192 protein-coding genes and 3 pseudogenes (2 of these 195 cut by a window edge) are annotated in these 230,686 nt (G+C 59.4%); 109 read left to right on the top strand and 86 right to left on the bottom strand.

Going from position 1 to position 230,686, the window contains the following annotated elements:
* The 4 genes from NH234_RS15495 to NH234_RS15510 all read left to right on the top strand — a co-directional run.
* Positions 1–129: the 3' end of a MalY/PatB family protein gene (locus NH234_RS15495; protein WP_367253291.1), read on the top strand. It extends 1,026 nt beyond the left edge of the window; only the last 129 of its 1,155 coding nucleotides appear in the window; its start codon lies beyond the left edge, outside the window; its stop codon occupies positions 127–129.
* 90 nt (positions 130–219) lie between these two features.
* The gene (locus tag NH234_RS15500; RefSeq protein ID WP_085730996.1) at positions 220–1,077 is read left to right on the top strand and encodes an SDR family oxidoreductase; all 858 of its coding nucleotides are present in this window, start codon (positions 220–222) and stop codon (positions 1,075–1,077) included.
* Between the two features lie 22 nt (positions 1,078–1,099).
* Entirely contained in the window at positions 1,100–2,443 is a 1,344-nt protein-coding gene (locus NH234_RS15505) for a cation:proton antiporter (protein ID WP_085730997.1), read from the top strand.
* 53 nt (positions 2,444–2,496) lie between these two features.
* Positions 2,497–2,934, top strand: a complete 438-nt coding sequence (locus tag NH234_RS15510) for a hypothetical protein (RefSeq protein ID WP_256575982.1) — start codon at positions 2,497–2,499, stop codon at positions 2,932–2,934.
* A gap of 59 nt (positions 2,935–2,993) precedes the next feature.
* On the opposite strand, the gene NH234_RS15515 is transcribed toward NH234_RS15510, so the two are convergent.
* The 3 genes from NH234_RS15515 to NH234_RS15525 are packed head-to-tail and all read right to left on the bottom strand — an operon-like array spanning position 2,994 to position 8,891.
* Entirely contained in the window at positions 2,994–4,913 is a 1,920-nt protein-coding gene (locus NH234_RS15515) for a PAS domain S-box protein (RefSeq protein ID WP_367253292.1), read from the bottom strand.
* A 10-nt stretch (positions 4,914–4,923) separates the two neighbouring features.
* Positions 4,924–7,242, bottom strand: coding sequence for an ATP-dependent DNA helicase (locus tag NH234_RS15520; protein WP_367253293.1), 2,319 nt, complete (start codon positions 7,240–7,242; stop codon positions 4,924–4,926).
* A complete protein-coding gene (locus NH234_RS15525; RefSeq protein WP_367253294.1) occupies positions 7,239–8,891 on the bottom strand; it encodes a VRR-NUC domain-containing protein in 1,653 nt (550 codons plus the stop codon). The genes NH234_RS15520 and NH234_RS15525 overlap by 4 nt, the downstream gene beginning before the upstream one ends.
* Before the next feature lie 197 nt (positions 8,892–9,088).
* Here NH234_RS15525 and NH234_RS15530 point away from each other — a divergent pair, with 197 nt between their 5' ends.
* Positions 9,089–9,313: a YgdI/YgdR family lipoprotein gene (locus NH234_RS15530; protein WP_085731002.1), complete on the top strand. Its 225-nt coding sequence runs from the start codon at positions 9,089–9,091 to the stop codon at positions 9,311–9,313.
* A 46-nt stretch (positions 9,314–9,359) separates the two neighbouring features.
* On the opposite strand, the gene NH234_RS15535 is transcribed toward NH234_RS15530, so the two are convergent.
* The 14 genes from NH234_RS15535 to NH234_RS15600 form a co-directional block, all read right to left on the bottom strand.
* Complete coding sequence (locus tag NH234_RS15535; protein ID WP_085731003.1) at positions 9,360–9,734, bottom strand: hypothetical protein; 375 nt, start codon at positions 9,732–9,734, stop codon at positions 9,360–9,362.
* 163 nt (positions 9,735–9,897) lie between these two features.
* Positions 9,898–11,751: a polyurethanase gene (locus tag NH234_RS15540; RefSeq protein ID WP_085731004.1), complete on the bottom strand. Its 1,854-nt coding sequence runs from the start codon at positions 11,749–11,751 to the stop codon at positions 9,898–9,900.
* Positions 11,752–11,901: 150 nt separating this feature from the next.
* Positions 11,902–13,590: a polyurethanase gene (locus NH234_RS15545; RefSeq protein ID WP_367253295.1), complete on the bottom strand. Its 1,689-nt coding sequence runs from the start codon at positions 13,588–13,590 to the stop codon at positions 11,902–11,904.
* Between the two features lie 57 nt (positions 13,591–13,647).
* Entirely contained in the window at positions 13,648–16,734 is a 3,087-nt protein-coding gene (locus tag NH234_RS15550) for an autotransporter domain-containing protein (protein WP_367253296.1), read from the bottom strand.
* A 41-nt stretch (positions 16,735–16,775) separates the two neighbouring features.
* Complete coding sequence (locus NH234_RS15555; protein WP_367253297.1) at positions 16,776–19,727, bottom strand: autotransporter domain-containing protein; 2,952 nt, start codon at positions 19,725–19,727, stop codon at positions 16,776–16,778.
* A gap of 42 nt (positions 19,728–19,769) precedes the next feature.
* Positions 19,770–21,134: a TolC family outer membrane protein gene (locus NH234_RS15560; RefSeq protein ID WP_367253298.1), complete on the bottom strand. Its 1,365-nt coding sequence runs from the start codon at positions 21,132–21,134 to the stop codon at positions 19,770–19,772.
* Positions 21,135–21,136: 2 nt separating this feature from the next.
* Positions 21,137–22,486 carry an HlyD family type I secretion periplasmic adaptor subunit gene (locus tag NH234_RS15565; protein ID WP_367253299.1) on the bottom strand — a complete coding sequence of 450 codons (1,350 nt, stop codon included), beginning with the start codon at positions 22,484–22,486 and terminating at the stop codon, positions 21,137–21,139.
* A complete protein-coding gene (locus NH234_RS15570; RefSeq protein WP_085709814.1) occupies positions 22,483–24,270 on the bottom strand; it encodes a type I secretion system permease/ATPase in 1,788 nt (595 codons plus the stop codon). The genes NH234_RS15565 and NH234_RS15570 overlap by 4 nt, the downstream gene beginning before the upstream one ends.
* 204 nt (positions 24,271–24,474) lie before the next feature.
* Positions 24,475–24,903, bottom strand: coding sequence for an AprI/Inh family metalloprotease inhibitor (locus NH234_RS15575; RefSeq protein WP_367253300.1), 429 nt, complete (start codon positions 24,901–24,903; stop codon positions 24,475–24,477).
* A gap of 93 nt (positions 24,904–24,996) precedes the next feature.
* Positions 24,997–26,454 (bottom strand): serralysin family metalloprotease, encoded by a 1,458-nt coding sequence (locus NH234_RS15580; RefSeq protein ID WP_367253301.1) that lies wholly within the window; start codon positions 26,452–26,454, stop codon positions 24,997–24,999.
* Between the two features lie 403 nt (positions 26,455–26,857).
* Positions 26,858–27,943 (bottom strand): polyamine ABC transporter substrate-binding protein, encoded by a 1,086-nt coding sequence (locus NH234_RS15585; protein ID WP_367253302.1) that lies wholly within the window; start codon positions 27,941–27,943, stop codon positions 26,858–26,860.
* A gap of 56 nt (positions 27,944–27,999) precedes the next feature.
* Entirely contained in the window at positions 28,000–28,344 is a 345-nt protein-coding gene (locus NH234_RS15590; RefSeq protein WP_085731013.1) for a cupin domain-containing protein, read from the bottom strand.
* Positions 28,345–28,373: 29 nt separating this feature from the next.
* Complete coding sequence (locus tag NH234_RS15595; protein WP_367253303.1) at positions 28,374–29,780, bottom strand: NAD(P)/FAD-dependent oxidoreductase; 1,407 nt, start codon at positions 29,778–29,780, stop codon at positions 28,374–28,376.
* A 51-nt stretch (positions 29,781–29,831) separates the two neighbouring features.
* Entirely contained in the window at positions 29,832–30,647 is an 816-nt protein-coding gene (locus NH234_RS15600; RefSeq protein ID WP_085709809.1) for an AraC family transcriptional regulator, read from the bottom strand.
* Between the two features lie 263 nt (positions 30,648–30,910).
* On the opposite strand from NH234_RS15600, the gene NH234_RS15605 reads away from it, so the two are divergent.
* Positions 30,911–31,183, top strand: coding sequence for a DUF1652 domain-containing protein (locus tag NH234_RS15605; RefSeq protein ID WP_096820481.1), 273 nt, complete (start codon positions 30,911–30,913; stop codon positions 31,181–31,183).
* A gap of 57 nt (positions 31,184–31,240) precedes the next feature.
* Here the strand turns inward: NH234_RS15605 and NH234_RS15610 are convergent, their stop codons facing one another.
* On the bottom strand, positions 31,241–33,715 hold the full coding sequence (locus NH234_RS15610) for a UvrD-helicase domain-containing protein (RefSeq protein ID WP_367253304.1): 2,475 nt from the start codon (positions 33,713–33,715) through the stop codon (positions 31,241–31,243).
* 279 nt (positions 33,716–33,994) lie between these two features.
* Here NH234_RS15610 and NH234_RS15615 point away from each other — a divergent pair, with 279 nt between their 5' ends.
* Complete coding sequence (locus NH234_RS15615) at positions 33,995–34,690, top strand: pirin family protein (protein ID WP_367253305.1); 696 nt, start codon at positions 33,995–33,997, stop codon at positions 34,688–34,690.
* A 63-nt stretch (positions 34,691–34,753) separates the two neighbouring features.
* Here NH234_RS15615 and pgm read toward each other — a convergent pair whose 3' ends face one another.
* The 4 genes from pgm to NH234_RS15635 form a co-directional block, all read right to left on the bottom strand.
* The gene (gene pgm / locus NH234_RS15620; protein WP_367253306.1) at positions 34,754–36,400 is read right to left on the bottom strand and encodes a phosphoglucomutase (alpha-D-glucose-1,6-bisphosphate-dependent); all 1,647 of its coding nucleotides are present in this window, start codon (positions 36,398–36,400) and stop codon (positions 34,754–34,756) included.
* Between the two features lie 108 nt (positions 36,401–36,508).
* Entirely contained in the window at positions 36,509–37,909 is a 1,401-nt protein-coding gene (locus NH234_RS15625; protein ID WP_367253307.1) for a PLP-dependent aminotransferase family protein, read from the bottom strand.
* A 49-nt stretch (positions 37,910–37,958) separates the two neighbouring features.
* A complete protein-coding gene (locus tag NH234_RS15630; RefSeq protein WP_367253308.1) occupies positions 37,959–39,422 on the bottom strand; it encodes a hypothetical protein in 1,464 nt (487 codons plus the stop codon).
* A 546-nt stretch (positions 39,423–39,968) separates the two neighbouring features.
* Complete coding sequence (locus NH234_RS15635) at positions 39,969–40,991, bottom strand: zinc-dependent alcohol dehydrogenase family protein (RefSeq protein WP_085731020.1); 1,023 nt, start codon at positions 40,989–40,991, stop codon at positions 39,969–39,971.
* A 270-nt stretch (positions 40,992–41,261) separates the two neighbouring features.
* Here NH234_RS15635 and NH234_RS15640 point away from each other — a divergent pair, with 270 nt between their 5' ends.
* Positions 41,262–42,176 (top strand): LysR family transcriptional regulator, encoded by a 915-nt coding sequence (locus tag NH234_RS15640; RefSeq protein ID WP_085709803.1) that lies wholly within the window; start codon positions 41,262–41,264, stop codon positions 42,174–42,176.
* 50 nt (positions 42,177–42,226) lie between these two features.
* On the opposite strand, the gene NH234_RS15645 is transcribed toward NH234_RS15640, so the two are convergent.
* Entirely contained in the window at positions 42,227–43,411 is a 1,185-nt protein-coding gene (locus NH234_RS15645; protein ID WP_367257189.1) for a sugar transporter, read from the bottom strand.
* A gap of 145 nt (positions 43,412–43,556) precedes the next feature.
* Here NH234_RS15645 and NH234_RS15650 point away from each other — a divergent pair, with 145 nt between their 5' ends.
* The 6 genes from NH234_RS15650 (at position 43,557) to NH234_RS15675 (ending at position 51,154) form a co-directional block, all read left to right on the top strand.
* On the top strand, positions 43,557–44,087 hold the full coding sequence (locus NH234_RS15650) for a hypothetical protein (protein ID WP_085731022.1): 531 nt from the start codon (positions 43,557–43,559) through the stop codon (positions 44,085–44,087).
* A gap of 101 nt (positions 44,088–44,188) precedes the next feature.
* A complete protein-coding gene (locus NH234_RS15655) occupies positions 44,189–44,536 on the top strand; it encodes a DUF4190 domain-containing protein (protein WP_085731023.1) in 348 nt (115 codons plus the stop codon).
* Between the two features lie 15 nt (positions 44,537–44,551).
* A complete protein-coding gene (locus NH234_RS15660) occupies positions 44,552–45,004 on the top strand; it encodes a DUF805 domain-containing protein (RefSeq protein WP_085731024.1) in 453 nt (150 codons plus the stop codon).
* A 271-nt stretch (positions 45,005–45,275) separates the two neighbouring features.
* The gene (gene mexE / locus NH234_RS15665) at positions 45,276–46,529 is read left to right on the top strand and encodes a multidrug efflux RND transporter periplasmic adaptor subunit MexE (protein WP_085731025.1); all 1,254 of its coding nucleotides are present in this window, start codon (positions 45,276–45,278) and stop codon (positions 46,527–46,529) included.
* A gap of 15 nt (positions 46,530–46,544) precedes the next feature.
* Entirely contained in the window at positions 46,545–49,736 is a 3,192-nt protein-coding gene (locus tag NH234_RS15670) for an efflux RND transporter permease subunit (protein WP_085731026.1), read from the top strand.
* Positions 49,733–51,154, top strand: coding sequence for an efflux transporter outer membrane subunit (locus NH234_RS15675; RefSeq protein WP_085731027.1), 1,422 nt, complete (start codon positions 49,733–49,735; stop codon positions 51,152–51,154). Before NH234_RS15670 ends, NH234_RS15675 begins: the two co-directional genes overlap by 4 nt.
* 58 nt (positions 51,155–51,212) lie before the next feature.
* Here NH234_RS15675 and NH234_RS15680 read toward each other — a convergent pair whose 3' ends face one another.
* Genes NH234_RS15680 through NH234_RS15690 form a run of 3 tightly spaced genes read right to left on the bottom strand, consistent with a single transcriptional unit; the run spans position 51,213 to position 54,523 of the window.
* Positions 51,213–52,193 (bottom strand): biotin/lipoyl-binding protein, encoded by a 981-nt coding sequence (locus NH234_RS15680; protein WP_367253309.1) that lies wholly within the window; start codon positions 52,191–52,193, stop codon positions 51,213–51,215.
* A 4-nt stretch (positions 52,194–52,197) separates the two neighbouring features.
* Positions 52,198–52,398: a DUF1656 domain-containing protein gene (locus NH234_RS15685; protein WP_367253310.1), complete on the bottom strand. Its 201-nt coding sequence runs from the start codon at positions 52,396–52,398 to the stop codon at positions 52,198–52,200.
* Positions 52,388–54,523: an FUSC family protein gene (locus tag NH234_RS15690; RefSeq protein WP_367253311.1), complete on the bottom strand. Its 2,136-nt coding sequence runs from the start codon at positions 54,521–54,523 to the stop codon at positions 52,388–52,390. Before NH234_RS15690 ends, NH234_RS15685 begins: the two co-directional genes overlap by 11 nt.
* A gap of 192 nt (positions 54,524–54,715) precedes the next feature.
* Here NH234_RS15690 and NH234_RS15695 point away from each other — a divergent pair, with 192 nt between their 5' ends.
* The 3 genes from NH234_RS15695 (at position 54,716) to NH234_RS15705 (ending at position 59,067) form a co-directional block, all read left to right on the top strand.
* Positions 54,716–55,771 (top strand): tetratricopeptide repeat protein, encoded by a 1,056-nt coding sequence (locus NH234_RS15695; RefSeq protein WP_085731031.1) that lies wholly within the window; start codon positions 54,716–54,718, stop codon positions 55,769–55,771.
* Between the two features lie 126 nt (positions 55,772–55,897).
* Positions 55,898–57,400: an ATPase domain-containing protein gene (locus NH234_RS15700; protein ID WP_367253312.1), complete on the top strand. Its 1,503-nt coding sequence runs from the start codon at positions 55,898–55,900 to the stop codon at positions 57,398–57,400.
* Positions 57,397–59,067, top strand: coding sequence for an ATP-binding protein (locus tag NH234_RS15705; RefSeq protein ID WP_085731033.1), 1,671 nt, complete (start codon positions 57,397–57,399; stop codon positions 59,065–59,067). Before NH234_RS15700 ends, NH234_RS15705 begins: the two co-directional genes overlap by 4 nt.
* A gap of 12 nt (positions 59,068–59,079) precedes the next feature.
* Here the strand turns inward: NH234_RS15705 and NH234_RS15710 are convergent, their stop codons facing one another.
* From NH234_RS15710 to NH234_RS15730, 5 genes are read right to left on the bottom strand one after another with little or no spacing between them, the layout of a single operon-like run.
* On the bottom strand, positions 59,080–59,457 hold the full coding sequence (locus tag NH234_RS15710) for a response regulator (protein ID WP_085683718.1): 378 nt from the start codon (positions 59,455–59,457) through the stop codon (positions 59,080–59,082).
* Between the two features lie 44 nt (positions 59,458–59,501).
* Positions 59,502–60,716, bottom strand: a complete 1,215-nt coding sequence (locus NH234_RS15715) for a hybrid sensor histidine kinase/response regulator (protein ID WP_085731034.1) — start codon at positions 60,714–60,716, stop codon at positions 59,502–59,504.
* Positions 60,710–61,303 (bottom strand): chemotaxis protein CheB, encoded by a 594-nt coding sequence (locus NH234_RS15720; RefSeq protein WP_367253313.1) that lies wholly within the window; start codon positions 61,301–61,303, stop codon positions 60,710–60,712. Before NH234_RS15720 ends, NH234_RS15715 begins: the two co-directional genes overlap by 7 nt.
* Positions 61,300–62,133, bottom strand: a complete 834-nt coding sequence (locus tag NH234_RS15725; RefSeq protein ID WP_085731036.1) for a protein-glutamate O-methyltransferase CheR — start codon at positions 62,131–62,133, stop codon at positions 61,300–61,302. Before NH234_RS15725 ends, NH234_RS15720 begins: the two co-directional genes overlap by 4 nt.
* Complete coding sequence (locus NH234_RS15730) at positions 62,133–65,624, bottom strand: response regulator (RefSeq protein ID WP_367253314.1); 3,492 nt, start codon at positions 65,622–65,624, stop codon at positions 62,133–62,135. The genes NH234_RS15725 and NH234_RS15730 overlap by 1 nt, the downstream gene beginning before the upstream one ends.
* Before the next feature lie 263 nt (positions 65,625–65,887).
* On the opposite strand from NH234_RS15730, the gene NH234_RS15735 reads away from it, so the two are divergent.
* The 11 genes from NH234_RS15735 (at position 65,888) to NH234_RS15785 (ending at position 78,287) form a co-directional block, all read left to right on the top strand.
* Entirely contained in the window at positions 65,888–66,253 is a 366-nt protein-coding gene (locus tag NH234_RS15735) for a response regulator (RefSeq protein WP_085731038.1), read from the top strand.
* Between the two features lie 97 nt (positions 66,254–66,350).
* Positions 66,351–67,640 (top strand): glycosyltransferase, encoded by a 1,290-nt coding sequence (locus NH234_RS15740; protein ID WP_367253315.1) that lies wholly within the window; start codon positions 66,351–66,353, stop codon positions 67,638–67,640.
* A gap of 600 nt (positions 67,641–68,240) precedes the next feature.
* A complete protein-coding gene (locus tag NH234_RS15745; RefSeq protein ID WP_085731040.1) occupies positions 68,241–69,146 on the top strand; it encodes an AraC family transcriptional regulator in 906 nt (301 codons plus the stop codon).
* Between the two features lie 227 nt (positions 69,147–69,373).
* On the top strand, positions 69,374–70,684 hold the full coding sequence (locus tag NH234_RS15750) for a sugar ABC transporter substrate-binding protein (protein ID WP_085709775.1): 1,311 nt from the start codon (positions 69,374–69,376) through the stop codon (positions 70,682–70,684).
* Between the two features lie 93 nt (positions 70,685–70,777).
* The gene (locus NH234_RS15755; protein ID WP_367253316.1) at positions 70,778–71,704 is read left to right on the top strand and encodes a carbohydrate ABC transporter permease; all 927 of its coding nucleotides are present in this window, start codon (positions 70,778–70,780) and stop codon (positions 71,702–71,704) included.
* 8 nt (positions 71,705–71,712) lie between these two features.
* Positions 71,713–72,543: a carbohydrate ABC transporter permease gene (locus NH234_RS15760; RefSeq protein WP_085709773.1), complete on the top strand. Its 831-nt coding sequence runs from the start codon at positions 71,713–71,715 to the stop codon at positions 72,541–72,543.
* Between the two features lie 23 nt (positions 72,544–72,566).
* Positions 72,567–73,670, top strand: coding sequence for an ABC transporter ATP-binding protein (locus NH234_RS15765; protein ID WP_367253317.1), 1,104 nt, complete (start codon positions 72,567–72,569; stop codon positions 73,668–73,670).
* Between the two features lie 16 nt (positions 73,671–73,686).
* A complete protein-coding gene (locus NH234_RS15770) occupies positions 73,687–75,159 on the top strand; it encodes a mannitol dehydrogenase family protein (RefSeq protein WP_367253318.1) in 1,473 nt (490 codons plus the stop codon).
* Positions 75,160–75,173: 14 nt separating this feature from the next.
* The gene (gene xylB, locus NH234_RS15775) at positions 75,174–76,670 is read left to right on the top strand and encodes a xylulokinase (RefSeq protein WP_085731045.1); all 1,497 of its coding nucleotides are present in this window, start codon (positions 75,174–75,176) and stop codon (positions 76,668–76,670) included.
* A 13-nt stretch (positions 76,671–76,683) separates the two neighbouring features.
* Positions 76,684–77,622 carry a carbohydrate kinase gene (locus NH234_RS15780; RefSeq protein ID WP_367253319.1) on the top strand — a complete coding sequence of 313 codons (939 nt, stop codon included), beginning with the start codon at positions 76,684–76,686 and terminating at the stop codon, positions 77,620–77,622.
* Between the two features lie 44 nt (positions 77,623–77,666).
* The gene (locus tag NH234_RS15785; protein ID WP_367253320.1) at positions 77,667–78,287 is read left to right on the top strand and encodes a hypothetical protein; all 621 of its coding nucleotides are present in this window, start codon (positions 77,667–77,669) and stop codon (positions 78,285–78,287) included.
* A gap of 70 nt (positions 78,288–78,357) precedes the next feature.
* On the opposite strand, the gene NH234_RS15790 is transcribed toward NH234_RS15785, so the two are convergent.
* Positions 78,358–79,659, bottom strand: a complete 1,302-nt coding sequence (locus tag NH234_RS15790; RefSeq protein ID WP_367253321.1) for an OprD family porin — start codon at positions 79,657–79,659, stop codon at positions 78,358–78,360.
* A 269-nt stretch (positions 79,660–79,928) separates the two neighbouring features.
* Here NH234_RS15790 and tssI point away from each other — a divergent pair, with 269 nt between their 5' ends.
* From tssI to NH234_RS15825, 7 genes are all read left to right on the top strand, one after another.
* Positions 79,929–82,124 (top strand): type VI secretion system tip protein TssI/VgrG, encoded by a 2,196-nt coding sequence (gene tssI, locus NH234_RS15795; protein ID WP_367253322.1) that lies wholly within the window; start codon positions 79,929–79,931, stop codon positions 82,122–82,124.
* A gap of 1 nt (position 82,125) precedes the next feature.
* Positions 82,126–82,689: a transglycosylase SLT domain-containing protein gene (locus NH234_RS15800; protein WP_367253323.1), complete on the top strand. Its 564-nt coding sequence runs from the start codon at positions 82,126–82,128 to the stop codon at positions 82,687–82,689.
* Positions 82,686–83,219, top strand: a complete 534-nt coding sequence (locus NH234_RS15805) for a hypothetical protein (RefSeq protein WP_367253324.1) — start codon at positions 82,686–82,688, stop codon at positions 83,217–83,219. Before NH234_RS15800 ends, NH234_RS15805 begins: the two co-directional genes overlap by 4 nt.
* Positions 83,220–83,369: 150 nt before the next feature.
* A complete protein-coding gene (locus tag NH234_RS15810) occupies positions 83,370–85,418 on the top strand; it encodes a type VI secretion system tip protein VgrG (protein ID WP_367253325.1) in 2,049 nt (682 codons plus the stop codon).
* Positions 85,409–86,266, top strand: coding sequence for a DUF4123 domain-containing protein (locus tag NH234_RS15815; RefSeq protein ID WP_367253326.1), 858 nt, complete (start codon positions 85,409–85,411; stop codon positions 86,264–86,266). The genes NH234_RS15810 and NH234_RS15815 overlap by 10 nt, the downstream gene beginning before the upstream one ends.
* Before the next feature lie 29 nt (positions 86,267–86,295).
* Positions 86,296–89,847, top strand: coding sequence for a LysM domain-containing protein (locus NH234_RS15820; protein WP_367253327.1), 3,552 nt, complete (start codon positions 86,296–86,298; stop codon positions 89,845–89,847).
* A 3-nt stretch (positions 89,848–89,850) separates the two neighbouring features.
* Positions 89,851–90,855 (top strand): tetratricopeptide repeat protein, encoded by a 1,005-nt coding sequence (locus NH234_RS15825; protein ID WP_367253328.1) that lies wholly within the window; start codon positions 89,851–89,853, stop codon positions 90,853–90,855.
* Positions 90,856–90,955: 100 nt separating this feature from the next.
* Here NH234_RS15825 and NH234_RS15830 read toward each other — a convergent pair whose 3' ends face one another.
* Positions 90,956–91,252 (bottom strand): hypothetical protein, encoded by a 297-nt coding sequence (locus tag NH234_RS15830; RefSeq protein WP_367253329.1) that lies wholly within the window; start codon positions 91,250–91,252, stop codon positions 90,956–90,958.
* Between the two features lie 486 nt (positions 91,253–91,738).
* Between NH234_RS15830 and NH234_RS15835 the strand changes: the two genes are divergently transcribed.
* Positions 91,739–92,008, top strand: coding sequence for a DUF2790 domain-containing protein (locus NH234_RS15835; protein ID WP_114882836.1), 270 nt, complete (start codon positions 91,739–91,741; stop codon positions 92,006–92,008).
* Positions 92,009–92,099: 91 nt separating this feature from the next.
* Positions 92,100–92,498, top strand: coding sequence for a hypothetical protein (locus NH234_RS15840; protein ID WP_367253330.1), 399 nt, complete (start codon positions 92,100–92,102; stop codon positions 92,496–92,498).
* On the opposite strand, the gene NH234_RS15845 is transcribed toward NH234_RS15840, so the two are convergent.
* Positions 92,495–92,761, bottom strand: a complete 267-nt coding sequence (locus NH234_RS15845) for a DUF1652 domain-containing protein (RefSeq protein ID WP_007957441.1) — start codon at positions 92,759–92,761, stop codon at positions 92,495–92,497. The two genes, NH234_RS15840 and NH234_RS15845, sit on opposite strands and share 4 nt — an antisense overlap.
* A 371-nt stretch (positions 92,762–93,132) precedes the next feature.
* On the opposite strand from NH234_RS15845, the gene eco reads away from it, so the two are divergent.
* Together eco and NH234_RS15855 are read left to right on the top strand one after the other, a co-directional pair.
* The gene (gene eco, locus NH234_RS15850) at positions 93,133–93,618 is read left to right on the top strand and encodes a serine protease inhibitor ecotin (protein ID WP_367253331.1); all 486 of its coding nucleotides are present in this window, start codon (positions 93,133–93,135) and stop codon (positions 93,616–93,618) included.
* Between the two features lie 20 nt (positions 93,619–93,638).
* On the top strand, positions 93,639–93,944 hold the full coding sequence (locus NH234_RS15855; RefSeq protein ID WP_085709756.1) for an NIPSNAP family protein: 306 nt from the start codon (positions 93,639–93,641) through the stop codon (positions 93,942–93,944).
* A 15-nt stretch (positions 93,945–93,959) separates the two neighbouring features.
* On the opposite strand, the pseudogene ilvA reads toward NH234_RS15855, so the two are convergent.
* Positions 93,960–94,961: pseudogene (gene ilvA, locus NH234_RS15860) on the bottom strand (threonine ammonia-lyase, biosynthetic); the annotation flags it as partial.
* Between the two features lie 251 nt (positions 94,962–95,212).
* Between ilvA and NH234_RS15865 the strand changes: the two are divergent.
* A complete protein-coding gene (locus NH234_RS15865) occupies positions 95,213–95,551 on the top strand; it encodes a DUF2834 domain-containing protein (protein ID WP_367253332.1) in 339 nt (112 codons plus the stop codon).
* Here NH234_RS15865 and NH234_RS15870 read toward each other — a convergent pair.
* Positions 95,532–96,455: a magnesium transporter CorA family protein gene (locus tag NH234_RS15870; RefSeq protein WP_119426398.1), complete on the bottom strand. Its 924-nt coding sequence runs from the start codon at positions 96,453–96,455 to the stop codon at positions 95,532–95,534. The two genes, NH234_RS15865 and NH234_RS15870, sit on opposite strands and share 20 nt — an antisense overlap.
* Positions 96,456–96,462: 7 nt before the next feature.
* Complete coding sequence (locus tag NH234_RS15875; RefSeq protein ID WP_367253333.1) at positions 96,463–98,037, bottom strand: RimK family protein; 1,575 nt, start codon at positions 98,035–98,037, stop codon at positions 96,463–96,465.
* Between the two features lie 92 nt (positions 98,038–98,129).
* On the opposite strand from NH234_RS15875, the gene rimI reads away from it, so the two are divergent.
* Positions 98,130–99,233, top strand: coding sequence for a ribosomal protein S18-alanine N-acetyltransferase (gene rimI / locus NH234_RS15880; RefSeq protein WP_367253334.1), 1,104 nt, complete (start codon positions 98,130–98,132; stop codon positions 99,231–99,233).
* A gap of 5 nt (positions 99,234–99,238) precedes the next feature.
* Here the strand turns inward: rimI and NH234_RS15885 are convergent, their stop codons facing one another.
* Both NH234_RS15885 and NH234_RS15890 read right to left on the bottom strand, forming a co-directional pair.
* The gene (locus NH234_RS15885; protein WP_367253335.1) at positions 99,239–100,384 is read right to left on the bottom strand and encodes a PQQ-dependent sugar dehydrogenase; all 1,146 of its coding nucleotides are present in this window, start codon (positions 100,382–100,384) and stop codon (positions 99,239–99,241) included.
* Between the two features lie 50 nt (positions 100,385–100,434).
* Positions 100,435–100,758 carry a hypothetical protein gene (locus NH234_RS15890; protein ID WP_367253336.1) on the bottom strand — a complete coding sequence of 108 codons (324 nt, stop codon included), beginning with the start codon at positions 100,756–100,758 and terminating at the stop codon, positions 100,435–100,437.
* Between the two features lie 192 nt (positions 100,759–100,950).
* Between NH234_RS15890 and NH234_RS15895 the strand changes: the two genes are divergently transcribed.
* Positions 100,951–101,799 carry a Ku protein gene (locus NH234_RS15895; protein ID WP_085731068.1) on the top strand — a complete coding sequence of 283 codons (849 nt, stop codon included), beginning with the start codon at positions 100,951–100,953 and terminating at the stop codon, positions 101,797–101,799.
* 54 nt (positions 101,800–101,853) lie between these two features.
* Here the strand turns inward: NH234_RS15895 and lpxO are convergent, their stop codons facing one another.
* The 3 genes from lpxO to NH234_RS15910 all read right to left on the bottom strand — a co-directional run bounded on the left by lpxO (position 101,854) and on the right by NH234_RS15910 (position 104,452).
* On the bottom strand, positions 101,854–102,753 hold the full coding sequence (lpxO, locus tag NH234_RS15900) for a lipid A hydroxylase LpxO (RefSeq protein ID WP_085731269.1): 900 nt from the start codon (positions 102,751–102,753) through the stop codon (positions 101,854–101,856).
* Positions 102,754–103,325: 572 nt separating this feature from the next.
* The gene (locus NH234_RS15905; RefSeq protein WP_367257191.1) at positions 103,326–103,811 is read right to left on the bottom strand and encodes a hypothetical protein; all 486 of its coding nucleotides are present in this window, start codon (positions 103,809–103,811) and stop codon (positions 103,326–103,328) included.
* A 179-nt stretch (positions 103,812–103,990) separates the two neighbouring features.
* The gene (locus tag NH234_RS15910; RefSeq protein ID WP_367253337.1) at positions 103,991–104,452 is read right to left on the bottom strand and encodes an anti-virulence regulator CigR family protein; all 462 of its coding nucleotides are present in this window, start codon (positions 104,450–104,452) and stop codon (positions 103,991–103,993) included.
* A 103-nt stretch (positions 104,453–104,555) separates the two neighbouring features.
* Between NH234_RS15910 and NH234_RS15915 the strand changes: the two are divergent.
* Positions 104,556–104,790, top strand: a pseudogene (locus NH234_RS15915) (site-specific integrase); the annotation flags it as partial.
* Between the two features lie 801 nt (positions 104,791–105,591).
* On the top strand, positions 105,592–106,752 hold the full coding sequence (locus tag NH234_RS15920) for an IS30 family transposase (RefSeq protein ID WP_367253338.1): 1,161 nt from the start codon (positions 105,592–105,594) through the stop codon (positions 106,750–106,752).
* A 357-nt stretch (positions 106,753–107,109) separates the two neighbouring features.
* Here NH234_RS15920 and NH234_RS15925 read toward each other — a convergent pair whose 3' ends face one another.
* Positions 107,110–108,174, bottom strand: a complete 1,065-nt coding sequence (locus NH234_RS15925; protein ID WP_367253339.1) for a hypothetical protein — start codon at positions 108,172–108,174, stop codon at positions 107,110–107,112.
* Between the two features lie 831 nt (positions 108,175–109,005).
* Here NH234_RS15925 and NH234_RS15930 point away from each other — a divergent pair.
* From NH234_RS15930 to NH234_RS15940, 3 genes are all read left to right on the top strand, one after another.
* Complete coding sequence (locus NH234_RS15930) at positions 109,006–109,542, top strand: hypothetical protein (protein ID WP_367253340.1); 537 nt, start codon at positions 109,006–109,008, stop codon at positions 109,540–109,542.
* Between the two features lie 42 nt (positions 109,543–109,584).
* Positions 109,585–110,310 (top strand): hypothetical protein, encoded by a 726-nt coding sequence (locus NH234_RS15935; protein WP_367253341.1) that lies wholly within the window; start codon positions 109,585–109,587, stop codon positions 110,308–110,310.
* Between the two features lie 286 nt (positions 110,311–110,596).
* Entirely contained in the window at positions 110,597–111,514 is a 918-nt protein-coding gene (locus NH234_RS15940) for a hypothetical protein (RefSeq protein ID WP_367253342.1), read from the top strand.
* Positions 111,515–111,709: 195 nt separating this feature from the next.
* Here the strand turns inward: NH234_RS15940 and NH234_RS15945 are convergent, their stop codons facing one another.
* From NH234_RS15945 to NH234_RS16005, 13 genes are all read right to left on the bottom strand, one after another.
* Positions 111,710–112,936 carry an acyl-CoA dehydrogenase family protein gene (locus NH234_RS15945; protein WP_367253343.1) on the bottom strand — a complete coding sequence of 409 codons (1,227 nt, stop codon included), beginning with the start codon at positions 112,934–112,936 and terminating at the stop codon, positions 111,710–111,712.
* Positions 112,937–113,431 (bottom strand): hypothetical protein, encoded by a 495-nt coding sequence (locus NH234_RS15950; RefSeq protein WP_085695986.1) that lies wholly within the window; start codon positions 113,429–113,431, stop codon positions 112,937–112,939.
* 10 nt (positions 113,432–113,441) lie between these two features.
* The gene (locus NH234_RS15955; protein ID WP_367253344.1) at positions 113,442–114,146 is read right to left on the bottom strand and encodes an NAD(P)H-dependent oxidoreductase; all 705 of its coding nucleotides are present in this window, start codon (positions 114,144–114,146) and stop codon (positions 113,442–113,444) included.
* A gap of 27 nt (positions 114,147–114,173) precedes the next feature.
* Positions 114,174–114,794: a c-type cytochrome gene (locus NH234_RS15960; protein WP_085695984.1), complete on the bottom strand. Its 621-nt coding sequence runs from the start codon at positions 114,792–114,794 to the stop codon at positions 114,174–114,176.
* A 22-nt stretch (positions 114,795–114,816) separates the two neighbouring features.
* Complete coding sequence (locus NH234_RS15965; RefSeq protein WP_367253345.1) at positions 114,817–115,200, bottom strand: cytochrome c; 384 nt, start codon at positions 115,198–115,200, stop codon at positions 114,817–114,819.
* A gap of 44 nt (positions 115,201–115,244) precedes the next feature.
* On the bottom strand, positions 115,245–115,769 hold the full coding sequence (locus tag NH234_RS15970; RefSeq protein WP_085695982.1) for a methylamine dehydrogenase light chain: 525 nt from the start codon (positions 115,767–115,769) through the stop codon (positions 115,245–115,247).
* A 2-nt stretch (positions 115,770–115,771) separates the two neighbouring features.
* Positions 115,772–116,407: a methylamine dehydrogenase accessory protein MauD gene (mauD, locus tag NH234_RS15975; protein ID WP_367253346.1), complete on the bottom strand. Its 636-nt coding sequence runs from the start codon at positions 116,405–116,407 to the stop codon at positions 115,772–115,774.
* Positions 116,407–116,937, bottom strand: a complete 531-nt coding sequence (locus NH234_RS15980; protein WP_367253347.1) for a MauE/DoxX family redox-associated membrane protein — start codon at positions 116,935–116,937, stop codon at positions 116,407–116,409. Before NH234_RS15980 ends, mauD begins: the two co-directional genes overlap by 1 nt.
* Positions 116,931–118,151, bottom strand: a complete 1,221-nt coding sequence (locus NH234_RS15985) for an amine dehydrogenase large subunit (RefSeq protein ID WP_367253348.1) — start codon at positions 118,149–118,151, stop codon at positions 116,931–116,933. Before NH234_RS15985 ends, NH234_RS15980 begins: the two co-directional genes overlap by 7 nt.
* Positions 118,152–118,261: 110 nt before the next feature.
* A complete protein-coding gene (locus tag NH234_RS15990) occupies positions 118,262–119,227 on the bottom strand; it encodes a WD40/YVTN/BNR-like repeat-containing protein (protein ID WP_367253349.1) in 966 nt (321 codons plus the stop codon).
* 14 nt (positions 119,228–119,241) lie between these two features.
* Positions 119,242–121,602 carry an RND family transporter gene (locus NH234_RS15995; protein WP_367253350.1) on the bottom strand — a complete coding sequence of 787 codons (2,361 nt, stop codon included), beginning with the start codon at positions 121,600–121,602 and terminating at the stop codon, positions 119,242–119,244.
* Between the two features lie 62 nt (positions 121,603–121,664).
* Positions 121,665–123,518 (bottom strand): DUF1302 domain-containing protein, encoded by a 1,854-nt coding sequence (locus NH234_RS16000; protein WP_367253351.1) that lies wholly within the window; start codon positions 123,516–123,518, stop codon positions 121,665–121,667.
* Positions 123,519–123,539: 21 nt separating this feature from the next.
* On the bottom strand, positions 123,540–124,901 hold the full coding sequence (locus tag NH234_RS16005) for a DUF1329 domain-containing protein (protein WP_085695975.1): 1,362 nt from the start codon (positions 124,899–124,901) through the stop codon (positions 123,540–123,542).
* Positions 124,902–125,201: 300 nt separating this feature from the next.
* Between NH234_RS16005 and NH234_RS16010 the strand changes: the two genes are divergently transcribed.
* From NH234_RS16010 to NH234_RS16025, 4 genes are all read left to right on the top strand, one after another.
* Positions 125,202–126,197, top strand: a complete 996-nt coding sequence (locus NH234_RS16010) for an AraC family transcriptional regulator (protein WP_367253352.1) — start codon at positions 125,202–125,204, stop codon at positions 126,195–126,197.
* A gap of 191 nt (positions 126,198–126,388) precedes the next feature.
* Entirely contained in the window at positions 126,389–127,819 is a 1,431-nt protein-coding gene (locus NH234_RS16015) for a coniferyl aldehyde dehydrogenase (RefSeq protein WP_367253353.1), read from the top strand.
* 62 nt (positions 127,820–127,881) lie between these two features.
* On the top strand, positions 127,882–129,249 hold the full coding sequence (locus NH234_RS16020) for an NAD(P)/FAD-dependent oxidoreductase (RefSeq protein WP_367253354.1): 1,368 nt from the start codon (positions 127,882–127,884) through the stop codon (positions 129,247–129,249).
* A 111-nt stretch (positions 129,250–129,360) separates the two neighbouring features.
* Positions 129,361–129,921, top strand: coding sequence for a TetR/AcrR family transcriptional regulator (locus NH234_RS16025; RefSeq protein WP_367253355.1), 561 nt, complete (start codon positions 129,361–129,363; stop codon positions 129,919–129,921).
* An 83-nt stretch (positions 129,922–130,004) separates the two neighbouring features.
* On the opposite strand, the gene NH234_RS16030 is transcribed toward NH234_RS16025, so the two are convergent.
* The 3 genes from NH234_RS16030 to NH234_RS16040 are packed head-to-tail and all read right to left on the bottom strand — an operon-like array spanning position 130,005 to position 135,729.
* Complete coding sequence (locus NH234_RS16030) at positions 130,005–131,408, bottom strand: efflux transporter outer membrane subunit (RefSeq protein WP_367253356.1); 1,404 nt, start codon at positions 131,406–131,408, stop codon at positions 130,005–130,007.
* 4 nt (positions 131,409–131,412) lie between these two features.
* Positions 131,413–134,544 (bottom strand): multidrug efflux RND transporter permease subunit, encoded by a 3,132-nt coding sequence (locus tag NH234_RS16035; RefSeq protein WP_367253357.1) that lies wholly within the window; start codon positions 134,542–134,544, stop codon positions 131,413–131,415.
* Between the two features lie 27 nt (positions 134,545–134,571).
* Entirely contained in the window at positions 134,572–135,729 is a 1,158-nt protein-coding gene (locus NH234_RS16040; RefSeq protein ID WP_367253358.1) for a MexC family multidrug efflux RND transporter periplasmic adaptor subunit, read from the bottom strand.
* 118 nt (positions 135,730–135,847) lie between these two features.
* Between NH234_RS16040 and NH234_RS16045 the strand changes: the two genes are divergently transcribed.
* A complete protein-coding gene (locus NH234_RS16045) occupies positions 135,848–136,444 on the top strand; it encodes a TetR/AcrR family transcriptional regulator (RefSeq protein WP_367253359.1) in 597 nt (198 codons plus the stop codon).
* Positions 136,445–136,567: 123 nt separating this feature from the next.
* Here NH234_RS16045 and NH234_RS16050 read toward each other — a convergent pair whose 3' ends face one another.
* Positions 136,568–136,969, bottom strand: a complete 402-nt coding sequence (locus tag NH234_RS16050) for a hypothetical protein (protein WP_367257274.1) — start codon at positions 136,967–136,969, stop codon at positions 136,568–136,570.
* Here NH234_RS16050 and NH234_RS16055 point away from each other — a divergent pair.
* From NH234_RS16055 to NH234_RS16065, 3 genes and pseudogenes are all read left to right on the top strand, one after another.
* Positions 136,928–137,437 (top strand): annotated as a pseudogene (locus NH234_RS16055) (tyrosine-type recombinase/integrase); the annotation flags it as partial. The gene NH234_RS16050 and the pseudogene NH234_RS16055 overlap by 42 nt on opposite strands.
* 20 nt (positions 137,438–137,457) lie before the next feature.
* On the top strand, positions 137,458–139,044 hold the full coding sequence (locus NH234_RS16060) for an ABC-F family ATPase (RefSeq protein WP_085731070.1): 1,587 nt from the start codon (positions 137,458–137,460) through the stop codon (positions 139,042–139,044).
* A gap of 139 nt (positions 139,045–139,183) precedes the next feature.
* Positions 139,184–140,371 carry an MFS transporter gene (locus tag NH234_RS16065; RefSeq protein WP_367253360.1) on the top strand — a complete coding sequence of 396 codons (1,188 nt, stop codon included), beginning with the start codon at positions 139,184–139,186 and terminating at the stop codon, positions 140,369–140,371.
* A gap of 4 nt (positions 140,372–140,375) precedes the next feature.
* Here the strand turns inward: NH234_RS16065 and NH234_RS16070 are convergent, their stop codons facing one another.
* Together NH234_RS16070 and NH234_RS16075 are read right to left on the bottom strand one after the other, a co-directional pair.
* Positions 140,376–141,413 (bottom strand): dienelactone hydrolase, encoded by a 1,038-nt coding sequence (locus NH234_RS16070; RefSeq protein ID WP_085731072.1) that lies wholly within the window; start codon positions 141,411–141,413, stop codon positions 140,376–140,378.
* Positions 141,414–141,648: 235 nt separating this feature from the next.
* A complete protein-coding gene (locus NH234_RS16075; RefSeq protein WP_367253361.1) occupies positions 141,649–142,260 on the bottom strand; it encodes an FMN-dependent NADH-azoreductase in 612 nt (203 codons plus the stop codon).
* A 128-nt stretch (positions 142,261–142,388) separates the two neighbouring features.
* On the opposite strand from NH234_RS16075, the gene NH234_RS16080 reads away from it, so the two are divergent.
* Together NH234_RS16080 and NH234_RS16085 are read left to right on the top strand one after the other, a co-directional pair.
* Entirely contained in the window at positions 142,389–143,297 is a 909-nt protein-coding gene (locus NH234_RS16080; RefSeq protein WP_367253362.1) for a LysR substrate-binding domain-containing protein, read from the top strand.
* Positions 143,294–143,653: an MmcQ/YjbR family DNA-binding protein gene (locus NH234_RS16085; RefSeq protein WP_367253363.1), complete on the top strand. Its 360-nt coding sequence runs from the start codon at positions 143,294–143,296 to the stop codon at positions 143,651–143,653. Before NH234_RS16080 ends, NH234_RS16085 begins: the two co-directional genes overlap by 4 nt.
* 2 nt (positions 143,654–143,655) lie before the next feature.
* On the opposite strand, the gene NH234_RS16090 is transcribed toward NH234_RS16085, so the two are convergent.
* The gene (locus tag NH234_RS16090; RefSeq protein ID WP_367253364.1) at positions 143,656–144,084 is read right to left on the bottom strand and encodes a DUF1294 domain-containing protein; all 429 of its coding nucleotides are present in this window, start codon (positions 144,082–144,084) and stop codon (positions 143,656–143,658) included.
* Positions 144,081–144,911 carry an undecaprenyl-diphosphate phosphatase gene (locus NH234_RS16095; protein ID WP_085731077.1) on the bottom strand — a complete coding sequence of 277 codons (831 nt, stop codon included), beginning with the start codon at positions 144,909–144,911 and terminating at the stop codon, positions 144,081–144,083. Before NH234_RS16095 ends, NH234_RS16090 begins: the two co-directional genes overlap by 4 nt.
* Before the next feature lie 303 nt (positions 144,912–145,214).
* Between NH234_RS16095 and NH234_RS16100 the strand changes: the two genes are divergently transcribed.
* From NH234_RS16100 to NH234_RS16140, 9 genes are all read left to right on the top strand, one after another.
* Entirely contained in the window at positions 145,215–146,849 is a 1,635-nt protein-coding gene (locus NH234_RS16100) for a methyl-accepting chemotaxis protein (RefSeq protein ID WP_367253365.1), read from the top strand.
* Between the two features lie 82 nt (positions 146,850–146,931).
* The gene (pnuC, locus tag NH234_RS16105) at positions 146,932–147,495 is read left to right on the top strand and encodes a nicotinamide riboside transporter PnuC (protein WP_085731078.1); all 564 of its coding nucleotides are present in this window, start codon (positions 146,932–146,934) and stop codon (positions 147,493–147,495) included.
* Positions 147,492–148,016: an AAA family ATPase gene (locus tag NH234_RS16110; protein ID WP_367253366.1), complete on the top strand. Its 525-nt coding sequence runs from the start codon at positions 147,492–147,494 to the stop codon at positions 148,014–148,016. The genes pnuC and NH234_RS16110 overlap by 4 nt, the downstream gene beginning before the upstream one ends.
* 347 nt (positions 148,017–148,363) lie before the next feature.
* Positions 148,364–148,813: a hypothetical protein gene (locus NH234_RS16115; RefSeq protein ID WP_367253367.1), complete on the top strand. Its 450-nt coding sequence runs from the start codon at positions 148,364–148,366 to the stop codon at positions 148,811–148,813.
* Between the two features lies 1 nt (position 148,814).
* A complete protein-coding gene (locus tag NH234_RS16120) occupies positions 148,815–149,384 on the top strand; it encodes an adhesin (RefSeq protein ID WP_085731081.1) in 570 nt (189 codons plus the stop codon).
* Between the two features lie 69 nt (positions 149,385–149,453).
* The gene (locus NH234_RS16125; protein WP_085731082.1) at positions 149,454–150,434 is read left to right on the top strand and encodes a heme utilization protein; all 981 of its coding nucleotides are present in this window, start codon (positions 149,454–149,456) and stop codon (positions 150,432–150,434) included.
* A 63-nt stretch (positions 150,435–150,497) separates the two neighbouring features.
* Positions 150,498–151,178 carry a C39 family peptidase gene (locus tag NH234_RS16130; RefSeq protein ID WP_085731083.1) on the top strand — a complete coding sequence of 227 codons (681 nt, stop codon included), beginning with the start codon at positions 150,498–150,500 and terminating at the stop codon, positions 151,176–151,178.
* Positions 151,179–151,222: 44 nt separating this feature from the next.
* Positions 151,223–151,969, top strand: coding sequence for a hypothetical protein (locus tag NH234_RS16135; RefSeq protein ID WP_085731271.1), 747 nt, complete (start codon positions 151,223–151,225; stop codon positions 151,967–151,969).
* A gap of 47 nt (positions 151,970–152,016) precedes the next feature.
* Positions 152,017–153,324: a hypothetical protein gene (locus tag NH234_RS16140; protein WP_085731084.1), complete on the top strand. Its 1,308-nt coding sequence runs from the start codon at positions 152,017–152,019 to the stop codon at positions 153,322–153,324.
* Between the two features lie 81 nt (positions 153,325–153,405).
* Here the strand turns inward: NH234_RS16140 and NH234_RS16145 are convergent, their stop codons facing one another.
* Positions 153,406–154,731, bottom strand: coding sequence for a sigma-54 dependent transcriptional regulator (locus NH234_RS16145; protein WP_085731085.1), 1,326 nt, complete (start codon positions 154,729–154,731; stop codon positions 153,406–153,408).
* A 344-nt stretch (positions 154,732–155,075) separates the two neighbouring features.
* On the opposite strand from NH234_RS16145, the gene NH234_RS16150 reads away from it, so the two are divergent.
* The 3 genes from NH234_RS16150 to nhaB all read left to right on the top strand — a co-directional run bounded on the left by NH234_RS16150 (position 155,076) and on the right by nhaB (position 158,491).
* Positions 155,076–155,342 carry a hypothetical protein gene (locus NH234_RS16150; protein ID WP_085731086.1) on the top strand — a complete coding sequence of 89 codons (267 nt, stop codon included), beginning with the start codon at positions 155,076–155,078 and terminating at the stop codon, positions 155,340–155,342.
* A gap of 282 nt (positions 155,343–155,624) precedes the next feature.
* Positions 155,625–156,914: a hypothetical protein gene (locus NH234_RS16155; protein WP_085731087.1), complete on the top strand. Its 1,290-nt coding sequence runs from the start codon at positions 155,625–155,627 to the stop codon at positions 156,912–156,914.
* Positions 156,915–156,988: 74 nt separating this feature from the next.
* Positions 156,989–158,491: a sodium/proton antiporter NhaB gene (gene nhaB, locus NH234_RS16160; RefSeq protein WP_367253368.1), complete on the top strand. Its 1,503-nt coding sequence runs from the start codon at positions 156,989–156,991 to the stop codon at positions 158,489–158,491.
* A 45-nt stretch (positions 158,492–158,536) separates the two neighbouring features.
* Here the strand turns inward: nhaB and NH234_RS16165 are convergent, their stop codons facing one another.
* From NH234_RS16165 to gnd, 3 genes are read right to left on the bottom strand one after another with little or no spacing between them, the layout of a single operon-like run.
* Positions 158,537–159,346 carry an HAD family hydrolase gene (locus tag NH234_RS16165; protein WP_367253369.1) on the bottom strand — a complete coding sequence of 270 codons (810 nt, stop codon included), beginning with the start codon at positions 159,344–159,346 and terminating at the stop codon, positions 158,537–158,539.
* Positions 159,343–160,866 (bottom strand): glucose-6-phosphate dehydrogenase, encoded by a 1,524-nt coding sequence (zwf, locus tag NH234_RS16170; RefSeq protein WP_085731090.1) that lies wholly within the window; start codon positions 160,864–160,866, stop codon positions 159,343–159,345. The genes NH234_RS16165 and zwf overlap by 4 nt, the downstream gene beginning before the upstream one ends.
* Positions 160,863–161,843: a phosphogluconate dehydrogenase (NAD(+)-dependent, decarboxylating) gene (gene gnd, locus NH234_RS16175; RefSeq protein WP_085708172.1), complete on the bottom strand. Its 981-nt coding sequence runs from the start codon at positions 161,841–161,843 to the stop codon at positions 160,863–160,865. The genes zwf and gnd overlap by 4 nt, the downstream gene beginning before the upstream one ends.
* 273 nt (positions 161,844–162,116) lie before the next feature.
* Here gnd and NH234_RS16180 point away from each other — a divergent pair, with 273 nt between their 5' ends.
* The 4 genes from NH234_RS16180 to NH234_RS16195 all read left to right on the top strand — a co-directional run bounded on the left by NH234_RS16180 (position 162,117) and on the right by NH234_RS16195 (position 167,039).
* Positions 162,117–162,299, top strand: a complete 183-nt coding sequence (locus NH234_RS16180) for a DUF6026 family protein (RefSeq protein ID WP_367253370.1) — start codon at positions 162,117–162,119, stop codon at positions 162,297–162,299.
* 213 nt (positions 162,300–162,512) lie between these two features.
* Positions 162,513–164,261 (top strand): phosphoethanolamine transferase CptA, encoded by a 1,749-nt coding sequence (locus NH234_RS16185; RefSeq protein ID WP_085731091.1) that lies wholly within the window; start codon positions 162,513–162,515, stop codon positions 164,259–164,261.
* 145 nt (positions 164,262–164,406) lie between these two features.
* The gene (locus NH234_RS16190) at positions 164,407–166,653 is read left to right on the top strand and encodes a TonB-dependent siderophore receptor (protein WP_367253371.1); all 2,247 of its coding nucleotides are present in this window, start codon (positions 164,407–164,409) and stop codon (positions 166,651–166,653) included.
* 179 nt (positions 166,654–166,832) lie between these two features.
* Positions 166,833–167,039: a hypothetical protein gene (locus NH234_RS16195; RefSeq protein ID WP_085731093.1), complete on the top strand. Its 207-nt coding sequence runs from the start codon at positions 166,833–166,835 to the stop codon at positions 167,037–167,039.
* An 84-nt stretch (positions 167,040–167,123) separates the two neighbouring features.
* Here NH234_RS16195 and NH234_RS16200 read toward each other — a convergent pair whose 3' ends face one another.
* From NH234_RS16200 to NH234_RS16230, 7 genes are all read right to left on the bottom strand, one after another.
* Positions 167,124–167,621 carry a GNAT family N-acetyltransferase gene (locus NH234_RS16200; RefSeq protein WP_085731094.1) on the bottom strand — a complete coding sequence of 166 codons (498 nt, stop codon included), beginning with the start codon at positions 167,619–167,621 and terminating at the stop codon, positions 167,124–167,126.
* 98 nt (positions 167,622–167,719) lie between these two features.
* Positions 167,720–168,301, bottom strand: coding sequence for a DinB family protein (locus tag NH234_RS16205; protein ID WP_085731095.1), 582 nt, complete (start codon positions 168,299–168,301; stop codon positions 167,720–167,722).
* A gap of 16 nt (positions 168,302–168,317) precedes the next feature.
* The gene (zapE, locus tag NH234_RS16210; protein ID WP_367253372.1) at positions 168,318–169,436 is read right to left on the bottom strand and encodes a cell division protein ZapE; all 1,119 of its coding nucleotides are present in this window, start codon (positions 169,434–169,436) and stop codon (positions 168,318–168,320) included.
* A 22-nt stretch (positions 169,437–169,458) separates the two neighbouring features.
* Complete coding sequence (locus NH234_RS16215; protein ID WP_085731097.1) at positions 169,459–169,800, bottom strand: nuclear transport factor 2 family protein; 342 nt, start codon at positions 169,798–169,800, stop codon at positions 169,459–169,461.
* 52 nt (positions 169,801–169,852) lie between these two features.
* Positions 169,853–170,569, bottom strand: a complete 717-nt coding sequence (locus tag NH234_RS16220) for a helix-turn-helix transcriptional regulator (protein WP_367253373.1) — start codon at positions 170,567–170,569, stop codon at positions 169,853–169,855.
* A gap of 97 nt (positions 170,570–170,666) precedes the next feature.
* Positions 170,667–171,626 carry an agmatinase gene (gene speB / locus NH234_RS16225; RefSeq protein WP_367253374.1) on the bottom strand — a complete coding sequence of 320 codons (960 nt, stop codon included), beginning with the start codon at positions 171,624–171,626 and terminating at the stop codon, positions 170,667–170,669.
* A 29-nt stretch (positions 171,627–171,655) separates the two neighbouring features.
* The gene (locus NH234_RS16230; RefSeq protein ID WP_367253375.1) at positions 171,656–172,747 is read right to left on the bottom strand and encodes a polyamine ABC transporter substrate-binding protein; all 1,092 of its coding nucleotides are present in this window, start codon (positions 172,745–172,747) and stop codon (positions 171,656–171,658) included.
* A gap of 99 nt (positions 172,748–172,846) precedes the next feature.
* Here NH234_RS16230 and NH234_RS16235 point away from each other — a divergent pair, with 99 nt between their 5' ends.
* The 4 genes from NH234_RS16235 (at position 172,847) to NH234_RS16250 (ending at position 176,463) form a co-directional block, all read left to right on the top strand.
* Complete coding sequence (locus NH234_RS16235) at positions 172,847–173,746, top strand: LysR family transcriptional regulator (RefSeq protein WP_367253376.1); 900 nt, start codon at positions 172,847–172,849, stop codon at positions 173,744–173,746.
* Between the two features lie 99 nt (positions 173,747–173,845).
* Entirely contained in the window at positions 173,846–175,312 is a 1,467-nt protein-coding gene (locus tag NH234_RS16240) for a nucleobase:cation symporter-2 family protein (RefSeq protein ID WP_085731102.1), read from the top strand.
* A gap of 70 nt (positions 175,313–175,382) precedes the next feature.
* Positions 175,383–175,856 carry an LEA type 2 family protein gene (locus NH234_RS16245; protein ID WP_248741487.1) on the top strand — a complete coding sequence of 158 codons (474 nt, stop codon included), beginning with the start codon at positions 175,383–175,385 and terminating at the stop codon, positions 175,854–175,856.
* A 52-nt stretch (positions 175,857–175,908) separates the two neighbouring features.
* Entirely contained in the window at positions 175,909–176,463 is a 555-nt protein-coding gene (locus NH234_RS16250) for a GNAT family N-acetyltransferase (RefSeq protein ID WP_367253377.1), read from the top strand.
* Here the strand turns inward: NH234_RS16250 and NH234_RS16255 are convergent.
* Positions 176,453–177,376 (bottom strand): carbon-nitrogen hydrolase family protein, encoded by a 924-nt coding sequence (locus tag NH234_RS16255; protein ID WP_367253378.1) that lies wholly within the window; start codon positions 177,374–177,376, stop codon positions 176,453–176,455. The two genes, NH234_RS16250 and NH234_RS16255, sit on opposite strands and share 11 nt — an antisense overlap.
* 84 nt (positions 177,377–177,460) lie before the next feature.
* Between NH234_RS16255 and NH234_RS16260 the strand changes: the two genes are divergently transcribed.
* On the top strand, positions 177,461–178,375 hold the full coding sequence (locus tag NH234_RS16260; protein ID WP_085731106.1) for a LysR family transcriptional regulator: 915 nt from the start codon (positions 177,461–177,463) through the stop codon (positions 178,373–178,375).
* Here NH234_RS16260 and NH234_RS16265 read toward each other — a convergent pair whose 3' ends face one another.
* Positions 178,376–178,630 (bottom strand): hypothetical protein, encoded by a 255-nt coding sequence (locus NH234_RS16265; protein WP_007957535.1) that lies wholly within the window; start codon positions 178,628–178,630, stop codon positions 178,376–178,378.
* Positions 178,631–178,783: 153 nt separating this feature from the next.
* Between NH234_RS16265 and NH234_RS16270 the strand changes: the two genes are divergently transcribed.
* On the top strand, positions 178,784–179,101 hold the full coding sequence (locus NH234_RS16270; protein ID WP_085731107.1) for a YqjD family protein: 318 nt from the start codon (positions 178,784–178,786) through the stop codon (positions 179,099–179,101).
* Between the two features lie 52 nt (positions 179,102–179,153).
* Here NH234_RS16270 and NH234_RS16275 read toward each other — a convergent pair whose 3' ends face one another.
* Entirely contained in the window at positions 179,154–180,185 is a 1,032-nt protein-coding gene (locus NH234_RS16275; RefSeq protein ID WP_367253379.1) for an Ldh family oxidoreductase, read from the bottom strand.
* Between the two features lie 211 nt (positions 180,186–180,396).
* On the opposite strand from NH234_RS16275, the gene NH234_RS16280 reads away from it, so the two are divergent.
* A complete protein-coding gene (locus tag NH234_RS16280) occupies positions 180,397–185,178 on the top strand; it encodes a DUF6543 domain-containing protein (protein WP_367253380.1) in 4,782 nt (1,593 codons plus the stop codon).
* Positions 185,179–185,242: 64 nt separating this feature from the next.
* Here NH234_RS16280 and NH234_RS16285 read toward each other — a convergent pair whose 3' ends face one another.
* Positions 185,243–185,512, bottom strand: coding sequence for a PepSY domain-containing protein (locus NH234_RS16285; RefSeq protein WP_367253381.1), 270 nt, complete (start codon positions 185,510–185,512; stop codon positions 185,243–185,245).
* Between the two features lie 154 nt (positions 185,513–185,666).
* Between NH234_RS16285 and NH234_RS16290 the strand changes: the two genes are divergently transcribed.
* A complete protein-coding gene (locus NH234_RS16290; protein WP_085731111.1) occupies positions 185,667–186,671 on the top strand; it encodes a FecR family protein in 1,005 nt (334 codons plus the stop codon).
* 63 nt (positions 186,672–186,734) lie between these two features.
* On the opposite strand, the gene NH234_RS16295 is transcribed toward NH234_RS16290, so the two are convergent.
* Positions 186,735–189,077 carry an acylase gene (locus tag NH234_RS16295; protein WP_367253382.1) on the bottom strand — a complete coding sequence of 781 codons (2,343 nt, stop codon included), beginning with the start codon at positions 189,075–189,077 and terminating at the stop codon, positions 186,735–186,737.
* Between the two features lie 296 nt (positions 189,078–189,373).
* On the opposite strand from NH234_RS16295, the gene NH234_RS16300 reads away from it, so the two are divergent.
* Complete coding sequence (locus NH234_RS16300) at positions 189,374–189,751, top strand: fe2+ zn2+ uptake regulation protein (protein ID WP_085731113.1); 378 nt, start codon at positions 189,374–189,376, stop codon at positions 189,749–189,751.
* An 18-nt stretch (positions 189,752–189,769) separates the two neighbouring features.
* On the opposite strand, the gene NH234_RS16305 is transcribed toward NH234_RS16300, so the two are convergent.
* Positions 189,770–189,958 (bottom strand): hypothetical protein, encoded by a 189-nt coding sequence (locus tag NH234_RS16305; protein ID WP_085731114.1) that lies wholly within the window; start codon positions 189,956–189,958, stop codon positions 189,770–189,772.
* A gap of 157 nt (positions 189,959–190,115) precedes the next feature.
* Here NH234_RS16305 and NH234_RS16310 point away from each other — a divergent pair, with 157 nt between their 5' ends.
* The 6 genes from NH234_RS16310 (at position 190,116) to NH234_RS16335 (ending at position 197,558) form a co-directional block, all read left to right on the top strand.
* Complete coding sequence (locus NH234_RS16310) at positions 190,116–190,256, top strand: hypothetical protein (protein ID WP_170929569.1); 141 nt, start codon at positions 190,116–190,118, stop codon at positions 190,254–190,256.
* 263 nt (positions 190,257–190,519) lie between these two features.
* A complete protein-coding gene (locus tag NH234_RS16315; RefSeq protein WP_367253383.1) occupies positions 190,520–191,773 on the top strand; it encodes an MFS transporter in 1,254 nt (417 codons plus the stop codon).
* 9 nt (positions 191,774–191,782) lie between these two features.
* The gene (locus tag NH234_RS16320) at positions 191,783–192,913 is read left to right on the top strand and encodes an acyl-protein synthase (RefSeq protein WP_367253384.1); all 1,131 of its coding nucleotides are present in this window, start codon (positions 191,783–191,785) and stop codon (positions 192,911–192,913) included.
* A gap of 1 nt (position 192,914) precedes the next feature.
* A complete protein-coding gene (locus NH234_RS16325) occupies positions 192,915–195,365 on the top strand; it encodes an aldehyde dehydrogenase family protein (RefSeq protein ID WP_367253385.1) in 2,451 nt (816 codons plus the stop codon).
* Positions 195,349–196,638 carry a phenylacetate--CoA ligase family protein gene (locus NH234_RS16330; protein WP_367253386.1) on the top strand — a complete coding sequence of 430 codons (1,290 nt, stop codon included), beginning with the start codon at positions 195,349–195,351 and terminating at the stop codon, positions 196,636–196,638. Before NH234_RS16325 ends, NH234_RS16330 begins: the two co-directional genes overlap by 17 nt.
* On the top strand, positions 196,638–197,558 hold the full coding sequence (locus tag NH234_RS16335; protein ID WP_367253387.1) for a GNAT family N-acetyltransferase: 921 nt from the start codon (positions 196,638–196,640) through the stop codon (positions 197,556–197,558). The genes NH234_RS16330 and NH234_RS16335 overlap by 1 nt, the downstream gene beginning before the upstream one ends.
* 37 nt (positions 197,559–197,595) lie before the next feature.
* On the opposite strand, the gene NH234_RS16340 is transcribed toward NH234_RS16335, so the two are convergent.
* Complete coding sequence (locus NH234_RS16340) at positions 197,596–198,129, bottom strand: hypothetical protein (RefSeq protein WP_085731120.1); 534 nt, start codon at positions 198,127–198,129, stop codon at positions 197,596–197,598.
* A 381-nt stretch (positions 198,130–198,510) separates the two neighbouring features.
* Here NH234_RS16340 and NH234_RS16345 point away from each other — a divergent pair, with 381 nt between their 5' ends.
* The 18 genes from NH234_RS16345 (at position 198,511) to NH234_RS16430 (ending at position 221,343) form a co-directional block, all read left to right on the top strand.
* A complete protein-coding gene (locus NH234_RS16345; RefSeq protein WP_367253388.1) occupies positions 198,511–200,502 on the top strand; it encodes a methyl-accepting chemotaxis protein in 1,992 nt (663 codons plus the stop codon).
* 156 nt (positions 200,503–200,658) lie between these two features.
* Positions 200,659–201,105, top strand: coding sequence for a DUF411 domain-containing protein (locus NH234_RS16350; RefSeq protein WP_085731272.1), 447 nt, complete (start codon positions 200,659–200,661; stop codon positions 201,103–201,105).
* A complete protein-coding gene (locus tag NH234_RS16355) occupies positions 201,105–201,539 on the top strand; it encodes a YqaA family protein (RefSeq protein ID WP_367253389.1) in 435 nt (144 codons plus the stop codon). Before NH234_RS16350 ends, NH234_RS16355 begins: the two co-directional genes overlap by 1 nt.
* An 85-nt stretch (positions 201,540–201,624) precedes the next feature.
* Complete coding sequence (locus NH234_RS16360) at positions 201,625–202,650, top strand: alpha/beta fold hydrolase (RefSeq protein ID WP_367253390.1); 1,026 nt, start codon at positions 201,625–201,627, stop codon at positions 202,648–202,650.
* 13 nt (positions 202,651–202,663) lie between these two features.
* Complete coding sequence (locus NH234_RS16365) at positions 202,664–203,617, top strand: D-2-hydroxyacid dehydrogenase family protein (RefSeq protein ID WP_085731124.1); 954 nt, start codon at positions 202,664–202,666, stop codon at positions 203,615–203,617.
* Between the two features lie 528 nt (positions 203,618–204,145).
* A complete protein-coding gene (glgA, locus tag NH234_RS16370; RefSeq protein ID WP_085731125.1) occupies positions 204,146–205,732 on the top strand; it encodes a glycogen synthase GlgA in 1,587 nt (528 codons plus the stop codon).
* Between the two features lie 18 nt (positions 205,733–205,750).
* Positions 205,751–207,553 carry a malto-oligosyltrehalose trehalohydrolase gene (treZ, locus tag NH234_RS16375; RefSeq protein ID WP_367253391.1) on the top strand — a complete coding sequence of 601 codons (1,803 nt, stop codon included), beginning with the start codon at positions 205,751–205,753 and terminating at the stop codon, positions 207,551–207,553.
* Positions 207,550–209,628 (top strand): 4-alpha-glucanotransferase, encoded by a 2,079-nt coding sequence (gene malQ, locus NH234_RS16380; protein WP_367253392.1) that lies wholly within the window; start codon positions 207,550–207,552, stop codon positions 209,626–209,628. The genes treZ and malQ overlap by 4 nt, the downstream gene beginning before the upstream one ends.
* Positions 209,625–212,399, top strand: a complete 2,775-nt coding sequence (locus NH234_RS16385; protein WP_367253393.1) for a malto-oligosyltrehalose synthase — start codon at positions 209,625–209,627, stop codon at positions 212,397–212,399. Before malQ ends, NH234_RS16385 begins: the two co-directional genes overlap by 4 nt.
* Positions 212,400–212,428: 29 nt before the next feature.
* Entirely contained in the window at positions 212,429–212,749 is a 321-nt protein-coding gene (locus NH234_RS16390; RefSeq protein WP_085731129.1) for a DUF2934 domain-containing protein, read from the top strand.
* A gap of 103 nt (positions 212,750–212,852) precedes the next feature.
* On the top strand, positions 212,853–215,012 hold the full coding sequence (glgX, locus tag NH234_RS16395) for a glycogen debranching protein GlgX (RefSeq protein ID WP_367253394.1): 2,160 nt from the start codon (positions 212,853–212,855) through the stop codon (positions 215,010–215,012).
* Position 215,013: 1 nt separating this feature from the next.
* Positions 215,014–216,012: an acyl-CoA dehydrogenase gene (locus tag NH234_RS16400; RefSeq protein ID WP_367253395.1), complete on the top strand. Its 999-nt coding sequence runs from the start codon at positions 215,014–215,016 to the stop codon at positions 216,010–216,012.
* Positions 216,009–216,767, top strand: coding sequence for a PIG-L deacetylase family protein (locus tag NH234_RS16405; protein WP_085731132.1), 759 nt, complete (start codon positions 216,009–216,011; stop codon positions 216,765–216,767). Before NH234_RS16400 ends, NH234_RS16405 begins: the two co-directional genes overlap by 4 nt.
* Positions 216,764–217,363, top strand: a complete 600-nt coding sequence (locus NH234_RS16410) for a class I SAM-dependent methyltransferase (protein ID WP_367253396.1) — start codon at positions 216,764–216,766, stop codon at positions 217,361–217,363. Before NH234_RS16405 ends, NH234_RS16410 begins: the two co-directional genes overlap by 4 nt.
* Complete coding sequence (locus tag NH234_RS16415; RefSeq protein WP_085731134.1) at positions 217,360–218,019, top strand: glycosyltransferase; 660 nt, start codon at positions 217,360–217,362, stop codon at positions 218,017–218,019. The genes NH234_RS16410 and NH234_RS16415 overlap by 4 nt, the downstream gene beginning before the upstream one ends.
* A 174-nt stretch (positions 218,020–218,193) precedes the next feature.
* Positions 218,194–218,955 (top strand): PIG-L deacetylase family protein, encoded by a 762-nt coding sequence (locus tag NH234_RS16420; protein ID WP_085731135.1) that lies wholly within the window; start codon positions 218,194–218,196, stop codon positions 218,953–218,955.
* 88 nt (positions 218,956–219,043) lie between these two features.
* Complete coding sequence (locus tag NH234_RS16425) at positions 219,044–219,841, top strand: endonuclease/exonuclease/phosphatase family protein (RefSeq protein WP_367253397.1); 798 nt, start codon at positions 219,044–219,046, stop codon at positions 219,839–219,841.
* A gap of 431 nt (positions 219,842–220,272) precedes the next feature.
* Complete coding sequence (locus NH234_RS16430; protein WP_367253398.1) at positions 220,273–221,343, top strand: autotransporter outer membrane beta-barrel domain-containing protein; 1,071 nt, start codon at positions 220,273–220,275, stop codon at positions 221,341–221,343.
* A 52-nt stretch (positions 221,344–221,395) separates the two neighbouring features.
* On the opposite strand, the gene glgB is transcribed toward NH234_RS16430, so the two are convergent.
* From glgB to NH234_RS16445, 3 genes are read right to left on the bottom strand one after another with little or no spacing between them, the layout of a single operon-like run.
* Entirely contained in the window at positions 221,396–223,627 is a 2,232-nt protein-coding gene (glgB, locus tag NH234_RS16435; protein WP_367253399.1) for a 1,4-alpha-glucan branching protein GlgB, read from the bottom strand.
* A 2-nt stretch (positions 223,628–223,629) separates the two neighbouring features.
* The gene (treS, locus tag NH234_RS16440) at positions 223,630–226,971 is read right to left on the bottom strand and encodes a maltose alpha-D-glucosyltransferase (RefSeq protein ID WP_367253400.1); all 3,342 of its coding nucleotides are present in this window, start codon (positions 226,969–226,971) and stop codon (positions 223,630–223,632) included.
* A gap of 39 nt (positions 226,972–227,010) precedes the next feature.
* A complete protein-coding gene (locus NH234_RS16445; protein ID WP_367253401.1) occupies positions 227,011–229,008 on the bottom strand; it encodes an alpha-1,4-glucan--maltose-1-phosphate maltosyltransferase in 1,998 nt (665 codons plus the stop codon).
* A 218-nt stretch (positions 229,009–229,226) separates the two neighbouring features.
* On the opposite strand from NH234_RS16445, the gene NH234_RS16450 reads away from it, so the two are divergent.
* The gene (locus NH234_RS16450) at positions 229,227–229,385 is read left to right on the top strand and encodes a hypothetical protein (RefSeq protein WP_167443771.1); all 159 of its coding nucleotides are present in this window, start codon (positions 229,227–229,229) and stop codon (positions 229,383–229,385) included.
* Here the strand turns inward: NH234_RS16450 and NH234_RS16455 are convergent, their stop codons facing one another.
* A complete protein-coding gene (locus NH234_RS16455; protein ID WP_085731141.1) occupies positions 229,386–229,886 on the bottom strand; it encodes an MgtC/SapB family protein in 501 nt (166 codons plus the stop codon).
* Between the two features lie 122 nt (positions 229,887–230,008).
* On the opposite strand from NH234_RS16455, the gene NH234_RS16460 reads away from it, so the two are divergent.
* Both NH234_RS16460 and ccoG read left to right on the top strand, forming a co-directional pair.
* Complete coding sequence (locus NH234_RS16460) at positions 230,009–230,242, top strand: DUF3203 family protein (protein ID WP_085731142.1); 234 nt, start codon at positions 230,009–230,011, stop codon at positions 230,240–230,242.
* Positions 230,243–230,437: 195 nt separating this feature from the next.
* Positions 230,438–230,686: the start of a cytochrome c oxidase accessory protein CcoG gene (gene ccoG / locus NH234_RS16465; protein ID WP_085731143.1), read on the top strand. It continues 1,182 nt past the right edge of the window; the window shows 249 of its 1,431 coding nt (coding positions 1–249); its start codon is at positions 230,438–230,440; its stop codon lies off the right edge, out of view.

The raw sequence follows: 230,686 nt of genomic DNA on the forward strand, positions 1-230,686 counted from the left end.
CTCAGCCCGGGCATCGATTTCGGTGACCAGAGCCAGCAGTTCGTGCGCCTGAATTTCGGTTGTCCGCGTTCGTTGCTGGAAGAAGGCATTGCGCGGATGGAACGCAGTCTGGCCGCACGCCAGGCCTGAATCCCGTAGAGGTCATCGTCAATCCGATCGAACTCATGGCAAAGATGCCGAGTCAACCGGCCACACCTGCCATGAACCCGGAGATTGACGATGACCGACTATCCCACCCCACCGTTTCCGCAACAGGCGCAAGCCGTACCCGGTTCCCAACGCAAGATGGAGCCGTATCCCGATTGCGGCGAGCAAAGCTATACCGGCTCGGGTCGCCTCGCCGGCAAGATCGCCCTGATCACCGGAGCCGACAGTGGCATCGGTCGCGCCGTGGCCATCGCCTTCGCCCGTGAAGGCGCCGATGTAGCGGTCGCCTACCTCAACGAACACGAAGATGCCCGGGAAACGGCACGCTGGGTCGAGCAGGCCGGGCGTCAGTGTCTGTTGCTGCCGTGCGATATCGCACAGAAAGCCCACTGCCAGGCATTGGTGAACCAGACCGTTGAACGCTTCGGCCGCATCGATGTGCTGGTCAATAACGCCGCGTTCCAGATGACCCACGAAACATTCGAAGAAATTCCCGATGACGAATGGCTGATGACCTTCGACGTCAACATCACTGCGATTTTCCGTCTGTGCCAGGCGGCGCTCAAACACATGGGCCGTGGCGCCTCGATCATCAACACCAGTTCAGTCAATTCGGACATGCCCAAACCCACCCTGCTCGCCTATGCCACCACCAAAGGGGCGATTGCCAACTTCACCGGCGGTCTGGCACAAATGCTCGGCCCTCGTGGCATTCGCGTGAACTGCGTGGCACCGGGGCCGATCTGGACCCCACTGATTGTTTCGACCATGCCGGACGAAGAAGTCCAGCACTTTGGTGAGCAAACGCCGCTCGGCCGGCCGGGACAACCGGTTGAAGTCGCGCCGATCTACGTGCTGCTCGCTTCGGACGAGGCCAGCTATATCACCGGGCAGCGCTATGGGGTCACGGGCGGCAAACCGATGCTCTGACGGTCACGGCGGTCCATGAACCATGAGCTTCATTATCTGGGTCACAGTGCTTGGTGCGGTTCTGCTGATCCTTGCGCTGACATCGTCCTACCTGCGCTGGCTGCCGGTCACAACCTCGGCTGTGTGTCTGCTGCTCGGCATCGGTATCGGGCCGGGCGGTCTCGATCTGTTGAAGCTGCCGCTGGAGCAGGCATCCTCATGGATGGAACATCTGACCGAAGTCGCGGTGCTGTTTTCGCTGTTCGTCTGCGGCTTGAAGCTGCGTCTGCCGCTGCGCGACAAACGTTGGCGGATCGCCTTCGGCCTGGCCGGGCCGGTGATGGTGCTGACGATCATCGGCGTCAGCCTGCTGCTGCATTACGGTCTGGATCTGGGCTGGGGGCCGTCATTGTTGATCGGCGCGATTCTGGCGCCCACCGACCCGGTATTGGCTTCTCTGGTGCAAGTCAATGACGCGCGAGACATCGACAGTGTGCGCTTCGGACTGTCGGGTGAAGCCGGACTCAATGACGGGATTGCCTTTCCGTTCGTGATCCTTGGGTTGTTGTGGCTTAAGGGCGATGGCCTGGCTGCCGAGTGGAGCAACTGGATAACACATGACGTGCTGTGGGCGGTTCCTGCCGGATTGCTCACCGGCTACTGGCTGGGTCGCGGGATCGGACGGGTTACCCTCGCCTTGCAGCTGCGCAACGAAGACAGCACGGTAAGCCCCAACGATTATCTGACCCTGGCCCTGATTGCGCTGGCCTATGTGGTGGCTGACGCCATTGGCGGCTACGGCTTTTTGTCGGTGTTTGCCGCAGGGCTGGGCTTACGCCAGGAGGAAGTGAAATCCACCGGTGCCAGTGAGCCGCCGGCTGAACATCTGGTTCAACCGGTAGTCGGCCATCAGCACGTCGAACCGCAACACGCCGTGCATGGCGATACCGAACGGCTGGAGGACAGCCAAGTGGCCGCCGGGATCATGATGGGCGACATGCTCGCCTTCGGCAGTCTGGTCGAGCGGGCGATGGAAGTGTTTCTGGTCACCCTGCTCGGCGTGGTGCTCGCTACGCACTGGGACTGGCGGGCGCTGTGGGTGGGCGGCGTTCTGTTTCTCGTCATCCGTCCGCTCTGTGTAGCGCTGATGCCGTGGGGAACGCTGCTGAAGTGGCGTCAGCGGAGGCTGATCGGATGGTTCGGCATTCGTGGCATCGGCAGTCTTTTCTACCTGTTCTATGCCCTGAATCATGGGCTGAGCGACACTGTGGCGAGCCAGTGCACTGACCTGACGTTATCCGTCGTGTCGCTGAGTATTTTGCTGCACGGCATCAGCACGCAGCCAGTCCTCACCCGCTACGAGCAGCTGAAGGAACAGGAAACATGATGAGTGCGAGCTACTTGCCTGCACGGAAACATCAAGAATCCTTCTCAAAATAAATGGATCCCTCGCCGTTTGCCCGCAGTCACAACCTTAACGCCTCGTTGATTTCGATCGGCGAGGTTCGACAGGCTCGCTTCTCCTCTGCGGCAATGAATGCCCGGCACGTGGAATCTCGAAAAACAAGGCCAAAGGTCATGAAAGAAGGCTCATCAACATTCGCGAAAATCAAGGCTTGCAGAACCCTCGCGCTGGAACGCAACAGGGCTCTGTTCGAAGAGGCCCGGGCGCTCAATCGCAAGGCCAACGAATTACTGGAAGGTGAGAATCTGGATATCGAGCAATTCGAACGCTATCGGGCCGTGCGCCGCAAAGCCGACCGGCAATTCGAAGACGCGATAGATCATCTGAGCGTGCTGAACGAAGATTTCCCGCCTCTTCAAACATCGTCGCCCAATGCCGGTGGTCCGCGCCGCGAGCTTGAAACCCGGCTCTGAACCTCCCCCTAAAGCCTGGCCTCATGGCCGGGCTTTTCATTGGCAGACGCGATCTGCCTTCACTTCATCGCTGACGCAATGATTTCGACAAGACCTTGCTGATTGAACGGCTTCGACAATCTTGGCAATCCGGCTGCAAATCCCTCGATGCGTTCGGCATAGCCGGTGGCCAGGATGATGGGCAAGTCCGGTTTGAGCAGCCGTACGGCGTGCGCCAGTTGGGCACCGCTCATCTGTGGCATGGCCATGTCGGTGATCATCAGGTCGATGACTTCTCCTTGGTCGAACAACTCAAGTGCCTGGGCACCGGATGTCGCACTGATGACCCGGTGTCCCAGATCCTCGAGCAGGAGATTGGTGCTGGTCAGCACCAGGCTGTCATCGTCCACCACCAGTACGCTGAGTCTTGGCACTGACGCCATGGACGGCTTCGGGTCCAAGGGCTTGGTCGCCGTCCCGTCGGTGGCGACCGGCAGCCAGAGCTCGGCGCAAGTCCCCTGCCCCTTCACGCTTTTGAGTATGAAACGGCCACCCAACTGTTCGATGAAACCATGCACCATCGACAACCCCAGCCCGGTGCCCTTGCCCAGGCCTTTGGTGGTGAAGAACGGATCGGTCGCCGAGGCCAGCGTCGCATCATCCATGCCTTCACCGGTATCGGTCACGTTCAGGCAGACATAGCGTCCCGCCGTGAGGCTTGCATGACTTTCCTGCAGAACCACCCGCGGCTCGGCGCCGATGACCACGCTACCGCCCTCGGGCATTGCATCGCGGGCGTTGGTGGCCAGGTTGAGGACCGCCAGTTCGAGCTGGTTGGTGTCGGCGAGCACCGCTTCAAGATCGTCGGGAAACTGCGTTTCGATGCGAATCCCCGGCCCCAGTGAGCTGCGCAACAGACCGGTGATGCCTTGCACCAGTTTCGGGATGTCCACAGGTTCGGTCTTGAGCTCCTGGCGCCGGGCGAAGGCCAGCATGCGCTGGGTCAGTGACACGCCACGCAGCGCGCCCTGGGTGGCGTTTTCCAGCAGGCGGCTGACTTTCGGGTCGTCGCCGACACGTTTGCGCACGATCTCCAAGTTACCGAGGATCACTGTCAGCAGATTGTTGAAGTCATGGGCGATACCACCGCTGAGCTGACCGATGGCCTGCATCTTCTGCGCCTGGAACAGTGCCTCGCGGGTTTGCTCCAGTGCCAGCTGCGCCTGGTGGGCTTCGGTCACGTCACGGGTGATCTTGGCAAAGCCGAGCAACGCGCCGGTTTCGCCGCGAATCGCATCGACCACCACATGGGCCAGGAACCGCGTGCCGTCCTTGCGCAAACGCCAGCTCTTGTTCTCGAAGCGCCCTTCGCGCACCGCGGTTTCCAGCGCCCGCTGCGGCTCCCCGATCTCGCGGTCCTCCGGGGTGTAGAACATCGAAAAATGCTTGCCGATGACTTCGTTGGGCGCATAGCCCTTGATCCGTTGCGCACCGGGGTTCCAGTTGGTCACGCGGCCTTCCGGGCTGAGCATGTAGATCGCGTAGTCGGTGACGCCCTGCACCAGCAGGCGGAACTGCTGTTCGCTTTGCTTGAGGGTTTCCTCGGCCATCTTGCGGTCGGTGAGGTCACGGGTGATTTTCGCAAAACCGAGTAGTTGCCCGTCCGGACTGTAAATCGGGTCGATCACCACGTGGCACCAGAAGTGCGTACTGTCCTTGCGTACCCGCCAGCCTTCGCCTTCGAACCGTCCTTCGCGGATCGCCGTGTCCAGTGCCCGTTGCGGCATGCCGACAGCGCGGTCTTCATCGGTGTAGAAGCGCGAAAAATGCTCGCCGAGAATCTCGGCTTCTTCATAGCCCTTGAAACGTTTGGCCCCGGAGTTCCAGCTTGTGATGATGCCAGCCGGATCGATCATGTAGATCGCATAATCGACCACGGCATCGATCAGCAGGCGAAAGCGCATGTCTTCGATCGCAGCGGACTTCTTGTTCTCGCTCATCAGGCTTGGCTCAAAGCAGATTTTCAATAACAGGAGTATGCGTCAAACCGGAATATTGAAAAGCCGCATCTGCGTGATCGAGCTGCCACCAACGCGGCAACAACTGCTGGATGCGGCTCTCGGCGAAGCGATCGTCGATCAGCATGACCACACCACGATCCTGCTGGGTGCGGATCACCCGCCCTGCAGCCTGCACCACTTTCTGCATGCCGGGGAACAGGTAGGTGTAGTCATAACCCGCGCCGAAGATTGCTGCCATGCGCCGTTTCATCTGTTCGTTGACCGGGTTGAGCTGCGCCAGCCCCAGCGTGGCGACGAAGGCGCCGATCAACCGGGCACCGGGCAAATCGATGCCTTCGCCGAATGCACCGCCGAGTACGGCGAACCCGACGCCCCGGCTGTGCGCCGTGAACTGATCGAGAAACGCCTGCCGCTGCCCCTCAGCCATACCCCGTGATTGCTGCCAGACTGGAAGGTGCGGATGCCGTTCAGCGAGCAACTGCGCGACCTGTTGCGAATATTCGAAGCTGCTGAAGAACGCCAGATAGTTGCCCGGGCGCTCGCCGAACTGGCGAGCGATCAGTTCGACAATCGGCTCCAGTGACGCCTGGCGATGGGTGAATCGGGTGGAAATCTGGCTGACGATCCGCACCTGCAACTGTTCGGCGCTGAACGGCGATTCAACGTCGATCCACACCGTGTCGGCCGGAGTTCCGAGCAGATCGGCGTAATAGTGGCGCGGGCTCAGGGTCGCGGAAAACAGCACGCAGCTGCGGGCCGCTTTCAAGCGTGGGCCAAGCAGCGCGGCGGGCACCACGTTGCGCAGGCACAGTTGCGACAGCGGGCGTTTGCGGTCGAGGTCACGCTTGCTGATGTCGAACAGGTAATGCGCGTCGAACAACTCCGCTACGCGACCGAATTGCAGCATCTCGAAGTAGACATTCTGCAAGCCACTGTCGAGTCCTTGCGGGTGGTCGTTGAGGTAATCACCGATGCTCGCGCTGCATAAAGTGATCGCCTGAAGCAGTTTTTCCGGCGCCTTGTCGTAAGCCTGATACGGCGCCAGTTGCGCGTTGTGCAGGGCGTTCCATTCACGGTTGACCCGCTGCAAGGGCTTTTTCAAGGCCTCGGGTGCGGTTTTGCGTACGCCATTGAAGATCCCCTGATCGAGGGTGGCGCTGTACATCTGCCGCCCACGCTCGACCAGGTTGTGCGCCTCGTCCACCAGCACAGCGACTTTCCATTGATTGAGCTGGGCCAGGCCGAACAGCAGCGCGGTGAAGTCGAAGTAATAGTTGTAGTCCGCCACCACCACATCAGCCCAGCGAGCCATTTCCTGGCTCAGGTAATACGGGCACACCGAGTGTTGCGCGGCAACATCACGCAGCGCCGACTGATCCATCAATTGCAATCGGCTGGCCGCTTTACGTGCCGCCGGCAGCCGATCGTAAAAGCCCCGGGCCAACGGGCAGGACTCGCCATGACAAGCCTTGTCGGGATGCTCGCAAGCCTTGTCCCGGGCGACCATTTCCAGCACTCGCAATGGCAGGGTTTCGCTGCGATCGAACAGCACTTGCGCCGCGTCCAGTGCCAGTTTGCGTCCCGGAGTTTTCGCGGTAAGGAAATACACCTTGTCCAGTTGCTGCGGCGCCAACGCCTTGAGCATCGGGAACAGAGTGCCGAGAGTCTTGCCGATGCCGGTGGGCGCCTGAGCCATGAGGCAGCGGCCTGTGCTGACGGCTTTGAATACCGACTCTGCAAGATGACGCTGGCCGGGGCGAAAATCAGTGTGGGGAAAGCTCAGTTGCTGCGCGGCCTGGTTGCGGGCTTCACGGTGGGCCATTTCCTGTTCGGCCCACGCCAGGAACAAGCCGCACTGTTGTTCGAAGAACTCGCGCAAGGTTTCGGCGGAGAAGACTTCGCCCAGACAGGTTTCCTTTTCGCTGACGATGTCGAAGTACACCAGCGCCAGATTGATCTGTTCAAGCTGCAATCGGCAGCACATCAGCCAGCCGTAGATTTTCGCCTGCGCCCAGTGCAGCGCACGGTGATTGGCCGGTTGTTTGCTCAGGTCGCCACGGTAAGTTTTGACTTCCTCCAGGCGGTTCTGCGTCGGGTCGTAGCCATCCGCACGGCCCTTGACCTTCAAGGTGTGGAACTCGCCCTCCAGCGACACCTCGCTTTGATAGGCGTCATTGCGTCGCGAGGCGACGGTACGGTGACCGGCGATGCCCTCAAGCGCGGTGGGCGACGGGGTGAAGCGCAAGTCGAGGTCGCCGCTCTTGGCGGAGAACTCGCACAACGCTCGCACCGCGATGCTATAGCTCAAACGCCCTGCTCCGCCCATTGCACGTAACACACGGCTACCGGCATCTGGTGCGTGTGGCAGAACTCCAGCCAGCGCAACTGGTTATCCTGCAAGCGGTCGCCGGGGCCTTTGACTTCGATCATCCGATAGGTTTTATGTTGCGGCCAGAACTGGATCAGGTCCGGCATGCCGGCGCGGTTGGCCTTGATGTCCAGCAACAGGCGATTGAACCAGTGCTTGAGATGTTCGGGCGGCAGACAGATCAGCGCTTGCTCCAGCAGATCTTCATCAAGCGCGCCCCAGAACACGAAGGGCGACTGAATGCCCCACTTGGTGACAAATCGGCTGCGGATGGTGTCGGCATAGCGACCGTCGTCCAGTTCGGCCAGGCAAGCCTCGAACAGCTCGGCCCGCCGTCCCTGGAAATCCTCTTGGAGCAGGTCCGCCGGCCCGCGCTGGAACGGGTTGAAAAACGCCCCCGGCAGCGGCGCAAAAACCGCCGGCCAGCACAGCAAGCCAAACAGTGAGTTGATCAGGCTGTTCTCGACGTAATGCACCGGGCCTGCGTCTTCACGCAGATGCGCCTGCACGTGATACTCCACCGACAACGCCGGATCGAGCCGTGGCAGGTGCAAGTCCAGGCGTTCCATCGGTCTTGGCGCAACGCGCTTGAGCGGCGGCCCGCCAAGCTTGCGTCGCAGGCGTGGCAGCGCCCGCTGCAGGCCCTGCTGTTCGGCGGCGCTTTCCGGTGCCTGTTCGGCCAAAACCGCCAATTCCAGCGCCAGGGCATATTCGCCGCAGCGCTCCAGCACCCGGATCATCCGCAACCGCGCGCCGGGATAGGCGCAGCCGCGATAAAGGCTCAGGGCCAGGGCAAATTCCGCGATGCGTTCGCAGTGCTGGCCGATCTGGAACAACAGCTTGCCCAGCCGACGTTGCAACCAAGGGTTGTCGAAATGCAGTGCGCTCAACTGCTCGGCAATTGGCTCCAGTGCCTCACCGGCCTCAAAACGCTGCTGACAATCGTGCAGGAACAGGCAGGCATCGACGTCGGCACGGCTGCGCAGGCCCCGGGAATCGGCACTGAACTCGACTTTTTCATAGGTGAAGATCCCAAGGTCAGCGAGGACGAACTCCGACCAGTCCTGATAAAGGTTGCCGAAGAACATCAGGCGAAACCGGTCGCACAGGTCCATCAGCGTCAGGCTGAACAATCGGTCTGCAATCGCCGGGCACCAGTCGCTCCAGCGCCGAGATTCAGGAAACTGTTGATGCAGGACCGGCAGCCAATCGACTTTCCGACCCTTGGGTTCTTCGATGGCCGGGCCGAACGCCTGCAGGACTTCGGCCTTCAGCAACAGGTCGAACAGCTCCGGCATCGATAGCAGCGCCTGCTCATCCAGCCAGCCGTGATCGAGCAACGGCTGCGCGGCCAGAGCGATGTCACCAATTTCCGCATAACTGAGCTTGCCCTCACGAAAATGCACGCCCTTGCGCATCACCATCCGCACCAGCAACCCCTGGGACCCGCGAGGCAGTACCTTGAAGTCGCGAATGAAGGCGTGCTCCGTCTCGCTCATCACGTCGGCATAACGAAGCTCAAGCCAGTCAAGCACTTGCCGAAAGTTGTTGAGGTAATAGAACGGATCGTCGAGGGGGCTGGAAGTCACAGTGATAAGGGGCCATGGCGAACGAGTACTGGTTATGCGTACAGATACCAGCTCTGCCCTGCCCTGCGCAAACGGAAAAAGATCAGTGGCGTCCGCGATCGAGGTTTTTTCACCAGACCATCGAACTTTTGCGGGCTATTTGGCACCAACCGCGTTAGAAGACCGACATCAGTCGATTTGCATGAGGAATGCAGGATATGAGTTTCAAGACATTGTGTATGCCGTTGGCGGCCGTCGCGTTGTTGGCGCTGGCCGGCTGCTCCACTCCGACGGTGGTGACGTTGCAGAACGGTACGCAGTACTTGACCAAGGACATGCCAAAGACCAAGTCCGAAGATGGTTTTTATGAGTTCAGGGACATCTCCGGCGCGAAGATCAGAGTGAAGTCCGACGAAGTGGCCACGGTGCGCAAGGAAGATTGACCCCGATAGCGGAGCTGCCGATAAGGCAGCTCCATGAACACAGCGGTTATTGCGGCAGGGTCATACCCGGAATGCTGTTGTCGCAACTGAAGTAATGTTCGCCCCGACGAGCCAGTTCCGCTTGCAATCGCTGGCAGCGTTCCCGTTCTTGCTGGGCCATGCGGTCGATGCTGAGGTTGCCGGTGGTTTCCGGCTGTTTGCCGTCGCCCAGACGTATTGTCACGAACGGCTGTTCCGGCTGGATCTGAAAGCGGCTTTTCTCTTCGACCGGCTCGCTGTTCTCGCTGGGTGCCGGTTTCGGCAAATCATCGGAGCTGACACCGTAGCGGCTCAAAATCGAGCTGTGAGGCAAATCGGCCCAAGCGTTGGCCGAAAGCAGCGCCAACCCGACGATACCGATATACCCCTTGAAACCTTTCACGTTTGAATCTCCTGTACTCAATGGCGGCTTGCCCATACATGACGAGTGCGCATGCGATGGCTTTAGTCCGCGTTTCCTGTTGGTGCAGAGGTTTGAGTCAGGTAGTGGCCAATGAGTCACTTTTGATGTGGAGAGGGAAAGAATTCCCCCTCCACCGTCACCCTCAGGCGATCACGATCCCATCGGCGCTGAGACTGCTCAGCGAAACCCCGACCAGCGTCACCGAATCAGCGCCAAATTTGAGCACCGTATCCTGCCCCACCGATGTGGCATGGGCGCGGAAGTCATCGCCGGGCAACACGCCCTGCACGCCGAGGAACACCAGTTTGTCGTTGCCGTTGAAGCCCACCACCCGGTCCTGGCCGAACGCACCGCTGAACAGGAACGTATCCGCCCCGCCGCCCGACTCCATCAGGTCATTGCCGGTGCCGCCGACGAACACGTCGTTACCGGCACCGCCGATCAGGTGATCGTTGCCGTCCAGGCCAAACAACCAGTCGCCACCGACATGCGCCTTGAGGGTGTCAGCGCCGCTGGTGCCCTTCACGCTCGACTCGTACTGGGTGACGTTGTTGCCGACCTTCAGGCCATCGGCTGTGACGCTGTGGGTCACGTCGTCCTTGAACAGGCCCCAGAGGAAGCCCGGTTCCTTGGTAACGATGCTGCCGATGTCGCGGGTGATGCTGATCCCGCCGTTGGCATCGCGGATGTACAGGTTGCCGGCGCCGTCGTTGGCAAAGTCGAACTTGTTCACCGACTGCTGCAATTCGAGGGTGTTGTTGCCTGAGCCGCCGAGGATGATGTTGTAGCCGCCGCTGTCGCGGAAGGTGTCGTTGCCGGCACGGCCCTCCAGATAATCGTTGCCGCTGCCGCCCTGGATCAGGTCGTTGCCGTCGCTGCCGATAATGAAGGTGCTGCCCTTGTGGGGCTCGGCGTTGCGGTTGAGATCCTGCACCCAGGTGTTGGCCCGCGCCGGGTCCGACAGGTTGGCCACGATGATCGTCGAGTCACGGCTGGTGAGATCGTAGAACTTCGACTCGATGACCCGGTTCATGCCGTCGCCGTAAGCGGTCGGCAGGTGCGAGATCCAGGTCGGGATGTTGACGATCGAATACGGCAGCACGTTCCACGCGTTCGAGGCGTAGTGGTCGTTGAAGCTGACGATATTGTCGGTCGCCGACACTTTCGACGCGTCGTGCACGCCGAGTGAGGCACCGGTGAAGGTCGAGCCGTCGAGGGCGCGGAATACCGGGTCGTTCTCGTAGCCGACATTGAGCACTTTGTCGGTGCTGCTCTGGGTCGGCGAGGCGTAGGCGATGTAGTTCGAGTCCTGGAAGAACCCACCCCACTTGCTGCTGCTCAGGTCCGCCATGCTGTTGACCGCCAACCCGCCGAGGCTGTGACCGCTGACCAGCACGTCCTTGCCGGTGAGGCCGTTGGCCTTGGCGAACGCCACCACGTTGTTCATCAGGTTGCCGAAGGCTTCGCCGGCGTAGTTCTTGGCGTAATCCTTGGGCCCGAATGCGGCGAGCAGGTCATTGATGGCGTCGGCGATGGAGTCACCAATGAGGATTTCCCGTGGGCCGCTGGTGCCGCGAAAGGCGATGCCGATTTCCGTGAGATGCCCCTGGGCGTCGTACTTGCCGAGGATTTCCACTTGCGCGCTGGTGTAGCCGGGCTTTTCGCCGAAGAAGGTTCCGCGCACGTCGGTCTTGCCGTCATAACCCAGTTGCGAGGCGGTGATAGGCGTCCAGCCGGCCTTCTTCACAGCATCGAGGGCGAGTTTTTCCGAATCGGGGTTCCACGGGATTCCGGGAATAACTCCTTGAGAATCGGTGCCGCCGATCAGCGCACTGATCAGTGTGGCCGGCAGGCCGAGGCCGAAGCCGTTGTGCTGATAGCCGACCGCGAAACCGTTGTCGAGGTTGTGATAGGAGTACAGCGTGATGGCCATGGCATCAGTGAACAATGCCTTGGAATCCGCTGAGCTGAAGTTCTTGTAGTCATACACACCCATTGCTGTTGCCTCTCTCTTTGTTGGAATTATTCAGAGATAGCTCACAACCAGAATGCCCCTCCCGGGGCGCTCCGGAGCATTTCGATACAACACTTCTGTCTTGCAGCCCCGATGGACACCGCCGCAATGCGCAGCGGTGTCCGCAAGGGATCAAGCGAACACGAAACTCGAGTCCGACAGGTTAGCCACCCCCACGCCGATCAGGGTCACGGCATAGTCGCCAATCTTCAGCACGGTATCGGCGCCGGACTGCGAAGCATGTTGCTTGTAGTCGTAGCCCTGCCCTGCGCCCTGCACGCCCATGAACACCAGTTTGTCGCTGCCCTGGTAGCCATGGATCGAGTCGAAGCCGAACGCGCCGCTGAACAGGAAGGTGTTGTTGCCACCCACCGCACTCATCACGTCGTTGCCGGCGCCGCCGACGAAGGTCACATGGGCCTTGTCGCTGAACAGATGATCGTCGCCGCCCAGACCGAACAGCCAGTCGCCGTCAGCGGTGGCGTTCAGCGTGTCGCCGAGCGCGCCGCCGTTGAGCGAATGGTTGTACTGGGTCAGCTCCGCACCGTTGGCCAGGCCTTTGCCGGTGACGGTCCAGGTGATTTCCTTGCTGCTCCACATCGAACCGGACTCTTTGCTCACGATTGCGCCGATGTCGCGGGTCATGCTGATGCCGCCGTAGGCATCGCGCACGTACAGCGTGCCGTCGCCGTCGTTGGCGAAGCTGAAGTTCTGCAACGGTTTCTGCAGGTCGAAGGTGTTGTGGCCCTGGCCGCCGAACAGGATGTTGAAGCCCCCGTCATCGCGGAACAGGTCGTCGCCGGCACGACCTTCGAGGAAGTCGTTGCCTGCCCCGCCCTTGAGCCAGTCGTTGCTGTCGGTGCCGATGATGAAGGTGCTGCCGGTATGCGGCTCGCCGCTGCGGCCCAGATCTTCGACCCAGGTTTTGCCCCGGGACGAGGCTTCCAGATTGGACACGATGATGGTCGAGTCCTGGCTGGTGAGGTTGTAGAACTTCGAATCGATCACCCGGTTCAGGCCATCGGCATAGCCCAGCGAACTGTGAGCCGACCAGTTCAGCGGGTTGACGATGCTGAACGGTACCAGGTTCTGCGCGGTGGACGCGTAGTTGTCGTTGAAGTTGACGATGTTGTCGGTGGTCGAGTCGTGCGGCTTGTCGTGTTTGCCCATCGATGCCGTGCTGAACGTGGTGCCGTCGAGCACACGGAATACCGGGTCGTTCTCGAAGCCGATGTTCAACACGTTGGCGCCAGTGTTGCTCTGGGTCGGCGAGGCGAACGAAATGTAGTTGGCGTTCTTGAAAAAACCGCCCCAGTCGCTGGCACTCAGTTCCGCTACGCTGTTGACCCCGAGCCCGCCCAGGCTGTGGCCGCTGATCAGCACGTCCTTGGCAGCGATGCCATGGGCCGTGGCAAACGCGGCGACGGATTTGAGCAGGTTGTCGAAGGCGTTCTTCGCATAGTTCTTGGCGTAATCCACCGGCCCGATGGCGGCCAGCAAATTGTTTTTCATGTCGCCGAAGGTGTCGCTGTAACTCAGCCCGCCGGTGCCGCGAAAGGCCACGCCGATACTGATCAGCTTGCCCGCCGCGTCGTATTTGCCGAGCACTTCCGCCTCGGCGCTGGTGAAGCCGTCCTTCTCGCCGAAGAACGTGCCTTTCGCGTCGGTCTTTCCTTGATAACCCAGTGCCGTGGCGCCCAGTGGCGCCCAACCGGTGCCGGGCAAAGGCTGCCCGGTCGGTGTGTAGGAATACAGCGTCAGCGCGATGGCATCGCTGTACAACGCTTTACCGTCGGCTTTTTTGTAGTCAAACAATCCCATGTCGTGCTCTCTCTTCCTTTCAAAAACGGCAGTTCTCTGCAGAACTGCCGCTACACCTTAGAACTGCCAGTCCAGCGTCAGGCCCACACCGTGGTCCTTCTCGTTCGAACCGATCAGTCCGTTGTAGTCCAGGTTCACCCGGACATCGCGATTCAACGCCAGCCCGGCGCGTACGCCGACCACCGCTGCATCTCGATCCATCGACACACTTTGCACCGTAAACGCGCTGTTGCCATTGGCGAAGGCCAGATGATTTTCAGCATCCACGCTGCTCAGGTTGTGCTGCCAGCCCAGTGTCGCACCCAGTTCCAGCTGATGTTTCTCGGACAGGGCAAACGTGCGCTTGGCGCGAACGCCGAGGGTCGACAGTACGGCGTCGCGATTATCTTCACCGCCCTTCAGTGCCGCGGCATCACCCTTCTCGGTGAAGCTGTCGCTGTTCAGGTGCACGTAGGCCAGGTTGGCGAACGGCTCCAGGTTCATCGGTTTCAGCCCCAGATCGTATGCAGCTTCCGTGAACAGTTGTGCAGTGGTCGCATCGCGTTTGGTTTTCTGCTTGCCGCTGACACCGGCGAATTGCAGGTCACGTTTGACGTCGATGCGATGCCAGCTGTAAGCCGCGCCGGCGGTCAGGCGCAGAGCATCGATCTGATGCCCCAGGTACGCACCCAAGTGATAACTGTCGACCGAGGCCGACGAATGTGTACCTTTGCCCATGTTCAAAGAGCTGTCGCTATAACCGGTAACGAAACCCAGACGCGTATCTTCAGCAATCAAGCCGTCGACACCCGCCAGCAAGCCGCCAATGGAGCTGTTGGAGTCGGCATTTTTATAACCACCATCGCTCTTGCCCCAGGCGCCCAGCACTTTCAGCCAGGCATTGCTGCGGTCATCGGTCGGCGCCCCGGCATCGAACAGATCACGCTCGCGCAGGCGTTCGCCCACGGCATCGCGCAGGTAATGGCTGTCGTTGATCAGCATCGTGCCGATGGCCGGGTGAATCTCGCCGGACAGTTGCTGGAAGGCGTCTTGTGCAACCGCGGCGGTCGGCGACAGCAGCAGGGTTTCGAACAGCGCGTTGCCAGCCCCCAGACGTTCCACGGCTGCGCCGACCTCACGCTGGTTCGGGGTCAGGCCGACACTGGCGAACGAAGCGCCATTACGCCCGACCTCCAGTTGCACGCCATTGGCCGAGTAATCGAGTGTGCCACCAAGGAACGCATAACTTGGCAGAACCTGACCGAAACGGCCCTGAATGCCACCCGCCGCTTGCAGGATGTTGAACTGGCTGCCGAGCAGGGATTTCACCTCGCCGGTGGTCAGCAAGGTCGGGCTGTTTTCCAAGGACAGCGCAACGGTCGCGCCCTCGATGGTTGCAGTGCCACCGGCCACGACGCGGTCGCTGCTGGTAGGCGAGACTTCCACGGCGTAGGTCGAACCCGGCTCGAAGGTCACATCCCCCGCCACGTTCAAGGTGCCGATGGAGTTGCCCGGCGCAACGATACCGCCGCTTTTCGCGTTCAGCGCAGCGATGCTGCCGTTACCGCCGAGAATGCCATCGTTATTGACCGTGACCGCCGATTGCAGCGAGCCATTGATTGCCAGTCGGCCACCGTTCACCAGGGTCGGGCCGGTGTAGGTGTTGGCGCCGGTCAGCACCAGGGTGCCGATGCCTTGCTTGGTCAGACCGCCGTGACCGGAAATGTCGTTGCGCCAGGTGTCGAGCCCGCAGGTGATGTCGGTGCACACGCGCTCGGTGGGCTTGCCGGCATCAATGATCGCGCCGATGCCGGGCAGATCCGCCACGAACTGGCTGGAGCCGTAGGCACCTTCGATGCGGAATTCGGCCGGGATGTCCTGCTCGGTGACGAACATCGCCGGACCGTCGATGCCCTTGCGCAGGTTGATCATGCCCCAGCCGTACAGGGCGTCGATGCCCGGAGCGCCGAGGTCGGTGGCGGTGGTGCGCAACACGCTGGCGACCTGAGCGCCGGTCATGTACGGGAAACGCTCCATCAGCACCGCCACGGCGCCGGCCGCGTGCGGAGCGGCCATCGAGGTGCCGTTGTAGTTTGCGTAGCCGGTGGTCAGGTTGTCGGCGTTGGTGCCGCCGATGATCGAACTGTAGATCTGCGTACCCGGCGCCGAAACGCAGAAGCTCGCGGTATAACCGCAACGCGAGGAAAAGGTACTCATGATGTACGGATTGGCGCTGGCCTGATCCGGGTTTCTTTGCAGAGCCGAGACGGTCATCCAGTTCGGCGCGATTTCCGGCACGAAGTAGCCGAGGCCGGCGATGGCGTCCGGGTTGTTCAGGTTGTAGTCGTTACCGGCGGCAAAAATGGTCACGATCCCGCTGCGCGCGGCAGCGATTGCACCGTCATAGGCGCCGCCGGGTTTGGTGCCGAGCAGCGTGCGGATCTCGTTGAACTGCAATTGCGCGTCGTTGACGGTGAAGTGCGGGTACGCCGGGTCGCGGCCGCCGAGGTCGAAACGGTCAGTGATGCCTATGCCCCAGCTGTTATTGATGATCCGTGCGCCGCTGGCGATCAGGGCATCCCAACCGGCCTTGTACACCGCGCCGTCGTTGCCACGGACGATGCCGTCTTCCGGGCCCGGGTCGCCGTTGTCGGCACTGATGATCTGCGCGCCGAATGCCACGCCGTGCATAACGCCACCGTCACGGCTGCCGGCCGCGATGCCGCCGACGTGGGTGCCGTGGGCACCGAGTTTACCGTTGGAGCCTACCGAGGGCGAACCGTCATAGAGGAACGCGTCCCCGGCTTTGACCGGGATGTACGGGTCGGTGTATTCGCGGATACCACTGGTGACCAGGGTCACGACCTTGTTCGGCCCGGAAAACTCCGGGTGCGCCGCGTATACCGGCTGGTCGAAGATCCCCAGTTTCACGCCTTTACCGGTATAGCCGGCAGCGTAGGCGTAATCCGCGCCGATCGCGCCCAGGCCCCAGTCCGCCTTGAACTCGGCACTTCGCCAACTGGCCGGGTCCCCTGCCCGGCCATTTTCCACGTAGGGCGCAGCGTGTGCGCTGCCCCAGGTGGCCATGGCGCAGAGCAAGGCGCAGTTGAGGGTTTTCAGGCGAAAGCATCCACCCGATTGCGCGGGGGTGTTGTTGTTTTTCATCCAGCGACCTTCCTTAGTGATGTTGCACAAAATCCGTTTGTTCAGAACTGCCAGTTCAGGCTCAGGCCCACGCCGTGACTCTTCTCGCGGCTGGCCAGTTGTCCGTTGTAATCAAGGTTCACCCGCACGTCGCGGCTCAGGGCCAGGCTGGCCTGTACCCCCACCAGCGCGGCGTCGCGTACCAGCGGCGAACTTTCGACGCTGTACGGCGCGCTGCCGCTCGCGAAACGCAAATGCTGTTCGGATTCAATGTCGGTGAGGCTGTGCTGCCAGCCGAGACGACCGCTGACATCAAGCTTTTGCGAACCCGACAGGTTGATCGTCTTGATCGCCCGGACGCCGAGAGTACCGAGCACCGCGTCACGCTGATCGTCATTGCTTTTCAGCGCGGCAGCATCGCCCTTCTCGGTGAATCCGTCGCTGTCCAGATGCACGTAGGCCAGATTGGCGAACGGCTCCAGAGCCAACGGTTGCACGTTCAGTCGGTAGGCCGCCTCGCCGAATACCTGAGTGGTGGCGGCATCGACCTTGGCTTTCTGTTTGGCGCTGACGTCGCCGTATTGCAGGTCCCGCTTCACGTCGGCGCGATGCCAGCTGTAGGCCGCGCCGGTGCTCAAACGCCAGGCGCCGATGTCGTGCCCGGCATAGGCACCGAGGTGGTAGCTGTCGACCTTGGCCGAAGAATGCGTGCCGGAACCCATGCTCAATGAGCTGTCACTGTAACCGGTGACCAGACCGATGCGGGTCTGCTCGTCCAGCGCGCCGTCGACACCGGCAAGCAGACCGCCGATCGATGTGCTGTAACCGGCGGTGTGGTGTTGCGAATCGGTGGTGCCCCAGGCGCCGAGGGCCTTGATCCAGCCGTTGCTTTTCGCGGTGTTCGCGTCGTGCAGGCGTTCGCCGATGGCGTCGCGCAACTGACGGCTGTCGTTGATCAGCACCGAACCGAGGGCCGGGTAGACTTCCCCGCTCAACTGCTGGAAAGCTTGCTGTGCATCGCTGGCGGTCGACGACAGCAACAGGCTTTCGTACACCGAGTTACCAGCCCCCATGCCTTCGACGGCACTGGCCACGGCCCGCTGGTTCGGCGTCTGGCCGACGCTGGCAAAAGACCTCGCGTTGCGTTCGACATTCAGCGCGATGCCGTTGCCGCTGTACGCGAGGCTTCCGCCAATAAACAGGTAATCAGGCACCACGGCACCGAACTGGCCCTGAATGCCGCCCGCCGCTTGCAGAATGTCGTACTGATGACCGAGCAGGCTTTTCGCTTCGGCGGTGCTGAGCAAGGTCGGGCTGTTTTCCAGCGACAGACTGACGGTGGCGCCGCTGATGGAAGCCGTGCCGCCGGCGACGATGCGGTCGCTGGCGGTCGGTGACAGCTCCACCGCGTAGGTCGAGCCCGGAGCGAAGGTCACGTCACCGGCCACATTCAAAGTACCGATGGAGTTGCCCGGTGCCACACGACCGCCGCTGCTGGCAGTCAATGCACCGATCCGCCCGGAACCGCCGAGGGTGCCGCTGTCATTGACCGTGACCGCAGACGTCAGCGATCCGTTGACGCTCAGCAGGCCGCCGTTGACCGTGGTCGGGCCGCGATAGGTGCTGTCGCCGGTCAGGATCAAATGCCCGGCGCCGGACTTGATCAGGCTGCCCTGATACACCCGGCCCGCAGCCGCCGCATCACGGGCCGTGCCGACGGAGTAATCCGTCTGCTCCTGTTGGCTGGCGCCGACCGGAACGCCGTTCTGCCACCCTTTATCTTGCAGGGTTTGCTGCCAGGCGTTGTGCTCGGCGAGATCTTCGCTCTGGCGCTGAATCAGTGCCTTGTCGGAGATGTCGTTGCTCCACACATCGCGTTGCCCGGTGGAAAGATTCGCGTCAAACGCGCCGAGCAATTGACCCGGCCCGCGCATTGCCCGGTTCAGGTTTGCAACACCCCAGCCGACCCGCTCGTTAGGTGCATCGGTCACGGAACCGTCGAGCTGAGTAGCGGTAGTCAGCAGCACCTCCAGCGCCTGCTGGTTGTTCATGTACGGATAACGCTCCATCACCAGCGCCAGGGCGCCGGTAGCATGGGGCGCGGCCATCGAAGTACCGGACTTGATCGCGTAGCCGCCGTCGGGAATGGTGCTGTCGATCTTTGCCCCCGGCGTGGTGATGCACCAGTACTTGGCGATACCGCACTGGTTGTACTTCTGCTGATTGCTTTGATCCAGCCCCGACACGGCCAGCCAGTGACCTTCCAGGTCCGGCTGAAAATACGGTAGCGCCGAGCGTACGCTGGCGTTGGGGTAACCGCTGTTGCCGGCGCTGAACACGTTGATCACGCCGCGGCGCGAAACATCGGCGGCGGCATCGAGCCAGGTACCTTTGTTCCAGTGTTGGGCGTAAGCCGCGTGCAGGTCCGCCAGGGTTCGGTAACTGACATCCGGCGGCTGGCTGCCCCAGCTGTTGTTGATGGCCCGCACGCCGGCATCGGCCAGTGCGTCGTACGCCGCTTTGAAGTAGCGAGGGTCGGGATTGGGGCCGAACAGGAAGCTGTCGTTCTTGTTGGTGTTGCCGACGTAGATCTGCGCATTGAACGCCACGCCGTGCATGCCGGTGCCATCCCGGGAGGCGCCCATAGTGCCGACCACGTGCGTGCCGTGAGAATCGTTGTTCGGGTTAAGCGTGCCGCTGACTGTGAACAGCGAGCCATCGATATAGCTGCCGCTGGCCAATACCGGGTGATAACGGTCGCTGGCGAACTCGGGGTGGGCCGCGTCGAAACCGGAGTCCAGCGCGCCGATCTTCACGCCCTTGCCGGTGATACCAGCGGCGTAGGCCTGATCGGCCTGCATCCGGTCCAGTCCCCAGTCCCGCAGGAACTCGGCGGAGCGCCAACTGGCAGCGTCGCCGGGTTTGCCTGACTCCTGGTATTGCGCCTGGGCCGGGCTTAAAGAAATTACAAGCAACAGGGTGCCGACCGAAGCCGGCTTGAAGCGTACGTCCATGTTCACCACTCGTTTTTGTTGTTTTGTTTAGAAACTACGGTGCTATTGCGTCCGTGGGCCTTGCCCGAATGCTTCGTCCACCCGAGCCAGATCCTGCTCGCTCAAGGTGCCCGCGTAGTAATGCAACTTGGTCCAGGCCATGAGGTAGTCATAGCGTGCCTGGGCCAGATCGCGGCGGGTGGTAAACAGTTGTTGTTCGGCGTTCAGCGCGTCCAGGTTGGTCCGCTCGCCGCCGAGAATGCTTTGTTTGGTCGACACCACCAGCGCTTCGGCCGAGGTCAGGGCTTTCTGGTAGGCGCGCAGTTTGTTGACGCCGGACAGACAGGCACTGAACTGGCGACGCAGCTCGATCAGGGTTTCGCGGGTCTTGCCGTCCAGCTCGAACTCGGCCTGTTCCATGGTACGACTGGCCTGACGGGTCGATGCCGATACCCCGCCACCGGCGTACAACGGCACGTTGACTTCGATGCCGATGGTGTTGGTGTCGTAACGCTGGTTATAGGTGTTGCCGCTTTCCGATTCGTTCTGGCGCATCGAGGCATAGGCACTGACTTTCGGCAGGTGCCCGGCGCGGTTGCGCTCCACTTCATAACGGGCCACTTCCACGGCCTGACGCTGTGACGCCAGGTTCGGGTTGTTGCTGATCGCCAGTTCGTGCCAGGTGTCGTAGTTGGCCGGTATCAAGGCAAAGGTCTGGAAGTTCTGATCCAGGGGCGCCAGGTCATTGATGTCCACCGCCGGTACACCGACCAGCGCACCCAGTTCACGCAGCGCCGCATCCTGTTCATTGCGGGCCTCGATTTCCTCGGCAGTCGCCAGTTCATAGCGCGACTCGGCTTCCAGAATGTCGGTCCGTGTGCCTTCGCCCTGCTTGAACATGTGCTCGTTCTGCTGGAACTGCTGCTCGTACGCCTTCTTCTTGGCCTGGGCGATGTCGATCTGATCCTGGGCGAACAAGGCCTTGGTGTAGTTGTCCAGCACCCGCACCAACAGTTCCTGGCTCTTGCCCCGGAAGTTCTCGTCGGCAAACAGCGACTGCGCCACACCTTTGCGATACGCGGCGTAGGCCTCGTAGTCGAGCAACGGTTGCTGCAGGGTCAGGTTGGAGCCGTAACTGTTGTAGTTGCGGTTTTCAGTAAAATTGCCGCGATCGGTGAGCTGCGTAACCTTCGAGGTGTTGTGGCCCTTGTTGTAGTTGTAACCGACTTTCGGCAACAACCCGGCGCGGCCGATGGCCCGGTTTTCAAGGCCTGCATCGCGTTCCTTGATCGCGCCGAGGAACACCGGGTCGTTACGTAATGCCTGTTCGTAGATTTCGAACGGCCCCATGGCCGCCACCGCACTATTGCCCGCGAGCAGCGCGAACGCTGCCGCCAGCATGGAAAGCTTATTCATACAGCCGAACATCCTTATTCTTCGGTCAATGCGGAGCCGGCCCGGTCGAGCAGCGGTTTGAACAGGTAGTTGAGGAGTGAACGTTCGCCTGTGCGCACGAACATTTCCGCCGGCATGCCGGGCTTGATCACCAGCCCGTTGAGCTTCTCCATGGCCTGATCGCTGACGCTGCTGCGCAACACGTAATACGGCGCGCCGGTTTTCTCATCGACCATCTGGTCGGCGGAAATCAGACTGACTTCGCCGGGAACGCGCGGGGTCTTGCTCTGGTTGAACGCGGTGAAAAGGATGTCCACCGGCAGGTGCGTGCCGACCTTGTCGATCAGGTTGATCGGCAGGTGCCCTTCCACTTCCAGGCGCGTGCCTTGCGGGACGATCTCCAGCAGGGTTTCGCCCTGACGCACCACAGCGCCTTCGGTGTGCACGCCGAGATTGACGGCGATGCCGTCCGAGGTCGCAAGAATCTCGCTGTGTTGCAGGTCAAAACCGGCGGAGGTCAGTTGTTCGGACAGGGTGACGCTTTTCAGTTGCGCGTCGGCCAGCTGGCTGCGGACTTCTTTCTGGTATTCCTCGCCATGCTGTTGCAGTTTCAGGCGCGATTCGAGAATGCCCTGCTCCACCCGGCCGCTTTCGCCGGTGTTCTCGGCCAGTTGCTGCTGCACTTGCGAGAGCTGACGCTGGTATTCCATCAAGCGGTTGCGCGGAATGTAGCCGTTGTCCGCCAGCGGCTGCAGGTTGCTCAACTGCTGTTGTAGAGAGTCCGCCTGAGCATTGAGATCGGTACGGGCGCGACGCATGCCGGCCAGTTGTGAAGTGGCGCCTTCGATGCTGGCGCGCAGTGCAGCCTGCTCGCGGGAGAACGCTTCACGACGGCTGCTGAACAGTTGCCGCTGACCTTCCAGTACCAGCGCCAGACGCGGGTCCGCGTTGTCGCTCAGCTCTGGCGGAAAGGTCACCTGCTTGAGGTTGTCGCGCTCGGCCTGCCAGCGCGCCACGCTGGCCCACGCCATGCGGTACTGGGCCTGCAGCGATTGTACGTCGGCGGCGACCTGCGTCTGGTCGAGGCGGAACAAAGGCTGGCCCTGCTTCACGATCTCGCCTTCACGCACCAGGATCCGGCTGACCACACCGCTGCTCATCGACTGCACGGCCTTGCGTTTACCGGATACCACCACCGTGCCTTGCACCGGGATCCCCTGATCCAGCGGCGCCAGTGCCGCCCAGGCAAAGAAACTGCCGGCGCCGGCCAGTGCCAGAATCCAGCCCATGCGGGCGAAGAACTTCGCGTCGCGCTCCGGACGCTCGGTGATGTAGTCGTGTTCCATGCTGGCTTCGTTTTCTGTGTTCATGCTCGCGCTGCTCATACACCCGAATTCCTTGTCGTGGGCTGGTACTGCCGGCTCATGCTGAGCCCGCCCGGTGCCTGCGCGGTTTTTTCAGTTTGTTGTTGCGGCTGTTGCTGCGGGTTGCCGGACAGTGCCTTGAGCACGTCATGGCTCGGACCGAAGGCTTGCAGGCGGCCATCGTTGAGTACCAGCAGCTTGTCGGCCTGGGCCAGCACCGAAGAACGATGCGTCACCAGTACCACGGTGGTGCCTTGGGCCTTGAGTTGCACGATGGCGCTGGACAATGCCGCTTCGCCGACGGTGTCGAGGTTGGAGTTCGGCTCATCCAGCACCACCAGGCTTGGCGTGCCGTAAATCGCACGCGCCAGGGCCACACGCTGTTTCTGGCCGCCGGACAGACCGCTGCCGTCCTCGCCCAGTTGCGTGTCGTAGCCTTGCGGCATGCGCAGGATCATTTCGTGAACCCCGGCCTGTTGCGCGGCGGCCACGACTTTCTGCGGATCGGTCTCGCTGAAGCGCGCGATGTTCTCGGCGATAGTGCCGCTGAACAGTTCGATATCCTGCGGCAGGTAGCCGATGTAAGGACCCAACTGATCGCGATTCCAGCGATGGATGTCGGCGCCGTCCAGACGCACCGTGCCGCCGAGGGTCGGCCAAACGCCGACCAGCACCCGCGCCAGGGTCGACTTGCCGGAGCCGGAGGCACCCAGCACACCCAGCACTTCACCGGCCGCCAGATTGAAATTGACCATGTGCAAGGTCGCGGCACGTTGCCCGGGCGGGCCGGCGCTGACCTGTTCGAAAGTGATCTGACCTTTCGGCGCAGGCAGTGCCATGGCGTCGTCGCTCGGCGGGAACGACTGCAGCAGGGAGTCGAGACGGCGGTAAGCCAGCTTCGCCCCGCTCCACTGCTTCCATACGGCAATCAGCTGATCGATCGGACTGAGCACCCGGCCCATCAGGATCGAACCGGCGATCATCATCCCGGCGGTCATGTCACCCTTGATCACCAGCAAGGCACCCAGGCCCAGCACCAGCGATTGCAGGCACAGGCGTAAGGTCTTGCTCAGGGAGCTGATCACCGCGCCGGTGTCACTGGCCTGGTTCTGCAGGCCGAGAAAACGCGAATGCACCTGGAACCAGCGCTTGCGCAGCGAGCCAAGCATGCCCATCGCCTGAATGGTTTCGGCGTTGTGCAAGTGGCTGGTGGCCAACTGGCTGGACTTCTGCGAGAAACCGGCGGCTTCGCCCAGTGGTTTCTTGGTCATGTATTCGTTGAGGCACGCCAGGGCGATCAACAGCAGCGCGCCGGCCGTGGCAAGGACGCCGAGCCAGACGTTGAACAGGTAAATCACAAACAGATAGACCGGGAACCACGGCGCATCGAAGAACGCGAACAGCGCAGGTCCGGTGACGAACTGGCGAATGTGGGTCAGGTCGCCCAGAGACTGGCCGGCGTTGCCCTCGCCCTTGAACAGGTTGCGCTCGAAGGCGGCTTGATAGACCCGCAGGTTGAAACGGCGCTCCAGCTGGCTGCCGATACGGATCACGATGAAGCTGCGCACCACCTCCAGCAGACCAATGAACGCGAAGAACCCCACGACCATCAACGACAGCATCGCCAGCGTGGTTTCGTTTTGCGAAGACAGCACTCGGTCATAGACCTGGAGCATATAAATAGAGGGCACCAGCATCAGCACGTTAATCAGTGCGGTAAAGCATCCGACGCTGATCAGAATACTTTTATAGTCACCCAACGCCTTGAATAAGGGAGCGGTGGCCGGGGCCTTCGCCATCTTCATTGATTATTCCTGAAATAATATTCCCCGCCGTGCTTGGCGAGACTTCAATTAATTGCCCGCACTGAGGACGGGACATACACCGTCAGTATTGGCTTACACTTCAATAACAACTTACGCGATTTAAACCGGCGTCAGCGTTATTGCAGACTCGCTTATAACTGTAACGGGGCGCCTTATATTTAAACTGTGAGCCGGTTCCGGTGATCAGGGCTGTTTGCCAGCTCGTTCGAGTGTAATCACCAGGCCTGACTTCAAAGTGCTCAGATAAAGCCCATCACGTTGTCGGCTGAAAAACTGGATTCTTGAGCCCTCCTTGCCTGTGATGGACAGGCCATCCGGGTCGGGAAACCAGCCGATGGCGCTCTCTTGCAACCACGCGCTCAGGCAGTCGGCGCCCTTGCCCAGGGTCTGGTTGGCTTCGAGGTCGATCTGGCAAGTGTTCGAAGGTTTGTCTTGCAGCGCCTGCGCTTCGGGAGCGTCATTGCGAGCGTTCAGGGTTGCTTGCCACTGCCCGGCAAATACCGATGGATCTTCGAGTCTGAGGCTGCTTGCCATGGTTGTTTCTCCAGAAATCATCATCAGCATCGGCAACAGATACGCTGCCGCCTTACGGGTAAAAGCGAATTGGATCATAGGAAATTTCACCCCGGCGTGTAGCCTTGCTTACCGGCCAAAGCGATGCAAGTAAAGAAAGCGGCGCATCACGCGCCGCTTTCCTTCTTCACATCACGCTACGATGTCGCTGATCGCCGCCTGGCCAACGGTGCTGACCTGGAAGTCCGCCACGCCGTGCCCGGAGAAGTCAACCGACAGCAGGCTGTTGCCGCCCGAGGAGGTCAGGATGGCATCGCCCGCCGCACCGGTGAAAGCGCTGACGAAGTGCAGGCCTGCACCATTGGTGATCGCGCTCAGGTCGATTTTGTCCAGACCGCTGACAAAGTCGAGGATCTGATCGATCGCACCCGGCTTGGAATCGGAACTGGCTGCGAACACGAAAGTGTCCGAACCCGAACCGCCCCACAGCTTGTCGGCACCGCCGCCGCCCCAGATGATGTCGTTGCCGGCACCGCCCTTGAGCTCGTTGGCTGCGCTGTTGCCGATGATCAGGTCGTTGCCCGAACCGCCGATGGCGTTCTCGATGGTGACGCCCTTGGCGATGGACACGTTGCCCACCAGGCCGCCAACGTCGGAGAACGAGGCTTCATTGAGGTTGATCTTCTGGTTCTGGGTGAAACCCGAGAAGTCGAAGGTGTCCTTGCCGCCCGCATCCCAAACCGAGAACACCAGCTTGTCCGACGATGAAGTCGCGCTGAGGAAATCGCGACCGGCGTTGGAGTTGAAGCCGTAGGTGGTGTCACCGGTACGGGTGGACATGTTCGCGCCGTAGAGCTTCTGGATTGCTGCGATGTCATCCAGCAGCGGGCCCGAGGCATAGGCTTCGACACCGCCCTTGCTGAAGTTCTGGCTGGTATTGCTTTCACTCCAGTAACTCATGAGGCTGTAGCCGCGGGTGTCTTGCCCGTAGGAAGCATCCTTGTACGTCGGATTGCCTTCGCCGGCGTTGTAGTCGCCAGGGTGAGACAGGCCCAGGGTGTGGCCGATTTCGTGGGTCAGCGTCTGACGCCCGTAATTGTTCACGCCTGGGTTCTTGTTGACGTCGTATCCACTGCCGGTCAGGTACCAGGATTGACCGTCATAGCCTGGCTCGGTGCCTGGCAGGAAAGCGAATGCCGCCGCGCCTTCCTGACCGCCGCTGTAGTTACCGAAGGTCATGTGGCCGTCGCCACCCTTGGCTGCTTCGGTAAAAGTCACGTTGGCGACATCGGCCCAGGATTGCATGGCGAGCACCGCCTGGTTTTTTTGCAGGGCACTGAACTGACTGAAACCGGTGACGCCCAGGCCGCCGAAGTTGGCCGTCTTGGAGGTCAGAAAGGTGTAGGTCAGTTCGATCTTGCCGCTGCCGTCGAGGTCGTGCCAGGAGGCACCGTCACGCAGCAGTTGGGTTGCGGCTTGATCCACCGAGAAGGAGGGTTTGCCATTGACCGTGAGGTTGCCGCCACGATCGTACTGATGGCTGAAGCTATTGATCTGGTTGAACGCCGAGCTTGGCGCCGCCAAAGGTGCCGCGTTCAGCTGGAAAGCCTGTTCGGCGGTATCAATAGCATTAGCTTTTACTTTCGACATAAACACACTTCCTTGTTTAGCAATGGAACAGTTTTTGTCCGATAGCGACAACCTCTGGCGAGATTGTCCTATCACTCGCCCAATGAAGGCGTAAGAAACCTGACACAATTTGAAATCTGTCGTCTAGCGATTTTTCGAGATCAAATTGAACTGTTCCGAGAAAGTCCCGTAAACAAAGCGCGTGCCGCTAAAAGAATGTTGTAAGCGTGGTGAGTTTGCCTAATTGTCTGACGATTTCTTATTTAAATATTAAATATCGGTAAGTTACTTTTTGTTAGCCGCGTCTCACTTCTCTGCACTTTATTAGTGCGGTGCCAGCGAAGTGACATCAAACAAACAAACACAAGTTACAGGCGTCATATACCGCTGTCGGAGCGGGGAAAAAACCGCTCCGACAGATTTTTCAGCTGCCGGTGCGGATCTTGTTCCAGACGCGAGTGCGGATCCGGTCGATGTTCAGCGGCATGGCTTCCAGCGCAAACAATTTGCCCATCATTTCCGGGCTCGGATAAACCTTGGTGTCGTTCTTGATCGCCGGGTCGATCAGGCTGTCGGCCTGTTCGTTGCCGTTGGCGTAGTGCACGTAGTTGCTGATCCCGGCCATCACGTCGGGCTGCAGCAGGTAGTTCATGAAGGCGTACCCGGCCTTGGCGTCCGGCGCATCGGCGGGCATGGCAACCATGTCGAACCAGATCGCGGCGCCCTCCTTGGGAATCGCATAACCGATATCGACGCCGTTCTTGGCTTCTTTGGCGCGGCTTTCCGCTTGCAGGATGTCGCCGGAGAATCCGACCGCCACGCAGATATCGCCATTGGCCAGGTCGCTGGTGTACTTCGAGGAATGGAAGTAGCTGACGTACGGCCGCACTTTCATCAGCAGGGCTTCGGCCTTTTTATAGTCTTCGGGATTCTTGCTGTGATGCGGCAAACCCAGATAGTTGAGTGCCGCCGGCAGCAATTCCGGGCCGTTGTCGAGGATCGCCACGCCACACTTCTGCAGTTTTTCCATGTTTTCGGGCTTGAAGATCAGGTCCCAGGAATCCACCGGCGCGTTATCGCCCAGTACGGCCTTGACCTTGGCGATGTTGTAGCCGATGCCGGTGCTGCCCCACAGATACGGGAAGCCATGTTCGTTGCCCGGATCGTTGGTCTGCAAGGCCTTGAGCAATACCGGGTTGAGGTTCTTCCAGTTCGGCAACTGGCTCTTGTCCAGTTTCATCAGCGCCCCACCCTGAATCTGCCGCGCCATGAAATGGTTGGATGGAAAAACCACGTCGTAACCGGATTTGCCGGTCATCAACTTGCCGTCGAGGGTTTCGTTGCTGTCGTAGACGTCGTAGGTGATGCCGAGACCAGTGGCCTTTTCGAAGTTTTTCGCGGTATCCGGCGCGATGTAGTCGGACCAGTTGTAGACCTTGACCGTTTCCGCTGCCTGAGCAAGGGACGCGGCGAGCATCAAGGGGGCGAGAGCGAGGGTCTTTCGGATCATGGATCGATTCCTGTATTGGCTATTGTTGTTGGCAGGCAATCAAAAGGATCAAAGCGTCAGAAAATCAGGACGTAGGTCTTGCGCACGGTCTCCTGGATGTCCCAGATACCGAGTGTGTTGGCCGGCAACATCAGTGCGTCGCCACCTTGTATGTGCAGGATTTCGCCGCCACCGTCCGGAGTGAACGTGCAGCGCCCGGAAATGAAGTGGCAGAACTCCTGGGCGGTGATCTGCCGCCGCCAGCGACCCGGGGTGCACTCCCAGACGCCGGTTTCGACGCCGTCGTCGCGTTCCACGCTGGTGGTCGAGGCAATCGCCACCGGTGTGCCGAGCGGCACAGCCACCGGGTTGGACTCATCCAGTTGCAACGTGGCGGTGTTCTTGAATTGGGTGATGCTCATGGCGTTACCTGTCTCGTAGTAAACAACGTTTAGTGCATGAAACCTTCCATGAACCCGGCCACTCGACTGGCTAGCTTGCGCCGCCAGGGCGCGGTTGCCGGGTTGGCCAGGGTCTGGTCTTCGTGGACGAAGCTTTTGATGATCGCGTTGTAGCCGAGCCAGCGGCACGGTTCCGGCTCCCAGGCCCGCAGCGCATGGATTCCACCGTCCGGCAGCACCCAGGGCTGATGCACCAGTTCGGTATCGCGCTCGAGGATCAGATCGGCCAGGGTGCGGCCGCCCAGGTTGGAAGCACCGACGCCCTCCCCGCCATAACCGCCGGACAGCGCGATGCCGTTGGCCCGGTCGCAGAACATGTGCGGCTTGAAATGCCGGGACATGCCGAGATTGCCGCCCCAGGCGTGGGTGATCGTGGTGTTTTTCAGCTGCGGGAACAGCTCGCCGAACAGATAGCGCCGCAGTTCCACTTCATCCCGGGTCAGATCGAAGTTGTGGCGCAACTGGCCGGCGAACTGATAGCCGCCACGGGCGCCAAAAATCAGCCGGTTATCGGCGCTCCGCTGGCCGTAGGTGACTTGGCGGCTGAACTCACTGAAGGCCTGGCCACGGTTGAGGCCGATTTCGTCCCAGGTCGCCGCCGACAATGGTTCGGTGGCGACAATCAGACTCTGCACCGGCAATTGATAGCGACCCAGCGGCGGCAGCGTCACCGAATAACCTTCGATGGCCGGGACGATCCAGCGACTGCGAACGCTGGCCTTGTCGGTGCGCAAACTGCCCGACTGCCAATGGGTCACGGGACTGTTTTCGTAGATCTTCACGCCCATGCCCTGAACGGTCCGGGCCAGGCCGCGCACCAGTTTTGCCGGCTGAATGGTTGCCACATGGGGTGCGTAGATGCCGCCATAAGGCTTGGCGACGCGAATCTGCTGCGCCAGTTGCTCAGGATTGAGCCAGCGATAATCGTCGTCGGTCAGGCCTTGGGCGTGCAGTTTGTTCAGATACTCGCGCAGGCTGGCTTCCTGCTCGGGATAGCGCGCGGCGCAGTAAAGCACCCCGCCCTTGCGGTAATCGCAGTCGATGCCTTCGCGCTCGAGGACGACCTCCACCTCATCGGGAATGCTGTGCAGCAGATCGAATGAGGCGCGGCGTTGTGCTGGCGACAGGCCCGCCAGCAGGCGATCCTCGCCCAGCAGATTGCCCATCAACCAGCCACCGTTGCGGCCGGATGCGCCAAAACCGGCGGTTTGCGCCTCGACAATGGCAATGTCCAGGCCTGGCGCGTGTTTCTTCAGGTAGTACGCGGTCCATAACCCGGTGTAACCGGCGCCGATGATTGCCACGTCGACGTCAAGGTCTTGTTCCAGCGCCGGGCGCGCCGTGAGCGGCTCGTCAAGTTGGTCCATCCACAAACTGATAGTGCGCCACGCCGGCATGCAAGACTCCGCCAATCCAGATTTCGATGGCGTCGATCCTAGTGGCTGACCTCAAGGACTGTCTTGCGCGCGTGTCCGCAAAGAAATTTGTTTGGCATAAGCCTTGGGCGACTGGCCGGTGTGCTGGCGAAAACAGCTATAAAACGCCGAAATCGAGTTGAACCCGGCGGCGAACGCCAGTTCATCGATGCGCAGCGGCGGCGTGGCGTTGTCCAGCGATTGCAGCAAATGCTGGAGCCGCGCCTGATTCACGTAGCGGTAGAAGCTCTGCCCCAGCACCTGGTTCAGCAGATAGGAAATCTGGTTGCGGCTGTAACCGCACTCCTTCGCCACCCGCTGCAGGTCCAGTTCGGGATCGAGGTACGGCTGCTGACGCTGGAAATACTGCTGCAGGTCTTCGGCCATGAAACTCAGCTGGCGTGGCGACAGGCCCAGCCGGCTCGCCGCCGGACGCTGACTCGGCGTCGAGCTACTGGAGCCCTGCTCGCGCACCAGTGACGCGTATTCGTTGACCCGCCAGATTTTCGCGTCCTTGACGGTAATCGCTTCGCTGGAACGGAACGACACCAGGCCATTACCGCCACGCAGGGTCACTTCGTATTGAATGAACGCCGTGTTGCCGTCGATGCGGATCCGGTCGCAATGCTCCAGCGCTTCGTCGGATTCACGGGGCATGCTGACGCGAACGTACTCGCGCAGTTCGTCGAGGCCGAGCACGCGGTTCTGGAAAAAATCGTTGTACTGAATGTCCGGATGGTAAAGCGCCATGACGCCATCCAGATCCCGGTGTTTCCAGCACAGGTGATAGCGCATGACCGTTTCGGCCGTGGCCGGGGTCTGCTGCGGGCCGTCATCATCGGCGTGCATAAGGGACTCTTGGCAAAAGAACCGAGCTTGCCCAACTTCGGGCCCGGCATCAACAACCCGGACGTGATGGCACTTTGGCGACAATTTCATCAGCCGTGACTTACATCAAAAAAATCCCGGCAATCGCCAAACGGCCTGAAAATTCTCACGGGTTTTTCACATCCAGATGCTACTTTTAAGGACAGTCACCGGTTGAGCCAATGAAGGCTCTTCCCACCTACCATGAGCAAACGGAAGCGCTCGATGAAGAAGGCGGGCAACACATGAACAAAGGTTCAAGCAAGGTCACGTTCCCCAATGCCTGCCAGCTGATGCGCTGGCATTTTCATCCCATGGGTTTCGAAGCCACGATGGACGCACCGGGCAGCATGATCGCCCGCCTGTTCGATCGGGCCAGCGGCGAAACCCTGATCGCCATTGCCGGCATTCCCTGTGCCACGGTAATGAACGCAGCGGATGTCGAACGAATAATCGAAGCCGTGGAGGATGAGCTTGAAGCTTTTGTTCCTCCAGAGTCCCTCAGGAGTTATGCCTAACTTATTGATTAAAAATAAAAAGCCCGCTGCGTGCGGGCTTTTTTGTGGGCGATCGGTTCAGGCGGTTTTCTTTTCCGGCCGATGATCGATGAAGAACAGCTTCCCCTTGGCGACCCGATCGGACGCGCGCGGCATGTTCACTGCCTGGCCGTCCTGCGGCTCGACGTACCAGTAGCAATGACTCACCGCCCGGGTGATGCCGACATAGGCCAGGCGCAGGATTTCGTCCTTCTGCGCGGTGTCATAAGGCTCGTTGTCGCCGGCCTTGCCCAGCCCGGCCATGCGGTAGACCTGATTTTTATACGGCGAACTGGTCAGGTACTGACAGTCACCGAGCAGGAACACCGCATCGGCCTGCAAGCCTTTGGCGCTGTGATAGGTCAGCTGCTTCAAGCGCCGGGACTCGTATGGCAAGCTCGAATCAACATTAACTATCGACATAATATGCTGTTCTATCAATAACTTATCGCTACTTTTTCGATAAAGCATCAGGATGGAATCGCCCTTTCTGTAGTGCTCCGCCAAGCGCTGGCCGAGTGCCTGATCGTCGCGTTCCAGTACGTTGACCGGTTGTAGCAGCTTCTCCTCGCCGCTGGCCTTGGCTTTCTTGCCGGGAATCGCCGGCGCGGCACGGACGATGTGCTCTGCCGCATCAATGATGTGCTGATGGCTGCGATAGTTGTCGCTGAGCATCACCCGCGTGGTGCTCGGCGATGAGAACTCCTTGTTGAACTCCATGAAGTAGCTCGGCGAGCTGCCGCGCCAACCGTAAATCGACTGCCAGTCATCGCCCACGCACAGCAAGGATGAACGTTGTGCCCCGCGCCCGACATGCATGGCCGGGCCACGGCTGCGGATCTCCGCAAGGCTGGCGCGTATCCACGAGACAATCTGTGGCGATACATCCTGGAATTCATCGATCATCAGGTGCGACATGGGCCGCAGCAGTTCATCGCTGAGCAGTTTGAGGTTTTCCGGCGAGTGCTCGCTGAACAGCGCGAACATACGATTGTAGGTCATGACCGGTGGCTTCTGATCGAGCAAATGATCTTCCAGCGCGCGCCAGAACAGGCTCAGCGCTTCAAAGAAAAACCGGTCCGGATCATCCTTGGCGAAACTCATGCGGCCAACGGCGTCCGGTACATCCAGGCCCAGGTTTTCGATAAAGCCGGCGGCGGCGACAAAACAGTCCAGCAGCGGCGCGGATGCGAGCTCGCCCTTGACCTTGTAATCGAAGCCCGGCCCAGCACTGGCATCCCCTGCCAACGTGGCTAGCACACGTCTAGACGATTCGTAGGTATCTAGCCAAATCAATGGTTTACGGCAGAAAGCTTGAAACAGGGTGCGTTTTACAGCCCACTCTGCGCGGACCGTCAACTTGGCGTTGGGGCGGCAGACTTGCGGGTTTTCCTTCGGATCGAAGCCCAAAATGACCCAGGCATCGAGACTCGGGATGTAGCCATGACAGTGAAAGGTCGCGCCGTTGATCTCAAACGTCTGACGATTCGGCTCGACCCCTTTGATCGGCCAGGCACCGGCGCGAAACCACAGATCCTCGATCACATCGCATAGTTCTTCGTCACGCCTGGCCGCCAGTTCGGTCACTGCCACGCGCTTTTGCACGTCCGGGTGATCGCGCTCCAGTTCCTTGAGCTGCAGGGCATGTCGGGACAATGGCTGGATCAATTGCCGGAAACGCTCGTCTTCGGTGTAGAGCCGGAGATAGCAGGCGTTGAGCTGCTGGCGCTGGGCGTCATTGATCCGCAGATCGAACGGATTGCTGTCGACGTCATCGTCTCCGCCCTGCGGCCGGAGGCTGAGGTTTTCAAAAGCCTGCAAACGCTCGAACCCCGGCAGGCTGCGCACCATCGGCAGAATTCGCGAATGGAAGGTGCGCACCAGATCCCGGGCGGTTTTCTGGCTCAGCGTCTGACCCCACAGGGCAAACAGTTGGATCAGTTTATTGATGAAATCCTTGCGTGACTCCCGGGTGAAAGTCACCACGGTCATCGAATCCAGCTCAAAGCCCAGGTAATGCGTCAGCAGCAGAATGCGCAACACCAGCGTGGTCGATTTGCCAGCCCCCGCCCCGGCGACTACCGACGTTGACGGCGTATCGCTGAAGATCATCTTCCATTGCGCCACGCTCGGCTGAGCGTGGGCCGGCAGCAAGCGGGCAACGTCAGCCTTGATGCGCTTCTTCAGTTCGGCAGTCAGCGGCAGGCGCCAGTCATCGAACAGGTGATTGTCGATCCCCGGCGCACGATGTTCAGTGCTGCGGCTGTCGCGGATCAACAGGACCTGACGGCCTTCTTCCAGCCCCTCGGCCTTGCCTTCCTTGTAGCCGTAATCGAACCCGGCGGTGTGCCCGCTGCGAAAGCCATCGGCCTGACCGTGCAGCCAGGATGCCCGATGCTGAGCGCGCAATTGCGTCAGACCATGCCCGAGGAAACGCGCCGCCAAGCGTTTGAACCACGGCATCTCGGCCAGGGGACGAAGTTCGGGAGGAAGATCGGGGGTGTGTTGCGCCACGCTGACGGACTCCAGAGGCTGAGGCTGTTGAGGACTATGGTGTCTGCATTTGCCGTTGAGTTCTAGCGAAATGCTTACAGGTCATTGAGTTAGGCGATGAACTGAAGGCTGCATGAGAGCGTTTCGAGTTTTATAACATCAGTCAATTCGATGGGAATGCGGCACTTTTTACGCTTTTTCTCGATTATTGGTTGATAGATGATGCTCGCCATCAATCACCGGTCTCGCTTCGTGGCCACGGCCGAAACGCCCCATGACGAACCTTTTGAGGAGAAGATCATGCTTGAACTCAGACCCTTCAGCTCGCTGGGCGGCGCCCATCACGGCTGGTTGGATGCCCATCACCATTTTTCGTTCGCCGAGTACTACGATCCACAGCGCATGAACTGGGGCAATTTGCGGGTGTGGAACGACGACATCATCGCCCCGGGAACCGGTTTCCCTACTCACCCGCACCGGGACATGGAAATCATCACCTATGTGCGTGAAGGTGCGATTACCCACCAGGACAACCTGGGCAACAAGGGCCGCACTGAAGCCGGCGACGTTCAGGTGATGAGCGCCGGCACCGGGATCGCCCACAGCGAATACAACATGGAAGCGACCGCTACCAAGATCTTTCAGATCTGGATCATGCCGACCGAAACCGGTGCACCGCCTTCGTGGGGCGCCAAACCGTTCCCCAAAGGCGAGCGCGAAGGCTTCGTGACCCTCGCCAGTGGCAAAGTCGGTGACGATGAAAGCCTGCGCATTCGCGCCGATGCACGGTTGGTGGCAGCCACGATCAAAGCCGGGGAAACCGCCGAGTATCGGCTCGATGCCGGACGTCGAGCCTACCTCGTGCCTGCCACGGGTGTGATTGAAGTCAACGGCTTGCGTGCGCAAGCTCGAGACGGTGTCGCGGTGAGTCATGAGCCGGTGCTGACCGTCACGGCCATCGAAGACAGTGAAATCGTGCTGGTGGACCTGGCCTGATTGGCTGAATGACGGGCAAAAAAAGGGCGACCTCTGAGGTCGCCCTTTTTTATTCAGCGCGGATTACTTCGTGGATATTGCACCGTCCACGAGGGTTTGTGCTTCGGCCACCAGTTGCTTGAGGTGGACGTCGCCGATGAAGCTTTCAGCATAAATCTTGTAGATGTCTTCAGTACCCGAAGGACGCGCAGCGAACCAACCGTTTTCGGTCATGACTTTAAGGCCGCCAATGGCCTGATCGTTGCCCGGCGCCTTGCTCAGAATGCTCTGGATCTTCTCGCCCGCCAGTTCGGTCGAGGTGACTTGCTCCGGCGACAACTTGCTCAGCAGGGCTTTCTGCTCAGGGTTGGCCTTGGCGTCGACACGCACCGAGAACGGCTCGCCCAGCTCGTCGGTCAGTGCGCGGTAGGCCTGGCTTGGGTCGCGCCCCGTACGGGCAGTCATTTCAGCGGCCAACAGGGCCGGGATCAGACCATCCTTGTCGGTGCACCAGACGCCGCCGTTCTTGCGCAGGAACGATGCGCCGGCGCTTTCTTCACCACCGAAACCCAGCGAGCCATCGAACAGACCGTCGGCGAACCACTTGAAGCCGACCGGCACTTCGTACAGGCGACGGCCCAGACGCTTGGCCACGCGATCGATCAGGCCACTGCTGACCACGGTTTTACCCACGGCCGCGTCGGTGCGCCACTGCGGACGGTTCTGGAACAGGTAGTCGATCGACACTGCCAGATAGTTGTTCGGTGCCAACAGGCCGCCGGACGGGGTAACGATGCCGTGACGGTCGTGATCCGGATCGCAGGCGAACGCGACGTCGAAGCGTTCCTTGAGGCCGATCAGGCCTTGCATGGCGTGGCTGGACGATGGGTCCATGCGGATCTGGCCATCCCAGTCGACGGTCATGAAGCGGAACGTCGAATCGACTTCCTTGTTCACCACATCGAGGTCCAGACGATAGTGCTCGGCAATGGCCGACCAGTAGCGCACCCCCGCTCCACCCAGCGGATCGACACCCAGACGCAGTTTGGCACCACGGATGGCATCGAAATCGATGACGTTGATCAGGTCGGCAACGTAGGTGTTGACGTAATCGTGACGATGCGTGGTCGCGGCTTTCAACGCCTGCTCGTAACCGATGCGTTTCACACCAGCCAGTTTGTTTGCCAGCAATTCGTTGGCCTTGGCTTCGATCCACTTGGTGATGTGGGTGTCGGCCGGGCCACCGTTGGTTGGGTTGTATTTGTAGCCACCGCTTTGTGGCGGGTTGTGCGACGGCGTGATGACGATGCCGTCAGCGAGGCCGGTGGTGCGGCCGCGGTTGTAGCAAAGAATGGCGTGGGACACGGCTGGTGTCGGGGTGTACTCATCGCCTTCAGCGATCATCACAGTCACACCGTTGGCTGCCAGCACTTCCAGGGCGCTGGCCCCGGCCGGCGTCGACAGCGCATGAGTATCGATGCCGACAAACAGCGGGCCGGTAATGCCCTGGGCTTCACGATACAGGCAGATCGCCTGACTGATGGCCAGAACGTGCCACTCGTTGAAGCTCAAGTCGAAGGAGCTGCCACGATGCCCGGAAGTACCAAACGCCACACGCTGTGTGGAAATCGAGGCGTCGGGTTGGCCGGTGTAATACGCCGTTACCAGTCGCGGGATGTCGACCAACAACTCTGCTGGTGCCGCTTTGCCCGCAAAAGGACTGAGTGCCATGCAAAACCTCTGAATAGAGTGGTTCAAGAAATTACAGCGGAGTTTACTGGCAGTTTGACCGTAGTGCGATGGGATCTATCCAGTGCATCTCCGATGTTTTTTAACAAGTCAGTCGCATGGAGCCAAGCGCAATGCATCGCCGAGCAAGCCGACAACCCCTGCCAGTTCGGGCCCACTGTTCCCTATCGCGCTCAGGCGCATGTGTTGCCCATGCATGCCTTGGGTGCTGAACAGCTCTCCCGGCGCGATCAGCACGTGTTGCTTGAGCAGGCGTTGAAACACGGATCCCATCACCACTTTACGCGAAGAGCGTACCCAGACCGTCGCGCCGCCCTGCGGCTCGTCGATGTGCAGCGCATCGCCAAGCCCTTCGCGTAACAACTCGATCAACTGCCTACGGTGCTCCTTGAGCAAGCGCTTGAGCACCGGTAAATGCTGATCAACGCGGCCGCTGGCATACAGTCGGGCAATGGCTTTCTGGCGAATCGGCGACAGGCGAAACGAGCGCAGCAAAAAATGGCGTTGCAAGTCGGCACGCCACTGGCGAGCAAGCACAAAGCCGTAAGGCGCTTCAACACCGATAACCTTTTCAAACGTGGAGAACACCAACAAGCGATCCGGATCCAGCAGGTCACGCAGAGGTCGACGCTCAAGATCGTCGCCAAGCTCGCTGTAACTGTCGTTTTCCAGCACCCACGTGCCGTGGAGCCTGAGCAGGCGTGCTATGGCTTCCCGATTGTCCGCAGGCATCAGGCTGCCTTGGGGCATGTTCAGTTGTGACGACAGCAGGATCAGCCTCACCGGCTCGGTTTCCAGCAACAACTCCAATTGCTGTGGGTCGAGCTCCCCATTGGATTGCACAGGCAATTCGATCACCCTCACCTCGGCAGACTGGAGCAAGCGCAATATCAGCCAGTCGCAAGGTGATTCGACCACAATGGTTGCATTACGCAGTTCAAGGACGGCAATCAGGATCTCCAGCACCCCTCTCACATCCGCACCGATATAGACGTCTTCGGCATGCCAGCAATGGGTTGGCGAAGAGGTGTAACGAGCGGCGAGCAGCAGGCGCAACTCCAGCTCACCACAAGGTTGAGCCGGTGCCTGTGATGGACGGGGATACTGACGCATCAGCTCACGCTCGAGCATCAGCAAAGGACTGTCCAGCGGCTGAATCGAAGCCGGATCGTCGGCGCTTAACACCCGCATGCCAAAGCATCTGGCATTGACGTAGACCGTCTCCAACAGATCATTGCCTCGGCCGAGTACCATGACCGTGGATGCCGGCTGTGCGAAATACCCGGATTTGGCCACGGAGTAGACCCGTCCTTCTTTTTCAAGCAGCGCGTAGGCGTACTGGATGGTCGATATCGATACGTTCAGCCGTTCGGCCAGTTGCCTGAGGGAAGGCAGTCGAACTGCCCCTTCACCACCAGGCTCGTCAATCAACTGAACGAGATAACGATAGACCCCCTGATAGGCGAAATCGGTTTCACGCGACGCGTTCATGAACGGTCGTCCGCAAGCGTCCGTTTGTACCCGCGCGCGACGCCCATACTCAACCTTCCGCCGAACGGTCGCCCACGGCAACCTCACTGTTCGCCAGATCCGGAGCGGGTGTTGCCTGCTCGGCCATTTGAATGGAATCCATCGCATCCATCGCATACAGCCGGCTGATCAGGCGTACGGGCAAGCCACTGACATCGACCATCCATTGCAAGACCTGTTCCGGCGCGTGGAGACCCTGCATCGCGCGATGCAGTTCCGGCATGGCAACCAGCATGCCTGGGTGGCAGGTACGCAGGAAATGTTCAAGGCCGGCCGCGTGATCGATGAAAGGAGCAAACAAGAGACAAACCAATTGCGACTCATTGAGCCCGAAGTTTTTTTGCAATACGGCTGAGGCCTGTGCTCGATGCTCGCTCAGGTCCGACAGATTGCCGAACGCCGCCAGAAACCGTTCGCACGTTTGCTCGGGGACGCTCTTGCGGCGCATCGACACCAGGCAGCGCTGCAGGTACTCCGACACCCCGGCCTCATAGTTGCGTCCGCCAATGCAACTGGCCTGCAAGCCGCTGATATGGGCCGCGACCACAGAGTCCATTGACTCACCGGGCCCGGTCTCAAGCCACGGTTCGTCAGCCTGAAAACCGAGAAAATCGCTTAGCAAAGGCCACCGCTCTTCCATCCTGCCCACAACCATGTCATCGATACCGATGTAACTGGTGCGGCGACAGGCTTCGAACTGACCGAGCGGACGCCAGGGCAACAAATCGGCTTGCGCGTGGAGTTCCCGGTAGCAGTCACCTCCCATGCCGTCTAGTAGAGTGAACAATTCCTCGAACCCGGCCGCCCTTTTCGGCAGTGCGCCAAGACCGGCCTTCTGTGCGGCGCGATGCAGCCCGTGCAGAAAGTGCTCCTGTCTATGGACCGGGTCACTGCTGACCAGCGCATCGACACCGTTGTTCCAGCGAGCAACCTGTCCGTAGAACTCGGCCGTGGCCAGATACGTGTCGTCCCATAGCTCCAGGCTCTCGCGCCTGCTTCGGCGGTGACCAATCATCAGCAGATTAATGCGGTTTGCCTCGCGACCATCGTCGGTAAGGGGATCTTGATGATTGAACGGCAGAACCTCTCGATTATCGATCATCAACAGCTCGACCCGTGGATCGTCATACAGAAAGAGTGCGCTGAAGCTGCGATGCATGTTTTGCAATGCCGACACAGGGGTAGCGCAACCGCGCAGAGTCGCAACCCTTAGCTGAAAGGTGCCTGGAGCGCGTCCGGCGATACTCAGTTGTGCTGCGCGTAACAGGGCCAGGCTGTAACAGCAGTCACGAGTACCGGACTGAGTCACCAGCACCTTGAAGTCGCCGATACGATCCATACCGCCAGCGGCCACCGCCAATCGCTGAATCAACAACTGCAACGCCGTGCGTTCGGCACGGGAAAAAAAGCTCAGCAATCGTTGCAATACTTGCTGGTAGACATAATTCATTGCCTGGTCATGGATCGTGCTCATCAGTACTTCACCCAATATCAAAGGTTTTATATCGCGCAGCCACGAATGCCGAGCGCGCAATCATTCTTCATTAATTAATAGACGCTGAAATGCTAACACTTAAGGTTTTGTAGTTATTTGAAACAGTTGGACTTGCAACAATTAATGCTTATGACCAACACAGCGCAAAGCCCTGGTTTTACTGGCCTTTCTCGAAAGAGTAGTTTTCCTAGGAAAATTCTTACAATGGCCTGCGCATGATGAGCACAAGAAAAAAAGAAGGGATTACATGACCGACCTACAGCAATTAAACAAAAACTGAAATATCGACCATCCCCTATCGCTTGATATTGCGTTGAGTAAACAGAATGCACAGACATAGCTCATTCCCTGAGATGAAAGTAGTCATTCAATTATCAGGGTCTGAAGGGCGATTAGAAGATACAGATCAAGAGTAAAAACCAGTTCAGTTGCTGAACCTCCCCAGGCATCGGGCCCGGGGTTTCTCTTGGTCTGAAGGATGGAACGCACAAGAGTCCGTGGGGCCACGGACTCTGATTACAACGGTCAGGCAGGTTCGACTTGCAGGGCGACCCGCTCGCGGCAAGGGCATTCGTCCATGTAGCGGTGTGCTTCGACAAACTCGTTGAACGGGAAGACCCGGGTCTTGAGCGGAAGCAGCACGCGGTCGGCTGTCAACTGGTTGATGTCACGCAGGGCGCGTTGCAAGGCGACGTGATCCTGGACGATACCCAGCTCCGGCTTCCCGGTGAAGTTGCCGATGCAGTGCACGAAGAACTGGATGTTCTTCTGGAACGCTGCGCAGGCCGGGAATGGCGTCTGGTTGCCACCCTGCAGGCCATACAAAACCAGGCTACCGCGAGGTGCCAGCACATCACCCAGCAGCGACATCTGTGGCCCGCCGAGACCGTCGAACACGACATTGACGCCGCGGTTGTCGGTGATCTTGTTAATCCGCATCAACAAGTCTTCTTCTTCGGTGACGATGACTTTCTCGGCACCGAGGGACAGCAGGTATTCGCGCTCTTCCGCAGTTTTCGTGGCGGCAATCACTCGCACACCCAGCGCCTTGCCCAACTGGACAAAGGACGGACCGGCGCAATGACTGGCGTCGGTGACCAGAGCAAACTGCCCGGGTTTGACGCGTGCCAGATCGACGTAACCGAAATAGGCAATCAACAGCGGCGTGTAATGCACGCTGGCTTCGATCGGGTTCAGCACGTCCGGATAACGGGTCAGCGCGGTACGAGGCAGAACGATCAGTTCGCCATAGACCGGATAGTCATTGGGACTCTCGGCCGGGAAGCTGGCCACCTTGTCACCGACGATCAGGTCTTCGACACCGTCGCCAATGGCGGTGACCACACCAGCCATTTCATGGCCCAGGCCCGAAGGCAGGCGAGCCTGTGACGACGCCAGGTTCTGACGCCAGAGCGTGTCATACCAGCTGATGCCGATCGCCTCGACACGCACCTGCACTTCGCCAGGACCTGGCTGAGCGGCCGCATGCTCTTCGCATTTGAGCACCTCGGCCGGACCAAACTTGTGAAAACGGATCGTGCGGGACATCGCAAACCTCGTCAAAGTAACCTCTAATGCCCTGAACTCTATCTGGGCTTTCCAGCCAAGACTATCAGTGGCTATTAATAGTCGACATGCCTGTCATTGATTCCGCAGTATGGCCAGCATTGAGCAAATCCATGAAAAAACTGCTGCATCCATCTCAGTAAAGCTGAATTACCCGGTGCAGACTACCAGCCTTTCCCCGTAAGATTCATGCCGGCCATTGTTCTCATATGGTCGCTCTCGTCAAGCTTGATGACTCTGCCAGGACTCCAGATGAATCGTAATGACCTGCGTCGTGTCGACCTGAACCTGTTGATCGTATTCGAAACGCTGATGCACGAACGCAGCGTGACCCGTGCTGCGGAAAAGCTGTTTCTCGGCCAGCCAGCGATCAGCGCGGCGCTTTCACGCCTGCGCGGTCTGTTCGACGATCCGCTATTTGTACGTACCGGGCGCAGCATGGAACCGTCCGCCAGGGCAGTGGAAATATTCGCCCTGCTCTCGCCTGCCCTCGATTCGATTTCGACAGCCGTCAGCCGCGCGGCCGAATTCGACCCGGCCACCAGCACTTCGGTATTCCGGATCGGCTTGTCGGACGACGTCGAATTCGCATTGCTGCCGATGCTGCTCAAGCGCCTGCGCGCCGAGGCGCCCGGAATCGTGCTGGTGGTCCGTCGCGTCAACTACATTCTCATGCCCGGCCTGCTCGCTTCTGGTGAAATCTCGATTGGCGTCAGTTACACCACCGACCTGCCGGCCAACGCCAAACGCAAAGTGTTGCGCCGCAGCCAGCCAAAACTGCTGCGCGCCGATACCGTGCCGGGGCCGCTGAGCCTGGACGATTATTGCGCCCGCCCGCATGCGCTGGTGTCGTTCGCTGGCGACCTCAGTGGTTTTATCGATGAGGAACTGGAAAAACTCGGACGCAAACGCCACGTAGTGCTGGCCGTGCCGCAGTTCAATGGATTGAGTACATTGCTGGCCGGAACCGACATTGTCGCGACGGTGCCGGATTACACCGCTGATGCGCTGACGTCTGCGGGTGGTGTGCGCGCAGAAGATCCGCCGCTGCCGACCCGTACGTTTGAACTGCACATGGCCTGGCGTGGGTCGCAGGATAACGATCCGGGAGAGCGTTGGTTGCGGTCGCGTATTCAGATGTTTTTTGGGGATCCGGACAGCCTCTGACAAGCCTTTCCGAAACCGCTTTGCTATCGGTAGCAAAGCGGTTCAAGAACTCAAGCAGAAACCCCGGGCTGAGCAAGCCGATAGACCGACAGGCAATAAATCAACAACGCCAACCCCGCCAGAATCCCGCCTACAACCCCGACATAAGCAAAACCAAACTGGCTCCCCACCCAGCTCCCCATCAACGCCCCGCCACCAATGCCGATGTTGTAGATCCCCGAAAACAGCGCCATCGCCACATCGGTCGCGTCAGGCGCCAGCACCAGAACTTTGGACTGCAACGCCAGACCAAATCCCATGATCGCCATCCCCCAGAAGATACTCAGCGCGCACAGGTATGAGACCTTGCCGTTCAATGGCAGCAGCAACGCCAGACACAACGCGAGCAACGACACGGCGACGATCAGAAAGCGCTGCGGGCTGTATCGGTGCAGCCAGCTGAACAGCAGCGATCCGAAAATCCCCGCGCCGCCGAATAACAACAGAATGAGCGTGACCGTCTCGCCACTCATGCCCGCCACGACCTGAACGAACGGTTCAATGTAGCTGTAGGCAGTGAAGTGAGCCGTCACAACCATCGCGGTCAGGATGTAAATCGCTACGAGCGCCGGTCGCTTCAACAACAAGGGCAGACTTTTCAGTGATCCCGAGTTCTGGCTGGGCAACAACGGCAGAACCCTGGCCAGCCAAAACACCAATGTTGCCGCCAACACAGCGATCGCAATAAAGGTGGTTCGCCAGCCCATCGCCTCGCCCAATATCCGGCCGAGGGGAATGCCCAACACCATCGCCAGGGAGGTGCCGGTTGCCAGCAAACCCAATGCCTGGACCTGCTTGCCCGGTGGCGCCAGTCGCACAGCCAGAGAAGCGGTGATGGACCAGAACAATGCATGGGATAACGCCACGCCGATCCGGCTCAGCAACAGGACGGCGAAGCTGGTCGCCAGACTCGACAGGATATGACTGACGATGAACATCGCAAACAGCACGATCAACAGCTTGCGCCGCTCGACGTTGCGCGTCAGTAGCATGATCGGCAGCGACGTCAGAGACACCACCCACGCATAGATGGTCAACATCAAACCGACCTGAGCCGACGTCATGTCGAAGCTGCTGCCGATCGAACTCAACAAACCGACAGGGACAAACTCTGTAGTGTTGAAGACAAACGCAGCGAGTGCCAGCGCAATGACCGCATGCCAATTGCCGCTGGTTGTAGTCGTAGAGTTGCTCATTTGAATGTCGTGCCCATCTGTCGGTTTTGCGTACACCAATTGCCGGAAAGCCTCAGACGACAGGTGGTTCGATGGCGACTTTACTATAAAAGCAACGGCGACTTGTCCGTCGCGTGGGAAACCCTCATTCACGCTCAAGACTGAAATGCCTGAACAATTCAATGTCTACACCACCACGTATTACAGCGAGCTGTTCGGAGGGGTATGCATGTTGCCCGACGATTACGCGGGCGATCCGCAGCCTGATAGAAAAGAGTTCTATGCCGATGCCCACGCCACGCCTTTCACTTCCGAGTTCGAGATAGCGGTGAGTCGCAAGGTCGGAGATTGTTTCTTGGTGCTCAGTGGCATTGATTTCAATATCGGTGGTCACTCTGCGACAGACGAAAAAACGATCGGCACGTCCTCGGTCGGCCTCAAGGTTGAAACATTCCTTGGGGAGAATGAAAAACTGGCGACACGAATCGATGAGCAAATACTCGCCGTGCGTTGCCATTGGCAAGATCCATCGTCTGATCGTTCCCTCAAATCCAGTCTTCACTGCCGAGGGCTGGACGCCAATGGCAACGAACGCAAGGGGCCGGAACTGGGTATGTTGAAAAACAGACAGCTTCAAGGTCTGACGTTGCGCTTGAAGGTCAGTGTGGACGATGAACCCGGAAACTCTGGCTCATGAGTAATGGCAAAGTGCCTAATGACAAAACCGGTAATAAAGTTTAATTTAGCGCCGCCTCGACCGACGGAAGGTCGGGCATTCGCACTCAGTTAAGGAAAACGATGGCAATGGTCTATTGTCGTGCTTGCGCCAAGGAGCTACACGAAACGGCGCTCACCTGCCCCCAATGCGGGGCTCCTCAGCAGGCCTCAGTGCCGCAAACGCAAGCCGAAATGCCTTGGCTGGCCATCGTTTCGTTGATCCTCGGAATTATCAGCGCACTCACCCTGTTTGATGATTCCGAATGGGACAGAGACGCGATTGTCGGAGTGGGAATTCTCAGCCTCGCGGGCCTCATTTGCGGCATCGTCTGTATCAACCAAAAACACTCAGGAAGAAACCTCGCGATTGCCGGCATTGTTTTGTCAGGTATTGCCGCGTTTGTTTTGTCCTGTTTATCGATTGAATAATTTTAGGGAAAAAATATGAGCATGGTTTTCTGCCGCGGTTGCGCCAAGGAAATTAGCAGCCTGGCCGTGGCTTGCCCTCAGTGCGGGGCACCTCAGGCGACCCAACAGTCCTTTGCAAGTGGGCCTGCCATTGCAACGGGCAACCCCTACCTGGAAGCACTGAAGAACTACGCCGAATTCAAAGGCCGCGCCACTCGCCGCGAATACTGGATGTTCGTTCTGATCAACATGGGCATCTGCATTGTCATCGGTGTTCTCGATGCGATGCTCAATACCAAGGGTGTCCTTTACAACCTCTACAGCCTGGCGATGTTGTTGCCGAGCATCGCGGTAGGTGCACGCCGCATGCACGACACCGACCGTAGCGGCTGGTGGTTGCTGCTGCCGATCGTCAACCTGGTGTTTCTGGTGCAAGACAGCCAGCCAGGTCCGAACCGTTTCGGGCCGAACCGCAAAGGCATCAACTGAGTCACTGCGCTACACGTTGATCGAGACGGCCACCATGGCCGTCTCTTTGTATCTGCCGTACAGAATGCTGTTTGACCTCATCCTTGCAAGTCGCGCAATACAGATTTGTCATCATTTCATTTGATAGCCCCCTAACGAAAGGTGCATGCTAGAGGGCTTCGCTCGGTCTTATATCATTCCGAATGATAGTTACCTTCGTGTCATTCGATTCGTTTGCTATCTACCTGCCGAGCATCATCCGCCCATCTTCAATACATTGGCGGATGCATCCATGGAACAATCACTCAAACATTTGCGCTTCCCGTTGGCTCTGTTGGCCGTGATGGTGATGAGCGCCTGCGGCAAGACTCCAGAAACCGCAGCCGCCATGCCTGCTGCCAAGGTCAGTGTGGCCAAGGTGCTGGAACAACCGGTCAACGAGTGGGACGAATTCACCGGGCGCCTCGAGGCACCGGAAACCGTAGAAATTCGTCCACGGGTCTCCGGCCAGATCGACGAAGTCGCCTTCACCGAAGGTGCGCTGGTCAAGAAAGGCGACCTGTTGTTCCAGATCGACCCGCGTCCGTTCCAGGCTGAGGTTCGCCGCCTTGAAGCTCTCGTAGCCCAGGCTCGCGCCAACGCCACCCGCAGTGAAAACGAAGCCGGCCGTGGCGAACGCCTACGTGCCAGCAACGCCATTTCCGCCGAACTGGCTGACTCGCGTACCAGCGCTGCACAGGAAGCACGTGCCGCTGTCGGCGCCCTGCAAGCACAACTGGATCTGGCCAAACTGAACCTGAGTTTCACCCGTGTAACCGCACCGATCAGTGGCCGCGTCAGCCGCGCCGAGATCACCGCGGGCAACCTGGTGACCGCCGACACCACTCCGCTGACCAGCGTTGTGTCCACCGACAAGGTCTACGCCTACTTCGACGCCGACGAGCGTGTGTTCCTCAAATACACCCAACTCGCCCGTCAAGGTCAGCGCGGTGCAACCACTCCGGTGTACATGGGCCTGTCCAACGAAGACGGCAACCCGCACCTGGGCCAGATGAACTTCGTCGATAACCAGGTCAACCCGAAGACCGGCACCATCCGTGGTCGCGCCGTGTTCGACAACAGCGACGGCACCTACACCCCAGGCCTGTATGCACGCCTGAAACTGGTCGGCAGCGGCACCTACAACGCCATGTTGATCAACGATGAAGCGGTCGGTACCGATCTGGGCAAGAAGTTCGTGCTGGTGATGGATGGCGACAACAAGACCGCCTACCGCGCCGTAGAACTCGGTCCGAAGATCGAAGGCCTGCGCATCGTGCGTAGCGGCCTGAACAAGGACGACACGATCATCGTCAAGGGTCTGCAACGGGTTCGCCCTGGCTCCCCGGTCACGCCTGAAGTGATCCCGATGGCCAGCGAGCAAACCATTGCTGCACTGGCTCAACAACGACAAGCGCTGGAAGCCAGCAACCTGCCCAAAGTCGCACCAGCCAAAAGCGCGACTGGATCGGTTGTGAAACTGGCTGCTGCGACCCCACGCGGTTAAGGGACGACAACTCCGATGAATTTTTCCCAATTCTTCATTTCACGGCCGATCTTCGCAGCGGTACTTTCGCTGCTGATCCTGATCGCCGGTGCGATCTCGCTGTTCCAATTGCCGATCAGCGAATACCCGGAAGTCGTGCCGCCGACCGTGGTAGTACGTGCCAACTTCCCGGGTGCCAACCCAAAAGTCATCGGTGAAACCGTGGCGGCTCCACTGGAGCAGGCCATCACCGGCGTCGAGAACATGCTGTACATGTCCTCGCAGTCCACCGCTGACGGCAAGATCACCCTGACCATCACCTTCGCCCTGGGTACTGACCTGGACAACGCGCAGGTGCAGGTGCAGAACCGCGTGACCCGGACCGAGCCGAAACTTCCAGAAGAAGTGACGCGCATCGGTATCACCGTCGACAAGGCCTCGCCCGACCTGACAATGGTTGTGCACTTGACCTCGCCAGACAAACGCTACGACATGTTGTACCTGTCCAACTACGCAATCCTCAACATCAAGGATGAGCTCGCTCGTCTTGGTGGTGTCGGTGACGTGCAACTGTTCGGTATGGGCGACTACTCGCTGCGTGTATGGCTCGACCCGAACAAGACCGCTTCGCGCAATCTGACGGCCACTGACGTGGTCACTGCCATTCGCGAGCAGAACCGTCAGGTCGCCGCCGGCCAACTGGGTGCGCCCCCTGCCCCGAATGCCCAGAGCTTCCAGTTGTCGGTCAACACTCAGGGCCGTCTGGTCTCCGAGGAAGAGTTCGAGAACATCATCATTCGCGCCGGCGACAACGGTGAAATCACTCGCCTGAAGGATATTGCCCGCGTTGAGCTGGGCTCCAGCCAATACGCCCTGCGTTCATTGCTGAACAACCAGCCTGCCGTAGCGATCCCGATCTTCCAGCGCCCTGGCTCCAACGCCATCGAAATCTCGAACGAAGTTCGCGGCAAGATGGAAGAACTGAAGAAGAGCTTCCCGCAAGGCATGGACTACAGCATCGTCTATGACCCGACGATCTTCGTGCGCGGCTCCATCGAGGCGGTGGTCCACACCCTCTTCGAAGCGCTGATCCTCGTGGTTCTGGTGGTGATCCTGTTCCTGCAGACCTGGCGCGCCTCTATCATTCCGTTGGTGGCGGTTCCGGTATCGTTGATCGGTACGTTTGCGGTGATGCATTTATTCGGCTTCTCGCTCAACGCGCTGTCGCTGTTCGGCCTGGTACTGGCGATCGGTATCGTGGTGGACGACGCCATCGTGGTGGTGGAGAACGTCGAGCGGAACATTGAACTGGGGCTCAACCCCTTCGATGCGACCAAAAAGGCCATGGGTGAGGTGACCGGCCCGATCATTGCCACGGCGCTGGTGCTGTGTGCGGTGTTCGTACCAGCGGCATTCATCTCCGGCCTGACGGGTCAGTTCTACAAGCAGTTCGCACTGACCATCGCGATCTCGACCGTGATCTCGGCCTTCAACTCGCTGACCCTGTCGCCGGCGCTGGCCGCTGTGTTGCTTAAAGGTCACGACGCACCGAAAGACCGCTTCTCGCGGGTGCTGGACAAGATCTTCGGTGGCTGGCTGTTCCGTCCGTTCAACCGCTTCTTCGACCGTGCCAGTCATGGCTACGTCGGTACCGTGCGCCGGGTTATCCGTGGCAGCGGCATCGCCCTCTTCCTGTACGCAGGCCTGATGGTGCTGACCTTCTTCGGCTTCTCCAGCACGCCGACCGGTTTTGTACCGGGCCAGGACAAGCAATACCTGGTGGCCTTCGCGCAACTGCCGGACGCCGCGAGCCTGGACCGTACCGAAGACGTGATCAAGCGCATGTCCGACCTGGCACTGAAACAGCCGGGTGTGGAAAGCGCCGTAGCGTTCCCGGGCCTGTCGATCAACGGCTTCACCAACAGCCCGAATGCCGGCATCGTGTTCGTGACCCTGAAACCGTTCGAAGAGCGTAAAGACCCGAGCATGTCCGCCGGTGCGATTGCCGGTGCCTTGAACGGCCAGTACGCAGGGATTCAGGAAGCGTACATGGCGATCTTCCCACCGCCGCCGGTACAAGGTCTGGGCACCATTGGTGGTTTCCGCCTGCAAATCGAAGACCGGGGCAACCTGGGCTACGAAGAGCTGTACAAAGAGACCATGAACATTATTGCCAAGAGCCATAACGTTCCGGAACTGGCCAACCTGTTCACCAGCTACACCGTGAACGTGCCGCAAGTCGATGCCGCAATCGACCGGGAAAAAGCCAAGACCCACGGCGTGGCCGTCAGCGACATCTTCGACACCCTGCAGATCTACCTGGGTTCGCTGTATGCCAACGACTTCAACCGCTTCGGGCGCACCTATCAGGTCAACGTTCAGGCCGAGCAGCAGTTCCGCCTCGAATCCGACCAGATCGGCCAGCTGAAAGTACGCAACAACAAGGGCGAAATGATCCCGCTGGCGACCTTCATCAAGGTCAGCGACACCTCGGGGCCGGATCGCGTGATGCACTACAACGGCTTCATCACCGCTGAAATCAACGGTGCGGCAGCCCCCGGCTACAGCTCCGGCCAGGCCGAAAAAGCCATCGAGAAACTGCTCAAGGATGAACTTCCGAACGGCATGACCTACGAGTGGACCGACCTGACCTATCAGCAGATTCTGTCCGGCAACACCGCGCTGTTCGTGTTCCCGCTCTGCGTACTGCTGGCGTTCCTGGTGCTCGCCGCTCAATACGAAAGCTGGAGCCTGCCACTGGCAGTGATCCTGATCGTACCGATGACCCTGCTGTCGGCCATCACCGGTGTGATCATCTCTGGCGGTGACAACAACATCTTCACCCAGATCGGTTTGATCGTACTGGTGGGCCTGGCCTGTAAGAACGCGATTCTGATCGTCGAATTCGCCAAGGACAAACAGCAGGAAGGTCTCGATCCGCTGGCCGCTGTACTGGAAGCTTGCCGTCTGCGTCTGCGGCCGATCCTGATGACCTCGTTCGCGTTCATCATGGGTGTGGTGCCACTGGTGTTCTCCAGCGGTGCCGGTGCAGAGATGCGTCATGCCATGGGTGTGGCAGTGTTCTCCGGGATGCTCGGGGTGACCTTCTTCGGTCTGCTGCTGACGCCGGTGTTCTATGTACTGATCCGCAACTTCGTGGAACGCGGCGAAGCTCGCAAAGCGGCCAAAGCGCACAACCTTCCAAAGCCGCTGGAGGCGCACCAATGAGTCTGAAAGTCTTCCTGCCAAGCCTGCTGATACTGGCCCTGAGCGCCTGTGCAGTCGGTCCCGACTACAAGACCCCAGCCACGGAGGCGGCCAACATCACGGCCGCCACCGACGGCGCCGCCGGCCAAAAGAACTTTGACCGTTCGAAGTTTGAAGGCATCTGGTGGCAGCAGTTCGACGATCCGACCCTCAACCAGTTGGTGACTCAATCGCTGCAAGGTAACCGTCAACTGCGCGTGGCGTTCGCTCGCTGGAAAGCTGCACGGGCGATCCGCGACGACGTCAGCAATGACGCCATGCCAACCATCACCAGCCGCGCCAGCAGCGATCTGGCCAAGGGACAGATTCCCGGCCAGACCACCAAACGGGTCAACAGCGAACGCTATGACCTGGGTCTGGACATGGCCTGGGAAATCGATCTGTTTGGCCGCATCCAGCGCAATCTGGAAGCCAGCGACGCCGACCAGCAGGCTGCCGAAGCGGATCTGTACCAGCTGCAAGTCACCATGATTGCCGAACTGGTGGACGCTTACGGTCAACTGCGCGGTGCACAGCTGCGGGAAAAGATCGCCGTGGCCAACCTGGAGAATCAACAGGAGTCGCGCAAGATCACCATCAGCCTGCGTGACGCCGGAGTTGGCGACCAGCTCGATGTCGAACGTGCCGATGCGCGTCTGGCATCGGTCGAAGCCAGCGTGCCGCAATTGCAGGCCGAACAGGTTCGCCAGAAAAACCGCATCGCTACCCTGTTGGGCGAGCGTCCGGACAAGCTGACCGTCGACCTGAGCCCGAAAGACCTGCCAGCCATCGCCAAGGCATTGCCGATCGGCAATCCAGGCGAGCTGCTGCAACGTCGCCCGGACATTCTCAGCGCCGAACGCAAACTGGCTTCCGCCACGGCGCGTATTGGTGTGGCCAAGGCCGACCTGTTTCCTCGGGTCAGCCTCAGCGGTTTCCTCGGCTGGACGGCCGGGCGTGGCTCGCAGATCGGTTCCTCGGCGGCCAACGCCTGGGCGCTGGGCCCGAGCATCACCTGGGCAGCGTTCGACCTTGGCAGCGTGCGGGCCCGTTTACGCGGTGCCGACGCCGATGCTGAAGGCGCACTGGCGACCTACGAGCAACAAGTGCTACTGGCCCTTGAAGAGTCGGAAAACGCTTTCAGTGATTACGGCAAGCGTCAGCAACGGCTGATTTCGCTGATCCGCCAGAGCGAATCAAGCCGCAAGGCTGCCGATCTCGCTGAAATCCGCTATCGCGAAGGCACCACGGACTTCCTCGTGCTGCTCGACGCCCAGCGTGAACGTTTGAACGCCGAAGACAGTCAGGCGCAAGCCGAAGTCGATCTGTATCGCGGCATCGTCGCGATCTACAAGGCCCTCGGTGGCGGCTGGCAGCCAGAAACGGTCGCCAGCAAGTAACAGTTTTTTAAAGAGCTCCTTTGGTTGGCCGCAACCAACCAATTTTTTGCCCCGCGTATCATTCGGTCGCGGGGCTTTTTTGTGCCTGTCTTTCATGGTTTTCCAGCACCGTGACGGTCGCCGTGGTGCCTGCCCTCAAACGACCCTTGCCAGCGTAATCCGGGTCGATCCCGATTCGCACGGGCACTCGCTGTGCAAGTTTTACCCAGGTGTAGCTGGGGTTGATGTTGGCCAGCAGTCGGCTGCCCGGGGCGTTCTCCCGGTCAGCAATGGCAAAGGCGATGCTTTGCACAGTGCCGCCAAACTTTTCGCCGCTCATCAACTCGATCCGCACGCGGTCGCCCTCCTCGATCCTTGGCAGTTTGGTTTCCTCGAAATAGCCACTGACATAGAACGAATCGCTGTCCACCAGTGCCAGCAGCGCGCCGCCAGCCACCGCGTAATCCCCCTGACGGGTCAACAGGTTGGTGACATAACCGCTGACCGGCGATTCGACACGGGTACGTTGCAAGTCCAGCTCGGCCTGGGTCAGTGCTGCGATCGCCAATTGCACGTTGGCTTCCGCCAGGCCCAGATTGGCCTGGTTGCGCAGCAGATCGGCCTGAGCCACGGCCACTTCGGTGCTGGACTTTTCCCACTCTTCCCCCGAAATCGCAAAGCCCTGCTTGAGCGTACGCCTGCGCCGTTCTTCGCTCTCGCGTTGCTTGAGCAAGGCCTCGCTGGCGACGATGGCGGCACGGGATTGTCCGAGCGTGGCCCTGGCCACTTCCACAGAACGCTTCGCATGTTCAATCGCCAGGCTGTAGCGAGCCGGATCGATCTCCAGCAGCAATTGGCCCTTGTCGACATGCTGGTTGTCCTGCACCGCCAGACTGACGATACGCCCCGAGACATCCGCTGAAAGGGTCACGACATCCGCCCTCACCCGCGCATCTCGTGTCCATGGGGCTCGGGTGTAATGCTCCCAGGCGAACCAGCCGAGCACGATTGCCAGCAGCACCACTGCCAATGTCGTCAATCGAGTTAGCAACGTCTTCAAGGCATCAGGCTCCCATCAGCAAAATCAAAGTGGCGCAAACACAGGCGTACAGTACGCCTTCGAACAGCGCTTCATGCCAGACCAGACGCAGCACACCGAGGCGGCGCAATACCCAGTCCAGCAATAGAAAGATCGGTATGGCCAGAATCAGGGCCTGAGCAATGGGCGGCAGGTAGACGCCACCGACCTCGAAATCAATGGGCAAGGGCCGGTACTCCTTCAGGGGCGTTGTGTTGCAGATACTCACCATGACGCTCAAGGAACGAGACGACGATCAACAGCGCCACACGCATGCGAAACACTGACCACAGATGCTCGTGCGTGGCGGCATGCAGGTCATCCAGCTGGTCACCGAGAGCATGCAGCGTCGTCAGCAAGGCTGGAAGGTGCACATCCGGACGGCCAGCGACAAAGCGGCCGGCCTGGCGCAAGGCGGCCATCAATTGCTGGCCGAAAGTGTCCGTGAGCAAGGCGTTGCCCTGCACCTGTTGTCTGAGCTGGTGGATGGCCACGCCAAGTGCCACACAGGCGAGGCTGATTTCGTAGCGTCGTTGCATGTCCGGATCATTGGCTGCCGGCAATAGCCCCAACATGGTTGTCAGGCGATCGACCATGCGGCTTTCGAACGCGAACTGCTGTTCGTCGGTAGCGGGCACTTTCGTCAGTTGATACACCTGCTCCCGCGCTTCGTTGTAGAACCGACGGATTCGCAATACCGGGCGAAACGGAAAAATCCATGCATAGACGATCAGTGCCAGCATCGCCGCACTGACGTAGGCACCTGCAAACTCGAACCACTGAATAGCGGTGTTCTGCCCGGTGCCGACGTTCTGCGGACCGAGCATCAAAAAACTCGACAATCCCAGCCCCATGCCGATGCCCGCCGTGGCCGGGCTGGCCAGCCCAACCGCGATCACATAGAGCAGAGGCGCCAGTAACAGCGCCAGCCATTCGAAATCGTTGACCGCCGGCACCAGCATGAACTGATACAGCGCCGAAACCACCAGTGCCAGGCCCAATCCCTGGGCGTAACTCTGTGCGGCTATCAAGGGTCGCGGGAACGTTGCCATCAGTGAACACAGAATTCCCACCAGAATCATCCCGCCACGCGCACCGTCCCATGCCGTTTCGATCCAGATCAGCCCGGCCACCAGCAATGCACTGAAGGCCCGGATGGCATTCATCGTCGCCAGGGTGAAGTCCAGGTGCAGCGCACTGGACTGGCCGCGAAACATGCAACTGGCCTCCCGCCCTTCCTGTATCGCCTCGCTCAGTTCGAGTATCTGCTCCAGTTGTTGCAGCAGTCGGGCCTGCTCCCAACGCAGTGCCCATGCCAGCGAACGCAAGGTCGCGCTCATGTCTTCGGTCAACTGTTCAGCCCTGTAGGCCAGCGCTTCGAATTGTTGCTGCAGGACAACCAATTGGTGCCTCATGTCTTCCGGCAGTGAACGCCCGTACTGTGCCAGTTGATCGAGAAACGCCAGCTCATCGGCGCGCAAACGCTGGACCTCCAGCGGCAGGTCGCCGTCCCAGCGCTCGGTCAGCAATTGGCGTTGATGACGCAGGGCCGTCAGTCGCGAAGTCAACAGCATCAGTTGATTGCCCAGCATCAACACCAGATTGTTGGCACTGCGCAGACGCGGGGCATCGAAATACAGATGTCGGCGCAGGCCTTCCAGCGCACTGATTTCTCCGAGCAGCTGCATTTGCCGTCGCTGGAAATCGGCTTCGCTCTCTTCGGTGCGAATCACCGCAGCGGCATGGGTGGCAACCAGTTTGATTACCTGATCGACTTTGGCAAAGTAGTTGCGCGAAACCGCCTCGGGCCGCGCCGTCAGCAGGCTGACAACACAGACACAGGCCACCGCGAGCAATGTTTCTGTGACCCGGGTAACCGCCAGCAGGAAGGTCCCGTCCTGATCCGGGATCGCCAGCAGTGCCACCACCACGGCGGTGTAACCACTGAGTACGAACGCCTGGGAACTGGTGTAGCGCAGCAGTGTGCCACCGGCCGTGCACAGGGCCAGCCACAGCGCCAGGGTGGTGATGAACGGCAATGGCGCCTGAGGGAAAATCGCCATGATCAGCACCGCCACGGCAGCGCCGAGGGTGGTGCCGATGACCTGACCAAAACTGCGGGCCAACGCCATTCCGGCCAGAGGCTGACTGATGATGACCACCGCCATGATCGACCATTTGGGTTGATCCAGGTCGAACAGGAACGCCAGGTACAGCGTCAGCAGCCCCGCCGCGATGGTTCGCAGGGCAAACAACAACATCGCCTGACCAGGAAGGATCACTGTCTTGAAATAATTGAACAGGGCTTGCATGAACACGCTCGTCAAAGGAATTTCACAAAGCGTAGTCACTGCATCGCGAGCCCGACGGTTTCCAGAGCCGACAGATGTTGTAGGGATCTTCATCCTCAGTCGCAGGCCGTATCGGGCAGAGCGTTTGACTCAAGGCTTCAGCTGACCGAAGCTTGGCCCCTCTGCGTCAATAGAAAAGCTTCGGATACTTGCATGCCTCAGTCCCGCCGCTATTTGCTCATCAGTCTTGGCCTCGTGCTTGCCCTCCTGGTTGCGTGGCTGTCCCTGCGCAGCACCGCGCCCGTTGTGCCGGAATCAATCAAGCATGGTTTCAGTGAAGCGCTGGCCGCCGCCCGAGCCGGTCAACCGGGCGCGGCGCGGGTTTTGTACCAACAACTGGGGCGTCCGGACCTGTCGGTCAAGCGGCGTGTCTGGCTGCATGCCGAACTGCCGAACTACCCGAGCCCGCAAGCGCTGAAACTGGCCGATGCCGATCTGCAGAACGAATCCCCGGATGTACGAATGGCGGCGATCAGGAGCGTGACCGGCCTGGTGCCGGGCGGCCAGCGCAGTCTTTTGCTCGGCCCGTTGCTCGACGATGAGGATCAGGACGTTCGATTTACCGCGATCAACGCCCTGCTCGGTTTGTCCCCCGATCAGTTGGGCCTGTATTTCGCGCCGTTGCAGCAAGGCATCGACGTGTGGGAGCAGGCACTCAAGAGTCAGCCGGAAAGCGCCGCCAACTATGTCCAGCTGGCGCGCCTTTATCTGCACAATGCCGAGCTCAAGCAGGCGCAGGAAGCCCTTGAGCAAACCCTGCGCCTGGATCCCGCCAACCTGCCGGCGTTGGTGATGCAGATCGAAGTGCTCGACCGTCAGGGCCAGAGTGATGCCGCCCGACAATTGCTGGCCCGACAATTGAAGGCTCAGCCGGATTCGGCCTATCTGCAACATGCATTGGGTCTGTGGCTGCTGCATCACGATCAACGCGAATTCGCCCTGCTCGGCCTGTCCAAGGCCGTGGAACTGGAACCCGACAACAAGGAGTATCGCTACGACCTCGCCACCACGCTGCACAGCGCCGAGGAGCTCGAAGCGGCGCAGAAACAGTTACAGGAAATCGTCCAGCGCCACCCGGCCGACCGCAAGGCGCGGGTACTGCTGATCAATTACTGGAAGGAAAGTGGTCAATTGCAGAACGTGCAGGTTTTGCTGGCCCAACTCGAACAGATGAATCCGGACGATCCGTCGTTGCAGCAAGGTCTTTGAACGAGGTCTGACGCCTCCACAAGAAATTCGGAACCGCCGTCTCGGCAAAGGGTCAAGTAAAGAGGCAGCCCGCAAAGGCGTACACCGCCCGCTGCCTCGTTTCCCCTAGTCATGAGAGGGCATTTTTTGTCTACATCGAACGAGTTGATCAGCGCAAAAGCCGCCACGGGCATCGAAGGGCTGGACGACATTCTGGCCGGTGGCTTGTCTCGCAGTCATGTTTTCCTGCTGGAGGGCGAGCCCGGTACCGGTAAAACCACGGTCGCGTTGCATTTTCTTCTGGCCGGCGCCCGTACCGGCGAACGCTCGTTGTACATCACACTGTCCGAAACCGAGCGCGAACTGCGCCAGGGTGCGGCGTCCCACGGCTGGGAGCTGAACGAGAACATCGAGATTTTCGAGCTGACGCCACCGGAAAGTCTGCTCAACGCCGAGCATCAACAGAGCCTGCTGTACTCCTCGGATCTGGAGCTGGGCGAAGCCACCAAACAGATTTTCGAAGTGGTCGAGCGATTCAAACCGACCCGGGTGGTACTCGACAGCCTGTCGGAGATCCGCCTGCTGGCGCAAAGCTCCCTGCGTTATCGCCGCCAGATCCTGGCGATCAAGCACTACTTTGTGCGATATGACGCGACGGTACTGCTGCTGGATGACCTGACGACAGAGTCCCTCGACAAGACCGTGCACAGCGTGGCCCACGGTGTAATCCGCCTGGAAGAACTGACCCCCAACTACGGCGCCGAACGCCGACGCGTGCGGGTGATCAAGTACCGCGGCCAGAAATATCGTGGCGGTTTTCACGACTTCATCATCATGGGCGATGGCGTACACGTCTTTCCGCGCCTTGTGGCGGCCGAACACCGCGGCGATTACCCGCGCGTGCAATTGACCAGTGGCATCAACGAAATGGACGCGCTGCTCGGAGGCGGGATCGAAACCGGCTCCAGCACGTTGATACTCGGCCCGGCCGGTACCGGCAAATCGCTGATATCGATGATCTTTGCTGCCGCTGCGGTCACGCGTGGCGAGAAAGCGGCACTGTTCATTTTCGATGAAGAACTGGGGCTGCTGTTCGAGCGCATGAGAAACATCGGCATTGACCTAAAGGCTCTGCAAGCCACCGGTAATCTGCTGATCGAGCAGGTCGACGCTGCCGAACTTTCTCCCGGCGAGTTCTCCCACCGGGTACGCCGCTGCGTCGATGAAGCCGACATCAAGACCGTGGTGATCGACAGCATCAACGGTTATCAGGCCGCGATGCCGGAAGAGAAAGCACTGGTCCTGCACATGCACGAACTGCTGCTGTACCTGAACCGCAAAGGCGCCGCGACCTTCATGACCGTCGCCCAGCACGGTCTGGTCGGCGATATGCAGACGCCGGTCGACATCACGTACCTGGCCGACACGGTCATTTTGCTACGCTATTTTGAAGCTCTCGGTAAAGTGCGTCGGGCTATTTCGATCATCAAGAAACGCACCGGCAGCCATGAATCGACGATTCGTGAATACCGGATTTCCGCTCAGGGAATGACCATCGGCGAGCCGCTGGAAGCTTTCCAGGGTGTACTGCGCGGTGTTCCGACCTACCTCGGCGCGAGCAATCCGCTGCTCAAGGAAGACAACTTGTGACCGTCACCGTCCCGCTGTCCGAACGGGCGCTGATCCTCGCGCCCCTGGGTCGCGACAGCCAAATTGCGCTGATGATCCTAAAAGAGGCCGGTTACGGTGGCCTCATCACCTCCGGCCTGAGGCATCTGTGCGCTGAACTGGAACCCGGCGCCGGTTTGCTGCTGATCGCTGCTGAAGCCTTGAATGGCCCGGAGCTCGAAGGCCTGCTGCTGTATCTGGAGCAGCAACCGGCATGGTCGGACTTGCCGATTGTCCTGCTCACCCATCACGGAGGATCCGAACAAGGGCCTTCTTCGCGTCTCAGTGAATTACTGGGCAACGTGACATTCCTTGAGCGCCCTTTCCATCCGGCGACCCTGATAAGCCTGGTTTCCACTGCTCTGCGCGGGCGACGACGACAGTACGAAGCCCGCGATCGTCTGATCGATCTGAGCGAAAGCGAACGACGCCTGCAATCGACTCTCGAAACCCTTGAGCAACAAGTCGAGGAACGCACGGCGCAGTTACGGCACAACGAAGAGGCCCTGCGTCAGTCGCAGAAAATGGAAGCGGTCGGCCAACTCACCGGCGGTATCGCCCACGACTTCAACAACATGCTGACCGGGATCATTGGCAGCCTCGAATTGATGCGCCGGCGTCTTGCCCGTGGTCGGACAGATGATCTCGACAGCCTGATCGATCTGGGCGTGACCTCCGCCAACCGCGCCGCCGGCCTGACTCATCGTCTGTTGGCGTTTTCCCGCCGGCAGTCACTGGACTCCAAAGCGGTGCAGATGAATGACCTGGTGCGATCGATGGGCGAACTGCTGCAACGCAGCCTCAACGAGAGCATCCAGTTGGACATGCGCCTGCACGAACAACTGTGGGTGGCCGAGGCGGATCCCAATCAACTGGAAAGCGCCCTGCTCAATCTGGTGATCAACGCACGCGACGCGATGCCCGATGGCGGCAATCTTGTAGTCGAAACCGGTAATCAGGTGCTGGATCGCGACTTCACTGCGACTTACAGCAATCTGTCGCCGGGCGATTACGTAGTGCTAAGCGTGACCGACAATGGCTGCGGCATGCCGCAGAGCGTGATCAACCGCGCATTCGATCCCTTCTTCACCACCAAACCCATCGGCCAGGGCACAGGTCTGGGTCTGTCGATGATCTATGGTTTCAGCAAGCAATCCGGTGGACATGTTTCGATCGACAGCGAAATCGATCAAGGCACCACGGTGAAACTCTATCTGCCACGTTTCCAGGGCGAATCCCTGCCCCACACCGTGGTGGACATGGAGCAGGCGCCCGATGCCGTGGAAGGCGAAACCGTATTGATCGTGGAAGACGACCCAGCCGTGCGCGTGCTGATCAGCGCGGTATTGAGTGAGTTGGGCTATGGCTTTGTCGAAGCCAGTGACGCCGATGGCGCAGTGCCGATCCTGGATTCGGCGCAACGCATTGATCTGCTGATCAGTGATGTCGGCCTGCCGGGCATGAATGGCCGGCAACTGGCGGAAATCGGCCGACAATATCGGCCGGAACTGAAAGTCCTGTTCATCACCGGTTACGCCGAGCACGCGGCGGTGCGCGGCGGGTTTCTCGACCCGGGCATGCAGATGATCACCAAGCCGTTCACCTTCGATCTGCTGACGGCGAAGGTGCGGGAGATGATCAAGAGCTGAGACGGTTAACGCTCAAGCCAGCAGTTCCTGAATCTTCTCCTGCAACACATCCAGATCGAACGGTTTTTCCAGGATCGGCGCCCGGCGGGTGATGGGGCTGCCGGTCTCGCGGATTTCCTGCGGATAGCCGCTGATGAAGATCACCTTCAGATCCGGACGTAACTTGACGGCGGGTTCGGCGATCTGCACGCCGGAGATCCCGCCAGGCAGGCGGAAATCAGTAATCAACATGTCCAGATGCGGCTTGCTCGCCAGAATCTCGAACGCCTGCTCACCGTTTTCGGCCTGCAATACGCGATAGCCCTGGCTTGACAGATAGTCTGTCAGGACCATCAGGATCACCGGTTCGTCCTCGACGACGAGTACTACATCTTGTGCATCTACACTCATGGGAAGCCTTTGTTCGTTCAATAGCTGCTGATACGACCGTGTGGTCACTCAGAGGTTGCGTTTGTTTTGCCGTTTTCCTGGAGCGGCAGACAAACGCGAAACAGGGCGCCCTCGTTGATCTTGCTTTCGACGACGATGGAGCCGCCATGGGCGGCGACGATCTGTTCGGAAATGAACAGACCCAGCCCGAGGCCGGCCACCACCGTCTTGGCAGAGACCCGTTCGAACTGTTGAAAAATGCGCTTCTGGTTCTCCTCGCTGATGCCGATGCCCTGATCCTGAACTTCGACCCGGGCTTCATTGCCTTCGCGATAGACCCGTACCTGGATCGGACTTTTACCGCCATAACGCAACGCGTTGGTCAGCAGGTTCGACACCACCTGTTCGATACGGAATTCGTCCCACTCCCCTTCCACCGGCTCGGCAGCCGTGAAGCTGACTTCAGTCTCGGCGGCTTCGATCTGCTGGGCGAAATTCTCCAGCAGAGTGCCCACCAGTTGCACGAGATCGAAGCGACTCGGCCGGATCGACAGCTTGCCCGTGCGGATTCGCGACACGTCGAGCATGTCCTCGATCAGGCGGATCAGGCTTTTGATCTGGCGCTCGTCGCGGTCGACCATCGCGTGCATCTTGTCGAGGGTAAACGCGGCGGCGTTGTCCCGGGCCAGGTGCATCTTGCGCAACTGGGTTTCGAGGATAAGGCCGTTGAGCGGCGTGCGCACTTCGTGGGCGACGATGGACATGAAATCGTCACGCATGCGCACCGCTTGCTCCAGCTCGCCTTGCGTGCTCTGCAACTGTTGAAGCAGCGCTTCCTGCTCGCGGCGACTCTGCTCGAGCGCCTCGACCTGTTGCTTCATCGCCTTGCTCTGGCGGTACAGGTCGACGAAGACGTTGACCTTGCTCTTCACCGCGTGGATATCCAGCGGCTTGTGCAGGAAGTCCACCGCGCCGCTTTCGTAGCCCTTGAACGCGTAATTGAGTTCACGGCCGGCGGCGCTGACGAAGATGATCGGGATGTTCTTGGTCTTCTCGGTGCCACGCATCAATTCCGCCAGTTCGAAGCCATTCATGCCTGGCATCTGCACATCGAGAATGGCCATGGCGAATTCGTGTTGCAGCAGCAGAGACAGCGCTTCGTCCGCCGACAGCGCTTTGTAGACGGTGCGGTCTTCGCGTTTGATCAGCGCTTCGAGAGCCAGCAGGTTCTCGGGCAGATCGTCGACGATCAGCAGTTTTGCCTGGATATTACTCAGCATGCGATTCGTTCCAGCTCGACAAGCAGACGGCCGATGTCGTGGATGGGAAGTATGTAATCCGGTTGATGTGTCTTCAGCGCCGCGCGAGGCATGGTCGCGACCTGCGCTTCGTCCGGATCCTGCACGATAGTCAGCCCGCCCTGACGTTTGACCTGCGCCAGGCCCCGCGCACCATCATGGTTGGCACCGGTCAACAGTACCGCGGCCAGCGCCGGCCCGTAGGCATCGGCGGCGGACTCGAACAGAAAGTCGATCGAAGGTCGCGAATGATGCAAACGGTCTTCAAGGCTCAGCGACAGGCTGAGATCCTGCTCCACCGAAAGGTGATAACCCGGCGTCGCGAAGTACACGGTGCCGGGCGAGATGTCCTGTTTGTCGATGGCTTCTTTCACCGGCAGCGCCAATCGGCGGGCGAACACATCGGCGAGCTGGCTGCGACGCTCTTCCGGCAGATGCAGGACGATGATGATCGGCAGCCCGAACCCCGCCTGCAGCGAACCGAGTAGCGTCAGCAAGGCCTCGACGCCACCGGCGGAAGCTCCGACGACAATCGCCTCGACCCGAGGCAAATCCGCTGCACTTTTCATGATTTGCGGTAGATCCGTTCTTGTTTCACCAGCGGCTCGAACTGGTTGGAGTAGCCGGAAAAATCCAAAGTTTCCTTGCTGCCCAATACCAGGAAGCCTCGGTGGCACAACGATTCATGGAACAACCCGAATGCTCGATCCTGAAGTTTTTTGTTGAAGTAAATCAACACGTTACGACATGAAATTAATTGAGTTTCGGAGAATACACTATCGGTCGCCAGGCTGTGATCGGCGAAGGTCACGTTTTCGCACAGGCTCTTGTCGAAAATCGCGTAACCATACGCAGCAGTGTAGTAGTCGGCAAACGAGCGCTGGCCGCCGGCCTGCTGATAGTTGGCGGTGTAAGCGCGCACGTTTTCCATCGAAAAGATCCCCTGCTTGGCCTTTTCCAGCGAGTGCGGGTTGATGTCGGTGGCGTAGATGATCGTGCGGTCGAGCAGACCTTCTTCGCGCAGCAGGATCGCCATCGAATAGACCTCTTCGCCGGTGCTGCAACCGGCGATCCAGATCTTGATCGACGGATAGGTCTTGAGCAGCGGCACCACTTCCTGGCGGATCGCCAGGAAGTGCGACGGATCGCGAAACATCTCGCTGACCGGAATCGTCAGCAATTGCAGCAACTGCATGAACGCTGTCGGGTCGTGCAGGACCTTCTCCTGCAACGCCGAGATGGTTGCGCATTCGAACTGGCTCAACGCATGTTGCACCCGGCGCTTGATCGAAGCGCCGGAATAATCACGAAAGTCGTAGCTGTACTTGAGGTAGATCGCCTCGATCAGCAGCCGCAGTTCGATTTCACTGTTTCGTTCAACGGAATTACTACGTTCCACTAAATGCGTTCCATCTTCGGCAACCACACGCGAATCAGCGAGAACAGGCGATCCAGATCGATGGGCTTGGCCAGGTAATCATTGGCGCCCGCCTGCAGGCAGCGCTCCTGATCGTCCTTCATGGCCTTGGCCGTCACCGCGATGATCGGCAGCTTGCGCCAGCGCGGATCCTTGCGGATTTCCATGGTGGCTTCAAAACCGTCCATTTCCGGCATCATCACGTCCATCAGCACCAGGTCGATGTCCTCGACTTCATTCAGTTTTTCAATCGCTTCGCGACCGTTACGGCCGATCACCACGACTGCACCCTTGGTTTCCAGCGCACTGGTCAGGGCGAAGATGTTACGTACATCGTCGTCCACCAGCAGCACTTTACGACCTTCGAAGACCTTGTCGCGGCTGCGGGCGGTCTTGAGCATCTTCTGCCGTTCATGGGACAACTGCGATTCGACTTTGTGCAGAAAGAGTGTGACCTCGTCCAGCAGGCGTTCCGGCGAGCGCGCGCCCTTGATGATGATCGAGCGCGAATACTTGCGCAGATCAGCCTCTTCGTCGCGGGTCAGGTTGCGTCCGGTGTAGACGATGACCGGCGGGAACGAGCAGATGTCCTCGGTGGACATGCGTTTGAGCAGATCGTTGCCGAGCATGTCCGGCAGCTTCAGGTCGATGACCATGCAATCGAAGATCGTCGTGCGCAGCAGCTCCAGCGCGTCCTGCGCCAGGCCGACGGCGGTGATTTCAATGTCGTCGTCGCCGATCAGGCGGGCAATGCTTTCCCGTTGCAGATCATCATCCTCGACCAGCAGCACGCGTTTGACCTTCTGGGTCAGCTTGGCTTCAAGGCGCGCGAACACGTCCTTGAGTTCTTCGCGGGTGGTCGGTTTGACGGCGTAACCGATAGCGCCCATGTGCATCGCGGCTTCGACGCGGTCTTCCACGGAAATCACGTGTACCGGGATGTGCCGGGTTTCGGCGTGTTCTTTCAGACGCTGCAGAACGGTCAGGCCCGAATGATCCGGCAGGCGCATGTCCAGCAGGATCGCGTCCGGAACAAACTCTTTCGCCAAGTCATAGCCTTCATCGGCACCGTGGGCGACCAGGCACTGATAACCCAGTTCGTGGGCCAGGTCGTAGAGGATGTGGGCGAAATTCGGCTCGTCTTCCACCACCAGGATGCAGCGGGTGTCGAACGGAGCCTTGTTACGGTCGTCGTTGAAACGCGGGATATCGACGGTGGCCAGCGGCGAAACCGCGACGGTAGGTGTAATAACCGGTGCGGATGCTGGCGGACTGAAGGTCAGCGGTGCGACCGGCGCATCGCCCGGTTCGCGGTATTGCTGCGGTAACACCAGCGTAAAGGCACTGCCCTGCCCCGGCGCGCTGCTGACGCTGATCGAGCCGCCCAGCAAGGTCGCCAGGTCCCGGGAGATCGACAGGCCCAACCCGGTGCCGCCGTATTTACGGTTGGTAGTGCCGTCGGCCTGACGGAAGGCTTCGAAAATGCTTTCCTGCTGGTCCTGCGCAATCCCGATCCCGGAATCACGGACGATGAAGGCGATGCGTTCGTCCGGCTGGCCGGCGATGGTCAGGCTGACCGTACCGTGCTCGGTGAACTTCACAGCGTTGGACAGCAGATTTTTGATCACCTGCTCCAGGCGCTGGCGGTCGGTGAACAGCGTGCTCGGTGCGTCTGGTTGCAACTCGACGCTGAACGCCAGTTTCTTGTCCGCCGCCAGTGGTTCGAATACACCGCGCAGCCCCTCGGCCAGGCGCGAGACGCTGGTATTTTCCGGAACCACTTCGAGTTTGCCGGCCTCAACCTTGGAAATGTCGAGAATATCGTTGATCAGGTTGAGAAGATCGTTGCCGGCGGAGTAGATCGACTCGGCAAATTTCACCTGCTCGGCGCTGAGGTTATCCTGCGGGTTTTCCGCCAGCAGCTTGGCCAGGATCAGCGAACTGTTCAGCGGTGTGCGCAGTTCGTGGGACATGTTGGCGAGGAACTCGGATTTGTATTTGCTCGAACGCTGCAACTCTTCGGCGCGCTCTTCGAGTTGCACCTGGGCCTGATTGAGCTCGGTGTTCTTCTTATCCATGGCGTCGCGTTGTTCGGCCAGGGTCTGGGCCTGTTCGGCCAGTTGCTCGTTGGTCTGCTCCAGCTCCACTTGCTGGGTTTCCAGGTGCGCCTGGGACTCCTTGAGAATCCGCGACTGCTCTTCCAGTTCTTCGTTGGCGGTTTTCAGTTCTTCCTGTTGTACCTGCAACTCTTCGTTTAGCTGCTGGGTTTCGGCCAGGACTTCCTGCAGACGCTGGCGATAACGCGCCGCCTCGATGGACGTGCCGATGTTGCCGGCAATCAATTCGAGCAGCGCCACGTCGCGCTCGGTCAGCGGACGCAGGAAGCCCAGTTCGATCACACCATTGACCCGGTCGTCATCGCTGGTCGGCACTACCAGCACGCTGTGCGGCAGGCCTTCGCCCAACCCGGAGCTGACCTTGAAATAATCCGATGGCACCGGGTCCAGGCGAATCAGCCGCGCCTGCTGTGCGACCTGCCCGACAATGCCTTCACCGCTGTAGATCGATTGTCCCTGTTCTTCCTGCTCGCGGGAGAAGCCATAACTTGCCACGCGCTTCAGGCCGCCATGCTCTTCACGCACATAGAGCGCGGCCACGGCGGTGCCGAGGTATTGGGCACAGAATTGCAGAATGTTGCGACCCAGCAGGTTGAGCGTCAGTTGCCCCAGCACCTGCTCGGCCAGTTCGGACTGGCCATTGCGCAACCAGGCTTGTTCCTCCAGACGATCGGCACTGGCCTGTTGTGCAGCGAGGTTGGCGCTGTAACTGTCCGAAAGACTGACCAGATCGCGACGGCCGACGTAGGCCAGTAAACCGCTGATCCCGGCGATGAACAGTAAATACAGGCTGATGCTCCAGATCGTGGTGCGGCGCACGTCTTCATTGCGGGCGGTGCGCAGCGTCTGCTCGGTATCGATCACGTCTTCGAACTGCTTGCGAATCTCGTCGGTCAGGCGCTTGCCGCGCCCGGCCTTGACCGCAGCCTTATAGTCGCCACTGGCGCGCTGCAGGTCGATCATCGATTGAGCGTAGGTCGTCCACTCGGTTTGCAAGGCTTGCAAGCGACGCAGGCGGTCGGTCTGCACCGGGTTGTCGGCGGTCAGTTCAAGCAAGGTGTCGAGCGCCACGTTGATACGCGGCTTCGCCGTTTCATACGGATCAAGGAAGTGCTCGTCGCCACTGAGCAGGAAACCGCGCATGCCGGTTTCCAGGTCGACGGTGAGTTTCACCGCCTCGTTGGCGTTATTGATCACCCGGTCGGTGTGTTCCACCCACTGGATCACTGACAACAGATAGGTGATCAGGGAAATGAAGAACACCGCGCTGATCGCACCCACACCCAAAGGCAGGCTGACGTTACGACTCAGTAGTTTGCGAAACCGTTGTTCATCAACCGAAGACGGAGAGGACATGTGGCAGCCTTGTCGAACTGTTGAAAACCAGGGAGTTTGCCCCAAAACGGCGGCATGGATCCATTTTTCTCACAGTGTTAGCACTGTTTTCCCACATTTGCCTACGCCGAATCGCAGGCCTACGGTTATCCTTGCGCGCCCGTTTGCGCCTATTCTTTTTTGTATCCATTCGGGAACTTGTGGCTATGCGCCACTTACTCATGCAAGAGCCCGGCATTTTTGATCGACCGGCGCCCCATCCCCCATTCTTGAGAGCCGCCACTATGTCCACCACCGCGTCCACCATCCTTGTAGTAGAAGACGACACCATCGTGCGCATGCTGATCGTCGACGTACTGGAGGAACTGGACTTCAAGGTGCTGGAAGCGGACGGCAGCGAACAGGCCCTGGCAATCATCAAGGACGCGAATCAGCACATCGATCTGATGATGACCGATGTCGGGCTGCCGATCATGGATGGCCGTCAATTGGCCACCGAGGCCCGCAATATCCGCCCTTCACTGCCGATTCTGTTTGCCAGCGGTTATGCCGAGACCATTGAAGTGCCGGCGGATATGCATGTGATCGGCAAACCTTTCTCGATCGATCAACTGCGCGACAAGGTGAAAAGCGTTCTAGGTCAAAACTGACACAAACGGCCTTTCCAACGCGGATTCAACCTCAGGATATGTTCTAATCCGCGCGCTTTTTTCTTCTTCCCTCTCGTTCTTCAGGAAACACTTTTTCATGAGTCAGCCCGCGACCAAAGTCCTCGTCATTGGTTACGTCTGGCCGGAACCCCGTTCCTCCGCCGCGAGCGGGCATGTAATGCAGATTCTCGAGACGTTTCTTCAACAGGGCTGGGACATTACTTTTGCCAGCCCGGCGGGCGTTGGCGAACATCCGGCCGATCTTGCCGAACTGGGCATCCGTACTGTTCCGATCGAATTGAACAACAGCAGCTTCGATGTATTCGTCAGTGAACTGGCACCGGATATCGTGCTGTTTGACCAGTTCATGATCGAAGAACAATTCGGCTGGCGCGTGGAAAAGAACTGCCCCGATGCATTGCGCGTTTTGGAAACTTCGGATTTGCAAAGCCTGCGGCATGCCCGGCACCAACGGTTGAAGGATCGACTCAAGCTCAGCGATGACGCTAACGACTTCGATCAGTTGTTTGCCCCGGCGCTGGCCGAAGAGTTCGAGCTGATGGCTGACACCGACTTGGCCAAACGCGAGATTGCAGCGCTGTTTCGCTGCGATCTGAACCTGATGATCTCGCCGGTGGAAATCGAATTGCTGGTGCAGCAGTTCAAGTTGCCGCCCGAGTTGTTGCACTGGTGCCCGTTGATGGTCAAATCGCCCAGCGCACCGGCAAAACCTTTCGAAGAGCGCGCGCATTTCCTCAGTATCGGCAACTTCCGCCACGCGCCGAACTGGGACGCGGTTTTATGGATGAAAGCCACTGTCTGGCCGCTGATCCGCGAACAACTGCCAAAAGCACAATTGCACATTTACGGCGCATACACGCCGCCCAAGGCAGCAGCACTGCACAATGCCGCACAGGGTTTTCACATCATGAACTGGGCGGAAGATGCATTGCAGGTCATGTCCGATGCGCGCATCTGCCTGGCACCTCTGCGCTTCGGCGCCGGCATCAAAGGCAAACTGATCGATGCCATGCTCTGCGGCACGCCGAGTGTCACAACGCCGATTGGTGCAGAAGGCATGCACACCGACCAGCCTTGGCCGGGCGCTGTCTGCCGCACGGCGCAGGACCTGGCCAATGCCGCCGTTGAACTCTATCGCGACGAGGTCCGTTGGCAGGCAGCTCAGTCTCAGGGACAAGCACTGCTCAACGACGTTTACCCGCAAGCCATACATGGACCGGCGTTGATCAACAAGTTGCAGGAGTGTCGCAAAAACATTGCTCAACTAAGACGCCAAAATTTTATCGGCAGCATGCTGCGCCACCACTCGCACAAAAGTACCCAGTACATGGCGCAGTGGATTGAAGCGAAGAACCAGAACAAGTAATTCACTTGGACACTTTCAAAAACAACCCCCAACAACTTGAATTGATCCCTACATAGCCAACCAGAACATCAAACACTATAGGCATCCTGCAAGCACCGCCCTGAACACTTGACAGAGCGGCATCTTTTTAAACTTATGCAGGATGCACTCATGAGCACTAAAACGTAATTCCCGAACTCTGGAAAATCTGATCAACGACGTCAATAGGTTTCTGGACAGCAATCCGGATGAATTCATTATTCTGGACTTTCACAGTATTGACGGGAGCGACTTCGATTACGACTACTTCAATAAAATGATGATCCACTTTCTGGGCCATCGACTTGTTCCTCGCCAGAACTTGTCATCGAGCCTTCGTGAACTCAAGCGCGCCAGCACGCAACAACGTGTGGTCGCTGCAGCCAGGATAAAAGTGACTGGGCACTGAAGTGCAACATCATCAGTGTCGACTTCATGGAAGAGTCGGATCTGGTGGAGTTCTGCGGGATTGCCAGCTTGATAAAAGCCCGGCAACGCACGCTTTAAGCCGTAATGGAAACTGGCGCAATCCGCGCGCGAAGAGGCATGATCGCCGGGCGATAACAAAAAAAGTGCCCGACCATGACCCGAACCGCCCGCGTAACCGACCCCTCCTACGAGTTGATGGATGACCACAACGGGTTGTCCATCATCTATCGCCAGCACGGTTTCCCCTGCCCGCTGGTGCGCTGGCATTTCCACAAGGAATACGAACTGCACCTGATCGTCGCCAGTTCAGGCAAGGTGTTCATCGGCGATTACATCGGCAACTTCTACCCACAGACCCTGTTCCTGACCGGCCCCAATCTGCCGCACAACTGGATCAGCCAGGTGGCCGAAGACGAAGTGGTCGAGAAGCGCGACATGCTGGTCAACTTCACCGATGAGCTGTTCGAAAGCGGTCATCAGGTGTTCGCCGAACTCAAGACCCTGGCGCCGCTGCTGGAGCGTGCGCAATACGGCATCGAATTCCGCTGCCCGCGCACCATTCGCCAAGCGACGAACCTGATGCAAAAGATCGCCGATACCAGGGGCATCACCCGTCTCGGGCACTTTCTCATCCTGATGGAATTGCTGGCGGCCTGTGATGACTACCAACTGCTGTCCGGCGCAACCACACCGCAACTGGCCGACGAACACAACATCGACCGCACCAACCGCGCGGTGGATTACATCTTTGCCCACTACGCTCGCGAACTGCCGCTGGAGGAAGTCGCCGAGCACCTGGGCATGAAACCCACCTATTTCAGCCGGGTGTTCAAACAGGCCACCGGGCGCAATTTCATCGAGTTCGTCAATCGCCTGCGCATCAGCAAATCCTGCGAACTGCTGGCAGACGGTGACAAACCGGTGACCGAGGTGTGTTTCGAATCGGGCTTCAACAACATCTCCAATTTCAATCGACGCTTTCAACAGCTCAAAGGCATGACGCCGTCGCATTATCGGCGGCTGGTGGTGCAACGCCTGACCGAGCAGAACCACGGCTGACACCTGAAAACCTGTACGGTTTCATCAACGCTGCTCTGCTGAAAACCCCTTACCTGCGTTAATCACTCCAATCACGAGTGCAAAAAAGTATCGATTCAAGTGCTAGGGATGATTTGTCAGCCCTGCGATTGAAGGCTGTAATCAGTGCACATTCTTCCTGCAGCCGGAAGACACAAAAACAATAACTGTCCTTCTGTCCCCCGCCGGGTGCAGAAAAGGAGTGCACGATGCAACCCACTGCAAAAGCTCTGCTTGCCCTCACCTGCATGACCCTCAGCAGCGTCAGCCTTGGCGCCCAGACCCTGACCATCGCCACCGTCAACAACAGCGACATGATCCGCATGCAAAAACTCTCGAAAACCTTCGAGACCGAGCACCCGGACATCAAGTTGAATTGGGTCGTGCTGGAAGAAAACGTCCTGCGTCAGCGCCTGACCACCGACATCGCCACCCAGGGCGGTCAGTTCGACGTGCTGACTATCGGCATGTACGAAGCCGCACTCTGGGGTGCCAAGGGCTGGCTGGAGCCAATGAAGGATCTGCCGGCCAGCTACGCCCTCGACGATGTGTTCCCGTCGGTACGTGAAGGCCTGTCGGTCAAGGGTTCGCTGTACGCCTTGCCGTTCTACGCCGAAAGCTCGATCACCTATTACCGCACCGACCTGTTCAAGGACGCCGGCCTGACCATGCCGGAGCGCCCGACCTGGGAGCAGATCGCCGGCTTCGCCGAAAAGCTCACCAACAAGGACAAGGAACAGTACGGCATCTGCCTGCGCGGCAAGGCCGGCTGGGGCGAAAACATGGCGCTGATCACCACCGTGGCCAACGCCTACGGTGCGCGCTGGTTCGATGAGCAGTGGAAACCCGAATTCAGTGGCCCGGAATGGAAGAACGCGCTGAACTTCTACGTCGACACCATGAAGAAATCCGGCCCGCCCGGCGCATCGAGCAACGGTTTCAACGAAAATCTCGCGCTGTTCAACAGCGGTAAATGCGCGATCTGGGTCGATGCCAGCGTTGCGGGCTCGTTCGTCACCGACAAGACCCAGAGCAAGGTCGCCGATCACGTCGGCTTCACCTACGCGCCGCATCAAGTCACCGACAAGGGTTCAGCGTGGCTGTACTCGTGGGCGCTGGCGATTCCGACCAGCTCCAAGGCCAAGGACGCCGCCAAGGAATTCAGTGCCTGGGCCACCTCCAAGGAGTACGGCGAACTGGTCGCCAAGACTGACGGCATCGCCAACGTACCGCCAGGCACTCGCGCCTCGACCTACAGCGAGGCTTACATGAGCGCAGCGCCGTTTGCCAAGGTGACACTGGAATCTCTGAAAGCGGCCGACCCGAGCAAACCGACCCTCAAGCCCGTGCCTTACATCGGCATTCAACTGGTGACCATTCCCGAGTTCCAGGGCATCGGCACCCAGGTTGGCAAACTGTTCTCGGCGGCGCTGATCGGCCAGACCACGGTCGACCAGGCCCTGGCCGCCGCGCAGCAAACCACCGAACGCGAGATGAAGCGCGCGGGTTATCCGAAGTAACCCTGCGAAAGCCTCTCCTGCCTCCTGCCGGAGCGAGATTGCTCGCTCCAGCACGGTATCTCCTTAGGCCTGTATGACTCGGTTGTGATCCCCATGAATACTTCAACTGCCAAAGCCCACATCGACCTGTCGCAACCCCGGCGCAAAAACCGTGTGGCCAATCCCGGCTGGTTTCTGGTCAGCCCTTCGGTGGCCCTGTTGCTGCTGTGGATGATCGTGCCACTGGGCATGACCGTCTATTTCTCGACGATCCGCTACAACCTGCTCGACCCGGGCATAAACGAATTCGTCGGGCTGGATAACTTCACCTACTTTCTGACCGATTCGGGCTTCCTGCCCGGCACCACCAACACCTTGTTGCTGGTGGGCAGCGTGCTGCTGATCAGCGTGGTGTTCGGCGTGTTGATCAGTGCGTTGCTGGAGGCCAGCGAGTTCTTCGGTCGCGGCATCGTGCGGGTGATGCTGATTTCACCGTTCTTCATCATGCCCACGGTCGGTGCGCTGATCTGGAAGAACCTGATCTTCCACCCGGTCTCCGGCATCCTCGCCTACATCTGGAAGCTGTTCGGCGCGCAACCGGTGGACTGGCTGGCACACTACCCGCTGCTATCGATCATCATCATTGTGTCGTGGCAATGGCTGCCCTTCGCGATCCTGATCCTGATGACCGCCATGCAGTCTCTCGACCAGGAACAGAAAGAAGCTGCCCGCCTCGACGGCGCAGGCCCCGTCGCGATCTTCTGGCACCTGACCCTGCCGCATCTGGCGCGGCCGATTGCCGTGGTGGTGATGATTGAAACCATCTTCCTGCTGTCCGTGTTCGCCGAAATCTTCACCACCACCAACGGCGGCCCCGGCTACGCGTCGACCAACCTCGCCTACCTGATCTACAACCAGGCGCTGGTGCAGTTCGACGTCGGCATGGCCTCGGCCGGCGGCCTGATCGCCGTGGTCATCGCCAACATCGCCGCGATCATTCTGGTGCGGATGATCGGCAAAAACCTGACTGACAAAGCCTGAGGCCTGCCATGACTCTTCAACAATCCCGCCGGCTGCAAAGCCTGCTGCTCGGCACGCTGGCCTGGGCCATCGCGATCATCATTTTCTTCCCGATCTTCTGGATGGTACTGACCAGTTTCAAGACCGAAATCGACGCCTTCGCCACACCGCCGCAGTTGTTCTTCACGCCGACGCTGGAGAACTACCTGCACATCAACGAGCGCAGCGATTACTTCAGCTTCGCCTGGAACTCGGTAGTGATTTCCTTCAGCGCCACGGCCCTTTGCCTGCTGATCGCGGTGCCGGCAGCCTACTCGATGGCGTTCTACGAAACCCAGCGCACCAAAGGCACGCTGCTGTGGATGCTCTCCACCAAAATGCTGCCACCGGTGGGCGTGCTGATGCCGATCTACCTGCTGGCCAAGAGTTTTGGCCTGCTGGACACGCGCATCGCGCTGATCGTGATCTACACGCTGATCAACCTGCCGATCGTGGTCTGGATGGTTTACACCTACTTCAAGGACATTCCCAAAGACATCCTCGAAGCCGCCCGCCTCGACGGCGCCACCCTCGCCCAGGAAATGCTCCGCGTGCTGCTGCCGATCGCCAAGGGCGGCCTCGCGTCGACCGTGCTGCTGTCGCTGATCCTGTGCTGGAACGAGGCGTTCTGGTCGCTGAACCTGACCTCGTCCAAAGCCGCGCCGCTGACCGCGCTGATCGCTTCCTACTCAAGCCCCGAAGGATTGTTCTGGGCCAAGTTGTCGGCCGTCTCGACCCTGGCCTGCGCGCCGATCCTGATCTTCGGCTGGATCAGCCAGAAACAACTGGTGCGCGGCCTGTCGTTCGGCGCCGTCAAATAAGAATTCGCAAGAGGAGCGCCACCATGGCCAACCTGAAAATCAAGAATCTGCAAAAAGGCTTCGAAGGTTTTTCCATCATCAAGGGCATCGACCTTGAGGTGAACGACAAGGAATTCGTGGTATTTGTCGGCCCGTCGGGCTGCGGCAAATCCACCCTGCTGCGATTGATCGCCGGCCTCGAAGAAGTCAGTGGCGGCACGATCGAACTAGATGGGCGCGACATCACCGAAGTCAGCCCGGCCAAGCGAGATCTGGCGATGGTGTTCCAGACCTATGCGTTGTATCCGCACATGACCGTGAAAAAGAACATGTCATTCGCCCTCGATCTGGCCGGCGTACCGAAAGCCGAAGTCGAGAAGAAAGTCGGCGAAGCGGCGCGCATTCTCGAACTCGGGCCGATGCTGGAACGCAAGCCCAAACAACTGTCCGGCGGCCAGCGTCAGCGTGTGGCCATCGGTCGCGCGATCGTGCGCAACCCGAAAATCTTCCTGTTCGACGAACCGCTGTCCAACCTCGACGCCGCCCTGCGGGTGCAAATGCGCCTTGAGCTGCTGCGCCTGCACAAGGACCTCAAAGCGACCATGATCTACGTGACCCACGATCAGGTCGAAGCCATGACCATGGCCGACAAGGTGGTGGTACTCAATGGCGGCAAAATCGAGCAGGTCGGCTCGCCGCTGGAGCTGTATCACACCCCCGCCAACCTGTTCGTCGCCGGCTTCCTCGGCACGCCGAAAATGGGCTTCCTCAAAGGCCAGATCGCGCGGATCGATGGCGCGAGCTGCGAAGTTTCGCTGGACGCCGGCACTCGCATCACCCTGCCATTCAACGCATCGAACCTGAGCGTCGGCAGCGCCGTGACCCTGGGCATTCGTCCGGAACATCTGGAACTCGCGCAACCGGGCGACTGCACCTTGCAAGTCACTGCCGACGTCAGCGAACGGCTGGGCAGCGACACCTTCTGCCACGTCAAGACCAACGCCGGCGAAGCCCTGACCATGCGCGTGCGCGGTGATCTGGCGAGCCGTTACGGCGAACAACTGAACCTGCACCTGGACGCCGCCCACTGCCATTTGTTCGATGCCGACGGCGTGGCGCTGACCCGCCCGTTGCGCGCTGCCGCCTGATTTCGAGACTGATCCGATGAAACTGAACAAGCAAAACCTCAACCGCCTCGCCGCCGAAGTGAAACTGCCGGCCTACAGCTTGAGCGACACCCGCCAAGGCATCGCCCACATTGGTGTTGGCGGTTTCCACCGCGCGCATCAGGCGTATTATACCGATGCGCTGATGAACACCGGCGAAGCGCTGGACTGGGCCATTTGCGGTGTCGGCCTGCGTGCCGAAGACCGCCGCGCCCGTGACGACCTCAGAGAACAGGATTATCTGTTCACCCTGTTCGAATTGGGTGACAGCGACGACACCGAAGTCCGAGTCATCGGGGCGATCCGCGACATGCTGTTGGCCAGCGACAGCGCCCAGGTGCTGATCGACAAACTCGCCGATCCGCAGATCCGTATCGTCTCGCTGACCATCACCGAAGGCGGCTATTGCATCGATGACAGCAACGGCGAGTTCATGGCGCACCTGCCACAGATTCAGCACGACCTGACTTACCCGCAGCAGCCGCAAACCGTGTTCGGTTTTCTCTGCGCGGCGCTTGCCCGGCGGCGTGCGGCGGGCATTCCGGCGTTTACCGTGATGTCCTGCGATAACCTGCCACACAACGGCGCCGTCACCCGCAAGGCTCTTCTGGCCTTCACTGCGCTGCTGGATCCGGACTTGCGCGACTGGATCGACGCCAACGTCAGTTTCCCCAATGCCATGGTCGACCGCATCACGCCGATGACCAGCACCGCGCATCGCCTGCAACTGGCGGACAAACATGCCGTCGACGATGCCTGGCCGGTGGTCTGCGAACCCTTCGTGCAATGGGTGCTGGAAGACAAATTCGTCAACGGCCGCCCGGCCTGGGAAAAGGTCGGCGTGCAATTCACCGACGATGTTTCGCCCTACGAAGAGATGAAGATCAAACTGCTCAACGGCAGCCATCTCGCCCTGACTTATCTGGGTTTCTTGAAGGGTTACCGCTTCGTTCACGACACCATGAACGACCCGCTGTTCGTGCGCTACATGCGCGCCTACATGGACCTGGACGTGACCCCGCAACTGGCGCCGGTGCCGGGCATCGACCTGACCGAATACAAGAATACGCTGGTGGCGCGGTTCTCCAATCAGGCGATCGCCGATCAACTGGAGCGGGTATGTTCGGACGGTTCGTCGAAGTTTCCCAAGTTCACCGTTCCAACCATCAATCGCCTGATTGCCGATGGTCAGGAAACCAAACGCGCAGCGCTGGTCGTCGCTGCCTGGGCGCTGTACCTCAAAGGCGTGGACGAGAATGGCGACACTTACTCGATTCCGGATCCCCGGGCGGCGTTTTGTCAGGCGCTGGTGGCGGATGATGCACTGATCACTGAGCGGTTGTTGGGAGTTGAGGAGATTTTCGGGATGGCAATACCGCGTTCGACGGAGTTTGTGGCGGCGTTTGAGTGGTGCCTGAAAAGCTTGCGGGAAGAGGGAGTAACGCGGACGCTGGAACGAATTCTGTCCTGACGGCAGAGGTACTCATGACAACCCAACAACTCTTCCTCGGCATCGACTGCGGCACCCAAGGCACCAAAGCCATCATCCTCGACGCCACCAGCGGTCAGGTCCTAGGCCAGGGCGCCGCGGCCCACACGATGATCAGCGGCGCCAACGGCCGTCGCGAACAGGACACCGCACAATGGCTGGAGGCCTTCGCCCTTGCCACCCGGCGTGCATTGCTGGCGGCAAATGTCGACGGCCAGTCAATCCTCGGCATCGGTGTTTCCGGCCAGCAACACGGTCTGGTACTGCTCGATGACCAAGGCCAGGTCCTGCGCCCGGCCAAGCTCTGGTGCGACACCGAAACCACGGCAGAGAATGACCGTCTGCTGACTTACCTGGGTGGTGAAAAAGGCTCGCTGGAACGCCTCGGGGTGGTTATCGCGCCGGGCTACACCGTGTCCAAGCTGTTGTGGACCAAGGAACAGCATCCCGCCGTCTTCTCACGGATCGCGAAAATCCTGCTGCCCCACGACTACCTGAATTTCTGGCTCACCGGCCGTAGCTGCAGCGAATACGGCGACGCATCCGGCACAGGTTATTTCAACGTGCGCACCCGCCAATGGGACTTGCAGTTGCTGCGCGACATCGACGCCAGCGGCCGTCTGCAAGCGGCGCTGCCGGAGTTGATCGACGCCCATCAAGCGGTCGGCACGATACTGCCGGCGATTGCTGAACAGCTCGGCATCAACCCTAACGCGCAGGTATCCAGCGGCGGCGGCGACAACATGATGGGCGCCATCGGCACCGGCAATATTCAACCCGGCGCGATCACCATGAGCCTCGGTTCTTCAGGCACGGTGTACGCCTACGCTGAGGTGCCGAAGGTCAGCCCGGACGCTTCAGTGGCGACCTTCTGCTCGTCCAGCGGCGGCTGGCTGCCGTTGATCTGCACCATGAACCTGACCAACGCCACGGGCGCGATCCGCGAGTTGTTCGACCTCGATCTCGACGCTTTCAACGCCTTGGTAGCCCAGGCGCCGATCGGCGCCGAGGGTGTGAGCATGTTGCCCTTCCTCAACGGCGAGCGCGTGCCTCCCCTGCCCCACGCCACCGGCAGTCTGCATGGTCTGACGATCGATAACCTGACCCGGGCCAATCTGTGCCGCGCCGCCGTCGAGGGCACCACCTTCGGCTTGCGATTCGGACTGGATCTGTTGCGCCAGAATGGTTTACAAAGCCGCAGCATTTGCCTGATCGGCGGCGGCTCGAAAAGTGCGGTGTGGCGGCAGATCGTCGCCGACATCATGAACACCCCGGTGATCTGCACCGAGCAAAGCGAAGCCGCTGCGCTGGGCGCGGCGATTCAGGCGGCGTGGTGCAAGTCTTGGTCGAACGGCCACGAAGACACCCTGACCGACCTGTGCCAGCGCTGCGTGAAGCTCGACCTGAACAGTGAAACCCTGCCGATTGCCGCGAATGTCGCAGCCTTCCAGCAGGCCTATGAACGCTATCGACTGCATGTCGCAACCTTATAAAGAGCAAACAACTATGTACCTGGTGTGTGGCGAAGCGCTGTTCGATTTCTTCAGCGAAGACGATGCCGGCGGGCAGGCGTCGAAAGTCAATTTCAAGGCAATCGCCGGTGGCTCGCCGTTCAACGTGGCGGTGGGCTTGCGCCGACTGGGCGTGGACTCGGCGCTGTTTGCCGGGTTGTCCACCGACTACCTCGGCCGGCGCTTGCAACAAGTACTGCAGGACGAAGGTGTCCGCCCGGATTTTCTGGTGGATTTCGCCGCGCCGACCACGCTGGCCATGGTCGCAGTGGGCGCGAACGGCTCGCCGCATTACAGCTTCCGGGGCGAAGGCTGCGCTGACCGGCAGTTGAGTCCGGCGCATCTGCCGTCGCTGAATGATGAAGTACGCGGTTTGCACTTCGGTTCCTTCTCGCTGGTGGTGCAACCGGTTGCCGATACATTACTTGCGTTGATTCAGCGCGAAAGCGGCAAACGCCTGATCAGCCTCGACCCGAACGTGCGCCTCAATCCCGAGCCGAACATCGAGTTGTGGCGCGAGCGGATTGCCACGCTGGTGCAGTTGGCGGATCTGATCAAGGTCAGCGACGAGGATTTGAGCCTGTTGTATCCCGAGCAGGATCCGCAGCGAGTGATCGAAGGCTGGCTGCAGCATCGTTGCCAGGTGGTGTTCCTGACCCGAGGCGGCGAAGGCGCGACCGTGTTCAGCCGTGCTCACGGCTCATGGTCAGTGCCGGCCTCTGCAGTGAAGATCGCCGATACCGTCGGCGCCGGCGATACCCTCCAGGCCGCTTTGATCACATGGCTGACCGAACATGAACTGGATTCAGTGGAGGGTGTACAGCATCTGAATCGCGAGCAAATCGACGCCATGCTCAGGTTTGCCGTACAGGCGGCCGCCCTGACGTGCAGCAAGACAGGTCCGGATTTGCCTTATCGCCACCAGTTGACCTGACCGCGTAGACTGGCGCCCTTTTTTGCACGACGGGATGACGGCTTTTGAATTCGGGGCGCACGGTTGGACTTTTGGTATTGGCGGCATTGCTGACCGGTTGCGGAACATCGCCGCCGCGTTCGCCGGAAAACCTCTGCGAGATTTTCCGGGAAAAGAGTGATTGGTACGACGCGGCGCAAGTCACGCAAAAGCGCTGGGGCGTACCGATCCAGGTGCCGTTCGCGATCATGTATCAGGAGTCCGGTTACCGCTACGACGCCAAGACGCCGCGCAAATACCTGTTGTGGGTGATCCCGTGGGGACGCGTCACGACCGCAGCGGGTTATGCGCAGGCCAAGGATGAAGTCTGGGCCGACTACCAGAAAAGCACTGGCCGCCATGGCGCCGACCGTGAAGATTTCGATGACGCCATCGACTTTGTGGGCTGGTACATGGACAAGACCACGTCGATCAACGGCGTATACAAGTACGACGCCTACAACCAGTACCTCAACTACCACGAAGGCTGGGGCGGTTTCCGGCAGAAGACCTACGCCAGCAAGGCGTGGCTGCCGCCGGTGGCGCGCAAGGTGCAGAACCGCTCGGACATGTACGGCCAGCAATACGCAGCGTGCAAGGATGATTTGAATCGCGGGTTCTGGAGTCGGTTCTGGCATTGGCTCTGATCGCAGATCAAAAAAAACCATCACGAGTTAACTCGCGATGGTTTTTTTTCGACCGATGACCTGAACGGATTTACAACACCGAAAAGTTGTAACTCACAATCAACCGGGTCTCATCCACATCCCGGGCAAACTTCTCGTAGTTGGTGCGGTAGGTCGCATTACGCAAGCGCAGGCTGACATCCTTGAACGTGCCGCTCTGGACCACGTACTTCAGTTCGCTGTCGCGTTCCCACTCTTTGCCTTCCTGATCGCTGCCCGGCACCTTGATGTGATCGCCGTTCACGTAACGGGTCAGGAAGCTCAGGCCGTTGATGCCGATCGCCTTGAAGTCATAGTCGTAACGCAACTGCCAGGAACGTTCCTGCGCGGCGGCGAAGTCGTTGACCTGCACGTAATTCACCAGGTACGGGTTACTGCCATCGAGGTATGGCATCGAATTGTCGCCGTTCATGCGCTGCCAGCCGGCGCTGAAGGTGTGGCCGCTGATGCCATAGGACAGCATGCCGCTCAAGGCGCGGTTGTCGATGGAGCCGGCTTTTGCATCGCCACTGTCGGCGCTTTTCAGCAAACGCAGATCGGCTTTCAATACGCCGTCACCCAGTGGCTGGTTGGCCAACAGACCGACGAAGTGCTGGCGATAGATGTCTTCCAGCTCGGCGTAGTGATACTGCGCGGTCAGGCGATCATTGATCTTGTAGTCGAAGCCGTACATGTCGAAGTGATCGGCGGTGACGTTGCAGGCATAGCGCTTGTTCTTGCAGTGCACGCGAATGTCTTGCGAATCGGTCGAGTCCCGGGCGGTGTACTTGTCCAGGCGTGCAGCCATGAAAGTCAGGTCCTTCACTTCCTTTGAAGTCAGCATCGCGCCGTTGAACATGGTCGGCAGCAGACGGCCGTCGTTGTACTTGAGCAGTGGTAGATCCGGCAGCAGCGCGCCATATTTCAGCACCGTATCCGAGACTTTCACCTTGGCGGTCAGACCCATCTTCGCGTACTGGCCTTTCGAACCGCGCGGGTTGTCGCCACTGGACGGCAGCAGGCCGCTGTTGCTGCGGTCGGGGCTCGAATCGAGCTGGAAACCCGCCATGCCCAGCGCATCGATGCCGAAACCGACGGTGCCTTCGGTATAACCCGATTGCAGATTGAGAATGAAGCCCTGCGCCGACTCTTCGCGCTTGGACGCGCCCTGATCATTGGAGGTGTGCCCATCACGGAAATCACGGTTGAAGTACACCGTGCGCGATTCGATCTTCGCCGTGGTGTCTTCGAAAAAACCGCTGGCCTGAACCTGCGCGGTAAAACCGGCGCACAGCACCAAGGCTCCGAAGCCAAACGACTGGCGCGGGGTGATGAGGGGAAATGGGGGACGCATTGAAAACTCCAACAGAACAACGATTGCGCGGGGGCGCAAACAAACCAGAAATAGCTCCCGTCCCAGGTCGATAAAAGAACCAGGAGGCAGTGAACACGCGGGGGTGAGCGCCCATGATGGCAGATGGCTTTGACGTGCTACAGGCGACTTTAGTCTGAAGCTGACTGATTGTTCAGCCTCGCATGCGGTCTACAGGATTTTTCGATTGTGCGTTTTTGGCGAATCCCGCTACATTTGCATCTTGCTTATTCACGGATGGAATTCAAAGCATGCTGGACGCTAATGCCATTCACATCAGCTTCTCCATTGAAGGCGCCTCCGCCGATCTGCAAGTCCTCAGCTTCACCGGTCGCGAAGCCCTCAACGAACCGTTCCGTTTCGACCTCGAACTGGTCAGCGCCCGTCCCGACCTCAACCTCGAAGAACTCCTGCACAAGCCCGGCTGCCTGACCTTCGGCGCCACCGGCGAGGGCAAGATTCATGGCCTGGTGTATCGCATCGAGCAAGGCGATTCCGGCAAGACCCTGACCCGCTACAGCCTCAGCCTGGTGCCACAGCTGGCCTACCTGCGGCACAACCATGACCAGCAGATCTTCCAGCAACTGACGGTGCCGAAGATCATTGCCCAGGTCCTGGAAGAGCGCGGCATTCTGGCCGACGCCTACAGCTTCCAGCTCAGCGCCGAGTACCCGGAACGCGACTACTGCGTGCAGTACGACGAGTCGGACCTGCATTTCATCCAGCGCCTGTGCGAAGAGGAAGGCATTCACTTCCACTTCCAGCACAGCAGCAGCGGCCACAAACTGGTGTTCGGCGATGACCAGACCGTGTTCCGCAAACTGAAACCGGTCAACTACCAGCAAGACTCCGGCATGACCGCCGACAAACCGGTGATCAAGCGCTTCAACCTGCGCCTGGAAACCCGCACCAGCCGCGTCAGCCGCCGCGATTACGATTTCGAGAAACCGAAGATCCTGCCTGAAGGCGCGGCCAAATCCGCGTTCATGCCGGACCTGGAGGACTACGACTATCCCGGCCGTTTCACCACCCGCGAGCGCGGCAAGTTCCTTTCGACCCGGGCACTGGAGCGTCATCGCAGCGACTACAAACTCGCTGAAGGCAAAGGTGACGAACCGACCCTGACCAGCGGCCATTTCCTGACCCTGGCCGAACACCCGCGCGCCGAATGGAACGACCTGTGGCTGCTGCTGGAGATCTTCCACGAAGGCAAGCAACCACAAGTGCTGGGCGAAAACGTCACCAGCGACGTCACCGACAGCAAGAGCGATTTCCACCAGGGCTACCGTAACAGCTTCGTGGCCACCCCGTGGGACGCCCACTACCGCCCTGCCCTCGAACACCCGAAACCGAAAGTCCTCGGCAGCCAGACCGCCATCGTCACCGGCCCCGCCGGCGAAGAAATTCACTGCGATCAGTACGGCCGCGTGAAAGTGCAATTCCATTGGGACCGCGACGGCCAGGCCGACGACAAGACCACCTGCTGGCTGCGCGTCGCCAGCGGTTGGGCCGGCGCAGCCTACGGCGGCATCGCCATCCCGCGTATCGGCATGGAAGTGCTGGTGACCTTCCTTGAAGGCGACCCCGACCAGCCGCTGGTCACCGGCTGCCTGTACCACAAGGAAAACGTCGTCCCCTACGACCTGCCGGCGAACAAGACCCGCAGCACCTTCAAGACCCTGAGTTCCCCGGGCGGCAAGGGCTACAACGAGTTCCGCATCGAAGACAAAAAAGGCGTGGAGCAGATCTACATCCACGCCCAGCGCGACTGGGACGAAAACATCGAGCACGACCAGAAGATCCGCGTCGGCAACGAACGGCATGACACGGTCGAAGCCAATGTTTTAAGTGAGTTCAAGGTCGAGGAACACCGCATCACTCATCTGGATCGCAAGAGCGAAATGCGCGCCAACGATCACCTGACCGTGGGCGTGACGCAGCATGTGAAGGTCGGCACCGGGCAGTTTGTCGAGGCAGGCACGGAGATTCATTACCACGCTGGCGAAAAAGTCGTGATCGAAGGCGGAATGGAACTGACGGCCAAGGCCGGGGGGAGTTTCGTCAAGGTGGATGCAGGAGGTGTGACCATCAGTGGTGCGGAGGTGAAGGCCAATACCGGGGGTGCGCCGGGTGCCGGCACCGGGATCGCGATTCTGCCTCCCCTGATTCCAGCCGCAGCCGCCGTAGGGAGTGTCGGGCAATTGCTGGAGCGCAAGATTGTCCCCGAGAAATCCGAACATGACTTGGACTTTCTTGTCACCAGTCAGGACACCGGGCTACCGCTCAAGAACTTTCCCTACGTTATCAGGACCACCTCCGGCAAAAGCATCGTCGGTCGCACCAATGAAGAAGGCAAGACCGCAAAGATTTCGAGCACTGAAGCGGAAATGGCAGTAATTGAAGTCTTTGATGACATTCCACCGATCAACCCGGGATGGGACGATTGAAATGGCTGGAAAAAAACCACTGACCACCACTCAGAAACCACTCACGCCGAAAGCGGACACGGCCTCAGCAAAAGTTGCCGTGGATGACAGTAAACGCTTGAAAGAAATCCGCAAACTGGTTGAAGCCAATAACCAATCCACGATTGATACCAACACCGTAATTTGCCAGATCTACATGGAATCGCGTTTCGATCCTGAAGCCGGTCGAGGGAAGCACGCAGCCAGGGGACTCATGCAAATGCAGGAGCCTGCAGTCAAGCAAGTCTATAAATACCGTAAGAAAAAGGAACTGGGTCGTATGCCCAACCAGGCCCAGACGGACGAGGCATTCAGTGCCGGAGCGGCTTTTTACGCGTCTCCCCTTATCTGGGACGAAGCCCAGAACATCAGAATCGGTACCGAGTACATGCAATATTGGCTGGACATTTCGAGTTCCACCGAGGAGGCATACAAAAAGTACCGCGGTAAATCGAACGGGGTTTATTACCGCAAAATCAGTGAGTGCGCCAGAAAGCTGGACGCCAGCCCCAACTCTATGGAAGTGCTCAGGGATACATTGAAATGAAAAAACTGTGGTTCCCTTTCCTCCTCGCACTTGCCTGTGATCCCGCTTTTGCAGACGCTCCAAAAGCCCTTCTGGACTGCCCCCTTTCGGACGGCTCGGTGGCCTCTCTGCTGTCCACCTCCAGCGAGGACGGGCAAAGACTTTCCGTCAAAATCGATAACCACACCGAAACGGCTTTCACCGACATGCCCGATTCAGACTTTGTTGGTGAAGTCGCCATGGCCAAATGCACGGGTTCCGGGCTGATCTACGCCATGAACTATGGCTCTCCGTATTTGAAAGGTGCCTTTATTCGCAGGCATCCGGGCAGCAAAGTCCTGGAGCGAATCGACTTTGCCGAAAAAGCCCTCCCGGTTTTTCTGTACCTGAATGCGCAGCAGATGCGCCTGGTCATCCCCAACGATGGTTATGAGATCCCTGAAAAATTCATCGTCTACAACTACATCAGCCCAAAGGGCCAGCCGGAAGAACCCGAAGGGATGAACGCGACGCCCGACAAAAAGGGCTTTGAAGTCATCGAGCTGAAATGACCGGGCAGTCGCAAAAGCCTCGTATCCATTGGCGGAACCGCCCGTTCTAGGGGAAAACCCTACGCCCCTGACGGGCATTTGCGGGTTGTACGAGCCCGGCTAATCCTGCACCATCCGTCCCTTGCTTATTCAATGGACGGAAATCAAGGCATGCTGGACGCCAATGCTACCCACATTACCCTCACGCTCGAAGGCGCTTCCGCCGATCTGCAAGTCCTCAGCTTCACCGGTCGCGAAGCCCTCAACGAACCGTTCCGTTTCGACCTCGAACTGGTCAGCGCCCGTCCCGACCTCAACCTCGAAGAACTCCTGCACAAGCCCGGCTGCCTGACCTTCGGCGCCACTGGCGAGGGCAAGATTCATGGCCTGGTGTATCGCATCGAGCAAGGCGATTCCGGCAAGACCCTGACCCGCTACAGCCTCAGCCTGGTGCCACAGCTGGCCTACCTGCGGCACAACCATGACCAGCAGATCTTCCAGCAACTGACGGTGCCGAAGATCATTGCCCAGGTGCTGGAAGAGCGCGGCATCCTGGCCGATGCCTATAGCTTCCAGCTCGGCGCAGAGTACCCGCAGCGCGACTACTGCGTGCAGTACGACGAATCCGACCTGCATTTCATCCAGCGTCTGTGCGAAGAGGAAGGCATTCACTTCCACTTCCAGCACAGCAGCAGCGGCCACAAACTGGTGTTCGGCGATGACCAGACCGTGTTCCGCAAACTGCAACCGGTCAACTACCAGCAAGACTCCGGCATGACCGCTGACAAACCGGTGATCAAACGCTTCAACCTGCGCCTGGAAACCCGCACCAGCCGCGTCAGCCGCCGCGACTACGATTTCGAAAAACCGAAGATCCTGCCCGAAGGTGCCGTCAAGTCCGCGTTCGCCCCGGACCTGGAAGACTACGACTACCCCGGCCGCTTCACCACCCGCGAGCGCGGCAAGTTCCTCTCGACCCGCGCGCTGGAACGCCATCGCAGCGATTACAAACTCGCCGAAGGCAAAGGTGACGAACCGACCCTGACCAGCGGCCATTTCCTGACCCTGGCCGAACACCCGCGCGCCGAATGGAACGACCTGTGGCTGCTGCTGGAAATCTTCCACGAAGGCAAGCAACCACAAGTGCTCGGCGAAAACGTCACCAGCGACGTCACCGACAACAAGAGCGATTTCCACCAGGGCTACCGCAACTCGTTCGTGGCCACCCCGTGGGACGCCCACTACCGCCCTGCCCTCGAACACCCGAAACCGAAAGTCCTCGGCAGCCAGACCGCCATCGTCACCGGCCCCGCGGGCGAAGAAACCCACTGCGACCAGTACGGCCGCGTTAAGGTGCAATTCCACTGGGACCGCGAAGGCCAGGCCGACGACAAGACCACCTGCTGGCTGCGCGTCGCCAGCGGCTGGGCCGGCGCTGCCTACGGCGGCATCGCCATTCCACGAATCGGCATGGAAGTGCTGGTGACCTTCCTTGAAGGCGACCCCGACCAGCCATTGGTGACCGGCTGCCTGTACCACAAGGAAAACGTCGTCCCTTACGACCTGCCGGCGAACAAGACCCGCAGCACCTTCAAGACCCTGAGTTCACCGGGCGGCAAGGGCTACAACGAATTCCGCATCGAAGACAAGAAAGGCGCGGAACAGATCTACATCCACGCCCAGCGCGACTGGGACGAAAACATCGAGCACGACCAGAAAATTCGCGTTGGCAATGAGCGGCATGACACCGTTGAAGCCAACACCTACAGCGAGTTCAAGGTCGAAGAGCACCGCATCACTCACCTGAACCGCATCAGTGAAATGCGCGCCAACGATCACCTGACCGTCGCAGTGACCCAGCACCTCAAGGTCGGCACGGCGCAGCTGGTCGAGGCTGGAACCGAAATCCACTATTACGCCGGTCAGAAAGTCGTGATCGAAGGCGCAATGGAACTGACCGCCAAGGCCGGTGGCAGCTTCGTCAAAGCCGATGCCGGCGGCGTGACCATCAGCGGCGCCGAAGTGAAGATCAACACCGGCGGCGCACCGGGCGTGGGTACACCGGCAGCACCGTTGTTGCCGGGGCCGATGAAGGTGGTGGATGCGGATAAGGCTGGGAAAGCACCGCTGCCCGCCCGCCTGAACGAATCAGGCATCACGCCGCTGTGCGGAAAACAGAGTAACGGCGCTTGCAGCCGTAAGGATTGCACATGCATGTAAAAGCGCTGAGTGCTTTGTTGGAAGAGCCTCGCTATAACTTCTCGGACTTGCCGGCAGCGAACCCATCGCTGTGTTTCATCTTCGACCAGGGGCTTCAGCCGCAGGCCATGAGCCGGCTCTACCGAGTGGGTGAGCCCGTAGTTTGCGAAGGGCTGTTTTTCCGAACGGAATTTGCCGAGATACCCGATGGTCCCTTGTGGCTGGTCGCCCCTAGAGGCAGCAAGCTGGCCGCAGAAGCTGCAAAACTCTGTGAAGAACACTTTTCGGGCATTGCGATCTCGACACCTGACCCTGAAAAAGCTTTGGCTCATGCACGCTGGCTGATCAAAGCCAACGACGGTTCCGGGGGGCAAAGCTTGCTGAGTTACCACAAACCGAGCCTGTGGGCAGCGCTGGCCTACACCGCCGAAAAGACTTTCGATCAGTTGCTGGGTTGCTGGTCTGCCGTTTATGCCCCCGCGCCAGGAAACTTCGGCCAACAACGTGGTCCATGGTTAGCCTGGGTGGCCAACGCGGAATCGACATGGTTGGGTGACCAGGCGGCATTCAACCTTCCGATGGCGGCCGCTCAAGTTCAGGCGCGCCTTGGATGGGTGTATTGGGTGGATGAAGAGTACGAGGCGTTTGGCGAGCCCGGCGAGGATCGTTTGAACGATATCGCTGACAATCTCGACCTGCTGCTCAACAGCAACATTTATGACGGCGACCACCTGCTCAAGCTGGGTCATGTCGTAAACGGCCCCCTGTTTGAAGCGCAGCCTGAGATCATGGCGATCCTGCAATCAAAGGATGAGTCGTTTATCAAAGTAGATCGGCTCCTGGAATCAGCCGCCGTCGCCCAACGTTAACGGCGACGCGACAACAGAACGGAATCACCATGGAAATCACGAATCACGCCGTCATGCCCGGCGAAACCCTGGGCCAGATTGCCTCACGCTACAACAGCACCGTGGCCCAACTGCGCCAACTCAATCCCTTCATCACCAATCCGGACAACGTCAAGGTCGGATGGAATCTGAGCGTACCGAAAAGCGCGCAAGCCGCGTCAGCCAAACCGGCTGCTGAGGCACCCGCTACGTCTCAAGCGCCTGCCCAGGCATCCGCCAATGCGCCGGCTCAGTGTTCGGCCGAAGACCTGGTTGAACTGGACCCTGTCAAGGACGCTCCAGAGGGGTCCTCAAAAACCTACAAACCCTTTGCCCGTGCGTGCGATAAAACGTACGCCAGCGCCATTTATGCAACAGAGGAACAAGAGTTCTGGCTGCTCCCTGAGCGTGCAGTGTCTGCCATTAAAGAATCGATGTTCGCCCTGGAGAAAATGATTGCGCCGAACAAGGCCCGCGATGCGCGTCTCAACGGACTGCAAGAGTCAGGTCTGCTCGAGTATTTCCTCGAACCCAAGTTGAGCAACTTCCTCGAAGGCGAAAAACGTGCCCGCATGGAAGAGTTCGAAGCAATGGGCGATGAGATCGAAATCGATCCCGCCACCGCCAAAAAGAGACAGAACGAAGCCAATCGAAACAAACCCGCGGCCGCTCCTGCGCAACCTCCTCAGGAAGACACTGCGCAGTCTCGTATGGACCGTCTGAATGCGGACATAGCAGGTCAGGAAAGTATCCGCAAAGAATTTGTCGACTTTCACAAACGGCGGGCTGAATGGCTTACGCTGAAAAAAGAGGCTGTAGCGGCTGCAAAGCTTGAAGGCTACTCCTACGAAAGCGGTACGCTGTACTCCAAGGATGCAATTGAAGCCCGTGCCCGCGTGCAAGCGTATCTCGAGGCCCGGAAAAAGCTATTCGCCAATAAAGACTTCAAGCAGGTGTCACTCGAAGATGTCGCCAAGGCCCTCGCTGAGAAGAAAAAAAGTTACGAGAACATCTGCACCGGCATGACCGACTGCACCGCCGACCTCGTCGCTTACGCTTACACGTTGCACAAGAACGCCGACGCGCTGAATTACCACGATTACACCGAATCCATTATCAGAGTTTCAGAATACGGTATCGCGCTTCCAGAGTTCGCGCTGATCAGTGACGGCCTGCCATCGGGCATTGCGCAATTCAAGTTGTACATGGACACCGAGAAGAAACAGGCGGAAATAACCGCACAGCTCCAGGAAAAATACAAACGCTGGATCGAAGCCACCGGACAAAATGCCCAAGCACCGGCGGGCCTGGTTGACGTCGAACGAGCCGAGTGGGATCGCCTGCAGAAAATCAAGGACGACCTGCAGGCAACAGCCCAGCAAAATGTGATCGCGGCCAAACCGGGGCGCCATCTGATCTGGGAACCGGAAGAGTTCCAGCCCAAACCCGTCGACCGCATGGTTAAACCCGGGTTTCCTTTACGTGAAGTCAGTCTCTCGGATGCCAAGGGCACGCCCCTGGGCTGGTTCAGCATGACGAACCTGAAAGACTTCAAAAAAATCATGGCGGAGGATGCACAAAAAGCTGGCCGTTCCTACAAGAAGATGGGCGAAAGCGTGCCCACCGATGCCACAGAGGACTCGGATAAAAACAGCGAAACCAGTTCGTTCCGCCAATGGCTTGTTGCGCAGGGCGCGATGAAGTTCAGCGATCAGACAGGTGACTGTTTTGATGAAAAAGGCTGGTTCAAGGCCAATGACTTTTACGCTTATCTGAAAAAGGAGGGCTACAAGGTCACTGAACTGGAGAACAGCGCAACTTTGACCAGTTGGGGAAAGCACCTTCAGCAACTGGTCTTCAAGAAAAGCGTGCGTGGCAAAGTCCGACTGTTCGATAACAGCCCTCAGGCTCAATTTGTCCGCTGCCTGACCCCTCCCCAGCCAAGCATTCACGGTGAGGTGAAGCTGGAAGGTCCGAAAATGACTGCCGCCGAAGGTTTTCAGATGTCGGCCAACATGGGCTTGAGCCTCGACCTTGCCCGCGGCGAAGTGCAGTTGATGAAAGTCGACATGCCCGCCAAGGAAAGCGCCAAAGACATCACCTTGGATTACCTCCTGGACGGCAAAGCCCAGAAAATGAGTTTCGGCCGATTCTCCTTTCACTTTGGTGTAAAGGCCTGGGGCTACGCCGGCGCCTCGCTGTTGCTGGCCGGTAGCGTCGAGTTGAACCCTATCCTCGGCAACGTCAAATACGGAGCAACCCTCAGCCCCGTCAAACGCGCACAGCGCGAAGACGCCTCGGCCAAAGAAGAACGTGCAGATCACGATGCCGCCAAGAAGGCCAAGGCCGACAGCGGTGATAACAGCCCTACTCCCGACCTTGAACACAAATCAACGTCCGGTACCTATGTCGATACCAAAAGCACAGGCCAGGTGCTCACCGGCAAAAAAGCCAATGTGCAAATTGAAAACGGGGCAAAGGCCACCTTCAACGTTTTCGGAGGTCTGCAAGCGGCCATCGAGCTCACCGGCGCATTGAACTGGGCGCCACCCAAAGACCTCGTCGCACTGCGCACCGCACCCACCATGGGTATCGGCAGCGATAAAGACGCGAAGAAAACCAACCCATGGCTGACCCTCGCCAAGCTGAGTGGCTCTGTCGGGGTTGCGCTGGGTGCTGGGTTCCAGGGAACTGCGCAGATATCCCTCGATAACGGACGCTTTATTCTCAACCTGAAAGCAGCAGTGGTACTGGGGCCTGGTGCTAACGGCAGCTTTAAGTTCGAGATTGGGTATGAGGCGGTGGTTGACATCATCAACTTGTATCGAAAAGAACTGCATAAAACCAAAGGCCGTAAAGTCGAATGGATGGCCCCTGAAGCGAGCGAATATGCTTCAGCGCTTAACGCATTGGGCGCTGCTGGATTGAATGTGGCGATGGCGTACATGATGCGTTGGGATGTTGTGATGAGTCTGTATGAAGCGTTGACTCGGAGTGGCAAGGGGGGGCCGATTGCGGACACAATCATGTATTACAGTGACAAAAAAGCTCTTGAGGAATGGTGCATCAATGCCATTCCGGATGCTCTAGGGCCCTTGTTCAGAACCTTAATTAGCACTCCGGAAGCGTTCACTATCACTGCGGCATCAGGAACTAATGGAGTAGCTGATGAAAAGCGGGTGTACAACCAAGCTGAGGCTCACGTTCTGCAACAAAAAGCCATTGAACGAATTCTTGATTGGATCGTTACCAACGCAAAAAAAACGAACACTATCGACAAAGCACAAAGTCAGTTTGAGTTTGCGTGCATGTCTATGAACGAATTCGGCATAAAAGATAAAAACGCAAAAATGTCTTACTGCAAAAATCGGATGCTACTGGATAGCTTCATGTCCGAAAGCGTACGCGCACTCTTCGATGACACCAGCGTTGAAGCCCGAAAGCACTACAAGTCCCATGTAAAACTACTTGGCGCCAATTCTGCCGAATTCTGCGAACAAAACTATATTCCGCACCCCAACTACTCTCCTAGCGGCGCAACACCATTTTTAAAGGGTTACTAATAAATGGCACCTTTACAATTGAAAGCAAAAAAAAACACAACACTAGCAATCACATATTTGTTTCTAACAGTCTTGAGCAGTGCCGTATTTGCCAGCCCCCTCTCAAGCGCCGCACAAAAAGAACAGAAAGGCATAATTCTGTACAATCAATTAAAGTTGGACTCTGCAATTCAAGAACTAGAGCGCGAGGCCAGCAGCGGGAGTATTGACTCACAATATTACCTAGGAGAAGCGCTTCGCAAGAAAAGTCGTTACATGTCTCCAGAAGCGCAACACTGGTATGAGACTGCAGCAGAAAACAATAACGTATATGCAATGATACAACTGGGCCGAACAAAAAATGACCTTTGTGAAAAAATTGGAAATTGCCCTCCAACCAAAAAAACACAAGCCGAATGGTTTTCACTCGCTAAAGACTTAGTTCTTCCAAGAGCGGAGAAAGGTGATCCTGAATCGCTATACCTAATGTATGAAATCACACTGAATCGGGAATGGTTGGAAAAATCCGCTAACGCCGGATATTCGCTTGCACAATATTGGATGGCTGTTAGCGAACGACAAGGCGAAGGATTCTTTCTGATTCCCGGAAAACGTGATGCTTCTGTTAAAAAATGGTTATTACTTTCCTCTGAGGGCGGATATCCAAAAGCCATGATGGACTATCTTCAAATTCTATTCGAAGAAGGAGATATGGCAAATATTCGCCATTGGCTAGAGATTGCCGCAGCAACTGGTGATCAGGCTGCCATAAGCAATTACGGTGCCTACGTAGCGCATACGCCTGACAAAGTTGGTTACTCACTAGACTTGGTCAAAGGCTACGCACTGTTCACCTTGCTTGGAGAACTTGATGACAGCGGTGGAATTGGAAGGTATGTTGAGCGAAAAGGTGAAGAGATTCGTGAAAAAATGACTCCCGCACAAATCGAAGAATCAAAGATAGTGGCTAAAGAATGGAAAGCCACTCACCCGCCGCTCTCCTTTTTCCCTGACAAGCTTGGAAACTAGTTCGAGTTTCTCCTACGGAATTCAAAAGGTCGCGTATAGAAAAAGCGGAAGGAATGAAGTGCATTGATGCCTCACTCCTTCCGCTTTTTTAGTTACAGCATCAAACCAGCGCCTGCCAGTTCAACATCCGCTGCTGCGCAACCTGCAGCAAATCATTGCCGTCCTGTGCCAACAAATACAGCGCATGGGTGATGTGGGGAATGTCCTGGACATCGGCGTGTTTGAAGCACAGGCAATGCAGGGTTTCGAGCAGGTCGGCGGCGGCGCGTACGCGTTGGACGGCGGCTTCGAAGATGTCTTGGGGGTTGGCTTCGGTGTCGATCACCAGCGGTGCGCTGTCGGTGACGCCGCTGTTGAGCGGGAGATAGCGGGCGGAGCTAAGTTTCAGTATTGGCATTGGAATTACTCGATAGGCTTCAATGACCCGCCGACACCGTGACCAAACGATGGGAGGCGGACTGTATGCAAGGCTTGGTCAACTGAGAAACCCGATCAGCTCGCCCGAAGGCGCCCCTGCACACAGCCGCCACAGCAATGTACTCCGAAGACACGAATGTCCGCGGCGCGAATGATGGCACAAGATGTGTCGAGTTATCAGGCGACCAAACCTGAGCCGCTGATTTTGCAGCGACACCAAAACCATAACCGCCCCGCTCCAGCCTCCGGAAGCAGACAAGGCACCGGTTCCTGTAGGAAGGCGCCGAGAATCCCCAGAGAAACAATCCCCCGTCAGACAGCCGGCATTCAGCCGGGTTAACCCTCGCTTAACGCCGTGGTCAAAGACTCTAGTCATCCGCACGCTCTCAGCCGATGCTGACGCCCAGTGCGGCAGGTCTGGCGTGTTTCACGCCGGGCTTTCTTTCCGTCGCACGGGAGTCTCTCCATGAACATTCGTCCGTTCCTGCTCACCACCGCCCTCGCCTGCACTGCGTTTGCCGGGCTGGCCCAGGCCAATGACACCACAACCACTTCCAAAGCCGTGCCCTACCAGTACGGCATGCCGCTGCACGTGGCGAAGGTGGTTTCGATGACCGAGCAGCCAACAAGGGTCTGCAAAGTCATTGATGCCGACATGAAGTACATCGATACGTCAGGCAAACCCGAGGAAATCACTTACCGGAAAATGTCTGACGCCTGCGACTTCCAGAACTGACAGAAAGCTCTGATTTGCGGCTTTGCGGTAGGCGGGCAAGGGTCTCGAAGGTTATGCTCGAGGCCCCTCCTCACTGCCGCAAGGATTCGCCATGCAGTTGTCGTTTCGCACGTTGTCGACCATCACCTTTTCCCTGTGTTTCCTGTTGGCGCTGGCCTGGGGCCTCGTGCCGCAAATACTGCTTTCGATCTGGAGCATTGAATACTCCGAGGCAGCAGGATTTGTCGCACGACGCATGGCGGTGCTGTTCGCAGCGTTGGGGGTGATGTTTTATCTGGTGCGCAACGCGCCGGTGTCGATCGCGCGCAATGCGCTGAGCAACGGCTTTATCGTCGGCTGTTTTGGCCTGGCGGTGCTGGGGTTTGCTGAATGGCTCAACGGCCACGCCGGCCCCGGGATTCTGCTCGCGGTGCTGGTCGAGTTCGCGCTGGGCCTTGGCTTCTTGCAGGCCCGGCGCGTGACGGTCGAACTGGGTGAAACAGTCGGTTAGACGACTCGGGATCGCGGCACTGAATGAGTTGCCGAGTGTTGCGCAAGATCCGAGCGCAACCCGGCGATCAGGCCGTTGATTTCGCGACAGCTGTTCAAGTGACTGGCATCGATGCCACTCACCAGCAGCTCAACCTGATCGGTCTGGTGATCGCCATACACCTTGACGGTCATCGACAGATCCGGGGACAGCGTGCACTGGCAGCGTTTTGGTAGAAAGCTGCTTTCTATGATGTTGCGGAGTTCCAAGGCAGACAGAAACATGGCGAAACCTCTCCTTACTGTGAGACTGCCAATCAAGTATTCACGTCGACCGTTGCCACGGCTTCCCACGGGTGTATCCCCGCTGAATCCTTGGGTGTGACTAGCGGCTGTGATGCGAAATGCCCATTGGAGTGTAGGCGCCCGAACTCGGTGCACCGCACCAAATCGACGCATAAAACGTGCCTTTCATCGGGTCGCATTCACCTTCTTGCAAATCAATGGCTTGGCAAAAAGACAGGCAACTGGCCAGTTGCAAAATGCAAGATTCGATTGTGCAGGCACTGCAATTTGCAAGCGGCTGGCGGTTTGCATTCATCGCCCATGGCAGTGAGAATGCCCGTCAACCAACGTACACCCGCCAGGAGGCTTCAATGGGAAATTTCACTGTTTACGCGACGGCCGGCCTGATGCTCGCGAGCGTCTCCACCCTCACCCACGCCGCCAAACTTGAAGACACGGCGCCCTACCCTAAAGCCGAAGCGGGCTTCACCCGCCAGGTCATTCACCTGCCGCAACAGGCCCAGGAAGACAACTTCAAAGTCGAAATCCTCGCCGGCAAGACCCTCGAGGTGGACTGCAACCGCCAGCGCCTGGGCGGCACCCTCGAAGAGAAAAACCTCGAAGGCTGGGGCTATCCGTTCTACCGCCTCGAGAAAGTCAGCGGCCCGATGAGCACGCTGATGGCTTGTCCGCCCGGCACTCAGAAAAAACGCGCGTTCGTACCAGTGATCGGTGACGGCTTCACCGTGCGTTACAACAGCAAGCTGCCGATCGTGGTTTACGCACCGACGGATGTCGAAGTGCGCTATCGCATTTGGTCGGCTTCGGACAAGGTTGGCGTTGCCATTCCCGAGTAACTGGCCAAGGAGCATCGGCATTGATTACCTGCCACGTCAGATACGTGATTGACCCCTACCAGCTGGACGCATTCGAAGCCTACGCCAAGACGTGGCTAGGCATCGTCGAACGGCTGGGCGGAACGCATCACGGCTACTTCCTGCCCTCGGAAGGCGCGAGCAATATCGCGTATTGCCTGTTCAGTTTTCCGTCGCTGGCGGATTACGAAAGCTATCGCCACATTGCACTGACCGACCCGGAAAGCACCGCGTTGGTGGCGGACCTGATGGAGAAGAAGTTCATCATCAGCTACGAGCGCAGCTTCCTGCGCCCGCTGCTGCCCTGAACATCCTTAGGCCACGTCGCCGGCCGCAGCGCGCTCGGCGACGTGGCGCAAGCTGTCAAAGTTGATATTGGCGCCGGAATCGATGGCGATCAGCGTCTGATTCCGTGCGCCGGTCTGCGCCACGTACTTTTTGATACCCGCAACCGCCAACGCGCCGGAAGGCTCGGTGATCGAGCGGGTATCGTCGTAGATATTCTTGATCGCTGCGCAGAGTTCATCGTTGCTGACGGTGATCACTTCATCCACGCAGAAGCGACAGATCTCGAACCCATAGGCGCCGATCTGCGCCACTGCCACGCCGTCAGCGAAGGTGCCGACGCTGGGCAGCACCACTCGCGCATCCGCTTGCAACGCAGCTTTCAAGCAGGCCGAGTGCTCCGACTCCACGCCGATGATCCGCACCTCCGGCCGCAGATATTTCACATACGCAGCGATACCGGCGATCAAACCACCACCGCCCACCGGGATGAAGATCGCGTCCAGAGCGCCCTGATGTTCACGCAGGATTTCCATTGCAACCGTGCCCTGGCCGGCGATCACATCGGGATCGTCGAACGGCGAGACGAAGGTTCTTCCCGTCTGCTCGGCCAGTTGCAGCGCGTGGGCCAGGGCGAACGGAAAGCTTTCTCCATGCAACAACGCCTCGGCTCCGCGACTACTGACGCCCAGCACTTTCAACTCAGGCGTGGTCGCCGGCATGACAATGGTCGCGGTAATGCCCAGTTCCCGCGCCGCCAGCGCTACGCCTTGCGCATGATTGCCCGCCGACGCCGTGATCACTCCGCGCGCCTTCTGCTCGTCGCTCAACTGCACCAGTTTGTTGTAGGCACCACGGATCTTGAAAGAGAACGTCGGTTGCAGGTCTTCGCGCTTGAGCAGGATCCGATTACCCAGCGCCTCGGACAGCGCCGGCGCCGGTTGCAGCGGCGTGCGCACCGCCAGTTCATACACCGGCGCGGCGAGGATCTTTTTCACGTATTGCTCAAGCAAGGCTTGCTGGTCGGGGCTGTGGCGCATGGTCGTCTCCTGACTTTTTATTCAAAACCCCGGAGACAGAAAGTAAAAACCCGCCTCTAGGGCGGGTTGGGTGCTGCAGTCGTGAGCTAGCCCGCCAAATGAGGAATGGCGGTAATAATGCTTGGCTGGCAGCGCAATACGGTGGAAGTCATGGCCCCGAAATTAGCTCGGGCATTGCTGGCAAGTCAATGGCGATTTTTGCGTTGGGTCTGTAGGCTGGCCTTTCGCTCATCTGACCAAGGAAGGAATACATGATGTCCATCGCCCTGCCCCTCACTGCTTTGATCGCCTTCAGTGGCTACACCGTTAGCGTGATGCTGCAAGCCGAGCAATCGCTGATCGATTTCGGCATCAGTCTGATGTCGCGGCCAGACACCGCACAGGTGGTGATCGATCTTTATCTGCTGGCGACCCTGGCCGGCGTCTGGATGTACAAGGATGCGCGCAAGCGCGGGCAGTCGGGTTGGTCGGTGGTGCCGTATCTGTTGCTGACAGCAGTGTTTGTTTCGGTCGGGCCGCTGTTGTACCTCGTGGTCCGTGGCCTGCAGGATCGCAAACGCCCGGCCGCCGTCATTTCGCCAGACGCCTGAGCCCGAACAGCATCCCGCCCGCCCCCAGCAGCATCGCCGCCAGGAACAACGGGTACGACACCCACCACGGCGTGCCGGCGGTCATCATGCTGAATTCCGACATGCCACCGATGCTCGCAATCAGGTTGAGCGGCAGGAACACCACGTTGATAAGCGTCAGCTTGCGCAGCAGGTTGTTCATGCTGTTGTTCATCAGGTTGCCCCGGGCGTCGATCAGCCCGGAGAACACCGTGGAATAGATTTCCGCCTGCTTGTAGCACTGGTTGTTTTCGATGATCAGGTCGTCGATCAGGCCAATGGCTTCGCTTCCGAAATGTTGTTTTTCGGCGTGGTTGCGCAGCCGCGTCAGCACCGCGCCGTTGCTGTGCAGCGCGTTGATGTAATAGATCAGGCTTTCGCTGAGGTTGAACATCTGCACCAGATGCTGGTTCTGCATCGAGGCGTTGAATTTCTGCTGCAACTCCCGGGCGACCAGTTTGATCACCTTGAGGTGCCCGAGGTAGTGATGGATGTTGTTGAACAGCAGGTCCAGCAACACATCCAGTGGCGTATTGAGTGGCCGGCCCGTGCCGAGACCGTGCAGCGGCGTGTCGTCGGTGGCGATCACCAGCAACTGGCCCGGCGAAAACAGCAAACCGCAGGACGACACCTCGAACGCCAGACTGCCGCCCCCGGAGTAGTTCTCGGGGCGTTTCCAGATCAGAAACAAGTGATCCGGATGAAACTCGATCCGCGACACCTCGTCCGGGTCCAGCGCAGAGGCCAGAGCATGCTCATCCAGTTTGAAGTGACTGTGGAGCAGGTCGCGTTCAGCCGCGTCGGGGTCGCTGAATAACATCACCTCGGCGTCCAGCCGTTCAACCCGCTGCAACGCGCCGTGGCTCAGTGCAAAGCTGTTGATCATCGGCCGGTCACCAGGCCTGGCCGCGACGTTTGAGTTCCAGGCGCCTCACGAACTCGTCCAGCACCAGCGAATACAGATCGTCTTGCAGGTAAGCGTCTTCGATGCCGGCGTCGAGGTTCGGGTTGTCGTTAACCTCGATGACCACCACTTTGTCGCCGGCCTGTTTCAGGTCGACGCCGTATAAGCCGTCGCCGATCAGGTTGGCAGTCTTCACCGCCAGTTCCACCACCGCACGCGGCGCTTCGTGGATCGCCAGCGTGCGGCATTCGCCGTTGACGTCCTGGCCCTTGGCCTTGTGGTTGTAGATCTGCCAATGGCCCTTGGACATGAAGTACTGACAGGCGAAGATCGGTTTGCGGTTGAGCACGCCGATGCGCCAGTCGTACTCGGTGTAGAAGAATTCCTGGGCCAGCAACAGCACCGAATGTTCGAACAGTTCGGCGGTGGCCTCCAGCAAAGCTTGCTGGCTCTCGACCTTGATCACCCCCCGAGAGAAACAGCCATCGGGAATCTTCAGCACCAACGGGAAACCCAGGCGTTCGCCGACCCGTTCGAAGTCCTCCGGTCGTTCCTTGTAGAGAATTTCCGTGGCCGGCATACCCAGTTGGTGGCTGTTGAGCAAATCAGTGAGATAGACCTTGTTGGTGCAGCGCAGGATCGACGTCGGGTCGTCCATCACCACCAGCCCTTCGCTTTCTGCTTTCTTGGCGAAACGGTAGGTGTGGTTGTCGACGCTGGTGGTCTCTCGGATCAACAAGCCGTCGTACTCGGCGAGCCTTGCGTAGTCCTTGCGTTCGATCAGTTCGACATCGATGCCCATGCCTTTGCCGACCCTTACGAAGTTTTCCAGCGCCCGGGCGTTGGACGGCGGCAAGGCTTCCTGCGGATCGTGCAGGATCGCCAGGTCATAACGCGCCACTTGCGGTGAACGCGGAACACGCCAGACCTTGCGGCTGAAGCCGTCCAGCGCATTGGCGAACTGATCTTCCTGATCGTCGCGCAACTTGTGCAGCACACCGGACTTTATGCCTTCGATGTGCCAGCCGTTAGTTCTACGAAACTCAACTAAAAGAATCGGACACGGGAACACTTCAAACAATTGTCGGGCCAGATCCTGCAACGGCTCGATATGGGTTCTGCCGAAATAAAGTGTCAGCGTAAACCCTTCGGTATCGCTGTAGAGATGATGACTGAGGGCCTTTTCCAGGGTTTTATCCAGGTCATCCAGCGCCAGGCCGTAGAGGGATTTCCTGGTCAGTTCACTGATAGTCCGTACCGACGGAATCACCTTGTGACCCCGGGCTTCTGCCAGCAGCGAGCAGTAATAGCCGTGGCCCAGATACTTGTAGCTGCGGCACAAATTGATGACCTGCACCCGTTTTCCCGGCTCGCTGTCGGGCGGTTGTTCGAGGTATTCCTGAGCCGTGAGGATGTCTTCGCTGGGAAAGTACGAGGCCCAGTCTTCCTTGCGTTCGACGATGATCAACACTTGACTGGAAGTTCTGATTTGCGGTTTTAAATAAGTTGCCGGTGGCAAACTTTGACTGGATACTTCGCGCCAATGACCCTGTACCGCTGACATAGAAATTGATCCGTTGGAGAACAAGACCTTTTCTATTAAGCACGAACTTTTTCGAAAGTCCCGTTTCGTTACGCAACTTTTACGGCGGTCATATGAACACTGTTTTTCGCTTGGCGACAGTTGATGATTTAGCGGCGCTGCTGGCACTGGAAATGCACTGCTTCACCACGGACCGGCTCACCCGCCGCAGCTTTCAATGGATGATTACCCGGGCGAACGGCCAGTTGTTGGTGGCCGAACGCGAGAGGCAACTGCTGGGCTATGCGCTGGTACTGTTCCATCGCGGTACTTCGCTTGCGCGGCTGTATTCCATCGCTATTTCCCCCGAAGCCCGGGGCGGTGGCCTGGGCAAGCAATTGCTGCAGCGAATCGAGGCCTGCGCCCTAGAGCACGACTGCGCTTACCTGCGGCTAGAGGTGCGCACTGACAACCCCGCCGCCATCGCGTTGTATGAACGCAGTGGCTATCGGCGATTTGCGCTGATTCACGACTACTACGAAGACCATGCGGACGCTTTGCGCCTGGAAAAGCGAATCCTTCAACACCACGACTCACGCAGCATCAAGGTGCCCTATTACCGGCAAACCACCGATTTCACCTGTGGCCCGGCGTGCCTGCTGATGGCCATGGGCGCATTGCAAGCTGATCGCTTGCTGGAGCGCCGAGAGGAATTACAGCTCTGGCGCGAAGCGACCACCGTGTTCATGACCGCCGGTCACGGCGGTTGCAGCCCTCAGGGTCTGGCGTTGGCGGCATGGCGCCGAGGATTTCGCGTGCATTTGCAACTGAGCATGACCGGGCCGCTGTTTCTCGACGGCGTGCGCGACGCGCATAAAAAAGACGTCATGCGCCTTGTGCATGATGAGTTCATGGCACAACTGAACGACACCGACGTTGATCAAATCATCGGCACCGCACTGGACTTGCCCCGCCTGCTCAACGCTGGCGGACAGCCGCTGGTGTTGATCAGCAGCTATCGTCTGACCCGCTCCAAATCGCCACACTGGGTGATCGTCACCGATTGCGACGAAGATTTCGTCTACCTGCACGACCCGGATGTCGACCACAGCCAACATCGCCAGCCCATGGACTGCCAGCACGTGCCGGTCAGCCATGGGGAGTTCGAAAAAATGTGCCGGTTCGGGCGCGGCAAGCTGCGGGCGGCGGTGGTGCTCTACGCCCGCTCACCCGCATGATGCGTTCATTTGAGTCCGACCTTGTACAGAGCACCGTCGGACTCATCTGTCAGCAGATACAGATAGCCGTCCGGCCCTTGGCGCACATCCCGGATGCGTTGCTTCAAGTCGCCCAGCAAACGCTCTTCATGCACGACCTTGTCACCGTCGAATTGCAGCCGGATCAGTTCCTGGCTGGCAAGCGCCCCGATGAATACGTTGTGCTGCCAGGGTTTGAAACGATCGGCATCATAGAACGCCATGCCGGTGACGCCGGGTGATTTTTCCCAGACATGATGCGGTGCGACAGTGCCTTCGGCGGTTTTACCCTGGGCTTCCGGAATGGGCTGCATCGAGTAGTTGATGCCGTGAGTTGCCAGCGGCCAGCCGTAGTTCTTGCCGCGCTCGATGATGTTCACCTCGTCGCCACCGCGCGGGCCGTGTTCGTTCTCCCACAACGTGCCAGTCCATGGATTGAGCGCTGCACCCTGCGGGTTGCGATGGCCATAGGACCAGATCTCCGGACGCACACCGGACTGACCGACAAACGGGTTGTCATCCGGCACCTTGCCGTCCGGATAGATCCGCACGACTTTGCCCTGCAGCTTGTCCAGATCCTGCGCGGTAGGCCGGTCGTTGTTTTCACCGAGGGTGATGAACAGATACCCGTCCCGGTCGAACACCAGCCGCGCGCCGAAGTGATTGCCGACCGACAGCTTCGGTTCCTGACGGAAAATAACGTTGAAGTCCTTCAGGGTTTTCAGATCATCCGACAGGCGCCCGCGCCCGACCGCCGTCCCGGCCTTGTCACCGGCGCCGCCGCCCTCGGCGTAGGACAGGTACACCAGACGGTCCTGTTTGAAGTCTGGCGACAGCACCACATCGAGCAACCCGCCCTGCCCCTTGGCCCAGACCTTCGGAACGCCCTCGATGGGCGCCGATCGCTTGCCGTCCACACCCACTACCCGCAGATTGCCCGGACGCTCGGTCACCAGCATGCCCTGTCGATCCGGCAGGAACGCGAGCGCCCATGGATGCTCAAGCCCCTGAGTAATCGTCGTGACTTCAAGTGTGCCCTGCTCGCTTTGTAGTTCCTTGGGAGCGGCGGCGAATGCCGGGCCGCAGATAACTGCGCTGGCACACAGGCCGGCTAAAAGGGTTTTACGCAACATGCACGATTCCTTTTGTTCGATTGAAGGGCTGACAGAAACGGTTCTGCCATTCAACGGTTGCTGTCGCCGTCACGGGCGGGTGGATTGGGAATGAATTTCGGCGGTGTGCTCGGCACCGAACGCAGTGGCTGGCCATTGCCGATGCCGCCGTTTTCCACGGTGGGCGGTCGAGGGACGGGGACGGTATTCGGCCCGCGGATCACCGGGTTGGCTGGTTGCGTACCCTGCATGCTGTTGGGATTGGCCCGGTGAATCGGGCTGTTGTAGGGGTTGCTGCTGTTGCCGGTCGGGCTTTGCGCCAGCAACAGGGTATCGGCATGAACCGCCCCGCCACTGAGGGCCAGCAATGCGATGCCAAGCAGAATACGGTTCATGGACGGCCTCTCTCGATGCGCGTGGATTAGAGCCTTCGAGTCCACGCTACGCCGAGGGTTCGGATTTGTTAACCCGTGATCGATAAACAAGATGTAACACGGCTTGACCTGTCGTTTACCGGCGTCGCGCAAACAACGGAAACTTTTGCGCCGGGCCACAGGTCACCCGAACATCACTCGGAGAACGGCACCATGGCTCGGGCAATCTGGAAAGGCGCAATCAGTTTCGGTCTGGTGCACATCCCCGTGGCGCTGGTTTCGGCAACCTCGTCCCAGGGCGTGGACTTTGACTGGCTGGACAGCCGCAGCATGGACCCGGTTGGCTATAAACGGGTCAACAAGATCACTGGCAAGGAAGTCACCAAGGAGCACATCGTCAAAGGCGTGCAGTTCGAAAAGGGCCGGTATGTGGTGCTCAGCGAGGAGGAAATCCGTTCGGCGCACCCGGTGTCGACCCAGACCATCGACATCTTCGCCTTCATCGACAGCGAGCAGATCCCGCTGCAAAACATCGACACGCCCTACTACCTGGCACCGGACAAGCGCGGTGGCAAGGTTTACGCATTGCTGCGCGAAACCCTCAGCAAAACCAAAAAAGTCGCCCTCGCCCGTGTGGTGTTACACACACGTCAGTACCTGGCGGCGCTGATGCCGCTGGAGTCGGCACTGGTGCTGGTGAAACTGCGCTGGCCACAGGAAGTGAGAAGCCTTGATGAACTGGCGCTGGGCAGCGAAGTGACCAAACCGCAACTGGCGAAAGCCGAACTGGACATGGCCAAACGACTCGTTGAAGACATGAGCGCCGACTGGAATCCCGAGGATTACCGCGACGAGTTTGAAGACAAGATCATGGCCCTGGTGGACAAGAAGGCCCATGAAGGCAAGATCGAGGACGTTGAGACCCTTGAGGGCGAAGAAGAACGCAAGTCTGCGGATGTGATCGACTTGACCGAACTGCTCAAACGCAGTCTCGGCGGGAAATCACCGACCAAACCAGCGAAGAAGACAACCCCGGCGAAAAAGACCAAAAAAGCGTCGTGAAAATGAAATCGGGCGACTGTCTTTCAACAGTCGCCCGATTGATCAGATCAGTTATCAGATCAGAATGAAGATCGCCAGCAGGCCACCGAAGATCGCCCACTTTTCCAGGTAATAGCGCGCGCGATTGCGCTTTTTCAGCTCTTTGCCGCGCAGGCGGACCTTGTAGATTTTGGTAAACAAGCGGTTGATACCGCCGGTGCGGTCGCCCGCATCGTTCGGCGCACCGGCCGCCGACATCACAGTACGGCTGAACCAGCCGTTGAACGCGGCTGCCCAGCGATATTTCATCGGGCGCTCGACGTCGCAGAACAGGATGATGCGGTTCTTGTCAGTGGTGTTTTCGGCGTAGTGAATGTAGGTCTCGTCGAACATCACGGCTTCGCCGTCGCGCCAGTGATAGTTCTCGCCATCGACGTTGATGTAGCAACCGGCGTCGTTCGGCGTTTCCAGGCCCAAGTGATAACGGTAGGAACCGGCATACGGGTCACGGTGACGCACCAGTTTCGAGCCTGGCGGCAGTTCGGCGAACATCGCCGCCTTGATCGAGCCGATGCTCTGCACCAGTTCAGTGGTACGCGGGCACAGTTGCAGCGCCGACGGGTGACTGTCGCCGTACCATTTCAAATAGAAACGCTTCCAGCCAGTCTTGAAGAAAGAGTTGAAACCGACATCGTCGTACTGGTCCGAACGCTTGATCGCACCGGCACGCAGAAGATTCTGACCTTCCTCGCGGATTTCTTCCCAATGGGCCTGCAACGGGCTCAGATCGGGAAAGTCCTTCGGGTCGAGGTAGGGTTTGTTCGGTTTCTTCGAAAACAGATAAAGGAAGCAGTTGATCGGCGCGAGAAACGTCGAGTGATCGCTCAACTGACGGCCCAGTTTGTGACGCACACGACCACGCAGGTGAACGTATGCAATGGAAATGACATAAATAGCAGCAATGATGAGTTTCACGGAAATCGTCACACGTCAAAAGTGAACAAACTGCGCGCCTGCCAGCCGTTGGCCCAGGGTCTGATGCAGTGGCATGAATACAAATACTGTCCCGGTGGCACTTCCTTGAGCCCTTGCCGTTAGCGGCTATTGGGTGATCGGATGGCATTTTAGCCATACTTTGTAACCAATGGTGAACCTCATCTGTGAAAAACTGTCCGCTGAATCGGCCAAACGGCAGCCGTTGCGCTCGCGCGCGCGCCAGCCATGCCAGTGACATCAGCGTTACGGCAGATTGAGTTCGACGAAAAGAAGTGGCGGCAGTGCGCCAGACGTGGTGCTGACGGCAGCATGAGGCGTTGATTTCCTGGAGCCAGACCGAAGAATTCAGAAGAGCACTGCAGAGTTTGTCTCTGAATGTTCGTGTGCCTGGCAGGACTTTTCAGGATCGGAGCAGATAGGAACCCGGCCACAACAAATGACTGGCCCGGGGGACTGAAGCAGAGTGCCGCAAATGCTGAAGCGAGATACGGATGATCCGCCAGGCCAGAGGTTCAATGAAACCAATCGACCTGGCGGGCCGTGAGCCGCGCTTATTTGGAGGTTGAAAGGCTAGCCTTTCTCAATCCCTTGGTATTGTGATCGCCAGGCGTTGTAGCCGAGATCGCCGTCGCCTTCGACAAGCCCCGTGTCGCTTTAGAATGTGCAACACCTGAAGTCGCTGTGCCGTGTCCACGGTCAGCGTTGTGGTCACGTCCCGTGTGCTGACCACTCACACCGTGATCCCGAACGGCTCTGCCTTCATGATCCGCCTCCTGGCCTTCGGCACGACCATTATTGGAAGCGCTGGCCGAGTGCCCGGCGCTATCGCCGCTATGCCCGGCACCGCCGACACCGCCGACACCGCCACCGTGACTGCCGCCACCGCCACCCGCACCACCGTTACCACCACCATGACCACCGCCATCCTTGGCATAGGCGGAGGGCATGACGGACATTCCGGCAGGCAGCAACGGCGCCGCAGCAAACATCATTACGCACGACATGACGGCAACGAGGTTTTTACTTTTGAAACGCATGATGGCATCCACAAAGGTTGATTTTACTGCCATCTAGGACGCACTCAGGAACATCGAGTTCAACCACGAGCGATAAGACAAGGCAGCAATACCTCACATAAAAAGTGGGTGAGAACATGTCGCTATTGCTACCCGTGAAATGGTCAGGAAACATCCGAACCCGGCGCTACAAAACCGGGCTAGTCGAACGCTCCGTTCAAGACTTCGTAGATAATCCCACTGGCGATAGCCACCAGAATCAGGTCCGTTCCCGCCTGCTGCCACTCATATCCGTCGTAGTGAGGCAACCGGCCGGCCAGCCGACCATCCAGTTTGTTGGCAATACCCGGTGGCAAGGGTTTACCGCGCGCCAGTTTTTTCTGAATGCCCGGTGGTAGCGCAGGGCCCGGGCTCCAGTAATCTCTGTAACCGTTGAGCACGCCCAGGACACCGCCTCGATCGACAACCGGTGCATTGTCCCAGTGTCCTGAGCTCGCACCCTTGTATTTCCCGCCCTGGTTGCCGTGGCCCTGACTGTTCTGCTGTCCGCCCTTTCCATTCCCTTTGCCATGGTCATTTCCCGGATCAGCCAACGCCGTCACCGAACTTGCCGCCAAGGCCAGGCTGGTAAGAGTTGCGACAAGTAAGCGTGCTTTAAACATGGCTGTTCCTCAGTGAAAAAAAATCCCTTGTTGAAACCTAGACGATATTGCAGGTTTTAGCGTCTGTGCGGAGTGAACGAAGGACGCGACGCCGCCGACTGGGCTGGAGGTTCGTTATCGTCCGCCATACAACTGCCGCATTACTTATGCGACAATGCGCGCAATGTCTGGCATGAATCCCGCCTTTATTGCCCAACAGCTTGGACGCTGCGTCCAGAGGCTGCTCTCGCCCCACGCCCGCTGGCTCGACGCTGACGGTGTCCGTGCCCGAGAAGAAAAAGCTCCAAAATGCCCCAAAAGTGGCCCAAGCGCCAAATGTGCGGCTCGCAACCCATTGATAGGTAAAGCAATTGATCTCCACAGCTAACATCACGATGCGATCTTGAATGCATCCTGATGCGACTACAAGCGCAATAAAATCAGTCAGTTAGCACGCACGAGATCGCACGAGAATACGCCCTTTAGCAGCTTTTGGTATCAAAATTGGTATCAGCTTTAGGACTGACAGGCTTTCGATTTCTCCCCCTCTGCCAGGGAAATATTCTTTCCTTGGCACTTCCTCGCCTGCCTTTTGACCAAAGCTAGACAACCGGAAAGCAAATTGCGCTTGGCTTACAAAATACGGGATTTTAAGTCCATTATTTTCTTCTTTTAAATCATGTACTTAGAGATATTATTTTTCCGCATCACACACTTTTCTTATCCGCTCCAAGACAGCAAAATCAGCACCTCAAAATAAATTGCGGAAAAAATCGGGCTGTAAAGAGGCCTAGCCGTCACCGTGCGCCAGTCGACTGGATCTCCGATCAGTTAAGCCATACTCATGGAACGATGATCAGTTAGCAGTACGGAGCATGGATCAAGGATGACGGACCGGACGTGGTAGATAGATAGGCTACAGATTGACATGAATCTATCACTGGTTACTGTCGCCTCATCTAGCTAGGCAGAAAGGATCGGTGGATCCAGATCATGGGGGCCCTGGCTAGAAAGGGTGCCCACGCCTGGGCTAGGTATAGGGGCCAATTGAACATAGGCAGGAATTCCACCTATCAGTCTTCAGAGGCCGCTATCGGCTGTGGATTCAACCGGTCGATGCAACACAACTAAATTCTGTGTAAGCAGAAGGAGTGTTGCAGATGAAGCAGAGACCGCGGATCTATTACACCGAAAGCCAGAAAAAGCTGATGTGGGATCACTGGCAGAAAGGCGACTCTCTCCAGCACATCGCCCAACTATTTGATCGAAACCATTCATCGATACAGCGCATCTTGTCGGAAACAGGCGGTATCAGACCCGCTGTACGCCGCAGATCCAGATTGGCGCTGACGTTGGCTGAGCGTGAAGAGATTTCGCGTGCCGTGGTGGCAGGTAACTCGATCCGTTCCATGGCTGCGTTGCTAGGGCGAGCAGTCTCTACGATCAGCCGTGAGATCAGACGCAACGGTGGTCAAGGATGCTACCGGGCTAATCAAGCTGATCAGGCTGCCTGGGATCGTGCCCATCGACCTAAGGTGTGCAAACTTGTTGAGAACCGAACGGTGGCGCAAATTGTTGCAGACAAGCTTCAATTGCAGTGGTCACCGGAACAAATTGCCGGTTGGTTGAAGCGTACCTACCCGGATGATACGAGCTACCAGGTGTCACACGAGACGATCTATCGCACGCTCTTCATACAGGCTCGCGGGGCTCTGAAGAAGGAGTTGCTTGAGCATTTACGGCGCACGCGGGCCATGCGTCGCTCGCGCCATCACACGCAGAAGAAAGAAAATCACGGTCGAATCACTGACGCGGTATCGATCCGCGAACGCCCAGCCGCGGCTAAGGATCGGGCGGTTCCAGGTCATTGGGAGGGTGACCTGCTGTGCGGTAGCAGGAACAGCCAAATTGCCACTCTTGTTGAGCGTCATACCCGCTACGTAATGCTGGTGAAATTGGACGGTAAGGATAGCGAGACGGTCATCAGCGCCCTGATCGAAAACGCCCGCTACTTACCCCAAGAACTCTACAAATCGCTGACGTGGGATCGCGGCAAAGAGATGGCTGACCATAAGCGCTTTACGGTGGCTACCGACATCAAGGTCTACTTCTGCGATCCTCATCGTCCTTGGCAACGGGGATCGAATGAGAACACCAACGGGTTGTTAAGGCAGTACTTCCCGAAAGGAACCGACCTTGCGGATCACTCGCAAGCCACGCTCAATGAAGTCGCAAGGCAGCTAAATAGCCGCCCTCGGAAAACACTAGACTACGAAACACCGGCAGAACGATTTGGCCAATCTGTTGCATCGACCGGTTGAATCCACAGCCAAAAGCGGACGTTTGCCAATGGCGGCTACCGACCCATAGCTGCCGGTCAACAATGGCTGAAATTGGCCGACTCTGAGTCGGCCCAGGTTTCATAGGCATCTGGTTGGCGGCTCCTATCCGTTCTCTGCCAATTATAGACACAATGTGTGTCGGGCAATTCCGATGCAATCGTGGTCAGCGCTAATGCAAATGGCTGGTCAGGTCGAATGCAAACGGGTGGTCGATTGGAGCGCACTTTCGCAAGCATACCCTGCCAAGTATTCGCGATGTAATCGCGCAGGCTGAGGCTGATATCGTTGTAGCAGCAACCAGTACTAGTAAATGACTCTATGTAAGACACTAGACTATTATTTTACTCGTTCTAAGTCTTGATCCAATATCCCTCCCGGCCATTTGATCCCGTTTGCTGTTCCAGCGCCCAGTGCAATTAGTCCTCTGCGCTCGACAACCTGAGCCTTAAAAATACCGTGCTGTTCCGGCTGCCCTTTTTGAGTTGGTGGGCCGTTTGCAGTTAGGGCCCTGAGAAATCCAAAAGCGAATAGAAGGGCACGTTCATCCGAAAGTTTTGATCCTAAAGGAAAAGCTTTCGTCCAAGCCTCTGCATTATGCTGGGCATCCTCTCGACCCCACAAAAGATCAGGGCCTGTATAGGGACACGAAAGTAGCCATTGTGAAACGAAAGCAATCATTTTACCGTCGTTGTCAAAACTTACGCGAAACGCTTTTGCTTGTTCAATCCAGATTCCTCCTAAAGCGCCTCCACTGAATACTTGATTGTCCATAAATGTAGCGATTTCGCGTGGCGACGGATTTTTTGACCCTCTAGCAACAGCCCATTGGTAAGCACGACTATAGGCAGCTTGATACTCAACAGCGACTGCTTGATCTTGTGCTGAACGAACGTCAGGACTTCCAAGAAACTCTTCTAACTCTGATTTGGCATCTTTATTTACTCGCCACACACGGCCATTGCCAGTTTGCATTCCTGTGAGCAATTGGATCGATGAAGAGGTCGAGCTAGCATGTACTGCCTTGTAGAATGAGTCACCAAATTTTGGCATGGTTCTTGAGTATACTTCGTAGGGGATTTTCGAGAAGACTTTTTGAGCACTTCCTCCGAAATTGAATTGTATAAGTCCAAGTGAAAGGCCTTGGCCATCGAAATTTCCTGTCACCGCAAGATAGGGGTCAGGGAGGCCGTTTTCTATCGAATATACTAGGCGCAATGCGGCTTTTGCCACATTCGTAGATGCATCGGATTCAATATTTTTTTTTGCAGGAGGAGCATCAATCGGTAGATCTATAGGTGCGGATTGTCTAGAGCATGCGGGGGAAATAGCTGTATCTGCATATGAAATTTCGAAACTCCCGACTAATATCATTGCAGCGGCGATCCAGGTGTTAATTTTCATGCGGGTGTCTCCTGAATTAGGGTTATTAATGTCAGTAGGGATCAGGTTCAACACTCGTTTCAGTTCCTCGAGGTGAGATGGCCATCCTCTTTCCTCCAGTGTTCACAGCGCTTCACTTTCAGACCGTGCTCATATTGCGATGCATACCCGCGTTTAAGGCATACGGTACCGCTCCGAACTGACTCAGCTCAGACTGAAAGGGAAAGCTGCTCGCTGGAAAAAATACCCAAGGCTAAACAAGCCTCCAGTCTCGCCCGCGCTTGGAACGCTGTATCCGCGGTAGTCACGTTAATACCTAACGTAGCGAGGTATTGAGTGCCTGGGCGAGTTGCTGAAGGTCTCGCACCGACATTCCGTACGCAACATACTGCTTCGCCCCTAACGCCAACTAGTGTGGCCTCAGGAAGCTTGAGCAGTTGAAGGGTAGCGCAGGCAGCCGGCCTCCTCAGATTAAATCGAAAATGGTGCAATAGCCAAATACGATTAACTACCGACTCAAATCCTACTTGGTTGGATATGACTAATTAAAATTTGCTGGGCGGCTGCACCATAGTGTGTCGCAATTTTTGCCGCTAACCACAACTGTCCATCGACTCTCACATTAACCATTACCACTTGCGCTGTTGGAATCACCTAATCACTACCGGTTTTTCCACCACGTTCAACTTCATGAATGGCCGCTCACCGCATCGCAGATGGATGCGACGCCCGCGCGCCCTAGAGTACAACGGAGTAAAGGCGCTTAAAATAATTCGCTTGCACGTTGACGCATTCGGCTAGCCATCTACGCTAATAATGTCTATCTGACATTAGAAGATGGGAAGGGACTCTATGCACAAGATCGACCATCCGTGGACATCCTCACAACCACCCCATAAAGCCCCCGTCGTGGTACTCCTAGATAATGGCCACGTCCATGTCTTATCGGACGCCGCGGCAGATGCCGATGGGGCGCCTAATGCCGACGTCATCGACGAGCATGGGCAATTGGATACTTCACTGCGGCGGAGCCGCGGCTGGCGCGGTGATGGAGAATACGTAAATGCGCTAGAAATCCCCTACTTCGTTTTGCCGGGCAATTGGAAGGCCGTCACCGGTATCAAATGCAGCCTGGGTGACATTGCCAAGTTGTCGGTCGACGGGATGTCGGTCTATGCCATCTATGCCGACGTTGGTGGCGATGAAAGCATTGGTGAAGCGTCGGTCCGCGCGATTGTCGAGCTGGGAGGCGACCCTTGGCGAAATAACAAAATTAAGGTGGGCCTCGGTTACGGCGTCACCTTCGAGATAATTCCGGGCTCTGCAAAGCTGGACTCCACACGCTCCTTTGATGAAATTCAGCAGTATGGAAGCGAGTTGTTTTCTTGAGCGATCAATTCGCCGTAACAACCTGAACTGCAGGGAGGCCAAATGGCCAAGTTTTCAAGATCGAGTTTGATGCTGGCCGCGGGCCTAATTTCTGGCTGTGTAAATCCGTATCCTCTGCCGGTGGTGAATGTGTCCGAGCAGGAGGCCGTCAGGCGAGATGGCAGTAATGCTCGGATAATGAATCCAAGCTGGATGAAAGGTGAGTCCTCCATAGGATTGAATACCGCTAAAAATCTGTCCGACTTTCGACTCAACCTAGAGATATACCACAAGCTATATACCGTGCAATACGAGGGCCTGGTGAATACGATGAATGTAGGCGACGGAGCTACCGTCCTTGGAGGTTTATGGGGTGTTGCCGGCGCTTTAACCGGAACCAAGGCATGGATTTATCAAGGGGCAGGTGTAGCGGGTGTTTCTTCCATTTACACGGATCACTATCAGATCAAGGTTCAGTCGGAAAACTACTTTAAGGCATCAGAGGCCTTGAAATGCATGTATGGGGTTGTGGGCGAAGTACCTGATGGAATTGAGCTGACTCCTTCAGGCCTACGTAACGTAAACATCGCTCTTAATGACGTCACCTCAAAGCTCGTGCGCGTCCAACGCGACGTTGTCTTAGCTCAGCCGGATCTTCAGAAATTGAAAGAAGCATTAGCGAACACGCCTAAATCCGCTGCAGGCCCAAGCGCAATGCTGCTATTCACACCAGCCCAGCTAGATGCAGACGTAGTTCCCAGGGTTCAGACTTGTGCGAAGGAATTTTAGCAAAGTGATCATGAAGATTGGCGGTATCAGCTCTCTGCGTTGCTGCGACCTCTGACAGATTCAGGTATTGCGATTACAAAACTCCTTCCTTGGATGATTAGGCCCTAGGCGCCCGCCCAATCCACTCCCTTGACACTGTCAGCTTGCGAGGCATGTCCAAAAAGGTTGCCAAGTTGCCGCATGATTGAGTGCTCACGCGGCCCCTAAATTTTTTTCTGCTCCAGTCACATTGTGCCCTCCCAACTGACCTATCGTTAAAGATGGATTGCTGACCACGAGCCCAAATATGGAAATTAAAACCCTAGCCATTTTGATTGGCATGATGGCGAGCCCAGTGCTCGCAAGCCCTGAAACAACCAAAATACCCTGCCCTTATGATCCTGAGTTGTTGTCATTCAAAGGAAACGCGGTCAGCCAAGCTTCTTGCCTATTAAGGGAAGTCCTTTTCTGGGGTCATATTTCATCTGCACCGGTGGTTCTGCCAGATGTATTTGTGAATCGAGTCGGTCAGAAAGTTGGGTTAACAGTCCCACAGCTCAGGCGCTATCTGTCCGCCCAGCAGATCAAGGAGAATGACATCGGCGGAAGCCTCGATCTACCCGTGTCGCAGGCCGAAACTCACAAAACTGGCCAGTTTCCCGCTAAGTATTTTGTAGTGCACGACACCAGTACCCCCAACCTCCTCAAGGCCCCTTTCCCGAAGGACATCGATACAGAGACCTGGAAGCACAACGATGTAACGGTTTGGCAGAAAGGTGAAAAGTCGAAAGCGCATGTTTTTATCAGTCGTCACGGACAGTCGGTTACTGCGATGCCTTTTGAGCGAGGCTGGCGCTCGACGAAGTTCGAGTTAACATACAACAAGCGTTTCCCGCACGTACCAGATGAAGAGGTTCGTGGCCGCTTTCTGCACATTGAGTTAGTGCAACCGAGGAGATCCGCACCAGTGACAGATAGGAATGCATCAGAGAAAAAAATCAAAAACGGTGCAGTTGCTCCAGCTCCCGGATTTGCTGTTCCCCAGTATCGTCGTTTAGCACTCGTTTACATTGCTGCCAGTCTGAGGGCTGGGGAATGGCTCATCCCAGCATTCCACGCAGACTTGGATTTAGGGCTCGATGATGCCCATGATGACCCACAAAACTTCCAACTCAGTCTTTGGGCTGATGAATTACAACGCCTACTGAACGAGGTTGAGAATTAATCCGAGTTTTACCCTACCAGTCGCCTAAAGTATTGATCAGTGTATGACACGGTTCTCGAATTCTCGGCTACTGATGCGGTCATTCGAAGAGAGGGGCACAGTCCGCTCTTGGCCGGTAGCGGTCGCTTGTGAACGTCCGCTTCTGGCCGTTAACGGACGCTTATAAAACCTCCACTTACAGCTGAAAGCAATCAGTCAGCCTACTAAGCCCTTACCAAATATTTGCCGGGCAATGACCATTCGTTGGATTTCATTTGTCCCCTCATAAATTTCGCTGATCTTGTTGTCCCGGTAGATCTCTTCGACCTTGTAATGACTTCCGTCTTCGGAAAGTTCACGCAAGAAGCCGTATCCCCCAAAGATCTGCACGCCATCACGCGCCATGTCGCCGGCGGCCTCGGTGGCATAGAATTTCGCCATCGCGGCCTCTGGCTCGGGGAACTCGGTGCCCATATCCATGCGCAGTGCGGCCTTGATGTAGAGATTGCGTGCATTTTCAATCTGGGTGGCACGCTCGGCCATCCGGAACTGCCAGTGCTGGAAGGCACCGAGTTTCTTGCCGAAAGCTTCACGGTTGCGCAAATGCTCCGTGGAATGATCAAACGCGGCCTGAGCCATGCCGACACCGGTGGCCGCAATGCCGATCCTGCCGAACGTCAAAGTCGCCAGTGCTACACGCAGTCCCTGGTTGACCCCGCCGATGCGGCGCTCGATCGGAACCTCGACATGATCGAAATGCACATCAGCGGTGAGCTGACCGCGATTGCCCATTTTCAGATCCGGTTTGCCAATCCGCACACCAGGCTGATCGGTCTCGACCACCAGCTCGACCATGCCGTCCTCGTCGCTGCGGCAAAGCACAACGATAAAATCGGCCACGGGAGAGTTGGTGATAAAGCGTTTTTGCCCGTTTAGGATGTAAAGATCACCCTCTCGACGCGCAATCGTCGCAACAGCTCTAGGCGAAAGATCGGTGCTTGCCAGTGGTTCGGTCGTAGCAAATGCGCCGATTTTTTCTCCACGGATCACCGGCTTCAGGTAGCGCTCGCGAATGGCATCACTGCCCTTCTCCAGCGTCCGTCCAGCAAGAATGCAGTGTACATCGAACACAGCGGCAATCGAGTTGCTGTGGTAGGCCAATTCCTCGCAGACCGTCGCTGTGGCTAGCACTCGATGTTCAAGGCCACGACCACCATCCTGCTGCGCAAAGGGAATGGCAAAAATGCCGTGGCGCGCCATGGCATCGAATACGTCGCGTGGAAAGTTCTCGATGCTTTCGTCTCGGTGGGCGATTTCATAGGCTCTGGGCGCCACGAATTCATCGGCGAATGCACGAACCTCCCTGCGAACCCCCTTCACTGTTTCTGAGGACATCAAGTCATGATAAAGCTCATCGGCCATACGTTTGGGGAACATCGTCATTTACTCACCTCTGCTTAAAATGACACCGCTGTACTTGAGGAAGAACCGGTCCGCGCGCCGCACGATTTCCGTATAACGGTTCGCCAAGGCCAACTGCATCAACTCGATCTGCAGCTCTTCCTGTTCGATCATGTAATTGAGGAACACCCGTGATTCCGTCGGACCGATATCCCGCAGCGCCTTGAGCCACTGCAGGTATTTGACGGTTTCCCGATGGACGATTTTCAGCAACATACCCATCCATGGTCTTGGCACAGAAGAAATAAGCCAGGCCTTGGTTTTCGGAAAGATCCCCGGCTTGAATTCCAGTCCCCACTGTCGGGCCGCTGCCGAATAGCGCGGACTGTTAAACCGTTCCAGATCCCAATAGGTTTTCCAGAACACGCGGCGCTCATCGCCTTGTAGTCGTTCTGTCATGCGCCTTACCGCCATCAAGGCAAAGGCTCGGTTGGAGAGTTCGTGACGGAACCCGCTGATGAACTGTTTGGAAAGCATCGGTATTGGCTCACGTTCGCTTAGGTCGAAGAGTCTCGTCGTAGTCACTCATTGCAGGCATCGACAACGGTGTGTGCTGCTCCAGGTCGAGCAGGTGTTGACGGTATTGCGTGAGGTATTCGCGCCGGCCTTCATCGCTGATGTAGGGCACATGCCAGGCGATGAACGGCGGCAGGACCTCGAGTCCGACATATCCGAGCATGCCCTGGTGAATCGGGCGCAGCAGTGTCTCGATTTCGCCATGAATGGCCCCGGCGCCGAACATGTGCCGTTGCCCGCCCAGAGAGACTGCGAGCATCGCCGACTTGCCTCGCAATCCACCCAGGTCGTAGATGCGCCGCCCGCCGTAGCAATAGCCGGAGATAAACACCCGATCGACCCAGCCCTTGAGAATTGCCGGCATGCCGAACCAGTAGATCGGGAAGCTGAAAATGATCAGATCGGCCCACTGGACCTTGTCCAGCTCTGCCTGAATGTCCGCCATGAGGCTGCCTTGTTTGTTGTTGTGCCGCTGCTCCAGTGCATAGACGAGGTACTCGGGATTGGCCCGCTGGTTGAAGTCTTCTGCACTGGCAACGGGATTAAAGTTCTGGGCATACAGATCGGAAACGATGACCTCGTTGCCCTGCCCGGCAATTACCTGCACCGCGAGATCTTTCATTGCCGTGGTGAAGGAGCCCGGCTCCGGGTGCGCATGCACAATCAATACATTCATGAAAACCGTTCCAGCTTCAGATAATGATCAGGGGGCAGCACTTGTCTGGCTGCCGAGGTAAGCGGCAACCGACTTGCGATCACCTTCATTCGCAATTTGCAGGGCGATGCCGCGCATCCAGATGCCCAGCTCGTCGGCATGGTTTTCCCCGCCACGCAGGCCTTGAGCAAAATGCTCGAGCTGGCGATCGATGTAGGCGCTATCGAGGATGCCGAGATTCGGCGTTTTCAAGTGGGCGAAACCTTCGCCTTTCGGTCCGTGGCACGCGGAGCACGTCGCCTGGTAAAGCGCTTGCCCATTGGGTTCGTCGGATGGCGCAGCCTTGCGCTTGCCGGTCAATATCTGACTCGAGAAATACCCGGCCAGTGACTTCATATCGCTGTCGCTCAGAGGGGTGGCGATTGCACGCATCTGCGTGCCGTGTGTATCACGGGCGTCGTAGCCGCGCCGTCCGCTCTTGAAGTTCTGCAATTGCGTCTCGAGATATACAGCCTGTTGGCCGGCCAGACGGGGCGCGCCCAATGCCGGGTTGCCCTGCCCATCGGCGCCGTGGCACGCCACGCAGCTGCCAGCCTGTGCAGGCACTTCAGCGTGAGCATCAAGTATCAAGGCGAACAGCAGCACGCCGAACGTAATCCTGACTTTCATCGTTAGCCGTTCTCCATTGTTGTTATTGCCGGGCGATTTGCTGCAGCAAGTCTTCGCGAACATGCTGGATGTCGGTGGGTACGGAAGGTCGCAAGCGCTGCACTTCACGGGCCGTGTAGGGCTCGAAATCATCGGGCAACTCAGCCGGGCTGAACGTCGTCAGCATCCAGTTGAGGACACCAGCGAGCGCCTCATCCGACAGCCCGGACAGCGCCGAGCCCGGCACCTGCACCAGATACGCCCGGCCACCGGGCACACTCAGGAATTTGCCGAGCTGGCCGGGAAATGCCGGAACCTGACGTTGCGGATTACCGCTGCCGTCTGGCAGATGACAACCCTGGCAATTGACCATGTAATCGAACTGCCGGGGCTCGGTTGCCCAGCTCCCGGAAGCTGCAAACGACATCCCGCACACCAGTGTGAACGCGACAAGTACGCGACTGGCCATCCCTACTCTTTCACCCCGATGACCACCGACAGCGAGCAGTGATACGGCATGTCGGCAAGGCTGCCGGAACACCAGTTCAGATCGTTCGAGCTTTGCGGACGGTAAAGCGGCGTATCGCCCTGATCGCGCTGGCACACGCAGCGGCCACAGTTACTTTTGCCGCAGCAATCGTTGTAAGAGATGACGTAGTCCTTGCCGTCAGACGGGTTGCGGCAAGTGCCGATCCAGGTGATGTCCGAGCGCACGGTGCCCGGGGGACAACTGTTGACCGTGCCGCCACAGCAACCACAGAGAAAACCGTCGATAGCGCAATAACGCCAGTAGTCGCAGCTGTTCGGATCGCCGCTTTCCACCAGTCCCGGGCTGGTCTGAGCAAAGGCGCCGCTGCGAAAAACCGGCAGCAATGTCGTGGCGCCAACCCCGATCATCATCGTCCCCAGACCGCCCAGAAATCCTCGCCGCGACGTATTGCGGGCGATCCGACGGGAGAACATCTCCGCCGCTTCATCGAACCATTTGATCGCCATGCTCAGTGCACCTGTTTGTAAAGAGGCTCATCGGACACCTGCAACGTTGCCCGGTACGCCTGAATCGAGGCATATCCCGTGTCCTGGGCTTCCAGCAGGCTTTCCAGATGCTCACGGGAGTTGATCAGGCCATGAGTGACCACGGTGCCGTTGGCATCAATCAACACGCCGTACGGCAACTTGCTGATCTGATAGGCCAGACCGACTTCCTGCGACAGCAGGTAGGGAAACTCATGCAGGCGTTGCGCATCGATGAAGGCTTGATGGGCGGTCAGGTCGCCGTCGCTGGCGAGCACTACGCGCAAGCGCGCCCTTTCGTGCTGACGCAAGGACTTAAGCACCGGCAGCAGCGTCTTGCATACCGGGCAGGTTTCCGAGAGAAAGAACAGCAATGTCGATTGCCCATAGGCGCTGCCCCCACCGATGCTCACCGTGCCGCCGGTGAGGCTGGTTAGGGTGAACGGCGGAGCGACTTCGCCAGCCTTGATCGATTTACCCAGGGACAACGCCCCCACCGGTTTGATGCGTTCGTGCAGCACACCGATCTGCCGGGCCAGCGCCCAGACGGCCAGTAACAGCGCAAGTGTCATCAACCAGGACAGGACGTTGGAAATCATCAGCGCATGCATCGTGGTCATCACAGTTTCCTCAAGGCAGCGTGGTTGGCCATCAGCAAATGGGCCAACCCGTACAGGGCGGTCGCGCTGATGAGCAGAAAGAACAGGGTCAGTACGTCGAGCCACGCCAACGGGCGGCCAGTGGCGGGCAGTACAAGATTCAGCGCCAGCCCCGTAAGCAGCAGGTTGCGCCAGACCAAAGCAACACTAGGTGGCTGAGGTTTGCCCCCGAAGTGGCAACCGCAATCTTCGATCGCCACGCCGCGTCGAACGCTGACAGCCAGGACGCCGGCATAAAGTCCCAGCAACACCACGGCGGGTGAAGCCAGCCAAGGAATCTCCTGACTTAGAAGCAGTCCAGCTGCGCAGAGGATTTCCACGACAGGCAATAAAATAATTAGCACCCTGCGAGATCCTTGTCCGAGCCCGTAGCGCTGCACCACTTGATCGAAGGCCGAGCGATTGCGCAGCTTTTGCATGCCGCTCGAACCCAACAGAAGTGCGAGCAAACCAGCGCTGGCCAGATGCACGAGCGGATCACCGATCACCATGGCATCACCACATTCATGAAGCCCAGCGGAATATCGCCAACACTGCGCAGATGCTGGCCACTGTCGGCGTCGTAGAGGTTGATCCCCTGACGCAACAGAGGCATCAGTCCTGCATCGCCCTGGGTGAGGTAGATCCACATGGTGAAAAGTTTTGGCATCGGTACTACCCAGTCGAGGCTGTAGAGCCGAGGTTGCTGACCTTGGCTGACACCGATGGCGGTACTTTGCTCGTTCAGTTCAATGCGCTTCAAACGCTGTCGGGTCTTCAGGTCATAGACCCAGACTTCGGTGCCGGGCTTCTGGTAATTCTCCGGTTTGTCCTTGTGCATCAACACGAACAACCGGCCGCTGCGCTCGTGCAAGGCAGTGCCATGGTTGCCGGCGATGCTCCAGCCATCGGCACGCTCGGCATCGCTGACCAATGGCCAGTGATGCACCGGCACCACACCCTCGGCGGTCATTTTCAGCGCGTAGGCGTTGTTTTTCTGCGAGACGAAATACCAGGTGTCGCCAACACGCGAACCGGTGGTCAGCAGCAGATCCTGCAGTGGGTCGAACGCGGGGACGGTGCGTTCTTGCAGCACCACCTGCCCCTGATCATCTAGACGTAGATGGAAGAATCCGCCATTGCCGCAAATCGCGTAGAAATCCCGTGGTCCGGCCGGGTACACGGAAGCACATCCCGGTGTTGCCACTTCGCTGACAAACTGCCGGTTTTCCAGATCAACGATAGAGACCGATTGCGCAGGTGTGAAGTTGACCACCAGCAAAAAACGCTCATCGTCCGACAGTACGCTAAGGCCGCTGGAGATCAGCGCCGACATGCGCTTGGCGGGGATTTCGATCTCGTGCTTCGGGCTCAGAGTCCTGGCGTCGTAGACCGTGACCACGTCCGTGCGCTTGCCACGCACGCCACGGCTGAAATAGATCTCACTGGCGTAAATCTCGTCGCGTCGGTGCGACAACACCAGTCCGTTGGACCACATGCCGGTGCTCAACAAGCCGAGATTGCGACCGTTGTCATCGAACAGATACGCACGCCCGTCGACCATGTTCGGGGCATTGCTGCCCCAGATCCAAAACCAGTTCCGGTCGCGGTGATCTCCCAACACTTCGACTCCGGCCTGCTCGGGCACGAACCCGGCGAATACCGGCGATACGGCACAGAAAAAGGTCAAACCACACAGTAAAAGTTGCAGTGAACACTTGAGCATAAAAACACACTTCCGTGGCTTCGAACGACCCAGTCGGCCTGGATTCCAGTCTATGCGGGGGGTATCTGCGGCGACTTGACCCGGGGTGACAGTGCGGTTGGCATCCGGTGTCATTTTTCAGCTCCCGGGACGGCGTCGGGAACGATCACGCCTGTCGGACCGAACAGCAGCAGATCGCCGCTGGTGTTCGCCGCCAGAGCCGCGAGGTTCAAACGATCCTCGCGCTGCTCGACAGAGAAATGTTCGACAGCCGTGTCGGAACGCCCGACCAGTCCGCCGTTGCCGACCCAGGCAACGCGACCGTCATTGAGTTGGGTGACGGCGGTGATCGCCTCGTGGCTGCCGCTGTCCAGCCTTTGCCAGTATCTGCCGGAACTGTCCCCCATCAGCACCCGCCCGCTCATGCCGACCAGAAGGAGGCGCCCGTCGCGCAAGCCGGTTCCACCCCACAGCGAACCACTGACACCGGTATCCAGCGACTGCCAGGTCGCACCGTGATCGCTGGAGCGAAAGGCCTTGCCGGATTCCGCGGCAATGAACAACGTGCCATCACGCCCTGCAAACAAGGCGTTGAGATGATGATCCTCGCCCTCCTCACCCACCTGCATCGCTTGCCATGTCGCGCCACCGTCCAGGGTCTGCGCAGCGTAGCCATAAGCACCGACGACCATGCCGTGGCGGGCATTTTCAAACCACACCGAAAGCAGAGTCGGTTGGTCGTCCAGACGCTTTTGCAGGACCCAGGTCTGGCCGCCGTCATCGCTGTGCAACACCACACCATTGTGGCCGACCGCCCAGCCCTGCCGGTCATCGGCGAAGCTCAACGCAGTCAGCAAACCGTCGACCGGGACGCTTTTGGATTGGGTCCAGACCCGGCCATCATCGGAATGAACGATCACGCCGTGGTCGCCGACCGCCACCCAGTGCTGTCCGGTCCGGGCGACCGCCACCAACGGGGCCGATTGCGCGTTGTTCAGCAAAATAGCCGGTGAATCGATTTCAGTTGCCCAAAGCCTGCCGACGAAAACCAGAACCCAGGCCACGGCCAACCAACGAAACCATTGAAGTACAATCATCGAGGGGCTCCTCGTCAGTGCGCGATCAGAGGCGCACGAACCGGCCCCCGACGCGGAATCAGGATTTCCAGTACCACGGCCAATGCGGGCAGCAGGGTAATGGCCATCAACATGTTGGCCATGAACATGAAAGTCAGTAGCAGTCCCATGTCAGCCTGAAACTTCAGCGCCGAGAACGACCAGGTGGCGACACCGACTGACAGGGTCAATGCGGTGAACACCGTTGCCACGCCTACTTCTCGCAGGGCCAACTGGAAGGCATTGACGATGTCCTGACCACGGGCCAGATGCATCTGCAAGCGGTTGTAGATATAGAACGCGTAATCCACGCCGATGCCAACGGCGAGTACCATCACCGGCAAGGTGGCGACGGTCAGGCCGATGTCGAGCGCTTTCATGAACCCGTAGCCGAGAAAGGTCGCCAGCGTCAGCGGTGCACAGCAGGCGATCATTGCGCGCCAGTCGCGATAGACCAGCAGCACCAGCAGCGCGATGGTCAGGTACACATACAACATCATCGGTAGTTCGCAGGCTTCGACCACGTCGTTGGTCGCTGCCTGAACACCGGCATTGCCGCTGGCCAGGCGTAGGGTCACGCCGGGCATGCCGTGTTCGGCCCGATAGCGCTCGACGGCGTTGACCACCCGTTTGAGGGTGCTGGCCTTGTGATCGGCCAGATACAGATTGACCGGCAGCAGTGTGCAGTCGGCGTTGTAGAGATGCAGTGCTTCCGGAACCTGACGGACAGCCTCACCCAGCGACAACTCATCCCGAGGCAGAGCGGCCCATTTCGGGTTGCCCTCATTGACCCCGGAGGCCGCCAGCTTCGCCAGGGCCGGCAGCGATTGCGCCGAAAGCACGCCCGGTATGTTGCCCAGTGCCCAGGTCAGACGATCCACGTGGGCCATGACGTCTTGCCGATAGCAGCCGCCCGCAGGCGTTTCCACCACCACGGTGAACTGGTCGAGCCCCAAGGAAAAATGGCTGACCACACTTTCCACATCCCGGTTGTAGCGCGAATCCTCGCGCAACTCCGGTGCTCCAGGCAGTACATGACCAATGTGTCGACCCTGGCTTTGCCATACCGCCATGGCCATCAGCGACAGACACAACAAGGTCGTAATCACTGCATTGCGCGGTTCGGCAATGCGTCCGAGTCTGACCATCGCATTGTCGCGTCTGGCCCGCAGCCGTTCGACCCGTGCGACCCAGCCCTGATCGAAACGGAAATAGCTTGCCATCAACGGCAACATGATCAGGTTGGTGATGATCTTGTACGCCACACCGACCGACGCCGTGATCGCCAACTCGCGAATCATCGGGATCGGAACTAGTACCAGCGTGGCAAAACCGACGAATGCCGTGATCAGGGCCAACGTGCCGGGTATGAACAGCGCAACGAAGCTGCGCCGGGCGGCGGTCATCCCGTCGGCCCCGGCACAGACCTCCCTGGCGATGAAATTGACCTGTTGCACGCCGTGGGACACCCCTACCGCAAACACCAGGAACGGCACGAGTATCGCCAGTGGATCGAGCCCGAAGCCCAGCAGCGTGAGGGTGCCGAACTGCCAGACCACCGACACCAGAGAGCACAGCAACGGCAACAGTGTCAGCGCCCAAGAGCGGGTATATCCATAGACAGCCAGTGCCGTGAGCACGAAGGCCAGGGCGAAAAAGGCCACCACGCTCTTGGCACCGGCACCGATATCGCCCATTTGTCTGGCGAAGCCGATAATCTGCACGTCGAGATCGGCATCGGCGTATTTCGCACGGACTTCGTCTTCCAGACGCTGACTGAATTGCAGGTAATTAAGACGCTGGCCGGTCTGCGGATCCGGGTCGGCCAGTTCGGCCACCACCATAGCGCCGCTGTAGTCGTTGGCCACCAGACTGCCGACGAAACCGCCGACGATGGTGCGCTCGCGAATGCCGGCAATCGCCTGGTCGTCCAGCGTGCTCACGGTGACATCGCCACCGATCACGTCTTCGGCCTTCATGCCCTCTTCCGTGATCTGAACGGCACGGGTGTTGGGTGTCCACAGCGAGGTGACGCTGCGCCGGTCGATGCCGGGCATGAAAAACAGCGTCTGGGTCAGGTCGTACAGGCGAGTCATCGCCTGTCTGTTCCAGATATCACCGTGCCTGGCATGCAGCACCACGATCACCCGGTTGGCGCCGAACAGCACGTCGCGGTACTGGTTAAAGGTCTTGATGAATTCGTGTTGCTGCGGCAGTTGCTTGTCGAAACCGGCCGACATCTCCAGTCGCGAGGCGAAGTTGCCCATGATCATTGTGATGACCGCCAGCAGGCCAAGCGTTGCCAGGCGATGACGGAAGAAAAAGCGCTCGAGCGCCGACACCAGGAAAGCCACCATGGAATGCCTCGATACAGCCGCTATCGCGGACAACCTTTCGTCGCCCGGATCGCGCTGCGGGATCAGAAGGAGTAGGAAACGTTGCCGCTGAGGAAATCGCGGTCAGCCATCAGGTTGTTGTCGCCACCGCCCCAGAACTGCACCCATTGCAGTCCACCCTTCCAGCGGTCGCGGTAGTTGAACAGCAGCGCGGCGCTGAGCGATTTGCGCCCCTCCACGAACGGCATGGCGTTGGGCGACGTGCCCTTCACGTCATGGCTGAAATCTAGCTGCGGAGTGACTGTGATACCGGTGTCGAACAGGTTGGGATAGTTGATGCCGACCTCGGTGACGTAGCCCCAGGAGGTCTTGTCCGGGATCGAGTAGTCCGGCAGCAGATAAGGCACCTTGCCGGAGGTGTCCAGCCCCGGATAACGCGTGGCCACCGCTTCGGCGAGGATGAAACCATCCGAAGCGCCCAGCGCGCTCGGGATAAATCCGAGCGGATCATTGGCGGAGAAGGTGTAAACGGCATTCACGTCGACCTGCCATTTCTTTTCTTCGACAAAGCCTTTGTTCACGCCGGTATCGAACACGCTGTAGGGGTTGTAGCTCCCCGTGAGGCCGCGTCCGAACGGCACGGTCGGGTCAATCGCCACGCTGTCCTCTGGCCGGTAGGAAATCTCGCCGGCGACCGCGACCGGGCCGGCCATGGTGCTTGCCGACAATCCGAACAGGTTTTTATCTTCGCCGTAGTTGATGAAGTAATTGTCCACCACCAGATTGTCCGGGTTATTGACGGCGGAGTACCCGACAAAGGGCAGCTTGTCGTGATAACGCTGATAGAACACACCGAAGTCGGTCGCAATGATTTCCGCCGTCCAGCGCAGTGCAATACCGTACTGGCCGCCATTCCTTGCTTCGCGCTCTCCGCCGTAGGGAACGGCGAGTCCTGCAACGATCAGCTCGGCATCGCTCAGGCCGCTGATGTTCGGCGCACCACAATGACCTTTCGGCAGACCGGCACAGGCGCCGCTGCCCGTCAGTCCTTCCACGTAGTTTGTCGGGTAATAGATTGGACGACGGCCCTCACCCACGACATCCGCCGACGAGAAGTAAGTACCCACCGGATCGAGGGCATAGGCATTCCATTTGAACTGGTAGTAAGCCTCAACACTGACGGTGTCGGTCAGGCCAATATTGAATGAAGCCATCGGTGCCGGAACGAACACCTCTTTCAACTGGGTACCGGGGGTGTGGTACTTGGGCAGGCTCAGGGCGTTGATCTGGTTGATGCCACCGGGCACGAAGATTTCCGATCCCCAGCTGATCACTTGATTACCGACCTTGACCTTGGCCGGCATGTCGCCCAGATCGAAACGTTTAGCCACCCACAGATCAAGCAGGTCGAAACGCTCGGTAGCATCTCGCCTGGCCTGATCGTCCAGTCCGGTGGTGCGCACGTTGTCCATCTTGAAGTCCCTGGCCCAGGCGACCCGGCCCAGCGCACTCCAGCCATCGCCAAAGCGCAGGCTCAATTCATGATTGCCCTTGATGACTTCGGAATACACATCGTGCTTGTCGTAGTTGAGATTGCCGTCGTCGCCGTTGCTGTAGTTAATGTCGGCATTGGCGTAGCCGTTGCCCCGAACCGGGTTGTAGTAGCGCGCCAGTTCATTGCCGGTGCCGGTGTTGCAGCCGCCACTGTCGTTGCCGAGGATGTGGCAATCGGGTGACTGCAGGCGGCTGGCGAAGCCAACGGACAGCGTGGAGTCGAAGCTGCCGGAAATCCCCGCCTCGTTGCCGAACATCAGGGCATGACTCGATGGTATCCACGCCAGGTTGATCGCTAAGGCAACCGCCAGCACGCAGGCGTTTCGCAGGAACGGGGCTCCCTGCGGTGCGATTGCACCGCATGAATTATTGCTCTTGTTCATGGGACAGCTCTCTGGAAGGGATCAGCGTTCGCCGCGACGACGCAGCTCATTGGCGTTGAACATCTTGTCGCTCACGCGTCCTTGCAGACCTGCCGTCAGATCGATGGACTCCCCTTCCTGAGTGAATCCGTCAGCGATATAGCGCCGCGCGATCAGGTCGTAGCTGACGTATTCGAATCCTGTACACGTCTGAATCTCGGGATCTGCCCACAGACTGCCCTCCTGTATCCGCCAGAGATTGCCCTTGGCGTCATACATGTCGACATGCAACAGGCTCCAGCTGTCCTCGTCGAAATAGAACATCCGCTTGGCGAACGAATGGCGCTTGTCAGCCTTGACCGTGGCCTCGACTACCCATACCCGATGCTTCTCATAACGTTGCACGTCTCGATTCAGGTAGTCCTGGCCGATCAATTTTTCGTAGGTGTTGGACTTGTCGACAAGCTTGTAAGAGTTGTAAGGCACGACCATTTCTTGCTTGCCGATCAACTTGAAGTCGTAGCGATCCAGCGCGCCGGTGAACATGTTGATCTGATCGACAAAGTACAGATTGTCGGAACCGGCGATGGGATTGTCGTAGGCGAACGATGGCGCCAGACGTACCCGACGCTGACCGGGAAAATAGATCCACGAACTCTGGACCTTATCGAGAAACGAGTGCACCAGGTACATCTCGCCAGCACGGGAGGATGGCGACAACACGTCGTAAAGCAGCTTGGCTTCGATGCCATCGGTGTCAGCCGGCGCCTTTACCGCCGCGTCGTTATAGGGGTAGAACTCGCTCGCCCATTGTTTGACTTCGGTCAGGGACCCACCCTTTTCCCGCATCAGGAACGAAATCTGCGCACGACGCCCCTTGGCCATGTAGCGCAACTTGTAGTTCCACATCGCCTGAATGCCGTTTTCCGGAATCGGGAAAGGCACGGCGGCGCCGGCGGCCTGCTCCAGGCGCCAGCCATCGCTGCCGATCCGCGCCTGACCGGCCAGTGACTTCGTGCGCGCAGCCACTTCATCCGGGATCGCACAACTGCGATGACTCGGGTAAACGTTCAGGTGGTAGCCGGGATAGGCCTTGATCAGTGCGGCCTGACCTTCGGGAAGAAGTTTCAGGTATTGGGCCAGGTTGTTTGCATCGATAGAGTAAAGGGGCTTGTCGCCGGCGTAGGGATCACCATGGCCCGGTGTCCAGCCGGCTGGCGCCTTCGCAAGGCCGCCGTTCCACGCGGGAATGCTTCCATCGGCGTTGCCGGCCTTTTCTGCGCCGATGGGTGTCAGTTCCCCACCCGGTTTGCTGAAGTCAGCCGCCGCAACGGCGTGCACCTGACTGAAACCGCAGAGCGCCAACAGCGCGCCACCCAACAACGAACGCGGGAGGTTTCTCATGTACGTCTCCTGGAGGGATCTTGTTATGTGTTTTTGTTGAAGGGATGACCGGACCGGTTGAAAAAGGGGCTGACAAACATCCAGCCCAAACAAGGTTCTGGTACACCTCGATGCAAAAACTAACCAAGGCACCGGGAGACGGCTTGCCAGCAGATGACAGGGCTTTTGACATCTGACGCCAATCGAGTGAAACGCTCAGGCGGGTGCAGCTTGCCCTCGTGCCCGCGAAAGGCTGATGATGAAAAGGCCCGTCGGGCAACAAGAACAGGCTAGTCAAGCAATCAAAGGCCGTAGCGCACAATGAAATCCGTCCGTACCGTCATGTCTGAAAACTTCTTTCGTCGATTCCGCGATGTCTTTGCACCACACCTGAGTGCCGTAGGCATGGACACCCGGGTCCTTGAACGGGCCGACATCGAAATACCCGGCGAGCAGTACGTCGCACTCTGGGAGGCAGCCGGCACGGTGAACCCTGATATCGGCCTTGATCTGGGCATTCAGACCGAAGCCAATGATTTCGGTGCACTCGGCCATGCCCTGCACTGCGCGCCGAGCGTCGAAAAAGCGCTGCGCATGCTGGAACAGTTCATCATTGTTTTCGCTCAGGAGTCAGTCATTAACTTCGAGTGCGAATCCAGATCGGCCTATGTCGAATATAAGATCATCGCCCCGACCATCCTCTATCGACGTCAGGATTCGGAATTCACGATTGCGTCGATTTTCCACCAGATCAATCTGCTGACGGACTGCATGATCAAGCCGCTTCGTGTCGACTTCGAACACGCAAAACCAGCAGATATTTCTGCACACAAGCGAATCTTCCAGTGCCCGATCCATTTCAATCAGCCCAGCAACCGGCTTCACTTGTCGCTCAACACCCTGCGCCTGCCGGTTTCCCATGCCAACGAACGCTTGCATGAGGCCCTTGAGCCGTATCTTGAGCGGCAACGAAAGGAGCGGGTAATTTCCGACGACATCCTGCCGCAGATCACCCGCATGATTGCCTCGGGCATGAGCAGCGGCAACCTGTCGTTGGTGGAGATCAGCGAGCAAATGGGCCTTAGCCGGCGCACCTTACAGCGCCGACTCAAGGATCAAGGCATCGAATTTTCATCGCTGATCGAAGATGTACGACGGGAACTGGCCCTGGCCTACATGCAGGGCTCGGATTATTCGGTGACGGAGATTTCGTTGCTGGTCGGCTATTCCGAATCCAGCTCGTTCACTCGCGCCTTTCGCCGCTGGACCGGCCAATCCCCCCAACAATACCGTGCTGCCCACCTGCCTCTTCGTTGATCGACCGACACGGCACAGCCGCCCGAGCTGATGGTTGGCACGTTGTGCCGACAAGACTGGCACCCACGGACAATTCGTCGACCGACCCGCTCGCTAACCTGAAATCCTTCCTTTGGGCCTGACGATCGGGCCGCTGCGCACCCGGCGGCATCCGTCAGACGCCAATCCGACTGTCCACCGGAGATTTCAGCATGAACCTGGCAGCCCCGGCGCTCTCCATCGACCGCAGCGAAGCAGAGGCCACACGTATATTTACCCTACAAACGGCCGCGCACCGGACCAACCCTGTTCCGAGCCTGCAGACACGAAAAGCCAACCTTAAACGACTGGAACGACTGTTGCTGGATAACCAGCACGCCATTTGCGAAGCGATCAGCCAGGATTTCGGAAACCGGGCCCACCAGGAAACGAAACTCCTTGAGTTATTCCTATCGGTTGACGGCATTCGTGATTGCCGCAAACGCCTAGGGAGCTGGATGAAGCCCCAGTCCAGGCACGGTTCGATCTGGTTTCTGGGTGCACGCAACACCGTGGTTCCGCAGCCCAAAGGCGTCGTCGGTGTAGTCGCGCCGTGGAATTACCCTTTGTTTCTGGTGATGGGGCCGGTGACCAGTGCACTGGCAGCCGGCAACCGTTGCATGGTGAAAATGGCCGCGAACTCGCGGCATTTGTGCAAATTGCTGCATCGGTTGGTCGCGGAGAATTTTGTCGAAGAGACGCTGGCCATCGTGCCGAATGTCAGCGGGTCGGTTTTTTCGAGCCTTCCGTTTGACCACTTGATCTTCACCGGCTCGGCGGATACCGGGCGTCAGGTCATGAAAGCGGCCTCGGCCAACCTGACACCGGTCACGCTCGAATTGGGTGGCAAATCCCCCGTCATCGTGGCCGAAGACTTCGACCTGAAGACAGCGGCCACGCGCATCATGCAAATGAAGACGGTCAACGCGGGCCAGACCTGCGTGGCACCCGACTATGCCTTCGTTCACGAGTCGCAGCTCGAAGCCTTCGTCAGCCAATGTCGTGCAGTCGGGGCCAAGCGCTACAGCGCTATCGAAGCGAGCGACTACACATCGATCATTGACCGCCCCTCCTACGAACGATTGCAAAACTATCTGGAAGACGCGCGGAACAAAGGGGCAAGAATCATCCCGTTGCTTCCCGGGCGCACCCATGACGCGCAGACGCGAAAAATCTGCCCGGTGCTGGTGGTGAACACCCACGAGGACATGCATCTGATGCAAGAGGAGATCTTCGGACCGATCCTGCCGGTGAAAACCTATCGAACCCTCGATGAAGTGCTGAACTACATCCAGGATCGCGATCACCCGCTGGCACTTTATCTGTTCACTCATCAGCGAGCGGTTCAGGAAAAGGTCATCGCGCTGACACAGTCGGGAGGCGTGGCCATCAACGACTGCGGTCTGCATGTCGCCCAGCACGACCTGCCTTTCGGCGGCGTGGGCGCCAGCGGCATGGGGCACTACCACGGGTATGAAGGTTTCGTAGAATTCTCCAAGCTGCGCCCGATCTTCAAGCAATTCATCCGCCCGGCCTTCCCGTTGCTCTACCCACCCTATGGAAAACTTTTCGACCGGTTGATGCGCCTGATGCTGGGACGCTGACTCAAGCGGTCATCCGATAGCTGTAGGGCCTTCGCCCCCTTCCTGATGACGAGAACAAGAACATGACAGTCGATCCGCGTGCGCACCTGGAAAACAAATCGTTTTGGCAACGCAACTACGGCGCTTACTCACCCAACCCGCCGCTGGCTCAAAGTTTCAAGGCGGATGTGGTGATCATCGGCGCCGGGTTCACCGGCCTGAATACCGCTTGGCAGTTCAAGCAGGACAACCCCAACGCCCGGGTGGTGGTGCTGGAAGCAGCTATCGTCGGCTTTGGTGCCAGCGGTCGCAATGCCGGATTCAGTACGAAAATGTTTGGCCTGGAGCCGGAGATGGTGCTGTTGCGCTGGGGACGGCAGAAAATGCTCGAGGCCCATCAATACTTAAAAAAGGCCGTGGCCTACACCAGAAACCTCATCGAAGAGCACCAGTTCCAGTCCGACTACCAACACAACGGCCTGGTCCGCATAAGTTATTGTGACAAGCAACTGGATCGAATGAAGAAAACCTATCAGCTTTTCCAGGAGCTGGGCATTGATGACGACATGATCTGGAGAGACAGATCCCGGGTACAGCAGGACTTCCATTCGGATCAGTTCGCCGGTGGAGTATACGAATCCGATACCGGGCAACTCGACCCCTGCAAACAGGTGCGAGCGCTGAAGAGACTGGCGGAATCCGCCGGGGTGGAAATCTACGAGACCACGCCGGTGACCCATATCGAACGAACGGCTTCGGTCATTCTCATCGAAACGCCGAGCCACAAAATCGCGGCTGACAAAATCGTCGTGGCCACCAATGCCTATTCACGGCAAATACCCGACACCCGACGGCTGCAGACCCGTCAGTACCCGCTTTGGACCTATCAGATCGTCACCGAACCATTGACAGAGAAGCAATGGGACAGCATTGGCTGGAAGGACAGGCAGTCGTTTGGCGACAACCGCCAAATGCTCCATTACTTCAGACCGACCGCCGATGGCCGCATCATCATGGGCGGCGGTGATGCGATCGTTTATCGGACAGAAGCCATGCGTGAGGTGCCTGCACCGGCGAGCTGGGATCACTGTGAAGCGCATTTGAAGTGGATCTACCCGCAACTCAGGGATACTCGAATCGACTATCGATGGGGCGGGCCTGTTTCGGTAAATGTTGATATGGTTCCAGAGATTAGCTTCATCAATGACGAACGCGTTATCTATTCCGGCGGATGCTTTGGTCATGGAGTGGCCTTGACCCACCTCAATGGCCGAACCATTGCCGACCTGCTCAACGGCAATAAGACCGAACTGACAGACTTCTGGATCGTCAATCGTCGGTCGATTTCGTTGAGTAGCGACACACTGACCTTTCTTGGCGGCAGAATGGCCCGACGCGCACTTCGAGCCTGGGACTGGTGGGAAGAAAAAGCTTTGGAACCAAAAACCTGAGTAAAAGATGTCTCAGATGAATTAACTTCATTAGTCTTGAGGTTTTCGTTGCAGTAAAGAGCTTTTTCTGCACAATTCCCGACATTGAAATTAAATCAGAGACTGACGTCCATGGCTTCTCAAGATGAACGACTCATCAAGGCGCTGGCTTTGGCCATCGTTGATCGTCCACGCGCGACGCTCAAGGAACTGGCTGAAGCCGCCGGCGTGAGCAAGGCGACGCTGCACCGCTTCTGCGGCACCCGTGACAATCTGGTGCAGATCATGGAAAGCCACGGTGAAACCGTTCTAAACCAGATCACCACCACAACCGATCTGTTGAATGGCGATCCGGTGCAAGCCCTGCGCGGTTTGGTCAATGAGCATTTGGCGCATCGTGAAATGCTGGTTTTCCTGCTCTTTCAGTATCGCCCCGACACATTCACGGACACCGATGAAGGCAAGCGCTGGCAGTTCTACCTCGATGCCCTCGATGCCTTCTTTCTACGCGGCCAGCAGTTGGGCGTGTTCCGTATTGACATCACGGCAGCAGTCTTCACCGAGCTGTTCCTGACCATGATCTTCGCCATGGTCGATGCCGAACGCCGTGGGCGTGCCGCCAGTGCCAACTCGGCCAACGTCGTGGAACAGATGTTCCTGCATGGCGCTGCCAATCCCGTCCGTCCTCAATAACGTTCCGCAAGGCAAAAAAAGCCCCGCGACCTCTCGGTTCACGGGGCTGAATGGCTGGACGTGCCAACCCAAAGGAGCTGTTGTCAGGACTTTTCTGGCGACCAGCCTCCGCCCAGCGACCGGAACAGATCGACCAAGGCTATCTGCCGCTGAGTGCTGATCTCGATAACTGCCGTTTCGTTGACGAAGCTGGTGCGCTGGGCATCAAGGTAACGCAGGTGACTGTCGATGCCGCCTTCATAACGCGCCTTGGCCAGTTTCAGGGTTTCGCTGCTGGTGTTGGCCAACGCGCGTCGCGCCGCCTCCTCCCGGCGCAAGGTGTCGGTGGCGGCCAGTGCATCGGCGACCTCGCGAAACGCCGTCTGAATCGTGCCCTCATAAGCTGCCACCGCTGAGTCCTTGCGCACTTCCGCCAGGCTCAACCCCGCACTGTTGCGCCCGGCATCGAACAACGGCAGCGACAGGTTCGGCACAAAACTCCAGGACCGCGAGCCCCCGTCGAACAAACCGGACATCTGCGCGCTGGAGGTGCCGAAGCTGCCGGTCAGGCTGATGCGCGGAAAGAACGCCGCCCGAGCAGCGCCGATGTCGGCATTGCGCGCCTGCAATCGATGCTCGGCGGCGAGGATGTCCGGTCGGCGCTCGATCAAGGTGGAGGTGGTGTCAGGCGCAATGTCCTGAACCAGCATCGGCTCGGTCGACAGCCGTTCAGGAATCGACTTCGCTGCATCCTTGGTGCCGAGCAACAACACCAGCGCGTTGAAGGCCTGCTGTTTCTGCCGCAGATTGTTTTCCTGTTCGGCGCGGGATTGCTCGACCAGCCCCAATGCTTCCTGATAGTCCAGCGCTGTGGCCGTGCCGTTCGAGCGGCGCTGGCTGATCAGCGCGAACGAGTACTCGCGGCTGATCAGGGTTTGCTGAGTCAGCTCCAGACGACGCTGGGCGCCATCGTGAATCAGATAAGCCTGGCTGACTTCGGCAATCAGAGCGATTTGCGCGGCGCGGGCCGCTTCTTCAGTCGCCAGATACTCCTGCAGCGCAGAGTCAGTGAGGCTCTTCACCCGGCCGAACAGATCAAGCTCGTATTCCGGCAGCGACACGCCAACCTGATAACTGCTGGCAACGCCCGCCTGGCCATTGCTGGCCAGATCCGCCGGCAAGCGCTGACGGTTGCCGGAGGCATTGGCGTTCAACCCCGGAACCCGGTCGGCCCGCTGAATGCGGTACTGCGCCCGGGCCTGCTCGATGTCCAGAAGCGTCTGTCGCAACGAGCGGTTGTTGTCCAGGGCGATTACCACCAAACGGCGCAACTCGGGATCGACGATAAACGTCTGCCACGCCAGTTGATTGATCGGACTGCCCTGCTTCGTCGTCTCTTCCGCCCAGTGCTCCGCAACCGGCGCGACAGGACGCTCATAAGTCGGTGCCAGCGAACAACCGCCCAGGAGCATGGCGATCACCAGCGTAGAAAGTGCTGAAATACGCATGGAATCACTCCTGAACCAAAGCGGGTCGTTCGACAGACGCGGGTTTGCTGCGCAACCGCGAAAGCACCCAGACAAAACAGATCGGCACGAACAGCACACCCAGCAACGTCGCGCTGAGCATCCCGCCGATCACACCGGTACCGATTGCACGCTGACTCGCCGCCCCTGCCCCGGTGGCCAATGCCAGCGGCACCACACCGAGAATGAATGCCATGGAGGTCATGACGATCGGCCGGAAACGCAGGCGTGCGGCTTCAATGGCGGCGTCACGCAGGCTGTAGCCCTTCTCCCACAGTTCCTTGGCGAACTCGACTATAAGGATCGCGTTCTTCGCCGCCAGACCAATGATGGTGATCAGGCCCACCTTGAAGTACACGTCGTTGGGCATGCCGGCGACCATCACTGCCAGCACTGCACCGATGGCACCAATCGGCACGATCAGCATCACCGTCAACGGAATCGCCCAACTCTCGTAGAGCGCCACCAGCAACAGGAACACCACCAGAATCGCCAGCGCGAACAATTGCGTCGCCTGACCGCTGGAGACCTTTTCCTGATACGACAGCCCCGTCCACTCGTAGCTGAAACCTGCCGGCAATTGCGCGGCGATTCGTTCCATTTCCGCCATGGCTTCACCGGTGCTGTAGCCCGGCCCGGCGTCACCGACGATGCGGATCGACGGATATCCGTTGTAGCGCACCAGTTGCACCGGGCCTTCTTCCCAGTGGGTGGTGACGAAGGCGCTCAGCGGCACCAGATTGCCGGCGCTGTTGTGCACGTACAGTTTGAGCACGCTTTCCGGGGTCATCCGGTCGCCCTGCTCGGCCTGCACCACCACACGTTGCTGACGGCCAGAGTTGGTGAAGTCGTTGATCACTTCGGAACCGAACGCGGCGGACAACGCACTGCTGATCGACTCGAAACTCACGCCCAAGGTACGGGCCTTGTCACGGTCGATCACCACGCGCAATTGCGGCGATTCGGCCAAGCCTTCCATCATGGCGTAGAGGATTTTCGAGTTGCCGTTGGCCTGACCGAGCACCTGGTCACGGGCGGCGAGCAAGGCTTCGCGGCCCAGTCCGCCGCGATCCTGCAGACGCAGCGCGAAACCGCCGGAGTTGCCCAGACCGTCGATCGGTGGCGGCGGCACCGCCATCACGGCGCCGTCGTTGGTCACGGCAAATTGTTCGTTCAGCGCCATGACCTCGACCATCGCCGATTGATCTTCGCCACGCAGCGACCAGTCCTTGAACACCGGGAATGCCAGCGCCGCGTTATCGCCCATCCCGGAGAAGCTGAAACCCGAGACCAGGAACATCGACTGCACCGCATCACGGGAGGCGAGATAGCGCTCAAGCTGTTCGCCGGTCGCTTCGGTACGGGTACGGGTCGCGCCCGGTGGCAACTGGACATCGACGATCATGTAGCCCTGGTCTTCCACCGGCACAAACGACTCCGGCAAACGCAGGTAGAAGTAGCCGAGCATCGCGATAATGCCCACGTACACCAGCATCATTCGCCCCGCACGAGCGACCAGGCCGTTGTTGAGGATCGAGTAACGCTCGGTGAGCCGCGCGAAACCACGGTTGAAGGCGCCGAAGAAACCGCGTTTTTCATGGTGTCCTTGCGGAATCGGCTTGAGCAGCGTGGCACACAGAGCCGGCGTGAACGTCAGCGCGAGGAAGCCCGAGAACAGGATCGACACCGCCAGCGACACGGAGAACTGCTGGTAGATCACACCCACCGAACCGGACATGAACGCCAACGGCATGAACACTGCCGACAGCACCAGGGTGATACCGATGATCGCACCGGATACCTGCCCCATGGCCTTGATCGTGGCGTCAACTGGCGACAACCCTTCCTCCGCCATAATCCGCTCGACGTTCTCCACCACCACGATGGCGTCGTCCACCAGAATGCCGATGGCGAGCACCATGCCGAACATGGTCATCATGTTCACCGAGAAGCCCAGCAGGTACATCATCACCAACGTGCCGAGGAGACACACCGGCACCACAATCGACGGAATCAGCGTGTAGCGGATGTTCTGCAGGAACAGGAACATCACCAGGAATACCAGCACCATCGCCTCGATCAGGGTGTGGATCACCTTCTCGATGGCGACGTCGACGAAACGCGAAGTGTCGTAGGGAACGGAGTATTCAACGTCGTCCGGGAAGTACGCCGACAGTTCGGCCAGGCGTTCCTTGACGGCGGTCGCAGTCTGAATCGCGTTGGCGCCGGGGGACAACTGGATCGCGGCGGCCACGGCCGGTTTGCCGTTCAGGCGCGAGTTGAAGTTGTAGCTTTCCTGGCCGATTTCCACGCGGGCGACGTCGCCTAGTTTGACCGTCGAGCCGTCCTCGTTGGCACGCAGAACGATGCGGGCAAATTCTTGCGGATTATCCAGCGTGCCTTTCACCGCCAGGGTCGCGGTCAGTTCCTGCTGGCTGTTGCTCGGCGTGCTGCCGAAGCTGCCGGCCGGCACCTGTACGTTTTGCCCGCGAATCGCGGTGCTCACGTCGTCGATGGACAGCCCGTAACCCACCAGTTTCTGCGGGTCGAGCCAGATGCGCATCGCAGCTTCAGATGAGAAGAATTGCAGCTTGCCGACGCCCGGCACCCGGCGCAGTTCGTTGTTGATGTTGCGCGCGGCGTAGTCGCCCAGCGCGGTTGTGTCGGTGTGCTGGGAGCCTTCCTTATAGTTGAGCGCATAGATCAGCAGGAAACCGGCGCTGGCCTGCTCCACCTCCAGGCCTTGGGTCAGCACGGCTTGCGGCATGCGCGACTCAGCCTTTTTCAGGCGGTTTTGCACGTCGACCTGAGCGAGCTGCGGATCAGTGCCCGGCTGGAACGTCACCGCAATTTCGGCGATGCCGTTGGAGTTGTTGGTCGACTCGAAATACAGCAGGTTCTTGGCACCGTTGAGCGACTCTTCGATCACGCTGGTGACCGAGTCCACCAGCACTTTCGCCGAGGCCCCGGGATAAGTGGCCGTGACCTTGATTTGCGGCGGCGCAACATCGGGATACTGCGCCACCGGCAGCATCGGAATGACCAGCAGGCCGGCTAGTGAGATGAACAACGCCACCACCCAGGCGAAGTTCGGGCGTTTGATGAAAAACTTGGACATCGGGAAATCCTCGCGGCGACGGCGCCCTTATTGATTCGACTCGGACGACTGAGCCACGGTCTGAGACTGACCCGGCACGACCTTGACCCCCGGTTGCAGTCCGGCAAGACCACCGACGATCACTTGATCGCCCGCCTTCAGACCTTCACTGATCTGCCAGCGCGAACCCTGCATGGCGCCGGTGACCACACTGCGCACTTCGACCCGCTCGTCCGAGCCGACCACCATCACCTGAGCAGTGCCATCGCTGCCACGTTGCACCGAGCGTTGCGGCACGAGAATGGCCTGGCTGTCGGTGCCCTGTGGCGTACGCACGCGCACATACATGCCCGGCAACAGCACGCCGTCGCTATTGGCGAATTTGCCGCGCAACGACACCTGCCCGGTGCCACGATCCACCGCGACATCGGTAAACATCAGCGCACCCTGACGCTGGTAGTTAGTGCCATCGACGCGAATCGACAGGGCCTTGTTGTCGTCGGCGGAGAGTTTTCCGTCCTTGAGCGATTCGCGCAGACGCAGCGCGTCGGCAGCCGATTGGGTGAAGTCGACGTAGACCGGATCCAGTTGCTGAATCCGCGCCATCAGCGTCGCGTCACCCTGCCCAACCAGCGCCCCTTCAGTGACCAGCGCACGGCCGACGCGGCCGGAAATCGGTGCCGTCACCGAGGCATAACCGAGGTTCAGCCGGGCACTTTGCAGATCGGCCTGGGCCGAACGGGTGGCTGCCTGAGCGCTGCGCAGATCAGCCATGGCGCTGTCGAAATCCTGTTGGCTGACCGCTTCGATCTTCACCAAGGGTTCATAGCGTTTCACTCGGGCCTGAGCCTCAAGCGCAACGGACTGGGCGCGGGCCAGTTCACCTTCGGCCCGGGACAGCGCCGCTTTGAGCGGTGCCGGGTCGATCTGGAACAACAGATCCCCGGCTTTCACATCCGCGCCCTCTTCAAAACGCTTCTGCATCACGATGCCCGGCACACGAGCGCGCACTTCCGCAACGCGCATCGGTTCCACCCTGCCCGGCAGCTCCGACGTCAGCGCCAAAGGCTCGGTCTTCACCGCCACCACTTCTACCGGGCGTGCCACTTCCGGCACCGCCGCTTGTTCACTTGCCTGCCCACACCCGGCCAACGCAATGGCGACTGCCAGCGAACCCGCCATTCCTACCGCACGCAAATTGCCCATAACTCACCCAAGGCTTGATCGAATTGGGCGCGAATGCTACGTTTCAAATCATAATGAGTCAATAATGTCTCATATGAGTATTTTTTGATTTTTATATGAACACCGTTCTAGGCCTCTGATGAACTCGATTTCCCATGATGAACAGCTGCTCAAGTCGCTGACCCTGGCCGTGGCCAACCGGCCGCGGGCGACGATGAAGGAACTGGCGCAACTGGCAGGCGTGAGCAAGGCTACTCTGCACCGCTACTGTGGCACGCGAGAGAACTTGGTACTGCGCTTGGAGGATCACGCCGAAGGCACGCTCAATCTGATTATTCGCAGCGCCGGATTGCTGGAACGGGAGCCGCTGGACGCGCTGCGTCGATTGATCCGAGGCCATTTGGATCATCGGGAGCTATTAGCCTTCTTGATGGCGCAATATCGCCCTGACTTCCTCGATCTGGAACAGGGCGGCAAGCGCTGGCTGTTTTATTTGGAGGCTCTGGACAGCTTCTTTCTGAAAGGCCAGCACACCGGGTTGTTTCGTATCGATATCACAGCGGCGATCCTGACCGAGCTGTTCATTTCGCTGATCTACGGGCTGGTGGATGCCGAACACCGCAGGCGCGCCGCCAACACTGACTCGGCACGAATACTTGAGCAGATGTTCCTGAACGGAGCGTTATTGGGTGAGGAGTATCGCGGACGCGCCCCTATGCTGGAAGAAACACGCTAGTCCGTCAGAAACGCGTGAAGACACGGCTGAAGCGGGGAACCAGTGGACGAATGGAATGAATAATGCCTATCTCTATCCGACAGCACTAAACCCGTCAATCGATTAACTTCAATCAACGCTTCGTTAGCACTCGTCAAGTGCGAATCCAAAGTCATCACTGGAAAGTTGAGCTGCTTCGTTGAGCCGCTGACGTAATGCAGCGGTCAGCTGTCGTTCCACTTCCCATGGGTCAGACAGCGCGGCGAGTTGTGGTGCCAATTGTGGCGACAGGCTCATCAACGAATGGTTGAGCGATCGCGCCGTTTCAAAAGCGGCTTTCTGCACAAAGCTGACCTCGACCAGCTCTCCCTGCGCCTTACGAAACTCCATTTCAGCCATCCGCGCCAAGTAGTGCTCGCGATGTGCACGCGCTTTCTGAAAGTCCGGGGACTGCCCTTGCGCGGGATCAACCGGCGGCGGCGCAGCCATGTTGGTCGTTTCGGATTGCGCTGGGATGCTGTCGACCTGGTGAAACGCCAGGTACATGTCTGCCGCACCGTAGCTCTTGGCCTCGTCGAGGAGCGAACCAAGACCAACAAGGACCGCTTTGTTTTGCTGAATGAACGAGCGCTGCACGCGCTCGGGTTCGCCCGTCAATACGCAGAGCGTCGTGCAAACGGCATCGGCAAGATCAAAACAACGCCCTACGTGTTCCCGCCTTCGAAGAACAGCGAGTACATCAAACAGACGTCGGACCTGCACAAACAGTGGAGGCCAGCGCTGAAGGCTTTAGCGCTGCCTCATCGGCCGCCGTACAACTGCCGTCATACTTATGCGACAATATGTTTAATGTCCAACATGAACCCCGCATTTATCGCTCAGCAACTTGGCCACAGCGTCCAAATGTTGCTGACGACGTATGCGCGTTGGCTCAACTCAAGCTCAGACTGGGGGGAGCTGGAAAAGCTCCAGATTGGTATCAAATCGGTATCAGGCAAAAAAGACCAGCTCTAACCCATTGATAGGTAAGGTAATTGATCTCCACAGCTAACATCACGATGCAGTTCGGCGCAAAGCCGCTGTTCGAAAACGTTTCGGTGAAATTCAACAACGGCAACCGTTATGGCCTGATCGGCGCCAACGGTTGCGGCAAGTCGACTTTCATGAAAATCCTCGGTGGCGACCTGGAGCCGTCCGCCGGCCAGGTGATGCTCGAGCCTAACGTGCGCCTCGGTAAACTGCGTCAGGATCAGTTCGCCTACGAAGAATTCACCGTGATCGACACCGTGATCATGGGTCACGAAGAGCTGTGGAAGGTCAAGGCCGAGCGCGATCGCATCTACTCGCTGCCGGAAATGAGCGAAGAAGACGGCATGGCCGTGGCCGAGCTGGAAACCGAGTTCGCCGAGATGGACGGCTACACTGCCGAATCCCGCGCCGGTGAACTGCTGCTGGGCCTGGGCATTCCGCTGGAACAGCATTTCGGTCCGATGACCGAAGTTGCACCAGGCTGGAAACTCCGCGTTCTGTTGGCTCAGGCACTGTTCTCCGATCCTGAAGTGCTGCTGCTCGACGAACCGACCAACCACCTGGACATCAACACCATCCGCTGGCTGGAAACGATTCTGACGGCGCGTAACAGCACCATGATCATCATTTCCCACGACCGTCACTTCCTGAACAGCGTCTGCACGCACATGGCCGACCTGGACTACGGCGAGCTGCGCCTGTTCCCGGGCAACTACGACGAGTACATGACCGCGGCGACCCAGTCCCGCGAGCAACTGCTGTCGGACAACGCGAAGAAGAAAGCCCAGATTGCCGAACTGCAAACATTCGTCAGCCGCTTCTCGGCCAACGCCTCGAAAGCCAAGCAGGCCACTTCCCGTGCCAAGCAGATCGACAAGATCCAGCTGGCCGAGGTCAAGCCATCGAGCCGCGTGAGCCCGTTCATCCGTTTCGAACAGACCAAGAAGCTGCACCGCCAGGCCGTGACCATCGAGCAGATGTCCAAGGGCTTCGACGGCAAGACCCTGTTCAAGAACTTCAGCTTCACCGTTGAAGCCGGCGAACGCGTCGCGATCATCGGCCCGAACGGTATCGGCAAGACCACCCTGCTGCGCACCCTTATGGGTGAACTGACCCCGGACGCCGGCACCGTGAAGTGGACCGAAAGCGCGGAGCTGGGCTACTACGCTCAGGACCACGCCCACGACTTCGAAGACGACGTGAGCCTGTTCGACTGGATGGGTCAGTGGACTCAGGGCGAGCAAGTAATTCGTGGCACCCTGGGCCGCATGCTGTTCTCCAACGACGAGATCCTCAAGTCAGTGAAGGTCATCTCCGGTGGTGAGCAAGGTCGCATGCTGTTCGGCAAGTTGATCCTGCAAAAGCCGAACGTACTGGTGATGGACGAACCGACCAACCACCTGGACATGGAATCGATCGAAGCGCTGAACCTGGCGCTGGAAAACTACCCGGGCACGCTGATTTTCGTCAGCCATGACCGTGAGTTCGTATCGTCCCTGGCCACGCGCATCATCGAGCTGAGCCCGAACGGCGTGACCGACTTCAGCGGCACCTATGACGATTATCTGCGCAGCCAGGGCGTCGTGTTCTGATAGCAGCCTAGAGTCGAAAGCCCCGCCCCCATGGCGGGGCTTTTTATTGCGTCCGGGAAAGATAGTTAGCCTGCTTTCTTTTATTTCACACCCAAGCCATGATGCGGACTCTCCCATCGCCGCCCGCGAACGAGCCCTTATGTCTGCGCAGCAACAGCCACCGCAAAGCTCCATGGCGATCACCCTGCAGATCGTCTCCATCGTTTTCTACACCTTTATCGCCTTCCTCTGCATCGGACTGCCGATTGCGGTGCTGCCCGGTTACGTGCACGAACAACTGGGTTTCAGTGCTGTCGTTGCGGGTCTGGTGATCGGCTCACAATACCTGGCCACCCTGCTCAGCCGCCCCATGGCCGGGCGCATGTCGGATACCGTCGGGACAAAACGGGCGATCGTTTATGGCCTGTTGGGGATCGTCCTCAGCGGTGTACTGACATTCATATCGACCCTGCTTCAGGACTTTCCACTTCCGAGCCTGATCATTCTGATCGCAGGGCGTTTGCTGCTCGGTATTGCACAGGGCCTGATCGGCGTCGGCACCATCAGCTGGTGCATGGGCCAGGTGGGTGCGGAACATACCGCCCGGTCCATCGGCTGGAATGGCATCGCCTCTTATGGCGCCATTGCGATCGGCGCGCCGCTGGGTGTGCTGATGGTGGCCGATTATGGCTTTACCAGCCTCGGTATTGCGCTGTCGATACTGGCCACTGGCGCCCTGCTGCTGATCCGCAACAAACCTTCCGTGCCGGTGGTGCGCGGCGAGCGGTTGCCGTTCTGGGCGGTATTCGGGCGGATTGCGCCATTCGGCGCCAGTTTGAGCCTGGCCTCGATAGGTTACGGCACCCTGACCACGTTCATCACCCTTTATTACCTCAATCGCGGCTGGACCGGTGCGGCGTACTGCCTGACGGTGTTCGGCGTGTGCTTCATCCTGTCGCGGCTGTTGTTCATTTCTGCCATTGCTCGATTCGGCGGCTTTGCTTCGGCCATCGCCTGCATGAGTATCGAAACCGTCGGGTTGCTGTTGCTGTGGCTCGCACCGTCCACCGGCTACGCACTGATCGGCGCCGGGCTGGCAGGGTTCGGGTTGTCGCTGGTTTACCCCGCGTTGGGCGTTGAAGCCATCAAGCAGGTACCCAACTCCAGCCGTGGTGCCGGGTTGAGTGCTTACGCGGTGTTTTTCGATCTGGCATTGGCGGTCGCCGGGCCGCTGATGGGGGCGGTGGCGTTGAATCTGGGGTATTCGTGGATATTCCTGGGCGCAGCACTGCTGTCCGTGAGCGGACTGGCGCTGACCTTGTGGCTCAAGCGTCGGGCGATGGCCTGAGCCTTTACTGGTCCGCCGTCTGCATCCCCGCCCGGGAAGGCTTGCCCAGCGCATTGGAGAAAAACCGCCCGGCCTCTGAAATCAAATTGCGGTGAATGTCTTCGCGATCCACGCCATCGGCATCGGTGCACAGCGCAGGCATCGCACGAATCTGCTCTTCATTGCACGGCGCCATAAATACGAAGTGCCCTGCCCCGGCCAGCAACTTGAAGTCCGGCGCAGTCGGCAGTTTGCGCGCCAGGGCGGCAGCGTTCTTGTCGAAAGCCACCAGTTTGTCGCCGTCACCGCTATAGAGCAGCACCGGCACATGCACGTCAGCGAGGGTGTGACGACCGAATTTCAGGCTCAGCGGCGCCATCAACAGCAAAGCGTGAACCCGTGGGTCGGCCACTGGTTGCAAGTCATCGCGGTCGACAATCAGCTCGCCTTGGGTGTTACAGGCGTCGCGGTCGTCCGGACGCTCCTGGCAGTAACGGCGCAGGCGATCCAGGTCAGGCTGCGCGCCTGAAAGGATCAACGCGGTCTCGCCACCCGCCGAATAACCGATCACGCCGACCTGGTCGGCATTCACGAACGGTGCGAGCATGCGGTCGCCAAGGGTTGCGGTAATGGCTTCGGAAATCTGGATCGGGCGCCCATAGAGGTTGCTCAAAGTGCCAAGGCGGCTGTGATCCCTGGAATTGTCGCCGGGATGAATCACTGCCACCACCACAAAGCCTTTGCGAGCCAACGAAGTGGCGAGGTCGTGCAGCGCCAGCGGCGTGCCGGTGTTGCCGTGGGACAACATCAGCATCGGAAAGCGGCCGAGGGCGACCTTGGCGTCTTCGCCGGCTTCGACCGAATAGCCCTCGAGCAGGCTCATGTGCTCGCGGTCGCTGGAGGGATAGAACGCGATGGCACGCATCGGTTGCAGGTCGAGCGGATCGAGGAACGTCATCTCGTGATAACCGACGCTCCAGCGTGGGTGCTGGCCGGGGGCTGCGTGCACTGAATTCAGGCTGCCGAGCAGGCAAATCAGTAACGTTGCACAAAGACGCATCATGGGATGCCCCACCCTGTTGTTACTCAATCGAAAGATCCGTTGTGTTCGACGCCCGAAACTCCGTGGTTCGGTGATCCGGCGCGGCGTTGCACTCAGACGTTGATCATCAGACTGCATAACCCGGGCCAGATCATGTAACAGTCAGACACAAAAAACTCCGTATCTGGCCCTTGCAGAACCAGAATACAGAGTTTTTTGGGTGTTGCCTGAACGAGAGCTGTTCTTTACGAAAGCCTTACGCTGCAGCGAACAGTTGCTCGCTGATGCGGGTTTGGGCCGCGCTCATGGCGTTGTTGCGAACTTCTTCACCGTAGGCCAGACCTTCGGCGCGGACGATTTCGATGTCGGTGATGCCGAGGAAGCCGAAGACCAGCTTCAGGTAATCTTCGTGAGCCACGCCCGAAGCCTGACCGGCGTGGATGCCGCCCGAAGTCGATACGATGATCACCTTCTTGCCACCGCACAGGCCTTCAGGGCCGGCTTCGGTGTAGCGGAAAGTCTGGCCAGCGACGGCGATGCGGTCGATCCAGGCCTTGAGCTGGGTTGGCACGGTGAAGTTGTACATCGGCGCGGCAACCACGATGGCGTCGGCGGCGATGAACTCGGCCAGGGTGTTGGCGCTCAGCTCGGCTTCGTGCTGTTGTGCGGCGTTGCGCAGTTCAGCGGTGGTGCCGGCGGCCACCAGAGTGGTCGATGAAAAGTGGCTGATGGCGTCGGCGGCCAGGTCGCGGTAGGTCACGACAGCGCTTGGCTCGGCGGCTTGCCAGGCTTTGACGACTTCGGTGCTCAGCTGACGGGAAGCGGAGTTGTCGCCCAGAATGCTCGAATCGATGTGCAGCAGTTTCATAGTGGAATCTCCTGGAAAGAATCGCCGGTGGCGACGGAATGGAGACAATCCTACCTACGAAACCAATAGCTGATTAGACGGCAACAATGCGATAGTTTGTCCCACTGATAGAACAGTCGGATTCCCCTATGCAAGACCTCAACGATCTCTACTATTTCGCCAAAGTGGTCGAGGCCGGCGGATTCGCCGCGGCCGGCCGTTTACTGGGCATTCCCAAGTCGCGCCTGTCGCGGCGGATTGCCGAACTGGAAGAACGCTTGGGTGCACGCTTGCTGCAACGCACTACCCGTCAATTGAAGCTGACTGCGGTTGGCGAGCGCTATTTGCGCCACTGCCAGGCGATGCTGCTGGAAGCGGAAATGGCCGATGAAACGGTGGCCAGCATGTCCAGCGAACCCCGTGGCCGCCTGCGGGTGTCAAGCCCGACCGGGCTGGCCCATGAAATGCTGCCGGTGGTGATCAGCAATTTCCTCGGCAAATATCCCCAGGTGCAACTGGAAGTCACCTTGATCAATCGCCGGGTCGATCTGATCACCGAAGGTATCGACGTCGCTCTACGGGTGCGCGAACACGGCGACGAAGAACCGATGCTGGTGACCCGCCGTTTGCGTCAGGCGCAAATGGTGGTGGTCGCGAGCCCTACCTTTATACAGGGCGTGGAGATCAATCATCCGCAGGACTTGAAAACCCTGCCGGTGCTCGGCGCGCTGGAAGCCGATCGCATGGTGCACGTGCGCCTGCTCGATCAGCACGGCAAGAGTTGCGATCTGGCGCTGGAAGCACGGCTGGGTATCGACGACTTCATCGTGCGCAAGGCCTGCGTGCTGGCCGGCCAGGGTTTCACCCTGCTGCCGATGATGTATTGCGAAGCAGAGCTGAACAACGGCACGCTGGTGCAATTGCTGCCGGAATGGTCATTGCCTGGCGGCTGGCTGCAAGCGGTGTATCCGCACCGGCGCGGGGTGATGCCGGCGGTGCGCGCGTGGATCGATCATCTGGTCGAATCGTTCAATGCCTGTGGAGAACGGCTGTTATGAAACAAGGAAAGATGAGCGAAGCGGACGTCGCGGACTTCTGCCTGGCATTGCCCGGTGCCCGTGAAGATTACAAATGGGGCGGTGTGCGGGTGTTTTCGATTGCCGGTAACAAGATGTTCGCCTTGCAGGGGCTGCGTGGCGAGTCGCTGGCGTTCAAGGTCGACAAGGATCTGTTTCTCGGCCATTGCGACCGGCCGGGCATTCACCCGGCGCCATATCTGGCGCGGGCACAGTGGATCATCATGCACCCGCCCTACCCCTTGAGCGCCGAGGAACTGCGAGGGTTACTGCAACGTTCTCACCAGTTGGTGGTGAGCAAGCTGCCGAAGAAAACCCAGGTGGGTTTGCTGCTGTAGTTCTAACCCAGCGCCAACAGGTTCGAACCGAGGAACAACTGGTCGATCCAGAACACCTGGTGCAGCGCGACGATCACCCAGAACAGAATCTGAAACGACACCTTGCGCGTCTTGTGCCGGAAGACTTGCTGGGCGATCAACGCGCCCGGCCAGCCTCCCGCCAGTTCCACGGTGTGCAGGACGTTCTCCGGCGTGCGCCAGGCGTCGGCGCGAGCCTTGCGCTTGTCGGCCCAGTACAGGAAAAACGCCAGCACGCTGACCAGCCCATAAGCCGTCAGCGGCACCCGTGAGATTCCGCGCAGCCACATCGACAGCGAACCGAACAGCGGCAACGCACAGACGATCAGCAAGATCATCAGCTTCAACTTCAGATGCTGGATGCTGCCACCGGAAGGACCGCGATCCGGGCGGCGTGCGCGGGAGTCACTCATGCCTTGGCTGCCGCCCAGTCCACCCAACCGAACTGCCAGGTCGCCAGAATCAACAGACCGAACACGATCCGGTACCAGGCGAATGCCGCATAGCTGTGGCTGGCGATGAACTTCAGCAAACCGCGCACGGCGATCATGGCGAAAACGAATGCCGTGACAAAACCGATGGCAAACACCGGGAAGTCCGCCGGCACGAACAGCGCGCGGTACTTGTAGCCCGAATAGACCGCCGCACCGACCATGGTCGGCATCGCCAGGAAAAACGAGAACTCGGTGGCGGTCTTGCGCGACAGACCGAACAGCAGCCCGCCAATGATGGTCGAGCCGGAGCGCGAGGTGCCCGGGATCATCGCCAGACATTGGGCGAAACCGACCTTCAGCGCATCCTTCCAGGTGATTTCGTCCACGGTTTCGGCGTGCACTTCATGCTGCCGGCGCTCGGCCCACAACATGATGAAGCCGCCCACCACCAACGCCGTCGCTACGGTGATCGGGTTGAACAGGTACTTGTGAATCAGATTGGCAAAGATCACGCCGAGCACCACGGCGGGCAGGAAGGCGATCAGCAGGTTGGCGGTAAAGCGTCGCGCACTCGGCTGGGTCGGCAAGCCGATGACCACGTCGAGAATCTTGCGGCGAAACTCCCAGACCACCGCGAGAATCGCGCCGAGCTGAATGATGATGTTGAACGCCATGGCGCGTTCGCCGCCGAAATTCAGCAGGTCGGCGACAATGATCTGGTGTCCGGTACTGGAAATGGGCAAAAACTCCGTCAGCCCTTCTACAACTCCAAGAATCAGTGCCTGCAAGGCGGTCCAAAGGTCCATCAATCCCCCAAAGAGCGATGCGTTCAGGCATGCCCCGATAGTATTTTTTACGTTCACTGCGATCAGCGTAGCTGTTTGTTGCTGTACCGATTCCGCGCGCCAAGGATCCACACGAAACGGTCAAAATTCCGTGAAATGGCAACTTGGGTTCAGGTTTTCACGCACGGGGCCGAAATCCTAACAGACAAGCCGTAATAGCGCTGCCGCGCTCTACGACTTGGGTCGCGTATGCCCGACCAAGGAAACGTGGTTGGATGCTGGCGGTGATTTATTACAAGAAAAAGAAATCGGAGTGACAGCGTTATGAACAGCTTGCGCAGTGTGTCGATCAGCCGACGCTTGTGGCTCATCTTGATTGTGGCGGTGGTCATGCTGCTGACCCTGGGCCTGTTGATGCTCAAGCAGATCCACGATGACCTGTATCACGCCAAGGCCCAGAAAACCCAGCATGTGGTGCAGACCGCCAGCGGTTTGCTGACCTATTACCAGAGCCTGGAAGCGGCGGGAACCCTGACCCGCGACGCCGCGCAGAAGCAGGCGCTGACGGCGATTCGCGGCCTGCGTTATGACCAGAACGATTACTTCTGGATCAACGATCTCACGCCCGTGATGGTCATGCACCCAACCAATCCGAAGCTCGAAGGCCAGAACCTCTCGGCGATCCGCGACCCGGACGGTTTTGCAGTGTTCAACGAGATGGTTGCCATCGCCAAATCCAAGGGCGCCGGGATGGTCGACTACCGTTGGCCGAAACCCGGTGCCAGTGAACCGGTGGCCAAGACCTCCTACGTGAAACTGTTCGAGCCATGGGGTTGGGTGCTGGGTTCCGGCGTGTACGTCGACGATGTGCAGGCTGAGTTTCAGGGCCAGGTGATCAAGGCTTCCGTTGTCGGTCTGTTGATTGCACTGATCATGGGCGTGCTGGTGATCCTGATTGCCCGCAGCATCGTTCGCCCGTTGCAGGAAACCGTGAACGCCATGGCCAACATTGCCAGCGGCGAAAGCGACCTGACCCGCAGCCTCGATACCCATGGCCAGGACGAAGTCACGCAACTGGCCCATCACTTCAATGCCTTCACCGCCAAGCTGCGCCGGGTGATCGGCGATTTGCAGGTGTCGGCCAGCGCGCTGGGCCAGTCCTCCACTGAACTGGGCAACGACGCGAGTCAGGCCCAGCAACGCAGCCAGCAACAATCGCAGCAGATGGAGCTGGTGGCGACGGCCATCAACGAAGTCACCTACGGCGTGCAGGATGTGGCGAAGAACGCCGAGCATGCCGCCAACGAAATGCGCGATGCCGAAGCTCAGGCGCAGCAGGGCCAGATCAACATCGACGGCAGCCTGCAACAGATCGACAAATTGTCCGGCACCATCGATCAGGCGGTCGAAGTCATTCGTACTTTGGCGACCGAAAGCACGCAGATCGGCAGTGTCCTGGAGGTGATCCGCTCGATTGCCGAACAGACCAACCTGCTGGCACTCAACGCCGCCATCGAAGCCGCCCGCGCCGGCGAACAGGGCCGTGGTTTTGCCGTGGTGGCCGATGAGGTTCGCCTGCTGGCACAGCGCACACAGAAATCCACGGCGGAAATCCAGTCAATGATCGAGCGCCTGCAAAATCATTCTGAAGCCGCGGTGAAAGTGATCGGCGACAGCAGCAAGGCCTCGCAGCTGACCATCGAGCAGGCCGGACTGGCCGGTGCGAGCCTCAATGCGATCGGCCAGGCGCTGCGCAACCTCAACGGTCTGAATGCGTCGATCGCCAGTGCGACCCTGCAACAGGCGCACGTGGTCGAGGACATCAACCAGAACGTCACCCAGGCTGCCGGCCTGTCCCACAGCACCGCACTGGCTGCCGAGCAGTCGAGCGCCGCCAGCGTTCGGCTCGGCCAGTTGAGCGAGCAACTGAACGGTTTGCTGCGCCAGTTCCGCGTCTGACGCTCTCAGCCTGTGGGAGGCTCACTCCCACAGGTTTTTGGGTACAATCCGCCCCCTCTTCTACTCCCTCCAAGGATCTTGCATGTCCGGGCTCGAACTGTTTGCCGCCGCCCTCGGTGTGATCGCCGTCTGGCTGACGGTCAAACAGAACCCCTGGTGCTGGCCGATCGGGCTGGTAATGGTCTTGCTCTACAGCTGGGTCTTCTTCGAGGTGAAGCTGTATTCGGACATGTTGCTGCAGGTGGTTTACGCCGCGCTGCAAGTCTACGGCTGGTGGCAATGGACCCGGGCCGGGACGATGCATGACGGGCGTGAGGTCAGCCGGCTCGACTCCCGTTCGATTCTGCAAGGACTGGCCATCGGCGCCGCCGGCAGCCTTTTGCTGGGCGCCGCCATGGCGCACTGGACCGATGCCGCGCAGCCTTGGCTCGACGCGGCGTTGACCGCTTTCAGCCTGGTCGCGCAATTCTGGATGGCGCACAAGCGCCTGCAATGCTGGGCACTGTGGTTCGTGCTGGATGTGATCTTTGTCGGCCTGTTTCTTTACAAAGACCTTTACCTCACCGCTGCGCTGTACGCCCTGTTCACCCTGATCGCGGTGCAGGGCTGGCGGGAATGGCGCGCCGATCCGGCGTTGCGCACATGAAAGTCGTTGTTCTGACCGGGCCGGAATCCACCGGCAAGAGCTGGCTGGCGGCCGGGCTGCAGCAACAGTTCGGCGGTTTGCGGGTGGATGAGTACGTGCGCTGGTTCATCGAGCAGAATCCCCGGGATACCTGCCTCGCAGACATTCCTGAAATTGCTCGCGGCCAATTGCAGTGGGAAGACGAGGCGCGAGCGCAGCAGCCTTCGTTGCTGATTCTAGACACTCATCTGTTGAGCAACATTCTCTGGAGCCAGACGCTGTTCGGGGACTGTCCCGACTGGCTGGAACCGGAACTGCTGGCGCGTCATTACGACCTGCACCTGTTGCTGTCCCCGGAGCAGATCGACTGGACCAACGATGGCCAGCGCTGCCAGCCGCAGTTGAGTGAACGACTGGCGTTCTACGACGCCACAAAGGTCTGGCTGGAGCAGCATCGCCAACCGGTCCGGATCATTCAGGGCGACTGGGCGGCACGGCAGATTCAGGCCTTCGACGCCGTGCGAAACCTGCTGGAAGATTGAGCCCGTTTCCCGGGGGCGGGTTCCCCTGTTTTGGGGCCAAAGTGTCCGATCCTGAAACACTCCCTCGGGTGCAAAGTGCCCGTCTCAACGGCCTTCATCGCTTTGTCACCCGACTTGTTACACCTTTGAAACACCTGCTCGCAAACCCTTGTTCCAGAGCTTTGCAATGGGTATGGGCGCTTGTACCGATGGCGCGTTGTTTCAATGTTGAAACAGCATTTGTATCAGCGCTGCATACCTTCGAGCCAACCTGTTGAAATCCAAGAACATTTAAAAACCGGCACAGCTTTCGCTCTCTCCTTCACAACGCTGACTAGGGCCAGCCCACTGAAGAAGGAATTGCCGCCGTGGGAAACATCAACAAAGCCTTTACCTGCCTTCTGCTGATCGGATCTGCAGCCAGCACGTTCCTCAGTTTCAACGTTCAGGCCGAGGGCAATGGCGTGATCGTTCTCAATCGCGACGTACAGCCAATTCCGATCGGACGTAGCGCTCCGGGCAAGGACCCTTACCCGACCACCGTGAATGCCAACCCTTCCGGCCGCATCGACCAGGCAATGACCAGCACCGAACTCAATGACGGTGAATTTGCCAGTGTAGCCAGTGGCTCATCGATCCGCGGCAACATGGCAGTTGGCTCCAACCTGCCAGGCACCAACGTCCTGACCAACCCGAATGGCCTGCCCGGTATGAGCGCCGGCCATGGTGGCGGCGGTGGCGGCACGATCTCCAACACCATCAACCGCTCGCTCAGCAGTGGTCTGGCTCCGCTGACCCGCATGGCCGGAGGCCAATGAGATGAATCGTTCCCTGCTCCTTTTGGCACTGCTTGGCTGCACCAGTGTAATGGCCGACCCAAGCGCCGTGGACAGCGCCAACATTCAGAATTCCGGCGTGCAGTACAACGGTAACTTCAACGTCAACCAGGCCGCCGGCGACCAACAGCAACAAGCAAACGTCAAGTCGATCGCCATTGGCACGTCAGCCAGTGCTACCACCAGCATTCACCAAAAACTCGATACACCGGCCGACCGCTCGATCAATGCGAGCTCCACAATCGGCGGCACCTCATTCAGTAACGGCAACGGCGCACTGGGCGTGAACCAGGGTTCCGGGGCCAACAACCAGATGGCCAACGCCATGCGTATCAGCATCAGTGCTGCACCGCAGAGCGTTGACGATAGCGCCCTTTCCCAACAGAACGTGGCGCTGTTACCGAGCTCAGGAGCAACTGGCACCCCCGGCAGTCGCCAGGTCACGACAAGTGATCAGGCCTTCACCGGCAGTCGCGGGGTTATCCAGGTGAACCAGAGTGCCGGGGTGGGGAACCGAATGGCTAACACCCTGAGCATCCGGGTCGCTGACTGACCCACACAAAGCAGTGCAATTAGAAAGTACCAACACTTAACCAACTAATAAGCACGACGGAGAAACACCATGAAACCTACAATGGCTCTCAAACCACTGGTTTTCGCACTTGCAGCAGTGATGGCAATCGCAGCACAGGCAGGCGGTCGTGATGATCACGGTCATGGTCACGGTCACGGTCCAAAAGGCCCAACTCTGGAAGAACTGCTGCAAATCACCGCCGGTGCAGGCGCTGCGGTCATCGACCAGCAAACCAGTGAAGGCAACGGGGTGCTGAACCAAGGTACCAACAACAATGCCAACGCCACCAACGCTGTCAACGGTGCCAACGGCAACATTGGCATGAACAACGCCGCAGGCGATGGTAACCAGCAAGACAACGCCGCTGCTTTGGCAACTGCTGACGAAAGCTTCATCTTCGGCGCAGCGGTTTCCGCATCCAGCGCCACTCAAATCAACGCCAACAATGGTGTCGCCAACTACTCCAGCACTGCCAGCGCCAGCCTCAACAACGTCGGCAACGGTGGTTCGGGCAACATCGGCGTGAACAACGCTGCTGGCGACTTCAACCAACAGAAAAACAACCTGGCAATCGCTGTATCCGGTGGTCGTGTAGCTAATGCCGCCGCTGCTGCCAACCAAAGCTCCACTGGCCTGGGTGTCTCCAACTACGGCACACAAACCTACAAAAAAGATACCCTCACCGGTACTTTCAACGCAGCAGGTGTGTTCGTCGCCAAAGGCACCGCTACCATCGAAGACAACGATCATGGTCATGGTCACGGCTACGGCAACGACAATCGTGGCCATGGCGACGACAGAGATCAAAAAGCCAAGTTTGAAGCCGTGGGTGTCTTCGGTCTGGCTGGCGTGACCACTCAACAAGTGCTGACCCCAGACGGCTGGAAAAACCCTGTCACCAACACTGCCAGTATGAACAACGTAGGCAACAACTGGTCGGGTAACGGTGGCTTCAACAACGCCGCCGGTGTTGGCAACCAACAAAGCAACTCGCTGTCCATCGCTGCAGGTTGCAAAGCCTGCATGTAATCGCGATCGAAACGAAAGCCCCGGAAACGGGGCTTTTCCTCAGTCCGAAAAGGCGTATCGATCATGCGTAAGACTACCCTCCTCGCTCTGCTTTGCCTGTCTGGCCTGACCCAGGCCGCCCAGATGCCCGTGGCTGCCCTGCCCGGTGGCACCCTCATCTACAAGCACGTGCAAAGCATTCGAGAACGCAAGTTTTCCGACATCGTCGAACAAAAAACCGATTTCAGCTGCGGCGCCGCCGCTCTGGCAACGGTACTACGCCAGGCTTATTGGCTCGACGTCGATGAAGAGCACATCATCAAAGGCATGCTGGTCAATTCCGACCAGGAGCTGGTCCGTACACAGGGCTTCTCCATGCTGGACATGAAGCGCTACATAGAAAGCATCGGAATGCGCGCCAGGGGCTACAAGATCCCGCCGGAAAAACTCGACGCGGTCACTATCCCGGTGGTGGTACTGATGGAAATTCGCGGCTACAAGCATTTCGTGGTGTTGCAGCGGGCGGACAAGGATTGGGTCTACATCGCAGACCCGGTCTTAGGGCACAAACGCTACAACCATGATGACTTTGTCAAAGGTTGGAACGGCATCGTTTTTGCGATCGTCGGCCCCGGATACGACAAGACCAATGCACTACGCAGTCCTCCGGTACCGCTGACCGCCAAGAACAAGCTGGATACTTTCAATCCCGTCAAAGATGCTGAATTGATGGACTTCGGGTTCATACAGAGCGACTTCTTTTAATCGCCGATTATAAAGAGTGGGGCTGGATGTCCCGGGAGCAGCAGATGAAAACCTCATACTGGCTGGCCGCCGCCTGCCTGGCAGCGAGCGCATCAGGCTATGCCAATGCAGGATTCAAACCCATCGAAATCCAGGATCAGGAGCTGGCTCAGCTTCGCGGTCGTTACATCATGCCGGGCCGGATTATCAGCTTCGGTATTGTCATGAGCAGTACCTGGCGCAACGCCAGCGGAGATCTGATCGGGGCTACGTCCTCGATGCAATTGCAGGCGGCAACCGTAAAACCCGAATTCTATGTCTCAACCATCAAGGAAACCGGCAACGGCAGCACCCTGCAAACGGGTACCGGTACAGTCGTTGGTGGCGCGGGACTCAACAGTTCCCAAGGCGTGACCCAAAGCGTTCGCGCCGCCGGTGACGGCAACTCGGCCTATAACAACGTTGCGATCAACGTTTCCGAGGCCAACCAGGCACCGGCACTGGTACCGGCCCAGGGGCAAGCCTTGATGGCCGGACAAACAATCTCCGGCAGCAATGCGGCCGGTAGCGTCGCGGTTTCCGCCACCGGTGGTGGCGTGCAAATGGCCATCCAGGCCGCAGGCAACCAGGGCACCGCCCTGCAACAAGTGGCCCAAGGCGGGCTGCTGCAAAATACGCGTTTGCTGGGTAATTCGAACGTCGTCAACAACCTGACAACGCTTAACGTTGTCCTTAACAATAACGGCATGAGCGCCGGAGCGCTCGATTGCAATCTGAGTCAACTTAGAGCACTACGCAACATCGGATATTGAACTACGCTGAGTCTCGATCATTAGCCTTAAAAAGGGACGGCTTATTCATGTATCGATCAGTATCACTGCGTGCCGCTGTTTGTCTGAGTACTCTTCTCCCCGCGGCGATGCTGCAAGCAGCACCCGATGCGGATGTGGAAACCTTGAAACGGGAGCTTCTGGAGCTTAAGCAACGATACGAAGTGCAACAGAAAGCCCTGGCGGTACTCGAACAACGGGTCCGCCAGGTAGAAGATCAACCGGCTTCACCACCACCCAAGCGTCTGGCCAAGTCGCCAGCGGACATGAAAGGCAATCCCAAAGTGGCCACCGGCACCGGGGCCGCAGCAGCGTCGGGGGGTGCAGCCGGTGGCAGTGGGGCTTCTTACGGGCAGTCACTGGCCGATGACTCGCAACCGGCACAGAGTGTGTCCAACCTGTACGACGAGGCCAGCGGCTTCTTCGGCGGTGGCAAGTTCAGCTTTGAAACCGGTATTACCTATTCGCGTTATGACACGCGCCAGTTGATTCTCAACGGTTTCCTGGCACTGGATTCGATCTTCCTGGGCAATATCAACCTCGACCGGATCAAGGCCGACACCTGGACCCTCGACCTGACGGGCCGCTATAACTTCGACAACCGCTGGCAATTCGACCTGAACGTGCCGGTGGTGTACCGAGAGTCGACTTATCAGTCCGGTGGCGGCAACGGTGGTGCCTCCAACGTCACCACCGAACAGGACGTCAGTCGCGACCCAACCCTTGGCGACGTCAACTTCGGCATCGCCTACAAGTTCCTGGACGAATCGGTCAATTCGCCGGATGCAGTGGTGTCCTTGCGCATCAAAGCCCCTACGGGCAAGGACCCTTTCGGTATCAAACTGCGCAAGACAGACGCCAACAGCAACCTCTTCGTGCCTGACACCCTGCCCACCGGCAACGGCGTCTGGTCGATTACACCGGGCATCTCGCTGGTCAAGACATATGACCCTGCCGTGCTCTTCGGTAGCCTGTCCTACACCCATAACCTGGAGGAGTCATTTGACGACATCAGTTCCACGGTCAACCAGAAAACACCGGGCAAGGTCCGGATCGGCGACAGCTTCCAGATCGGTGCAGGCATAGCCTTCGCACTCAACGAAAAAATGAGTATGTCGTTCTCGGTTTCCGACCTTGTACAACGCCAGAGCAAGCTGAAACAGGACGGCGGGTCCTGGGAATCGGTGGTATCCAGCGATGCCAACGCCGGTTATTTCAACGTCGGCATGACCATCGCGGCCACCGACAACCTGACCATCGTACCCAACCTGTCCATCGGCATGACCGACGATGCCCCGGACTTTTCCTTCAGCCTGAAATTCCCGTACTACTTCTAACCCGCCACACAATGAAAAGGCCCGCTGCGACTTGCATCGCAGCGGGCCTTTTCAGCTTCTTGCCGGAAGAAGCACCGCGCCCTAGCGGATCTGGTGTTTGTGCAGCAAGCGATAGAACGTCGGCCGAGAGACGCCCAGCACTTTAGCGGCCACACTTAGATTGTCGCTGTGCCGGTTAAGCACATCGCATAACGCCTGGCGTTCAGCGCGGGTCTTGTAGTCTTCGAGGGTGCCCATCGGGGTGGCCAGCGACTGCTGACTGATCAGCCCCAGATCACGCGCCTCGATCTGCCGCCCCTCGGCCAGCACCAGTCCGCGACGCACGCGGTTGGCCAGCTCACGGACATTGCCCGGCCAGTCGTGCTTACCCATGGCGATCAGCGCGTCCTCACTGAAGCTGCGAGGGCGACGACCGGTTTCGTGACTGTAGAAATGGGAAAAATGGTTGGCCAGCATTGACAGATCGCCATGACGCTCTCGCAACGGTGCAGTAACGACCTGCAGCACATTCAGCCGGTAGTACAAATCCTCACGGAAGCGCTTTTTCTCGATCGCGGCTTCAAGGTCAACGTGGGTGGCCGCCAACACCCGGACATCCACCGGGATCGGCTGGCTGCCGCCGACGCGTTCGATGTGTTTTTCCTGGAGGAAGCGCAGCAGATTGGCCTGCAGTTCCAGCGGCAGATCACCGATTTCGTCCAGAAACAGGGTGCCGCCGTTGGCCGCCTCGATGCGTCCGACCTTGCGCTGATGGGCGCCGGTGAACGCACCTTTTTCATGGCCGAACAGCTCGGACTGGATCAAATGTTCGGGAATCGCCCCGCAGTTGATGGCCACGAACGGTTTGCTATGGCGCTGCGATTGTCGATGCAGGGTACGGGCGACCAGTTCCTTGCCGGTGCCGCTTTCGCCGCGAATCAATACTGGCGACTCGGTGGGCGCAAGTTTGCTCAACAGCTTGCGCAATTCGCGGATCGGTTTGCTGTCACCCAGCAACTCGTGTTCCGGCTGGTCCACATGGACATTGCCCTGGCCACGCAGGCGCGCCATGCCGAACGCCCGGCCGAGGGTGACCTGGACCCGCGACACGTCGAACGGCAAAGTATGAAAGTCGAAAAACCATTCACAAACGAAGTCGCCAACGTTCTGCAGGCGCAGCACTTCCTGATTAAGAACCGCGATCCATTCCGCGCCACTGCGACTGATCAGTTCTTTGACCGACTCGGGACGCTCCAGATGAAAAGGTTGCAAACGCAACAAGCCGACATCGCAACTTCGGTCGGCAGCATTTTCGAGGCTGCAACTGTCGACATCCCAGCCTGCCGCACGCAAACCGGGCAATAATCGGTGACAGTCGTCGCAGGGGTCGACTACCAACAAACGTCGTAACGCGGACGCTTCGATCATGACTGTTCCTTGGCGCCAAATTATAGGAAATGATTGTAAAAACAGTCATTTGGCAGACCTGGCTGTAACATTAGCAAGAATTTGACGGCGCCTTGTATCGATTGCTTATAGGCGCACAAGTGAAGTAGTTATAAGAACCTGTTTTATTAGTTAGCTATCGACTCGATTCTTTCATCCAGCTTTCAAAAAACGCCATAACAGAGATTGTATGAAAGAAAGTCGAAATTTCTTCAAATCCTGTGTGACCTGTCAGCGGGTTGCGTGCATCAGTACAAGTAACTCGCCGCACGGTAAGCCCAACCGACGGCACATCACTTGATTGGGCACTACAGAGAGAAGAACCCATGACCGCCCCGCTCCGTATCAACGAAGCTCTTTTGATTGCCAACCACGCGTTTAAACCTTTCCAATGCGTGGCCTGGGCCCCACAAGACGGCAATGGCGAACTGAGCCTGACCGTTATCGACCGCACCAATTCGCAGATCGGTCGCACCCGTATTCCAAGCAGCGCCTATTCCGATCCGGCTCAGCTTGAGTTCCTGTTGCAACAGGCTCGCGCAGAACTGAGCGATGAGGGCTATGCACTGCAGTCCTGGTCGATGCCACACTGATCCGAGGGCCATGCGGATGACTTTCAAGTCATCCGCCCTCTTCTTTGAAGTTGCTGAATCCTTTTTAACTTCAGCCACTTTGTACAACTTTCCTCCACACTTTCGCGCCTGAATGCTTGGCAGGCTTGCGACTGGTTCAAAAAGTCATTGTTCTGGCACAGAACGACGCTCCACCTGTTAGTTCTGTCAGTTGTACTTGTGCGTCTACAGGGATTGAATGTTTCGCCATGCAGTTACCGACCCGGCTCCCGGCTGTTGGTCAACTTGCAAGGAGGAGCAGGCATGTCAATCCAGTCCGCTATTGCGCTCCCGGCGCTGGCGAATAACGCCGGACAACTCGACAAGAGATTTGCCAATAACGGCGTGACTCAGGTGTATTTTTCCGGCAGCACGTCCAGCCTGACCCAGCATGTCGCACTTGACCCGCAAGGTCGTATCCTGATCGCCGCCAAGGTCGGCACGCCTCAAGGCAGCCGTTTCGGCCTGGCCCGTCTGCTGGATGATGGCTCCGCGGATCTTGGCTTCGGCTTTCAGGGCAGCGTGATCGGCCAGTTCGCCTCTGGTTTCGAAGCCACGGGCAGCAAGATCCAGGTCTTGCCTGATGGTCGGATCCTGCTGGCAGGCCTGCATTACGAGTCCGTACATCGCACGTTGCCCGCCCTCGCCCTGTTCGATGCGCAGGGCCGACCGGTCCCGGAGTTCGGCGACAACGGCCGGAAAATAGTGCGTTTGCCCGGCGATCTGTCCATGGGCACTCGCGACACCTGGCTGCCACCCGGCGTCCCGGGGGCAGAAGCCTGCGATTTCGCCGTCCAGAATGACGGACATATTCTGTTGATTGCCAACCACCACTGCTCACTGGCCGACCATGTCGGCATGCTGATCCGAGTCACGCCCGCCGGCAATCTCGACCAAACCTTCAACGGTCGAGGCTTTGTGATGGTCCGGCACTTGTTGCTCAACACATGGCTTGGCGGCTTATTGCTGCAAGAAGACGGGCGAATTGTCGTGGCCGGCGCGATCGACTTCCCTCAGGAAGGCCTGCTTGCACGTTACCTGCCGGACGGACAGCTCGATGAACGCTTTGCGCTGGACGGTTTCCTCGCGTTCAAGGCTCAGGGCCACAGCGCGCTGGCTAACCAAGTCATCGAATCCACGGACCGTCTGCATTGTTTTGGCAGTAGTCGGGACCCGATTCGGTGCATGGCACTGACCGTCCACATTAACGGTCGCCCCAACCTGCACTGTAACAATGGTCAACCCAACCTGTTGGACATCGGCCCCAGCGGCTGTCAGTGGAGTGCCGCGCAACGCATGCCGGACGGGCGACTGATCGCTGTTGGCGCGACGATTGGCGGGGTCGAGGCCGATTTCATTGTTGCGCGTTATCTAGCTGACGGTCGTCTCGACCAAGGTTTCGGCGCCGGCCATGGCTGGTTGCGTACGCGACTGGGCCGCAGCCTCGACACCGCCACATCGCTGGCAGTGCAGCCAGAAGGTGGAATTCTGGTCGGCGGCTATTCACTGGATGGCAACTACCGCGCCGTGGTTGCGCGCTATCTGAACCCATGAACAGAAACTTCCTGCACTTGATCTTGCTCAACGCTTACGGCAACTTGCGCGCTTCTTAAAACAAGGAGCAACCGATGTCCGGTTCGTTGGCCCAGGCGTTCGCGCACAATTTTCTCGGGCATTCGCCCCGCTGGTACAAGGCGTGCATCGTCGGGTTCCTGATTCTCAACGCCGTGGTGCTGTGGTCGGCAGGTCCTGTTGCTGCCGGCTGGCTGTTGGTGATCGAGTTCATTTTCACCCTGGCCATGGCGCTCAAATGCTATCCGCTGATGCCCGGCGGTCTGCTGCTGATCGAAGCGCTGCTGTTGAAGATGACCACGCCCCAGGCGCTGTACGAAGAGTTGCAGCACAATTTTCCGGTGATTCTGCTGTTGATGTTCATGGTCGCCGGCATCTACTTCATGAAAGACCTTCTGTTGTTCCTGTTCTCGCGGCTGCTGCTCGGCGTGCGTTCGAAGATGCTGCTGGCGCTGATGTTCTGCTTTTTGTCGGCGTTTCTTTCGGCCTTTCTCGACGCACTGACCGTGACTGCCGTGATCATCAGCGCTGCCGTCGGCTTCTATTCGGTCTATCACCGTGTCGCCTCCGGCAACGATCCGCGTCAGGACAGCGAATTCAGCGACGACCAACACCTGCCCAAGCTGCATCACGAGGATCTGGAACAGTTCCGAGCCTTCCTGCGCAGCCTGCTGATGCACGGCGCGGTCGGCACGGCGCTGGGCGGTGTCTGCACACTGGTCGGCGAACCGCAAAACCTGCTGATCGGTCACGAGATGGGCTGGCACTTCGCCGAGTTTTTCCTCAAGGTTGCACCGGTGTCCCTGCCGGTGCTGGTGGCCGGTCTGTTGACCTGCATGCTGCTGGAAAAGCTGCGTTGGTTCGGCTACGGCACCTTACTGCCGGACAATGTCCGCACGGTACTGGCCGATTACGCCCGTGAAGATGATGCCGAACGCACGCCTCGCCAGCGCGCCGCGCTGCTGGTACAAGGCGCGGCCGCGTTGATCCTGATTGCCGGGCTCGCGTTCCATGTCGCCGAAGTGGGCCTGATCGGTCTGATGGTCATTATCCTGATCACCGCATTTACCGGCATCACCGACGAGCATCGTCTGGGCAGCGCCTTCAAGGACGCCATGCCGTTCACTGCGCTGCTGGTGGTGTTTTTTGCCGTGGTGGCGGTGATCCATGATCAGCAACTGTTCGCGCCGTTGATCCAGTGGGTACTGGCACTGCCTGCCGAGCAGCAACCGGGGATGCTGTTCATCGCCAACGGTCTGTTGTCGGCGATCAGTGACAACGTGTTCGTGGCGACGATCTACATCACCGAAGTGAAACAGGCATTCCTGTCCGGCCACATGAGCCGTGAACACTTCGAGACGCTAGCCATCGCCATCAACACGGGCACCAATCTGCCGAGTGTGGCGACGCCCAATGGTCAGGCTGCGTTTCTGTTTCTGCTGACGTCGGCGATTGCACCGCTGGTGCGGTTGTCCTACGGGCGGATGGTATGGATGGCATTGCCCTACACTGTCGTGATGGGACTGCTCGGCTGGTATGCCGTGAGTTACTGGCTGTAGAAACAACAACGGGAGCCTTTGGGCTCCCGTTTTTTTATGCATCGATCAACGCGGCAAAATGTACTTGCCTATGGCCTGTGCCACACCATCCTCGGTGTTCGGCCCGGTCACCACGTCCGCCTGACGCTTCACGGCGTCTTCTGCCTGGCCCATGGCGATCGACAGGCCAGCAACATGAAACATCGCCGGGTCGTTGCCGCCGTCGCCAATCGCTGCGGTATGCACCAGCGGCACGCCGAGATGCTCGGCCAGAGTGGCCAGTGCGGTGCCCTTGTTGGCCTCCAGCGCCGTCACGTCCAGATACACCGGCTGCGAACGCGAGACCTGCGCCATGCCCTCGACCTTCGGCAGCAAACGTGCCTCCAGCTCGATCAACAGGTCGGTGTTGTTGCTGGTCGCGACGATCTTGTCGATGCGTTCCAGAAAAGGCTCGAAACTGTCGACCACTACCGGCGGATAACCCAGACCATGCTGTTCGCGAGGAACCATAGGCCCATGCGGATCCTTGAGCAGCCAGTCGCCGCCGCTGAACACCCAGATCTCGACCTCCGGCTGATCGGCAAACAACGCCAGCGCCGTGAGTGCCGCAGTGGCTGGCAGATAGTGAGCGACCAGAATGCTGCCGTCCGCATTGACGATTGTGCCGCCGTTGAACGCGGCAGTCGGCAGATCGACGCCCAGGGTTTCGATTTGTTGCAGCATGGCTTTGGGCGGACGCCCGGTGGCGAGACTGAACAGAATGCCTGCTTCGCGCAGCGCTCGGACGGCATCGATGGTGCGCTGGCTCAGGCTGTGATCGGGCAGCAACAGCGTGCCGTCCATGTCGCTCAACAGAAAGCGGATTGGCTCTCTCATCCGAGACCATGCCAGACGCGACCATCGCGAGTCAGCAGATCATCGGCAGCCTGAGGCCCGTCTTCGCCAGCGGCATAAGGCTGAACGCTCGCGTCCTGTTGCCAGGCATCGAGGAACGGCTGCACCGCACGCCAGCCATTCTCGATGTTGTCGGCGCGCTGGAACAGCGTCTGGTCACCAGTCAGGCAGTCGTAGATCAGGGTTTCGTAGCCGGTGGACGGCTGCATTTCAAAGAAATCCTTGTAGGCAAACCCCAGCTCAATGTTGGCCATGTTCAGCGCCGGCCCCGGCCGCTTGGCCAGCAGGTCGAACCACATGCCTTCGTTGGGCTGGATCTGGATGCGCAGGTAGGTCGGCTGCAGTTCGTCGACCTCGGTGTCGCGGAACTGCGCATACGGCGCCGGTTTGAAGCAGATGACGATTTCGGTGTCGCGCACGCTCATGCGCTTGCCGGTACGCAGGTAGAACGGCACGCCGACCCAGCGCCAGTTGTCGATCATCACTTTGAGCGCCACGTAGGTTTCGGTGGTGCTGTCGGGCGATACGTTGGCTTCTTCGCGATAGCCTGCCAGCGGCTTGCCATCGATTTCGCCGGCACTGTACTGACCGCGCACCGAGTTGGCCCGCGCCTCTTCGGTGGTCCATGGACGGATCGCGCCGACCACCTTGGCCTTCTCGCCCCGCACCGCATCGGCGCCGAACGCGGCCGGCGGCTCCATCGCCACCATGGCCAGCAACTGGAACAGGTGATTGGGCACCATGTCCCGCAGGGCGCCGGTGTGTTCGTAGAAACTGCCACGGGTCTCGACGCCGACGGTTTCGGCGGCGGTGATCTGTACGTGGTCGATGTAGTGGTTGTTCCAGAACGCTTCGAACAGGCTGTTGGAGAACCGGCTGACCAGAATGTTCTGTACGGTTTCCTTGCCCAGATAGTGATCGATCCGGTAGATCTGCTTTTCCGACATGACCTTGAGCAGGCAGGCGTTCAACGCCTCGGCGGTCTGCAGGTCGGAGCCGAACGGTTTTTCGATCACTACCCTTCTGAAGGCTTCCGGGGTTTCTTCCAGCAGTTTCGCAGCGCCGAGGCGACGCACCACTTCGCTGAAGAAACGCGGCGCGGTGGCCAGGTAAAACACCGCATTGCCGGTGCCGCTGTCGGCGATTTTCGCCGCCAGCGCAGAATAAGTGCTGTCGTCCAGGAAGTCGCCCTGGACGTAGCTGATACCTTTGGCGAGCTTGGCCCACAAGGCCGGATCAAGCATCTGATCGCCCTTGCCGACCTTCGCGGCCACTTCGGTACGGATGAAGTCTTCGAGCTTTTGGGCGAAGGCTTCATCCGTGATGGCGTTGTGGTCAACGCCAACGATCCGCAGATTTTCGTCAAGCAAGCCGTCGCGACTGAGGTTGTACAGCGCCGGCATCAGCAAGCGCTTGACCAGGTCGCCGTGGGCACCGAACAAAAACAGCGTGGTCGGTGGTGCGGGTTCTGCCTTGGATTTTCTGCGGATCGTATGGGTCATTTCTTCGCAGTCTCTACGTGGCCGCCGAAGCCGAAGCGCTGGGCCGAGAGGATCTTGTCACCGAACGTGCCCTGACCGCGGGAGCGGTAGCGCGAGAACAGCGAGTTGGACAGCACCGGTACCGGCACCTTTTGTTCCATTGCCGCTTCGATGGTCCACTGACCTTCGCCGCTGTCGGCCACGGAGCCGGAGAAGCCGTCGAGTTTCGGGTCGACCGCCAGGGCATCGGCGGTCAGGTCGAGCAGCCACGACGACACCACGCTGCCACGACGCCAGACTTCGGCGATGTCGGCCACGTTCAGGTCGAAACGCTGATCTTCCGGCAGAAGCTCGCTGGACTTTGTCTTGAGGATGTCGAAGCCTTCGGCGAAGGCCGCCATCATGCCGTACTCGATACCGTTGTGAATCATCTTCACGAAGTGACCGGCACCGGCGGGACCGGCGTGGATGTAGCCGTGCTCGGCACGGTGATCATCGGACTTGCGATCCTTGGTGCGCGGGATGTCGCCCATGCCCGGAGCCAGTGCGGCGAACAACGGGTCCAGACGCTTAACGGTCTCGGCATCACCGCCGATCATCATGCAATAGCCGCGCTCCAGGCCCCAGACGCCGCCGGAGGTGCCGACGTCGATGTAGTGCAGGCCCTTCTCGGCCAGGGTCTTGGCCCGGCGGATGTCGTCCTTATAGTTGGTGTTGCCGCCATCGATGATGGTGTCGCCCGCCTCGAGCAGCGTGCTCAAGGTTTCGATGGTGTCTTCGGTCGGCGCGCCGGCCGGCAGCATGACCCACACGGCACGCGGCTTGGCCAGGCCTGCGACCAGCGCAGGCAGATCGGCTACGCCGGTAGAGCCCTCGGCGGCCAGGGTGTCGACAAAGGCGGTATTGCGGTCGTAAACAACGGTGGTGTGACCGTTGAGCATCAGACGCCGTGCAATATTGCCGCCCATGCGGCCCAGTCCAATAATCCCGAGTTGCATGTGCTGATGCTCCTTACTACAAATAAAAGTGTGTCAAAGGTTATAGCCCAACGCTCTCATGGAGGTTAGTCCTGAGCGTCGGTGTGAAGTTTCCGGGCATTGTGCCCGATCCAGACTGATAACGTCGGGAAACGTGGCGAAGACACAACGACCATGAAAAATAAAAAAGTTCCATTCACGAGCAAAAGAAACCAGAATCGGCGCCGATAGCAGATTCAGCGTCCGTTATCGGGAGCGATCTGCAGTTGAGACACGCCATTTGCGAGGTGAGCAATGGGCACAGTACATACAGCAATGCCGCCACAAACCCTGTACGTCACGATCCGCCGCGATGAACTGCGTCAATTGAAAGACGAACGCGACCAGCTTAAACAAGAGCTGGCGCAACTGCGTCTGATGACCCAAGGCGTTGAGCCAAAGCCTCTGCCACGCATCCAGCGCTCACCCCACGCCTGAGCGCCCGCCTGATCGGGAACCGCTGCCCTGCCGTTCCCGACATGATCCGCCCTCTGCCATTTGCGGCAACTAACGAAGTTTTCACATTCGCTTGTTGATACTCCGGCCCATTCTGCCGTGCGCGTCCGCGCGCGGCTTCCGTTCGTCGGTTTCATGCTCCCGAGTTCATGAAACGTCCCGGCGGTGGCAATGGTGACTGAGTTGGAGTGCTGAATGGCATGGTTTAAACGCAGCAAGACTGCTGCGGCAGGTTTTGACTGGGCCGGTTTCATCTGGCTGTTTGTATTCTTCTGGTACTTCTCCGGTATCACTCAACTGCTGATCCAGCTGACCGGCACCTCTGGCTTCACCGGATTCCGTCAAGCGTTCGTGATGAGCGCCGTCTGGCTGGCGCCGATGCTGCTGTTCCCCAAGCGCACCCGTCTGCTTGCCGCCGTGATCGGCGTGGTGTTGTGGGCCTGCTCGATGGCCAGCCTGGGCTACTTCTTCATCTATCAGCAGGAATTCTCCCAGAGCGTCATCTTCATCATGTTCGAGTCGAACGTGTCTGAAGCCGGCGAGTACATCACCCAGTACTTCGCCTGGTGGATGATTCCTGCGTTCCTCGCTCACACCGCGTTCGCCTATTTCCTGTGGACCCGCCTGCGTCCGGTCTACATGCCCCGTGGCCGGGCCTTCGTGGCAGCCATGGCGATCCTGTTCGCGGTGGTCGGTTACCCACTGATCAAGCAGACCCAGCGCACCGGCAGCTTCGCCGGCGGTTTCGAGAAATTTGAAACCCGCATCGAACCGGCCGTGCCATGGCAGATGGCCGTGGCCTACCACCGCTACCTGGAAACCCTGGGCGAGATGCAGGGCATGCTTCACAGCGCGAGCAAGATCCCGCCGCTGCATAACCTCAAGGATGCCGGCGCCAACCAGCCTGCGACCCTGGTGCTGGTGATCGGCGAGTCCACCAACCGCCAGCGCATGAGCCTCTATGGCTATCAGCGCAAGACCACGCCGGAACTGGACAAGCTCAAGGACCAACTCTCGGTCTTCGATAACGTCGTCACCCCGCGCCCGTACACCATCGAAGCCCTGCAGCAGGTGTTGACCTTCGCCGACGAAGAGAACCCGGATCTGTACCTGTCCACGCCGTCGCTGGTCAGCATGATGAAACAGGCCGGCTACAAGACGTTCTGGATCACCAACCAGCAGACCATGACCAAGCGCAACACAATGCTCACGACCTTTTCCGAACAGGCTGACGAGCAGGTGTACCTGAACAACAACCGCAACCAGAACGCCGCGCAGTATGACGGCGACGTGATCGAGCCGTTCAACAAGGCCCTGACCGATCCGGCACCGCGCAAGCTGATTGTCGTGCATCTGCTCGGTACGCACATGAGCTACCAGTACCGTTATCCGCCGAGCTTCGACAAGTTCCAGGACCGCACTGGCGTCCCGGCCGGCGTGCGTGACGATCAGGTGCCGACCTACAACAGCTATGACAACGCGGTGCTGTACAACGACTTCGTGGTCTCGAGCCTGATCAAGGACTACGCCAAGTCCGATCCGAACGGCTTCCTGCTGTACCTCTCCGACCATGGTGAAGACGTGTTCGACTCGGCGGGTCACACCACCCTGGGTCGTAACGAAAACAAACCGACCGCGCCGATGTACACCATTCCGTTCATGGCCTGGGCGTCGCCGAAGTGGCGTGAAAACCACGACTGGAGTTTCGCCGGGGATCTGAGCCGGCCTTACAGCAGCGCGCACCTGATCCACACCTGGGCAGACCTGGCGGGTTTGAGCTTCGATGAACTGGACCGCAGCAAAAGCGTGGTCAGCGACAGCTTCAAACAGCGTCCACTGTTGATCGGCAACCCTTACGAACGTGAACAGCGAGCCTTGATCGACTTCAGCCTGATGAAGCCGAAAAAGCCCGAAGAAGCGCCGAAGGAAGTCGTCAAGCAATAACCAGAAAGGGCCGGAAACGGCCCTTTTTTCATGCCGTCGCAACACCTGGAAATGACAATACATCTCGCTTGATACTAAATCGCACTCCCCCTCTTCGTCTTTGAACCAAAGGAAATTTTCTCTCGAAGACAAGGAGTCGGCTGCGATGTTCGCGCCCATCACCCGTTCCATGACCCTCACCCTGGGCTTGTGCAGTGCTGCATTGAGCCCGGATCTGCTGGCTGAAACCGACGCCGAAAAACAGCCTGAGGCCGTCGCTCCGGCCCTCGAACTGGCCTCCACCAACGTAACCGCCCAAAGCTTGGGCAGTACGACTGAAGACACCGCGTCTTACACCACCGGCGCCATGAGCACGGCGACTCGGTTGAACCTGTCGATCAAGGAAACCCCGCAATCGGTGTCCGTGGTGACCCGCCAGCAAATGGATGACTTCAAGCTCGGCACATTGTCCGAAGCCATGAGCCAGACCACAGGTGTTGTGGTCCAGCATTACGACTCGGACCGGGTCAACTATTCGTCTCGCGGCTACTCGATCAACAACTTCCAGATCGACGGGATGCTCAACACCTTCAGCCGGATGAAGTCCGATTCCGACACGATCATCTACGACCGGATCGAAGTGGTACGCGGCGCCACTGGCCTGACCACCGGCGCAGGTGATCCTTCGGCCACCATCAACATGGTACGCAAGCGCCCCACTGCGCAATTGCAGGCACTGGCCGGGGTCAGCGGCGGCAGTTATGACGATTACTACAGCTACGTGGACGTGGGTGGTCCGCTTGCCTTCGACGGCCGTTTGCGCGGACGCAGTGTGCTGGCGTATCGCGACAGCCAGTCGTTTCGCGACCATTACGCGCTGCAACGGGAAGTCGGTTACGGCATCCTCGAAGGCGACCTGACGGAATCGACCGTGCTCGCGGTCGGCTATGACTATCAGGACAAGCAAGTGCAAGGCAGTTCCTGGGGCACCGTGCCGTACTGGAACGCCGACGGTGGCAAGGCCGGTCTGGGCCGCTCGACCAACATGGCGACGTCGTGGAGCTCGTGGCCGATCAAGGACAAGACGGCCTTCGCCACCCTCGATCAGGCGCTGGCAGGTGGCTGGCACTTGAAAGCGGCGTACACCCATCGCCAGAGCGATACCGACGGCAAGGTCTACTACGGCGGAACCGGTTTTCCCGCGGACGACCGCAGCGGCATGGCGGCCTACATGTCACATATGATCGGCACGCAAAAGATGAAGACTTACGACTTCAACCTGTCGGGGCCCTACGCGCTGTTCGGTCGCGAACACGAAATGATGTTCGGTTATGGCGAAGCCGAGCGCAGCGAGCGCTCCCCGTATACGATTGACGGCCCGGTGCCACCGGGTTACGGACGGATTCGCGACTGGAAATACATGGGCGATATCGCCAAATTCCCCGACACAGTCACAGGCTTGACCGGCTCCACTTCCAGCACCCGCCAGAAAGCCGGATACCTCGCCACTCGCCTGAGCTTCACCGACGACTTGCATGCCGTACTCGGCAGCCGTTACGGCAGTTGGAAGGCGTCGAAAGCCGACAATACATATGACGACAATCGGCAGGTGAGCGCGGTCGATGCCAGCCGCCAGCAACACAACGACATGTGGACGCCGTACGCGGGACTACTCTACGACTTGACGCCTGAGTACACCGTGTATGCAAGCTACACCGACATCTTCAATCCTCAAGATAACCGCGATGCCAATCGCAAATTCCTTGAGCCGGTGGTCGGCAGTAACTATGAAATAGGCCTCAAGGGCAGCCTGCTCGACGAGCGCCTGAACCTGGCCACGGCGGTGTTCTGGAGCAAGCAGGACAACGTCGCCGAGCTCGACGATTCAGTACCACCTGATCCGGTTACCGGTGAGGAGTTCTACAAGAGCGGCGGCAAAGGCAACAAGGTCAACGGTTTCGAAGCCGAAGTCTCGGGCGAAATCCATGACGGCTGGAACATGACCGCCGGGTACACTTACACCCACGCGCTCAACGGCGAGAAAAACCGCACCAATACCAACCAGCCATTGAACATGCTCCGCCTCTCCACCGCTTACCGCTTGCCGGGCGCCTGGAGCGCCCTGACCGTGGGCGGCGCGGTGAACTGGCAGAGTGACGTCTATGGCAACTCCAACCGCCCGGTCGGACGCGGTGCGAATGGCCGGGTCATCACCGAACGGACACGGATCAGTCAGGGCGCTTACTCCGTGGTCAAGCTGATGTCACGCTATGAGTTCGACAAACATCTGTCGGCATCGCTGAACGTCGACAACCTGTTCGACAAGAAGTATTACGACAACGTCGGCTTCTACAACGGCGTGTTCTGGGGCGATCCACGCACGGTGACGCTGAGCCTAGACTGGAAACTCTGACGCCCTTCCCTGCGATCTGCACGCGTAAGCGGCGCGTGCAGCCTTCGTCCCGCCTGGAAACATTCGGTAAACCCTGCACAAAACGCGCGTTAACCCTTGGTTAATGCCCTCGGCGGACACTGCGCCTCGAGGTTCTGATTCATGGATGAACGGCTCCGACTTTTTTCGTAGGAGGCACCATGAAAACCACGACTGCAATCCTTGCCGGTCTACTCGCCATTGCATCCGCCAGCGCTTTCGCCGAGGGCGGTGCCGAGCGGATGCGATATCACTGGGAAAACTTCCCGGTCCACACCGAACAAAGCCAACAGACAGACACGAAAGCCAACGAGCTTCGCGTCCCGGACGACCAGACCGCGCAGGTCACCGAACATTACCGTCCTTGATGTAGACAGGTTTACCGATGGACCTGCGATGGCTCCGCTCTGGCTTCGCAGATGACAGTTGGGCGCCCTTTCGGGCGCCCTTTTTTATGCCTGCAGTTCCTTGATCCAGAACAGCATGCGCCCGTGATTCGGGTCGAACATGCCCGGCGCAAAACCGAATTTGGCGTAGGAACCCTGGGCGACGACGTTGCCCTCGAGTACTTCCAGGGTGATCTTGCAGCAACCGCGCTGAAGGGCGATGTCCTCGACCTTGCGCAGCATTTTCTGGCTCAGCCCCAGGCCTCGGAACTTCGTCACCACCGAAACATCGTGGACGTTGACCAACGGTTTGCAGGCAAAGGTCGAAAACCCTTCAAAGCAGTTCACCAGCCCTGCCGGTTCGCCGCCGACAAAGGCCAGAACGCTGAACGCGTGAGGTCGCTTGGCCAGTTCTGCGGGCAGTTGCTGCAACAGTTCAGGGGCAATCGGATGGCCGCCACCCATCGGGTCTTCGGCGTAATGATTGAGCACCACACCAATGGCCTCGGCATGCACCGGATTGGTATAGCTGGCTTGAAGCACAAGAATTTCTGCGGAATCCATTTCCTTCCTCGATCGCACGGGGCCCCGGCACGTTTAATACGCACTGAAAGGCTGACCGACCTTAGCGCGAGGCAGCCCCCGGCCACAACCCGGCCGTTTCAGTGGCCCCAGATCAGTTCTTCCGTCCAGCCCAGTTCAGCGAAATCCTCGGCCCGCAAGCCGGACTCGCCAACGCAGAAGAACTCATCCAGTTGCGGCGGCTTCACCGGCGTGCCGCTGAGCATGGCGTGGACCTGCCCACGATGGTGGATCTGATGTTCGAACAGATGCGAGATCATCCGCAAACGGCTGTCATGCTGCGGCGTGTCGCGGGCGATGGTGACGATGCGCCCCAGATCGGCATCGCGCAGTTGTTCGCAATAGGCGATCAAGCGGCGATCGACATGGGCCTGTTCGCGGCGCAAGGCCTGCGCCTCGGTGAAGGGTTCGTCTGCATTGAAGAACACGTAGCAATCGGGATGCGGCTCATCACCACGCAACTCGCGCTCCAGCGCATCGACGTAGAACCAGTCGCAGGTGAGGATGTGATTGAGGGTCAGGCGAATACTCGGGAAGAAACTCACCCTGGGCGCCGCCAGTTGCGCATCGTCGAGTTGCAGCCAGGCCTTGGCCAGTCGATGGTTGGCCCAGGCGTTCTGATAGGCCATGGTCAGCAAGTGATGGGACAGTGGCTGAGTCATGTCGCGCCTCCATGTTTCAGGTCTCGGCGAAGCGTTGCAGCTGCATCTCCTGCAAGCGGCTGAGGGTCCGGCGGAACGGGAATTCCAGATAACCCTCGGTGTACAGCGCGTCCATCGGCACATCGGCCTCGATGTACAGCGGCACCTTGCGGTCGTAGCACTCGTCGACCAGCGCGATGAAGCGCCGTACGCCGTCATCGTGCACCGACAGTTGCGGCAACTCGCGATCCCCGGCAACGACACGCTCGGCGCCGTCCTCGGTACCACGGGCGATCCGCCCTTCACGCTTTTGCGCGCTCAGGTTCGGCACCTCGCTCAACAGAATAGCCCGGTAGGTGTCGCACAGCGCGATGAAGTCCATGGCCGCGAACGGTTGCTCGCACAGATCCGCGTAACGGCACCACAACACCGACTCGCTGGCCTTCACCACATTCAAGGCGCGATAACCGACCGGCACCGGTTCGGCGCTGACGCTCTGCCCGGCCGCCAACGCGTCGAACACCCCGGCCAGCGCGCTATCCTGCTCCGGCGCAACCACCCAGTAGCGTTGCTCGAGGGCACCCGGATGCAAACGATGATCCTCGGCGCCGTTCACCGCGACCACCTGCATATGCTGCTTGATCGCCGTGATCGCCGGCAGGAAGCGGTCGCGGTTGAAGCCGTCGGCATACAACTGATCTGGCGGCAGGTTGGAGGTGCAGACCACCACCACGCCTTCATCGAACATCACCTGAAACAACCGGCCGAGGATGATTGCATCACCGATGTCATTGACGAACAACTCGTCGAAACACAGCACCCGCACTTCGGCCGCCAGTTCCCGGGCCAATGCCCGCAATGGATCGGCGATCCCGGTCAACTGAAAGGAACGCTGGTGCACCCAGCCCATGAAGTGATGAAAGTGCTGACGTCGGGCCGGCACCCGCAGGCTTTGATGGAACTGGTCCATCAGCCAGGTCTTGCCGCGCCCGACCGGGCCCCACAGGTAAACGCCGGTGACCGAACGGACACCGGCGTGCAGGGCTTCATGGCATTTTTGCAACGCCCAGACCGCGTGCTCCTGGGCTTCATCCTGGATGAAGCCCTTGTGCTCGACGGCATGTTGCCAGGCGCTTAGGGGAGAGTCGAAAGTCATGCGCGGCAGTATGCCACGATGGCTACACGGAAATATCCAGCCGTGCGATTTTGCCCTGCTCGTTGAGGCGAAAGGTGTAGCGCAGCTCCAGCGGGCTGCCGGGGAACGTCCCGGAGATCAGCCCTTGCACCAGCACTTTGCCGGTGCGCTGCTGGACGCCCAGCACCTCGACCCGCGGCTGATAGCGTCGGGCGGTGTCTTGCATCCAGTCGGCGATGGCTTGCGGGCCGACCTGATGATTGCCTTCATCGAACACGTGGGCATCCTCGGCAAAAAAACTGCCGACCCGGGACGTATCGCGAGCGTTGGCGGCGTTGATGTACTCAACGATGGCCGGGGCGAGTATCGAGGTGGGATGGAACATGGTTGCAGCTCCTTGTTTTCGGGTTCTGCCGCCATCCTAGAACAGCCCTGCGTCAGTTTTTGTCAGGAGTGAAACGCCCGCTTTCGTCCAGTTGCATCTGCTGCTGCCAGGTGCGCAGCAGGTCACTGCGACGTCCCGGATAACGCTCGCCCTGCAGACTGGCAGCGGAAATCCGGTCGGTTCTGAACGTGCGATACGCGCTGCGCAATTCGCACCACGCGACAATGATCCGCACCTCGTTGAGAAACCCCAGCGCCAAGGGCCAGATCAACCGCTGGCTCGGCACTTGTTGTGCATCGGCATAATCGATGTGCAGCTTGGCCTGATCGCGGATCGCCTGACGGAAAACATTCAATGGCACCGCGTTCTGCGGAAAGCCGTAACCGTGCGGCCCGGGCATGACCGTCGGATTGCGCATTGCCTCCTGGGCCTGTGGATCCAGCACCGCCGCGATTTTCGCCAAGGCGTCGGCTGCGGCCTTGCTCAGGACCTCGTCGCCACGCTGATCGACATAGCGCAGGCCCAGCACGATGGCTTCGGTCTCGTCGGCGTTGAGCATCAAGGGCGGCAGAAAAAGCCCGCTGCGCAACACATAACCAATGCCCGCCTCACCATGAATCGGCGCGCCGAGCGCGGTCAGTTCGGCGATGTCGCGATAGAGGGTGCGTTCGGAGATTTCCAGCTCGGACGCCAGCGTCGCCGCGGTGACCGGGCGTTTCTTGCCGCGCAGCACTTGCAGCAAGGTCAGTAGACGAGTGGTGCGCGACACGGTGTGAAGCTCCGGGCAGAAATTTGCCGGAGCTTAGCAGAGCCTGGTGTCAGAATTTGTCAGGAGCCTTCGACGACCGAAAGCTCCCGATGAAGTCTCAAACGTCGACTTTGTGCCGGGCCGCGTACAGACACAGCATCTCCATCGCCAGGGTCGCCGCCGCCAGCGACGTGACGTCTGCATGGTCATAGGCCGGGGCCACTTCCACCACGTCCATGCCCACCAGATTGATCCCGCGCAATCCGCCGAGAATCTCCAGCGCCTGCACCGTACTCAACCCGCCGCAGACCGGCGTGCCAGTGCCCGGTGCGAAAGCCGGATCGAGACAGTCGATGTCGAACGTCAGGTACACCGGGTTGTCCCCGACCCGCGCACGAATGGCCTCGACAATCGCCTCGCAGCCACGACGATGCACCTGCCGCGCGTCCAGCACCTGAAAGCCCTGATGATCGTCGTTGGTGGTGCGCAAACCGATCTGCACCGAACGCGCCGGATCCACCAGCCCTTCCCGCGCCGCGTGCCAGAACATGGTGCCGTGGTCGACCCGTTTGCCGCCCTCGTCCGGCCAGGTGTCGCTGTGGGCGTCGAAGTGGATCAGCGACAGTGTGCCGTGCTTGCGTGCATGAGCCTTGAGCAGCGGGTAGCTGATGAAGTGGTCGCCGCCAAACGTCAGCATGGCGCTGCCGGAACCCAGAATGTGCTCGGCGTGGGCTTCGATGCTCTCTGGAATCGTGTGCGGCGAGCCGTAATCGAAGTCGCAATCGCCGTAATCGATCACCGCCAGATGATCGAACGGGTCGAAAGCCCAGGGCCAGTGACGCTCCCAGGCAATCCCGGTGGACGCCGCTCGAATCCCGCGCGGCCCGAAACGTGCGCCCGGACGGTTGCTGGTGGCGGTGTCGAACGGCACGCCGCTGACGGCCACGTCGACACCGCGCAAATCTCGGCTGTAGCGGCGGCGCATGAAACTGGTGATCCCGGCGTAGGTGCTTTCGGCAGCGGTACCGTAGAGGCTGTCACGGGTCAGGGCCTGATCATTCTGCATTGGCACGTCCATCGATGTGCTCCTTTGGTTTTTATCCAGCGTTATTGATGGCTACGGAAGGTGGTCCACAAGCGCGTGCGCTGACGCATGTCCTTGAGGCTCATGCTGCGGTCGGCGTACAAGCGCTCGCGCACCTCGGGTTTCGGGTAAATGTCCGGGTCGTTGCGCACCGCTTCGTCCACCAGCGGCGTCGCAGCCTGGTTGGCGGTAGCGAAGAACAGTGTGTTGGTCAGCGCCGCCACGGATTCAGGGCGCAACATGAACTCGATGAAGGCCCGCGCAGCTTCCGGGTGCGGCGCGTCCTTGGGGATGGCGAGGTTGTCCTGCCACACCAGCGTGCCCTCTTTCGGAATCCGGTAGGCGACTTCGAACGGCTTGTTGGCCTTGCGCGCCTGATCGGCGGCCATGCTCGCGTCACCGTTGTAGGTCAGCGCCAGGCACACGCTGCCGTTGGCCAGATCGTTGATCTGCCGGCCGGTGGCGACGTACAGCACATAGGGCTGCAACTTCTGCAACAAAGGTTCGGCGGCGGCCAGATCACTCTTGTCAGTGCTGTAGGGATCCTTGCCGAGGTAGTGCAGCGCCAGGCCGATCACTTCCTGCGGCGAATCGAGAATGGCGATCCCGCAATCCTTGAGCTTGCTGGCGTATTCGGGCTTGAACAGCAGATCGAGGCTGTTGAGCGGCACATCCGGCAGCCGCTGCTTGACCGCTTCGACGTTCATGCCCAGGCCGAGCGTGCCCCAGGTGTACGGCACACCGTAGCGATTGCCGGGATCGACGGCCGCCAGTTTTTCCAGCAGGTCCGGATCGAGATTGGCATAGCCCTTGAGCCCGTCGTGAGGAATTTCCTTCAACGCGCCGGCGGCCAACCCGCGGGCCAGCACGCTGGACGACGGCACCACCACGTCGTAGCCGCTGCCGCCGGTAAGCAACTTGGTCTCCAGCACCTCGGAGGTATCGAAGGTGTCGTAGCGCACATGAATGCCGGTTTCCTTTTCGAAGCGCTGCAGGGTTTCCGGCGCCACGTAATCGGCCCAGCTGTAAAGGTTGAGCGTCTTGTCCTCGGCCTGGGCGGCGATGGAGACAGAGAGCAACAGCGCGGGTAAACACAGCTTGAACAAGGGAGCCATGACGAACACCTGACCAGAGGAAGTGGTTGCAGGATGCGCCGTCGGATACATTGGAAAAATATCAAGTTTGTTAACCTGACTTTATGCCGGAGTAATGTGATGCTCGGTCAGCTCCACGATGTCGATTTGCAGCTCCTGCGCCTGTTTCTCGGGGTGGTCGAGTCCAACGGGTTCAGTGCCGCCCAGGGCGAACTGGGACTGAGCCAGTCGAGCATCAGCCAGCAAATGGCCAAGCTTGAAACCCGTCTCGGCTATCGAGTGTGCAACCGTGGCAAGGGTGGTTTCAGCCTCACTCCCAAAGGCGAACAACTACTGATTGCTGCGCGCAGCCTGTTCGATTCGATCGAAGCCTTCCGCCATCAATCCAACGGCGTCGCCGGACGCCTGATCGGCGAAGTTCGCCTGGGCCTCTCGGAAGCGGTCGATCAATCGGTGCTGCAACGGGTGGCCAAGGCGATCCGACGCTTTCGCGAACGGGACGAATCGGTGCGCATCGAGCTGATCAGCGCCATGCCCGGCGAAATGGAGCGCCTGTTGCTGCAACAACGGCTGGACCTTGCCATCGGTTACTTCTCCCAGGTGCAGAGCGCCTTTGATTACCGCGAACTGTTCAGCGAAACCCAGCATCTGTATTGCGCGCCCGGCCATCCGCTGTTTACCGACGATTCCCCCGATGACTCAGCGTTGCTGGCGTGTGACCGGGTCGATCACCCGTATCGGTTCCTGCGCAGTGACGAGCCGTTTCAGGGCAAGGTCTGCTCGGCGCGCTCGGAGCAAGTCGAGGGTACCCTCGCCTTCATTCTGTCCGGCAAACACGTCGGCTATCTGCCCAACCATTACGCCCGCCAATGGCAGGACAAAGGCTTGCTGCGCCCGGTGCGCGAAGGTGAGTTGAGCTTTGAAGTGGCGTTCCATCTGGCCCGCCATCGGGCGCAGGTGCCGGGGGATGCGCAGAAGGCATTTGAAGAAGATCTGCTGTCAGCCTTTGGTCGAACCTGACCTTTTGGGCAGTTTTAATGCGTTGCCCTCGCTCCCCGCTTGCGGCATCCTGCGCACCCATTTTCCGACCCGGCCCCGCATTGCGGCACGCAAACCACCATGACCGTCTCTGAAAAAGCCCCGCGCAACAACGATTTGATCTACGGCCTCAACGACCGTCCGCACTTCACCGCGACGGTGTTTGCCGCGCTGCAACACGTGTTGGCAAGCTTCGTCGGCATCATCACTCCGACCCTGATCATGGGCGGCGCCCTCGGTCTGCAAAGCGAAATTCCGTACCTGATCAGCATGGCGCTGTTCGTTTCCGGCCTCGGCACCTTCGTTCAAGCCAAGCGCTTCGGCCCGGTCGGTTCGGGTCTGCTGTGCCTGCAAGGCACGAGTTTTTCCTTTATCAGCGTGATCCTCAGCGCAGGCTTCATGGTCAAGGCCCGGGGCGGCGGCACCGATGAGATCCTCTCGACGATTTTCGGCGTGTGCTTCTTTGCAGCGTTCATCGAGGTGGTGCTGAGCCAATTCATCGGCAAGTTGCGCATGCTGATCACCCCAGTGGTGACCGGCACCATCATCACGTTGATGGGGCTGTCGCTGATCAAAGTGGCGATGACCGACATTGCCGGCGGTTTCGGTGCGGCGGATCTGGGCGCGGCCAGCCATGTGTTCCTCGCGGCGCTGGTGCTGGGCACCATCGTGGTGTTGAACCGGGTCGACGTGCCGTTCCTGCGTCTGGGCGCGATCGTCATCGGCCTGACCCTCGGCTACGTGGTGGCGTGGCTGATGGGCACCGTGGACTTCGCCAACCTGCCCGAAGTGCCGGTGGTCAGTGTGCCGGTGCCGTTCAAGTACGGCTTCAACTTCGACTGGGTGGCGTTCGTGCCGGTGGCGGTGATTTTCCTGGTGTCACCGCTGGAAGCCGCTGGTGACCTGACCGCCAACTCGATGATTTCCCGGCAACCGGTCAAAGGCCCGCTGTATATCCGCCGGATCAAGTCCGGGTTGCTGGCCGACGGCCTCAACTCGGCGATGGCTGCGGTGTTCAACAGCATGCCGATGGTGACGTTCGCCCAGAACAACGGAGTGATTCAGCTCACCGGCGTCGCCAGCCGCTACGTGGCGTTCTTCATTGCCGGCCTGCTGGTGTTGCTGGGGCTGTTCCCGATGATCGGCGCGGTGCTGCAATTGATGCCGAAACCGGTGCTCGGCGGCGCAGAGCTGGTGATGTTCGGCACCGTGGCGGTGGCCGGAATCAAGATCCTCGCCGAAGCCGGCCTGCATCGGCGCAACATGCTGATCGTGGCGATTTCCGTCGGCATGGGCCTGGGCATCGCCGCCGTGCCGGAAGTGCTGCGCGAACTGCCGCAGGCGCTGCGCAATATTTTCGAGTCGCCGATCACTGTCGGTGCGCTGTGTGCGATCGTGCTGAACATCTTCCTCCCGGAAGAGTTCATCGAACTGGAAGAGGATGACTTCGACCCGGAAGCCTCTATCCTTCAGGTCATGGAAAACCCGGACGTGCCGGCCAAAGGTGAACCTGCCTCCCCGGCCGCTGTCGCACAGTTGAACCGTTGATCCTGTCCGCTCAATGAAAAAAGGGCTGATACCGGCAACGGTTCAGCCCTTTTTCAATGAGAGAGCATCAATGCGTCGTATCCAAGCCGTCATCCTGTCCCTGCTTCTGCTCTCCCTCAGCGCTTGTGCGCTATTTCCCAACCGCGACCCGGTGAACATCAACGTGGTCGGCGTCGAACCGCTGCCGAGCCAGGACCTGGAAGTACGCTTCGCCATCAAGCTGCGGGTGCAGAACCCCAACGAAACCGCCATCGACTACAACGGCATTGCGCTGGATCTTGACGTGAACGGGCATTCGTTCGCGTCCGGTGTCAGCGATCAAAGCGGTTCCATTCCACGTTTCTCCGAAGCCATCGTCAGCGTCCCGGTGAGCATTTCGGCATTCTCGGTGTTGCGCCAGACCCTGGGCCTGAGCCAGACACAATCCCTCGACAACCTGCCCTACGTGCTGCGCGGCAAACTGGCGGGCGGTGTGTTTGGCACCATGCGTTTTGTCGACAGCGGCAAACTCAGCCTGCCACGAGCCAGTGCCGCAACCTGGTGAAGATGCGGTAGCCTGCAGCGCTCACTGGCAGAAAAATGGAAGTCGCAGGTTTATGGAAGACACGCCCATGCTGTGCACCGAACGGCTGATTCTGCGCCCGCTGGAACTGGCGGACGCCGAGGCCATCCAGCAGCAATTTCCTCATTGGGAAGTGGTGCGTTACCTGAACGCTTTGGTGCCCTGGCCTTATCCGGACGATGGCGCCCTCACCTACCTGCGTGACATTGCGCTGCCGGCGATTGCGGCGGGCAAAGAGTGGCACTGGACGATTCGTCTCAAGTCGGCCCCGGCGCAATTGATCGGCAACATCAGCCTGATGGACGAACCGGACAACCATCGCGGGTTCTGGCTCACCCCGGCCTGGCAGGGTCAGGGCCTGATGACCGAAGCCAGCGAAGCCGTGACCCGCTATTGGTTCGAAACCCTCGATCAGCCGCTGATGCGCGTGCCGAAAGCCGCGCCGAACCTTGGCTCGCGCAAGCTTTCGGAGCGCACCGGCATGCGCTTGATCCGCACCGACGAGGATGACTTCGTCAGCGGCCGCTTCCCACGGGAAATCTGGGAAATCACCCGCGAGGTGTGGCAACAACAGCGCCTCAAGCGGTGAAGCGCACACCAGGTTTGGCGCGCTCGTCCACGCTCAATTCGAACACATCCGGTCGTGCATAGTGGCCGACCACGTCGTAGTCGTAGCGGGCCCGCACCAGTTCATCGGTGTCGATCTCGGCGGTGAGCAGCCCGGCCTCGCCCCGAAGCGGCCCGGCCAGCACATCGCCCATCGGACCAACGATCACACTGCCACCGGCGATCAGCGGCCGATCCCCCGGCCAGTTGGCGATCTCCACGCCCAACTCATTCGGCGAGGCCTGCACCTGACAGGCGCTGACCACAAAGCAGCGCCCTTCATGGGCGATATGGCGCATGCTGACCTGCCACATCTCGCGCTCGTCCACGGTCGGCGCACACCAGACCTCGATGCCCTTGGCGTACATCGCCGTGCGCAGCAGCGGCATCATGTTCTCCCAGCAGATCACTGCGCCGAGTTTGCCGACCTGAGTGTCCAGCACCGGCAACGTCGAACCGTCACCCTTGCCCCAGATCAGCCGCTCGGTGCCAGTGGGCATCAACTTGCGGTGCTTGGCCACGAGGCCTGCCTGCGGGTCGAAATACAGCGCGGTGCAATGCAAGGTGCTGCCGGCCCGTTCGATCACGCCGATCACAAGGTTGGCCCCGGTGCGCGCCGACAGCCCGGCCAGCGCTTCGGTTTCCGCGCCCGGCACATCGATGGCGTTGGCGAAATAACGGGCGAAGGCTTCGCGGCCTTGCGGCAAGCGATAACCCAGCTGGGTGCCGAAGCCCTCGCCTTTCGGGTAACCGCCAAGCAACGCTTCGGGCATCACCACCAGCGCGGCGCCGGATTCGATGATCGCGCTTTCCCAGCTCAGGATCTGTTCCAGGGTTTCAGCCTTGCCACCGGGCAAGGCGCCGATCTGCAGGGCGGCAACGATTGATTTGGGCATGGCGGTCACTCCGTGATGTTCAGGTGTTGCTCATTCTCCAGCGCCACGGGATCATGAATAAAGCCTGAGCCACTGCTGAATGATATGAGCCAAATGAATATCGCCACCGTCGACCTGAACCTGCTGAAAGTCTTTGAAGCGCTGCATGAAGAGTCCAGTGCCAGTCGTGCGGCATTGCGTCTGGGCGTGACGCAATCAGCGGTCAGCGCCGCGTTGCGCCGATTGCGCGAGGTGTATGGCGATCAATTGTTCGTGCGCACTGGTAGAGGGTTGGCGCCCACGCTTAAAGCCAACCAGCTGAAACCAGTGGTCAGCGATGCGCTGAACAAGTGCCGGCAGAGCCTGGCGATGGTCGACCCGGCGGCCAATCAGTACGACGGGCGCTCGGTCAGCGTCGGGCTGTCGGATGATTTCGAGATTGCTTATGGGCGCCGCCTGATCGAAGAGATCGGCCGCCGCGCGCCGAAGCTGCGTCTGATCTTCCGCCAGACTCACAGCCAGATCGTCGCCCGCGCCTTGATGGAGCGCAGCATCGACCTGGCGATCACCGCCGGCGGATTCGCAGAACGGCTGCTCAGCCGTCAGGTATTGGGTGAAGGGGGTTACGCGTGTCTGGTGGACCCGACGAGCCTTGCGCCCGGCCAGCAGCAGATCGGTCTGGAAGAGTTTGTCGCCCGGGAGCACATTCTGGTGTCGTCGGGTGGTTTTATCGGGATCACCGATGAGGGGCTGGCGGCACTCGGCTTGAGTCGTCGGGTCTGCGCCTCGACCACGCATTTCGCGGCGTTGCCGCACCTGCTCAAGGGCAGTACCGCTGTGGCGACCATCCCGACCCACGCGGCGCAGGCCATTGCGTCACTGAGCGGGCTGGCCCTTCTGCCCTGCCCGCTGGCCTTGCCGCGTTATCCGGTCGAACTGGGCTGGCGCACCAATACCCAGATCGATCCGGTGGTGCTGAAGGTTCGCGAAGCGATTGTCGCCAGCTTCAAGACCGAATGATTACTTGTTGGCCGCCATCAGGCGATTGACTTCACTGCGGACCATGTTGGCGAACTCCGGCGGCGACATGCCGTCCAGTTCGGCACGCACGAACTCGGCCCATTTGCCTTTGCGCTTGGAGCGTTCGCCGAACAACCGCGCGGCTTCGCCCTTGGCTTTGCCCAGATTGTTCTGCCAGAGTTCGAACAGTCGTGATTTTTCATCTTCCAGCGCGGCGCGCTCTGCGAGGGATTTGTCGGCAAGATTGAAACTCATCGGGAATTACCTGCTGCATGAAATGGCGACATCTTACACGCTGCACGGAAACCTCTGACGCTGGTTTTTGATCCTGATGGAAAATCGCTGCAACTTTTCAAGTCGCTCCACACTCCATTGTTCACTGTCCATTCACCAGCAAGGAGTCAACCAATGGCCCGTAAAACCGCCGTGCAAGCCGCCGAAGACCAAATCAAGGATCAAGCGTTCAGCGAACTTCAGGCGCTGATCGAAGAGTCAGACAAACTATTGAAAAGCAGTGCCTCACTGGTCGGCGAGGAAGCGGAAACCCTGCGCGGGCAAATCGCCCTGAAGTTGCAGCAGGCACTGGACTCGGTGTCCAGCGTGCGCGATCGCACCAAACCGGCAGTCGATGCCACCGAAAGCTACATTGGCGGTCACCCGTGGCAGACCGTGGCGATCTCCGCCGGTTTTGGTCTGGTGGTGGGGTTGTTGCTCGGTCGGCGTTAAGCACGTGCAAAAAAGGCGAGCCGACGGCTCGCCTTTTTCATGTCTGTGAAAATCACTGTCCGGCCAATTCTCGCAACTGCGCCAGGGTCTGTTCGTCCAGCGTGATGCCTTCGACCGAAGACTTGGCCCGCTGCAAATGCCGACGATCTCCCGGCAGACGCTTGAGTCCGACACTGTGCATCTGCCGCACCAGCTCCTGACTGCGTTCGGCAAAACCCTGTCCGGCAGATTTGCTCGGGTCGATGACGATCAGCAACTGACCGGTCCAGGGAGTTTTCGCGCCTGGATGGTTCTTCCAGTCAAACTCAAACGAAAAATTGCCGCCCGTCAGAGCGGCCGCCAGCAGCTCGACCATCATCGACAGCGCGGAGCCCTTGTGCCCGCCAAACGGCAGTAATGCACCGCCTTCAAGAATCGCCTTCGGATCGCAGGTCGGCTGACCGAGGCTGTCCACGCCCATGCCCGGCGGCAGTTTCTCACCCTTGCGCGCAGCTATCTGCACATCGCCATGGGCGATGGCACTGGTCGCCAGGTCGAACACGATGGGCGCACCGTCGGACCTTGGCGCGGCAAACGCGATCGGGTTGGTGCCGAACAGTGGCCGATCGGCACCGTGAGGTACCACGCAGGTCATGCTGTTGACCACACTAAATGCCACCAGTCCCTCTTCGGCGAAGGGTTCTACGTCCGGCCACAAGGCTGCGAAGTGATGGGAATTGCGGATCGCCAACACCGCAATACCGGCGCTGCGTGCCTTTTCTACCAGCAACGCACGCGCCGCTGCGAGCGCCGGCTGGGCAAACCCATTACCTGCATCGACCCTTACAAACCCTGAGGCGACGTCTTCGACCTGCGGTACAGCGTGGCCGTTTACCCATCCGCTTTTGAGCGTCGAGACATAACCGGGAATCCGGAACACCCCGTGACTGTGAGCGCCATCGCGTTCGGCACCGGCGCAGTTGGCGGCCAGTATACGGGCGACATCGGGCGAAGTGCCGTGGCGCTGAAAAATCGTTTCCAGAAGTCGTGTCAGGTCATCGAGGGACAGCGTGGACGAAAGAGCATGATCGTGTGGCGCAGACATCTGAAGCTCCAGAATAATTATTGGAGGGAACAACAGCGTACAAACAACTTGCGAGCCGATTAATCACGCCAGACCCGCCGTGTGTCAACCCTGCCTTGCCATGCATGCATACGCCTGTCTTTAACGTGCGGTATCTATGCGAGACCCGCCGACCCACCGCCCTTCCTAATCTCGAATCTTCTCCAATAACCTTTTGAGTCGAGATCCTCTGATGCCCACGTCCTCTACACCCCTGCTATTCCCCGAAGTGTTCGATACGCCCGGTTTGTGGCCCGTACTGGGTAAAAGCCATGGCCTGACGGAAAGGGATTTTCGATGGCTAGCCCATGCAAAACTGACCTTGGCCACCTTGCGCAAGGAGCAGATACCTTCGATGACGGCCGAGCGTATCCTGCTCAACGTCGCCGGACTGCCGGCTATGCCCCTGCCCGGCAGTTTCATCCTCGGCACCACCTCCGACGAGGATGGGCTGATCCTCTATACCCCGTATCACGGCCTGAAAAAGCATGAGAGTCGCGCCTCATTGAAAGCCGAGCTCGAGGACCGTCTCAACGACGAGGGAGAACAGGAGGATCTGCTGGCGTTTCTCGCATTGCCCCAGCGCAAGTCATTACTGGAGGGTGGAAGGATTTCGTTGTCGCTCGCATTCATCGAAGGCGACATATTCGACGAACTGGGCGAGGCGATCGCACGCACGAACTTCTTCAACGCACGGCTTCTGCATGAAGAACTCAGGCGATTGCCAACCCTTGGCGAAATGCTCCAGACCATTGTGAATGACCTTCTCAAAACGCATTTCGGAACGCTGCAGCAGGGCCGAACACGCGTTGCCATCTACACGTCGACCGACAGCGCCGAGTCTGCGGGCGAAGTCGACGGGGACTGGGTCGGGTCCATGACCTTGACTGAAGCCGTTTTGCACCACTATCGCTATCAATGCTGGCCCGGCGGCCAATTACAAAAATATTCCAATCCCGACAGAACCCCCGAAGCCGGCGACCAGGAGCGCTGGGCAACCGCAGTCACGACGGCCTCAAGCAAACTGAAAACCTTGTTGTTTCAACAACTGGAGCTCTATTGGCAAGGCCCCTCGGCCGAGGGCCCGACACGCCGCACACTTTTCAGTCAGGTGATGAAGGAGCAAGCACGTGCCGAGCTGATGCTCAAACGCGAAGCCGCCATCATTGATGCGAAGCAATTCGAAACACTGCATCAGTTGATACGGCCGGCCACCACTGCCGTGCGCCTTCCCGTCTATGAGTGCGTGCGGCTGTGGGAGCACCCGGCCAACTATGTGGAATTGGCGGGTTCTCTGATGATCAGCGAGACCCGAGCTTTTCTTTACACCCCGGCTCAAGGTCTTCAGGTGCTGGAGAACGACGAAGATCTCAAACTCACTTTGCGCAGCAAATTCCTGGCGCGCGGGCATGAAGATGAACTGTACGCACTGCTGAGCCTGGAGGAGCGCAGCCGGTTTCTCGGGTTCAATGAGCCCCAGGTATCGGGAGACCGCATTGCTGGCGAGATCTTCGTCAGCCTGTTCGAAGCAATCATTACCAAACAGCGACAGAACATCGAATATGCCTTGCAGGTGTTCCGTCACAGTGATGGTGCGGTAAATCTGTCGGTGCTGTTCGACAAGGCCCTGGATATCCGCTCGATGGTTCATTCCCGGTTGGCGAATCTTGATGTCGAAGGACGCTGGAGTACCCGTCCGGTGATTACCGGCAACCAGAGCCCTTCGATGGTGCTGGCCGACAAGGCCAGCGCTGCAATCAAGACTTTTGCTGCAATCCAGGCGCCTCTGGTCGATGCCCTCGCCTCACAACCCCTGACGACCCCGGCCTTGCAGCGAACGTACCTGGAAGCATTGAAGCCAAACCTCGCCCATGCCTGGCTGGTCGGCGTGAACGCTGAAGCAAAACTGCGCGTAATGAACCGGTCGATGGATCACTCGCAACAGGCAATCGTCAACACCGTACTCGACGCCGACCGCTCGACCCGCAGTACACGTGCGCCTCTCAACGGATTTCGCCCCGACGCCTATACCCTCAGCGTGGAGTGCCCCGGACAGACCACACTGTTGCCGCTGGCCCATTGCATACTCATGACCGAACGCGGTGGCATCGATCCTCGACATTCCGGGCGCGCCATCTTGTGGACGCCCGCCTCAGGCCTAGAGGTGTTCGATAACGTCACCGTCGCCAGACGAGAGCTGACAGCGCGGCTGGGTGACAAAAACCGGCGCCTCGCGCTGCTGGAAAACCTTGGCCCCGGCCAATACCAGTTTCATCAGCGCTATGAGCCGGGCCCGCTCAGGCTGATCCAGGGCAACGTTCTGCATCATCTGATGCAATCGGGTATCGAGCACTTCCTGAACCGCTGCGAGCAGGTTCGTTCGCGAATCGAAGACCCGATCGCCCGGCAAAAGAGCCTTTGCGCCGTGGATCCCTCCCCGCTTTTCAGCCAGTTGCGATTGGCGACCGAACACGCGCAGGCCATTCGCCAACAGCAAGCGCTACCCGCCTGGCTGCGCAAGGCGCCACTCAGCGAGCAGCAGTTGCAGATCGAACTGCTGGAGCAGTGGCGCCATAGTGTCGGCGACGCAGCAGATTACCTCAGTGGCGTGCCCTCGCTCGCCGGTTATGTCGCACAAACACTGAAATCGCTGATCTCAAGCCGATACCCAGACAACCCTCTCGACCCTCATGAGATCGAAATCACGCCGAATCTGACACTGGCAGGCAATGCTTGCAGCCTGGTGGACTTCGCAATGAACCATATCAACATTGCCCAGGATACCGGGTTCAGGGTCACGTCCAGATCGGTTGCCGCACTGCCCGATGGATTGGGCCAAAAGCTTGTCACCCAACTTCTGACGTCGCTGGATATGCCGGTGTACATTCAAAAAGTGATCGATGCCCTCACCCGCCGCCCGGTAACGGCCCCCTCACCCAAAGAGTTGTTTGTGCGCCAGGTTCCCTGGCAATTGCTGCAACATGCTCACGCGATGAAACTGCAACAGCACCTCAGCGAAACGGCTTTCGGTTACATTCGACAGATTCTCGACATGCCGGACGCCATTGCCCGTGCCGCGACCCGAGGCGCACACGCAATGGTCTGTCCTCTATCGCTGATCAAGACCGTCGGGACTGCCGCGGTGAGTGCGCTCGGCCTTTACGTCATGGGTCCAGGCCCTGGCAACAAAGGGCCACGGGTACTCTACTCGCCCTACTCAACTCAGGTTTTCCACGAGTTCGAGGACAACAAGGAGTTGATTTCGGCGCTCAATACCCCGGGAACTCTGCAGGAACTGCTGATTCGGCGTTTGCCACAAGATCAACAGGCACTGTTTCGCAATTTGCTGCTGAGCACCGTCGGCGAAACGAGCGAATTGACCCTCGAGACGCGAGCTATCAACAGCAACTTTCTCGAGTACATGTTTACCGACAACCTCGAGTTGCTGAAGCAATTGCTCAATGCCAGAACGCAAATCGACGGGCAGTCGGATTGGGAGACTGCCAAACATCTGTTCAGTCCACATTTCGAGCCGGTAACCGGGCTGTTTCAGGGAAAGGCCGGCTTCTTGCCTTTTCTCTGGCAGGCCTACGAAGACTTCAAGGACTCAGCTGAAACGCTACAAAACCATCACTGGACCCGCGCTCTGAAATCCTTTATCGAAGGCGCCGCACAGATGGTCGAAACAGCACTGCTACCTGAATTGGCCGTCGAGACCCGCGTGGAGGAAGAAGTGGCGCAGGACACACTGATTGCCCCTGCACTGGAAGATATCGACCTGACGTCACCCCGACGTACCACTTTGCAGACGTTTGAGGGAGCGAACGTATCGCTCTCGGAACTTGAATACAGTTCCGTGAGCGCTACTTACACGCAGCCATCGACTAACCGGTGCTATGCAGCCATTGCCGGTAAGGTCTACACGGTTGCCCAAAAGGAGCACGGGTGGAGGCTGCAACGAGATGAGACCCTTGGCCCGGCGCTATTGAAGAAGGACTCCACGCTGACATTGGCTCCGAGCCAGATCGTCCATTACGGCATGACCCAGTCGAGGATGAATACGCGCCCTACTTTCTCACGCATACGCCAGACGATGATCAATATCGAAGCCCAGGGCATGAACGACATTCGCCGCAAGTACCCTGAACGCGCTCGCGTGCTGGTACACGCAATCGATCTCGCCCGTTTTTACGCGTTCAACTGCCTGCACAACCTTGCGTTGATCAACGGTGGTGCTGCACGAGGACGTGTTCATCTGTTCCTGGAAGACTTCTTTGACGTGAGTTCGATTACTGCCGACATTCTGAAAAAGATCGGAAAAACGATCATCCCGCTCTGCAATGCGCTGGTGGATGCGGATGATGACCTGATGCATACAGACCGTTTTGTGGTAGGTGCCAATCGCTTTTATGGCGATGTAATCGCGTTCGTGCTGAACGGCGACAATGAACGCAAAGTGCACTTCACCGAACACTTCTTCGATCAAAAACTGAGCGGATTCGAATCTTGTATGTCCCGACCGTTCGACATCAACGGCCACGCGCAGGCATCAACAATCATTCACGAATTCGCCCATCAATTCAGCAAAGCACTGGATATCGCAACGGTTCGTGCGCGGGAGCCTTTTTCGGACCTGGTATCCATTGACACGCCTCAGGGCGCACTTTTGCACGATGAGCTCGAAAGTGACCAGCGCAAGGCCCTTTCGCTTCAAACACCTTACGCCCAGTTGTTTTCAACGTGGAGTGCAACCAAAGGAAGGTGGCTGAGTTTTGAGCTCGATCCCGAAAGGGCATTGGTGTCCGACGAAATCATGAAAGCCACAGGCACCGGAAATCTGCACGAAGCGCGTAATGCCTTTCGTGACCGGATTTCTCCCGAGACCCGCATTGATGTCATTTTGCTAAACGCCGACTCTATCGCGCGCCTGATCTGTGAAATCGGGCGACAGCTGGATCCCGTGCCGACTGTTTGAAACCGCAATGCGCAGGTTTCGACCTGCGCATTGCCTGAATAATCAGCCGGACTGCCTGAAACACTCAGTCTTTCTGATCACGCAGCACATTGCCCGATGCCCCATCGATGCGGAATTCATAGACGACACCATCGGCCTTGCGCCCTTCCCCCTTCCAATAGCCGTTGTTATCGGCCTCGATTTCATACACCTCGACGTAACCTGCCTTGGTCTTGACGATTTCAATGGCCTTTTCGATCGTGATCCAGCCGGCGCCCGGCCGGTCAGCCATTGCAGCGCCAGCGCTGAGCAGGCCAACAGTGGCAATCAGGGCAGCACAGGTTTTCTTGATCATTTTTTCACTCCATTTGTGGATAGTGTTCAGCGCACGGTGTGCTTTTTAGGGCGCCGGCGTGAAAAATAAGTTCCACTTTGATGGGCAATTGCCATGACGGATGTTCTCGGCGCCTCGCCCTCAAGGTTAGAATGCAGTAAATCAGGACGAGTCAATGACCCAGCCCCCCCTTTCGGAAGCCGAATACGATGCAATCACCGATGCCGCCGCGCACTGGTGCATGCGTCTGCACGCCGTCGACTGCACCCCCCAAGAGCGCCTGGCGTTCGAACAATGGCGCGATGCTCATCCGCTTCACGCATTCGAATATGAGGCCATGCTGGAGATCTGGGACGTTGCCGAGCATTTGCCACGCCCCGAACCTGCCGCCGTAGCGCCAATAATCCGCCCACCCGTCAAATCATGGCGCCAGTACGCCGTAGCTGCTTCTGTCTGCGCGCTGGCATTGCCACTGGCGGCCTGGACCGGATGGAATCTGGGCTGGTTGCCCAACAGCTATCAGCATTTCGCTGCCACCGACAACGTGCACCATGTCACCCTGGGCGACGGCAGTCAGGTCGAACTGAACCTCAACACTGAGCTGACCTACAGCAACTACAAGGACGAGCGTCGCGTCACCCTGAAAAAGGGTGAAGCGTTCTTCGAAGTCACCCATGACGCGAGCCATCCGTTCGTTGTCAGGGCCGCCGAAGGCAAGATTCGCGTCACAGGCACTCGCTTCAATGTCTGGATGTACGAAGACCAGGTGAAAGTGAACCTGATCGAAGGTTCGGTACTGGTCACCAGCAATACCCGGCTGCCCGGAGACGGATTGCGTCTGGGACCTTCAATGCAAGCCCGCTACAAGCATGGCGATTACATCCCGCAAATCAGCCAGACCTACGCCAATGACACCTCTCTGGCCTGGCGCAGCGGCAAACTGGTGCTCGACAATCTGTCGTTGAACGAGGCCTTGCCGCAGATCAACCGATACCTGGACAAACCCCTGATGCTCGCCGACAACTCGACCGGCGCGATCCGGGTGGGTGGCATCTACAACATCAGGGAGCTGAACAGCTTCGCCAGCTCGCTGCCCAAAGTCCTGCCGGTATTTCTGACGCGCAACAAGGAAGGCAACCCGGTGATCAATCCGATGCCGCAACAACCGGCCAAAAACTGAAGGCCGTTCCCGTGAGGGAGCGGCCTTCGTCTGTTGCGATCATTGCGGTGCTACGACAACAGGTTAGTGCGCCGCTACTTTCCCCGCTTTTTCAAGATCATCACGCACGCTCTGAACCTGATACTGCGGATCGGCCTTGATCTGCTCCTCGGTGAACGGCATCACGCTCCACTGTTTCTTCGAGAAGGCTTCGGTCTGATCCCGGGAATACTTCGACGCTGGATCACTGGACAGCGAGAACGCGAGCAAACCCTGAGCATGCGGTCCTTTCTCGTCGAACGTCACGACTTGCAGATAGCTGGTGCCGCTGACCACTTCCAGTCTGCCGTCTTCACGCGGGACGCTCTGAATGGCGTTGTAAATACCCAACGTCCCCGGCCCGCCATGAATCGGCGTTTGTTGGCCACCGCTGCTGACCACCTGCACATCACCCCAACGGGTTTTGTCGGTCAGCCCCATTTTCGCGGCTGTCTCGGCCGACGCCAGCATGGCCTCACGCAAGGCCTTGGCGACCTCGGTTTTTTCAACGGCCAGCCCGCGTGGCGTGTACTGCGCATCCTTTGGATCGAAGGTCACACGCCAGACATCCGGAGATTCCTGCAAGGCTTGCATGATGTTCTGGAAATGCACCAGGCCCATTCCCGAATCCAGGTTCGCCCGACCGTCCCAGGCCTTGAGGCTGGAGCACACCGATTTCAAAGCGACCTCGGCGGCGGTTTGCGATGCACAGAATTTCAACAGATCCGGCAGCACCTGAGCGGCGAGAAACACCTGATCATCCATCACCATGTGCTGCAGATCCTGCACCGACACCGAACCTTTTTTGTTCAGGGTCGCCAGGCGATCCAGCGCAAAACGCGAGCGCAGCCCCAGTGGCTGGCCTTCCTGACTGATCAGCGGCGAGAAACCGGTCAGTGGTTGCGCCGGGTTGGCCAGCCACGCCGAATCGTTGGAGTGCTGGACGAAATCCTTGCGCAGCAATTGCGGCAACTGGTTCGACGCGTAGATGCCCTGCTGTGCCGCCTGCGGATCGATGTCCCACGCGCAGGCGCTGTTGGAACCGTCGAGGACAATCATTTGCAGGCCGACACGCGGGTCGCTGCACTTGGCCAGTTTGTCGGCGCTGACGTTCGGCACCACTGACAGGTTCATGTACAGCGTCTGGCCCTTGTCATCCACCGCCAGGGTGTTGACCCACGGAATGCCCTGGATCTTGTGCACCGAATCCTGCAGATCCTTGAGGTTGGCGGCGCGGTTCATCGCGTACCACTGCGTCAGCACACGATCATTGTCGAGGTTGGCATCGCGCAGGCTGTAGGCGTACTGATTGTCCCAGTCGAGCTTGCCCGGCCACTGCACGATCGGGCCGAACTGCGAACTATAGATATCACGCGACACCGGCGTCACCTGCCCGTCCGCCTGTTTGACCTGCACCGTTACCGTTTGCTTGTTCAACGGCAGCGACTTGCCATCGAGCAGGTAGCGGGTCGGGTTCTTCGGATCGAGTTGCAGGCGATACAAGGTGAAGTGCTTGGACGAGTCAACGGTGTGGGTCCAGGCCAGGTGTTGGTTGAAACCGATGTTGATCATCGGCAGGCCCGGCAGCGCCGCGCCCATCACATCCAGTTTGCCGGGAATGGTCAGGTGCATCTGATAGAAACGCATGCCACCCACCCACGGGAAGTGCGGGTTCGCCAGTAGCATTCCTCGGCCGTTGAAGGAACGCTCACTGCCCACGGCCACTGCGTTGCTGCCACGGTCCAGGGCGAAACGTTGCAGGCGCGTGGCGGCCAGGTCATAGGCACGAGAGTGGCTTGGGTTCTGCGCAGTGGCTTGTGGCGGTGTGGCGCCGGCCAGTGCCTCGGCGAACTGACCGACGCCGCCCTCGACCAGCAACCGACGCGTCAGCTTCACCAGGTCTTCGGCTGCAATATCACGCACCCATTCACCCTGGCACTGCTGCGGCAGCCCTTGCTGGCGACGCTCGGCCAGATACCGGTTGTAGCCGGCGGCATAACCCTCCACCAAATCACGCACTTCGACCGGCTGCGCCTGCCAGAAGGCATTCACCGCTTGCGGGGTATTGAGCCACTGGAAGAACACGTCACTGATGCGGTTCTCGCGCTCTTCGACGGTGAGTTGATCCGGCCCGAAGTAACGCGACCGCTCGCCATTGACCGTGACGATTTCGTTGGCCAGCAGGCACAGATTGTCCTGCGCATAGGCATAACCGATGCCGAATCCGAGGCCGCGTTCGTTTTCCGCGCGGATATGCGGCACGCCAAACCCCGTGCGACGGATGTCGGCCCCTGTCTGGGTCGAAGGACTGAACGCCTGCGCCGACAGACTCAGCCCGAGAAACATGCCGGCAAGGGTCAGTCCGGTTAACTGCCTGGAAATAATCACGCTCGCTCCTGATCGAAATGCCTGAGAGCGGAGCGCGCCGTGATCGAAAAGCCATGCGCAGCAGCTCCGCCCTGAAATCACCCACGCGTCCACGCGCAATGAGCCTGACCGGGAAACGAAACCGATGAAAAAAAATTTAGGGGATTACCAGACCGTTTAGAGCCCGGATCACGGAGAAAAGACGAATCAACGACAAATTTTCTACATATTTCGCTTCATGATTTGTCGGGCTGATACGTCTTGTTTAGAGAGAGCAAAAAACCTTTCCTGATCAGGCTCTGAAAAGGAGTAATCGCATGTACAACCCGCAACTACCATCGGACGGTAGCCAGGCACCACAAGGAGCTTCCATGGGTTCGCACGCCAGCGTATTCGGACAAAGGGCCGAGCGCCACGGCAATGAACGTATTCGTCTGCTGCTCAAGAGTTTCGGCCTGCGCACCAGCCTGATTCGCCTGAAAGTCATCGATGCCCTGCTGGTCGCCGCCCAGAGCGAACGCAGCCTGGGTGTGCGCGGTGTCCACAGCCAATTGCTGGAGCTGGGCATTCCGCTGTCTTTTCTCAGCGTGCGCGAAGTGTTGAAGCGCCTGTGCGCCGAAGGCGTGATCACCTTCAACGCCGACAAGAGCTACAGCCTGCACCCACAAGCTGCCGCTGTCCTCAATAGCGATTGATTCCCTTCTGGAGCGCCGTCAGGGTTTGACCTTGCGGCGCATCACTCCGTTGATCACCACCACGACCACCGCCACGCCAATGGCGATGTACTGGAACACTTTTTCGCTGATCATCCCGGCGTTCTGCAGCCAGGACAGGCCGAACATGATCGCCAGTACGGTAAGGGCGATCAGAATCGAGTATTTCAAACGTTGCGACTGAGTCATTGCGAATTCCTGAAACTTTCAAATGTATCGGGTTTGTATCGGCTTTCATGCCATGGGCATACCGTGTCACGGGGATGCGCGGCTGCAAACGGGGTCTCATGTTACAGCCGATGAAGAGCTTTGGCTCCATGCGGCGTTAACCATGAGGACTTTTGAAATGCTGCGTCGAATCACCTGGCTGATTCCTGTATTGGCCCTGCTCACGTTGAGCGGCTGCATTATTTTCCCCCACGGCGGCTGGCATGGCGACCATCGCTACTATGGCGCGCCCGGTCCAGGCTATTACCAACATCGGTAACCCCGAGATTTGAACGACACTGATATCCGCTTCTTCAAATGCAACAATTGATTGAACGCCCGTAAAAAATGCCCACGAGGATGTGGGCATTTTCCGTATATCTTGCCCTCAAAATGTCGGACGCTTCGCCAGCAGCAGTCAGTAATCAGCCTTCGGCAATACCCTGCAAAGCTGCGACATACAACGTCGCAGCAACGATGTAGGAACACGCCACGCCACGCCCCTACCCTTTGCGCTCTCCCCTTTGAAGGCCATGGAAGCGCATGCAAAGAACACTCATCGATCTCCCGCCGCTAAAAACGCTTGGCTTCTGTCTGGCCATAACGCTGTTCGAGTGGCTGACCTACATGGCCAGCGACATGATCATGCCGGCCATGTTGACCGTCACCGAAGACCTCGGCGCCGACCCACGGCATATCCCCACTGCTTTCAATCTGTACCTGATCGGAGGCGTCTGCCTGCAATGGCTCATCGGGCCACTGTCCGACCGGTATGGCCGTCGCCTCGTGTTGCTCATCGGTTGCGCGCTCTTCGCCATGAACTGCCTGGCTGCAATCGCCACAACCGGCATTGATGTCTTCAATGCATTGCGGCTACTGCAAGGCATGGGACTGGGGTTCGTGGTGGCTGTCAGTTATCCCGCACTTCAGGAAGTGTTCTGCGAGGCCGATGCCGTGCGGCTCATGGCGCTGCTTGGCAACGTGGCGCTGCTGTCGCCGCTGCTTGGCCCTTTGCTTGGCAGTCTGCTGCTGGAATGGCTGAGCTGGCGCGAACTGTTCCTGGCCCTGGGCCTGGCCGCCGCCATCACGTGGGCCGGGCTCTACGTCTGTATGCCGGAAACCATCGGGGTGGTTCGCCGTGATGGCGGCCAGCAGGCGCCGATTCCGTTGTCCTGGCGCCAGACGCTTCACCGATACCTGGCCTTGTTGCGCAACCCGAGATTCCTCGGCGCAAGCCTTGCGCTTGGGCTAATGAGCCTGCCGCTGATCGCCTGGATCGGGCTCTCTCCACTGCTGCTGATCCAGCGGCTTGGCTTGTCTACGCGTGAATACGCTTTGTGGCAGATCCCGATTTTCGCAGCGGTCATCGCTGGAAATCTTATTCTTGACCGACTGTTGGTATCACGTGAATTACCGCACCTGATTCGTCTGGCGCTATGGCCGTTTTGCCTTGGGCTGCTGACGCTAATGGCGGGCGCTCTGACCAATCTGTCCCTCGGTTTGCTGATTGCCGGCCTCGCGCTGTACGCGGTGGGGTTGGGCATGAGCAATGCCGCGCTGTATCGGCTGGCGCTGTTTTCCAGCGATGACATCAAAGGCCTGGTCTCGGCCGCGGTGGGCATGATCTCGATTGCAGTGATGGGCACCGGCGGTTCGCTTATCGCGGCAATCGGTGGCGGCGCCCGTCTCGAATCCTTTGCCCTTTGGGCAGCACTGGGTGGGCTGCTGAGCCTGCCTCTCTTGTACCGGTTTCTGCGAGAACCTCCGACAGAAACCGCCTCTTCGACACATCAATAAGGACGCCTGATGTTCCATTTCCCCCACAGTGACGCGCTCTGTGCGTTGTCGCGACCCTATTGCCCGGATTCTTTGCCATCGGGGCTTTTCGACCAGGCCATGGCCGAAATCAGCCGCTTTCACAGTGAACACACGCCTGGGTATGAACACTGGTTGAACGCCAACGGAATGACCGTGGCGGATCTGGGCAGCCTCGACGACTGGTCGCGCCTGCCGCCGATCTTCGCCAGTTTTTTCAAACAGCAACAGTTGCTCAGCCCGACCGGTACACACGCACTTGAGTTGACGTCGTCAGGCACCAACGGCCAAAAAAGCCGCATGCGTTATGACAAGCGCAGTCTGGCCGCCGCCCAATACATGGTCGAACGGATCTTCCACCACTATGGCTGGGACAGTCCGCAAACGCCGTGCAACTACTTGCTGCTGAGCTACGAGCCTGAAGCCAGCATTACCTTGGGAACGTCGTTCACCGACCAGTTCCTGTGCCGGTTCGCCCCGGTCAACCGCGTGGCTTACGCCTTGCGCCGGACCGGTGGCGGCCATGAGTTCGACGGCTTCGGCGTCATCTCGGCGTTGCAGTCCTTTGCCGAAGAAGGCTTGCCGGTGCGGATCTTCGGGTTTCCTGCATTTCTCTGGCAAACCCTGCAACGCATGCAGACCATCGGCGTGGCCGATCTGCAACTGGCAGCGGATTCACTGACTCTGTTTGGCGGCGGCTGGAAAACCAGCGCCGCACAGGAGATCCCGCGCAGGCAGCTTTACGAGCGTATCCACCAGCAATTGGGAATAGACATCGCCCGCTGCCGGGACGGTTACGGTGCGGTCGAGCATCCGGTGCCTTACCTCGAATGCGCTCACCATCATTTCCATGTTCCGGTCTATTCGAAGGTATTTGTGCGTAGCCCCTCCGATTTCACCGTCCTGCCCTATGGTCGCCCGGGGCTGCTGAGTGCGGTCTCGCCCTACATTTCTTCGAGCCCCGCCCATGCGGTGGTCATGAGCGACCTCGTCACCCTGCACCCCGGCGCAAACTGCGGCTGCGGTCTGGACAGCGACTGGTTCGAACTGCATGGCCGCGCCGCCACCACCGCAGGCAGAAGCTGCGCGATGGCGGCGTCCGAACTCTTGGGGAGGCACTGATATGTACCTGATCAATGGACAACTTCACGCTGACTTCGGATTCGATAACGCGCTGGATCAGTTGCGTCATGCCTTGCCCCAACGCCTGAACTCGCCTCTGCACAGTGAGACGGTCATCCATGCAGCCGCCGCGTTCGCCCTCCGGTTGGGCGATGTCAGCCTGGCCCTGCCGCTGGACGCCGAACAACGTCAGTCACTGATCGAGTTCTGCCAGCCTCAAGGACTGCAGCGCAAACTTGAACGGGAGCTCGGCGATCAACCCGCGGCGCTGCGGCGCTTCGATTATCGCCAACCACGTTTCGAGCGCTGGAGCCCGCTGGGCCTGGTGGTCCACATCACCCCCGGCAACGCGGCACTTCTGGCGTTCTGCGCAGTGATCGAAAGTCTGTTGGCCGGCAACGTCAACTGGCTGCGCCCCAGTAGCAGCGATCAGGGCCTGACCGCGCAATTGCTCCACGCGCTGACGCAATGTGACCCCAGCGGCCAACTCGCGGGGCATGTCGCTGTCGTTCCGGCAAGCACCGCACAAATCGGCCAGTTGTGCCAATGGGCCAACGGCGTCTCGGCCTGGGGTGGTGAATCGGCCCTGTACGCGATTCGCCAGCAAATCCCTGCCGGATGCCGCTGGATCGCTTGGGGACATCGCATCAGCTTCGTTTATCTGACGCCGGACGCCGCCTCGCCTCAGGCGCTGGATGCGGTGGTGGACGAAGTCTGCCGACTCGATCAGCAAGCGTGCTCGAGCCCGCAATGGTTGTTGGTGGACAGCGACGATGAGACCGTACTGCGCGGTATCGGCGAGGGTCTGGCCGAAGCGTTCAGCCGCCGTGCGGGGCAATGGCCACCATTGCTGCCAACCCTTCAGGAAGCCTCGCAAATCACCACCGACACGGCCATGGCCAGGCTTGCACACAGTTTCGCCAACGTGGCGGGAGCGGTCTGGACGGCACCGGGCTGGCGGGTGATCTGGACCCATGAGCAGCAATTGAGACCTTCGCCGCTGTTTCGCAGCCTGCGGCTCAATCCACTGCCGCGCAGGCTGATCGCCGAGACTTTGCTGTCATGGCGAAACGTGCTGCAAAGCTGCGCTCTGATCTGCCCGGAGCAACAGATCGCAGAACTTTCACAGACGTTGATCGCCGGCGGTGTCACCCGGATTACGCCGATGGAAGCCATTCACGATGGCTACGATGGCGAACCCCATGACGGCGTCTATGCCTTGCAGCGCTTGAGCCGGCGAGTTTCGTTGAGCCTGTCGCCGACAAAGCTTACCACCCACGCCACACTCCATAGCCCGTCGCCACAGCCATGCCTCGCGGGTCTGTCGATCACGAGCAAGGATGACTTCGTCGCACAGCCGATCAACCCTTCGGCCCAGCTGTATTTTCGGTCCGGCGGCAGCAGCGGCATACCGGCGCTGTCGGGCTTCAGCTATCGCGACTTCCACCAGCAGATGCGCGCTACGGCCGATGGCCTGTTTGCGGCCGGTCTCGATCCACGCCGCGATCGGGTGATGAACCTGTTTTTCAGTGGCGGTTTGTATGGCGGTTTTTTCAGTTTCGCCAAAGTGCTGGAACAACTGGACGTCACTCACCTGCCGATGGGCGCCCCGGCCGACGACGATTACCGTGAGATTGCGCAATTGATCGTCGATCAGCGGGTAAACACGCTGATCGGCATGCCTAGTACCTTGCACCGACTGTTTCTTAACGAACAAACGCACCTGCGCGCCTATGGCGGGATTGAAAAAGTATTCCTCGGTGGCGAACACCTCAGCGAACAGTGCCGCCAACTGATGCAGGACTGCGGCGTCACCCTGATCCGTTCGGCGATCTATGGCAGCGTCGACGCCGGCCCGCTCGGTCACGCGTGTGCAGCCACGGCCGATGGTGTGTTTCATCTGATGAGTGATATCCAGCACCTGGAGATTGTCGAGTTCGAGGCTGATCGACCCGTCCGTGACAACGAAACCGGGCGACTGGTGTTCACCTCACTCGCACGGGAAGGTCAGGACGTTCAACGTTATGACGTCGGCGATAGCGGTCGCTGGCTTTCCGGTCGATGTGAATGTGGTCTGGCGTCGTCCCGTTTCGAGCTGCTTCAGCGCCATGGCCGACTGGTGCGCATCGGGACCGATTTCATCTGCCTGTCGACGCTCACGCAGCACCTGCAAACCGAGTTCCAGGTGATCCTCGAACATGCCCCCGATGGGTTGGAGCGCATGAGATTTCGAAGCACACGCGAGCCACAAGACGTCCAGCAACGACTACTGAACTACCCGACGCTGGCGACGCTTGTTCGGACCGGTCTGCTGACGGTCGACGCTGAAATGTGCGCCGTCGACAGACTCACCCGAAACAAACACAGCGGTAAGACGTCGCTGCTGATCGATAACCGAGGAGCTTGCGCCTCCTCTGTTCTGCAAGGAGCACACCATGAACCCAAGGAATGAATTGCAGGAGCTGGTAGCTTTTGCGCGTCAGCATTCAAGCTTTTACGCCAGACACTTTGCCGGCGTGCCCGAGCAGATAACGGCGCTGACCGATTTGCCGGTGATTGACCCTGCGCATTACTGGAAAGGCAGCCAGGACCTCGACCGCTGGCCGGTGCTGACCGCGGCTCTCGGCAACGCATTGGTTTTCAAAACCGGAGGGACCACCAGCGATGGCAAATTGTCGGTCTTCGAACGCGGCGAATGGCAAACGCTGGCCGAGGATTTCGGTCGCAGTCTCAACGTGCAATTGAACAAGGGCGACCGGGTCGCCAACCTGTTTTTTTCCGGCGACCTGTATGCCAGTTTCATCTTCACTCACGACACCCTGGCCCACACTCAGCCGGGCGTCGTGGAGTTCCCGTTCACTGGCCATGTTGATTCGGCCGTGCTGGCCGATTCGATTTCCCGGTATCGGATCAATGTACTCGCAGGATTACCTGCGCATTTGTTGACTTTTGCCGCGTGGCTGGAACATCAGGGACGTCGGCTGGAGCGCGTCGAATGCCTGCTCTACGGCGGTGAAAGCCTGTTCCCGGCGCAGTTGCAACTGCTCGGCCGGGTATTCCCCAACGTGCGCGTCGCCTCCATGGGCTACGCCAGTGTCGATGCCGGCTTCATCGGCGCCAGCCATCCTGACTGTGCCTTGGGCGAACACCGGATGACCCAGGGCCACAGCGTGCTGGAAATCCTCGACGAACAGACCGGAGAAGTCATCGAAAAATGCGATCGCACAGGACGCCTGGTGATGACCAATCTCACCCGGCGGCTGATGCCGCTGATTCGTTACCCGGTTGGCGACCGCGCCTGTTGGCGAGAGCTCGACCGGACGCCTGCACGTAAATTCGCGTTGATGGGCCGCAGCGCCGACAGCCAGCGAGTCAGGGTGGGAATCCTGACACTGCTGCCCGATGAAATCGGCGATACCGTGCAACGCATCACCCGCAGTGACGACTGGCAGCTGGTAATCGAGCAGACCGGGACAAAAGACGTCCTGACCCTGAAATGGGCTCCGGATGCCGTGGGACCCGGGTCGCCGGAGTCAGAGCGGATGCTGCGCAGCGCATTGATCGAGCGCTATCCGTTGATTTCGCAATTGAACGCCGATCATCTGCTGGATTTACGGATTGACTGTTGCACTGTTCAGGACCTGACACGCCACCCACGCTCCGGCAAGCGCCAGCGTGTGCTGGATCTGCGTGTCTACAACAACCCCCGTGCGGATCTTCGCTGATGGAGCGCGTAACACTGCGGAACTACCGCAACAGCGACGCAAAAGCCGTGAGCAGGCTGTTTCGCAAAATCTATGGCGATCTCTATGCCCAGGCCCACGTTTATCTGCCCTGCATGATTGACCGCAACCATGCGCAAGGTCATTGGCACTCGCTGGTGGCGGTAGCCGAAAATAATGTAGTGGGACACGCGACATTGATTCGCGCCAAAGACTCACGTCTCGCAGAATTGGCACTCAGCGTGGTTGACCCGCAAACCCGGGGTCAGAGTATTGCCACCCGTCTGGGCCACCAACTGTTGATCCATGCCCAGGCGCTGGGATGCCGGGGCGTGACGATCAAACAGGTGACCTGTCACCCCTACACCCAGCGCATGGCAGCCTGCCTCGGCTTTCACAATACGGGATGGCTGCCCGACGGTGTCCCGTCTCCGCATGACGCCTCGGCACGGGAGTCGCTCGTCATCGGGTACCTGCCCATCGATGGAAACCGGCGGCCGCTTCCAGCCCTGGCATGGCCCGACAGCTGTAGAGACTTCATGCAGCAGATGTGCAGTGTGTTCGGGACGCAGGAAAGGGTCGCGCCATGGGTGGGCGAACCGGTGCATCTTGAACAGCGGTGGGATCGATATGAAGGGACTTTCAAGGCACTTGATAGCTGTTTGCTCAAGCAGTTGCAGGAACTGCCGGTGCATTGGCTCATTTCAATCCGGCTGAGGCTGGCGCAGGGGTTTGATAGCGCTTGCCACGCGCTGACGACGGCGGGTTTCGTGTTCATCGGACTGGCGCCGGATGAACGAGGTGCAGGATGGCTGGCGTTGTTTCATCGCGGCGCAAAACCACCCTCGCTGACGTTGATTTGCCCGCAGATGCAGCGGCTGCACGATGACCTGCAAGGGAAAAAGGCGAGCGTGGCGCAATAACAACAAGCCCCCTTGTCGGGGGCTTGTCGTTGCAGGGTCATGCCTTGGCGCTGACACCTTTGTCGGTCGGAGGCGCACGTTCACCGCCCTGTCCGTAGGTTTTCAGGCTCTGCAGCACATAAATGGCTTTCTTGTACTCCGGGATCAATGTATTGGCGTACTTGTTGCCCTTGAGGCTGTTGTTGTTGATGGTGTCCAGTTGCGTGGCGAAATATTCCAGCGCATTGAACTTGGCATCCGGGTCTTTCTGAATGCCGAAGCGATCGAACTTGTCACCGGCATTGAGCAGTGTCATCGAGGTCACTTCGGAAATAAGGCCCCGACTGCGCAGGAAATCCGCCAGTTTGCCCAACTGCTTGGGAGAGACGTTTTCCGGATCGAATCCCTTGATGTTCTTGTGCAAACGCTGCTTGTCCATTTCCGCCGTATTGAGAACGGTGGGGTCGTTGCCGACCAGGGCCAGCATCTGCTTGACCTTTACGCTTTGAGAAACCGGTTTGCCCGAGCTCCCTGCATCTCGAACCAGCAAACCTGCCTTGGGCTGCCACGCGCCGGTATAACCAACGGTCATGAGCGTGCTCCTTGCGAAAAGAACATGAAAATATCCTTGTGGAACGTCTTGAGTTGTCCGGAGTATCGGCCGGCAAACTGAAGGCACCAATCTGTTTTTCATTTTTTTACAAATTTTGTACATTCTCGATACAAAGCACTGCAAGGCCCGCAGATGTTGAGCCAGAGCCGTCTGGCCAGGTCGGCGAAAATCGGCTTTTTGCTCTAACGAACGGGCTGGTTAGTTTGCATGTGTCGGGTTTGTTACTTGCCTGTCAGCGTTTCAAAGTTTTTTAGCACGTGAGTACCTAAAGCTTCGTCGCAGCGCGACGATACGTAAGGGATACCCCTACTGTTTTACTCCTCGCCCCTAATAAGAAACGCTGCTCAAGGACCGGTCTCCATGCCCGCATTCCGTACCATTCAGGCTCGCTACACGCTGTTTCTGGTTCTTTTCATTCTGTTGCTGTCGGTGTTGACGGTGGTCGGCATCAGCCAACTGGTCGCGCCCAAACTGCGACATACCGAAGAGCAGGTTGTACTTAATCGTATCGCTGAGGTCGCCGAGCAGATCCAGGGCGAACTGAACAAGGTTCAGTCGCAGCAGCGCAGCATCACCCAGACCATCCCGCTGCTCGACAGCGCGGCCATCGATACCGTGCTGCCGGGGCTGGTGGATCAGTACGGCGAACTGAAAGTGTTCGGCGGTGGTATCTGGCCATTGCCCGGCCAGCGTGAGGCGGGACGTAACAAGTTCAGCACCTTCTGGCACCGCGACAGCTCCGGCAAACTCGCTGTGAACACTTTCTGGAACAGCGACGCAGCCCCCAACTATTACGACCAGAGCTGGTACAAGGGCGGCCTGCAAACCCCGCGCGGCCAGTGCGCCTGGGCCGCTGCCTATAAAGATGATGCCAGCGCCGAGCCGCGCACCAACTGCGCCATGGCCATTCAGAAAAACGGTACGACCTGGGGCGTGTCGACCATCGACGTGACGCTGGGCTTCTTCAACGACCTGGTAGCGCGCAAGGAAAAAGACCTCAGCGCCGAAATGCTGATCGTCGAGGCCGACGGCAAGATCATCAGTAACAGCTCGCGCATCAATGGCCCGATCGTGTTGAAAAATATCAGCGAGCTTGCCGGCAGTTCACCGTTCGCCAGCCAGGTAAAAGCTGGCCTGCAACAACGTGATCAGGCCCAGCGCGTCGAGTTCGACAACAACGGTGAAGCCAGCACTTTCTTCATGCGCCCGATCGAAGGCACGCCGTGGTTCCTCGCCACTGCACTGCCGACCAAAATGCTCACCGCGCAACGTGACGACGTACTCAGCAGCCTCAGCCTGTTGCAGATTCCGCTGGTGTTCCTGCTGGTGCTGCTGCAGGTCTACGCGATTCGCCAACTGGTTGCGCGCATGAAAGCGCTCAAGGCCAACATTGATTCGCTGTCCAGCGGCGATGCCGACCTGACCCGCCGTATCACCATCCGCGCCGAAGACGAACTCGGCGCGATCGGTCACTCGGTCAACACCTTCATCGCCTATCTGCAGAACATGATCGGCGAAGTCACCCAGGCCACCGGCGCCATGGCTTCGAGCCTCGACAACCTGCAACGCACCTCGGCACACACCAGCCAGATCCTGTTGCGCCACGCCTCGGAAACCGACCAGACCGTCACCGCCATCAACGAGATGAGTTCCACCGCAGAAAGCGTTGCGCAGAACGCTGCCGAAACCGCTGCGTTTACCCAGCGTGCCAACGAAAATGCCGACCGCTCACGGGTCGTGGTGGGTGAAGCGACCAGCAGTGTCGTGGCGCTGATCGATGAAGTGGCCAGTGCCACTCACAAAGTCGAAAACATGCAACAGGACGCCCAGCGCATTACCGAAATCCTCGGTGTGATCGGCGCCATCGCCGGCCAGACCAACCTGCTTGCGCTGAACGCCGCCATCGAAGCCGCCCGCGCCGGTGAACAGGGCCGCGGTTTCGCCGTGGTCGCCGATGAGGTACGCGCCCTCGCCGCCCGCACCCAGGCCAGTACCTCGGAAATCAACGAAATGCTGGCCCGCCTGACCCAGGGTGTGAGCTCTTCGGTCAGCGCCATGGAAAACACCCAGGCCAGTTGCCAGTCCGCTGCCGATGCCACCGCCCGGGTTACCACAGGTCTCGATGACATGGCCGGTTCCGTCAGCCACATCAACAGCCTCAGCGCCCAGATCGCCACCGCCGCCGAACAGCAGAGCGCCGTCACCGAAGAGATCAACCGCAGCATGGTGCAGATCCGCCACATGGTGGATGAGCTGGTACAAAGCGGCCAGGCCAGCGAAACCAACACCCGCCAGTTGCTGGAAGCCAACAGCCGGGTGAGTGCGATCATGGGGCGGTTCAAGGTCATCTGACGGATTTGTCATCTCGCACTCAGGAGGCTGTCAGCTTTGATCTACGATCATGCTGACAGCCTGCCTTGTATCAACTGGAAACACTCCGTTGATGCCCGGTCGGAAAAACCGGTCAAAATGCGTCTTTTTGACCGTCACCCGAGTCGAGAACCCTGCATGAAAAACCCTCTGCGTCTGGCCGCCCTGAGCGCCCTGCTCCTTTCCTCCCTGGCGCAAGCCGCCGACCTCATTCCGATCGAAGTCCACCGCGACGCCAACTGCGGCTGCTGCAAAAAATGGATCAGCCATCTGCAAGCCAACGGCTTCAAGGTCGAAGATCATGTCGAAGCGGACATGAGCAGCTTCAAGCAACAACACGGTGTGCCCCCACGCCTCGCCTCCTGCCACACGGCAATCATCAACGGCAAATTCGTCGAAGGCCATGTCCCGGCGGAACAGGTGCTGGCACTGAGCAAGCGTGACGACCTGCTCGGAGTCGCAGCGCCGGGCATGCCGATGGGCTCGCCGGGGATGGAAATGGACGGCATGAGCGATGCCTATCAGGTGATCGGCCTGAAGAAGGACGGTTCCGATGTAGTGGTGGCGGATTACCCGGCCCATTGATGACGGCGGGTTATCTCGGACTGTTTTTCGCTGCATTTGGCGCGGCGACGCTGTTGCCGCTGCAATCGGAAGCCGTGCTGGTCGGGTTGCTGGTCAGCGACCGCTATTGGCTGTGGGGGCTGCTGGCCTTGGCGACGCTGGGCAATGTCCTCGGTTCGCTGGTCAACTGGTGGCTGGGACGCGGGCTGGAGCGGTTTCAGGATCGGCGCTGGTTTCCGGTCAGCCCGAAACACCTGGACCGCGCCCGCGATCACTATCAGCGTTATGGGCACTGGTCGCTGTTGCTCAGTTGGCTGCCGATCATCGGTGATCCCTTGACGCTGGTCGCCGGGGTCATGCGCGAACCCCTCGGGCGATTCCTGTTGATCGTCACCCTGGCCAAAGGCGCCCGTTATGGAGTGCTGGCCATGCTCACCCTGGGCTGGCTCGGTTGAACGTTCAGGCCCGGGCATTGCCTGTGTTTAACGTCGCCCTAATCCGGCCGTTCCAGCATCGGCCGATTTCCTGTGGAGTTGTCCCATGTCTGTGTCGCTGACCCGCTGGCTGCCCGGCCTGCTGTTGACCGCTGCCCTGCCCCTGTTCGCCCATGCCGAAGGCGCGCAATACGGCCCGGAACTGCAAGGTTTCGATTATCCCTACACTCTCAAGCACTTTGCCTTTCAGTCCCAGGGCCAGTCTCTGCAAATGGGTTACATGGACGTCGCCGCCCACGGCAAGGCCAACGGGCGCACCGTGGTGCTGATGCATGGCAAGAATTTTTGCGGCGCTAGCTGGGACAGTTCGATCCAGGCCTTGAGCGAGGCCGGTTACCGGGTGGTTGCCCCGGATCAGATCGGTTTCTGTACCTCCAGCAAACCCGATCATTACCAGTACACGTTCCAGCAACTGGCGGCCAACACCCAGCAATTGCTCAAGGCGCTGGGCATCCAGAAAGCCACCCTGCTCGGCCACTCCACCGGCGGCATGCTCGCCACCCGCTACGCCCTGCAATACCCGGATCAGGTCGAGCAACTGGCACTGGTCAACCCGATCGGCCTGGAAGACTGGAAAGCCCTCGGAGTACCGTATCGCAGCGTTGACCAGTGGTATCAGCGTGAACTGAAAGTCTCCGCCCAGGGCATCCGTGACTATGAACGCAGCACCTATTACGACGGTCGCTGGAAACCTGAATTCGACCGCTGGGTGGACATGCTCGCCGGCCTGAGCAATGGCCCGGGCAAGACTCAGGTCGCATGGAACTCTGCGCTGATCTACGACATGATCTTCACCCAGCCGGTGTACTACGAGTTCAAGGACCTGAAGATGCCGACCCTGTTGCTGATCGGGACCTCCGACACCACAGCCATCGGCAAGGACATTGCGCCACCCGAGGTGAAAGCGAAAATCGGCCACTACGAGGTGCTGGGCAAGCAGGTCGCCAAGCTGATTCCGCAGTCCACGCTGGTGGAGTTCCCCGGCTTGGGCCATGCCCCGCAGATGGAAGAACCGGCGCAGTTCCACAAGGCGCTGCTCGGCTGGCTGAACAAAACCAATCCCGTTCGTTGAGGAGTCAAGGCTGATGGCGGTGCAGATTGCGGTGATCGATGACTGGCAGGACGTGGCGCGTGACGTGGTCGACTGGTCGGTGCTGAACAGTCTCGGCGAAGTGACCTTCGTCCATGAGTACCCGGCGGACAACCCCACACTGGCCGAGCGCTTGGGCCGGTTCGAGGTGATTTGCGTGATGCGCGAACGCACGCGCTTCGATGAAGACCTGCTCAAGCGTTTGCCGAACCTGAAGTTGCTGGTCACCGGCGGCATGCGCAACGCAGCGCTGGACATGCCGGCCGCCGCCCGGCTAGGAGTCAAGGTCTGCGGCACCGACAGTTACAAGCATGCCGCACCGGAGCTGACCTGGGCGCTGATCATGGCCGCCACCCGTAATCTGGTTAATGAAGCCAATGCCCTGCGTGCCGGCCAATGGCAGCAAGGTCTGGGAGGCGACCTGCATGGCAAGACCCTCGGCATTCTAGGGCTCGGCAGTATCGGCCAACGGGTGGCGCAGTTCGGTCAGGTGTTCGGCATGCGTGTCATTGCGTGGAGCGAAAACCTGACCGCCGAGCGCGCCGAACAGGCCGGGGTCACGTATGTCAGCAAGCAGCAATTGTTCGAACAGGCCGACGTGCTATCGGTGCATCTGGTGCTCAGCGACCGCAGCCGTGGTCTGGTCGATGCCCAGGCGCTGGACTGGATGAAGCCGACCGCTCTGCTGGTCAACACCGCGCGCGGGCCGATTGTCGACGAAACGGCGCTGATCAAGGCGTTGCAGAAACAGCGCATCGGTGGTGCAGCTCTGGATGTGTTTGATGTAGAACCGCTGCCGGCGCTGCATCCGTTCCGCACGCTGGACAATGTACTGGCCACGCCTCATGTCGGATATGTCAGTCGCCAGAACTATGAACAATTTTTTTCGCAGATGATCGAGGACATTCGGGCCTGGTCGGCGGGAGAACCGATCCGCCTGCTGAATTGACCCACACCTGCTTCGCGGGCAGTCCATGCCCGCGAAGCAGCATTCACTGACCGCCTGCCAACTCAACTGCCCGCACCGCAACAGTGCATTCGCACTTTCCCTGCGCCCGAAAACGTGACCGGCCGGTCACCGTTTTGCATCGTCCGCCCCTCCAAACATGCACTTCGTCGGTGCGATGCCCCTCTCAAAGCCACGGTTTCCGTGGCCCTGCAACACATTGTCGAACAATTCATCCGATTGCCCTGGCCCGCTCTAGGATCTGGCCTAGACTGGTTTTCGCGAGGCGAAACCGACCGGTCACAACGCGGAAATTTTGTCGAAACTTTTGCTGATCGCCACGGGTCATCTGAAAGACAGGGCCAAAGCGACTGGTTCATTCCTTGCAACGGCCTCTTCACCCATTCTGCTTGCGCGTGTTGGGTAGCGTTTGCTCACCGATGCGTGGCGCGTTTGCGCCCGGCCACAGGATTTGGCCATGGACATCGCTTGTTCAAGACAAGAATCAGATCAACAAAACGGGAGATTCATATGATCAGTGCGGCATTGGATATTCAGGGAGAGCGTGCTCACCAGCCGGTCGGCGAATCGAGCACCATGAGCGTTCCCGGCAGCCGGTCGATCAACGTCCCGGGTACAAAAACCCTGGCACCGGTAGCCAGTCAGAATCCCAACAAGAAGAAAGTGTTGTTCGTGACCTCGGAAATCGCCGATCTGGTGAAGACCGGCGGTCTTGGTGACGTTTCTGCCGCCCTGCCCCGCGCAATGGCGCATCTGCATGATGTCCGGGTGCTGATCCCCGGCTACCCGCAAGTAATGAACAGTGAAAATCCGATCCATATCATCGGTGAACTGGGTGGTCACGCCGCGCTGCCGCCCTGCAAGATCGGGCGCATGGACATGCCTGACGGCCTGGTCATTTATGTGCTGATCTGCCCTGAACTCTATGCCCGCGACGGCGGCCCTTATGGCGCCAACAACGGTCGCGACTGGCCGGACAACCACATCCGTTTCGCCCGCCTGGGCCTGGCCGCCGCCGATATCGCCGCCAACCTCGCACAAATCCACTGGTGCCCGGATCTGGTGCACGCCCACGACTGGCCGGCCGGGCTGGCGCCTGCCTACATGCACTGGCGCGGGCAGCGCACGCCAACCCTGTTCACCATTCACAACCTCGCCTATCAAGGCGTGACCAGCCTCGGCTCGTGCCCGGAACTCGGGATTCCCGCCCATGCCCTGCAACAGGAAGGCATGGAGTTCTACGGCAAGATGTCGTTCCTCAAGGCCGGCATGGCCTATTCGAGCCACATCACCACGGTCAGCGCCACTTACGCGCAGGAAATCACCACCCCTGATTTCGGCTGCGGTCTCGACGGTTTTCTCGCCGCCAAGACCCAGCAAGGCTTGCTCAGCGGGATCCCCAACGGCATCGACGAGAGCTGGGACGCCGCCACCGATCCGCACCTGTTCGCGCCATTCGCCATCGGCGACTGGGAAGGCAAGGCCGTCAACGCCGCCCACGTGCGCGAACTGTTCGGTCTGCAGGACTCCGAAGGCCCGCTGTTTGCCGTGGTCTCGCGTCTGGTCTATCAAAAAGGCCTGGACCTGACCGAAGCCGTCTCCGAGTACATCGTGCAGAACGGTGGCCAGATCGCGATCATCGGTCGCGGCGAGCCGGAAGAAGAACAGGCCATGCGCGACCTGGCCCTGCGTTTCCCCGGCCAGATCGGCGTGCGCATCGGCTTCAATGAAACCGATGCCCGGCGGATGTTCGCCGGCAGCGACTTCCTGCTGATGCCGTCGCGTTACGAACCTTGCGGCTTGAGCCAGATGTACGCCCAGCGTTTCGGCTCGTTGCCGGTGGCGCGCAATACCGGCGGGCTGGCCGACACCATTGAAAACGGCGTCACCGGGTTCCTGTTCAACGAGTCCACGGCTGACAGCTACCGCGAAGCCCTGAGCCGCGCGTTCAAGGTTTTCGCCTTCCCGGACCTGCTCCACGCCATGCGCTGCCGGGCGATGGCGGCACCGTTCAACTGGTGCAAGGCCGTCGAACCCTACGCCGAACTCTACGAACAACTGGTGGCCAAGGCCTTGGGTAAAACGCACCACAAATAACCAGGGAGGTTTTCAACGATGCCGTTACGGACACCTGAAAGCTGGCCCCACGGCGCGATCATGCTGGATGCCGACCACACGCAATTCGCGTTGTGGGCGCCGGATGCGTTTTATGTCAGCGTCGAGCTGGACAATGGCCAGTCCCTGCCGATGCTGCCGCAGGGCGATGGCTGGTTCGTGATCAAAAGTCACTGCCCCGCCGGTCGTCGCTACCGCTATAACATCGACGGCGAACTGGAGGTGCCCGACCCGGCCTCCAGGGCGCAGGACGGCGACCTCGACCGCCACAGCGTGGTGGTCGATCCGCACGCCTATCACTGGCGGCACAGTACATGGCAAGGCCGGCCATGGAACGAAGCGGTGATCTACGAACTGCACGTCGGCGCCCTCGGCGGTTTTGCCGAAGTCGAGCAGCATCTGGCGCGACTGGCCGGGCTGGGCGTCACCGCCATAGAGCTGATGCCGATCGCGCAATTTCCCGGCGCTCGCAACTGGGGCTATGACGGCGTGCTGCACTTCGCGCCGCAGGCTTCCTATGGCACGCCGGAACAGCTCAAACACCTGATCGACAGCGCCCACGGCTATGGTTTGGCGGTGATTCTTGACGTGGTCTACAACCACTTCGGCCCGGACGGCAATTATCTGCATCGCTACGCCAAGGGCTTTTTTCGCGAAGACAAACACACCCCGTGGGGCGCGGCCATTGATTTCCGTCGCCGCGAAGTGCGGGACTTCTTCGTCGAAAATGCGCTGATGTGGCTGTTGGAATACCGTTTCGACGGCCTGCGCCTGGACGCGGTGCATGCCATCGAAGACCCGGATTTCCTGCAAGAACTGGCGCAGCGCATCAGGCAGCAGATCGACCCGGCGCGGCACGTCTGGCTGACCGTGGAGAACGAGCACAATCAGGCCAGCCTGCTGGAAGACGCCTACGATGCCCAGTGGAACGACGACGGCCACAATGCCCTGCACGTACTGCTGACCAGTGAAACCGATGCCTATTACGCCGACTACGCCGAACATCCCACCGAACAACTGGCTCGCTGTCTGAGTCAGGGTTTTGTCTTTCAGGGTCACCTGACCCGCCACGGCACGCCCCGTGGCGAGCCGAGCGAACATCTGCCGTCCACCGCGTTCGTGCTGTTCCTGCAGAACCACGACCAGATCGGCAACCGCGCCTTCGGCGAACGCCTGCATCAACTGGCCGATCCACGTGCCCTGCAGGCCGCCACCGTATTGTTGCTGTTGTCACCGATGATTCCGTTGATGTTCATGGGCGACGAGTACGCCGCCGAGCAACCGTTCCAGTTTTTCACCAGCCACCACGGCGAACTCGCCAAATTGGTGCGCGAAGGCCGGCGCAACGAATTCGCCGCGTTCAGCGCATTTGCCGATCCACAGCGCCGCGAGCAGATTCCCGATCCCAACGCCGAGCAGACGTTCCACGCCTCGCAACTGCGGCTGATCGGCAGCGGCACACCGAAACAGCAGGCCAGCCTGGCGCTGTATCGACAGCTGCTGCAGTTGCGCCACCGACACATCATTCCGCACTTGTCGGGTACCCGGGCGCTCGGCGCTCAAGTGCTGGGGCCTGGCGCTGTCAGCGCGCGCTGGCGTCTGGGAAATGGCAGCGAGCTGCGAATCGACCTGAACCTCGGCGACAGCCCAGTGGTCAACCCACCACAGGCCGAATCGGTGTGGCTGTTCCGTCAGCCACCTGCTGCCGGCCTGACGGATGAAGGGCAACTGCCCCCCTATTGCGCGCTCGTCAGCCTCACGGCCGCAACCCCTTTGCCACCCCTGGATGGAGAGCGCCTATGAGCGATGCGCAACTGGAAATTCTCGCCAGCCGAGCCGGCCTGGCGGTCGACTGGATCGACGCCAATGGCCGTCAGCAAAAAGTCGCCCCGGCGGTGCTGCGCAATGTCCTCACCGGGCTCGGTCACCCGGCCGGCTCGGCCCAGGAAATCGACGCCAGCCTGCTGGAACTGCAACAAATGCAACAGGATCGCCAATTGCCGCCGCTGCTGACCGCTGATGTCGGCGTGGGCCTGGACCTGGCGCGTTACTTCGAACCGGAAAGCCCCTGTGAGATTCATCTGGAGGACGGCTCGCGGCTGTCACTCATGCTCGATGCCGATGCGGTGTTGCCCGGCGAGATCCCCGTCGGTTATCAGCAAGTCCATATCGCCGATCAACATTTCATCCTGGCCGTGGCCCCCGAACGCTGCTACAGCGTGGGCGATGCCGTGGACAACCCGATCCCCCGTGCCTGGGGCTTGAGCGTGCAGCTTTACAGCCTGCGCCGCCCCGGCGACGGCGGGTTCGGTGACACCCAGGCCCTTGAGGAACTCGCCCGCAGCGCCGGCGAACGCGGTGCCGACGCCCTGGCGATCAGCCCGCTGCACGCGATGTTCAGCGCCGACACCGGGCGCTACAGCCCTTATTCACCGTCCAGCCGACTGTTCCTAAATTCCTTGTATGCCGCACCCGGGACCATTCTTGGCGAGCGCGCCCTGCGCGATGCCATCGACGCCGCAGGTCTCAATGATCAGTTCGAGCAACTGGAAAACCTGAAACTGATCGACTGGCCCAGCGCCGCCGACGCCAAGCAAAAACTCCTGCAAGCGCTGTACGAAGGTTTCATCCGTGGCGAGCATCCGTTGCAGGCGGATTTCTCCAGCTACCGCGATGCGGGTGGTGAAGCGCTGGAGAATCACTGCCGCTTCGAAGCCATCCAGGAAATGCGCGCCGCCCGTGGCGAAAACCTCGACTGGCGCGAATGGCCCGAACATTGGCACGACCCGCGCGGTGCTGCTCTCAGTGCGTTTGCCGAGGAATACGCCGAACGCATCGACTACTTTGCGTTTTGCCAGTGGTTGATTCACCGCTGTCTGGAGCGCGCGCAAAACGCCGCCCGCAGCGCCGGCATGGGTATCGGCCTGATCGCCGACCTGGCGGTGGGTGCCGACGGCGCCGGCAGCCAGGCCTGGAGTTTTCAGGACGAGTTGCTGTCGTCACTGACGGTCGGTGCGCCACCGGACATTCTCAATCGCTCCGGCCAGGGTTGGGGCATCTCTGCGTTCTCCCCGGAAGGTCTGGTGCGCAATGGCTTTCGGGCGTTTATCGACATGCTGCGCGCCAACTTCGCCCACGCCGGCGGCCTGCGCATCGACCATGTCATGGGCCTGCAACGGCTGTGGGTGATTCCCAACGGCGCGGCCCCGGCGGACGGCGCGTATCTGTATTACCCGGTGGACGACCTGCTGCGTCTGCTGACCCTCGAATCCCACCGCCATCAAGCCATCGTGCTGGGCGAAGACCTCGGCACCGTGCCCGATGGCCTGCGGGAAAAACTGGTCGCCCGGGCCATGCTCGGCATGCGCGTGCTGTTGTTCGAACAGGACAACACCTGGTTCAAGCCGATCCTCGACTGGCCGGACAACGCTTTGGCCACCACCAGCACCCACGATCTGCCGACGCTCAATGGCTGGTGGCATGGCCGGGACATCGACTGGAATGCGCGACTCGGGCTGATCGACGCCAACGGAGAAATCGACTGGCGCCGCTATCGCGAGCGCGAACGCGACGGTTTGCGCAATGCCCTGAGCCAGGACCCGCAAAACTTTCGCGAGGAATCCCACGAGGCTGATCAGGTGGTCGACGCCAGTATCCGTTTCCTTGGCCACACCCGCGCGCCACTGGTGCTGCTGCCGCTGGAAGACGCGCTGGGCCTGGACGAGCAGGCCAACCTGCCCGGTACCATCGACACTCATCCGAACTGGTCGCGGCGCCTGCCGGGTACCAGTGACACTTTGCTCGATGGCGTCGATGCCGCGCGGCGTCTGGAACTGCTCGCCTGCGCCCGCCTTCAGGCCGCCGAGCGTGACCAATGAATACAGTGCAAAACCTGACCTTGCGCGCCACGGTGCGTCTGCAGTTTCACAAGGGCTTCACCCTCGATGAGGCCATGCCGCTGGTGGCGTACTTTTCCCGGCTCGGCATCAGCCATGTTTATGCTTCGCCACTGCTCGCGGCCCGTGCGGGCTCCATGCACGGCTACGACGTGGTCGACCCGACCCGGGTCAACCCGGAACTTGGCGGCGAACCGGCATTGCGCCGGCTGGTCGCGGCTCTGCGTGAGCACGGCATGGGACTGATCCTCGACATCGTATCCAATCACATGGCGGTCGGTGGCGGTGATAATCCGTGGTGGCTCGACTTGCTGGAATGGGGCCGGCTCAGCCCCTACGGCGAGTTCTTCGACATTCAATGGCACTCGCCGGACCCGTTGATGGAAGGCCAGCTGTTGCTGCCCTTCCTCGGCAGCGATTACGGCATTGCATTGCAGGACGGCACGCTGCCGCTGGTGTTCAACGCCGACTCCGGCACTTTTCACGTCGAGCATTACGAGCATCACTTCCCGATCTGCCCCGGCGATTATGGCGAACTGCTCAAAGCCGACGAGCCGGCGAACGAAGTGCTCAAGTCGCTGGCCGATCGTTTCAGCAGCCTCAGCTACCAGACCGACGCCCGCTCGCTGGCGATCCCGCTAAAGGAAGAACTGCAGCAACTGGCGAGCGACCCGCACATCCTGCAAACGATCCAGCGCAACTTGACGCATTACGACTCGAAAACCGACGAGGGCTTCCAGCGTCTGCATCAACTGCTGGAGCGGCAAAGCTATCGTCTGGCCAGTTGGCGCACCGCAGCGGACGACATCAACTGGCGGCGTTTCTTCGACATCAACGAACTCGGCGGCTTGCGGGTCGAGCGGCCCGCCGTGTTCGAAGCGACCCACGGCAAGATCTTCCAGTTGATCGAAGAAGGCCTGATCGACGGCCTGCGCATCGACCACATCGACGGACTCGCCGATCCTCGGGGTTATTGCCGCAAGTTGCGCCGACGCCTCGACTTTCTGGCGCCGGGGCGGCACTTGCCGATCTACGTCGAGAAGATTCTCGGCGACGGAGAAACCCTACACGCCGACTGGGCGGTGGATGGCAGCACCGGTTACGAATTCATGAATCAGCTGTCGCTGCTGCAACACGACCCGGCCGGTGAACATGTGCTCGGCGACTTGTGGCAGCGGCGCACCGAGCGCCCCGCCGCGTTTATCGAAGAGGCACGGCTGGCGCGTCAGCAGATTCTCAATGGTTCGCTGGCCAGCGATTGCGAAAGCGTTGCCCAGGCGCTGCTGCAAGTGGCGCGGGACGACCTGATGACCCGCGATCTCACGCTCGGCTCGATTCGCCGGGTATTACAGGCATTGATCGTGCACTTTCCGGTGTATCGCACCTACATCAGCGCGATGGGCCGCTCAGCCCAGGACGAAGTGTTTTTCCAGCAGGCCATGGAAGGTGCGCGGCAGACCTTGAGCGAAAGCGACTGGCCGGTGCTTGATTCTGTAGCCGGCTGGCTCGGCGGCCAGCCTTGGCGGCGCAAACCCCGTGGGCGTTCGCGCAAGATCCTGCGCCATGCCTGCGTACGCTTTCAGCAACTCACCTCGCCTGCTGCCGCCAAAGCCGTGGAAGACACCGCGCTGTATCGCTCGGCAGTGCTGCTGTCGCGCAATGACGTGGGCTACAACACCGAACAGTTCAGCGCCCCGGTCAGCGACTTTCACGCGACAAACCTGCAACGTCTGGCGACATTCCCCGACAACCTGCTGGCCACCGCCACCCACGACCACAAACGCGGCGAAGACACTCGCGCGCGCCTGGCCGTGCTCAGCGAGCGCAGCCACTGGTACACCGAGCAGGTCGAGCTGTGGCGCGCCCTCGCCCGGCCGCTGCGCAATGACGATCAGGTGCCGTCGTCGGCCGACGAGCTGATTCTCTATCAAGCGTTGCTCGGCAGTTGGCCGCTGGAGCTGCACAACGACGATCAGGCGGGTTTCGCCGACTACGCCAGACGCATCTGGCAGTGGCAACAGAAAGCCCTGCGCGAAGCCAAGTTGCAAAGCAGCTGGAGTGCGCCGAACGAGGCCTATGAAAATGCCGCGCAATCATTCACCGAGCAGTTGTTGTTGGCGCCGGAAGGTGAACTGCTGCGTGGGGCATTGGCCAAGTCAGTCAACAGCATCGCCGCTGCCGGCGCCCTCAACAGTCTGGCGCAAACCTTGCTGCATATGACGGTGCCGGGGGTGCCGGATCTGTATCAGGGCAACGAGTTCTGGGATTTCAGTCTGGTGGATCCGGACAACCGCCGGCCGGTTGACTACGACTTGCGAGAACAATCCGTGAAACCCGCATCGGCATCGGAACTGCTGTCGAACTGGCGTAACGGGCGCATCAAGCAAGCGTTGATCGCTCAGGTACTGAACTTGCGCGCCGAATACACCGAGTTGTTTCGCCGAGGCTCGTACCAGGCCCTGGAGGTGCTGGGCAGCCAGGCGCACAACGTACTCGCGTTTGCCCGCGAGCACGGGGATCAACGGGCAATCGTCATCGTGCCGATCCGTTGCGCGACACTGCTGGAAAACGGTGCTGTACCTCAGGTCGATGCGCTGCGCTGGGGCGATACGCGGGTGGAATTACCGTTCGCCGCCTCCGACGAAAATCTGAAGGGACTTTTTTCGAGCACCGCAGTCACAAAAAACAGGGAGCTGGAAGTCAGCTCTGCGCTGGGGGATTTCCCGGTCAATCTGTTTATCCAACACTTCTAGAAGCATGAGTTCAGTTCAGGAGCATTGCGATGAGTACCGACGATAAACGCATCCGCGAATTCGCCTATCAGATCTGGGAATCGGAAGGTAAGCCAGAAGGTCATGAAGCCCGCCACTGGGAGATGGCGCGCAAACTGGCCGAGGCCGAGGCTCTGGCACCGAAGAAATCGCCGAAGTCTGGCGCTGGTAAAACGGCGACCACCAAGGCTTCTGACACCAAGACGTCTGCGGCCAAGCCCAAAACCACGACCACCAAAGCCAAACCGGCGAGCGCCGCGAAAGTGATTCCACCGGGCGAAAAAACCGCCGAGAAAAAGCCCCGCGCACCCCGCAAGCCCCCGGCAGCCTGAAGCTTCTCGAACCGTTGAACCGAATGGCCGTGTGGCGGGTTCGCTCGCCACCGAGGGTTCACTCGTCCTTTAAAAATGCCCACCCCGATTTGCAGGAGCAATCATGACCCGTCCAAAGAAAGCCGAGCCCGCCGCACACGTCGAGCCTTCGCGAATCCGTGAAGGTCTGCCCTTCCCGCTCGGCGCGACCTGGGATGGCCTGGGGGTGAACTTTGCGCTGTTTTCCGCCAACGCTACCCGTGTCGAACTATGTATTTTCGACGATGCCGGCGAAGTCGAACTCGAACGCATCGAATTGCCGGAATATACCGACGAAATCTTCCACGGCTATCTGCCCGACGCGCACCCGGGCCTGATTTACGGCTACCGGGTCTACGGCCCCTACGATCCGGCCAACGGGCACCGCTTCAACCACAACAAATTGCTGATCGACCCCTACGCCAAGCAACTGGTCGGCCAATTGAAGTGGTCTGAAGCACTGTTCGGCTACACCATCGGCCACCCGGATGCCGACCTCAGTTTCGACGAGCGCGACAGTGCGCCCTTCGTGCCCAAATGCAAAGTCATCGACCCGGCGCACACCTGGGGCAACGACCACCGCGTCAGCGTGCCGTGGGACAAGACCATCATTTACGAAACCCATGTGCGCGGCATCAGCATGCGCCACCCCGCCGTGCCGGATAACGTGCGCGGTACGTTTGCCGGGCTGATGGTCGACGATGTGCTGGAGCACATCCGCAAACTCGGTGTGTCGACCGTGGAGTTGCTACCGATCCACGCCTTCGTCAACGACCAGCACCTGCTGCACAAAGGCATGACCAATTACTGGGGCTACAACAGCATCGCGTTCTTCGCCCCGGACCCGCGTTACCTGGCCAGCGGCAAGATTGCCGAATTCAAGGAAATGGTCGCACACCTGCACGACGCCAATCTCGAAGTGATTCTCGACGTGGTCTACAACCACACCGCCGAGGGCAACGAGCAAGGCCCGACCCTGTCGATGCGCGGGATCGACAACGCCTCCTACTACCGCTTGATGCCGGATGACAAGCGTTTCTACATCAACGATTCCGGCACCGGCAACACTCTCGACCTGAGCCACCCGTGCGTGCTGCAGATGGTCACCGATTCGTTGCGCTACTGGGCCAGCGAAATGCACGTCGATGGTTTCCGCTTCGATCTGGCGACCATCCTCGGGCGCTATCACGACGGTTTCGACGAACGCCACAGCTTCCTCGTTGCCTGCCGTCAGGACCCGGTGCTGCGTCAGGTAAAACTGATCGCCGAACCCTGGGACTGCGGCCCCGGCGGCTATCAGGTCGGCAACTTCCCGCCGGGCTGGGTCGAATGGAACGACAAGTTCCGCGACACCGTGCGCGCGTTCTGGAAAGGCGATGACGGCCAGCTCGCCGACTTCGCCAGCCGCATGACCGCTTCCGGCGAGATGTTCAACCAGCGTGGCCGTCGTCCTTATTCGTCGGTGAATTTCGTCACCGCTCACGACGGTTTTACCCTCAACGATCTGGTGTCCTACAACGACAAGCACAACGAGGCCAACGACGAAAACAATCAGGACGGCAGCAACAACAACCTGTCGTGGAACCACGGCGTCGAAGGCCCCACCGACGACCCGGAAATCAATACGCTGCGTCACCGGCAGATGCGCAATTTCTTCGCCACCCTGTTGCTGGCCCAAGGCACGCCGATGATCGTTGCCGGCGACGAATTCGCCCGCACTCAGGACGGCAACAACAACGCCTATTGCCAGGACAGCGAGATCGGCTGGGTCAACTGGGACCTGAGCGAGGACGGCAAGGCGCTGCTGAAATTCGTCAAACGCCTGATAAAGCTACGCCTGGCGTACCCGATCCTGCGCCGCGGACGCTTTCTGGTCGGCGAATACAACGAAGACATCGGGGTCAAGGACGTAACCTGGCTGGCACCGGACGCCACGGAAATGACCACCGAACACTGGCACGATGCGCACAATCGCTGCCTGGGCATGTTGCTCGATGGTCGTGCCCAGGAAACCGGCATCCGCCGCAAGGGCGCCGACGCGACGTTGCTGCTGGTAGTCAACGCCCACCACGACATCGTCAACTTCACCTTGCCGGAAGTGCCTGAAGGCAGTTTCTGGACCTGCATGGTCGACACCAATCAACCGTCGATCCGAGGTCAGGAACGCTTCGATTTCGGCCATCAATACTCGGTCACCGGGCGCTCGCTGCTGCTGTTCGAGCTGCAACGCGACGAGGAGGACTGAGATGGATCTTTCGGACTATTTCTCGCGTCACACGCCGGACTACCGGGATAGCGCAGCGCTGGGGCGGTGCCTGCGGGAAATGGTCGAGGCCGGACTGGACCGACTGCCGTTGCCCGGCAGCGGTCGCACGCTGGTGCGCTGGCAACGACTGTCCGAAGTCGGCGGGCATGATCTGGGTTTGTGCAAACTCTACGAAGGTCATACCGATGCCTTGGCGATCATCGAACAGCTCGGCGGCACACCGACACCCGGCAGTACGTGGGGCATGTGGGCGGCCGAGCCACCGCAGGCGCGGGTCAGGGTCAGCCGTTCGGGGCAACTGGTGCGACTGAACGGGCGCAAGGCCTGGTGCTCCGGGGCGGCGGTACTCAGTCATGCCCTCCTTACGGCGTGGGATGAGAACGATCGTCAGCAACTGGTGGCCGTGGCCCTAGATCAACCGGGTGTGACCGTGACCGATCAAGGCTGGCAAGCGGTCGGCATGGCGGCCACCGGCAGCGTCGAGGTGCTGTTCGACGAGGTCGAGGCTCAGGCGATTGGCGCCCCCGGCGACTACCTGCAACGTCCGGGTTTCTGGCACGGCGGGATCGGGATCGCCGCGTGCTGGTACGGCGCCGCGAGGGAGATCGGCGAACGCTTGCGCCAGCAGTGTGCACGACATGAAGAACCTCACGCGCTGGCCAGTCTTGGCGCCGTCGACAGTGCCTTGCACGCCGCGTCTCAAGTGCTGCGTGTCAGTGCTCTGGACATCGACAGCGATCCCCACGCCTGCGCAGAACTGCTGGCCCGCCGCGTTCGCGCCGTGGTCGAAGCTACCGCCGAGCAGGTCATCCGCGAGACCGGACGGGCACTCGGGGCCGGGCCGTTCTGCAAGGATCCGCACTTTGCCCGCCTGGCGGCCGACCTGCCGGTTTACCTGCGCCAGAGCCACGCCGAACGAGATCTGGCGGCACTTGGCCAATTGACTGCGCAACAACCACGCGGGTGCTGGGCGTTATGAAACGCAACCCGATCGTCGGCGAGGGAACCTCCCTGCATGAATGGCAGGGCTCACGTCATCTGGCGGCGTTGGACAGTATCGATATTCTCGACCTGGTGCCGCCGGGATCGAGGGCCGTTGTGATTGCTCCACACCCGGACGACGAGATCCTGGGATGCGGCGGACTTCTGCAGTTGCTCGCTGCGGCGGGGCGAACACTTCAACTGATTTCGGTCACGGATGGCAGCGCCAGTCATCCCGGCTCGGATCGCTGGCCGGTGGAGCGCCTGAGCGTGGTGCGCCCGCAGGAATCCGCAGAAGCCCTGCGCCGCCTCGGCCTGCCCATGCACCAGTTGCAATGGTTGCGTGGTGGCTTCCCCGACACGCAAGTCGCCGCGCGCGAGTCGATGCTGTGCGAATACCTGACTCACTACCTGCAACCCGACGACGTGATCTTCACCACCTGGCGCGAGGACGGCCACAGCGACCACGAAGCCGTCGGCCGCGCCAGCATCAAAGCGGCGCAACACGTGGGCGCGATTTGCCACGAGCTGCCGGTCTGGACCTGGCACTGGGCAACACCGGAAGACGCCATCGTGCCGTGGGAACGGGCGCGCAAAATCCTGCTCAGTCCGGCACAGGTCGCGCGCAAGCGTCACGCGGTGCACGCGTTTGCCAGCCAGCTGGAAGGCGATCCCGAAGCCGGCCTGCCACCAGTGCTCGCGCCCTATGTCATCGATCGACTGCTGCAACCGTTCGAGGTGGTCTTCCTGTGAGTGTCGAGGATCGCTACTTCGAAGGCCTGTTCGCGGGCAACAACGACCCCTGGGGATTCCGCCAGCGCTGGTACGAGCAGCGCAAACGCCTCGTGACCCTGGCGGCCCTGCCCCGCCCGCACTACCGGGCAATCTTTGAACCGGGGTGCGCCAACGGTGAACTGGGTGCGGTGCTGGCCGAACGCTGCGATCGGCTGTTGTGCTGCGACACGAGTGCTGCCGCAGTCAATCTGGCGCGTACCCGGCTGAGCTTGTTCGACCACGCCGAGGTGCGTCACGGTCGTCTGCCTGACGACTGGCCCGAGGAAAAATTTGACCTGATCGTCTTCAGCGAAATCGGCTACTACCTGGACCGGCAGGATCTGACAGAGGTCATCCGTCACATCAGCGATTCGTTGACGGCGGACGGACAATTACTGGCCTGTCACTGGCGCCCCCCCATTGAAGGATGCCCGCTCAATGCCCGACAGGTTCACGACCTGATTCACGAACAGTTGCACCTGCCGCGACTGGTCCTGCATCAGGAAGCGGATTTCCTGATTGAAGTCTGGAGCCGAGAACCCCGTTCGGTGGCCGCGCTTGAGGGGTTGCGATGATTGGCATCCTGATTCCCGCCCACAACGAAGAAGACTGGCTCGATGACTGCCTGTGCGCCGCCCTGCGCGCGGGTGACCATCCTTTGCTGGCGGGTGAACCGGTGGAAATCCTGGTGGTGCTCGATAGTTGCACCGATCGTTCGGCGCACATCGTCAGTCAGTACCCGGTGCTAGCGCTGAGCATCGACGCACGCAACGTCGGGCAGGCTCGCGCCATAGGCGCCCAACAACTGCTTGAACGCGGTGCGCGCTGGATTGCCTGTTCGGACGCCGACAGCCGTGTCGCCGAAGACTGGTTGGTGGCACAACTGGGGCTGGGCATGGATGCCGTGTGTGGCACGGTGACGGTCGAGCATTGGCATGAGTCGTTCGATGAAGCGGCGCAGATTCGCTATCACGGTGATTACCAGGCTTGCGAAGGTCATCGGCACATCCATGGCGCCAATCTGGGTGTCAGCGCGCAAGCCTACGTCCGCGCCGGCGGATTCGAACCGTTGCCCTGTGATGAGGATGTGCAACTGGTCCGACAACTGGAGCGTAGCGGGGCCAGCATCGCCTGGAGCCACCGCCCGCAGGTCGTTACCAGCACCCGTCTGGACAGTCGGGCACGCGGTGGTTTTGGCGACTATCTGCGACACTTGGCACAGACTGAATAAAAAAAACCGGAGCAGATTGATCTGCGACGCGACGAACCGTGCGTCTTGAGCAATACTCAGCATCGCGGCAATCCAGGGTTCGGAGCGCTGCAGAGTTATCAACCAGCCTTCACGGGTCAGACACGCGTTGCCGTGGGTGACTGAAGGCCAGACTCAACAAGGACGTCCTGCCCCATGAAACCGTTATCTCTCAGCGACAGCGGCCTGCCGGCGCAAATCTGGAACAGCGCCGCGCAACTCGACAACATCCCTGTCATCAACACCCATAGCCTCGTACCACCCGGCGCTCGCGCGGTGGTCATTGCGCCACATCCTGGTGACGAAGTGGTGACCTGCGGCGGCCTGCTGCAACTGTTGTCCTCTCTGGGCCATCCGCTGCAATTGCTCTCGATCACTGACGGCAGCGCCAGCCATCCCGGCTCGCGCCAGTGGTCGGAAAAGCGCCTGAGCGTGTTCCGCCCCCAGGAAAGCGTCGAAGCCCTGCGTCGCCTGGGGCTGCCGATGCACAGCCTGAAATGGGTGCGCGGCGGTTTCACCGACAATGCCCTGTTTGAACAGGAAACCCAACTGACCGAATTCATCTCGCGTTACCTGCGACCCGGCGACGTGGTGTTCAGTACCTGGTGCGAGGACGGTACCGCCGATCATGAAGTGGTCGGTCGGGCCAGCGCAAAAGCCGCACGACTGGCCGGTGCCAGCTACCACGATGTGCCGGTCTGGGCCTGGCACTGGCCAGAACGCGATCAGGCACAGATCCCCTGGCACCGCGCGCGCAAGCTGCGCCTCGATACCTGGACCGTCGCGCGCAAGAGCCACGCCACCCACGCCTATGCCAGCCAGTTGAACGGCGAACCGGCCATCGGTATTGCACCGTTGTTGCCCAAGGCTATTCTGGAGCGCATGCGCCTGCCTTATGAAATTGTCTTCGTGGATTGAAGGCCGGGGCGCGTGCAGTCACTCAATGTGAACTGCCCGCGCCCGGATCAGTCGCATGAAAAGACACTCATGATTCAGAGGAGCGACCGTGTCCAGCGACCCCAAGCGTCATGTCATCGACGCACAGCCCTCGAACCCGTCGACCATCCACCGACTGCGGGTATTGACGGTCAACACGCACAAGGGTTTTACCGCACTCAACCGGCGTTTCATTCTTCCGGAGCTGCGTGAGGCCGTGCGCAGCACCAGCGCCGATCTGGTGTTTCTTCAGGAAGTGGTGGGCGAACACGAACGGCATTCGAACCGCTACAACGAGTGGCCGCAAACCTCGCAATACGAATTTCTCGCCGACAGCATGTGGAGCGATTTCGCCTACGGGCGCAATGCCGTCTACCCCGACGGCCACCACGGCAACGCCCTGCTGTCCAAGTACCCGATCCGCGAATACCGCAACCTCGATGTCTCGATCACCGGACCGGAACGCCGTGGTCTGCTGCACTGCGTGCTGGATGTGCCGGGGCATGCTGAAGTTCATGCGATATGCGTGCACTTGAGCCTGCTCGAAAGCCATCGTCAATTGCAGCTGCAACTGCTCTGTCAGTTGCTCGAATCCTTGCACGAGGATGCGCCGGTGATCATCGCCGGCGACTTCAATGACTGGCAGATGCAGGGCAACCTCACCCTCTCCCGCCGCGACTACTTGCACGAAGCGTTCGAGCGTCATCACGGCCGGCCGGCCAAGACCTACCCGGCGCGCTTCCCGCTACTGCGACTGGACCGGGTCTACTTGCGCAACGCCAGCAGCCACGACCCGCAGATTCTGGGCAACAAGCCCTGGACGCATTTATCGGACCACCTGCCGCTGGCGGTCGAGGTGCATCTGTAGTTCGACCGCGCCACGAGTGTCTGCGCCAACATCGACTACAGTCGCAATATTGACAGTAATGACTAGCGTGGCCCGACAGGAAATCTGGGCGTTGGCATCAGTTGGAAAGCCGATAGCAGGCTAAGCAAATGCTCTGTTTCGCGGTTCCGGGTGTGTTTTACCTTGCAAACAACAACTTAGATATGTGCAGAAAAACAAACACTTGTGACCTATGATTTAGCCATACCGCTTATCGTCCAATTTCTTGACGCAGGAACATCGGTCTTCTTAGCTCTACCTTACTACCCCCGGAAACACTACTCGGGGCGGGCCTTCGGACACTCGTTAAAACGGGTGGCTGCGGGTTCGCCTCGCTCCATTCGGTCGCCCCTCGTTCGGGGTAGGAGAGACGCCAAGGCGAGATACCACATGCGCTAGCAAGGTAGATCTTCATGAAAACCTCACTCACCCCACACGAGATCAAAATCACCTTTTGCACTGTTTCAAGCTCTATCCTGCTGTGCTCATCCATGGAGGCGCAGGCGGGTCCTGTGGCGGATGAGACTACGCCCTGGTATCGCCAGGACGTGCCGATCCTGACCCTGCCCGCGACCGTCATCACTCCCGATCCGCAACACTTGAGCCCGCGCCCCGACCTGCGCGGCAACTACCTGATCACCGAAGACCTTGCCCCCTCGGTCTGGGATCAACTCTACGGACAGGCCTCTCGCCAGGCACAGACCGACATCCTCAACCCCGGGTCCGCGACGCCAGGTGGTGGAGAGTTCAAAGGGCCGCCGGTACTGACCCTGCAAGGCAGCAGCGGCCAGACCCAACGGATCGGCCTGATCGGCGGCCTGAATCAGATCCAGGGCAACGGCAGCCGCCTGATCGTCAACCGCGCCCTCGCCGATCCGACCACCGACACCCTCAACCTGCAAGGCCAGAGCCTCGGCGCCTATTACAGCCTGATCGGGTCCGAAGGCTGGCACGTCGACCTGTCGGCCAGCGGTGGCCGGGTCAGCGGCTTCAGCCGCAATGAACAGGGTGCGCGACTGGCTACTGAGGGCAGCGCGATGACGTTCTCGGTGGAGGGCGGCTTCCCGATCGGCCTGAGCGAAAACTGGGTAGTCGAGCCACAGGCGCAGTTGATCAATCAGCGAATCACCCTCGACACGCCTTACGCGGGCTCGGGCAACGCTTCATCGACTGATATTTCGTCCTGGAGCGGCCGGGTCGGCGCCCGCCTCAAAGGCAGTTACGATTTAAGCGGCCTGCCCGTGGAACCTTACGTGCGCACCAACCTCTGGCACACGGTTTACACCGGTAACGCGGTGACCCTCGATCAGGTGGACAAAATCAGCAGCAGCCGCAAGTCCTCGACGGTGGAACTCGGTCTGGGTCTGGTGGCGAAGGTCACGCCGTCAGTAAGTCTGTACGTCAGCGCCGACTACAGCAGTGATGTGGATGACAACGATCTGAACGGGTTGATCGGCAGTCTGGGGGTGCGGATGCGCTGGTAAGGACGCCCCGCTTCCCTGCGGGAGCAAGCCATTTGCTCCCGCAGGTTTATCATCAACCCTCGGGCTTGAGAATCAACACCGCCAGCGGCGGCAGGTTCAGCTCCAGCGACAACGCCTGACCATGGCTCGGTACATCTTCGGTGAACGCCCCACCACCGTTGCCATAGTTGGAGCCGGCATACGTATCGGCGTCACTGTTGAGCAGCTCCTTCCAGCGCCCGGCAAACGGCACGCCCACCCGGTACGACTGACGCGGCACTGGCGTGAAGTTGGCCACCACCAGCACCGGCGTCCCCTCCTTGCTCCAGCGCAGCCAGGCGTAGACACTGTTGATCGCATCGTCACCGATCAGCCACTGAAACCCTTGCGGCGCATCGTCCTGCTCGTGCAGGGCCGGCTCTTCGCGGTACAACCGGTTCAGATCGCCAACCAGTTTCTGCACGCCTTTGTGCTCGGAGTACTGGAGCAGATACCAGTCAAGTTGCTGATCGTGATTCCACTCGCGCCACTGGCCGAACTCGCAGCCCATGAACAGCAGCTTCTTGCCCGGATGGGTCCACATGAAGCTCAGATAGGCGCGCAGGTTGGCGAATTTCTGCCAGCGGTCGCCGGGCATCTTGTCGATTAGCGAGTGCTTGCCGTGCACCACTTCGTCGTGGGAAATCGGCAGGATGAAACGCTCGGACCAGGCGTACACCAGACCAAAACTCAACTCGTTGTGATGATGGGCGCGGTACACCGGGTCCTGCTGAATGTAGTGCAGCGAATCGTGCATCCAGCCCATGTTCCATTTGTAGGCGAAACCGAGCCCGCCCTGCTGGGTGCTCTGGCTGACACCCGGCCACGCCGTGGACTCCTCGGCGATCACCAGCGCGCCCGGAGCTTCCAGCGCTACTACGTCGTTCAAGTGGCGAAGGAAATCGATGGCTTCCAGATTCTCGCGACCGCCATGCCGATTGGGCACCCACTCCCCGGCCTTGCGCGAATAGTCGCGATACAGCATCGACGCCACCGCATCGACCCGCAGCCCGTCGACGTGGAAATGCTTCAGCCAGTGCAACGCCGACGCCAGCATGTAGCCGTGCACTTCGGTGCGGCCCAGGTTGTAGATCAGCGTGTCCCAGTCCTGATGGAAACCTTCCAGCGGATTGCCATATTCGTACAGTGCAGTGCCGTCGAATTGCGCCAGGCCATGGGTATCGGTCGGAAAATGCGCCGGCACCCAGTCGAGAATCACCCCGATACCGGCCTGATGGCAGGCGTTGACGAACGCAGCGAATTCATCCGGCGTGCCGTAACGCGCACTCGGCGCGAATTGCGACAGCAGCTGATAACCCCAGGAACCGCCGAACGGGTGCTCCATGATCGGCATCAGTTCGATGTGGGTGAAGCCCAGCTCCTTCACGTAGGGAATCAGCCGCGCGGCCAGCTCCGGCCAGGTGTACTGACGCGCCACTTCGCCGAGATCGTCGAGTTCACATTGCCAGGATCCGGCATGCAGTTCGTAGATCGACAGCGGCGCATTGTGTTGCTGGCGCTCGCGGCGGCCGGTCATCCAGTCCTGATCCTGCCAGTCGATCTGCAGCGGCGAGGCGACTTTCGACGCAGTGTCCGGCGGCAGACTGGTGGCCAGCGCCATCGGGTCGGCCTTCAGCGGCAGGATGCCGTGGGACCCGAGGATTTCGTACTTGTACAGCTCCCCCGCTTGCAGGCGCGGAATGAACAACTCCCACACGCCGGACGGATGCCGCAAGCGCATCGGGTGCCGGCGTCCGTCCCAGACGTTGAAGTCGCCGACCACCGATACCCGTCGGGCATTCGGTGCCCACACGGCAAAGCGCACACCGTCGACGCCATCGACGGTTTTCAGCTGCGCGCCGAGACAACTGCTGAGGTCGCGGTGATTGCCTTCGGCAAAAAGGTACAGGTCCATTTCACCGAGCAACTGACCAAAGCTGTAGGGATCTTCCGCAACCTGTTCGCCACCCGCCCAACGGGTACGCAACAGGTAGGGCCGCGTGTCCTCGAAATGGCCGACGAACAGCCCCGGTGTTTCGGTAGCCTCCAGCGGACCACGCTCTTCGCCACTGTGTTTATCCAGTACCGAAACGCTTAACGCGCCGGGCAGATACGCCCGGATGAACTGCCCGCCGGCACCATCGCCGTGGGGCCCGAGAATGGAAAACGGGTCCTGATGTTCTGCGCGCACCAGGGCATCGATGTCCCTCGCCCCGGGCAGCAAACGCTCTTTAACTTGACCCTGTTCCTTGTTCGAGAAACTCATGACTACTCTCCACCAAGATCGGAAAAGGGTTCCAGCCCCGTCAGCAACCCATACAGACCGTGCAACGGCACGGGCAGCCAGGTGGGGCGATTTTCGGCTTCATAGGCCACTTCGTAGGCCGCTTTCTCCAGACCGAATAACGCCAGTGCGGCGTCGGCACCTTCAGGATCCTGCCAGGCATGATCAAGACTAGCTGCCGCCCGGCGATATGCCTCGACAAATGCTTCGCGGGCCTCACGCAAATAGCGTTCGGCGACCCGGCGACGCGCCGCCTCGGCCTCGGGACTGTTGTCGACGTTGTGTACGTTGATGGTCATCGCGGCGGCGTAATCGAAGGAACGCAGCACCCCGCTGACATCCTTGTACGGACTGTGCTTGCCCCGGCGCTCGGCCAGTGGCCGCGCCGGTTCGCCTTCAAAATCGATCAGGTACGCATCGCCCTTGATCACCAGTACTTGCCCCAGATGCAGATCGCCATGAACGCGGATGCGCAAGCCGCCGGCGGATTTCTTCGCCAGCTCCTGCACATGGGCGAGGATGGTTTTCTTGTGGTCGAGCAGACGAGCGACAAGCCTCTGATCCGCTGCATCGAGTTCGCCCTGATGCTGCTTGAGCAACTTCAGCGCGTGCTCGACCTGAGCGCCGACATCCTTGCCGGTCGCCTGCGCATCCTTGGTCGAGCTGATCTGCGGTGCGAAGTCCTTGTTGTCGCTCGGCGCTGCCAGCACCTGATGCATTTCCCCCAGACGCTGCCCCAGCATACCGGCGAAATCCTTCAGCTCGCCAAGGGCGTTGTAGTGTTGCGACTGTTCGGACACGGCGTCCGCCAGCTCATCGCGCAACGCCCGTTCGAGGTTGTTCTGCGTCCATTCCCAGGCATCGCCCTGATTGCTCAGATAGCCTTGGGCGATCATCAGCAGGTTGTCTTCGCCCCTCCCGTCGCGACGAATCACCGAGCCGAGCAGTGGGGAAATATTGGCAAATCCGGCCGCTGTCAGGTAAGCGCTCATCTCCAGTTCCGGGTGTACGCCAGACGCGACTTTGCGGATCAACTTGAGCACCAGGCTGTTGCCGATCACCACCGAACTGTTGGATTGCTCGGCAGACAGATAACGCACTTCGGATTCCGCGCCGAGACCAAGTTTGTCGAGATGCGGCGTGGCTTCGAAACGGATTTCGCCATCGCTGGATTCCAGCACCGTGCCGCTCTGCATGCCTTGCAGAACAGCGCGTATAAACGCTTCAAGGCTGAAGGCGTCAGTGATCAACCCGACCTGACGCACCCGGCGCACTCGCGCCAAAGCCAGTTGCTGCGGCAACGCCGGCCCTACCTGATCTTCCGAAATGAAACCAAAGGGCAGCTGATAACGGCTGGTCTGCCCGTCACTGTGTACTTCGATTTCGCTGAGCAACACCGGATGCTGCGCGTCGCCGAAGCGCACGCCGTAGGCGAGTTTCACCTGGTCGATGGCGGCGTCCTTGCCGGCGAACCAGCGGCGGTTTTGCAGCCAGTTCGGCAGGATGCCCTGTTCGAGGGTGGCGCGGGACGGCGCCTCCAGCAGTTCCTCCATGCGTTTTTTCAGCACCAGCGTGGTGAAATCCGGCAGGCTCTGCGCAGGTTCAACGTGCCAGCTCGGCATCTGGTTTTCCGCCGCCAGGCCAAACCAGTAGAAGCCGTAAGGCGCCAGGGTCAGCAGAAAGTTGAGCTGGCCGATGGGCGGAAATGCGTTACCACCAAGCATTTCCACCGGCACCATGCCGACGTAGGCAGACAAGTCCAGTTCCACCGCTTGCGCGCTGCGCGACACGTTGGCCACGCACAGGATGATTTCATGCTTGCCGTCGGGCCCGGTGTATTCGCGGGTATAGGCCAGCACGCGTCGGTTGGCCGGCGAGAGCATTTTCAAGGTGCCGCGACCGAACGCCTTGGATTGCTTGCGTACAGTCAGCAGGCGACGGGTCCAGTTCAGCAGCGAATGCGGGTCGCCGGCCTGGGTTTCGACGTTGACCGACTGAAAGCCGTACTGCGGGTCCATGATCGGCGGCAGCACCAGACTGGCCGGGTCGGCCCGGGAGAAGCCGCCGTTGCGGTCGATCGACCATTGCATCGGCGTGCGCACACCGTCACGGTCGCCCAGATAGATGTTGTCACCCATGCCGATTTCGTCGCCGTAATACAGGGTCGGCGTGCCGGGCATCGACAGCAGCAGACTGTTGAGCAGTTCGATGCGCCGACGGTCGCGCTCCATCAGCGGCGCCAGACGCCGGCGAATGCCGAGGTTGATCCGCGCACGGCGGTCGGCGGCGTAGTAGTTCCAGAGGTAGTCGCGTTCCTTGTCGGTGACCATCTCCAGCGTCAGTTCATCGTGGTTGCGCAGGAAGATCGCCCATTGGCAGTTGGCCGGGATCTCCGGAGTCTGGCGCAGGATGTCGGTGATCGGAAAGCGATCTTCCTGGGCCAGCGCCATGTACATGCGCGGCATCAGCGGGAAGTGAAACGCCATGTGGCATTCATCGCCATTCACGCCCTCGGCGTCGGTATCACCGAAGTACAGCTGGGTGTCTTCCGGCCATTGATTGGCCTCGGCCAGCAGCATGCGATCCGGATAATTGGCGTCGATTTCGGCGCGGATCTGCTTGAGGACGTCGTGGGTTTCCGGGAGGTTTTCATTGTTGGTGCCGTCACGTTCGATCAGGTACGGAATCGCGTCCAGTCGCAGGCCGTCAATGCCCATGTCCAGCCAGTAACGCATCACCGACAGCACGGCTTTCATGACTTGCGGGTTGTCGAAATTGAGGTCCGGCTGGTGCGAGTAGAAACGGTGCCAGAAGTACTGGCCGGCCACCGGGTCCCAGGTCCAGTTGGACTTTTCGGTGTCGAGAAAAATGATCCGCGTACCGTCGTATTTCTGGTCGTCATCCGACCACACATAAAAGTCGCGGGCCGCTGAACCGGGTTTGGCCTTGCGCGCGCGCTGGAACCACGGGTGCTGATCCGAGGTGTGGTTGATGACCAATTCGGTGATGACCCGCAAACCACGCTTGTGCGCCTCGGCGATGAAGCGCTTGGCGTCGGCCATTGTTCCGTAATCACTGTGTACACCGCGGTATTCAGCAATGTCGTAACCGTCATCGCGCCGTGGCGACGGGTAGAACGGCAGCAGCCAGATGGTGTTGACACCGAGTTCGGCGATGTAATCGAGTTTGGCGATCAGGCCGGGAAAATCGCCGATCCCGTCGTTGTTGGAGTCGAAAAATGATTTGACGTGAACCTGATAGATCACCGCGTCCTTGTACCAGAGCGGGTCCTTGATGAAGGTGGCTGACTTGGGTTTCTTCGCCATGTGAAACTCCTGTTCAATGCATGAATGCGTCGGCCCGGATCAGGCTGCGGTGATCCGCCAGATCCCGAACGGCTGATAAGCCGGGTCGATCCGCATGAACTGGTACTTGCCGTGCCAGTCCCAGCGATGGCCGTTCATCAGGTCTTCGCCGTGGGTGGTGGCATCGTCCGGCAGGCCCATTTCCCACAGTGGCAATTCGAAATTGGCCTCCTGCGGGTGATGCGGGTCGAGGCTGACGGCCACCAGAATGAAATTGCTGCCATCGGCGCTGCGCTTGCCGAAGTACAGAATGTTGTCGTTCCAGGCGTTGTAGATCTTCAGGCCCAGATGGCTGTGCAGCGCCGGGTTCTGCCGGCGGATGCGATTGAGTTGGGCGATCTCGGCAATGATATTGCCGGGCTGGTTGAAGTCGCGGACGCGGATCTCGTACTTCTCGGAGTCGAGGTATTCCTCCTTGCCCGGCACCGGCGCCGATTCGCACAGTTCGAACCCCGAATACATGCCCCACAGGCCCGAGCCCATGGTCGCCAGCGCCGCACGGATGAGAAATCCGGGCCGCCCCGACTCATGCAGGAACGCCGGATTGATGTCCGGGGTGTTGACGAAGAAATTCGGCCGGTAGCACTCACGCCACGGCGATTCGTTGAGTTCGCTGAAGTAACTCGCCAATTCAGCCTTGGTGTTGCGCCAGGTGAAATAGGTGTAGCTCTGGGTGTAACCGACCTTGCCCAGCCGCGCCATCATCGCCGGGGTGGTGAACGCCTCGGCGAGGAAGATCACCTCCGGGTGCAGCGTGCGCACATCGGCAATCAACCACTGCCAGAACGGCAGCGGCTTGGTGTGCGGGTTGTCGACGCGAAAGATCTTTACGCCCTCCTCGACCCAACCGACGACGATGTCACGCAGCTCGACCCACAAGCTCGGAATCGCTTCCGGCGCGTAGAAGTCGACGTTGACGATGTCCTGGTATTTCTTCGGCGGGTTTTCCGCGTATTTGATCGTGCCGTCCGGCCGCCAGTTGAACCAGCCGGGGTGCTGCTTGAGCCAAGGGTGATCCTGGGAACACTGAATCGCAAAATCGAGGGCGATTTCCAGACCATGATCAGCGGCAGCCGCCACCAGTCGACGAAAGTCTTCACGAGTGCCGAGTTGCGGGTGAATCGCTTCGTGCCCGCCCTCTTCGCTGCCGATCGCATAGGGGCTACCCGGATCGTCCGGCCCCGCAGTCAGGGAATTGTTGCGGCCCTTGCGATGGCTGCGGCCGATCGGGTGGATTGGCGTGAAATACAACACATCGAAACCCATGTCCTGGATCATCGGCAGGCGCGAGTGCACATCGTTGAAAGTGCCGTGACGGGCGGGATCGTCGGTGATCGAGCGGGGAAACAGCTCGTACCAACTGGCGAACTCAGCCAGTTCACGCTCGACGTCCAGCGGAAACTCGGCGCTGATGCTCAGATACGGGCGGTGATCAGCCTCGGTCATCATCTGTGCACTCTGCGGGTGCAGGAACAGCGCGACCTGCTCGGTTTCGAGCAGACCGGATAATTCGTGGTGCAACGCTGCAAGCCGCTCGCTGAGCGAGCCTTCGCTACGTTCGGCGGCCTGTTGCACCATCGTGCGGCCTTCTTGCAGTTCCAGGCTGACCGGGACGGCGGCGGTGTGTTTTTTCTCCAATTCGTACTGAAAGCTGGCGAACTGGTCGATCCAGGCTTCGATCAGGTACAGATAACGGCCCATGCGCTGGGGCCGGAACCGGCCTTCCCAGCCATTGTTGCCCTGATCGCTCATGACTTCGCTTTGCCAGATTTCCTCGCCTTCCTCGCGCCAGCGGATGCGCACCGCCAGTTTGTCGTGGCCGTCGGCGAAGATCTTGCTGGTGACCACGATTTCGCGCCCGACCACAGCCTTGACGGCAAACTGCCCGCCATCAAGCGATGGCCGGGTGTTTTCAATGACGATGCGTGGCAGCAGCAACGCCTGCGACAGCGGGATGTGCGGGTTGTAGCTCTGTTCGGAGGTTTTTTCAGCAGTCATTGAGCATCTCTCCTTAACGCCCCAAGGACGCTCGTTTGCCTGTTTGGCGATCACGGCCGGGCCTGCGCCTGACGATGAACTCTCTCAGGCTCCGAGCGACCCTCGCCGGCAAAAGTTCACAGGGATTTGCCCCGCCACAAAATCGGATCGATTTCGCGCAGAAGTGGTCAACCCACTTAAGCACTTCTCACGCCATGTGCCACACGGAGGTTCATCTGATGACGATTCCGATCCCCGCTGAAACGCCCGATCCGAACATCGACAAACCGGTGCTGCCCGAAACCGAGCCGCAACCGATCCCGGAACAGGAGCCACCGGGCACCACGCCGCCGCCCAAGGAAGAGCCACCGTCGACCATGCCGCCGGTGATTGTCTGATCAGGGCTCATGGTCTTTTTCGAAGACTTTGACGATCCGCGGCATGACATTGAAGATCCCGAGCGCCAACAACGTACTGAGCAACGCCGTCGCTTCGCGGCCCAATCCGGCCGCGACGCCGATGGCAGCGGTCATCCACAGACCGGCAGCGGTAGTCAGGCCCTTGACGTGACCTTCATCGCCTTCATGATTCTTCAGAATGGTGCCGGCCCCGAGGAAGCCGATACCGGCGATCACTCCTTGCACTACCCGGCTCATCGCGTCGGCCTGTGATCCGGACAATTGCGGCACCAGCACAAACAGCGCCGCACCGAGAGCCACCAGCATGTGCGTTCGGACCCCGGCAGCCTTACCCTTGTGCTCGCGCTCGAATCCCAGGATCCCGCCCAATACCGCCGCCATCAACAGGCGCACGGTGATCCGCGTCAGCTGCGATGCATCGCCGATGTCGGCAAATTCCGCTTGCAGGGTTTCCCACACTTCATGCCACCAGGCGTTCATCGCGCAGTCCTTGTGAAGGGATCATGGGCGGTGGACAGCGGCGACCATTAATCGGTTGCGTAGAACGATCACGCAGGTGGGCGCCCTAACCTTTCAATACCCTTGGAAAAAAGGACAGCCCCATGACCGTGCGCATCGAAAACCAGACCTGTTTTTTCGCCACCGAGAACGGTGAACAGATTCGCCTGTGCGGCGACCTGACGGTCATCACCGACAGCGAAAAATCGATGTCCGCCGTGGAAATCGAAGGCCGGCGCGTTTACATCACAGAAGCCGAAGCCGATGCGCTGACCGTCGCCGGTGCCAGGGACGGACGCAAACATCTCAAGGCCACCGACAGTGATTCGGTGATTTGAATGACCCTGGTCAACATCCCGCGCAGCCGTCCGGGATAGGCGTCTGCGCCCCGCTCCGCCCGCTGCTTCAAGTTTTCGCAGGGCCGGGCGCAAAACCCATCTGATACGCTTTTTATTGAAATACCTGAGTCTGTTATGCAAACAGATCGGCGCTCATAGTTCACTGGCCTGATGGAGGCTGATGAGCGAACGACCATGAGCGAACGAATCCCCGTCCGAACCGTAGAAGCATCTCCCCAGATAAAAAAAGTACCGGCGCGCCCAATGAAGGCGAAACACGCCACCAGCGACAACCAGATCTTCACCCGCAGCTTCACTGGCCTGTTCCGCACCTTGCGCATGAGTGGCGCGGGGTTTCTGTTCCTGCTGTTTTTCGGCACCGTGTGGCTGAACTGGGGCGGGCGTCAGGCGGTGCTTTGGGACCTTTCCGAAAGCAAATTCCAC

Origin of the sequence: Pseudomonas sp. stari2 (assembly GCF_040760005.1) — a bacterium.
In the GTDB taxonomy this organism is placed as follows: domain Bacteria; phylum Pseudomonadota; class Gammaproteobacteria; order Pseudomonadales; family Pseudomonadaceae; genus Aquipseudomonas.

What these genes read in the sequence shown, in the direction of transcription:
- NH234_RS15500 (WP_085730996.1), top strand. Translation starts at nt 220, where the DNA reads ATGACCGACTATCCCACCCCACCGTTTCCGCAACAGGCGCAAGCCGTA.
- NH234_RS15505 (WP_085730997.1), top strand. Translation starts at nt 1,100, where the DNA reads ATGAGCTTCATTATCTGGGTCACAGTGCTTGGTGCGGTTCTGCTGATC.
- NH234_RS15510 (WP_256575982.1), top strand. Translation starts at nt 2,497, where the DNA reads ATGGATCCCTCGCCGTTTGCCCGCAGTCACAACCTTAACGCCTCGTTG.
- NH234_RS15515 (WP_367253292.1), bottom strand. Translation starts at nt 4,913, where the DNA reads ATGAGCGAGAACAAGAAGTCCGCTGCGATCGAAGACATGCGCTTTCGC.
- NH234_RS15530 (WP_085731002.1), top strand. Translation starts at nt 9,089, where the DNA reads ATGAGTTTCAAGACATTGTGTATGCCGTTGGCGGCCGTCGCGTTGTTG.
- NH234_RS15540 (WP_085731004.1), bottom strand. Translation starts at nt 11,751, where the DNA reads ATGGGTGTGTATGACTACAAGAACTTCAGCTCAGCGGATTCCAAGGCA.
- NH234_RS15545 (WP_367253295.1), bottom strand. Translation starts at nt 13,590, where the DNA reads ATGGGATTGTTTGACTACAAAAAAGCCGACGGTAAAGCGTTGTACAGC.
- NH234_RS15550 (WP_367253296.1), bottom strand. Translation starts at nt 16,734, where the DNA reads ATGAAAAACAACAACACCCCCGCGCAATCGGGTGGATGCTTTCGCCTG.
- NH234_RS15555 (WP_367253297.1), bottom strand. Translation starts at nt 19,727, where the DNA reads ATGGACGTACGCTTCAAGCCGGCTTCGGTCGGCACCCTGTTGCTTGTA.
- NH234_RS15560 (WP_367253298.1), bottom strand. Translation starts at nt 21,134, where the DNA reads ATGTTCGGCTGTATGAATAAGCTTTCCATGCTGGCGGCAGCGTTCGCG.
- NH234_RS15565 (WP_367253299.1), bottom strand. Translation starts at nt 22,486, where the DNA reads ATGAGCAGCGCGAGCATGAACACAGAAAACGAAGCCAGCATGGAACAC.
- NH234_RS15570 (WP_085709814.1), bottom strand. Translation starts at nt 24,270, where the DNA reads ATGAAGATGGCGAAGGCCCCGGCCACCGCTCCCTTATTCAAGGCGTTG.
- NH234_RS15575 (WP_367253300.1), bottom strand. Translation starts at nt 24,903, where the DNA reads ATGATCCAATTCGCTTTTACCCGTAAGGCGGCAGCGTATCTGTTGCCG.
- NH234_RS15580 (WP_367253301.1), bottom strand. Translation starts at nt 26,454, where the DNA reads ATGTCGAAAGTAAAAGCTAATGCTATTGATACCGCCGAACAGGCTTTC.
- NH234_RS15585 (WP_367253302.1), bottom strand. Translation starts at nt 27,943, where the DNA reads ATGATCCGAAAGACCCTCGCTCTCGCCCCCTTGATGCTCGCCGCGTCC.
- NH234_RS15590 (WP_085731013.1), bottom strand. Translation starts at nt 28,344, where the DNA reads ATGAGCATCACCCAATTCAAGAACACCGCCACGTTGCAACTGGATGAG.
- NH234_RS15595 (WP_367253303.1), bottom strand. Translation starts at nt 29,780, where the DNA reads ATGCCGGCGTGGCGCACTATCAGTTTGTGGATGGACCAACTTGACGAG.
- NH234_RS15600 (WP_085709809.1), bottom strand. Translation starts at nt 30,647, where the DNA reads ATGCACGCCGATGATGACGGCCCGCAGCAGACCCCGGCCACGGCCGAA.
- NH234_RS15605 (WP_096820481.1), top strand. Translation starts at nt 30,911, where the DNA reads ATGAACAAAGGTTCAAGCAAGGTCACGTTCCCCAATGCCTGCCAGCTG.
- NH234_RS15615 (WP_367253305.1), top strand. Translation starts at nt 33,995, where the DNA reads ATGCTTGAACTCAGACCCTTCAGCTCGCTGGGCGGCGCCCATCACGGC.
- pgm (WP_367253306.1), bottom strand. Translation starts at nt 36,400, where the DNA reads ATGGCACTCAGTCCTTTTGCGGGCAAAGCGGCACCAGCAGAGTTGTTG.
- NH234_RS15625 (WP_367253307.1), bottom strand. Translation starts at nt 37,909, where the DNA reads ATGAACGCGTCGCGTGAAACCGATTTCGCCTATCAGGGGGTCTATCGT.
- NH234_RS15630 (WP_367253308.1), bottom strand. Translation starts at nt 39,422, where the DNA reads ATGAGCACGATCCATGACCAGGCAATGAATTATGTCTACCAGCAAGTA.
- NH234_RS15635 (WP_085731020.1), bottom strand. Translation starts at nt 40,991, where the DNA reads ATGTCCCGCACGATCCGTTTTCACAAGTTTGGTCCGGCCGAGGTGCTC.
- NH234_RS15640 (WP_085709803.1), top strand. Translation starts at nt 41,262, where the DNA reads ATGAATCGTAATGACCTGCGTCGTGTCGACCTGAACCTGTTGATCGTA.
- NH234_RS15645 (WP_367257189.1), bottom strand. Translation starts at nt 43,411, where the DNA reads ATGAGCAACTCTACGACTACAACCAGCGGCAATTGGCATGCGGTCATT.
- NH234_RS15650 (WP_085731022.1), top strand. Translation starts at nt 43,557, where the DNA reads ATGCCTGAACAATTCAATGTCTACACCACCACGTATTACAGCGAGCTG.
- NH234_RS15655 (WP_085731023.1), top strand. Translation starts at nt 44,189, where the DNA reads ATGGCAATGGTCTATTGTCGTGCTTGCGCCAAGGAGCTACACGAAACG.
- NH234_RS15660 (WP_085731024.1), top strand. Translation starts at nt 44,552, where the DNA reads ATGAGCATGGTTTTCTGCCGCGGTTGCGCCAAGGAAATTAGCAGCCTG.
- mexE (WP_085731025.1), top strand. Translation starts at nt 45,276, where the DNA reads ATGGAACAATCACTCAAACATTTGCGCTTCCCGTTGGCTCTGTTGGCC.
- NH234_RS15670 (WP_085731026.1), top strand. Translation starts at nt 46,545, where the DNA reads ATGAATTTTTCCCAATTCTTCATTTCACGGCCGATCTTCGCAGCGGTA.
- NH234_RS15675 (WP_085731027.1), top strand. Translation starts at nt 49,733, where the DNA reads ATGAGTCTGAAAGTCTTCCTGCCAAGCCTGCTGATACTGGCCCTGAGC.
- NH234_RS15690 (WP_367253311.1), bottom strand. Translation starts at nt 54,523, where the DNA reads ATGCAAGCCCTGTTCAATTATTTCAAGACAGTGATCCTTCCTGGTCAG.
- NH234_RS15695 (WP_085731031.1), top strand. Translation starts at nt 54,716, where the DNA reads ATGCCTCAGTCCCGCCGCTATTTGCTCATCAGTCTTGGCCTCGTGCTT.
- NH234_RS15710 (WP_085683718.1), bottom strand. Translation starts at nt 59,457, where the DNA reads ATGAGTGTAGATGCACAAGATGTAGTACTCGTCGTCGAGGACGAACCG.
- NH234_RS15715 (WP_085731034.1), bottom strand. Translation starts at nt 60,716, where the DNA reads ATGCTGAGTAATATCCAGGCAAAACTGCTGATCGTCGACGATCTGCCC.
- NH234_RS15720 (WP_367253313.1), bottom strand. Translation starts at nt 61,303, where the DNA reads ATGAAAAGTGCAGCGGATTTGCCTCGGGTCGAGGCGATTGTCGTCGGA.
- NH234_RS15730 (WP_367253314.1), bottom strand. Translation starts at nt 65,624, where the DNA reads ATGTCCTCTCCGTCTTCGGTTGATGAACAACGGTTTCGCAAACTACTG.
- NH234_RS15735 (WP_085731038.1), top strand. Translation starts at nt 65,888, where the DNA reads ATGTCCACCACCGCGTCCACCATCCTTGTAGTAGAAGACGACACCATC.
- NH234_RS15740 (WP_367253315.1), top strand. Translation starts at nt 66,351, where the DNA reads ATGAGTCAGCCCGCGACCAAAGTCCTCGTCATTGGTTACGTCTGGCCG.
- NH234_RS15745 (WP_085731040.1), top strand. Translation starts at nt 68,241, where the DNA reads ATGACCCGAACCGCCCGCGTAACCGACCCCTCCTACGAGTTGATGGAT.
- NH234_RS15750 (WP_085709775.1), top strand. Translation starts at nt 69,374, where the DNA reads ATGCAACCCACTGCAAAAGCTCTGCTTGCCCTCACCTGCATGACCCTC.
- NH234_RS15755 (WP_367253316.1), top strand. Translation starts at nt 70,778, where the DNA reads ATGAATACTTCAACTGCCAAAGCCCACATCGACCTGTCGCAACCCCGG.
- NH234_RS15760 (WP_085709773.1), top strand. Translation starts at nt 71,713, where the DNA reads ATGACTCTTCAACAATCCCGCCGGCTGCAAAGCCTGCTGCTCGGCACG.
- NH234_RS15765 (WP_367253317.1), top strand. Translation starts at nt 72,567, where the DNA reads ATGGCCAACCTGAAAATCAAGAATCTGCAAAAAGGCTTCGAAGGTTTT.
- NH234_RS15770 (WP_367253318.1), top strand. Translation starts at nt 73,687, where the DNA reads ATGAAACTGAACAAGCAAAACCTCAACCGCCTCGCCGCCGAAGTGAAA.
- xylB (WP_085731045.1), top strand. Translation starts at nt 75,174, where the DNA reads ATGACAACCCAACAACTCTTCCTCGGCATCGACTGCGGCACCCAAGGC.
- NH234_RS15780 (WP_367253319.1), top strand. Translation starts at nt 76,684, where the DNA reads ATGTACCTGGTGTGTGGCGAAGCGCTGTTCGATTTCTTCAGCGAAGAC.
- NH234_RS15790 (WP_367253321.1), bottom strand. Translation starts at nt 79,659, where the DNA reads ATGCGTCCCCCATTTCCCCTCATCACCCCGCGCCAGTCGTTTGGCTTC.
- tssI (WP_367253322.1), top strand. Translation starts at nt 79,929, where the DNA reads ATGCTGGACGCTAATGCCATTCACATCAGCTTCTCCATTGAAGGCGCC.
- NH234_RS15800 (WP_367253323.1), top strand. Translation starts at nt 82,126, where the DNA reads ATGGCTGGAAAAAAACCACTGACCACCACTCAGAAACCACTCACGCCG.
- NH234_RS15805 (WP_367253324.1), top strand. Translation starts at nt 82,686, where the DNA reads ATGAAAAAACTGTGGTTCCCTTTCCTCCTCGCACTTGCCTGTGATCCC.
- NH234_RS15810 (WP_367253325.1), top strand. Translation starts at nt 83,370, where the DNA reads ATGCTGGACGCCAATGCTACCCACATTACCCTCACGCTCGAAGGCGCT.
- NH234_RS15815 (WP_367253326.1), top strand. Translation starts at nt 85,409, where the DNA reads ATGCATGTAAAAGCGCTGAGTGCTTTGTTGGAAGAGCCTCGCTATAAC.
- NH234_RS15820 (WP_367253327.1), top strand. Translation starts at nt 86,296, where the DNA reads ATGGAAATCACGAATCACGCCGTCATGCCCGGCGAAACCCTGGGCCAG.
- NH234_RS15825 (WP_367253328.1), top strand. Translation starts at nt 89,851, where the DNA reads ATGGCACCTTTACAATTGAAAGCAAAAAAAAACACAACACTAGCAATC.
- NH234_RS15830 (WP_367253329.1), bottom strand. Translation starts at nt 91,252, where the DNA reads ATGCCAATACTGAAACTTAGCTCCGCCCGCTATCTCCCGCTCAACAGC.
- NH234_RS15835 (WP_114882836.1), top strand. Translation starts at nt 91,739, where the DNA reads ATGAACATTCGTCCGTTCCTGCTCACCACCGCCCTCGCCTGCACTGCG.
- NH234_RS15840 (WP_367253330.1), top strand. Translation starts at nt 92,100, where the DNA reads ATGCAGTTGTCGTTTCGCACGTTGTCGACCATCACCTTTTCCCTGTGT.
- NH234_RS15845 (WP_007957441.1), bottom strand. Translation starts at nt 92,761, where the DNA reads ATGTTTCTGTCTGCCTTGGAACTCCGCAACATCATAGAAAGCAGCTTT.
- eco (WP_367253331.1), top strand. Translation starts at nt 93,133, where the DNA reads ATGGGAAATTTCACTGTTTACGCGACGGCCGGCCTGATGCTCGCGAGC.
- NH234_RS15865 (WP_367253332.1), top strand. Translation starts at nt 95,213, where the DNA reads ATGATGTCCATCGCCCTGCCCCTCACTGCTTTGATCGCCTTCAGTGGC.
- NH234_RS15870 (WP_119426398.1), bottom strand. Translation starts at nt 96,455, where the DNA reads ATGATCAACAGCTTTGCACTGAGCCACGGCGCGTTGCAGCGGGTTGAA.
- NH234_RS15875 (WP_367253333.1), bottom strand. Translation starts at nt 98,037, where the DNA reads ATGTCAGCGGTACAGGGTCATTGGCGCGAAGTATCCAGTCAAAGTTTG.
- rimI (WP_367253334.1), top strand. Translation starts at nt 98,130, where the DNA reads ATGAACACTGTTTTTCGCTTGGCGACAGTTGATGATTTAGCGGCGCTG.
- NH234_RS15885 (WP_367253335.1), bottom strand. Translation starts at nt 100,384, where the DNA reads ATGTTGCGTAAAACCCTTTTAGCCGGCCTGTGTGCCAGCGCAGTTATC.
- NH234_RS15890 (WP_367253336.1), bottom strand. Translation starts at nt 100,758, where the DNA reads ATGAACCGTATTCTGCTTGGCATCGCATTGCTGGCCCTCAGTGGCGGG.
- NH234_RS15895 (WP_085731068.1), top strand. Translation starts at nt 100,951, where the DNA reads ATGGCTCGGGCAATCTGGAAAGGCGCAATCAGTTTCGGTCTGGTGCAC.
- NH234_RS15905 (WP_367257191.1), bottom strand. Translation starts at nt 103,811, where the DNA reads ATGCGTTTCAAAAGTAAAAACCTCGTTGCCGTCATGTCGTGCGTAATG.
- NH234_RS15910 (WP_367253337.1), bottom strand. Translation starts at nt 104,452, where the DNA reads ATGTTTAAAGCACGCTTACTTGTCGCAACTCTTACCAGCCTGGCCTTG.
- NH234_RS15920 (WP_367253338.1), top strand. Translation starts at nt 105,592, where the DNA reads ATGAAGCAGAGACCGCGGATCTATTACACCGAAAGCCAGAAAAAGCTG.
- NH234_RS15925 (WP_367253339.1), bottom strand. Translation starts at nt 108,174, where the DNA reads ATGAAAATTAACACCTGGATCGCCGCTGCAATGATATTAGTCGGGAGT.
- NH234_RS15930 (WP_367253340.1), top strand. Translation starts at nt 109,006, where the DNA reads ATGCACAAGATCGACCATCCGTGGACATCCTCACAACCACCCCATAAA.
- NH234_RS15935 (WP_367253341.1), top strand. Translation starts at nt 109,585, where the DNA reads ATGGCCAAGTTTTCAAGATCGAGTTTGATGCTGGCCGCGGGCCTAATT.
- NH234_RS15940 (WP_367253342.1), top strand. Translation starts at nt 110,597, where the DNA reads ATGGAAATTAAAACCCTAGCCATTTTGATTGGCATGATGGCGAGCCCA.
- NH234_RS15945 (WP_367253343.1), bottom strand. Translation starts at nt 112,936, where the DNA reads ATGACGATGTTCCCCAAACGTATGGCCGATGAGCTTTATCATGACTTG.
- NH234_RS15950 (WP_085695986.1), bottom strand. Translation starts at nt 113,431, where the DNA reads ATGCTTTCCAAACAGTTCATCAGCGGGTTCCGTCACGAACTCTCCAAC.
- NH234_RS15955 (WP_367253344.1), bottom strand. Translation starts at nt 114,146, where the DNA reads ATGAATGTATTGATTGTGCATGCGCACCCGGAGCCGGGCTCCTTCACC.
- NH234_RS15960 (WP_085695984.1), bottom strand. Translation starts at nt 114,794, where the DNA reads ATGAAAGTCAGGATTACGTTCGGCGTGCTGCTGTTCGCCTTGATACTT.
- NH234_RS15965 (WP_367253345.1), bottom strand. Translation starts at nt 115,200, where the DNA reads ATGTCGTTTGCAGCTTCCGGGAGCTGGGCAACCGAGCCCCGGCAGTTC.
- NH234_RS15970 (WP_085695982.1), bottom strand. Translation starts at nt 115,769, where the DNA reads ATGGCGATCAAATGGTTCGATGAAGCGGCGGAGATGTTCTCCCGTCGG.
- mauD (WP_367253346.1), bottom strand. Translation starts at nt 116,407, where the DNA reads ATGACCACGATGCATGCGCTGATGATTTCCAACGTCCTGTCCTGGTTG.
- NH234_RS15980 (WP_367253347.1), bottom strand. Translation starts at nt 116,937, where the DNA reads ATGGTGATCGGTGATCCGCTCGTGCATCTGGCCAGCGCTGGTTTGCTC.
- NH234_RS15985 (WP_367253348.1), bottom strand. Translation starts at nt 118,151, where the DNA reads ATGCTCAAGTGTTCACTGCAACTTTTACTGTGTGGTTTGACCTTTTTC.
- NH234_RS15990 (WP_367253349.1), bottom strand. Translation starts at nt 119,227, where the DNA reads ATGATTGTACTTCAATGGTTTCGTTGGTTGGCCGTGGCCTGGGTTCTG.
- NH234_RS15995 (WP_367253350.1), bottom strand. Translation starts at nt 121,602, where the DNA reads ATGGTGGCTTTCCTGGTGTCGGCGCTCGAGCGCTTTTTCTTCCGTCAT.
- NH234_RS16000 (WP_367253351.1), bottom strand. Translation starts at nt 123,518, where the DNA reads ATGAACAAGAGCAATAATTCATGCGGTGCAATCGCACCGCAGGGAGCC.
- NH234_RS16005 (WP_085695975.1), bottom strand. Translation starts at nt 124,901, where the DNA reads ATGAGAAACCTCCCGCGTTCGTTGTTGGGTGGCGCGCTGTTGGCGCTC.
- NH234_RS16010 (WP_367253352.1), top strand. Translation starts at nt 125,202, where the DNA reads ATGAAATCCGTCCGTACCGTCATGTCTGAAAACTTCTTTCGTCGATTC.
- NH234_RS16015 (WP_367253353.1), top strand. Translation starts at nt 126,389, where the DNA reads ATGAACCTGGCAGCCCCGGCGCTCTCCATCGACCGCAGCGAAGCAGAG.
- NH234_RS16020 (WP_367253354.1), top strand. Translation starts at nt 127,882, where the DNA reads ATGACAGTCGATCCGCGTGCGCACCTGGAAAACAAATCGTTTTGGCAA.
- NH234_RS16025 (WP_367253355.1), top strand. Translation starts at nt 129,361, where the DNA reads ATGGCTTCTCAAGATGAACGACTCATCAAGGCGCTGGCTTTGGCCATC.
- NH234_RS16030 (WP_367253356.1), bottom strand. Translation starts at nt 131,408, where the DNA reads ATGCGTATTTCAGCACTTTCTACGCTGGTGATCGCCATGCTCCTGGGC.
- NH234_RS16035 (WP_367253357.1), bottom strand. Translation starts at nt 134,544, where the DNA reads ATGTCCAAGTTTTTCATCAAACGCCCGAACTTCGCCTGGGTGGTGGCG.
- NH234_RS16040 (WP_367253358.1), bottom strand. Translation starts at nt 135,729, where the DNA reads ATGGGCAATTTGCGTGCGGTAGGAATGGCGGGTTCGCTGGCAGTCGCC.
- NH234_RS16045 (WP_367253359.1), top strand. Translation starts at nt 135,848, where the DNA reads ATGAACTCGATTTCCCATGATGAACAGCTGCTCAAGTCGCTGACCCTG.
- NH234_RS16050 (WP_367257274.1), bottom strand. Translation starts at nt 136,969, where the DNA reads ATGTACCTGGCGTTTCACCAGGTCGACAGCATCCCAGCGCAATCCGAA.
- NH234_RS16065 (WP_367253360.1), top strand. Translation starts at nt 139,184, where the DNA reads ATGTCTGCGCAGCAACAGCCACCGCAAAGCTCCATGGCGATCACCCTG.
- NH234_RS16070 (WP_085731072.1), bottom strand. Translation starts at nt 141,413, where the DNA reads ATGATGCGTCTTTGTGCAACGTTACTGATTTGCCTGCTCGGCAGCCTG.
- NH234_RS16075 (WP_367253361.1), bottom strand. Translation starts at nt 142,260, where the DNA reads ATGAAACTGCTGCACATCGATTCGAGCATTCTGGGCGACAACTCCGCT.
- NH234_RS16080 (WP_367253362.1), top strand. Translation starts at nt 142,389, where the DNA reads ATGCAAGACCTCAACGATCTCTACTATTTCGCCAAAGTGGTCGAGGCC.
- NH234_RS16085 (WP_367253363.1), top strand. Translation starts at nt 143,294, where the DNA reads ATGAAACAAGGAAAGATGAGCGAAGCGGACGTCGCGGACTTCTGCCTG.
- NH234_RS16090 (WP_367253364.1), bottom strand. Translation starts at nt 144,084, where the DNA reads ATGAGTGACTCCCGCGCACGCCGCCCGGATCGCGGTCCTTCCGGTGGC.
- NH234_RS16095 (WP_085731077.1), bottom strand. Translation starts at nt 144,911, where the DNA reads ATGGACCTTTGGACCGCCTTGCAGGCACTGATTCTTGGAGTTGTAGAA.
- NH234_RS16100 (WP_367253365.1), top strand. Translation starts at nt 145,215, where the DNA reads ATGAACAGCTTGCGCAGTGTGTCGATCAGCCGACGCTTGTGGCTCATC.
- pnuC (WP_085731078.1), top strand. Translation starts at nt 146,932, where the DNA reads ATGTCCGGGCTCGAACTGTTTGCCGCCGCCCTCGGTGTGATCGCCGTC.
- NH234_RS16110 (WP_367253366.1), top strand. Translation starts at nt 147,492, where the DNA reads ATGAAAGTCGTTGTTCTGACCGGGCCGGAATCCACCGGCAAGAGCTGG.
- NH234_RS16120 (WP_085731081.1), top strand. Translation starts at nt 148,815, where the DNA reads ATGAATCGTTCCCTGCTCCTTTTGGCACTGCTTGGCTGCACCAGTGTA.
- NH234_RS16125 (WP_085731082.1), top strand. Translation starts at nt 149,454, where the DNA reads ATGAAACCTACAATGGCTCTCAAACCACTGGTTTTCGCACTTGCAGCA.
- NH234_RS16130 (WP_085731083.1), top strand. Translation starts at nt 150,498, where the DNA reads ATGCGTAAGACTACCCTCCTCGCTCTGCTTTGCCTGTCTGGCCTGACC.
- NH234_RS16135 (WP_085731271.1), top strand. Translation starts at nt 151,223, where the DNA reads ATGAAAACCTCATACTGGCTGGCCGCCGCCTGCCTGGCAGCGAGCGCA.
- NH234_RS16140 (WP_085731084.1), top strand. Translation starts at nt 152,017, where the DNA reads ATGTATCGATCAGTATCACTGCGTGCCGCTGTTTGTCTGAGTACTCTT.
- NH234_RS16145 (WP_085731085.1), bottom strand. Translation starts at nt 154,731, where the DNA reads ATGATCGAAGCGTCCGCGTTACGACGTTTGTTGGTAGTCGACCCCTGC.
- NH234_RS16150 (WP_085731086.1), top strand. Translation starts at nt 155,076, where the DNA reads ATGACCGCCCCGCTCCGTATCAACGAAGCTCTTTTGATTGCCAACCAC.
- NH234_RS16155 (WP_085731087.1), top strand. Translation starts at nt 155,625, where the DNA reads ATGTCAATCCAGTCCGCTATTGCGCTCCCGGCGCTGGCGAATAACGCC.
- nhaB (WP_367253368.1), top strand. Translation starts at nt 156,989, where the DNA reads ATGTCCGGTTCGTTGGCCCAGGCGTTCGCGCACAATTTTCTCGGGCAT.
- NH234_RS16165 (WP_367253369.1), bottom strand. Translation starts at nt 159,346, where the DNA reads ATGAGAGAGCCAATCCGCTTTCTGTTGAGCGACATGGACGGCACGCTG.
- zwf (WP_085731090.1), bottom strand. Translation starts at nt 160,866, where the DNA reads ATGACCCATACGATCCGCAGAAAATCCAAGGCAGAACCCGCACCACCG.
- gnd (WP_085708172.1), bottom strand. Translation starts at nt 161,843, where the DNA reads ATGCAACTCGGGATTATTGGACTGGGCCGCATGGGCGGCAATATTGCA.
- NH234_RS16180 (WP_367253370.1), top strand. Translation starts at nt 162,117, where the DNA reads ATGGGCACAGTACATACAGCAATGCCGCCACAAACCCTGTACGTCACG.
- NH234_RS16185 (WP_085731091.1), top strand. Translation starts at nt 162,513, where the DNA reads ATGGCATGGTTTAAACGCAGCAAGACTGCTGCGGCAGGTTTTGACTGG.
- NH234_RS16190 (WP_367253371.1), top strand. Translation starts at nt 164,407, where the DNA reads ATGTTCGCGCCCATCACCCGTTCCATGACCCTCACCCTGGGCTTGTGC.
- NH234_RS16195 (WP_085731093.1), top strand. Translation starts at nt 166,833, where the DNA reads ATGAAAACCACGACTGCAATCCTTGCCGGTCTACTCGCCATTGCATCC.
- NH234_RS16200 (WP_085731094.1), bottom strand. Translation starts at nt 167,621, where the DNA reads ATGGATTCCGCAGAAATTCTTGTGCTTCAAGCCAGCTATACCAATCCG.
- NH234_RS16205 (WP_085731095.1), bottom strand. Translation starts at nt 168,301, where the DNA reads ATGACTCAGCCACTGTCCCATCACTTGCTGACCATGGCCTATCAGAAC.
- zapE (WP_367253372.1), bottom strand. Translation starts at nt 169,436, where the DNA reads ATGACTTTCGACTCTCCCCTAAGCGCCTGGCAACATGCCGTCGAGCAC.
- NH234_RS16215 (WP_085731097.1), bottom strand. Translation starts at nt 169,800, where the DNA reads ATGTTCCATCCCACCTCGATACTCGCCCCGGCCATCGTTGAGTACATC.
- speB (WP_367253374.1), bottom strand. Translation starts at nt 171,626, where the DNA reads ATGGACGTGCCAATGCAGAATGATCAGGCCCTGACCCGTGACAGCCTC.
- NH234_RS16230 (WP_367253375.1), bottom strand. Translation starts at nt 172,747, where the DNA reads ATGGCTCCCTTGTTCAAGCTGTGTTTACCCGCGCTGTTGCTCTCTGTC.
- NH234_RS16235 (WP_367253376.1), top strand. Translation starts at nt 172,847, where the DNA reads ATGCTCGGTCAGCTCCACGATGTCGATTTGCAGCTCCTGCGCCTGTTT.
- NH234_RS16240 (WP_085731102.1), top strand. Translation starts at nt 173,846, where the DNA reads ATGACCGTCTCTGAAAAAGCCCCGCGCAACAACGATTTGATCTACGGC.
- NH234_RS16245 (WP_248741487.1), top strand. Translation starts at nt 175,383, where the DNA reads ATGCGTCGTATCCAAGCCGTCATCCTGTCCCTGCTTCTGCTCTCCCTC.
- NH234_RS16250 (WP_367253377.1), top strand. Translation starts at nt 175,909, where the DNA reads ATGGAAGACACGCCCATGCTGTGCACCGAACGGCTGATTCTGCGCCCG.
- NH234_RS16255 (WP_367253378.1), bottom strand. Translation starts at nt 177,376, where the DNA reads ATGCCCAAATCAATCGTTGCCGCCCTGCAGATCGGCGCCTTGCCCGGT.
- NH234_RS16260 (WP_085731106.1), top strand. Translation starts at nt 177,461, where the DNA reads ATGAGCCAAATGAATATCGCCACCGTCGACCTGAACCTGCTGAAAGTC.
- NH234_RS16265 (WP_007957535.1), bottom strand. Translation starts at nt 178,630, where the DNA reads ATGAGTTTCAATCTTGCCGACAAATCCCTCGCAGAGCGCGCCGCGCTG.
- NH234_RS16270 (WP_085731107.1), top strand. Translation starts at nt 178,784, where the DNA reads ATGGCCCGTAAAACCGCCGTGCAAGCCGCCGAAGACCAAATCAAGGAT.
- NH234_RS16275 (WP_367253379.1), bottom strand. Translation starts at nt 180,185, where the DNA reads ATGTCTGCGCCACACGATCATGCTCTTTCGTCCACGCTGTCCCTCGAT.
- NH234_RS16280 (WP_367253380.1), top strand. Translation starts at nt 180,397, where the DNA reads ATGCCCACGTCCTCTACACCCCTGCTATTCCCCGAAGTGTTCGATACG.
- NH234_RS16285 (WP_367253381.1), bottom strand. Translation starts at nt 185,512, where the DNA reads ATGATCAAGAAAACCTGTGCTGCCCTGATTGCCACTGTTGGCCTGCTC.
- NH234_RS16290 (WP_085731111.1), top strand. Translation starts at nt 185,667, where the DNA reads ATGACCCAGCCCCCCCTTTCGGAAGCCGAATACGATGCAATCACCGAT.
- NH234_RS16300 (WP_085731113.1), top strand. Translation starts at nt 189,374, where the DNA reads ATGTACAACCCGCAACTACCATCGGACGGTAGCCAGGCACCACAAGGA.
- NH234_RS16305 (WP_085731114.1), bottom strand. Translation starts at nt 189,958, where the DNA reads ATGACTCAGTCGCAACGTTTGAAATACTCGATTCTGATCGCCCTTACC.
- NH234_RS16310 (WP_170929569.1), top strand. Translation starts at nt 190,116, where the DNA reads ATGCTGCGTCGAATCACCTGGCTGATTCCTGTATTGGCCCTGCTCACG.
- NH234_RS16315 (WP_367253383.1), top strand. Translation starts at nt 190,520, where the DNA reads ATGCAAAGAACACTCATCGATCTCCCGCCGCTAAAAACGCTTGGCTTC.
- NH234_RS16320 (WP_367253384.1), top strand. Translation starts at nt 191,783, where the DNA reads ATGTTCCATTTCCCCCACAGTGACGCGCTCTGTGCGTTGTCGCGACCC.
- NH234_RS16325 (WP_367253385.1), top strand. Translation starts at nt 192,915, where the DNA reads ATGTACCTGATCAATGGACAACTTCACGCTGACTTCGGATTCGATAAC.
- NH234_RS16330 (WP_367253386.1), top strand. Translation starts at nt 195,349, where the DNA reads ATGAACCCAAGGAATGAATTGCAGGAGCTGGTAGCTTTTGCGCGTCAG.
- NH234_RS16335 (WP_367253387.1), top strand. Translation starts at nt 196,638, where the DNA reads ATGGAGCGCGTAACACTGCGGAACTACCGCAACAGCGACGCAAAAGCC.
- NH234_RS16340 (WP_085731120.1), bottom strand. Translation starts at nt 198,129, where the DNA reads ATGACCGTTGGTTATACCGGCGCGTGGCAGCCCAAGGCAGGTTTGCTG.
- NH234_RS16345 (WP_367253388.1), top strand. Translation starts at nt 198,511, where the DNA reads ATGCCCGCATTCCGTACCATTCAGGCTCGCTACACGCTGTTTCTGGTT.
- NH234_RS16350 (WP_085731272.1), top strand. Translation starts at nt 200,659, where the DNA reads ATGAAAAACCCTCTGCGTCTGGCCGCCCTGAGCGCCCTGCTCCTTTCC.
- NH234_RS16355 (WP_367253389.1), top strand. Translation starts at nt 201,105, where the DNA reads ATGACGGCGGGTTATCTCGGACTGTTTTTCGCTGCATTTGGCGCGGCG.
- NH234_RS16360 (WP_367253390.1), top strand. Translation starts at nt 201,625, where the DNA reads ATGTCTGTGTCGCTGACCCGCTGGCTGCCCGGCCTGCTGTTGACCGCT.
- NH234_RS16365 (WP_085731124.1), top strand. Translation starts at nt 202,664, where the DNA reads ATGGCGGTGCAGATTGCGGTGATCGATGACTGGCAGGACGTGGCGCGT.
- glgA (WP_085731125.1), top strand. Translation starts at nt 204,146, where the DNA reads ATGATCAGTGCGGCATTGGATATTCAGGGAGAGCGTGCTCACCAGCCG.
- treZ (WP_367253391.1), top strand. Translation starts at nt 205,751, where the DNA reads ATGCCGTTACGGACACCTGAAAGCTGGCCCCACGGCGCGATCATGCTG.
- malQ (WP_367253392.1), top strand. Translation starts at nt 207,550, where the DNA reads ATGAGCGATGCGCAACTGGAAATTCTCGCCAGCCGAGCCGGCCTGGCG.
- NH234_RS16385 (WP_367253393.1), top strand. Translation starts at nt 209,625, where the DNA reads ATGAATACAGTGCAAAACCTGACCTTGCGCGCCACGGTGCGTCTGCAG.
- NH234_RS16390 (WP_085731129.1), top strand. Translation starts at nt 212,429, where the DNA reads ATGAGTACCGACGATAAACGCATCCGCGAATTCGCCTATCAGATCTGG.
- glgX (WP_367253394.1), top strand. Translation starts at nt 212,853, where the DNA reads ATGACCCGTCCAAAGAAAGCCGAGCCCGCCGCACACGTCGAGCCTTCG.
- NH234_RS16400 (WP_367253395.1), top strand. Translation starts at nt 215,014, where the DNA reads ATGGATCTTTCGGACTATTTCTCGCGTCACACGCCGGACTACCGGGAT.
- NH234_RS16405 (WP_085731132.1), top strand. Translation starts at nt 216,009, where the DNA reads ATGAAACGCAACCCGATCGTCGGCGAGGGAACCTCCCTGCATGAATGG.
- NH234_RS16415 (WP_085731134.1), top strand. Translation starts at nt 217,360, where the DNA reads ATGATTGGCATCCTGATTCCCGCCCACAACGAAGAAGACTGGCTCGAT.
- NH234_RS16420 (WP_085731135.1), top strand. Translation starts at nt 218,194, where the DNA reads ATGAAACCGTTATCTCTCAGCGACAGCGGCCTGCCGGCGCAAATCTGG.
- NH234_RS16430 (WP_367253398.1), top strand. Translation starts at nt 220,273, where the DNA reads ATGAAAACCTCACTCACCCCACACGAGATCAAAATCACCTTTTGCACT.
- glgB (WP_367253399.1), bottom strand. Translation starts at nt 223,627, where the DNA reads ATGAGTTTCTCGAACAAGGAACAGGGTCAAGTTAAAGAGCGTTTGCTG.
- treS (WP_367253400.1), bottom strand. Translation starts at nt 226,971, where the DNA reads ATGGCGAAGAAACCCAAGTCAGCCACCTTCATCAAGGACCCGCTCTGG.
- NH234_RS16445 (WP_367253401.1), bottom strand. Translation starts at nt 229,008, where the DNA reads ATGACTGCTGAAAAAACCTCCGAACAGAGCTACAACCCGCACATCCCG.
- NH234_RS16450 (WP_167443771.1), top strand. Translation starts at nt 229,227, where the DNA reads ATGACGATTCCGATCCCCGCTGAAACGCCCGATCCGAACATCGACAAA.
- NH234_RS16455 (WP_085731141.1), bottom strand. Translation starts at nt 229,886, where the DNA reads ATGAACGCCTGGTGGCATGAAGTGTGGGAAACCCTGCAAGCGGAATTT.
- NH234_RS16460 (WP_085731142.1), top strand. Translation starts at nt 230,009, where the DNA reads ATGACCGTGCGCATCGAAAACCAGACCTGTTTTTTCGCCACCGAGAAC.